This is a genomic window from Methylosinus sp. RM1 (genome assembly GCF_011378635.1).
Taxonomy (GTDB): domain Bacteria; phylum Pseudomonadota; class Alphaproteobacteria; order Rhizobiales; family Beijerinckiaceae; genus Methylosinus; species Methylosinus sporium.
Genome location: NZ_WOVC01000003.1, coordinates 54401 through 216405 on the forward strand (window position 1 = coordinate 54401; position 162005 = coordinate 216405).

General features: G+C 65.9%; 136 protein-coding genes, 1 other RNA gene and 2 pseudogenes (1 of these 139 cut by a window edge). 87 read left to right on the top strand and 52 right to left on the bottom strand.

What is annotated here, in order from left to right; genetic code table 11:
* Positions 1 to 870 carry the 5' portion of an outer membrane protein gene (locus tag FMZ75_RS02665; RefSeq protein WP_142861574.1) on the bottom strand. Its footprint begins 147 nt before the window's first position, so only the first 870 of its 1017 coding nucleotides appear in the window; its start codon is at positions 868 to 870; its stop codon lies beyond the left edge, outside the window.
* Between the two features lie 302 nt (positions 871 to 1172).
* Here FMZ75_RS02665 and FMZ75_RS02670 point away from each other — a divergent pair, with 302 nt between their 5' ends.
* Positions 1173 to 2450, top strand: coding sequence for a cystathionine gamma-synthase family protein (locus FMZ75_RS02670; RefSeq protein WP_166141212.1), 1278 nt, complete (start codon positions 1173 to 1175; stop codon positions 2448 to 2450).
* Here the strand turns inward: FMZ75_RS02670 and FMZ75_RS02675 are convergent.
* Positions 2435 to 2704, bottom strand: a complete 270-nt coding sequence (locus FMZ75_RS02675; RefSeq protein ID WP_166141213.1) for a hypothetical protein — start codon at positions 2702 to 2704, stop codon at positions 2435 to 2437. The two genes, FMZ75_RS02670 and FMZ75_RS02675, sit on opposite strands and share 16 nt — an antisense overlap.
* Positions 2705 to 2912: 208 nt before the next feature.
* Here FMZ75_RS02675 and FMZ75_RS02680 point away from each other — a divergent pair, with 208 nt between their 5' ends.
* The 3 genes from FMZ75_RS02680 to FMZ75_RS02690 are packed head-to-tail and all read left to right on the top strand — an operon-like array spanning position 2913 to position 5209.
* Positions 2913 to 3260: an antibiotic biosynthesis monooxygenase gene (locus FMZ75_RS02680; RefSeq protein ID WP_142861589.1), complete on the top strand. Its 348-nt coding sequence runs from the start codon at positions 2913 to 2915 to the stop codon at positions 3258 to 3260.
* Positions 3257 to 4525: a DUF2325 domain-containing protein gene (locus FMZ75_RS02685; protein WP_166141214.1), complete on the top strand. Its 1269-nt coding sequence runs from the start codon at positions 3257 to 3259 to the stop codon at positions 4523 to 4525. Before FMZ75_RS02680 ends, FMZ75_RS02685 begins: the two co-directional genes overlap by 4 nt.
* Positions 4526 to 4534: 9 nt before the next feature.
* Positions 4535 to 5209 carry a 4'-phosphopantetheinyl transferase superfamily protein gene (locus FMZ75_RS02690; protein ID WP_166141215.1) on the top strand — a complete coding sequence of 225 codons (675 nt, stop codon included), beginning with the start codon at positions 4535 to 4537 and terminating at the stop codon, positions 5207 to 5209.
* On the opposite strand, the gene FMZ75_RS02695 is transcribed toward FMZ75_RS02690, so the two are convergent.
* A complete protein-coding gene (locus FMZ75_RS02695) occupies positions 5206 to 7227 on the bottom strand; it encodes a thioredoxin domain-containing protein (protein WP_166141216.1) in 2022 nt (673 codons plus the stop codon). The two genes, FMZ75_RS02690 and FMZ75_RS02695, sit on opposite strands and share 4 nt — an antisense overlap.
* Positions 7228 to 7362: 135 nt before the next feature.
* On the opposite strand from FMZ75_RS02695, the gene FMZ75_RS02700 reads away from it, so the two are divergent.
* The gene (locus tag FMZ75_RS02700; protein WP_166141217.1) at positions 7363 to 8973 is read left to right on the top strand and encodes an FAD-dependent oxidoreductase; all 1611 of its coding nucleotides are present in this window, start codon (positions 7363 to 7365) and stop codon (positions 8971 to 8973) included.
* Here FMZ75_RS02700 and FMZ75_RS02705 read toward each other — a convergent pair.
* The 5 genes from FMZ75_RS02705 to FMZ75_RS02725 form a co-directional block, all read right to left on the bottom strand.
* Positions 8949 to 9245 carry a hypothetical protein gene (locus FMZ75_RS02705; protein ID WP_108917182.1) on the bottom strand — a complete coding sequence of 99 codons (297 nt, stop codon included), beginning with the start codon at positions 9243 to 9245 and terminating at the stop codon, positions 8949 to 8951. The two genes, FMZ75_RS02700 and FMZ75_RS02705, sit on opposite strands and share 25 nt — an antisense overlap.
* Before the next feature lie 120 nt (positions 9246 to 9365).
* The gene (locus FMZ75_RS02710; RefSeq protein WP_108917181.1) at positions 9366 to 9773 is read right to left on the bottom strand and encodes a PRC-barrel domain-containing protein; all 408 of its coding nucleotides are present in this window, start codon (positions 9771 to 9773) and stop codon (positions 9366 to 9368) included.
* An 81-nt stretch (positions 9774 to 9854) separates the two neighbouring features.
* Positions 9855 to 12128, bottom strand: coding sequence for an amylo-alpha-1,6-glucosidase (locus FMZ75_RS02715; RefSeq protein WP_166141218.1), 2274 nt, complete (start codon positions 12126 to 12128; stop codon positions 9855 to 9857).
* On the bottom strand, positions 12082 to 13260 hold the full coding sequence (locus tag FMZ75_RS02720; protein WP_166141219.1) for a glycosyltransferase family 4 protein: 1179 nt from the start codon (positions 13258 to 13260) through the stop codon (positions 12082 to 12084). Before FMZ75_RS02720 ends, FMZ75_RS02715 begins: the two co-directional genes overlap by 47 nt.
* A 78-nt stretch (positions 13261 to 13338) precedes the next feature.
* A complete protein-coding gene (locus FMZ75_RS02725; RefSeq protein ID WP_166141220.1) occupies positions 13339 to 14922 on the bottom strand; it encodes a CHAD domain-containing protein in 1584 nt (527 codons plus the stop codon).
* Between the two features lie 207 nt (positions 14923 to 15129).
* Between FMZ75_RS02725 and FMZ75_RS02730 the strand changes: the two genes are divergently transcribed.
* A complete protein-coding gene (locus FMZ75_RS02730) occupies positions 15130 to 15987 on the top strand; it encodes a nickel/cobalt efflux transporter (protein ID WP_166141221.1) in 858 nt (285 codons plus the stop codon).
* Between the two features lie 8 nt (positions 15988 to 15995).
* Here the strand turns inward: FMZ75_RS02730 and FMZ75_RS02735 are convergent, their stop codons facing one another.
* From FMZ75_RS02735 to FMZ75_RS02745, 3 genes are read right to left on the bottom strand one after another with little or no spacing between them, the layout of a single operon-like run.
* Entirely contained in the window at positions 15996 to 16859 is an 864-nt protein-coding gene (locus FMZ75_RS02735) for an NAD(P)-dependent oxidoreductase (RefSeq protein ID WP_166141222.1), read from the bottom strand.
* 10 nt (positions 16860 to 16869) lie between these two features.
* Positions 16870 to 19653 (bottom strand): heavy metal translocating P-type ATPase, encoded by a 2784-nt coding sequence (locus tag FMZ75_RS02740; RefSeq protein ID WP_166141223.1) that lies wholly within the window; start codon positions 19651 to 19653, stop codon positions 16870 to 16872.
* Positions 19654 to 19679: 26 nt separating this feature from the next.
* The gene (locus FMZ75_RS02745; RefSeq protein WP_246728734.1) at positions 19680 to 20180 is read right to left on the bottom strand and encodes an isoprenylcysteine carboxylmethyltransferase family protein; all 501 of its coding nucleotides are present in this window, start codon (positions 20178 to 20180) and stop codon (positions 19680 to 19682) included.
* Positions 20181 to 20339: 159 nt separating this feature from the next.
* Between FMZ75_RS02745 and FMZ75_RS02750 the strand changes: the two genes are divergently transcribed.
* From FMZ75_RS02750 to FMZ75_RS02765, 4 genes are read left to right on the top strand one after another with little or no spacing between them, the layout of a single operon-like run.
* Positions 20340 to 20684 carry a ClpX C4-type zinc finger protein gene (locus tag FMZ75_RS02750; protein ID WP_166141224.1) on the top strand — a complete coding sequence of 115 codons (345 nt, stop codon included), beginning with the start codon at positions 20340 to 20342 and terminating at the stop codon, positions 20682 to 20684.
* A complete protein-coding gene (locus FMZ75_RS02755; protein ID WP_166141225.1) occupies positions 20666 to 21838 on the top strand; it encodes an 8-amino-7-oxononanoate synthase in 1173 nt (390 codons plus the stop codon). The genes FMZ75_RS02750 and FMZ75_RS02755 overlap by 19 nt, the downstream gene beginning before the upstream one ends.
* Complete coding sequence (gene bioD / locus FMZ75_RS02760) at positions 21835 to 22485, top strand: dethiobiotin synthase (RefSeq protein WP_166141226.1); 651 nt, start codon at positions 21835 to 21837, stop codon at positions 22483 to 22485. The genes FMZ75_RS02755 and bioD overlap by 4 nt, the downstream gene beginning before the upstream one ends.
* On the top strand, positions 22482 to 23738 hold the full coding sequence (locus FMZ75_RS02765; RefSeq protein ID WP_166141227.1) for an adenosylmethionine--8-amino-7-oxononanoate transaminase: 1257 nt from the start codon (positions 22482 to 22484) through the stop codon (positions 23736 to 23738). The genes bioD and FMZ75_RS02765 overlap by 4 nt, the downstream gene beginning before the upstream one ends.
* 18 nt (positions 23739 to 23756) lie before the next feature.
* Here FMZ75_RS02765 and FMZ75_RS02770 read toward each other — a convergent pair whose 3' ends face one another.
* The 3 genes from FMZ75_RS02770 to FMZ75_RS02780 form a co-directional block, all read right to left on the bottom strand.
* Positions 23757 to 25463: an AMP-binding protein gene (locus tag FMZ75_RS02770; RefSeq protein WP_166141228.1), complete on the bottom strand. Its 1707-nt coding sequence runs from the start codon at positions 25461 to 25463 to the stop codon at positions 23757 to 23759.
* Between the two features lie 169 nt (positions 25464 to 25632).
* Positions 25633 to 26652 carry a nickel/cobalt transporter gene (locus FMZ75_RS02775; protein WP_166141229.1) on the bottom strand — a complete coding sequence of 340 codons (1020 nt, stop codon included), beginning with the start codon at positions 26650 to 26652 and terminating at the stop codon, positions 25633 to 25635.
* On the bottom strand, positions 26649 to 27293 hold the full coding sequence (locus FMZ75_RS02780; protein ID WP_166141230.1) for a DUF1007 family protein: 645 nt from the start codon (positions 27291 to 27293) through the stop codon (positions 26649 to 26651). Before FMZ75_RS02780 ends, FMZ75_RS02775 begins: the two co-directional genes overlap by 4 nt.
* A gap of 457 nt (positions 27294 to 27750) precedes the next feature.
* Here FMZ75_RS02780 and FMZ75_RS02785 point away from each other — a divergent pair, with 457 nt between their 5' ends.
* On the top strand, positions 27751 to 31260 hold the full coding sequence (locus FMZ75_RS02785) for an indolepyruvate ferredoxin oxidoreductase family protein (protein ID WP_108917169.1): 3510 nt from the start codon (positions 27751 to 27753) through the stop codon (positions 31258 to 31260).
* Positions 31261 to 31497: 237 nt separating this feature from the next.
* Here the strand turns inward: FMZ75_RS02785 and FMZ75_RS02790 are convergent, their stop codons facing one another.
* On the bottom strand, positions 31498 to 31896 hold the full coding sequence (locus tag FMZ75_RS02790) for a DUF2147 domain-containing protein (protein WP_142861996.1): 399 nt from the start codon (positions 31894 to 31896) through the stop codon (positions 31498 to 31500).
* A 48-nt stretch (positions 31897 to 31944) separates the two neighbouring features.
* Between FMZ75_RS02790 and FMZ75_RS02795 the strand changes: the two genes are divergently transcribed.
* The 5 genes from FMZ75_RS02795 (at position 31945) to FMZ75_RS02815 (ending at position 36387) form a co-directional block, all read left to right on the top strand.
* Entirely contained in the window at positions 31945 to 32751 is an 807-nt protein-coding gene (locus FMZ75_RS02795) for a cobalt-precorrin-6A reductase (protein WP_166141231.1), read from the top strand.
* Positions 32748 to 34205, top strand: a complete 1458-nt coding sequence (locus tag FMZ75_RS02800; protein WP_207783255.1) for a cobyric acid synthase — start codon at positions 32748 to 32750, stop codon at positions 34203 to 34205. Before FMZ75_RS02795 ends, FMZ75_RS02800 begins: the two co-directional genes overlap by 4 nt.
* Complete coding sequence (gene cobD / locus FMZ75_RS02805; RefSeq protein WP_166141232.1) at positions 34202 to 35218, top strand: threonine-phosphate decarboxylase CobD; 1017 nt, start codon at positions 34202 to 34204, stop codon at positions 35216 to 35218. Before FMZ75_RS02800 ends, cobD begins: the two co-directional genes overlap by 4 nt.
* Positions 35208 to 35909 (top strand): 5,6-dimethylbenzimidazole synthase, encoded by a 702-nt coding sequence (bluB, locus tag FMZ75_RS02810; RefSeq protein WP_108917165.1) that lies wholly within the window; start codon positions 35208 to 35210, stop codon positions 35907 to 35909. Before cobD ends, bluB begins: the two co-directional genes overlap by 11 nt.
* A 190-nt stretch (positions 35910 to 36099) precedes the next feature.
* Entirely contained in the window at positions 36100 to 36387 is a 288-nt protein-coding gene (locus FMZ75_RS02815) for a hypothetical protein (protein WP_166141233.1), read from the top strand.
* A 63-nt stretch (positions 36388 to 36450) separates the two neighbouring features.
* Here the strand turns inward: FMZ75_RS02815 and FMZ75_RS02820 are convergent, their stop codons facing one another.
* The 7 genes from FMZ75_RS02820 to FMZ75_RS02850 form a co-directional block, all read right to left on the bottom strand.
* On the bottom strand, positions 36451 to 39579 hold the full coding sequence (locus tag FMZ75_RS02820; RefSeq protein ID WP_166141234.1) for an efflux RND transporter permease subunit: 3129 nt from the start codon (positions 39577 to 39579) through the stop codon (positions 36451 to 36453).
* A gap of 82 nt (positions 39580 to 39661) precedes the next feature.
* Positions 39662 to 42805, bottom strand: coding sequence for an efflux RND transporter permease subunit (locus FMZ75_RS02825; protein ID WP_166141235.1), 3144 nt, complete (start codon positions 42803 to 42805; stop codon positions 39662 to 39664).
* Between the two features lie 9 nt (positions 42806 to 42814).
* Positions 42815 to 44119 carry an efflux RND transporter periplasmic adaptor subunit gene (locus FMZ75_RS02830; protein WP_244594661.1) on the bottom strand — a complete coding sequence of 435 codons (1305 nt, stop codon included), beginning with the start codon at positions 44117 to 44119 and terminating at the stop codon, positions 42815 to 42817.
* Positions 44110 to 45666, bottom strand: a complete 1557-nt coding sequence (locus FMZ75_RS02835; RefSeq protein WP_108917161.1) for an efflux transporter outer membrane subunit — start codon at positions 45664 to 45666, stop codon at positions 44110 to 44112. Before FMZ75_RS02835 ends, FMZ75_RS02830 begins: the two co-directional genes overlap by 10 nt.
* Before the next feature lie 199 nt (positions 45667 to 45865).
* On the bottom strand, positions 45866 to 46324 hold the full coding sequence (locus FMZ75_RS02840; RefSeq protein WP_108917160.1) for a DUF2147 domain-containing protein: 459 nt from the start codon (positions 46322 to 46324) through the stop codon (positions 45866 to 45868).
* Complete coding sequence (locus FMZ75_RS02845) at positions 46321 to 48990, bottom strand: MMPL family transporter (protein WP_166141236.1); 2670 nt, start codon at positions 48988 to 48990, stop codon at positions 46321 to 46323. Before FMZ75_RS02845 ends, FMZ75_RS02840 begins: the two co-directional genes overlap by 4 nt.
* A gap of 81 nt (positions 48991 to 49071) precedes the next feature.
* Positions 49072 to 49281: a DUF1674 domain-containing protein gene (locus FMZ75_RS02850; protein ID WP_108917158.1), complete on the bottom strand. Its 210-nt coding sequence runs from the start codon at positions 49279 to 49281 to the stop codon at positions 49072 to 49074.
* 91 nt (positions 49282 to 49372) lie between these two features.
* Here FMZ75_RS02850 and FMZ75_RS02855 point away from each other — a divergent pair, with 91 nt between their 5' ends.
* Together FMZ75_RS02855 and FMZ75_RS02860 are read left to right on the top strand one after the other, a co-directional pair.
* Positions 49373 to 50773 carry an RsmB/NOP family class I SAM-dependent RNA methyltransferase gene (locus tag FMZ75_RS02855; protein ID WP_166141237.1) on the top strand — a complete coding sequence of 467 codons (1401 nt, stop codon included), beginning with the start codon at positions 49373 to 49375 and terminating at the stop codon, positions 50771 to 50773.
* A gap of 127 nt (positions 50774 to 50900) precedes the next feature.
* Positions 50901 to 52574, top strand: coding sequence for a heparinase II/III family protein (locus FMZ75_RS02860; RefSeq protein ID WP_166141238.1), 1674 nt, complete (start codon positions 50901 to 50903; stop codon positions 52572 to 52574).
* Positions 52575 to 52624: 50 nt separating this feature from the next.
* Here FMZ75_RS02860 and FMZ75_RS02865 read toward each other — a convergent pair whose 3' ends face one another.
* Positions 52625 to 52891 (bottom strand): GIY-YIG nuclease family protein, encoded by a 267-nt coding sequence (locus tag FMZ75_RS02865; RefSeq protein ID WP_246728736.1) that lies wholly within the window; start codon positions 52889 to 52891, stop codon positions 52625 to 52627.
* A gap of 142 nt (positions 52892 to 53033) precedes the next feature.
* Here FMZ75_RS02865 and FMZ75_RS02870 point away from each other — a divergent pair, with 142 nt between their 5' ends.
* The 4 genes from FMZ75_RS02870 to FMZ75_RS02885 all read left to right on the top strand — a co-directional run bounded on the left by FMZ75_RS02870 (position 53034) and on the right by FMZ75_RS02885 (position 58602).
* A complete protein-coding gene (locus tag FMZ75_RS02870) occupies positions 53034 to 53183 on the top strand; it encodes a hypothetical protein (protein WP_166141240.1) in 150 nt (49 codons plus the stop codon).
* Between the two features lie 430 nt (positions 53184 to 53613).
* Entirely contained in the window at positions 53614 to 55206 is a 1593-nt protein-coding gene (gene purH, locus FMZ75_RS02875) for a bifunctional phosphoribosylaminoimidazolecarboxamide formyltransferase/IMP cyclohydrolase (RefSeq protein ID WP_166141241.1), read from the top strand.
* Between the two features lie 608 nt (positions 55207 to 55814).
* Positions 55815 to 57338 (top strand): porin, encoded by a 1524-nt coding sequence (locus FMZ75_RS02880; protein ID WP_246728737.1) that lies wholly within the window; start codon positions 55815 to 55817, stop codon positions 57336 to 57338.
* 142 nt (positions 57339 to 57480) lie between these two features.
* Complete coding sequence (locus FMZ75_RS02885; RefSeq protein ID WP_166141242.1) at positions 57481 to 58602, top strand: sigma-54-dependent Fis family transcriptional regulator; 1122 nt, start codon at positions 57481 to 57483, stop codon at positions 58600 to 58602.
* Positions 58603 to 58661: 59 nt separating this feature from the next.
* Here FMZ75_RS02885 and FMZ75_RS02890 read toward each other — a convergent pair whose 3' ends face one another.
* The 4 genes from FMZ75_RS02890 to ptsP form a co-directional block, all read right to left on the bottom strand.
* On the bottom strand, positions 58662 to 58931 hold the full coding sequence (locus FMZ75_RS02890; protein WP_166141243.1) for a hypothetical protein: 270 nt from the start codon (positions 58929 to 58931) through the stop codon (positions 58662 to 58664).
* 145 nt (positions 58932 to 59076) lie between these two features.
* Positions 59077 to 60729: an outer membrane protein gene (locus FMZ75_RS02895; protein WP_166141244.1), complete on the bottom strand. Its 1653-nt coding sequence runs from the start codon at positions 60727 to 60729 to the stop codon at positions 59077 to 59079.
* Between the two features lie 137 nt (positions 60730 to 60866).
* Positions 60867 to 61937: a peptide chain release factor 1 gene (gene prfA / locus FMZ75_RS02900; RefSeq protein WP_108917733.1), complete on the bottom strand. Its 1071-nt coding sequence runs from the start codon at positions 61935 to 61937 to the stop codon at positions 60867 to 60869.
* A gap of 193 nt (positions 61938 to 62130) precedes the next feature.
* The gene (gene ptsP, locus FMZ75_RS02905; protein WP_166141245.1) at positions 62131 to 64398 is read right to left on the bottom strand and encodes a phosphoenolpyruvate--protein phosphotransferase; all 2268 of its coding nucleotides are present in this window, start codon (positions 64396 to 64398) and stop codon (positions 62131 to 62133) included.
* A 299-nt stretch (positions 64399 to 64697) separates the two neighbouring features.
* Here ptsP and FMZ75_RS02910 point away from each other — a divergent pair, with 299 nt between their 5' ends.
* The 3 genes from FMZ75_RS02910 (at position 64698) to FMZ75_RS02920 (ending at position 71092) form a co-directional block, all read left to right on the top strand.
* The gene (locus tag FMZ75_RS02910; protein WP_108917735.1) at positions 64698 to 67568 is read left to right on the top strand and encodes an EAL domain-containing protein; all 2871 of its coding nucleotides are present in this window, start codon (positions 64698 to 64700) and stop codon (positions 67566 to 67568) included.
* A 239-nt stretch (positions 67569 to 67807) separates the two neighbouring features.
* Positions 67808 to 69946 carry an NAD-dependent DNA ligase LigA gene (gene ligA, locus FMZ75_RS02915; RefSeq protein ID WP_166141246.1) on the top strand — a complete coding sequence of 713 codons (2139 nt, stop codon included), beginning with the start codon at positions 67808 to 67810 and terminating at the stop codon, positions 69944 to 69946.
* A 138-nt stretch (positions 69947 to 70084) separates the two neighbouring features.
* Positions 70085 to 71092, top strand: coding sequence for a methyltransferase (locus FMZ75_RS02920; protein ID WP_166141247.1), 1008 nt, complete (start codon positions 70085 to 70087; stop codon positions 71090 to 71092).
* 31 nt (positions 71093 to 71123) lie between these two features.
* Here FMZ75_RS02920 and FMZ75_RS02925 read toward each other — a convergent pair whose 3' ends face one another.
* On the bottom strand, positions 71124 to 72002 hold the full coding sequence (locus tag FMZ75_RS02925) for an invasion associated locus B family protein (protein WP_166141248.1): 879 nt from the start codon (positions 72000 to 72002) through the stop codon (positions 71124 to 71126).
* A gap of 125 nt (positions 72003 to 72127) precedes the next feature.
* Here FMZ75_RS02925 and FMZ75_RS02930 point away from each other — a divergent pair, with 125 nt between their 5' ends.
* A complete protein-coding gene (locus tag FMZ75_RS02930) occupies positions 72128 to 72547 on the top strand; it encodes a hypothetical protein (RefSeq protein WP_166141249.1) in 420 nt (139 codons plus the stop codon).
* A 2-nt stretch (positions 72548 to 72549) separates the two neighbouring features.
* Here FMZ75_RS02930 and FMZ75_RS02935 read toward each other — a convergent pair whose 3' ends face one another.
* From FMZ75_RS02935 to FMZ75_RS02945, 3 genes are all read right to left on the bottom strand, one after another.
* Complete coding sequence (locus FMZ75_RS02935; RefSeq protein WP_166141250.1) at positions 72550 to 74046, bottom strand: methyltransferase domain-containing protein; 1497 nt, start codon at positions 74044 to 74046, stop codon at positions 72550 to 72552.
* Between the two features lie 134 nt (positions 74047 to 74180).
* On the bottom strand, positions 74181 to 74591 hold the full coding sequence (locus tag FMZ75_RS02940) for a DUF2267 domain-containing protein (RefSeq protein WP_142861973.1): 411 nt from the start codon (positions 74589 to 74591) through the stop codon (positions 74181 to 74183).
* 72 nt (positions 74592 to 74663) lie between these two features.
* Positions 74664 to 75896, bottom strand: a complete 1233-nt coding sequence (locus FMZ75_RS02945; RefSeq protein WP_142861972.1) for an aspartate kinase — start codon at positions 75894 to 75896, stop codon at positions 74664 to 74666.
* A gap of 292 nt (positions 75897 to 76188) precedes the next feature.
* Here FMZ75_RS02945 and ubiG point away from each other — a divergent pair, with 292 nt between their 5' ends.
* Complete coding sequence (gene ubiG, locus FMZ75_RS02950) at positions 76189 to 76962, top strand: bifunctional 2-polyprenyl-6-hydroxyphenol methylase/3-demethylubiquinol 3-O-methyltransferase UbiG (protein ID WP_142861971.1); 774 nt, start codon at positions 76189 to 76191, stop codon at positions 76960 to 76962.
* Positions 76963 to 76970: 8 nt separating this feature from the next.
* On the opposite strand, the gene murJ is transcribed toward ubiG, so the two are convergent.
* Positions 76971 to 78509 carry a murein biosynthesis integral membrane protein MurJ gene (murJ, locus tag FMZ75_RS02955; protein ID WP_142861970.1) on the bottom strand — a complete coding sequence of 513 codons (1539 nt, stop codon included), beginning with the start codon at positions 78507 to 78509 and terminating at the stop codon, positions 76971 to 76973.
* Between the two features lie 313 nt (positions 78510 to 78822).
* On the bottom strand, positions 78823 to 79782 hold the full coding sequence (locus FMZ75_RS02960) for a glycosyltransferase family 2 protein (RefSeq protein ID WP_142861969.1): 960 nt from the start codon (positions 79780 to 79782) through the stop codon (positions 78823 to 78825).
* 104 nt (positions 79783 to 79886) lie between these two features.
* Between FMZ75_RS02960 and FMZ75_RS02965 the strand changes: the two genes are divergently transcribed.
* Positions 79887 to 80741, top strand: a complete 855-nt coding sequence (locus FMZ75_RS02965; RefSeq protein ID WP_166141251.1) for a ChbG/HpnK family deacetylase — start codon at positions 79887 to 79889, stop codon at positions 80739 to 80741.
* Between the two features lie 106 nt (positions 80742 to 80847).
* On the opposite strand, the gene cysK is transcribed toward FMZ75_RS02965, so the two are convergent.
* Both cysK and FMZ75_RS02975 read right to left on the bottom strand, forming a co-directional pair.
* Positions 80848 to 81837 (bottom strand): cysteine synthase A, encoded by a 990-nt coding sequence (gene cysK / locus FMZ75_RS02970; RefSeq protein WP_142861967.1) that lies wholly within the window; start codon positions 81835 to 81837, stop codon positions 80848 to 80850.
* A gap of 47 nt (positions 81838 to 81884) precedes the next feature.
* Complete coding sequence (locus FMZ75_RS02975; RefSeq protein ID WP_108917747.1) at positions 81885 to 82397, bottom strand: Lrp/AsnC family transcriptional regulator; 513 nt, start codon at positions 82395 to 82397, stop codon at positions 81885 to 81887.
* A gap of 350 nt (positions 82398 to 82747) precedes the next feature.
* Between FMZ75_RS02975 and FMZ75_RS02980 the strand changes: the two genes are divergently transcribed.
* From FMZ75_RS02980 to FMZ75_RS03045, 14 genes are all read left to right on the top strand, one after another.
* Positions 82748 to 83209, top strand: coding sequence for an Rrf2 family transcriptional regulator (locus tag FMZ75_RS02980; RefSeq protein ID WP_166141252.1), 462 nt, complete (start codon positions 82748 to 82750; stop codon positions 83207 to 83209).
* 244 nt (positions 83210 to 83453) lie between these two features.
* Positions 83454 to 84176, top strand: coding sequence for a protein-L-isoaspartate O-methyltransferase (locus FMZ75_RS02985; protein ID WP_142861966.1), 723 nt, complete (start codon positions 83454 to 83456; stop codon positions 84174 to 84176).
* Between the two features lie 143 nt (positions 84177 to 84319).
* Positions 84320 to 85744, top strand: coding sequence for a TolC family outer membrane protein (locus FMZ75_RS02990; RefSeq protein WP_142861965.1), 1425 nt, complete (start codon positions 84320 to 84322; stop codon positions 85742 to 85744).
* Positions 85745 to 85932: 188 nt separating this feature from the next.
* Positions 85933 to 86685 (top strand): PopZ family protein, encoded by a 753-nt coding sequence (locus FMZ75_RS02995; protein WP_166141253.1) that lies wholly within the window; start codon positions 85933 to 85935, stop codon positions 86683 to 86685.
* Between the two features lie 44 nt (positions 86686 to 86729).
* Positions 86730 to 87083, top strand: a complete 354-nt coding sequence (locus tag FMZ75_RS03000; RefSeq protein ID WP_108917752.1) for a septum formation initiator family protein — start codon at positions 86730 to 86732, stop codon at positions 87081 to 87083.
* 150 nt (positions 87084 to 87233) lie between these two features.
* The gene (gene pdhA / locus FMZ75_RS03005; RefSeq protein ID WP_166141254.1) at positions 87234 to 88271 is read left to right on the top strand and encodes a pyruvate dehydrogenase (acetyl-transferring) E1 component subunit alpha; all 1038 of its coding nucleotides are present in this window, start codon (positions 87234 to 87236) and stop codon (positions 88269 to 88271) included.
* Positions 88272 to 88500: 229 nt separating this feature from the next.
* A complete protein-coding gene (locus FMZ75_RS03010; RefSeq protein WP_166141255.1) occupies positions 88501 to 89943 on the top strand; it encodes a pyruvate dehydrogenase complex E1 component subunit beta in 1443 nt (480 codons plus the stop codon).
* Positions 89944 to 89963: 20 nt separating this feature from the next.
* On the top strand, positions 89964 to 90662 hold the full coding sequence (locus FMZ75_RS03015; protein WP_142861961.1) for a hypothetical protein: 699 nt from the start codon (positions 89964 to 89966) through the stop codon (positions 90660 to 90662).
* 2 nt (positions 90663 to 90664) lie between these two features.
* A complete protein-coding gene (locus FMZ75_RS03020) occupies positions 90665 to 91639 on the top strand; it encodes a 2-oxo acid dehydrogenase subunit E2 (RefSeq protein ID WP_166141256.1) in 975 nt (324 codons plus the stop codon).
* A 245-nt stretch (positions 91640 to 91884) separates the two neighbouring features.
* Positions 91885 to 92226: a hypothetical protein gene (locus FMZ75_RS03025; protein ID WP_108917756.1), complete on the top strand. Its 342-nt coding sequence runs from the start codon at positions 91885 to 91887 to the stop codon at positions 92224 to 92226.
* Between the two features lie 117 nt (positions 92227 to 92343).
* Positions 92344 to 93036, top strand: a complete 693-nt coding sequence (locus FMZ75_RS03030) for a hypothetical protein (RefSeq protein WP_142861960.1) — start codon at positions 92344 to 92346, stop codon at positions 93034 to 93036.
* Between the two features lie 74 nt (positions 93037 to 93110).
* Positions 93111 to 95357, top strand: a complete 2247-nt coding sequence (locus tag FMZ75_RS03035; RefSeq protein WP_166141257.1) for a primosomal protein N' — start codon at positions 93111 to 93113, stop codon at positions 95355 to 95357.
* Positions 95354 to 95848 (top strand): type ISP restriction/modification enzyme, encoded by a 495-nt coding sequence (locus FMZ75_RS03040; RefSeq protein ID WP_166141258.1) that lies wholly within the window; start codon positions 95354 to 95356, stop codon positions 95846 to 95848. The genes FMZ75_RS03035 and FMZ75_RS03040 overlap by 4 nt, the downstream gene beginning before the upstream one ends.
* On the top strand, positions 95835 to 96143 hold the full coding sequence (locus tag FMZ75_RS03045) for a hypothetical protein (RefSeq protein WP_166141259.1): 309 nt from the start codon (positions 95835 to 95837) through the stop codon (positions 96141 to 96143). The genes FMZ75_RS03040 and FMZ75_RS03045 overlap by 14 nt, the downstream gene beginning before the upstream one ends.
* Before the next feature lie 13 nt (positions 96144 to 96156).
* Here FMZ75_RS03045 and FMZ75_RS03050 read toward each other — a convergent pair whose 3' ends face one another.
* Genes FMZ75_RS03050 through FMZ75_RS03060 form a run of 3 tightly spaced genes read right to left on the bottom strand, consistent with a single transcriptional unit; the run spans position 96157 to position 97394 of the window.
* Positions 96157 to 96426 (bottom strand): hypothetical protein, encoded by a 270-nt coding sequence (locus tag FMZ75_RS03050; RefSeq protein ID WP_166141260.1) that lies wholly within the window; start codon positions 96424 to 96426, stop codon positions 96157 to 96159.
* Positions 96423 to 96959 carry an AAA family ATPase gene (locus tag FMZ75_RS03055; RefSeq protein ID WP_166141261.1) on the bottom strand — a complete coding sequence of 179 codons (537 nt, stop codon included), beginning with the start codon at positions 96957 to 96959 and terminating at the stop codon, positions 96423 to 96425. The genes FMZ75_RS03050 and FMZ75_RS03055 overlap by 4 nt, the downstream gene beginning before the upstream one ends.
* Positions 96960 to 96995: 36 nt before the next feature.
* Complete coding sequence (locus FMZ75_RS03060; RefSeq protein ID WP_166141262.1) at positions 96996 to 97394, bottom strand: carboxymuconolactone decarboxylase family protein; 399 nt, start codon at positions 97392 to 97394, stop codon at positions 96996 to 96998.
* A gap of 82 nt (positions 97395 to 97476) precedes the next feature.
* Between FMZ75_RS03060 and FMZ75_RS03065 the strand changes: the two genes are divergently transcribed.
* Positions 97477 to 97968, top strand: coding sequence for a hypothetical protein (locus tag FMZ75_RS03065; protein ID WP_246728738.1), 492 nt, complete (start codon positions 97477 to 97479; stop codon positions 97966 to 97968).
* 9 nt (positions 97969 to 97977) lie between these two features.
* On the opposite strand, the gene FMZ75_RS03070 is transcribed toward FMZ75_RS03065, so the two are convergent.
* Positions 97978 to 98877: a LysR family transcriptional regulator gene (locus FMZ75_RS03070; protein WP_166141263.1), complete on the bottom strand. Its 900-nt coding sequence runs from the start codon at positions 98875 to 98877 to the stop codon at positions 97978 to 97980.
* Between the two features lie 101 nt (positions 98878 to 98978).
* On the opposite strand from FMZ75_RS03070, the gene FMZ75_RS03075 reads away from it, so the two are divergent.
* On the top strand, positions 98979 to 99902 hold the full coding sequence (locus tag FMZ75_RS03075; RefSeq protein ID WP_246728739.1) for an alpha/beta fold hydrolase: 924 nt from the start codon (positions 98979 to 98981) through the stop codon (positions 99900 to 99902).
* 4 nt (positions 99903 to 99906) lie between these two features.
* Here FMZ75_RS03075 and FMZ75_RS03080 read toward each other — a convergent pair whose 3' ends face one another.
* Complete coding sequence (locus tag FMZ75_RS03080) at positions 99907 to 101136, bottom strand: beta-ketoacyl synthase (protein ID WP_142861952.1); 1230 nt, start codon at positions 101134 to 101136, stop codon at positions 99907 to 99909.
* A 338-nt stretch (positions 101137 to 101474) separates the two neighbouring features.
* Between FMZ75_RS03080 and rnpB the strand changes: the two genes are divergently transcribed.
* The 27 genes from rnpB (at position 101475) to FMZ75_RS03215 (ending at position 131801) form a co-directional block, all read left to right on the top strand.
* An RNA gene (gene rnpB / locus FMZ75_RS03085) (RNase P RNA component class A) lies at positions 101475 to 101867 on the top strand.
* 404 nt (positions 101868 to 102271) lie between these two features.
* Positions 102272 to 103282 carry a 16S rRNA (cytosine(1402)-N(4))-methyltransferase RsmH gene (rsmH, locus tag FMZ75_RS03090; protein ID WP_108917767.1) on the top strand — a complete coding sequence of 337 codons (1011 nt, stop codon included), beginning with the start codon at positions 102272 to 102274 and terminating at the stop codon, positions 103280 to 103282.
* Positions 103282 to 103668 (top strand): hypothetical protein, encoded by a 387-nt coding sequence (locus FMZ75_RS03095; protein WP_142861951.1) that lies wholly within the window; start codon positions 103282 to 103284, stop codon positions 103666 to 103668. The genes rsmH and FMZ75_RS03095 overlap by 1 nt, the downstream gene beginning before the upstream one ends.
* Positions 103665 to 105434 (top strand): penicillin-binding protein 2, encoded by a 1770-nt coding sequence (locus tag FMZ75_RS03100; RefSeq protein ID WP_166141264.1) that lies wholly within the window; start codon positions 103665 to 103667, stop codon positions 105432 to 105434. The genes FMZ75_RS03095 and FMZ75_RS03100 overlap by 4 nt, the downstream gene beginning before the upstream one ends.
* Positions 105434 to 106885: a UDP-N-acetylmuramoyl-L-alanyl-D-glutamate--2,6-diaminopimelate ligase gene (locus tag FMZ75_RS03105; RefSeq protein ID WP_166141265.1), complete on the top strand. Its 1452-nt coding sequence runs from the start codon at positions 105434 to 105436 to the stop codon at positions 106883 to 106885. The genes FMZ75_RS03100 and FMZ75_RS03105 overlap by 1 nt, the downstream gene beginning before the upstream one ends.
* Positions 106882 to 108300 (top strand): UDP-N-acetylmuramoylalanyl-D-glutamyl-2,6-diaminopimelate--D-alanyl-D-alanine ligase, encoded by a 1419-nt coding sequence (locus FMZ75_RS03110; protein WP_166141266.1) that lies wholly within the window; start codon positions 106882 to 106884, stop codon positions 108298 to 108300. Before FMZ75_RS03105 ends, FMZ75_RS03110 begins: the two co-directional genes overlap by 4 nt.
* A 12-nt stretch (positions 108301 to 108312) precedes the next feature.
* Positions 108313 to 109395, top strand: coding sequence for a phospho-N-acetylmuramoyl-pentapeptide-transferase (gene mraY, locus FMZ75_RS03115; RefSeq protein WP_166141267.1), 1083 nt, complete (start codon positions 108313 to 108315; stop codon positions 109393 to 109395).
* Positions 109396 to 109399: 4 nt separating this feature from the next.
* Positions 109400 to 110824: a UDP-N-acetylmuramoyl-L-alanine--D-glutamate ligase gene (gene murD / locus FMZ75_RS03120; protein ID WP_166141268.1), complete on the top strand. Its 1425-nt coding sequence runs from the start codon at positions 109400 to 109402 to the stop codon at positions 110822 to 110824.
* Positions 110821 to 111969, top strand: coding sequence for an FtsW/RodA/SpoVE family cell cycle protein (locus FMZ75_RS03125; RefSeq protein WP_166141269.1), 1149 nt, complete (start codon positions 110821 to 110823; stop codon positions 111967 to 111969). Before murD ends, FMZ75_RS03125 begins: the two co-directional genes overlap by 4 nt.
* Positions 111966 to 113093, top strand: coding sequence for an undecaprenyldiphospho-muramoylpentapeptide beta-N-acetylglucosaminyltransferase (gene murG, locus FMZ75_RS03130; RefSeq protein WP_166141270.1), 1128 nt, complete (start codon positions 111966 to 111968; stop codon positions 113091 to 113093). The genes FMZ75_RS03125 and murG overlap by 4 nt, the downstream gene beginning before the upstream one ends.
* Positions 113090 to 114493, top strand: a complete 1404-nt coding sequence (murC, locus tag FMZ75_RS03135) for a UDP-N-acetylmuramate--L-alanine ligase (RefSeq protein ID WP_166141271.1) — start codon at positions 113090 to 113092, stop codon at positions 114491 to 114493. The genes murG and murC overlap by 4 nt, the downstream gene beginning before the upstream one ends.
* Before the next feature lie 73 nt (positions 114494 to 114566).
* Positions 114567 to 115487, top strand: coding sequence for a UDP-N-acetylmuramate dehydrogenase (gene murB, locus FMZ75_RS03140; RefSeq protein ID WP_166141272.1), 921 nt, complete (start codon positions 114567 to 114569; stop codon positions 115485 to 115487).
* 178 nt (positions 115488 to 115665) lie between these two features.
* Positions 115666 to 117180: a formate dehydrogenase accessory protein FdhE gene (locus tag FMZ75_RS03145; RefSeq protein WP_166141273.1), complete on the top strand. Its 1515-nt coding sequence runs from the start codon at positions 115666 to 115668 to the stop codon at positions 117178 to 117180.
* Between the two features lie 62 nt (positions 117181 to 117242).
* Positions 117243 to 117479, top strand: a complete 237-nt coding sequence (locus FMZ75_RS03150; RefSeq protein ID WP_108917504.1) for an AbrB/MazE/SpoVT family DNA-binding domain-containing protein — start codon at positions 117243 to 117245, stop codon at positions 117477 to 117479.
* A gap of 99 nt (positions 117480 to 117578) precedes the next feature.
* A complete protein-coding gene (locus tag FMZ75_RS03155; protein WP_166141274.1) occupies positions 117579 to 117941 on the top strand; it encodes a type II toxin-antitoxin system PemK/MazF family toxin in 363 nt (120 codons plus the stop codon).
* A complete protein-coding gene (locus FMZ75_RS03160; protein WP_166141275.1) occupies positions 117938 to 118861 on the top strand; it encodes a D-alanine--D-alanine ligase in 924 nt (307 codons plus the stop codon). The genes FMZ75_RS03155 and FMZ75_RS03160 overlap by 4 nt, the downstream gene beginning before the upstream one ends.
* A complete protein-coding gene (locus tag FMZ75_RS03165) occupies positions 118858 to 119838 on the top strand; it encodes a cell division protein FtsQ/DivIB (protein WP_246728740.1) in 981 nt (326 codons plus the stop codon). The genes FMZ75_RS03160 and FMZ75_RS03165 overlap by 4 nt, the downstream gene beginning before the upstream one ends.
* Positions 119835 to 121148, top strand: a complete 1314-nt coding sequence (gene ftsA / locus FMZ75_RS03170) for a cell division protein FtsA (protein WP_166141277.1) — start codon at positions 119835 to 119837, stop codon at positions 121146 to 121148. Before FMZ75_RS03165 ends, ftsA begins: the two co-directional genes overlap by 4 nt.
* Before the next feature lie 97 nt (positions 121149 to 121245).
* The gene (ftsZ, locus tag FMZ75_RS03175) at positions 121246 to 122952 is read left to right on the top strand and encodes a cell division protein FtsZ (RefSeq protein ID WP_166141278.1); all 1707 of its coding nucleotides are present in this window, start codon (positions 121246 to 121248) and stop codon (positions 122950 to 122952) included.
* A gap of 209 nt (positions 122953 to 123161) precedes the next feature.
* Positions 123162 to 124076, top strand: coding sequence for a UDP-3-O-acyl-N-acetylglucosamine deacetylase (lpxC, locus tag FMZ75_RS03180; protein ID WP_246728741.1), 915 nt, complete (start codon positions 123162 to 123164; stop codon positions 124074 to 124076).
* A 182-nt stretch (positions 124077 to 124258) separates the two neighbouring features.
* On the top strand, positions 124259 to 125065 hold the full coding sequence (locus FMZ75_RS03185) for a sterol desaturase family protein (protein ID WP_108917511.1): 807 nt from the start codon (positions 124259 to 124261) through the stop codon (positions 125063 to 125065).
* Between the two features lie 196 nt (positions 125066 to 125261).
* A complete protein-coding gene (locus tag FMZ75_RS03190) occupies positions 125262 to 126155 on the top strand; it encodes an outer membrane protein assembly factor BamD (RefSeq protein WP_108917512.1) in 894 nt (297 codons plus the stop codon).
* 47 nt (positions 126156 to 126202) lie between these two features.
* Positions 126203 to 127879, top strand: a complete 1677-nt coding sequence (gene recN / locus FMZ75_RS03195; RefSeq protein WP_166141279.1) for a DNA repair protein RecN — start codon at positions 126203 to 126205, stop codon at positions 127877 to 127879.
* 101 nt (positions 127880 to 127980) lie between these two features.
* Entirely contained in the window at positions 127981 to 128670 is a 690-nt protein-coding gene (locus tag FMZ75_RS03200; protein WP_166141280.1) for a lytic transglycosylase domain-containing protein, read from the top strand.
* Between the two features lie 213 nt (positions 128671 to 128883).
* Positions 128884 to 129759, top strand: a complete 876-nt coding sequence (locus tag FMZ75_RS03205) for a chorismate mutase (protein ID WP_142861478.1) — start codon at positions 128884 to 128886, stop codon at positions 129757 to 129759.
* Between the two features lie 4 nt (positions 129760 to 129763).
* Positions 129764 to 130885 carry a histidinol-phosphate transaminase gene (gene hisC, locus FMZ75_RS03210; protein ID WP_142861477.1) on the top strand — a complete coding sequence of 374 codons (1122 nt, stop codon included), beginning with the start codon at positions 129764 to 129766 and terminating at the stop codon, positions 130883 to 130885.
* Positions 130878 to 131801, top strand: a complete 924-nt coding sequence (locus FMZ75_RS03215) for a prephenate/arogenate dehydrogenase family protein (RefSeq protein ID WP_142861476.1) — start codon at positions 130878 to 130880, stop codon at positions 131799 to 131801. Before hisC ends, FMZ75_RS03215 begins: the two co-directional genes overlap by 8 nt.
* A 40-nt stretch (positions 131802 to 131841) precedes the next feature.
* Here the strand turns inward: FMZ75_RS03215 and rssA are convergent, their stop codons facing one another.
* Complete coding sequence (gene rssA, locus FMZ75_RS03220; protein WP_246728742.1) at positions 131842 to 132810, bottom strand: patatin-like phospholipase RssA; 969 nt, start codon at positions 132808 to 132810, stop codon at positions 131842 to 131844.
* Positions 132811 to 132912: 102 nt separating this feature from the next.
* Between rssA and FMZ75_RS03225 the strand changes: the two genes are divergently transcribed.
* A complete protein-coding gene (locus tag FMZ75_RS03225) occupies positions 132913 to 134028 on the top strand; it encodes an ATP-binding protein (RefSeq protein ID WP_166141281.1) in 1116 nt (371 codons plus the stop codon).
* Between the two features lie 34 nt (positions 134029 to 134062).
* Here FMZ75_RS03225 and FMZ75_RS03230 read toward each other — a convergent pair whose 3' ends face one another.
* Positions 134063 to 135409 (bottom strand): FAD-dependent monooxygenase, encoded by a 1347-nt coding sequence (locus FMZ75_RS03230; RefSeq protein ID WP_166141282.1) that lies wholly within the window; start codon positions 135407 to 135409, stop codon positions 134063 to 134065.
* A gap of 169 nt (positions 135410 to 135578) precedes the next feature.
* On the opposite strand from FMZ75_RS03230, the gene FMZ75_RS03235 reads away from it, so the two are divergent.
* From FMZ75_RS03235 to FMZ75_RS03250, 4 genes are all read left to right on the top strand, one after another.
* Positions 135579 to 136550 carry a quinone oxidoreductase gene (locus FMZ75_RS03235; RefSeq protein ID WP_166141283.1) on the top strand — a complete coding sequence of 324 codons (972 nt, stop codon included), beginning with the start codon at positions 135579 to 135581 and terminating at the stop codon, positions 136548 to 136550.
* 598 nt (positions 136551 to 137148) lie between these two features.
* Positions 137149 to 137493, top strand: a complete 345-nt coding sequence (rsfS, locus tag FMZ75_RS03240) for a ribosome silencing factor (RefSeq protein ID WP_108917559.1) — start codon at positions 137149 to 137151, stop codon at positions 137491 to 137493.
* Between the two features lie 69 nt (positions 137494 to 137562).
* A complete protein-coding gene (gene rlmH, locus FMZ75_RS03245) occupies positions 137563 to 138042 on the top strand; it encodes a 23S rRNA (pseudouridine(1915)-N(3))-methyltransferase RlmH (RefSeq protein ID WP_166141284.1) in 480 nt (159 codons plus the stop codon).
* A gap of 95 nt (positions 138043 to 138137) precedes the next feature.
* Positions 138138 to 138416, top strand: coding sequence for a (2Fe-2S) ferredoxin domain-containing protein (locus tag FMZ75_RS03250; RefSeq protein ID WP_166141285.1), 279 nt, complete (start codon positions 138138 to 138140; stop codon positions 138414 to 138416).
* An 11-nt stretch (positions 138417 to 138427) separates the two neighbouring features.
* Here the strand turns inward: FMZ75_RS03250 and FMZ75_RS03255 are convergent, their stop codons facing one another.
* Together FMZ75_RS03255 and FMZ75_RS03260 are read right to left on the bottom strand one after the other, a co-directional pair.
* Positions 138428 to 139975, bottom strand: coding sequence for a DEAD/DEAH box helicase (locus FMZ75_RS03255; RefSeq protein WP_166141286.1), 1548 nt, complete (start codon positions 139973 to 139975; stop codon positions 138428 to 138430).
* 251 nt (positions 139976 to 140226) lie between these two features.
* Complete coding sequence (locus FMZ75_RS03260) at positions 140227 to 140553, bottom strand: hypothetical protein (protein WP_166141287.1); 327 nt, start codon at positions 140551 to 140553, stop codon at positions 140227 to 140229.
* 445 nt (positions 140554 to 140998) lie between these two features.
* Between FMZ75_RS03260 and clpS the strand changes: the two genes are divergently transcribed.
* The 4 genes from clpS (at position 140999) to FMZ75_RS03280 (ending at position 145760) form a co-directional block, all read left to right on the top strand.
* Positions 140999 to 141427 carry an ATP-dependent Clp protease adapter ClpS gene (clpS, locus tag FMZ75_RS03265; RefSeq protein WP_108917527.1) on the top strand — a complete coding sequence of 143 codons (429 nt, stop codon included), beginning with the start codon at positions 140999 to 141001 and terminating at the stop codon, positions 141425 to 141427.
* 13 nt (positions 141428 to 141440) lie between these two features.
* The gene (gene clpA / locus FMZ75_RS03270; protein WP_166141288.1) at positions 141441 to 143942 is read left to right on the top strand and encodes an ATP-dependent Clp protease ATP-binding subunit ClpA; all 2502 of its coding nucleotides are present in this window, start codon (positions 141441 to 141443) and stop codon (positions 143940 to 143942) included.
* A gap of 137 nt (positions 143943 to 144079) precedes the next feature.
* Positions 144080 to 145183: a glycosyltransferase gene (locus tag FMZ75_RS03275; protein WP_166141289.1), complete on the top strand. Its 1104-nt coding sequence runs from the start codon at positions 144080 to 144082 to the stop codon at positions 145181 to 145183.
* A 91-nt stretch (positions 145184 to 145274) separates the two neighbouring features.
* The gene (locus FMZ75_RS03280; RefSeq protein ID WP_166141290.1) at positions 145275 to 145760 is read left to right on the top strand and encodes a DUF2059 domain-containing protein; all 486 of its coding nucleotides are present in this window, start codon (positions 145275 to 145277) and stop codon (positions 145758 to 145760) included.
* Between the two features lie 4 nt (positions 145761 to 145764).
* Here FMZ75_RS03280 and uvrA read toward each other — a convergent pair whose 3' ends face one another.
* On the bottom strand, positions 145765 to 148800 hold the full coding sequence (gene uvrA / locus FMZ75_RS03285; protein ID WP_166141311.1) for an excinuclease ABC subunit UvrA: 3036 nt from the start codon (positions 148798 to 148800) through the stop codon (positions 145765 to 145767).
* Positions 148801 to 149144: 344 nt separating this feature from the next.
* On the opposite strand from uvrA, the gene mtnC reads away from it, so the two are divergent.
* From mtnC to dctA, 4 genes are all read left to right on the top strand, one after another.
* Positions 149145 to 149831 carry an acireductone synthase gene (mtnC, locus tag FMZ75_RS03290; RefSeq protein ID WP_166141291.1) on the top strand — a complete coding sequence of 229 codons (687 nt, stop codon included), beginning with the start codon at positions 149145 to 149147 and terminating at the stop codon, positions 149829 to 149831.
* A gap of 2 nt (positions 149832 to 149833) precedes the next feature.
* Positions 149834 to 150163, top strand: a complete 330-nt coding sequence (locus FMZ75_RS03295; protein WP_108917533.1) for a ferredoxin — start codon at positions 149834 to 149836, stop codon at positions 150161 to 150163.
* A gap of 26 nt (positions 150164 to 150189) precedes the next feature.
* Entirely contained in the window at positions 150190 to 151137 is a 948-nt protein-coding gene (locus FMZ75_RS03300; RefSeq protein ID WP_166141292.1) for an aldo/keto reductase, read from the top strand.
* A gap of 82 nt (positions 151138 to 151219) precedes the next feature.
* On the top strand, positions 151220 to 152536 hold the full coding sequence (gene dctA / locus FMZ75_RS03305; RefSeq protein WP_166141293.1) for a C4-dicarboxylate transporter DctA: 1317 nt from the start codon (positions 151220 to 151222) through the stop codon (positions 152534 to 152536).
* A 914-nt stretch (positions 152537 to 153450) separates the two neighbouring features.
* Here the strand turns inward: dctA and FMZ75_RS21865 are convergent.
* From FMZ75_RS21865 to FMZ75_RS03335, 5 genes and pseudogenes are all read right to left on the bottom strand, one after another.
* A pseudogene (locus FMZ75_RS21865) lies at positions 153451 to 153987 on the bottom strand (TonB-dependent siderophore receptor); the annotation flags it as partial.
* Between the two features lie 277 nt (positions 153988 to 154264).
* A complete protein-coding gene (locus FMZ75_RS03320) occupies positions 154265 to 154702 on the bottom strand; it encodes a GtrA family protein (RefSeq protein ID WP_166141294.1) in 438 nt (145 codons plus the stop codon).
* Between the two features lie 11 nt (positions 154703 to 154713).
* Positions 154714 to 155463, bottom strand: a complete 750-nt coding sequence (locus FMZ75_RS03325) for an SDR family NAD(P)-dependent oxidoreductase (RefSeq protein WP_166141295.1) — start codon at positions 155461 to 155463, stop codon at positions 154714 to 154716.
* On the bottom strand, positions 155460 to 156791 hold the full coding sequence (locus FMZ75_RS03330) for an FAD-dependent oxidoreductase (protein ID WP_370464661.1): 1332 nt from the start codon (positions 156789 to 156791) through the stop codon (positions 155460 to 155462). Before FMZ75_RS03330 ends, FMZ75_RS03325 begins: the two co-directional genes overlap by 4 nt.
* A complete protein-coding gene (locus tag FMZ75_RS03335) occupies positions 156788 to 158293 on the bottom strand; it encodes a UbiA family prenyltransferase (RefSeq protein WP_166141296.1) in 1506 nt (501 codons plus the stop codon). The genes FMZ75_RS03330 and FMZ75_RS03335 overlap by 4 nt, the downstream gene beginning before the upstream one ends.
* 298 nt (positions 158294 to 158591) lie before the next feature.
* On the opposite strand from FMZ75_RS03335, the gene FMZ75_RS03340 reads away from it, so the two are divergent.
* From FMZ75_RS03340 to FMZ75_RS03350, 3 genes are all read left to right on the top strand, one after another.
* Positions 158592 to 158954 carry a hypothetical protein gene (locus FMZ75_RS03340; protein WP_166141297.1) on the top strand — a complete coding sequence of 121 codons (363 nt, stop codon included), beginning with the start codon at positions 158592 to 158594 and terminating at the stop codon, positions 158952 to 158954.
* Positions 158955 to 159040: 86 nt separating this feature from the next.
* The gene (locus FMZ75_RS03345) at positions 159041 to 160384 is read left to right on the top strand and encodes a hypothetical protein (RefSeq protein ID WP_166141298.1); all 1344 of its coding nucleotides are present in this window, start codon (positions 159041 to 159043) and stop codon (positions 160382 to 160384) included.
* 147 nt (positions 160385 to 160531) lie between these two features.
* Complete coding sequence (locus tag FMZ75_RS03350) at positions 160532 to 160957, top strand: transposase (protein WP_166141299.1); 426 nt, start codon at positions 160532 to 160534, stop codon at positions 160955 to 160957.
* A gap of 243 nt (positions 160958 to 161200) precedes the next feature.
* Here FMZ75_RS03350 and FMZ75_RS03355 read toward each other — a convergent pair whose 3' ends face one another.
* A complete protein-coding gene (locus tag FMZ75_RS03355; RefSeq protein ID WP_166141300.1) occupies positions 161201 to 161356 on the bottom strand; it encodes a hypothetical protein in 156 nt (51 codons plus the stop codon).
* 492 nt (positions 161357 to 161848) lie between these two features.
* Positions 161849 to 162005, bottom strand: a pseudogene (locus FMZ75_RS03360) (IS701 family transposase); the annotation flags it as partial.

A 162005-nucleotide genomic window follows, 5' to 3' on the forward strand; every position in this document is an offset into this window, starting at 1 on the left:
CTGCGGGCCGACCGCGGCGAGCGGGCCGTTCTGGAAACGAACCGTGCCGAGATCATAATAGAGATATTCCGCCTTGAAGCTCAGATTCGGAGCGAACAGCCATTCGATGCCGCCGCCGACGGTCCAGCCGATGCGCGATTCGTTGTAGCGCCCGACGCCGCCGATCGATCCGTAGGGCACGCTGAGGCCGAACACCTGCGCGCCGAGGATGGTCGCGGAAAGGTTGTTGTTGATGAAGAGCGACTGATGCGTCGTCGCCTGCGCGCCGCCATAAGCGAGACCGCCGGTGGCGTAGATCAGGAAGGACGGTCCCCAGATATAGCCCAGGCGGCCGCGAACCGTGCCGAGCCAATCGGTGCGCGACGTCACGGTCGTCGTGCCGGCGGCGGAGCGGTCGAGAGCGAGACCGAACGGCCCGACGGCGACATTGAAGGCGTTCCAATTGGCGGCGCCGGTGAAGCTGTTCTCGCTGCGAATGCCGGTACCCTGCAAATCGGCTTCGAGACCGACGAGGAAGTGATTGCCGAATTGATAATTGTAGCCGACCTGGCCGCCGCCGATGAAGCCGTTGCGTTGCGCGTTCACGGTTCCGCTCGCGGCCAGAGCCGCAGCGCCGGCGCCGGGATCGATGACGAAGGGAAGCAGACCGTTGTTCCCGAAAGTGTCATAGAGATTCACCGTGCCGACGTCGATATTGTTCGACGCGCCCCAGGAATAGCCGGCGTTCAGACCGATATAGAATCCGGTCCATATGGGCGGCGGAGGCGGCGGAGGAAGGATCGGAGCCTTGAGGGCGGGGAGATCCGCGGCGAGCGCCGCTCCAGCGGAGAGAGCCAGTGCAATCGCGGTGGCTGAGAATAACTTCTTCATCGAGGAATCCTTTTTCAACAAAGTGTGTCACCGCATGGCCCGCGCGCTGTCGCTGTCCGCTTCGGCGTGGTTGATGCGGCTATTGAAATGCTAAGTCTCACGCTGAGATTCGGTCAACGACGGTGAACCGCAACGGCGCAAAATGTCGTCGAATTTCTGTGACTGTGACGCACATGCGACCTTAGCGAAAAAAGCTACGTATTCATTTGTGTGGACGACTGCCGGAACCATGCGCGCGACGTGAAATCATATTCGCGATGGAAAGCATTTCATGCGCGCCGGGTCGATGAGAGGGACAGATCATGAGCAGCGAACGCTATCACAAGACACGCATCGGCGAGCATCGTCTCCATGCCGAGACATTGATGCTCGGCTATGGCTACGATCCCGCTCTCTCCGAAGGTTCGGTGAAGCCTCCGGTGTTTCTCACCTCGACATTCGCTTTTCGCACGGCGGAAGAAGGGCGCGATTATTTCGACTATATCGCCGGGCGCAGCGCGCCGGCGCGCAACGAGCCGCCGGGACTCGTCTATTCGCGCTTCAATCATCCCAATCTCGAGATTCTCGAAGATCGTCTCGCCGTGCATGAGAACGCCGAAGCGGGGCTGGTGTTCTCATCCGGCATGTCGGCGATCGTCACCACGATCCTCGCTCACGCGCGGCCCGGCGACGTGATATTGCACAGCCGTCCGCTCTATGGCGGAACGGAAGTGCTGATCGGCCGCACGCTCGCGCCTTTCGACATGAGAAGCGTCGGCTTCGTGGACGGATTGAACGAAGACGTCGTGCGCGACGCCGCCGAGCGCGCGATGGCCATGGGCAATGTCGCCATCGTCTTCGTCGAGACGCCGTCCAATCCGATGAACAGTCTCGTCGACATCGCCATGGTGGCGCGGATCGCGCGCGAGATCGGCGCGCGCCAGGGGCGCCGTCCGATCCTATGCTGCGACAACACATTGCTCGGCCCGGTGTTTCAATCGCCGCTCGAGCATGGTGCCGATCTCTCGCTCTACTCGCTCACCAAATATGTCGGCGGCCACAGCGATCTCATCGGCGGCGCGGTCATCGGCGCCCATGCGGCGCTCGCGCCCATCCGCGCCATGCGCAACGCCATCGGCACGCAGCTCGATCCGCATTCCTGCTGGATGCTGGCGCGCTCGCTGGAGACATTGTCGCTGCGGATGCGCCGCGCCGCGAGCAATGCGGCGATCGTCGCCGACTATCTCTGCGCGCATCCGAAAGTCGCGCGCGTGCATTATCCGCCGCTGCTGCCGCCGGACCATCCGGCGCGCGCGCTCATGCAGCGGCAGTCGAGCTCTGCGGGCTCCACCTTCTCTTTCGATGTCGAGGGCGGCGAGACGGAAGCCTTCGCCTTCTTGAACAGACTACAGATATTCAAGCTCGCGGTCAGTCTCGGCGGCACGGAATCGCTCGTCTGCCATCCCGCCACCACTGTGCATTCGGGGCTCGCCGAGACGGCGCGACGCGAGATCGGCATCACGCCTGCGCTGGTGCGCATGTCGATCGGCATAGAGCATCCGGACGATCTCGTCGCCGATATCGCTCAGGCCTTCGCCTGAGCGATACCGCCTCGTCGCATCGGCGTCGCGCGCGCCGTTTCCGGCGCTTCGCGACGCATGACGCGCGCCGCGAAATCCTCGCAGCGTCGGCGCAGGCATTCGTCCGGACATTCGGTCGCATAAAATTCGCTCGCGGCGGCGAGGCAGAAGTCCGCGAGAGCGCTCTCGTCGGCGCGCGCGCTCGCCGGCGCGGCGCGCGCCGCCCGCTCCAGCAGCGCGTCGATTTTCCGTTTCTCTCCTTCGATGTCGCACATGGCAGCTCCTTTTCTCCCGTTCTGTCCATGTCGATCATCGCGGCGTTTCGGGCGAGATCATGGAGCTTTGGCTGGAAAGCTTGCAGAGAGGAGGTTTTTGGAAGTCTTTCAGCGACGCGGGCGCCGGCGGGGCTTGATCGCGACGCGACGCCGCGCCACCATGGCGACCAATCCGGGCCGCCGCGCGGCCGACGAAAAGGGGCTCGACATGTTCATCGCGATGAATCGCTTCAAGGTGGTCAAGGGAGAAGAAAAGGCTTTCGAGCAGATATGGTCGTCGCGCCGCACGCGCCTCGAGGAGATGGAGGGCTTCGTCTCCTTCCATCTGCTGCGCGGGCCGGAGCGCGAGGATCACACGCTCTACGCCTCGCATACGATGTGGGAGACCAAGGCGAGCTTTCTCGCCTGGACGACGTCGCAGCAGTTTCGCGATTCGCACAAGGACGCCGGCAAGAACAAGCCGCTCTATGTCGGCCATCCCGAGTTCGAAGGATTCGATTCCGTGCTCGAGCAGATCAATACGACTCGCGACGCGGCGGCGGAGGCGGCGCTATGAGCGAGCGGCGGCCTTTCGTCTCATTGAGCGTGCTGAAATCCGCCATGGCGAGCGAGGGCTTCGAGCTCGCCCCCCTCGCGCGTCGCGACGCCGGCGCGCGCCGTCGCATATGGGAGATCGTCGGCGCGTCGCACTGCTCCATCGTCGGCACATGCCTGACGATCGCGGAATTGCGTAAGATCGCGCGGCGCACCGGCTTTCTCGGCGATGAAACGCGCTTCAATGATTATCAGGTGCATGGCCTCTTCGTCGAGAAGATGCATGACGAGAATGTCGTCTCGCGTGCGGTGCAGAAGCATCTCGATGCGCGATACGAGGGCGCGATCCGCAAGGCCAAGGCGCTCGACGGCGAGGAGGCGTTGCTCGCCTATTGGGAGAGCGCGATCGACAATGGCTTCGTTCCGGGCGCCTATTGGGCGTTGATCGGCCATCCGCGGCTAACGCCCGGCGTGGAGACGCGCATTTTCGGCGATATTCACATGATGTCGCATTTGAGCGGCGCTGCGCATCGCGGCGACGCCCGCGAGGTGGCCGAAGCGCGACGCGAGAAGGCCGAGATCGCGCGGCGTCTCGCCAGTGTCATCGCCGAGCGCAATGACGAGCTGACCGTGCTGCGCGACGAGATCGTCCGGCTCGGCGCGGAACTTCGCGAGGCGCGCGCGCTCGCCGGCGAATGCGAGAGCCTGCGACGGGAAATCGACGCATTGCGCTCGGAGGAGAGAAGCGACGAGATGCTGCGCGAGCTCGCCGCGCTCCGCCGCGCTCACGCCGATCTGCGCGAGGATCACGAACGCCTCGAGCGTCGCTACGAGCGGCTGAAGGCGAAAGAGGCGCGTTCCATTGCGCCGCCGGCGTCGCGCTCTCTGGCGCCGCCGCTCGCTTCGGAGATCGCTGTGGCGGCGGCGCCGATCGCCGACGAGGAACGCGAGGGCGAGACGGATCTGTGCGGCCGTTGCCTGCTCTATGTCGGCGGGCGGCCGCGAACGGTCTGTCGGCTGCAGCGATTCGTGGAGCAACGCAATGGCTCGCTCATTCATCATGACGGCGGCATGGAGGATAGTCGCGCCATGCTGAGCGAGCTGGTGCGGCGCGCCGACGCCGTGTTCTTCCCCGTCGATTGCGTCAGCCATCGCGCTGTCGGCGCGGTGAAGAGCTTGTGCGAGAGCCATGGCATTCCCTATTGTCCATTGCGCAGCGCGAGCGCTTCGGCTTTCGAGAGAGCGATCGAGACGCTCGCCGCGCCGGCGGCGGAGGCGCAGCGATAGGGAGGACGCGTGACGCATCCATCAGCGCATGTCGTGGCGCATTCTTGGGCTCCCGCGGTGAGCGAAGGGCGCATCGAGATCACGCGTCTCGATTTCGATCTCGCCGCGCCTTGGTCCGAGGCGGATTGGGATGCGCTGAGCGCGGAGGAGCGCGAGCGTGCGCTGCGCTTTGTGCGGCATGAGGATCGGTTGCGCATGATCTTGACGCGCGCGGCTCTGCGGCGTCTCCTCGGCGAGAAGCTGGGCGCCGATCCGGCGGCGCTGCGCTTCGACTCCGGGGCTTACGGCAAGCTCGGGCTCGCGGGCGCGGGCCTCTTCTTCAATGTCTCGCATTCCGGCGCATGCGCGCTCATCGCCGTCTCGCGTCATTGGGATGTCGGCGTCGACATAGAGCGCGCCGATCGCAAGGTGGATGTCGCGGGTCTCTCCTCCATCGCCTTGACGCGAGAGGAGCGCGAAGGGATCGACGCCGCTGGCTTTTTCGAGCGCTGGGTGGCCAAGGAGGCGGCGCTGAAGGCGCTCGGCCTCGGCATAACGGAGAAGCTGCAGGCATTCTCTGTGTGGCCGGGGCAGGACGATCTCTATGAGCTGCGCCATGCCGAGGCGGAGTGGGGCGATCTTCGCGTGGCGCGTATCACGGCGCCGCCGGGCTATGCGGCGGCGCTCGCGTGGAAGACGCCCTAACGAAGCGCTTTCTCGAGCTCTGTCGCCTCGATGATCGGCAATGAGCAGGTCGCGCCGCGGCAGACATAGGCGGCCGCGCTTCCGTTGATCATTGTCTTGCCGGCGGCCGGATGCGCCGGCGGCAGCTCGGCGCCCGGCGCCACAATGGCGAGCGTGCGGCCGGGCAGGCTCACGCCGTGAACCACGCGCAGCAGCGCGGCCGTGTCTAGCGCCTCGCGCGCTCCGATGATGACGATCTGCAATCCGTCGCGCAAAGTCTCGGCGCCGTTCAGCAGCGTCGAATAGCCGAGCATGCCGCGCCGCACGGCGCTGGCGAAAGCCGCGAGCGTGGATTCGGCGCGGGCGCGATAGCGATCGTCGCCGGTGAGATGATAGAGCTGCGCCAGAACTTGCGTCATCGTCCCATTGCCGGAGGGCAAGGGGGCGTCTTCTGCGATTTTCGAGCGGCGGATCAGCGCTTCGGCGTCGTCGGCGGTGAAGAAATAGCCGCCGGCGCTCGCGTCGCGATAATGCGTCTCGACGAGCTCGATCCAATCGCGTCCGCGCTCGAGAAAGCGCGCTTCGCCGGTCGCCTCATGGAGCGCCAGAGCGGCGCGGGTGAGATCGGCGTAATCGTCCAGCACGGCCATATGCTTCGCGCGGCCGGCGCCATAGGAATGCAGCAGCCTTCCGTCGGTAGTCGTCATTTTCGCGGCGATGAAATCGAAGGCCGCCGTCGCCGCAGCGAGCCAGTCGTTCCGCTCGAAGACCTGCGCGGCGCCGGCTATGGCTGCGATCATCAGCCCGTTCCAATCGGCGAGCGCCTTGTCGTCGCGGCCCGGTCGCACGCGCGCCGCGCGCGCCGCCAATAGCTTCGCGCGATCCAGTGCGAGCGCGGCTTCTTCTTCCGCGGACAGCAGCTCCATCGAATGCAGGCGATTGGGAATGGATTTGCCTTCCCAATTGCCGCCATCCTCTATGTCGTAGACGGCGCGGAACGCCGCGGCGCGCGCGCCGAGAGTGGCCTCGACCTCGGCCGCGGTCCAGACATAGAATTTGCCTTCCTCATGCTCGCTGTCGGCGTCGAGGCTGCTGGCGAAGACGCCTTCCGCGAGGCGCATCTCGCGCAGCGCCCATTCGATCGTCTCCTCTATGCGCGCGGCGTAGAGCGGCTTCTTCTCCTGTTGCCAGACGAGCGTCAGCAGATCGACGAGCTGGGCGTTGTCATAGAGCATTTTCTCGAAATGCGGCGCCAGCCAGCGCTCATCGGTCGAATAGCGCGCGAAGCCGCCCGCGAGATGATCGTAAATGCCGCCCTGGCAAATATGATCGAGCGTCGTCAGCACGGCCTCGCGATAAGAGGCGCGGCCCGTGCGCTTCCATGCGCGCCAGAGAAATTCGAGGCTCGCCGCCTGTGGGAATTTCGGCGCGCCGCCGACGCCGCCATTGGCGCGATCGATGTAGCCGTCGAGCTTTTCGGCGATCGTCTCCACGAGATCGGGCGAGATCGGCTCCGCCGGCGCGGCCTCGGCGAGGCGGTTCAGGCCGTCGCCGATCGCCGTCACATTGCGCGTCACCACCTCGGGCTTCTCGCGCCAGAGCTCGGAGATCGCTTTCAGAATATCGGCGAAGCCGGGCATTCCATAGCGCGGCTCCGGCGGAAAATAGGTGCCGCCCCAAAAGGGCTCGCCGTCCGGCGTCAGGAACATTGTGAGCGGCCAGCCGCCGCGCCGTCCGGTGAGCTGCAGCGCTTGCTGATAGAGATGGTCTATGTCCGGCCGCTCCTCGCGATCGACCTTCACATTGATGAAATTCTCGTTCATCAGCGCGGCGATCGCCTTGCTCTCGAAGCTCTCGGCGGCCATCACATGGCACCAATGGCAGGCGGCGTAGCCGCTGGAGAGCAGGATAGGCTTGCCGCGCTCCTTGGCGAGCGCCAGCGTCTCCGCCGACCACGCGCGCCAATGGACGGGATTGTCCTTGTGCTGGAGGAGATAGGGGCTCGTCTCCTCGCCGAGGCGGTTGCGGTCTTGCGTCACTGCGGTCTCTCCATCGGAGGCTTGCCGCTATTGCACGCGAGGCGCCAGCCCGGAAAGGGCGCAAAAGCGACAAAATCCCGGCACGCCCTTTGCGTCGCTTTGCAGCAAAAGGCCAGACGGCTCAGGAGCTGAACGATGCTGGACGTTGTGATTGTCGGGGGCGGGGCCTGCGGCTTGGCGCTGGCGCGCGGCCTCGCCGGGGCAGGGGTGAGCTTTGCGCTCTATGAAGCGCGTCCGCGGCTCGGCGGCCGCGTGTTGTCGGTCGAGGACAAAGCCTCGGGAATGCGCGTCGATTTGGGTCCGACCTGGTTCTGGCCGGACACGCAGCCGACCATCACCGCTCTGGTGAAGGAGCTCGGCCTCGCGGATTTTCCGCAATATGATCCGGGCACGGCGCTGCTGCTCGCCTTCGGCGACAAAAAGCCCGAGACGCGCATGACGCCCAATCTCCATTCCGGCGCGCGTCGGCTGGAGGGCGGCATGGCCTCGCTGATCGAGGCGCTGACGGCGGCGGTTCCGGCGGAGGCGATCCATCTTTCTTCCGTGCTGCGCGCCATCGCCGATCGCGGCGATCATGTGGAGCTGACCTTCGAGACCGAGGGCGAGACCGAGACCGTGACCGCCGAGCGGGCCGTGCTCGCGCTTCCGCCGCGCCTGCTCGCCGAGCATCTCGCCTTTCAGCCGGAGCTCGACGCGCTGAGCCGCAACGCCATGCGCAGCGCGCCGACCTGGATGGCGGCGCAGGCCAAGGCCGTGGTCGGCTTTTCTGGCGCGCCGGCCTGGCGTGCGGAGGGCCATTCCGGCAACGCTTTCGCCACCCATGAGCAGGCTGTTCTCGGCGAGATTTTCGACGCCTGCGACGCCGCCGGCGAGCGTGCGGCGATCGGCGGCTTCTTCGCCTTCTCGCCGGAGCTGCGGGAAGCCTTCGGCGGCGGCATGGCGATGCTGATCGACAGCCAATTCGTCCAATTGTTCGGCAAGCCGCTCGAGGCGGGCGGCGAGCAGCATATTCAGGATTGGGCGCGCGAGCCCTTCACCTGCGCGACGATCGATCTCACCCCGCCCTCCGAACATCCCGATTATGGCGATCCGCTGCTGCGGCAGGCCTTTTGGGACGGCAAGCTCTATCTCGGCGGCGCGGAGACCGCGCGCGAGGGCGGCGGCTATCTCGAAGGCGCGCTGGTCGCGGCCGAGCGCATAAGGCTGCGCCTTCTCGATCAGAAGGAGACGTCGACGATGATTTCCGGCGAAGGCGCCACGGGCGAGGCGCTCAACGAAGCCAGCATGGCGCGCTTCCGCGAATGGGTGAACGCCAAGCGCGCGCCGACTTTCGCCAGCTATCGCCAGCGGCTGAATTTCGGCCTCTCCAACGGCCAGAAGGAGCAGATCACCCAGCGCGCCATGCTCGGCGCCATGGAGGCGGTGCTGAAGGAGGCGCTCGCCGTGCTCGAGGGCCTGCCCTTCGATCATTCCGTCGTCTCCGTCGACAAGGGCCGGTCCGATCTGACGCCGCTGGCGCAAAAGGCCTTCGACGGCTTCATTCAGGAACTGCTCGACGGCGTCATCGACTATAACCGCACCTCTTGCGCGCTCTCCAATTTCCCGGAGGAGCACAAGCCGTCCAAGGATTATCTCCAGGTCACGCTGCTCGACATTGCGGCGGCGTGGAAGGAGTTTTCGCTGGACGCCAATCAGGTCCTGCTCGACAAGCGCGTCGCCGATCAGCAGGCGACGCGCAGTCTCTGATAGCCGAGAAAGGCGCCCCAATTGTCGTAGACGCCCGCATTCACCAGACAGCCGTTGCGGGCGTAGACGTAAGGATAGGGCGCCGGATAGCGGTAATAGTACGAATAAGGCGCGGCGGTGAGGACGCCCGGCGTCAGCGCCGGAACCGCTCCCGGCACAGGTCCGGTGAGATCGGGAACGAAGAAGCCGTCGGCTTGCGCGAAAGCGGAGGCCGATGGCGCGATGAGAAGCGCGGCGACGAGGCCGCGCGCCGCGAAGCGTCGAAGAGTCACGAGAAAATCTCCATTCGAAAAAGCGGATCGAGAAACAGCGCAGCGCGAATCGACGATCTGAAATTTCTAACGCATAGCGGCGAAGCCTGTCGATCCTCGCGCGAGCCGAAGCGCAGAGCCTCAGCCGCGCGGGCGCGGTTGCTGCTCGTCCGTCCATTGCGACGGCTGCGGCTCGTCCCAATAGGGACGCGCATGGTAATGCTCGTGCACGCGTTTCTCCCAATCGCGATCGCTCCAGCTGTCGTCGCTGAATTCCGGCGCGTCCTGAAGCTGCTGCTCGATGATGTCTGCGATATAGCCTTCGCGCTCATTGTCGTAGGAGAGCGAATTCCACGGCAGCGGATAATGGCTGTGGCCGAGGCCCAAGAAACCGCCGAAGCTCATCACGGCGTAACGAACGCGGCCCGAGACCTTGTCGATCATCAGATGATCGATTTCGCCCAGCTCATTGCCGAGCCGATCGAAAACGGTCGTGCCTTCGACGTCTTCGCTGGAGACGAGATTGAAGTCGGGGTTGGCGCTCGCCATTGTCTGTTCCTCCTGTTTCGTTTCGAAGCAACGCGGCGTCCGACGAATGGTTCCGCACTGCCGCGAGCGCTGCGGCTGCTCTCACACTTTCGCCGTGAGCGGATGCTCGCGCACATCCGGGTCGAAGACGAGCGACACTTGAACGTCGCCGATCGTGCGCAGCACATGCAGCGAAATGGCCGAGCGTGCGTCCTGCCGCAGCGCGACGTCGACATGCGCCTCGCCGAGCGAGAGATCGCGGATGACGATCTCGCCCGCCGAGAGCGGCACGGTCGGATTGACGAAACGGATCTGTCTCGCCTTGTGGTCGAATTCGAGGCCGAGCATCGTCTGAATGAAGAGAAAGGGCGCGCTCGCCGCCCAGGCCTGCGGCGAGCAGGCGGCGGGATAGAGCGTCGGGCCGCGGCCGCGTCGGCGCCGAAAGCCGCAATAGAGCTCTGGAATGCGCCGCGCCTCCATATAGCTCGCGGCGCGGATCAGCGAATCGAATATCGCCGCGACTCCCTCCTTGAAGCCATAGCGGCCGAAGCCATGCGCGATGAGCGCATTGTCATGCGGCCATATGGAGCCATTGTGATAGGACATGGGATTATAGCGGCTCTCGCCGCGCGCCACCGTGCGCACGCCCCATCCCGAGAAGAATGCGGAATCGAGCAGGCTGTCGGCGACGCTCTGCGCACGATCGGGCCGCGCTATGCCTGCATAGAGCGCATGTCCCGCATTGCTCGTGCGCACTTTGCATTGCTTTTTCTCGCCGTCCAGCGCCAGCGCATAGCTGCCGATCTCCTCGCACCAGAAGGCCTCCTCGAAACGAGCGCGCAGACTTTCGGCGGCGCGCGCCAATTCGTCGGCGCGCGCGTCGAGGCCGAGCTCGCGCGCGCAATGGGCGGCGAGGCGCCGCGCGGCATAGACATAGGCCTGCGCCTCGACCAGCGCGATCGGCCCTTCGGCGAGACGTCCGTCGGCGTGGAAGACGGAATCATGCGAATCCTTCCAGCCCTGATTGCGCAGGCCCTGATCCGTATGGCGCGCATATTCGATGAAGCCGTCGCCGTCCGGATCGCCCGGGCCGTCGATCCAGGCGAGGGCGCGCTCGATCGCCGGCCATAATTCGCGGACCAGCGCATAGTCTCCGGTGCGGCGCGCATAATAGCCGGCGAGAACGACGAACAGCGGCGTCGAATCCACCGATCCGTAATAGAGGCCGAAAGGCACTTCGCCGAGCGCCGCCATTTCGCCGTCGCGCATCTCGTGCAAGATCTTGCCCGGCTCGGCGTCCGAGCGCGCGTCGAAGCTCGTCGCCTGATGCGCGGCGAGCCGCCTCAGCACGCCGACCGCGATCGACGGATCGAACCACAGCATCTGCAGCGCGGTGATGACGCCGTCGCGTCCGAATGTGGTCGAATACCAGGGAATGCCGGCGTAAGGATAGCAGCCGTCGGGCGTCTTGGTGAGCAGCATTCGCACATCGGCGGTCGAGCGCCACAGAATCTGATTCAGCGTCGGATCGGCGGTCTCGACGCGCGCGCTCTGGCCGGCGGCGGTCTTCAGTTCGCGATGCAGTCCGGTCAAGCCGTTGAAGAAGGATTGCGTCGATTTCGGCAGGCGCCCGCGGCTCGCAGCGGTGAGGAAGATCGTCTGCGCCTGGCGCGGCGCGAGCCGCAGCGAATAGGTGGCGATGCTGTCGACGAGCAGCGAAGGATCGGGCTCGAAGGAGAGCGCCGTCTCGCGCAGCGCGCCGTCGAGGCCGCGGTAATAGAGCGCTACGGCGCCGGGCGCCAGAAGCTGCGCCCAGGCGCGCCCGCGCTGCGCGCGGCGGACGCCGCGCACCTCGAAAATATCGGCGAAATCATTGCCGAAGCCGATCGACAGATTGAGGCGAACCTCCTCGGCGCTCTGATTGGAGACCTCGAGCCGCTCGCGCAGCGAGCCGTCTTTGAGATAAAGGGTGCGCGAGACATAGACGGAGTCTTTCAGCAGCGCGATCTTGTCGTCGCGGAAGATGTCGGGATTGGTGAGATCGACATAGAAGCTCAGATTGTCGTCGCGTATGGCGGAGTCGAGCAGCAAGGGCTGCGCGCCTTCGATCAAGAGCTCGAGATGCGAGAGATAGCGCGTGTCGTGATCGAACAGGCCGTCCGGCCCGCCCGCTGTCGCGCCGATGTCGCCATGGCTGTCGAAGACGGCGAATGTGTCGTCGTGCTTGAGCGTGCGGCGCGGCCGCGACGGCGGGCCGGTCGCCGGAATGTAGAATTGCAGCTCATGCGTCTGCGGCGCGTCGTCGCCCGCGTCGGGCGGCGCGCTCGGACTAGAGCGTGGGATAGGAGTTGTCCGGTTCGATCTGGTCCTCGACATGCCTCCTGAAATAGGTCGGCGGAAGCATAATGGGATGAGCGCGCAGCTCGGCCGGCGCCGGCGCGCGCAGCAGGCGGCGATAGATCGCCACATATTCCTTCGCCATGCGCGCGGCGGAAAAGCGCATCTCGAAGCATCGCCGAACTTTGCCGCGGTCGAGCGCGAGCACGTGGTCGAGACGCGCGATCGCCTCCTCGACATTGTCGACGAGAGAGCCGCTCACTCCCTCCTCGACGATCTCCGGCGCGGAGCCGCGACGAAAGGCGAGAACGGGCGTGCCGCAAGCCATGGCCTCGATCATGACGAGGCCGAAGGGCTCTGGCCATTCGATCGGAAACAGCAGCGCGCGCGCATCGCCGAGAAAATCGCTTTTGCGCCGATCGTCGATCTCGCCGACGAATTCGATGTTCGGAAGCGCGAGCAACGGCTCGATCGTCGCATGAAAATAAGATTCGTCCGGCGTATCGACCTTGGCTGCGATCTTGAGCGGCAGGCCGACCGCTCTGGCGATGGCGATCGCGTGATCGAGGCCTTTCTCCGGCGAGACGCGGCCGAGAAAGGCGAGATAATCGCCCTTGGGACGAAGCGTCGGCGCGAAAAGATCGAGTGGCAGGGCGTTCATCACCGTGCCGATGAAATTGGCGTGCGGGACCGGTTCGCGCTGCGAATCCGAGATGGAGACCAGCGGCATTTCGGGAAAGCCGGCGTAGAATCGCTCGATATCTGGAAGGTCCTGGCGTCCGTGCAGCGTCGTCAGCGTATGCGCCGCAATGTCGCGAAACAACGGGAAATGAAGCAGATCGACGTGAAAATGCAATATGTCGAATTGCGACGCCATGCGCCGCACGCGGTCGAGCATCAAGAGATAGCTCGGCGTCGGATCGCCCGCGCGCTTTTGGCGCAGCGGCAGATCGCTGCAGCAGACATGTCGCGCCGAAGTGACCGAGCCGCCGCTCGCAAAGAGCGTGACCTCATGCCCCTGCGCCACCAGCTCTTCGGTGAGAAAGGAGACGATGCGCTCCGTTCCGCCATAGAGGCGGGGGGGAACGCTTTCGATCAATGGCGCGATCTGCGCGATTTTGAGAGGCGGCGGACGCGTAGTTCGGAAGGGATCGCGCCAGCGAGGCGTCATTTTGTTCATTTTCGAGAGACCGTAACGCTCCCCGCCCGGTCAACGCTCGGGGCGCTTCTTGGTTCCGCGCGAATGCGGTCAGCGCCAAAATGTCTCGATCTGCTTCAATGATTTCTCGGTCTTTTTCCAGTCGACCGCGCCGCCTTCGCGCGCATGGGCGCACCAGCCCACGGCGAAGGCGCTCGCCGGCGTGAGATCGGCCTCGCTCTCGCCGAGGCCGCGCAACAGCTCGGCCGCGACGGCGAGATCATTATAGGCGCCGAGCCTGTCCTGCAGCGCCGACGTTTGTCGCAGATAGCGGCGCGCTTTCGTATGCGCGTCGAAGAGGGATTCGAAGAATTCGGCGGCGTATCGCGCTTTCTTGAAGGCGATGCGCGCGTCGTGGCGCTGGTCGGGCGTCAGCGAAGCGAGGTCGCGGCTCGCTTTCAGCGCGCGGCGGTGCAGGCGATCGAGCGAGCGCACGGCGAAATCCTTCGCCGAGCCGGGCGCGCTCGGATCGAAGGCCGCGCGCCCATCGGCGCCGGGCGGCGCGCGCCAATTCCTCGCGGCGAGCGCGCCGCGAAGAGCGATGACGAATTGCGTCGTCTGCGGCGCCGCGACGAGCGCCGCGACAGCGGAATGCGCCTGTATGCGCTTGCGCTCCGCCGCGTCGAGCAGAGCATAGAAGCTCGGCTCGCCATTGGCCTGGGCGAGCGGGCCAGTGACGAGCATGTCGAGCAGCACGTCGAGATTGCGCGCCTCTCCGAGCGTCGCCGATATGTCCTTGGCGCGCGTGGAGGCGGTCTCCAGCGCCTCGCTGGCGACGCCGCGCCGCAACATGGAGACGCCGGCGCGCAGGCGCCGCAGCGCCACGCGCATCTGATGGATGGCCTCCTCCGGCGCGCGATATTGCAGCGCCGGCCAATTGGCGACGAATTGATCGAGACAGGCCGATAGGAAGGCGACGATCGCCTCGTCGAGCGAGGCGTCGGGCGCGAGCTTCGGCCGGCGCGCCTTGACCGGGGTGGGGTCGGCGCCGGTCGCGCGGGCCAGCGCCAACTCGGCCTCGCTCATCGGCAGGACGCGCGCATTGGCGCGCGGCGCGAGCTCGGCGGCGACGTTCCAGAGCTCTTCTTCCGCCCCCTCGAGGAGTTGCAGCTCGATCTCGTGAAAATTCGAGCGGCGACCGCCGGCTTCGACAAAGCCGTCGTCGAAACAGACGGAGATGCGCGTTGCGGCCCGTTCGAGCAGGCGCTCGCGCCGCTCGGTTTCGGCGACGCTGCGCGCCTCCAGCGGCCGTTCGGCGATGGAGCGCCGCAGCGGCTCGGAGAGACCTAGCACTGTGCGGAGCGTCGGCACGCGCAATTCGATCGAGCCGCGCGCGCCGGAGGCGGCCGGCCGCGCCCAGCTCAGTTCGACGAAAGCGGCGCCATGCAGCTCATAGCCGCGCAGCATGATATTTTGCTTGTGAAGATCGCCGACGGCGGTGTCGAAGACGATGGAGCGAATGCGCCGCGTCGGCCGCGCGACGGCGCCGATGGTCACGCTCTCGCAGCGCGCGGCGGCGCTCATTCCGGCGCGATCGGTTCCCAGACGGATGCGCGGGCCCTCGCCGCGCGTGTTGCGCGTGGCGCGCCGCGCCGCCTCCCGGGCGGATGCGCTCGATGCGAGAAGGCGATCCATGACCATGAAACCGTGAGGTTTTCGAGCTCGATGCGGCGAGTTTCGGCTCTCCGAGCGAGCCGGTCAAGGGGAGGCCGCTCCATTAGATATGGTGGAAACGGCCGTTCTCTATTCATCCTACCGCGGGAAAAGGCCCGTCGTCGCGGCGGGGGCCTTAACGGGCGGGCGGAAAATCAGTATATGCCTCGGGCGGAGAATTGAGGGCGCATGGCGAATATCGCGGAGTTGTTTCGGGACGGCGCGGCCAACGCCTGGCTGTTCGCGCCGACGGCGGTCGCGCTCGGCGCGCTGCACGGTCTCGAGCCCGGCCACTCCAAGACGATGATGGCGGCTTTCATCGTCGCCGTGCGCGGCACCGTCGGCCAGGCCGTTCTGCTCGGCCTCTCGGCGACGCTCTCCCACACGGCGATCGTCTGGGTGGTGGCGCTCGCCGGCCTCTATTTCGGCTCGCGTTGGAACGAAGAGGCCAATGAGCCTTATCTCGAGATCGCCTCCGGCGTGTTGATCCTCGCCGTCGCCTCGTGGATGACATGGCGCATCTGGCGCGACCATCGGCCGCGAGAGCCGCACGATCACGCCCATGGCTCCGCTCACGATCATCGTCATCCGCATGACCACGATCATGCGCATCCTCACGGGCATGACGCCGCCGACGCGCAGAGCGCGTCGCTCCTCCTCGACGAGGAGACGATGGATGCGCATGAGCGCGCCCATGCGGAGGACATAAAGCGGCGCTTTTCCTCCCGCCATGTGACGACGGGGCAGATCGTGCTGTTCGGCCTCACCGGCGGGCTCATCCCTTGCCCGGCGTCGATCACCGTGCTGCTGCTCTGCCTGCAGCTCGGCCAGCTGACGCTCGGCGCGGCGCTGGTGCTGTGTTTCAGCATCGGCCTCGCCATCACAATGGTCGCTGTCGGCGTCGCCGCCGCGCTCGGCGTGCGTCACGCCTCGAGCCGCTGGTCCGGCTTCGAGGAGATCGCCGCCAAGGCGCCTTATCTCTCGAGCGCGCTGATCTCCCTCGTCGGGCTCTACACGCTCTATTCGGGAATTTCGGCGCTCGCCTGAGCGGCCCCTCAGCCGCACGGGCTTTTCTGCACGCCTGCGGTGATCGGCGCGTCGAGGAAGAAATCCAATATGGCCGGCATGGTCGGATCGACCGCATAAAGCGAAAAATCCGTCACGCCTTCTTGCGCCAGCACATTCACGTCGATGAAGAAATTGCCGGTGCAGGCGCAGGCCTCGCGCGTCAATATCGCATGGGCGGCGTCCGCCACGATCTGCGGCTTGCGCGCGCGCCGCAGCGCCGCCTCGCCGCCGAGGAGATTGGCGACCGCGGCGGTGGCGATCGCCGTCTCCGGCCACAGCGAATTCACCGCCACTTTCCCGGCGAGCTCGCGCGCGAGGCCGAGGGTCACGAGGCTCATGCCATATTTCGCCATTGTGTAAGCGAGATTGGGCGCGAACCAGCGCGGGTTCATGTCGAGCGGCGGCGACAGGGTGAGAATGTGCGGATTGGCGGATTTTTTTAAGTAGGGCAGAGCGAGCTTGGCGCAGAGAAAGGTTCCGCGCGCATTGACATGGTGCATCAGATCGAAGCGCTTCATCTCGATGGATTCGACGCTGCGCAGATCGATCGCGCTCGCATTATTGACGAGAATGTCGACGCCGCCGAAAATGGCGGCGGTCTTGTCCAAGGCTTCCTCCACTTGCGCGTCGAAGCGAATGTCGCAAGGCAGCGCCAGCGCCCGGCCGCCCGCCTTTTCGATCGCCGCCGCCGCCGTATAGATCGTCCCGGGAAGCTTTGGATGTTCGGCGACGCTTTTGGCGACGATCGCCACATTGGCGCCGTCGCGCGCCGCGCGCTCTCCTATAGCGAGGCCGATGCCGCGGCTCGCGCCGGTGATGAACAGAGTCTTGCCTGCGAGCGATCCCGCCATGGGCGCGCGCTCAGGCCGCGACCCGCGCCGGATAGCCGGCGTCGGTGATGATCTTGGCGAGGGCTTCTGGATCCTCGGGCGAGGGCGAGACCTCCACCTTGCCGGTGGCGAGATCGATCTTCACCTGCGCCTGCGGCTCGGCCTTCTGCACCGCCTCGGTCACATGCTTCACGCATTTGCCGCAGGACATTTCCTGAACGTCGAACGTCGTCGTCATCTCGTTTTCCTCCTCTCGGGATTTCAGTAATTGCGAGCCTTCAGGCTCGCTCTCTTCCGAGCCGCTCGGCGTTTCCGCTCTCGTCGCGCTCGCCTCCACCGGCGGCCGGAAGCGCCGCAGCCGCAACGCATTGGTCAGCACGAAGACGCTGGAAAAGGCCATGGCGCCGGCGGCGAGCATGGGAGAGAGCAGCGTTCCATTGAACGGATAGAGCGCGCCCGCCGCGACGGGAATCAGAATCACATTATAGGCGAAAGCCCAGAAGAGATTCTGCGCGATATTGCGCATGGTGGCGCGCGAGAGCGCGAGCGCGGCCGGCACTTTGGACACATGGCCGGACATCAGCACGACATCGGCGGCCTCTATCGCTATGTCGGTTCCCGTGCCGATGGCGATTCCGACATCGGCGGCGGCGAGCGCCGGCGCGTCATTGACGCCATCGCCGACAAAGGCGATTTTGCGCCCCGCGCGCAGGCGCTGGAGCGCCGCCACCTTGCCGTCCGGCAGCACGCCGGCGATCACCTCGTCCATGCCGAGTTTCGCGGCAATGGCGCGCGCCGCGCGCTCGTCGTCGCCGGTGATCATCGCCGTGGCGACGCCTTGCGCGTGCAGAGCGGCGACCGCCGCGACGCTGGTCTCCTCGAGCGCGTCGGCGACGCAGAGAATGGCCGCCGGCTTTGCGTCTATCGCGACATAGAGCGGCGTCTTGCCCTCCGCCGAAAGCCGCGTCGCGGTCGTCTCGAATGCGCTGATATCGAGGCCGAGCGCCGCCATGTAGCGAGCCGCGCCGACGGCGATCTTGCTCCCCTTCGCCGTCGCCTCGACGCCCATGCCGGGCGTCGCCGAAAAATCCCGCGCATCGACAATCGAAAGTCCGCGCGCCTTTGCGGCGGCCACGAGCGCGCCGGCGATCGGATGTTCCGAGCGCGCCTCGACGCTGGCGGCGAGCCGCAGCGCCTCATTCGGCTCGACGCCGGGCGCGGCCTCGAGATCGGTCAGCTCGGGCTTGCCGCGCGTCAGCGTGCCGGTCTTGTCGAAGGCGATCAGCGTCACATCGCGCAGGCTCTGCAAGGCCTCGCCTTTGCGGAACAAAATGCCGAGCTCGGCTGCGCGTCCCGTGCCGGTCATGATGGCGGCGGGCGTCGCCAATCCCATGGCGCAAGGACAGGCGATGATGAGCACGGCGACGGCGGCCACCAGCGCGTAAGAGGAGTCGCGCTGCGGGCCGAAGGCGAGCCACGCCAAAAAGGTGAGATAGGCGATGGCGAGAACGGCGGGCACGAAGACGCCGGTCACGCGATCGACCAGCGCCTGAATCGGCAGCTTGGTGCCCTGCGCCTGCTCCACCATGCGAATGACGCCTGCGAGCACGGTATCCGCGCCGACGCGCGTCGCGCGAAAGGTGAAGGCGCCGGTGGCGTTCACCGTGGCGCCGGTCACTTCCGAGCCCTTGCGCTTGGCTACGGGCGCCGGCTCGCCGGTGATCATGGATTCGTCGACGTGAGAGGCGCCGTCCACGACCACGCCATCCGTCGCTATGCGTTCGCCCGGCCGCACGGCGACGAGATCGCCGACGACGACATCGTCGATCGGCAGCTCTATCTGCTCGGCGCCGCGCAGCACGCGCGCGGTCTTGGGCTGTAGGGCCACCAGGGCGCGGATCGCCTCCGACGTGCGGCCCTTGGCGCGCGCCTCCAGCGTGCGGCCGAAGAGGATCAGCGTGATAATGACGACGGCCGATTCATAATAGACATCGGCCGCGCCATGCGGCAGCAGGCCAGGGGCGAAAGTGGCGACGACCGAATAGAGATAGGCGCTCATCGTGCCGATGGCGACGAGCGAGTTCATGTCCGGATGGCCGCGCCAGAGCGAGGGCAGGCCCTTCTCGTAGAAGGGGCGGCCCGGGCCGGCGAGAACCAGAGTCGCCAGCGCGAAGGAGATGTAGCGAATGGTCTGATGGCCGATAGCGGCCATCAACCAATCGCCGAGTCCTGGTATCGTATGCGCGCCCATCTCGAGGAAGACGACCGGCGCGCTCAGCGCCGCCGCGACGATGAGTCGCTTGCGCAGCGACGCCGCCTCCTGCTCGCGCGCGTCCTTCTCGCGGTCGGCGGCCTTCGCGCCCGTCTCGAGCTCGCGCGGCTCGTATCCGGCTTCCGCCACGGCGCGGCGCAGCGCTCTGCCGAGATCGCCGCCGCCGAGCGCGCGCGCCCGCGCCCGCTCCGTGGCGAGATTGACCTCGGCGCCGATCACGCCCGGCACGGCGCGCAGCGCCTTTTCGACATGGGCGACGCAGGAGGCGCAGGTCATTCCGCCGACGCGAAATTCGATCGTTTCGATCGCCGTCTCATAGCCGGCCTCGTCCACCGCGTGGGCGAGTTGCGCGAGGTCCGCGCCGGGCGCCAGCGTGACGTCGGCGCGCTCTGTCGCGAGGTTCACGGAGGCCGAGAGCACGCCCGGCGCGCCGCGCAGCGCCTTTTCCACATGAGACACGCAGGAGGCGCAGGTCATTCCGCGCACGCCGAACGAAAGATGCGCATCAGCGGACGAATTTGCGCTCGTCGCGGCGTCGGCCATGGGGTTCGCTCCTCTCCCGCGCCAGTCTACAGCCAACGCCGGACTTTCGCGGCATAGGCGTCGAATTCCGCGCCGAACCGCTGCGACAAATGGCGCTCTTCCGGCTCTATGGCCAGCCGTTGGAGCAGAAAGCCCATCGCAGGCGCGAGCAAGAGCATCCATACGGAGCCGAGCGCGAGGCCGAGCCCGACGACCAGCGCTACATTCGCCACGTAAATGGGGTTGCGCGACCATTGATAGGGGCCTGCGGTGACGAGGCTGGAGACGGGGCGGTCGGGCCGGAGCGTCGTGCCTTGCCGACGCATCAGCGAAGCGCACCACAGATCATTGGCGAGCGCCAGCGCGACGATGAGGCCGCCGACGACGCGCAGGCTCGGCGGCCAAGCGCCCTCGGAGAGAGGGAGAAGCGCGTCGAGCAGCGCCCCGCCGGCGATCGCCGTGAGGAGCAGCAGCGGCGGCCACGGGATGCGAGACGGCGGATCGGGCGCGCGATTCATCTCCGCAGCCGCTTTCTCGTCGTCCCGCATGACATCATCCTCCCCGCGCTGCTCAGATTGAGGCGCCGGCGCGAAATTTCAAGCGCCGCGCGCCGATTTTCCCACGTCGCCGGCTCATGCGTCAGGGCTGTCTTGACGACCGCGCTATTTGGAGGCATGTAAGGATATCCTTGACACGAGGAGGTCCGCATGGCGGTCTTTCCCAAACGCAAGCTGCGTTGCTCGTTCTGCGGAAAATCGGAGATGGAGGTCGGCCGCTTGATCGGCGGTGGCTCCGGTCGCTATATCTGCGACAATTGCGTCGGCGTCTGCGCCGCTATATTGGACGCGACGCCGGCTCCCTTCGTCGGCTGGGACAAGATGAGCGAGGACCAATTGCTCGCCGCGGTGCAGGCTTCCGAGGCGAGCGTCGAGGCGTTACGCTCGCTCCAGCAGGCGCAGATCGAGGCGCTACGCAAGCGCGAGGTGAGCTGGGCGGCGATCGGGCAGGCGCTCGGCGTGTCGCGTCAAGCGGCATGGGAAAGGTTTTCGTGACGACGCGAGAGGCGGACGGCGGCGTTCTGAACGTTTACATCGCGGACCTCGCGAGCCTCGCCGCGCAGGATCGGCTGCGCGCGTTGTCGCCGCGTCGCGGACTTGACTTCAGCTCCAATGATTTTCTCGCGCTCGCCGAATCGCAGGAGCATAGCGAGGCCGCGGCGGCGGCGCTGGCGCGCGGCGTTCCCATCGGCGCCGGCGGCTCGCGGCTGCTGCGCGGCAATCATGAGGAGCACGAGGCGCTGGAGCGCGAGGCGGCGGCCTTCTTCCACGCCGAGAGCGCACTCTTTTTCGGCGGAGGCTTCTCCGCCAATGAGGCGCTGCTCTCGACCTTGCCGCAAAAGGGCGATCTCATCGTCCATGACGCGCTCGCGCACGCCAGCGCGCATGAGGGGATGCGCCTCTCGCGCGCGCCGAGCGTCGCGGCTCTGCACAATGACGCCGACGCATTCGAGGACGAAATCGTCGCATGGCGGCGCGCTGGCGGCGCGGGCCGGCCCTGGATCGTCGTCGAGAGCCTCTATAGCATGGACGGCGATTTTGCGCCGCTCGACTCTCTCGCCGAGATCGCCGCGCGTCACGACGCCTTTCTCGTCATCGACGAAGCCCATGCGACGGGCGTCTATGGGTCGGAGGGACGCGGCCTCGCCGCCGCGCTCGAGGGGCGCGAGAACGTCATTACTCTGCACACATGCGGCAAGGCGCTCGGCGCCTCCGGCGGCCTCGTTCTGCTGCCCGCCGTGCTGCGCGAATTTCTCGTCAACCGCAGCAGACAGTTCATCTTCGCCACGGCGCCGTCGCCGCTCGTCGCCGCCTGCGTGCGCGCCGCTCTGCCGATCGTCGCGCGCGCGGAAGGACGCCGCGTCGCATTGCGCTCGCGCGTCGCCGTAGCTGCGCGTGAGCTGCAGGCGCTGGGATTGGCGCCCTCGCAATCGCAGATCACGCCGATCATCGTCGGCGACAACGCCCGCGCGCTGGCGCTCGCCGCCGCGATGCAGGCGCAGGGCTATGACATTCGCGCCATCCGCCCGCCCACTGTGGCGGAAGGATCGGCGCGGCTGCGCATCTCGCTCACTCTGCATGTGAGCGAGGCGCAGATCGTCGCGATGGTCGAAGATCTCGCCCATGCGCTGGCGAGTCTTCCGGCATGACGCGCTTCGTCGTCGCCGGGACCGACACCAATGTCGGCAAGACCGTGTTCTCCGCCGCGCTCGCCGGCGCGCTCGGCGCCTATTATTGGAAGCCCGTGCAGTCGGGCCTCGAGGACGAAACGGACACGATGATCGTGGCGCGGCTGTCGGGCCTCGCCGCAGAGCGGCTCTTGCCGGAAGCCTATCGTCTGACGACGCCGGCGTCGCCGCATCTCGCCGCGCGTCTCGACAGCGTCACGATCGACGTCGAGCGTCTCGCTCCGCCGGATCGCGCGCCGCTCGTCGTCGAGACGGCCGGCGGCTTGATGACGCCGCTGACGGAGACGTTTTTGACGATCGACCTTCTCGCGCGCTGGCGGCTTCCGGTCGTGCTCTGCGCGCGCACCACGCTCGGGACGATCAATCACAGCCTATTGTCGCTGGAGGCTTTGCGCCGTCGCGAGATTCCCGTTCTCGGCGTCGTCTTCATCGGCGAGGCGAACGTCGACACGCAGGAAACGATCGCGAATATTTCCGGCGCGCGCATTCTCGGCCGCCTGCCTTTCGTCGCGCCTCTCGACGCGGAGAGGTTGAGCCGGTCTTTCCTCGCGCAGTTTCGCCTCGCCGATTTCGCTGCGACTTCACAGCTCTCCGGGAGCTCGAAATGACAGATTCGCCGATTTGGCGGCCTTTCACCCAGCACGCCTTGCAAGCCCCGGCGATCCCTATCGCGCGCGGCGAGGGGGTCTGGCTCGAATGCGCCGACGGACGCCGCATTCTCGACGCCATCTCCTCCTGGTGGGTCATCACCCATGGCCATCGCCATCCCAAAATCGTGCAGGCGATCAAGGATCAGGCGGACCGGCTCGATCAGCTCATCTTCGCCGGCTTCACGCACGAGCCCGCAGAAGCGCTGGCGCGCCGGCTGGTCGCGCTGACTGCGCCCGGTCTCGATCATGTGTTCTATTCCGACAGCGGCTCCACGTCTGTGGAGGTCGCGATCAAAATGGCGCTCGGCTATTTCCGCAATCGCGGCGTCGCGCGCAATCGCATCGTCGCGCTCGAGCACGGCTATCACGGCGACACCATCGGCGCCATGTCCACCGGCGCGCGCTCCGTCTTCAACGCCGCCTATGAGCCGCTGCTCTTCGATGTGACGCGCATTCCCTTTCCGAGCGTCGGCCGCGAGCAGGCGACATTGGATGCGCTGGAGGCCGCCTGCCGCAGCGCGGACGCCGCGGCTTTGGTCGTCGAGCCGCTCGTGCTCGGCGCGGGCGGAATGCTCGTTTACGGCGCCGATACGCTGCGCGAGATGCGGCGCATTTGCGCGTCTCATGGCGTGCTCTTCGTCGCCGATGAGGTGATGACCGGCTTCGGCCGCACCGGAACGCTGTTCGCCTGCGAGCAGGCGGGAATCGTTCCCGATATCGCCTGCTATGCGAAGGGCATAACCGGCGGATCATTGCCGCTCGCCGTGACGATGTGCGCGGAGGAGATTTTTCAGGCGCATTATTCGACGGATCGCTCGCGCACCTTTTTTCATTCGAGCTCTTTCACCGCAAATCCGATCGCCTGCGCCGCGGCGCTCGCCAATCTCGACATATGGGAGAGCGAGGATGTGCGCGGCCGCATCGCGCGCCTCTCAGCGATGCAGGAGGAACGGCTGCTGCCTTTCGCCAATGATGCGCGCTTCACCAATGCGCGGCGCATCGGCACGATCGCGGCGCTCGATCTGCGCGTCCGCGACGCCGGCTATCTGGCGACGATCGGTCCAGAGCTCTATGAGTTCTTCATCTCGCGCGGCCTGCTGCTGCGCCCGCTGGGCAATACGATCTACATATTGCCGCCCTATTGCATCGAGCCGAGCGAGCTCGACGCGCTCTATGCGGCGATCGACGAGGCGGGAGATCGCTTCGGCTGAAAATTCGCGCGCTCCGCTCTACTTGCCGCGCGCCAGATACTCCTCCTTCAGCACGCGGCGCAAAACCTTGCCGACATTGGTCTTGGGCAGGCTGTCGCGGAATTCGAAATGGCGCGGCGCCTTGTAATGGGTCAGCGTCTCGCGGCAGAAATCATGCAGCTCCTTGCCGGTGACGCCGGCGTCTCGCGGCACGATGAAGGCGAGCGGCGCCTCGCCCGAATGCGGATCGGGAACGCCTATCACCGCGGCCTCCTTCACCTTGGGATGGCGCGTCAGCACATTCTCGACTTCATTGGGATAGACGTTGAAGCCGGAGACGAGGATCATTTCCTTGAGGCGATCGACGATCTTCAATTGTCCGTCGGGCGTCATCACCGCGACGTCGCCGGTGCGCAGGAAACCGTCCTCCGTCGTCGCGGCGGCGGTCTCCTCCGGCCTGTTCCAATAGCCCGCCATGACTTGCGGGCCTTTGACGCAGAGCTCGCCGCGTTCGCCGAAAGGCGCCGGCTCGCCGGAGGGCAGGCGGATCGACACTTGCGTCGAAGGGTAGGGATAGCCGATCGCGCCGGAGAATTCGACGAGATCGGGACGGTTGCAGGTGATGACCGGCGAGGTCTCCGAAAGGCCGTAGCCTTCGATGATGGGATGGCCGGTGATTTCCTTCCATTTGCGGGCGACGACGTCCTGCGTCGCCATGCCGCCGGAGATGCAGTAGATCAGATCGGAGAAATCGACGAGCGGGAAGTCCGGATGATTGGCGAGCGCCGCATAGAGCGTGTTGACGCCGGAGATCATGGTGAAGCGCGATTTGCGTAGCGTCTTCACGAAACCGCCGATGTCGCGCGGATTGGCGATGAGCAGGCAGGAGCCGCCGATCTTCACGATCAGCAGGCAGCAGGCGGTGAGGCCGAAGATGTGATAGAGCGGCAGCGCCGTCACCATCACCTGATCGAGCGGCGTCGGCAGATAGGGGCAGAGCCAGGCTGCCGATTGCGCCACATTGGCCGCGACATTGCGATGCCGCAGCATGGCGCCCTTGGCGACGCCGGTCGTCCCGCCCGTATATTGCAGAAAAGCGAGATCGTCGGGGCCGACGTTCACGTCCCGCAATGGCGCCGAGGCGCCGGCGCGCAGCACTCGAGAAAAGCGCAGGCTCTGCGGCAGGCGATAGCGCCGCACGGCGCATTTCACATAGCGCGAGACGAAATTCACGATAGGACCGCGCAGGCCGAGCAGGTCGCCGGGAGCGATGACGACGGCTTTTTCGATCCGCATCGACGGCCAGGCCGCTTCGACTGTATGGGCGAAATTCTCGAGCACGAAGATCATGCGCGCGCCGGAGTCGTCGATCTGATGCGCGAGCTCATTGGGCGTGTAGAGCGGATTGACGTTGACGACGATCGCGCCGGCGAGCAGCACGCCGAAGATGATGGGCGGATAGGCCATCACATTGGGCGCCATGATCGCGATGCGATCGCCCTTGGCGACTCCCTGCGACTGTAGCCAGGCCGCGACGGCGCGCGCGGCAGCGCCGAATTCCGTATAGGTGAGCTTGCCGCCGAAGCTCTCGAGCGCCGTGCGTTCGGAAAAATCGACGACGCTCTGGCGGAACATGTCGACCAGCGTCGAATAGCTCGCCGGGTCGATCTCGCTGGGCACGAAAGGCGGATAGGAGGCGACCCAGGGCCGGGCGGCATAGGGATCGGTGAGGGTGGCGGCAGTCATCAAAGGCCTCCGGGCGTGGGCGCGACGGACTGCGGCCCTGCTGTCCGCCATATGAATAGCGACTATTTGCTGACGAAAATATAGCGCGGCGCAGGCGCGAGCGCAGCCCCGCGCGCGGAATGATCGTCGTCGCAGCGCAGCATTCGAGCGCGGCGCCGCGAGAATGGCGTCAGGCGCCGCCGACGCTCATGGAGACGCCGAGGAGCAGCGCGAGGCCGAATGCGAGCACGAGGAGGGCGGCGAGAAGCTCGGCGGAGCGCAGCAGCGTTTCGGCGCGCCGCGATTTCCGCGCGGCGAGGCGCGCGGCGAAATCCTTGGCGAAGACGGCCGTCGCGGCCAAGCCGCCGGTGGTGATCGCCGTGCCGGCCGACATCAGCAGCGTCGCGCCGGCGCCAGCCATGAACGCGCCTTGTGACAAAGTGAAGACGAGCACGAGAATGGCGCCGGAGCAGGGACGCAGTCCCGCCGCGACGACCGTCGCCAGCGCGTCGCCCCAACGGAAACCGGTTCCGAGCCGAGAGGCGTCGATCGCGTGAAAATGGCCGCAGTCGGGGCCGTGGATATGCGTCGGATCGTCGACCGCCTCGCAGGCGAAGGCGCCGCGCCGCGCCACGGCGAGAGCCGGCGCCGGCTCTCGCATTGCGGCGATGAGCGTGCGGCCTTTGACATAGGCGAGGCGCGCGCCGAGCGCGGCGATGGCGACATAGCTCGCCGTTTCGATCCAAGTCGCCGCCGCGGTCATGCGCTGAGCCGTGACGCCGAAGACGATCGCCGCCACGCCGACCAGCGCAATGGCGACGAGGCCTTGCAGCAGCGCCGCCAGAGCGGCGAGCGTCAGCCCGCGCTTCAGCGCTGTCTCATTGGCGATCATATAGGAGGCGAGCACGGCCTTGCCATGGCCGGGCCCGGCGGCGTGGAAGACGCCATAGGCGAAACTCGCGGCGGCCAGAGTCGCGAAGGCGAAGCGGTCGGTTTTCAGCGCTTTGGCGGCGCTCTGCAATTCCATGTGGAATTTGCTCTGCCAGGCGAGCAGCAGGCCGGCGAGGCCGCTCGCCGCGCCGACCGGGCCCTCGGCGGGGCCGACGGCGAAAGGATGGCGCGCGGCCTGCGCGAGCGCCGCGTCCTGCAGCAGCGCGAGCGCGGCGAGCGCCGCCAGCAGCAGCGCGCAATTTCGCGGCGCACTCCTCACGGGCAGGCCACGACGACGCGCGCGGCGAGCTTCATGCCGAAGTCGGCGCCGGGCGACATATTGGCGAAAAAGGCCTCGCTGAGCTTTTGCGTGTCGACGGCGAGCAGCGGCTTCGGCTCCACGACGCTGGTCGAGCAGCCGGCGGGAGCGCCGGCGAGAGTCGCCGCATTCTGCTTCTCGAAGTCGAAGGCGACGAAATAGGTCGGATCATAGGTCTGGAACGAAAATGGCTTGTTCGACGGCAGCGGCTTTTCCAGCGGCAGCGTGAAATGCATGGTGACGATACGCTTGTCGTTCGCCTCCAGCCAGACGTCCTCTGGCGGCCCGAAGGCGGTCTTGGCGTTCTGATATTTGGCGAAGGTGAAATAGTCGAATTCGGCGAGCGATTCGGCGTTGGTCTTGGCGAGCGGCGCGAGCTCCTCGCGGCTCGGCGGCTTGCCGTCCTTGCCGAGGCCTTGTAGCGCGAAGGCGGAATACATTTCGTCGAAGGTCCAGGCGTGGCGCACGCCCTTGATCTTGCCGTCCGGCGTGAACAGCACCTCGCTGTGCACGGCGACCCAGACATGAGGATGCGCCGCGGCGGGCGTGGCGGCGAGCGCGGCGGCGATCGTCAGCGAAGCGAAGGCGAATTTCATCGGCATAGGGCTCTCGCCTCGGTCGGGCCGTGGCGCCAGGGGTTCATCTTGCGAATCGCTCCCGTTTCGGGCCCCGTCCTCTAGGCGCCGAAGGAGGCGGAAACAGGGCCGGCCGGCCCGACAGTTTTCGGCGCCCGCGAAGGCTCGCTTGCTGGCGTCGCGCGTCGTGACGTATAATGCCACGCCCGACGCTGCGAGGACAAGGCGGGGGCGGGTCGCGCCGGGGCGGCGGCGGTTCCTCGCGGTCGGGATACGGATTTCCACGGATGCGGAGGACGGGAGTCTTTCCGCCGCCGCAAATCCGCAATATGACCTTCGGAAGCGACGCGCGCGAGAGCTTTCGAACGAGAATGCTTAATATGGAGAGCGGGTCCGCTCCTCTCCGAGACGTCAGACGTCGCGCGGCCTGCGCGAGCGGGCCCGCCCCGCGAGGGCCTTCGCGCCGAGCGAGGAGAAACTACGAATGGCGGAAAAAGTCGCCGGCGCCATGACAACCGGCTCCGCCTTCGGCGACGTCTCCCTTGCCGATCGTTTCGATCTTTCCAAGACTCACGTGCTGCTCAACGGCACGCAGGCGATCGTGCGCCTTCTGCTGATGCAGAAGGAGATGGATCGTCGCGCCGGCCTCAATACGGCGGGCTTCGTCTCCGGCTATCGCGGCTCGCCGCTCGGCGGCATGGACGCGCAGCTGCACAAAGCGAAGCCGCTCTTCGACAGACACGACATTCTCTTCATGCCGGGCCTCAACGAGGATCTCGCCGCCACCGCCATTTGGGGCGCGCAGCAGGCCGAGATGCGCGGCGAAGGCAAATATGACGGCGTCTTCTCCGTCTGGTACGGCAAGGGGCCGGGCGTCGATCGCTCCGGCGACGCGCTGCGCCATGTCAATCTCGCCGGCTCTTCGCGCAATGGCGGCGTGCTGGCGCTGATGGGCGACGACCACACCGCCGAATCCTCGACCACGGCGCATCAATCCGAATTCGTCTTCGTCGATATGATGATGCCGATCCTCTCGCCGGCAGGCGTGCAGGAGATTCTCGACTACGGCCTCATGGGCTTCGCGCTGTCGCGCTACGCCGGCGTCTGGACAGGCTTGAAGCTCATCAAGGATACGGTGGAATCCACCGCCTCCATCGACGGCTCGCTCGATCGTGTGCGTCCCGTCGCGCCGCTCGATTTTCTGATGCCGCCGGGCGGCCTCAACATACGTCCGCGCGATCCGGTGCTGACGCAGGAAGAGCGTATGCAGGAGAGCAAGCGCGACGCCATGCTCGCCTTCATCCGCGCCAATCGTCTCAATCGCATCGTCACTTCCGGCGGGCCCAACGCCAAGATCGGCGTCATCACTGTCGGCAAATCTTATCTCGACGTGCGTCAGGCGATGGACGATCTCGGCATAGACGAGGTGAGGGCCAATGATTACGGCCTGCGCCTCTATAAAATCGCCTGTCCCTGGCCGCTGGAGCCGCAAGGCCTGCGCGAGTTCGTGCGCGGGCTCGATCTCGTCATCGTCGTCGAGGAGAAGCGCTCGCTGATCGAGGTGCAATTGCGCGAGCAGCTCTATGGCTCGTCGCATCAACCCGCCTGCATCGGCAAGAAGGACGAGGTGGGCGAATGGCTGTTTCCGGTCAAAGGCTCGCTCGACGCCAATGACGTCGCCATCGCCATCGGCCGGCGGCTGCTGAATCACGTTCGCTCCGACGATCTCGAAGGGCGGGTGCGCCGTCTCGAGCACATGCAGGAGCGCCGCAAATCGCTGACCGACGTCGGCGTGCGCGTGCCGCATTTTTGCTCCGGCTGCCCGCATTCGACCTCCACCCATGTGCCCGAGGGAATGCGCGCCTATACGGGCATAGGCTGCCATTATATGGCGCAATGGATGGACCGCTCGACCGAGGGCTACACACATATGGGCGGCGAAGGCGCCAATTGGATCGGCGAGGCGCCCTTCTCGACGCGCAAGCATGTGTTCCAGAATCTCGGCGACGGCACTTACAATCACTCCGGCTCGCTCGCCATTCGCTTCGCCGTGGCGACGAAGACGAACATAACGTTCAAAATCCTCTTCAACGGCGTCGTCGCCATGACGGGCGGGCAGGCGCATGAGGGCGAGCTCACCGTGGAGGCCATAGCGCATCAAATGGCGGCGGAAGGCGTCGCCAAAATCGCGCTCGTCTCCGACGAGCCGCACAAATATTCGTCGGTCATCCAATGGCCGCCGGGCCTCGTCATCTATCACCGCAACGTCATCAACAGCGTGCAGAGCGAGCTCGCCGCGACGGAAGGCGTCACGGTGCTGATCTATGATCAGACCTGCGCGACGGAAAAGCGCCGCGGCCGCAAGCGCGGCGAATATCCCGACCCGGACGTGCGCGTCGTCATCAACGAGCTGGTCTGCGAGGGCTGCGGCGATTGCGGCCGCGCCTCCAATTGCGTATCGGTGCAGCCGCTGGAGACCGAATTCGGCCGCAAGCGCCGCATCGATCAGTCGAGCTGCAACAAGGACCTCTCTTGCCTCGAGGGCTTTTGCCCGAGCTTCGTCACCGTGCATGGCGCGCGCATGAAGAAAGCAGCGCCGACGAGCGAGACGCAATGTCCGCCGCCGCCGGAGCCCGCCGTTCCGCAGCTCGGCGCCACGCCTTACGGCGTGCTCGTCGCCGGCATTGGCGGGACGGGCGTCGTCACGGTGAGCGCCATTCTCGGCATGGCCGCGCATCTCGAGGGCAAGGGCGTCGGCGTCATCGACATGGCCGGCCTCGCGCAAAAGGGCGGCGCGGTCTATTGCCATGTGAAGATCGGCCGCACGCGTGGCGACGTTCATGCGATCCGCATCGCCGCCGGCGAGGCCGATCTCGTGCTCGGCTGCGATCTCGTCGTCGCCGGCGGCAAGCAGATTCTCGCCGCCATCGATCCTGCGCGCAGCCATGTCGTCGTCAACAGCGCCGAGGTGTTTCCCGGCGATATCGAGCGCGATCCCGATTTCGTGCTGCCGGCGCAGCGCATCGAACGCGCGATACGCGAGGCCGCGGGCGAGCGCGTCGATTTCCTGAATGTGACGGAGCTGGCGCTGGCGCTGCTCGGCGATTCCATCGCCGCCAATATGTTCATGCTCGGCTACGCCTGGCAGAAGGGACTGCTGCCGCTTTCCGAGGCTGCGCTGCTGCGCGCCATCGAGCTCAATGGCGAAGCTGTGCCGATGAATCATTCGGCCTTCGCCTGGGGCCGCCGCGCCGCGCATGATCTCGAGAGCGTCGCCGCCGTCGTCTCCTCCTTGCGCGAGCGCAATCCCGCGCGGGATGTGTCACATTCATTGGAAGAGGCGATCGATCGTCGCGTCGCCTTTCTCACCGATTATCAGAACGCCTCTTACGCCGCCCGCTATCGCTCGAGGGTGGATGCGGTCGCGCGCCTCGAGAAAGAGCGCGTTCCAGGCACAAAGGAGCTGACCGAGGCGGTGGCGCGCGGCCTGTTCAAGCTGATGTCGGCCAAGGATGAATTCGAGGTCGCGCGCCTCTACACCGACGGCTCGTTCCAGCGTCAGCTCGCCGAGATTTTCGAGGGCGATCTGCGCATGGAGCTGCATCTCGCGCCCAATCTCGTCGCTTTCCAGCGCAAGAACGACATAGGCGGCTCGCGCAAGATCACTTTCGGCTCGTGGATGTTCCATGTGCTGAAATGGCTGGCGCGCTTCAAGGGCCTGCGCGGCACGATCCTCGATCCCTTCCGCCCCGACAGCGACCGCATCGCCGAGCGCAAGATGCTCGCCGATTATCAATTGCTGCTCGACGATATTCTGCCGCGCCTGTCGCCGGCCAATCATGCGACGGCGGTGGCGCTGGCGCGCATTCCCGAGAAAATCCGCGGCTTCGGCCACATACGCGCGCGCAGCACGCAGGAGGCGCGCGCCGAGATCGCACGGCTCTATGGCGAATATCACGCGATCAGGCCGGATGTGAAAATGGCGGCGGAGTGAGGGGGGGGAGCGTCATTGAAAGAAGGGCGCATCTCCTTCTCCCGCGCGCGGGAGAAGGCGGCCCTCGCGTCAGCGAGGGTCGGATGAGGGCCCCTGCATAGACGCGCAGGCGAGACGTTTCGAGATCGTCGCTGTGGACGCGTCCTCATCCGACCCGACTTCGTCGAGCCACCACCTCCCACGAGTGGGAGAAGGAGACGCGCGTCGGGCGTCGAAGCTATTCAGAGCGGCGCTGGTTCACCGCACCCGCGTCCAATCCTCCTCACCACAGATATTCGTCCCATTCACGCAGCCTTCCAGCCGCAGCACCTTCTCGCTGCGCATGGCGAGGCTGGCGGCGTAATTCTGGCCGTCGCGCGCATTATAGATCGTGCCGGCCCAGCTATTGGCGCCATTGGGCTTCACAGTGAGGATGGGCAGGCCGAGCAGCTTGCGGCCGCGTTGGCGCGGATCGGGATTGTTCTCGTCCACGCCGGGGTCGGAGGTCCAGGCGATCTTGCCGCAGATCGCCTGGCCGCAACGGGTGATCTGAATATGCGCGGTGCCGTCTGCGACGCGCCATTCGCCGATCGGGTCGGCGAATGCCGCGGTCGCGACGACAGAAAATATCGACGCGCACATCCAGGACCGCTTCATCTCGAGCCTCCGTTTGAATAATCACGGGCGGGAGTATAGGGCTAAGCCATGCCTCAGACCAATACGCCGGCCGCGGCGCCCCTCGCTGCGCCGCGGCAAAAGGCCGAGCCGATCCGGGCGCTCATTCTGGGCGGGACGAGCGAGGCGCGCGCGCTCGCCGCCCGTCTCGCCGGCGACGCGCGCCTCGACGCAGTGGTCTCGCTGGCGGGCCGCACCAGCGCGCCGCTCGCCTCGCTGCTGCCGGTCCGCATCGGCGGCTTCGGCGGCGTCGAGGGGCTGACGCGCTATCTCGTCGAGGAGCGCATCGAGCGCGTCATCGACGCGACCCATCCATTCGCGGCGCGAATTTCCGCCAATGCGCGCGCGGCCTGCGCGGCGCTGGGCCTGCCGCTGCTGGTTTTCACGCGTGCGCCTTGGAGCCCGGTGGAGGGGGATCGCTGGATCGAGGTCGCGGACAATGCCGGGGCGGTCGCGGCGCTGGGCGAGGCGCCGCGCCGCGTGTTCCTCACCATCGGCCGTCTGGGGCTCGCGGATTTTCTGTGTGCGCCGCAGCATTATTATCTGATCCGCACGATCGATCAGCCGTCGAAAGAAGATCTACCGCCACGCTACGAATTGATCCTGGAGCGTGGTCCTTTCACTGTCGAGAGCGAATTGTCCCTGATGCGCGCCGCCGAGGTCGATATCGTCGTCTCCAAGAACAGCGGCGGCCGCGAGACCTATGCGAAGATCGAGGCCGCGCGCGCGCTCGGCCTGCCGGTCGCGATGGTCACGCCGCCGCGCGGCGGCGAGGCGCGCATCGTTCATCACATAGAGGCCGCGGTCGATTTTCTCTTTTACGAGACCTCGCAATGAGCGTCACACTGATGTTCCAAGGCACGGGCTCCGATGTCGGCAAATCGCTCGTCGTCGCCGGCCTCGCGCGCGCGCTCACGCGGCGCGGCTATCGCGTCGCGCCTTTCAAGCCGCAGAATATGTCCAACAACGCCGCGGTGACGGCGGACGGCGCCGAGATCGGCCGCGCCCAGGCGCTGCAGGCGCGCGCCGCGCGTCTCGCCCCGACCGCCGATATGAATCCCGTGCTGCTGAAGCCGCAGGGCGCCGCCGGCGCGCAAGTCGTGCTGCGCGGAAAAATCATCGGCTCGGCGCGCGCGCGCGACTATCAGCAATGGAAGGCGGGGCTCATGTCCGCCGTGCTGGAGAGCTATGAGCGCCTGCGCGCGAGCTGCGATGTCGTGCTGGTCGAAGGCGCCGGCAGCGCGGCGGAGATCAATCTGCGCGCCAATGACATCGCAAACATGGGCTTCGCCCGCCGCGTCGACGCGCCGGTCGTGCTCGTCGGCGATATAGACCGCGGCGGCGTCATCGCGCAGCTCGTCGGCTGCAAGGCCGTGCTCGATCCAGACGACGAAACGCTGATCCGCGGCTTCATCGTCAACAAGTTCCGCGGCGATCCGTCGCTCTTCGACGAAGGAATGCGTTTCATCGCCGAGCGCACCGGCTGGCGGCCGCTCGGCCTCGCGCCCTTTTTCGCCGACGCCGCGCGCCTGCCGGCGGAGGACGCTTTCGGCCTGCGCGCCGGCGCGTCGAGCGGGGAGGGCGGACTGACGATCGCCGCGCCGCTGCTGCCCAATATCGCCAATTTCGACGATCTCGATCCGCTGCGGGCGGAACCGGGCGTGCGCGTCGTTCGGGTGCGGCCGGGCGAGCCGCTGCCGGCGGAGGCGCGGCTCGTGATATTGCCGGGCTCCAAGGCGACGATCGCCGATCTTTCCGCCTTTCGCGCGGCCGGCTGGCACATAGATCTCGCCGCGCATATTCGTCGCGGCGGGCGCGTTTTCGGCATTTGCGGGGGCTATCAGATGATGGGCCGTCGCATCGACGATCCGCAGGGGCTCGAGGGGCCGCCCGGCGCGGTGGAGGGGCTCGGCCTCCTCGATATGGAAACGGTCTTCGAGACCGAGAAAGTGCTGAAGCAGGTGAGAGGCGCGACCATCGCCGAAAATATCCCCTTCTACGGCTATGAGATGCACGCCGGCCGCAGCGAGGGTCCAGATTGCGCGCGTCCACTGCTGCGCTTCGAGGACGGTCGCTGCGACGGCGCGGCCTCAGTGGATGGGCGTTGCGCCGGCGTCTATGTGCACGGCTTTTTCGCCGACGATTCCTTGCGCGCCGCCTTTCTGCGCGATCACGGCGCGTGCGCCTCGGACCTCTCCTATGAGCAGTCGATCGAGGCGACGCTGGACGGTCTCGCCGAGCATTTCGAGCGCCATTTGGACGTGGACGCGCTATTGGAGCTGGCGCGATGAGCGTTTCGCCGCCGATCCTGCATGGCGGCAGGCTCGATCTCGCGCGGGCGCATTTTCCGCAGGCGCCGGAGCCCTGGATCGATCTCTCGACCGGCGTCAGCCCCTATCCCTATCCGTTTCTGCCGCTCGCGCCGGAGGTTTTTACCCGCTTGCCGGATGTCGCCGCGCTGGCGGAGCTGGAGCGCATCGCCGCGCGCGCCTATCGCGCCGGGCCGAAGGCGCATGTGGTCGCTGGGGCGGGCACGCAGGCTTTCATCCAATGGCTGCCGCGCATCCCGCCCGCCGCGCGGGTCGCTGTCCTCGGCCACACCTATGCGGAGCACGCGGCCGCCTGGCGCGCCGCCGGCGCCGAGGTCTCGCGGGTGGAAACATTGGAAGAGATCGCGGCGGCCGAGGTCGGCGTCATCGTCAATCCCAATAATCCCGACGGCCGCCTCGAGCCCGCCGCGCGCCTCGCCGACACGGCCTTTCGCATGGCGGCAAAGGGCGGCCTGCTCGTCGTCGACGAGGCTTTCGCCGATTTTCTTCCAGCCGAGGCCAGCCTCGCGTCGTGCGCGGGGGAGGATGGCCTCGTTCTTCTGCGGTCTTTCGGCAAGGCCTATGGGCTGCCGGGCGTGCGGCTCGGTTTCGCCCTCTGCGGCGCTGCGCTCGCCGAGCGGCTGCGGGCGACGCTCGGACCCTGGAGCGTCTCCGGTCCGGCGCTGGCCATCGGCGCGGCGGCGCTCGCCGATGCGCCCTGGCTCGCGGGTCGCGGAGTCGCGCTCGCGCAGGACGCCGCCCGGCTCGACGCGCTGCTCGCCGCCGCAGGCTTCGAAATCATCGGCGGAACGTCGCTTTTTCGGCTCGTTCGCCATGCGGCGGCGGATCGATGGTTTGCCCATCTCGCCCGGCGCGGCATATTGACGCGTAGGTTCGGCGAGCGGCCGGATCGGCTCCGTTTCGGCCTGCCGGCTGCGCCCGCGGCCTGGGAACGGCTGGAGCGCGCATTGGAGAGCGGACGAAATGGTCTTTGATCCCGAGCCATCGCTCGTCGCCAATGCACCCTTCTCGGAGGAGGAGCGCGCCGCCGTCTATCGCGCCATCCACACCCGGCGTGACGTAAGGGACGAGTTTCTCCCAGACGATTTGTCGCAGGAGGAGGTGATGCGCCTCCTCGACGCCGCGCATCACGCGCCTTCGGTCGGCTTCATGCAGCCGTGGAACTTCCTGCTGATCCGCGATCGCGCCTTGCGAGAGGCGGTTCACGCCGCTTTCGAGCGCGCCTCCGAGGCCGAGGAGGCGCTGCTGCCGCCGGAGCGGCGCGCCCATTACAGAAGCTTGAAGCTGCAAGGAATTTTGAAGGCGCCGCTGAATGTCTGCATCACTTGCGACCGCTCCCGGCAGGGCCCGACCGGGCTCGGACGCACCCAGCAGCCGGAGGCCGATCTCCTGTCCACGGCCTGTGCGGTGCAAAATCTCTGGCTGGCGGCGCGGGCGGAGGGAATCGGCGTCGGCTGGGTCAGCATATTGCGAGAGCAGGATTTACGTGAGATTCTCGACATTCCGCCGCAAATCGCGATCGTCGCCTATCTCTGCGTCGGCCGCGTCGCAAAAACCTATGCACGACCGGAACTCGAGATCCGGCAATGGGCGAAGCGCCTGCCGCTCGAGGAATTGATCTTCTCCGATCGATGGGGAAATCGAACAAATAATTCAATTGTTTGATGCCGTTACAAAATTGACGCGCTTTTGTGATTTTTTCGATGCTGAGAGCCGCGCTGCCTTTTGACCTTTATCCGAAGGGTTCTATAGTGGGCGCTGGCGCAGGGCGGACGCGCCGCTCAATGGAGCCAGCGGCTCCGCCTGCGGTATGTGTCTTGCTTGCCTTTAGGCCGGCAAAGGTGGGGGCGGCTTTATGAAACCAGCTGATTACGAGCTCATTTGCGACAAGTCCCGCCCGCTCTCGAGCTCGACGACCCTCACTGTCGCGGAAGTGCCCGATCGGCTCGAAGATCTGCTGCATCTGCTCGGCGAGGCTATGATCGAGGGGCGCGGCAATCATGTGCGGCTGACCGAGATTCATTTGCCCATGTCGCGCTTTCCGCAGATGGATTCGAAATTCTGGCATATACCGGTCGAGGATTGCGGCGAGCATCCCGTGCTGCGGCTGTTCTTCGAGACGCAGGGCGATTTCACCCACTGATCTCGATCCTCGCGCGCCGAGCCTGTCGCCCCGCGAGTCTCTTTGGGTCAGCGACATCCGCGTTCAAGACGCATTCGCCGCCTGCCGCTCTGTGATCGACGCCTCCCGACCCGGCGCCTCCGGGGCGCGCCGCGGCCGCCGGCTCTCCAGCTTGCTCATCAGCAGATAGATGACCGGCGTCGTATAGAGCGTCAGCAATTGGCTGAGCAGCAGCCCGCCGACGATGGCGACGCCGAGCGGACGGCGCATTTCCGCGCCGATCCCGCCGGCGAAGGCGAGCGGCAGAGCGCCGAGCATGGCGGCGAGCGTCGTCATCAATATCGGCCGGAAGCGCTCCACCGCCGCCTCCAGAGCCGCGTCGCGCACGGAATATCCCTTGTCGCGCTCGGCGTGCAGGGCGAAGTCGACGAGCATGATGCCGTTCTTCTTGACGACGCCGATGAGCAGCAGAATGCCGATGAAGGCGATCAGCGTGAATTCCATGCCGAAGGCTTCGAGCGCCAGCAGCGCGCCGAGACTCGCCGAGGGCAGGGTGGAGATGATCGTCACCGGATGGGCGAGACTCTCATAGAGCACGCCGAGGATGATGTAGACGGCCAGCAGCGAGGCGACGAGCAGCCACGCCATGCCCGAGGAGAGCTTGCGGAGATCCTTGGCGTCGCCGGCGAATTCCGCCTGCACGCCATTGGGGAGCTGCATTTCGTCGGTCGCCGTGAGAACGGCCTTGGTTGCGGCGTCCAGCGTATGGCCCGGCGCTATGTTGAAAGCGATCGTCGTCGCTGGCGTCACGCCCTGATGATTGACGACGAGCGGCATGGTTCCGCGCTCGATGCGGGCGACCGCGGTGAGCGGAACCTGGCCGCCGTCATTCGCCGTGACATAGAGGCTGGCGAGATCGCGCGGATCGCGCTGGCGCGACAATGGGGCCTCGACGATGACGCGATATTGGTTGCGCTGCGTATAGATGATCGAGTCCTGGCGCTGGCCGAAAGAGCTGCTGAGCGCGGCGTCTATGGCCTGAATCGGCACGCCGAGGCGCGAGGCCGCGGTGCGGTCGATGATGACGCTGGCTTTCAGCGCGCCCTGCTGGCGATCGCTGGTGACGTCGGCGAGCTCCGGCAGCTTCTGCAGCCGCGCGAGCAGCTTCGGCGTCCATTCCTCCAGCAGATCGATCGTGGAGGCGGCGATGGTGAATTGATATTGCGCCTTGCTCTGGCGTCCGCCCGACCGCAGATCCTGCGACGGCGTCATGAAAACGCCGAGCCCCGCGATCTTGGCGAATTCCTTGCGCAGCCGCGCGACGACCTCGAAGCTCGACGCCTTGCGCTCATTGGCCGGCTTCAGCGCCAGGAACAGCCGCCCCTGATTTCCCGACATCGTCAAATTGGCGGCGCCGATGAAGGAGCCGACATTGACGACGTCGGGATCGGCGGCGGCGATGGCCGCGGCCTTCTTCTGCAGCAGGACCATATCGGCGAAGGAAATATCGGGAGAGGCTTCGGTCGTGCCGTTGAGCAGGCCGATATCGTCTTGCGGCAGATTGCCCTTGGGGATGGAGCCGTAGAGATGAACGGTCCAGCCGATCGTCAGCGCGATCACGAGGAGCGTCGCCCAGGGATGGTCGATGACCGGCTTCAGGCTGCGCGCATAGAGGCCGACGAGCCGCGTCAGCGCGCCCTCGACGAGCCTGTCGAGACGCGACGGCGCATCGCGCCGGGGCGAGGGAAGCTGCGCGCAGATCATCGGCGTCACCGTCAGCGAGACGATGGTGGAGATGACGATGGCGAAGGTCAGCGTGAAGGCGAATTCGCGCAGCAGCCGGCCGAAAATTCCGTCCATCAGCAGCAGCGGAATGAAGACGGCGACGAGCGACAGGCTGATCGACACGACGGTGAAGCCGATCTGCTTCGCGCCGGCGAGCGCCGCCTCCATGCGCCCCATGCCGCGCTCGACATTGGTCTCTATGTTCTCGATCATGACGATGGCGTCGTCGATGACGAAGCCGACCGCGATGGTGAGCGCCATCAGCGAGAGATTGTCGATCGAGAAGCCGGCGAGCCACATGGCGGCGCAGGAGCCGACCAGCGACAATGGCACCGTCACCGCGGCGGCGAAAACCGGCGTCGCGCGGCGCAGAAAGACATACACCACCGCCATCACGAGAGCGACGGACACGAGCAGAGTGTTTTGAATTTCCGAGACGCTGGCGCGGATCGACTGCGTGCGGTCCGAGAGAATCGAGATATCGACGCCGCTCGGCACCCATTTCTGCAGCTCGGGCAGCAGCGCCTTCACCTGATCGACCATGGCGATCACATTGGCGTCCGGCTGCCGCGTCACGATGATCAGCACCGCGGGCTTGCCGTTGAACCACCCGGCCGCGAGCCGGTTGCGCACGCTGCGGTCGACGGTGGCGATGTCGCCGAGCTTGACCACCGCGCCATTGGCGGCGGTGACGACGATGTCGCGAAACTCGCGCGGGGTCGAAAGCTGGTCGTTCGCGGCGATGGTGCGGCCGAGCTCGTCGCCGTTCAGCGCGCCGAGCGGAGACAGAACATTGGCGGAGTTGATGGCGCTCGCCACCCGATCCATGCCTATGCCCATCGTCGCCAGCCGCGCCGGGTCGATCTGCACGCGGATCGCCGGCTGCTCGGCGCCGGCGATGCGCACCAGGGCGACGCCCGGCACTTGCGAGATGCGCTGCGCGATGACCGTATCCGCGGCGTCGAAAATGGCGCTGGTGGGCAGAGTTTCGGAGGTCAGCGCCAGGACGATGGACGGCACCGTCGCCTGGCTCGCCTTGCGGAAGGTCGGCAGGATCGGCAGATCGGACGGCAGATCGGTCGCGGCCGCATTGATCGCCGCCTGCACGTCGCGCGCGGCCGAGTCGATGTTTCGATTGATGTCGAATTGCGCGACGATCTGCGTCTGCCCGAGCGAGCTCACCGAGGTGAGCTCGGTGACGCCCGAAATTCCGGCGAGGCGGCGCTCCAGCGGGGCGGCGACCGAGGCCGCCATCGTCGCCGGATCGGCGCCCGGCCGCGCAGCGACGACGCCGATCGCCGGAAAGTCGATCGCCGGCAGGCTGGCGACCGGCAGAAAGAAATAGGCGACGGCCCCGATCATGAACAGCGCCGCGGCGAGCAGGCTCGCGCCCACCGGCCGGCGGATGAAGGGCTCGGAGATGTTCATGGCGTGAGGGCTCGCGGTCCGAGGCGCGCTCTGGACCGCGAGCCTTCAGGCTCGTATCGCGGGCGATCGCTCGGACATTCCGTCATTCCGCCGCCTCCTTGCGCTCGGCGGAGGGAGCGGCGGGCGCGGCCGGCCGCGGCTGCGGCGCGGGGGCGCCATGCAGCCATTCGCGCAGCCGCGCGCGCAGCCGATCGACGGCGAGATAGATGACCGGCGTCGTATAGAGCGTCAGCATTTGCGACAGCACGAGGCCGCCGATGATCGACACGCCGAGCGGAATGCGCAACTCGCTGCCCGGCCCATGCGCCAGCGCCAGCGGCAGCGCGCCGAGCAGAGCGGCCAGCGTCGTCATCATGATCGGCCGAAAGCGTAAGCGGCAGGCGCGCACGATGGAGTCGATCGGCGCCAGTCCGTCGGTCTTCTCCGCCTCCAGCGCGAAGTCGATCATCATGATGGCGTTCTTCTTGACGATGCCCATCAGCAGCACGACGCCGATCAGCGCGACGAGCGACATGTCGAGCCCCATCGCCATCAGCGCCAGCAGCGCGCCGACGCCGGCCGAGGGCAGCGTCGTCAGCACGGTGAAGGGATGCGCATAGCTCTCGTAGAGCACGCCCAGCACCACATAAATGGCGATGGCCGCCGCCAGAATGAGCCAGGGCTGGCCGGCGAGCGATTTGCGGAATTCCGCCGCGTCGGCGCTGAACATGCCAATGATGGAGGAGGGCAGGCCGATCTCGCGTTCGGCTTTCGCGAGCGCCTCCACGGCGTCGCCGAGCGCGGCGCCGGGCGCGAGGTCGAAGCTGATCGTCGCCGCCGGAAACTGCTCCTGATGCGCGACGGCGAGCGGCGCCGTCGTCTGCTCCACCGACACGAAGGTCGAGATCGGCGTCTGCGGGCCGCCATTGGAGGGCGAGACATAGAGCTTTTCGAGCGCGGTCGGGTCGCGCTGAAATTGCGGCGCGGCCTCCAATATCACGCGATATTGGTTGGACTGGGCGTAGATGGTGGAAATCTGCCGCTGGCCGAAAGCGTCGTTCAGCGTGTCGTCGACATTTTGCGCGGTGACGCCCAGCCGGCCCATCATCTCGCGATCGATGCGCAAAAAGGTGCGCAGGCCGCCGTTCTGCGTCTCGGCGGCGACATTGCGGAAGGCGCCGTCGCGGCGGATCTCGTCGAGGAGCCGTTGCGACCATTCCTGCAATTCGGCCTGATCGGGCGCGGTCAGCGTATATTGATATTGCGAGCGGCTGGCGCGCGTCGTGATCTGAATGTCCTGCACCGGCTCGATATAGACGGCGGCGCCGGGGACGCGCTCGACTGCGCGCTTCAGCCGCTCGGCGATCTCGTCGGCGCTCGTGCTGCGAATGTCGCGCGGGCGCAGCGTGACCGACATATGGGCGACATTGGTGGTGGCGTTGAGCGGGCCGACGCCCAGCACCGAGGCCGTCCCCGTCGCCTCCGGCTCGGCCTCGAAGATTTTCGACACTTCGGCCTGCAGCCGCGTCATCGTCTCGAAGGAGGAATCGGGCGAGGCCTCCAGCACCACATTGAGCAGGCTCGTGTCCTGGCGCGGCAGGAAGCCTTTCGGGATGACGGCGTAGAGCGCGAAGGTGAGCGCCAGCGTACCGAAGGTGAGCGCCAGCATCAGCCTCTGCCGGCCCAGCGCCATGGCGAGCGTCTTGGCGTAGAATTCGTCGAGCCAGGCGGAAAAGCCGCTCGCCGGCGCATGGGCGGCGTGTCCCGCGCCCGGCTTCAGCAGCTTGGCGCAGAGCATGGGCGTCAGCGTGAGCGAGATGATCGCCGAGACGACGACCTGCGCGGTGAGCGTCAGCGCGAATTCGCGGAACATGCGGCCGACGAGGCCGGTCATGAACAAAAGCGGGATGAACACGGCGATCAGCGAGACGGTGAGCGAGATCACCGTGAAGGCGATCTCGCGCGCGCCGTCCAGCGCCGCGCGATGCGGCGTCTTGCCGAGCTCTATGTTGCGGACGATGTTCTCGATCATCACAATGGCGTCGTCGACGACGAAGCCCGCGCCGATGGTGAGCGCCATCAGCGACAGATTGTCGAGCGAGAAGCCGGCGAGCGACATCAGCGCGAATGTCGCGATGATCGAGAGCGGCAGGCTGACGCCGGCGATGACGGTCGCGCGCCAGCTGCGCAGGAACAAGAGCACCACCAAGATCACCAGCGCCGTCGCCAGCGCCAGGGTGAATTCGACGTCCTCTATCGAGGCGCGGATGGTCTGCGTGCGGTCGTTGACCACCTCGAGCGACATGCCCTTGGGCAGGGCGCGCATGATGTCGGACAGCTCCTTGTGGAGCTGATCCACCGTGCTGATGATATTGGCGCCCGGCTGCCGCTGCACGTCGAGGATGATCGCCGGCTCGCCGCGATACCAGCCGCCGACCCGCGAATTTTCGAGCCCGTCGATGACCGTCGCCACATCGCGCAGCATGATCGGCGCGCCATTGCGATAGGCGACGACGACGGTCTCGAATTGCCGCGCCGCCTGCAGCTGGTCATTGGCGTCGAGCGTGTAGGATTGATGCAGCCCGTCGAGCGAGCCCTTGGCGCCGGCGACATTGGCGGCGGCGATGGCGGCGCGCAAATCCTCCATGCTCATGCGATTGGCGGCGAGCCGGCCGAGATCGGCCTGAATGCGCACCGCCGGCCGCACGCCGCCCTCCACCGCCACATGGCCGACGCCGGGAACTTCCGAGAGGCGCGGCGCGATCAGCGTGTCGGCGACATCGCTCATCTGCCGCATATTGGCGGTCTTCGAGCGCAGGGTGAGCGTCACCACCGGCGTGTCGGCCGGATTGACCTTCGCATAGACGGGCGGATAGGGCAGGGTGCGCGGCAGCGTCGAGGCGGCGGCGTTGATCGCCGATTGCACATCCTGCGCGGCGCCGTCTATGTCGCGATCGAGATCGAATTGCAGCGTGATCTGCGACAGGCCGAACGAGCTTTGCGACGACATGGTCTGCAGCGACGGAATCTGCCCGAATTGCCGCTCGAGCGAGGCCGTCACCAGCGCCGCCATCGTGTCGGGATTGGCGCCCGGCAATTGCGTCGTGACCTGAATGGTCGGAAAATCGACCTGCGGCAGCGGCGAGATCGACAAGCGCGCATAGCCCAACAGGCCGAACAGCAGCACGGCGAAGCCGAGCAGCGAGGTCGCCACCGGCCGTTCGATGAAGGGCGTGGACACGCTCATTGCCGCATGTCACCTTCTCTGCGGCGGACCGCCGCCGGCCTCTCGATTGCGCTCCCGGCGGGGGCGCGGCGCGGCGCCCTCCGCCGCTTCGGCCCCGCGGTCGGCGGTCGGCTCCATCACCCGCACCTGCGAGCCGTCGACGAGCCGCGCGAAGCCGGTGGTCGCGACCTTCTCGCCCGGCTCGACGCCGGAGACGATGACGGCCTGCGCCTCGTCCTGCCGTCCGACGACGACCGGCCGCATCGAGACGGTCTCATCCGCGTTCAGCACATAGACGAAGGCGCCGTTGGGGCCGCGCTGAATGGCGGCGCTCGGCACGACGCGCGCGTCGCGCAACAGGTCCACCGTCACGCGGACATTGACGAATTGCCCGGGCCAGAGCGAGAGCTCTTTGTTCTCGAATGTGGCTTTCACCTTCACCGTGCCCGTCGTCTGATCGATCTGATTGTCGATCACCGCCACGCGCCCCGTGTCGAGCACGCTGGAATTATCGGAGGCGAGCGCGGCCGCCTTGGCCGGAGCGCGCGATTGCGCCTTCTGCACCGCGGGCAGAGACTGTTGCGGCACGGTGAAGACCACATAGATCGGCTGGAGCTGGGTGATGACGACGATGCCGGTCTGATCCGAGCTGTGCAGGATATTGCCGACGTCGACGAGCCTTATTCCGGTGCGTCCGTCGATCGGCGAACGTATGGTGGCGTAGTCCAGCGTCGCCTTGGCGTTGTCGATCGCGCCCTGATCGGCGCGGATCTGCGCCTCGAGCTGGGTGACGAGCGACTCTTGCGTCGCATATTGCTGCTGCGAGCCGAAATTGCTCGCCGCGAGCTTCTTGTAGCGCGTCACATCGACGCGGGCGTTGGCGAGATTGGCCTCGTCTTGCGCCTTTTTGGCGACCGCCTGATCATAGGCGGCCTGATAGAGCGTCGGATCGATGAGCGCGACAATGTCGCCCTTTTTGACGTTCTGCCCCTCCTCGAAGGCGAGCTTGATCAGACGTCCGTCGACCTGCGTGCGCACCGTCACCGTGTTGAGCGCCTGCGCCGTGCCGACCGCGTCGATCGTCACCGGCACATCCGCGACGCGCGCCGGAGTCGCCGTTATGGCGATCGGTCCGTCGAAGCCGCGGCGGCGCCCGTCACGCTTGCCGCCCGCCGCTGCGGCGGATTCTTTTGCGCCATCCTCGCCGGAGTGCCAGGGGCGCGCGACATAGACGCCACCCGCCGCCAGCGCGACGAGCGTCGCCAGCGCGACGAGGGACGCGGGCCGCTTCGGCGGCCAGGAGATGCGCGAGGCGAAATTCGGCTTCACGGCCACGGGCCCTTGTCCGATTCATAGGCGGCGTCTTCGGTGGCGATCTCGAGCGCGCGGGTCGTCCCCGACCAGCCGCCGCCGAGCGCCGAATAAAGGCTCGTCGCCGCCTGGAAATAGGCGAGCCTGACCTGCGCCAGCGTGTCCTCGGTCTGAAACAAGGTCGTCTCCGTCGTGGAGAGGGTGATGATGTCGATCGTGCCTTCGCGCAGCCGCGCTTCGGCGACCTCATAGGCGCGCCGCGCCGCGGCCGCCGCCTCTCCCTGCAGCTTCAACTGCCGAGACGTCTCTTGTATGGCGATGAGCGCATTTTCGACGTCGGCGAAAGCGGTCAAAATCTGTTTTTTGTAAGTCTGGGCCAGCTCGGCGAACTTGCCCTGCTGCAGTAGATATTGGCCTTGCAGATTATAGCCGTCGAAGAGCGGCTGCGTCATATTGCCGGCGATCTGCCAGGCGATCGCCTCCGGGCGGAACAGCGAGCGCAGCGCGACGCTCTGCACGCCGAAATAGCCGGTCATCTTGATCGATGGGAAGAAGGCGGCGCGCGCCTGCAGCACCGAGAATTCGGCCGATTCCAGCTTGGCCTCGGCCTCGGCTATGTCCGGACGGCGCAGCAGCAGCTCGGAGGGCAGGCCGGGCGCGACTTTCGGGAAGCCGAGCCGGGTCAGCGAACCTCCCTTGATGACGGCGCTCTCCGGCGGGACGCCGAGCAGCACGGCGAGCGTGTTCTTCGTCTGCCGCAAGGTCTGTTCCAGCGGCGGCACGGAGGCGCGCTGCTGCGCGACGACCGAGTCCTGCTGCGAAAAGTCGAGCGCCGTCGCCGTGCCGACGTCGAGCCGGGCCTTGATGGCCTTCAGCACGGTTTCGGCGATCTTGATGTTGTTGTGGGCGATGCGCAGCCGGTCTTCCGCCGTCAGCACTTGAAAATAAGCGTTCACCACCGAGGCGATGGTGGAAATCTCGACGACGTCGCGGTCGAAGCGGCTCGCATGAGCGAGCAGACGCGCGGCGTTGGAGGCGTCCTGATTCTTGCCCCAGAAGTCGATCTCATAGCTCGCGTCGAGCTGCATCTGCAAGAAGTTGGCGCGGCGGGTGCGCAGCGCCGTGGAGCTCGCCGCTCCGGTCGTCGTGGTGGCGCTGGTCGAGGCGCTAGTGCTCGTCGCGCTGGTGATGGTCGCGGGCGTCTGCGTGCGCCGCGCGATATTGTTCATCGTCAGCGATGGCCACAGCGGCGCGCTGTCGATTCGCGCGGTCGCGTCGGCCTGCTGGATGCGCGCCACCGCGGCGGCGATGTCGAGATTTTGCTCGAGCGCCTTTTCGACGAGGCGGGTGAGCTCGGGTGAGCGAAAGCCCAGCGACCATTCCCTGGCCGCGCGAATAGGCGCGGCCGAGCGCGCCGGACCCGCGGCCTTGAACGCGGGCGGCGTTTCGACCGTGGCGTCCGGTTTCTCCCAATCCAGCACGCAGCCGGAAAGCGCTGTGGCCGCGGCGAGCGCCGCAGCGCGACCGAAAAGCAGAGCCGGCCGTGGTCGTCGTCTGGAGAACAAAGGCAATTCCGTTCTATCCGCATCCGCGCCCGGATGGGCGCGCAGCCCTCACAACGGGCCTAGACCAATGAGCGTCGCCCTCAAAGTGGGCGCACGAATTTTCCACTTCCGATATGTCTCGGCGGAGCGAGGGAACGCCTCGTCGCCCTCCGATCTACGGCTGCGGCCCCGTTCGACCCTGCGAGCGTGGCGCTCGACGGTCAAGTTACGGATTGGTAATTCGCCGCCGCTGGGTCGGCGCCTTGTGCGAAGGCGCCGGCTCGCCGGATACTTTGGTCCAGCTTTCGCTCTGGCACAAGAAGGCGATCAGACAGCCGGTGAGAGTGAGACGAGTTGGGCTGTCCAAAGTAATAATGCCGATATAAATTTTCCCATTTTCGGGATTGAAGAGATCGCCTTTCCACCGATTGGGCTCGATCCGCGCGGCGTGGCGCAGAATCAGCATGGGCTGCTGGCCGGGCGGCGGCGGCGGCAGCACGCCGCGCGCGCAGAGCTTGCCGTCGCAATCGAAGAATTCGAGTCTCTGCTGGTGGCCGTCGCGATTCCAGACGCCATAGATCGGCTCCGCCGCGCTGGCGGCGATGGGCTCCGGCGTCAACGGGGCCGCGGCGGCGGAGGACGCCGCGAGCGCGAGCAGCAGGGAGACGACGGCCGCCTTGGTCATGGCTCGGAGCCTAGCACGCCATGGGGCGGCTGCACAGGCGAGGCCGGCGCCGTATCCTCCGGGCCCCGCGCTCGCGCCTCCGCCTCTTCGAGCCGCGGCGGGCCGAGGAAGGCCGGAACGATGATGAAGGCCGCCAGCAAAGTGAAGAACAGCGAGATGGCGAGCAATGCGCCCATGCTCGCCGTGCCCGGATGGCTCGACAGCAGCAGGCTGCCGAAGGCGGTTCCGGTGGTGAGCGCGCTGAAGAAGATCGCGCGCGTCAGGCTCGAGGCGAGCATGTCGGAGACGCCCTTGCGCCAGGCGATGACGTAATAGATGTGGAAGGCGACGCCGACGCCGAACATCAGCGGCAAAGCGATGATATTGGCGAAATTGAGCGACATGCCGAGAAGATCGGCCGCCTCGAGGCTCATGATTCCGGCGAGCACCAGCGGTCCCAGAGTGAGCGCGACGTCGCTCGCCCGCCGCAGCGCGACGACGAGAATGAGAAAGATGGCGACGAAGGCGAGCGCGCCGGCCTGCAGAAAGGCGTCGACGACGGTCTTGCCGGCCTCGGCGACGATCACCGGCGGGCCGCCGGCGTCGGGCGCGAGCTTTTGCACCGCCTCGGCGAAACGCGTCATCACCTCGCGGTCGTTGCTGTCGCCTTTGGGCGTCACCTCGACGCGCACGTCGCCGTCGGCCGAGATCCATTCGGAGCGCAAATCCGCGGGCAGCGTCTCCGGCGTGATCCGCTGGACGGCCAGCGCCTTGCGCAGCTCGCCGAAGAGGCGCTCGAGATCGGAGAGCGCGGCGATCTGCGCCTCCTTGCGGACTTCCGGCGTCGCCTTGACGAGCGCGTCGAGCGCATCGGCGAAGCGGACGAGGCCGGGCGGCGCTTTGGGCGCGGCTCCCGCCTTGCGGATCGTCTTGGCGGCGCGCGTCAGGGCCTTTTTCGTCTCCTCGTCGGTGGGCGCGGGCTTGAGCGTCGGATCGAGCACTTTGCGCAGCTGATTGGCGGCGTTTTCGAGAATCGGCAGCTTCTCGTTCTGATCGGCCGGGATGAGCTGATCGATCGTCGTCACATGATCGACCTCGGGCAGAGCGGCTATTTTTTCGGCGAGCGCGCGCGCGGCGGGCAGATTGGGCGCGAGGGCCTCGATCTTATTGGGAGCCGTTTGCGGATTTTTGGACAGATCGAGGAAGGTGGCGACCGATTCGACGCTCTGGTCGCGCAGATTCATGGGATTGGAGTCGAATTTCAGATGCAGCAGAAAGGGCGAGCCGGCGAGCGTCACCGCCGCCGTCGCGACCAGCACCAGCGCACGATGCCGCGCGATCCAATGATCGACCGCGGCGAGCGAGGCGGTCTGCACCGGCGCCGTCTCCGCTTTGGGGCCGAGGATGCGGATCAGCGCCGGCAGGAAGGTGAGCGTCGCCAGATAGGCGATGATCATGCCGAGGCCGGCGATGAGGCCGAGCTCGGCGACGCCGAGAAACTCGGTCGGCAGGAAGCAGAAGAAGCCGGCGAGCAGCGAGACGGCGGCGAGCGTCAGCGACCAGCCGATGCCGCGCGTCGCCGCCACCAGCGCTTGCGGCAGATCGTCGATGCTGTGCCGCTCCTCGCGATAGCGCGTGGCGAATTGAATGCCGAAGTCGACGCCGAGGCCGATGAACAGCACGGCGAAGGCGACCGAGATGAGATTGAAGCGGCCGATCAGCGCTATGCCGAGGCCCGAGGTCATGGCGAGGCCGGCGATGATCGTCAGCAGCACCGCGAAGATGAGCCGCTTGGAGCGCAGGGCCGCCCACAGAATGAGCGCGACGACGGCGAGCGTGGCGGAGACGTTCAGCCCCGTATTCTCGGCGACGGTCGCGAATTCTTCATCGGCCAGAGGCACTTGGCCGGTGAGTTTGACGGTCACGCCCGCGGCCGGAACGAGACCGAGCGCTTTGGCCGTGTCGCGGATCGTCTGAATGGCCTCACGGCCCGGCTCCAGCGCCGAGTAATCGATGATCGGCTTGATGAGCACGATGCGGCGCGGCTCGGCGCTCGGGCCGACCGACGGCGCCTCCGGCTCGCGGCCGCCGGCGAGCAGCTTCTCCCAGGAGACCTTGGCGGGCTCGCCGGCCAGCACGGCGTCGAAAGCGTCGGTGAAATTGTCGAGGCCTTTGGCGAAAGCGGCGAGGCCGCGCTCGCTCGTTCCCACCTGCTTCAAACCGAATAGCAGAGAGTCCGACAGGCCGCGCAGGCTCGGATCCTCGGCCAGCGGCTGCAGGAAGTCGCGCTGCGCGACGAGGGAGTTCATGTCGCGGCGGATCTCCTCGACGCCGAGGAACAAAATGCCGTTGTCGCGGAAATATTTATTGTCGTCCGGCCGCCAGACGCGGGACATGAGCGGCTTGCCGGTCAACGCGTCGCGCAGCGCATCGGCGCTTTTTTCCGCCTGCTCGCTGCTCTTGGCGTCGATGACCGCAACGATGATGTCGTCGATTTGCGGAAAGGCTCTGGCGAGGCGAGTCTCATTGGCGCGCCAAGGAACCTCGGGCGAGAAGAGATGCGCAGTGTCCGTGTCGATGGCGAAACGCGTGGCGGTCACATAGGCGCCGGCGACGGTGAGCGCGAGCGTCGCTATGACGACCGTCCAGGGCCTGCGCAAACACCAGGCCACGAGTTTTTCCAACATCAAAGGTCCTCGAATTGTTCGATGCGCCGTGGGCGGCGCCGGTCGCGCGCGCCGTTTCGAGCGGAGGCTCGGGCGCAGAGTTCAGAAGTCGCTGGCTATGCCTTTGCTCTCCCAGTCGCCATAGCGCGCCGGATCGAGCCCGCCGCGGCCGCCGAGCTCGCGCGCCGCCGGCGGCGTTTCGCGGGCCGCGCGCGCGCGGCGCTCCTCCGCCTCCGCGAGCGCGCGCAAAGCTTCCGGCGGCGAGGGCCGTGGGGTCGCGGAAGCGTCCCGAGATTTCTCCGCTTCGGTCATTCATCCTCCGTGGCGCCCGTTTCGCGGCGCTCGCCTCGGGTCAGCTCCGCATGTGATATAAACGACGATTCGATCCGCGTCGAAGGTGAGTATGCGCGACCATAAACCATTCTCCGCCAAGTCCAAGGCGCGCGCCGGCTTCCTTCCCGCAGACGCGGCCAGGGAGGCCGAGGCCGCGCAGGTTCCGGGACTGCAGGCGCGCATCGCCGCGGCCAATGTGATCGCCGACGTCGCGCAAGGCGGCCATCTGCTCGACGAACGTTTTTCTCCGCAGGCGGTTCCGTTCCGGCTCGCGGGAATGGAGTCGCGCGACGTCGCGCTGGCCCGCTCCATCGCCTATGTCGGCGTGCGCCGTCTCGGCGCCATCCGTCATGCGCTCGCGCTTCTGCTGGAGAAGGGTCTGCCCAAGCAGGCGGCGCGGCTGGAATGGCCGCTCGTCGCCGCCGCCGCGCAAATTCTCTTTCTCGAAGTTCCCGATCACGCCGCCGTCGATCTCGCCGTGCGCGCGGTCCGGCTCGAGCCGAAGACAGCGCCCTTCGCCGGCCTCGTGAACGGCGTGCTGCGCAATCTCATTCGCCGCCGCGAGGAGTTTCTCGCCGCCGATCCGCTCGATCTCGACACGCCCGCCTGGCTCGCGCAGCGCTGGACCAAATCCTACGGCGAGGCGCAGGCGCGCGCCATAGCGGCGATCCATATGCAGGAGCCGCCGATCGACCTCTCGGTGAAATCGGACGCCGAAGGCTGGGCGCGGCGTCTCGACGGAGTCGCGCTGCCGACGGGCTCGGTGCGGCTGCGCACGCGCACCCCGATCGTCGAGCTCGAGGGCTTCGCGCAGGGCGAATGGTGGGTGCAGGACGCCGCCGCCGCTCTGCCGGCGCGCCTTCTCGCCGTTCAGCCGGAGGAGCGCGTGCTCGACATGTGCGCGGCGCCCGGCGGCAAGACCGCGCAGCTCGCTCTCGCCCGCGCGCAAGTGACGGCGCTCGATCGTTCCGCCGAGCGGCTGAAGCTGCTCGCCGCCAATCTCCAGAGATTGGGGCTGCACGCCGATATCGCCGTCGGCGACGCCGCGACCTATTCCGCCGCGCGTCCTTTCGACGCCATTCTGCTCGACGCGCCCTGTTCCGCGACGGGGACGATCCGCCGTCATCCCGACGTGCCCTGGATCAAAAAGCCCGGCGATCTCGATTCCCTCGTCGCCCTGCAATCGCGCATATTGGAGCGCGTCGCCGGTCTGCTGCGGCCGGAGGGGCGCCTCGTCTATTGCACCTGCTCGCTGGAGCCGGAGGAGGGCGAGGCGCAGATCGCGGGCTTCCTGCGCCGCCATCCCGAGATGCGCCGCGCGCCGATCGACGCTTCCGCCGATGGCGTTCCGGCGGAATTCGTCACGCCGGAGGGCGATTTGCGCACGCTGCCCTCCTATTGGCCGAACGAGGACAAGCGCCTTGCCGGACTCGATGGTTTCTTCGCCGCGCGGCTCGTGCGACGCGGCTGAGCGCGAGACGAGCGCATCCTTCGCTTTCCTCGCTCTGCGTTCTGTGTCATCCCAAATGTGATTCGCTTCGCTCCGCGCCCCGGAGCGCGAGGAGGACGCTCTGCGCGAAACGGCCCCAGGCTCTGGAATGCGATTGGCGAAGGCCGCCGCGCGCGGCGTCGCCTCGTTCGCGCGCGCGGTGCGCGGGCCCTATCTGGTCGTGCAGGCCATGGGCGTGCGCCCGCCCGAGCGGCTCTACGTGGCGCCGCAGGATATTCGCACCGCCGATCCGACCGTCGCCGATGAAATCTACGCCGGCTATTTCTCCTTCGACGGCAAAGTGGTCGAAACCAATGGCCGCTCGCCCTTCTCCATCGCGCCCCCCTCCATGGCGTGGCGGCGCTCGCTCACCGGCTTCTCCTGGCTACGCCATTTGCGCGCCGCCGATCGCGCCTTGGCGCGCGCCAACGCCCGCGCGCTGGTCGACGATTTTTTGCGCACGCGCGCCGATTTCGTCGACGATCCCGCGCAAGAGCCCAGCGTCGTCGCGCGCCGCACCCTGTCATGGCTCGCGCAATCGCCGATTCTGCTCGACGGCGCCGATCCGGATTTCTACGAGCGTTTCATGCGCGCATTGGCGCGCAACATTCGTGTCCTCTTGCGCGCCATGGGCTCGGAGCGGCGCGCATCGGATCGCCTGCTCTGCGCCACAGCGCTCGCCGCTTTCGGCGTCTGCGCCGACGCCGGCCGCAAATTCGAGCTGCGCGCCACCGCTCTGCTCGACGCCGAATTGCTGCGCCAAATTCTGCCGGACGGCGGCCATATCGGCCGCAACCCCGAGACGCCGGTCGAATTGCTGCTCGATCTCCTGCCTTTGCGCCAGGCCTATGCCGCGCGCGGGCGGCGCCCGCCGGAGCGGCTCACCGCTTCGATCGGCGCGATGATCGCCTTTTTGCGCGTGCTGAAACATGGCGACGGCGCGCTGGCGCTGTTCAACGGCATGGGCCGCGCGCCGCCGGATCGGCTGGCGACGATTCTCGCCCATGCCGACCTCGCCCATGCCGACGCCGGCGGTGCGCCCAGTCTCGACGCGCCCTATTCGGGCTATCGGCGGCTGCAAGCGGGCGCCACTGCGGTCATCGTCGACGCCGGCCCGCCGCCGCCGCCGCAATTCTCCTTCGCCGCTCATGCGGGCTGTCTTTCTTTCGAATATTCGATCGGGCCTGAGCGCATCATCGTCAATTGCGGCGCGCCGCCTTCCGGCTCGGAGGCGCTGCGCCGTCTCGCGCGCTCGACCGCCGCGCATTCCACGCTGATCGTCGAGGATCGCTCCAGCTGCCGTCTGGAGACGCGGCCGGGCCGCGGCCGGCCGGAGGAGCGCATCGTCGCCGGCCCCGCGCGCGTGAAGGCGGCGCGCCGCTCCACCGATTCGAGCCATGATCTCGAGCTGTCCCATGACGGCTATGTTCGCGAGCTCGGCCTCTCGCACGAGCGCAAGCTGGCGCTCTCGCATGACGGCGCGCAGCTCCTCGGCGACGACAGGCTCGTCGCGCTGCGCCATGGCGCGCGGGCCGAGCATTTCGTTCTGCGTTTTCATCTGCATCCCGATGTGCAGGTGATGGGTGCGAATGCGCGCAAAGTTCTGCTCACGAGCGGCGGCGTCGATCTCGTCTTCGAGGCCAACGCCGATGTGAGCGTGGAAGAGAGCGTCTTCTTCGCCGCCCCGGCCGCGGCGCGAAAGAGCGCGCAGATCATGGTGGATGGCCGCGGCGTCAGGGACGCGCATTTGCGGTGGTCGTTCTCGCGGGTGGAGGAGGGGTGAGCCCGAATGGCTTCGCCATTTCCCGAGAGGCCATCCCCGCCGCTTCCGCCCTATCGGGCCAGTTCCTCATAGAGATCGCGCCAGTCCGGATTCATGTCGAGGATCAGCCTGGCTTTCCATGCGCGGCGCCAATGCTTCATATTCCGCTCGCGTTGAATGGCGTCGCGAATATCCTCGAAGCGTTCGTACCAGACGAGCCGCGTCAAGCCATAGTGTTTCGTAAATCCCTCATAGAGCCCTTCACGATGCTCGAAGGCTCGGCGCGAGAGGTCGTTCGTCACGCCGGTGTAGAGCGTTCCGTTCGGTCGGTTGGTCATGATGTAGACCCATCCTCCAGCCATGCCGCAGTTTGCAAGGCGTGGATGGCCGGGACAAGCCCGGCCAGGACGGCGGCCCTCGGCGAAGGCGGGCGACGGCGTCGGAAAGAGGGGGGAATTCTCGATTTCTCAGGAGGCCGTCTTGGCCGGGCTCGTCCCGGCCATCCACGCCACGCCGCGTCCCCTTATCGGCGATTGCGCGGCGCTGAAGGCGACGACCTTCGCTCGCGGCCTGGGGCGGCGCAGCTCCGAGAGAATATTCAGCCCGTCACAGCTCGAGGTCGCGGGCTGATCTGGTCATGCTGACGCGATTATCACGCGGGGGCGCGAAGAAGCCCCTTGACGTTTGCTGACTAAATTCCTAGCGGCGGTCGCCATCATCAAGCATTTCTTCGTCATTTCCGAGGCTCGCGCGAGGATATACTACCCGAAAGGGGAAAACAACCCTGAGCCCGCAGGCGGCGAACAGAAAAGGCCGCCGTGGTCCGGGATGCTTCCGGCTTCGATGCGCGTCTCTTTTTTACGCCACGGCCGAACGGAGCCGCCGCGTCCCGGACCTCCCATCTTCCCGCGCCGAAATTCGGCGCCGGGCGCGAAAGCGCGCGCCTCGCCATTCGAGGGCGCTGTCGGCGCGCATTGGTTTCTCCCCCCCGGCGATCTATGCTAAGCGCCGGGTCTATATCCTTCCCCGCGACGTTTTCGCTCCACAATGAGGGACCTGAATGCCGGTCGATCTGCGTCGTATCACGAGAGCTCTGCTGTCCGTCTCCGACAAGACCGGGCTGGTCGAATTGGCGAAGGCTCTCGCCGCTCACGGCGTCGAACTGGTCTCCACCGGCGGCACGCGCAAGGCGTTGGCCGAGGCGGGGCTCGCTGTGCGCGATATCGCCGACGTCACCGGCTTTCCCGAGATGATGGACGGGCGGCTCAAGACGCTGCATCCCAAGGTGCATGGCGGCCTGCTGGCGATCCGCGAGAATCCCGAGCATGAGGCGGCCATGCTCGCCCATGACATTCCGCAGATCGATCTGCTCGTCGTCAATCTCTATCCCTTCGAGGCGACGCTGGCCAAAGGCGCGCCCTTCGAGACCTGCGTCGAGAATATCGATATCGGCGGCCCGGCGATGATCCGCGCCGCCGCCAAAAATCACGACGATGTCGCCGTGCTGGTCGAGCCCGCCGATTATGACGGGTTCCTGGCCGAGCTTTCCGCCAATTCCGGCGCCGCCACTCTGGCGACGCGGAGGCGCCTCGCGCAAAAGGCCTACGCCCGCACGGCCGCCTATGACGCGGCGATCTCCAATTGGCTGGCCGGCGCGCTCGGCGAGGCGACCCCGCCCTGGCGCGCCATCGGCGGCCATTTGTCCGAGCCCATGCGCTATGGCGAAAATCCGCATCAGAGCGCGGGTTTCTATCTCACCGGCGAGAAGCGTTTCGGCGTCGCCACGGCGAAGCAGGCCCAGGGCAAGCAGCTCTCTTATAATAATATCAACGACACCGACGCGGCCTATGAGCTGGTCGCGGAATTCGATCCTTCGCGCACGGCGGCGGTGGCGATCATCAAGCATTCCAACCCTTGCGGCGTCGCCGAGGGCGCGAGCCTCGCCGAGGCCTATCGCAAGGCGCTGCGCTGCGATTCCGTCTCGGCCTTCGGCGGCATCGTCGCGCTCAATCGCCGGCTCGACGCCGAGTCCGCGCGCGAGATCGTGAAGATTTTCACCGAGGTCATCATCGCGCCGGAGGCGGACGAAGAGGCCGTCTCCATCATCGCGGCGAAGAAGAATCTGCGTCTGCTGCTCGCCGGCGGCCTGCCCGATCCGCGCGCGGTCGGGCTCGGCTTCCGCAGCGTCGCGGGCGGCTTTCTGGCGCAGTCGCGTGACAATAGCGTCGTCGACGATCTGACCCTTTCCGTGGTGACGAAGCGCGCGCCGACGGAGAAGGAGCTGGCGGATTTGAAATTCGCCTTCCGCGTGGCCAAGCATGTGAAGTCCAACGCCATCGTCTACGCGCGCGATCTCGCGACGGTGGGCGTCGGGGCGGGGCAGATGTCGCGCGTCGATTCCTCGCGCACGGCGGCCTTCAAGGCGGAGGAGGCGGCGCGCGAGGCCGGCGTGCGGGAGAGCTTCGCCGTCGGCTCCGTGGTCGCGTCTGACGCTTTCTTCCCCTTTCCGGACGGGCTGCTGGCGGCGGCCTCGGCCGGCGCGACGGCGGTCATTCAGCCGGGCGGCTCGGTCAATGACAAGGATGTGATCGCCGCCGCCGACGAGGCCGGCCTCGCCATGGTGCTGACCGGCGTGCGCCATTTCCGGCACTGAGCCGGCGCGCGCTGCTGCGCTGCAATATACGCATGTAATCTGTTGATCTAGAACGGGATGCGCGACATCGTGCCGCGCTTTCCGGGCGAGGCGTATTGTCGCGCTGTCGCATTTTGCGGCGTCGCGAGCGCGACTGTCGCAGTCTGCGGCAGTTTTTGTCACGACAGTTTGGCGAATAAGCGAAATCTGTCGCGATTTCGAGACGTTCTAATTGCCATTGTGCGACGCACGTCGCCTAATGACCCCACGAAAGACCACGCGCTCTCCTGCTGAAGGCGAGCGAAGATCCAGGGGCTGTAATTGTACAAAAGACGATATCGAAGCTGATCGACGAAGACTCGATCATTCTTCTGCGGCTTTGACGGCCTGTTCTTCGTGAACGACGCTGACGCCGCGCCTCCCCAAGCAGATTCGGTCCGATTTCGTCGCGCTGCTCTTTAGAGCGGCGGCGCCGCCGGGTCGCGCCGTTACGAGACTTTCCTTCCCAGGGAAAGAGGCCCGCGCCGCTGGGTCGATGACGAGCGGTCACTCAATCCTCCCTAACTTTCCCGGCCGTCTCTTCGAAGGGCGGCCGGGACTTTTCCTGAGAAGAAACGACGGAAACGCCAATGACAAGAACCGGCGATGTGGCCGTTCCGCGTCCAATGCGGCGCGAGGCGACGAATGTGTTGGCGGCGGGGCTGGCCTTTGTTTCGCTTTTCACCGGAGCGGCGCGCGCGGATACGACGGATCAGCAGCTCGATCAGCTGAAAGCCAAGGGAATTCTGACCAAGGGCGAATATCGCAAGCTGAAGGCGCGCCATGCGGCCGAGACCGCCGCGCCGGCCCGCGCCGCTGTGGCGAGCCATGCCGCCGCGCAGCCGCTCGCGACGCCTTCGGATCGCTTCATCACGCGCCTCGACAAAGGGATCGGCGCGCGCGTCGGCGCGGTCGACGTGCGCCTTTCCGGCCAGCTCGCCTTTTTCGCGACCGAGCAATTCAAGCAGGCCGGAACGGCGACCGTCGCCGGCGGGCTCGGAGGCGGCAGCGTCTATAACAACTCCTCGGCCATTCGCTCCGGTTTGCTGCCGAGCGCGCTGGCGCTCAGTCTCTCGACCGAGCAGGAGGGCTATAAGGTGTCTTTCTCGCTCGGCCTCTACGCGGGCGGCAATAATATTCGCGTCGGCCTGCTCAATGGCAACAGCTCCGGCGCCTCGGTGGCGCTCGGCACGCCGGGCGTCGATCTGCGCCAGGTATTCGGCGAAATCAGCTCGGCCGATTATGGCGCGCTGAAGGTCGGCCGCGATCTCGGCCTCTTCGCCGCCGACGCCATTCTCAATGATTTCACTTTGTTCGGCGCCGGCACCATCGCCGCCAACGCCAGCCCGTCCAACACCAGCCTCGGCCGCATCGGCTTCGGCTATGTCTATGCGGATTGGATTCCGCAGCTCACCTATACGACGCCGGATTTCCATGGCGTGACCGTCTCGGTCGGCGTCTTCTCGCCGTATCAGCAATTCGACAATGCCGGGTCCTATGTGTCGGCCTCCGGCGTCCTTCCCTATTCGGGCGTGATCACCGGGCATGATCAGCCGGGCTTTCAGGCGCGCCTCAAATATGTGGGCGAGCTCGCGCCGGGGACGAAGCTGACCCTGTGGACATCGGGCCTCACCCAGCGCCATCGCGTCGAATCCGGCGACGCCGTGCTGCTGCCGCGCGGAGCAGGCGTGCGCTCCATGGCGATCGACGCCGGCGGCCGTCTCGACCTCGGCCCGGTGACTTTGGTCGGCTATGGCTATAAGGGCGTCGGCCTCGGCACGACGGGGCTCTATTTCGACGGCGTCGGCTATGACGGCGAGCGGCGCAAATCCTCGGGCTATTACGCCCAGGCCGGCTATACGCTCTTCGAGCGCCTGACTTTCGGCGGCAGCTATGGCGTCAGCTATCTCGACGCCAATCTCAACGATTATCCCGGCCGTCTCGGCGATGGCGCGCTCGTCGCCTCCAACGCCTCGACCATCGGCTTCGTGAAATATCGCTTCACCGATTGGGTCACGTTTCAGAGCGAATTCGTGCGCTCGGTCTCGCATAATCTGCTGGGGCAGGGCGTGCGGACCAACGCGCTCGTCGCGGGAACGATTTTCTCCTTCTGATCCCATGGGATAGGGGAGGGGATGCGGCAATTGGTGCAGTGCACAAACCAGGCGTATTCTCATATTAACGAGCTGCGGTCGGCTCGGCGACGAGCCGGCCGCCAGCCGTTGCGTATCGGACGGCCGCGAAAAGGCGTCTCAAATGCCCCTCTATTCCGCCAGCCTGACGGAGGCGGCGCGTGAAAAATTCTTCGGCCGCGGAGAGCTGCCGACCGTCGAGCTCAAACAGCCGATTCTGCGGTCCTGGCTGCGCTGCGCGGAGCTCGGCCTCGACGTCGCCAAACCGCCCCGCGCCGCCGCGCTCGAGCGGACCGAGCTGCAGACTTTTCTCGCGCGCCACGAGCGGCTGCGGCGCCTCTGCCGGCCGGAGCTCGACGCGCTCAACGCCGAGGCGCATGAGACCGGCGCGGTCGTCATCCTCGCCGATGCGCAGGGAGTGATCGTCGACGCTGTCGGCGACATTGGGTTTGCCGCTCAGGCGGCGGAAATCTCGCTCAGGCCCGGCGCGCATTGGAGCGAGGCGGCCGCCGGCACCAATGCGATCGGCGCGGCTCTGGCCGAGCGGCGGGCGGTGGCCGTGCATGGCGGCGAGCATTTCTTCGAGAGCCACGCCAATTTGAGCGGCGCGGCGGCGCCCATCGTCGATCCGCGCGGCGTCGTCGTCGGCGCGCTGGCCCTCTCGGCCAACGCCGGCGTGCACCGCGTCCATGCTCTGGGGCTCGTTCGCTTCGCGGTCGAGCAGATCGAGCATCGCTTCTTTGGCGGCAATGCTTTTTCAGCGGCGACAGTCTTGCGCTTCCACACCGATCCCGCCGTCGTCGGCGCGCCGCGCGAGGGGCTCCTCGCCTTCGACGACGACAAGCGGCTCATCGCCGCCAATCGCCGCGGCCTCTCCTTCGTGCAGCGCGATTGGAGCGCGCTCGATTGTGTGAGTTTCGACGAATTGTTCGAGCCGCTGAGAGCCGCGCCGCAAATGGCGGAGATCATCGGGAGCGACGGCCGGCGCTATTATGGTCTCGCCAACACGCCCTCGTCCTGCCGCGCGCGGCCGACGGATTGTCCTTTGGAGCTGCACGACATCTGTTTCGAGCCGCTCTCGGCGCGGCTCGCCGAGCACAGGCTGCGCGACGCCGAGCTTTCGGCGATGCGCGCGGCGCTCGACGCCTGCGACGGCAATTTCAGCAAGGCCGCTCGCGTGCTCGGCGTGCATCGCAGCACGCTCTATCGACGTCTGAACGAGCGGGCGGGGGAGAGGCCTCGCTAGGCGCGGCCGCTTCGAGGTCGAAGGGCCGCGCATTTTCTGGCTCATCCATCCGCGCTGGCTCACTCGCAGACGCGCACGCGGCGGAAATAGAGGACATTGCCCCAGTCGTCGGTCACGGGCTGGCGGGTCATATAGCAATCGCTCGGCGCTTGCGACGCGGCGATGGCGCCGAGCGTCAGAGCCGTCAGCGCGCCCGCGGCGGCGACGCCGCCCCAATAATGGCCGTGGTGATGGCGCCGATAGGGGCTCGCCTCGGCGGTGGAGGCGAGAATGGTCGAACCGGTCAATGTCAGGGCCAGAAGTCCGGCGGCGAGGGCGTTTTTGCTCATGATCAACTCCGTTTGCGTTGCGCTCGCTCTCATCGGCGAGCCTTCGCACGCTACGACGCGCCACGCCGGATGTTCGTGCGACGGCGCACAGCGCTGGTCTCTTCGCGGGAAAAGACGCCGATCCGGCGTCGGAGGCGCGTCGGCTTCAACGAAATGCGAAAAGGCTCCAGCCGCCGAGGAGCGCGCTCAGTTCGGGCTCGAAGAATTTCCAGCTGACGCCGCCGCGGACCAAGTGGACGCCGACCGGCGCCGTCGACAACGAGCTGACGGACAGCGCGCCATTCGACGAGAGCGTGGCGATCGGAATGGTCGCGCCGCCGAATTTCGAATAGAGATATTCGGTCCATAGCGCGATCCGCTCGGTAAGCGCATATTCGGCTCCCGCGCCCGCCGTCCAGCCGACCTCGACCTCGCTCGCGGCGCCGCGCGAGGCGCTCCATCCGTCGCTGGCGTAGACGCCGACGGGATCGAGCGATTTCACGAAAAGGCTCGATAGGGTCGACGAGGCGAATTTCGCCTCGATCTTCGAAAAGGCGACGCCCGCCGTGACATAGGGCGCGAGCCGTTCGAGCAGCGCATAGCCGAGGCGCGCCCTCGTCGTCGCGAACCAGCGACGTTCGATGCGCGCATCGCTTTGGGACAGATTGCCCGTCTGAAGCAGATAGAGGCCGTCCGCGCTCGTCGTTTCCGATTGGGCGCCGTCGTCGACGACATGCGTTCCGAGGACGCCGCCGTAAAAATCGGCCGCGAGGCCGAGGATGATCCGGTCGCCGACGATATGATCATATCCCGCGAGAGCGCCGATGAGACGATCGCCGTATCCGATCCTCGTTTTGACGGAAGCGCCCGAAAACCCCGCGCCCTGCGGCTGGGATCTGTTCAGATCGGCGACGCCGCCGCCGCCGGCGAAGCCTCCGCCCAGGCCGAAATAGAGGCCGCTCCTCGGGAAGGCGGGGCGCGGCGCTCCGGCGCCGAGATCGGGAGGCGGGAGCGCGAGATCGGCGTCCTGCCGACGCGGCCTCCAGCTCACGCCGCCGCGCACCGTATGAACGCCGACTTTCCGTGTCGAAAGGACGCCTACGGCCGGCTCGGCGGACGCGAAAGCGGTGATGATGGGGAGCGCGGAGCCGCCGAATTCCGAATAGAGATACTCGGTCTTGACGCTGATCTGGTCCGTGATCGCATACTCCATGCCCGCGCCCATGGTCCAGCCGAGCTTCGCGCCCGACCCCGTCCCGATCGCCGTCGAGGCGGCGAGGCTCGTCTCGGGAAATCTCGCGACCATATCGGCGCCGATTCTCGAATAGGCGACGCCGCCGGTGAGATAGGGCAGGAAACGGTCGAACAGCCCATAGCCCATGCGCGCCCGCAATGTCGCGAACCATCCTGGATCGCTCGCGGATAGGCCGCGCGCCGCCGCGACGGCGACCCCCGGCGTGACATCCGCGACGATCCGCGACCAGTCGGCTTCGAGCCCGACGATCAGCTCTCCGGCCGGTCGATAGTCGTATCCGAGCGCGGCGCCGGCGAACAAATAGCCGAATCCGACGGTCGCATTCTCGCTCGACGCGCTCGCGCTCGCCACGGCGTGGGCGTTCGAATATTGGAGCCGCTCGCGATTGGCCGGGCCGTATCCGCCGCCATATCCCCCGGTCGTCCCGAAATGGACCCCTGTCCAGTCGAATGGACTTCGAGGCGCCGCGAACGGCGGCAGATCGCGAAGGGTGGTCGTCTCGACCGCGCAGGCCGGCGGCGAGAACGTAGAAGCCAGGAGCGCGAAAGCGAATATCTTACGCATGATGCGCGCTCCTCGAAGATATATTTCGAGTCGATTGTCGAAAAAGCGAATGACTAATTTCAGTGCGGGCGCACCCTAGGCGCATCCGCTGTCGCATTCAACTCGGAACTGAATCGGGGCTCGATCGCGTCGAAGCGTCAGCTCTCGCTCTGCGCCAGCAATTTCGCCTGATGATCCGTCGTCAGAGCGTCGAAAATCTCGTCCATCTCGCCTTCCATCACGCGATCGAGCTTATAGAGCGTCAGATTGATGCGATGGTCGGTGACGCGGCCTTGCGGAAAATTATAGGTGCGAATGCGCTCTGATCGATCGCCGGAGCCGACCTGCGCCTTGCGATCGGCGGCGCGCGCGCTGTCGAGGCGCTGGCGCTCGGCGTCATAGAGGCGCGAGCGCAGCACCTCCATCGCCTTGGCCTTGTTGCGATGCTGCGAGCGCTCCTCCTGCATCATTACGACGATGCCGGATGGAATATGGGTGATGCGGATCGCCGATTCGGTCTTGTTGACATGCTGGCCGCCGGCGCCGCCCGAGCGCATCGTCTCGATGCTCAAGTCCTTGTCGTCTATCGCGACGTCGACATCCTCCGCCTGCGGCAGCACGGCGACCGTCGCCGCCGAAGTGTGAATGCGCCCCTGCGTCTCCGTCGCCGGCACGCGCTGCACGCGATGCACGCCCGATTCGAATTTCAGTTTCGCATAGACGCCGCGGCCGGCGATCTCGGCGACGATCTCCTTATAGCCGCCGAGCGCGCCCTCGCTGGCGGAGAGAATCTCGACGCTCCATCCTTTGACGGCGGCGTAGCGCTGATAGGCGCGGAAGAGATCGCCGGCGAAGAGCGCGGCCTCGTCGCCGCCGGTGCCGGCGCGCACCTCTAGAATGACGCCTTTTTCGTCGGCGGAGTCTTTCGGCAGCAGAGCGAGCTTCAGCTCATGCTCGGCGCGGGTCAGCGCATCCTGCGCGACTTTCAGCTCGCCATCGACGAATTCACGCATGTCGGGATCGATCGCCGGATCGGCGAGCATTTCGCCGAGGCCGTCGATCTCGGCGAGCGTCGCGCGATAGGTTTTGATCTTGGCGACGACGTCGTCGAGCGAGGCGAGCTCGCGCGAGAGCGCGACGAAGCTCGCTGCGTCCGGCCCGGCGCTGAGCCGGTCGGCGATTTCCTCGTGACGACGCAAAATGAGGTCGAGCTTGTCTTGGGCGAACATGGGGCTGCCGAGCGAGAGGGTAGGGGATGGCGTGGAGCGAAGCGCGAGCGTCGCTAGCGGCCCCGGTCTTTCGTGGCGAATGCCGAAATCGACGCGCTCACCCTCCCCATCAGGGGGAGGGGCGGACCGCGGTCCACGAGGAAGACTCGGCGGAAACGCCTTTCCCGGCGAGATTTCTCGAATCGACGCATGGTCAAACCGGAATATCGCGCGCCGCGGCGAATTCGCGCAAATTCTCGCGCAGGCTCGGCGCGCCGTCCTCCTTTGCGAGCAGCGAGGCGAGAAACACTTCCGCCTCCTCGAGATTGACGGCGAGGATCATCGCCTTCACCGGCCCGATCGAAGAGGGCGACATGGACAGCGAGCGATAGCCGAGAGCGAGCAGCGCTAGCGCCTCCAGTGGGCGGCCGCCCATCTCGCCGCAGAGCGTCACCGTCTTGCCGGCTCGCTTGCCCGCCGCGGCGATGCGCTCCAGCGCCCGCATCACCGGCGTGGAGAGCGTGTCGTAACGCTTGGAGACGCGCGTATTGTCGCGATCGGCCGCATACATGTATTGCACGAGATCATTGGAGCCGACCGACAGGAAATCGGCGCGCGCGGCGATGGCGTCGAGCTCCCACAGCAGCGAGGGCACCTCGACCATGGCGCCGAGATGCATATTGGTCGGCGGCCGATGGCCATGGTGCTGGAGATGCGCGAGCTCGCGATGCGCGATCGTCTTCGCCGCCTCGAATTCCGCGACATTGGCGATCATCGGGAACATGATGCGCACGTCTCGGCCGCCCGCGGCCTTCAGCATGGCGCGGATCTGCATACGCAGCAGACCAGGACGATCGAGGCCGATGCGGATGGCGCGCCAGCCGAGCGCGGGATTCTCCTCGTCGATCGTCGCCATATAGGGCAGGATCTTGTCGCTGCCGATGTCGAGCGTGCGGAAGGTGACGGGGCGGTCCTGCACCGCGTCGAACACCGCCTTGTAGAGCAGGAACTGCTCGTTCATGCGCGGAAAGCGCGGCGCCAGCATAAATTGCAGCTCGGTGCGGAACAGGCCGATGGAGCGCGCGCCGGTCTCGTGCAGATGCGGCACGTCGACGATGAGGCCGGCGTTCATATGCAGCGCGATCTCGACGCCGTCCTTGGTCACGGCGGCCACATCGCGCAGCTTGGCGTATTGCTCCATGCGGCGGGCGCGCAGCCGCGCCTTCTCGCCATAGGCGGTCTGCACGTCCGGCGGCGGGCGGATATGCACGTCGCCGGTGACGCCGTCGACGATGACGGCGTCACCCGCTTCGACGAGATCGGTCACATTGGCGGCGAGGCCGACAGTGGCGACGCCGAGCGCGCGGGCGACGATGCCGACATGGCTCGCCGGCCCGCCTTCCTCCAGCACTAGGCCGCGCAGCCGCGAGCGGTCATAGTCCAGCAGCGCGGCGGGGCCCATGTTGCGGGCGATGAGAATGGCGTTCTCGGGGATCGATTCACGATCGGCGACATAGCTCTGCCCGGTGAGCTGATGCAGCAGCCGATTGGCGAGATCGTCGAGATCGTGAAGCCGATCGCGCAGATAGGGGTCGGTCTGGCGTTGCAGCTTGGCGCGGGCGTCGTTCTGCACGCGCTCCACCGCCGCCTCTGCCGTGAGGCCGCTCAGCACCGCCTCGTGCAGGCGGCGCACCCAGCCGCGGTCATTGGCGAAAATGCGCACCGCCTCCAGCACCTCGCGATGCTCGCCGGCGCCCATGCGGTCGCCATGGGCGACCAATTCGTCGATGGAGACGCGCATCGCCTCGATCGCCGCGTCGAGGCGCTGGACCTCCGCGGCGATATCCTCGGCGATCAGCTGCTTCACGACGACGCGCGGCTCGTGCAGCACCGCATAGCCGAGCCCGACGCCTTCGCACATGGGCGCGCCCTTGACCACGACGGGGCGGTCGAGCGCGAAGCTCTCCGGTGTCTTGGCGATGGAGCGCAATTCGCCCGAGGCGATCATCTCGGCGACCAGCATCGCCGTCGTCTGCAGCGCCTCTATCTCCTCCTCGGAATAGATGCGCCGCACCCTGTTCTGCACGACGAGCACGCCGAGCGTGTTGCCGCCGCGCAGAATCGGCACGCCGAGGAACGAGTGATAGATCTCCTCGCCCGTCTCCGGCTTGTAGGAGAAGGACGGGTGTTCCTGCGCCTCGGAGAGGTTCAGCGGCTCGGCGTTTTTGGCGATGAGGCCGACGAGGCCTTCGCCCGCGTGCATGGTGGTGAGATGCACCGCCTCGCGATTGAGGCCCTCGGTGGCGTAGAGCTCGAGCCCCTGGTCGGCGCGCAGCACATAGACCGAGCAGACTTCCGCCACCATATTGGACGCGATCAGCACGACGATCTTGTCGAGCCGCGCCTGCGCGCTCACCGGCTCCGCCATGACCTCGCGAAGCCGGCGGAGCAGCAAGCGGGGTCCGCCGAGAGCGCTACGCATCCAGTTTCCTTAGTTTCGACAGGCCATATCCGCCAGACGAGGGCTCTGCGAGGCCGCATCGCCCAAATCTAGAGAACTTCTAAAATTCTGCCCTGTTCCCGTTTCAGCGTATATTGGGCCCGTCCGGCCTCCGCAAGCGCGGCCGCTCGGCCGCCCGCGATACGCAAAGACCATACCGGCTTGCAGACCGGCGACTTAGCCGGTACCAGTCAAAATTCAGACAAGAAGAAATCCGAAAGCCGACCGGCCGCCCTCGCGACAATCGGACTTTTTGGGCCTGCGCGCCAGAGACGAGATTCGTGCCGCTATCCAGATATCTGATCGCTCTCCTTTTTCTCGTCCTTTGCGGGTCGCGGGCCCTCGCCATCGATTCCGTGCGCGTGCCGCAGGATGCGGCCGCCATCGACCTCACCCATGCGGTGGAGAAATATTCCTCCGAGGGCGACCGCCTCCAGGTCTCGACCGCCCCCGGCTCCGACGGCATCATCCGACGCATAGAAGTGGGCGCCAAAGAAGCGGGCACGCGCCCGAGCTGGATCGTTTTCGCGCTCACAAATGATACGGACGAGCAATTGGAGCGGTTGATCGTCGCCCCGCATTTCCGCCTTCAAGGGTCGGGAGTGATCTGGCCGGACCTCGGCGCGACGCGCATTTCGGCGATCACCGCGAGCCAGGGATTTCCGCCGGAACATGAGGATAGCGGGGACGCCGATGTTTTTCGCCTGACCCTCGATCCCGGCACCACGATCACCTATGTGGCCGAGCTGCGCACGCCCAATCTGCCGCAGCTCTATCTGTGGGAGCCCGAATCCTACAAGGACAAGGTGACGAGCCTCACCCTCTATAAGGGCATCGTCATCGGCATCGCCGGCCTGCTGGCGCTGTTCCTCACCATCGTCTTCGTCGTCAAAGGCGCGGTGATTTTCCCGGCGGCGGCGGCGCTGGCTTGGTCTGTGCTCGCCTATGTCTGCATCGATTTCGGCTTCTGGGCCAAGATTTTCGGCGTCGATCCCAACGCCGACCGCATTTGGCGCGCCGGAGCGGAAACGGTGCTGTCGGCGACCTTGGTGGTCTTCCTCTTCGCCTATCTCAACCTCAACCGCTGGCATGTGCGCGCCTGGCACGTGGCGGCGCTCTGGCTGCTGATTCTCGCCGATCTCGTCGGCCTCGCCATTTTCGACGCGCCAGTGGCGGCGGGCGTCGCGCGCATCTCGCTCGCCACGGTCTCTGCAGTCGGATTCGTGCTCGTCCTGTATCTGGCGACGCATGGCTTCGACCGCGCCATCATGTTGATTCCAACTTGGTTCTTGCTGCTGCTCTGGGTCTGCGCGGCGGGCTTCACCGTCTCCGGCTGGCTGACCAATGATCTGGTCTCGCCGGCGCTGGTCGGCGGCCTGGTGCTGATCGTGATGCTGATCGGCTTCACCGTTATGCAAAACGCCTTCGCCAGCGGCGGCCTCGCCCATGGCGCGATCTCCGACACGGAGCGCAAGGCGCTGGCGCTGACCGGGGCCAATGAGATCGTCTTCGATTGGGACGTGCCGGCCGACTACATTTATGTGAGCCCGGAGGTCGAGGAACAACTCGGGCTCGATCGCGGCGGGCTCGAGGGCGCGGCCTCCTCCTGGCTCGCGCTGTTGCATCCTTTCGAGCACGACCGCTATCGCGCCTGCCTCGATTCGCTGCTCGAGCAGCGACGCGGACGCATCAATCAGGAGTTCCGGCTGCGCGCCTCTGACGGCCATTATTTCTGCTACCGGCTGCGGGCGCGGCCGGTGATCGGGCAGGATGGCGAAGTCATTCGCGTCGTCGGCACGCTCACCGACGTCACCGACGAGCGCAATGCGAGGGAGCGGCTGCTGCATGACGCCGTCCACGACAATCTGACCGGCCTGCCCAATCGCGAATTGTTCTTCGATCGGCTGGAGGCGGCGCTGGTCTTCGCCGGGCTCGAGGCCGGCGTGCGGCCGACCGTGCTCGCCGTCGACATCGACCGTTTCCGCCAGATCAACGAGCAGGTGGGCGTCGCGACGGGCGATTCGATCCTGCTCACCATCGCCCATCGCCTGACGCGGCTGTTGCAGCCGCAGGACACTCTGGCGCGGCTCGACGGCGATCGCTTCGCCATCATTCTCGTCTCCGAGACCGACGTCGATCATGTGATCGCGCTCGCCGATTCGGTGCGGCGCACGCTGGCGACGCCGGTGCGCTTCACCGATCGCGAGATTTCGCTGTCGGTGTCGATCGGCGTGGCGCTGTTCGACAAGGAATTGCATCCCGACCGCCACGACATGCTCGAGGACGCCGAAATCTCGCTGCGTCACGCCAAGAAGCTCGGCGGCAATCGCATAGAAGTGTTCCGCCCGGCGATGCGCGCGCAGCGCTCCGACCGGCTGACGCTGGAGGCCGATCTGCGCCGCGCGCTGGAGCGCGGCGAGATCAAGGTGTTCTTCCAGCCGGTGGTGCGGCTCGAGGATCGCACCATCGCCGGCTTCGAGGCGCTGCTGCGCTGGGATCATCCGCGCCTCGGCCAGCTCGATCCGAGCGAGTTCGGACAGGTCGCCGAGCAGACCGGCCTCATCGTCGATTTCGGCCTATTGGCGCTGGAGCGCACGGCGCGCGAGCTGGCCGCCTGGCAGCGCGCGCTCGCCGTCGATCCGCCGATCTTCGCCTGCGTCAATATCGGCTCGCGGCAATTGCTGCGGCACGATCTGCTGCGCGACGTCAAAAGCGTGCTGATGCGCAACGACATCGTCAAAGGCAGCCTCAAGCTCGCGCTCGGCGAGGGGCTGGTGATGGAAAATCCCGAATACGCCGCGCAAATGCTGGGGCGAATCAAGGAGCTCGGCGCGGGCCTCGCGATGAGCGATTTCGGCTCCGGCTATTCCTCGCTCGCCTATCTGCAGAGCTTTCCCTTCGACACGATCAAGATCGGCCGCTCCTTCACGCGCCAGACCGGCAAGGGCTCGCGCGCGGTGATCCTGCGCTCGCTGATCTCGCTGGCGCATGATCTCGGCATGGATGTCGTCGCCGAGGGCGCGGAGACGGAATCGGACGCCATCGAGCTCTATCAGCTCGGCTGCGCCTATGCGCAGGGCTACGCCTTCGGCCGCCCGATCAGCCCGATGGAGGCGCGAAGGCTGGTGGGGGCAGCGCCCGAGGCGGCGTAGGGCGGGGGCTCGTTAAGGAAGGGCGCTTTCTCCTTCTCCCACGCGTGGGAGAAGGAGGCCCGACGAAGTCGGGTCGGATGAGGGTCCTTTCGAATATCCATACGCTTTGCGTCATCGCGCAAATGATCGTAAACGGCTGAAGCGGCGCGAGCCCTCATCCGACCCTCGCTGACGCGAGGGCCACCTTCTCCCCGAGTGGGAGAAGGGGCGCGCGCTGGTTTTCAAGTTCGGAAGTCATCATGAGCGCTGATGATGGTCGCCCCTCGGGCAAACGCGCCGAGAGAAAGCCCACGCCGATCGAAGATATCTCGCCGCGGCGGGCGAAGCTCGAATATTCGCGGCTCGCGGAAGAGCTCGCCGAATATGACCGCCGCTATTATCAGGAAGACTCTCCCGCGGTCAGCGACGCCGACTATGACGCGCTGCGCCAGCGCTATGAGGCTTTGGAAAGAGCCTTTCCCGAGCTTTCCTCCGACGCCTCGCTGACCAAGAAGGTCGGCGCCGCACCGGCGGAGAAATTCGCCAAGATAAAACATGTCGTGCCGATGCTCTCGCTCGGCAACGTCTTCGCGGACGAAGAGGTCCATGAATTCGTCGCGCGCGTGCGGCGCTTTCTGGGCTTTGCGGACGAGGCGCCGCTCTTCTTCACCGCCGAGCCGAAAATCGACGGCCTCTCCTGCTCGCTGCGCTATGAGAAAGGCGTGCTCGTCTATGCCGCGACGCGCGGCGACGGCTATGAGGGCGAGGACATCACCGCCAATATCCGCACGCTCGAGGAAATCCCGCAGCGCCTCCATGGTGAGAGCTGGCCGGATGTGCTGGAGGCGCGCGGCGAGGTCTATATGCGGCGCGAGGATTTTTTCGCGCTCAATGAAAGACAGGCGGCCGCGGGCAAGCCGCTCTTCGCCAATCCGCGCAATTCCGCCGCGGGGTCGTTGCGCCAGCTCGATCCCAAGGTGACGGCGAGCCGGCCGCTGCGCTTCTTCGCCTATAGCTGGGGCGAGGTGAGCGTCATGCCGTCCGACACGCAATATGGGATGGTGCAGGCGCTGGCGAGCTTCGGCCTGCCGACCAATCCGCTCACCAAAATTTGCGCGGGCGCCGAGGAGATGCTCGCGCATTTCCGCGACATAGAAGCGCGCCGCGCCACGCTCGGCTATGACATAGACGGCGTCGTCTACAAGGTGGACGATATCGGCCTGCAAACTCGCTTGGGCTTCGTCTCGCGCGCGCCGCGCTGGGCGGTGGCGCATAAATTCCCCGCCGAGCAGGCCAAGACCATCGTGCGCGGCATAGACATAAATGTCGGCCGCACCGGCGCGCTGACGCCGATCGCGCGGCTGGAGCCGGTGACGGTCGGCGGCGTCGTCGTCTCCAACGCCACGCTGCACAATGAGGACGAGATCGCGCGCAAGGATATTCGCGTCGGCGATACGGTCGTCGTGCAGCGCGCCGGCGACGTCATTCCGCAGATCGTCGAGGTGGTGCTGGAAAAGCGGCCGGAGGGAACGAAGCCTTATGAATTCCCGCATGTCTGCCCGGCCTGCGGCTCGGCGGCGGTGCGCGAGATCGACGAGAAGGGCGTCGAGGATGTGGTGCGCCGCTGCACCGGCTCGCTGGTCTGTCCAGCGCAGGGCATCGAGCGCTTGAAGCATTTCGCCTCGCGCAACGCCATGGACATAGAGGGGCTCGGCGACAAGCAGATCGAGGCTTTCTTCGAGGAAGGCCTCATTCGCACGGCCTCCGAAATTTTCACTTTGGCCGAACGAAACCGAGCGAGCCTCACCAAGCTCGAGAACAGAGAGGGCTATGGCGAGACCTCGGTGCGCAATCTCTTCGCCGCGATCGACGCGCGGCGAAGCGTGCCGATCAATCGTTTCCTCTTCGCGCTCGGCATTCGCCATGTCGGCGAGACCAACGCCAAGCGCCTCGCGCGGCATTTCGCCGATTTCGCCAGCCTTCGCGACACGGCGCGCGACGCCGCGCCGGGAAGCGAGGCGCGCGAGCGCATCGAGTCGATCGAAGGCATTGGCGGCGTCGTCGCCGAGGCGCTCTATGATTTCTTCGCCGAGAAGCACAATGAGGACGAGATCGATGCGCTTCTCACGCATCTGACGCTAGAGCCCATGCCGCAGATCGAGAGCGCCTCGCCGGTCGCCGGCAAGACGGTGGTCTTCACCGGCGCGCTGGAGCGGCTCACACGCGATGAGGCCAAGGCGCAGGCCGAACGTTTCGGCGCGAAGATTTCCGGCTCCGTGTCGAAGAAGACCGATCTCGTCGTGGCGGGGCCGGGCGCCGGCTCCAAGCTCGCCAAGGCCGAGGAGCTGGGCGTCGAGGTCATCAGCGAAGAGGAATGGTTTGCGCGAACGGGACAGTAGGGGACGAAATCGACCGGCGCGTCGCGAAATGATAAGACGAGCCGCTATTTCAGATGCAAGGGAACTCCCTTCTCCCACTTGTGGGAGAAGGAGACGCGCGTCGAGATTCCAAATCGATCTTCCAAATTGAGGACAAAGATGAGCCAGCTCTCACCGGAAAAAATCCTCGGTCTCGGTCTCGGCTTCTGGAACTCCAAGGCTCTGCTCTCGGCGGTCGAGCTCGGCCTCTTCACCGTTCTCGCCGAAGGCCCGGCCGACGCCGAAACGCTGCGCGTCCGCCTCGGCCTGCATGAGCGTTCGGCGCGCGATTTCTTCGATGCGCTGGTGGCGCTCGGAATGCTCGAGCGCGAGAACGGCCTCTATCGCAATACGGCGGAGACGGACCTCTTCCTCGATCGCGCCAAGCCGAGCTATGTCGGGCAGATATTGGAAATGTCCAATCTGCGCTTGTTCTCGAGCTGGAACCGCCTCACCGAGGCGTTGCGCACCGGCGCGGCGCAGAGCGAGAACGCCGCCGAAGGGGATTTCTTCGGCGCGCTCTACGCCGATCCGGAAAAGCTGCGCGGCTTCCTCACCGCGATGAGCGGCATAAGCGCCGGTCCGGCGCAGGCCATCGCCGCGAAATTCCCGTGGCGGGACTACAAGACTTTCGTCGATGTCGGCTGCGCGCAGGGCATGGTTCCCGTCACGGTCGCGCGCGCGCATCCGCATCTGACCGGCGGTGGCTTCGATCTCCCGCAAGTGCAGCCGGTGTTCGACGATTTCATCGCGCAGAACGGGCTCTCCGATCGGCTGCGCTTCTATCCGGGCGATTTCTTCGAGGATGCGCTGCCCAAGGTCGACGTCATCGTCATGGGGCATATTCTCCACGATTGGAATCTCGAGGAGAAGCGCCTGCTGCTGGCGAAAGCCTATGAGGCGTTGCCGAAGGGCGGGGCGCTCATCGTCTATGAAGCGCTGATCGACGACGAGCGCAAGACCAACGCCTTCGGTCTGCTGATGAGCCTCAACATGCTGATCGAGACGCCCGGCGGCTTCGATTACACAGGCGCGGATTGCCTGGGCTGGATGCGCGACGCCGGCTTCGCGCAGACTCGCGTCGAGCATCTATTGGGGCCGGATTCGATGGTCATCGGCGTGAGGTGAGGCGTTTCCGATATGGCGCGGCTTACGCGGCTCAGGGGCATTCCTTCTGCACGCGGCCGAGCGCGTCGGAGAGGCCTTTCAGCGAATAGACGTCGGTCGTGACATTGCCCTTGGCGGAGGGCGCCTTGACGGTGAGCTTGGTCCCGCTCTTCAGCGCCTCGACGAATTCCTTCTCCTTCGCCGGATTCTTCACCCAGGCGTTGGAGCCTTTGGTCACGAGCTCGAAACTGCCGCCGTCTATGTCTGCGCTGGCGGCGGCGCCGTCCTTGGCCGCAAAGCCCAGAATGATCGCCACCTCATTGCGCACGCCCTCGGCCGGCCGGGTCGAGATGAAGACATAGGCCTTGTCGCGCTGCAATTTCGCCGGCTGGCGGTCTTTCGGCTCGGCGAGCGCATAGCAGGTCTTGTCCTTGCCTTGCCCATGCGCGGTCATGGCGTTCCAATCGCCATAGGAGCCGACGGCGGTCGGCGTCTTGGCGCCGGCCTTCTCCTTCTCGGCCGGCTTTTCCTTGCCGGCCTTGGCGGCCTTGCCGTTCTTGTCCTTGCCGTTCTTGTCCTTGCCGCTTTTGGCGTCCGGCTCTTCCTCCGCCGCCGCGGGCTTTTTCGCTTCGGCGGTTTTCTTCGCTTCGGCGCCTTTCTTCGTCTCGGCGTTTTTCTTGGCGTCGGCCGGCTTCTTGTCGGCGTGGCTCTTGGCGTCGGCCGGCTTCTTCGCGTCGCCCGGCTTGCCGGGATCCGTTTTCTTGGCGGGCTCCGCGTTCTTCGGGTCCGGCTTGGCGGGCTTCTTCTTGTCGGCCTTGGCGTCGGAGGCCGCATCCTCGGCCGCCGGCTTTTCTTTGGCGAGCGCCGGCGCCGCGACAGTGAGGCCGAGGCCGGCGGCGAGAAGGAGAGGAAGGAAAGAAGGGCGAATCATAGAGCGAAGTCTATCGCCCGAGCCTGTGGCGAACCAGTGGCGGCGAAGGCTGCGACATTGTCATAGTGGAATGTTTCCTGCTTGGCGCAAGCGCGCGAATGAGGCGCGCGAGACAGGATGTTTCCATGGCCAGACGGCACATTCTCTACATCGAGCGCGGCAAGCTGCCGGACCGCGCCGCTCATCAAAAGGCGATCGACGCGACCAAGATCGCCGTCTCGCTGGATCACGATTACGCCCCTTTCGCCGTCGAGGGCTATCTGCCCTGCACATTCGACGGCGAGGACGCCGGCTTCGACATTCGCTTCGCAGAGCGCGACCCCGCCGTGGCCCTGCCGGCGGAAATCGCCGAGGCGATCGGCGGCCGCGATGCGCAAGTCGCGATCAAATGGTCGAGCGACCCCCGCGAGAAGATCGCGGCCCTGGCGTTCAGCGCCGCGCTGGCGAAGGATTTCGGCGCTGTGGCGCATGATCCCGACAAGGACAAGATCATCGCCGCCGACGCGCTGCTGAAGCAGGCGAAGGCGGCGCAGGACGAGCTATAGGTTCAACGCCGCCGCAGCAGGACCAGCCGGCCGTCGACCGGCCGGTTGGCTTCTATGCGGATCGTCGTCTCCCGCGAGACCAGCGGGACGAAATCTTTCTCCCACAATTTTTCGACATAGGCCGGATCATGCCTGAACCGGCCTGTCGGCGTGAGCGCATAATCGGTCCCGAACCCCGTCTCTATGCTGAACGCGAAGACCCCGCCCGGGGCGAGGCGCGCCGCGACGCTCGCGAACAGAGCGGAGAGGTCGCCGAAATAGATCAGCAGGTCGAGCGCGACGACGAGATCGAAGCGCTCGCCATCGGCTTCCAGGAAATCCTCGACGTCCTGCTCCGCCAGCCGCGCATAGATCCGGCGTTCGCGCGCCTTCTCCAACATGCGCGGGGAGAGGTCGACGCCGACGATCTCCTCGCCGAAGCCGGCGAGCATTTCGGCGGCGAGGCCGGTGCCGCATCCGAGATCGAGAATGCGCGGGAAGGCGCGCGCGGTCTCGGCCAGCAGCGGCTGTAATGTCGTGGGCAGGCGATAGCCCAGCGTCTCGACGAGATGCCGATCGAAGTCCGGCGCATATTTGTCGAAGCAGGCGGCGATATAGGCGCGCGACGCGCGCTCGCTCCGCAATCCGCGCAATGCGGCGAGATGATGGGGGATGATCGGATCGTCCGGCGCCCCGCGCAGCAGCGCTTCGCCGAGGTGGATCGCCGCTTCCTTTCGGCCGAAGCCGCAGAGCGCCTGGAAGGCGGAGCGGGCGACGCGCTCGTCCTCCTCCGCGTGGAGGCCGGCGGCGCGCCGATAGGCGGCGAAGGCCTCTTCCGGCGACGCTGCGATCACCGTTTCCACAAAAGCGGCGAGGGCGAATTTGCGCACGATCGGCGCTTCTTCGGGCAGCGCCTCGGCGGCGCGCTGCAACGCCGCGCGCGCGGCCGCGAACTCGCCGATCAGGTAGAGCGTCTGACCATAGCAGGCGTAGAGGCCGGGGGTGGCGACGCCGCGATCCAGCGCGCCGCGCAGCAGCGTGACAGCTTCGTCATAGCGGCGGCTCTCGAGGCAGATGAGGCCGAGCCCGGTCGCCGCCTCTGCGCAGGCGGGGTCGAGATCGAGCGCCGCGAGATAGGAATGCTCGGCGGTGGCGGTCTCGCCGATCTCGTTGCAGAGGCTGGCGACGGTGAGCCAGACCTGAGTGCGGCTCGGATCGCGCTCCAGCGAGGCGATGAAACATTGCAGCGCGTCGGCCTTGCGGCCGTCGAGCCAGAGCACCGCGCCGAGATCGGCGAGGAGATGGGCGTCCTCGGGCGTCAACGAGGCCGCCGTCGTCAGAGCGGCGACGGCGCCGGTCACATCGCCCTCCTGCCAGAGGCCGAGGCCGAGATAGCGCAAAGCTTTGACCGGCGATTCGCCGGCGTCGATCATTTCAGCGAAACGAGGAAAGCGCGCGCGCCAGACAGCGAGCGTGTCGACGAGGTCCGGCGGCGACGGAGGGGAAATATGCAGACTCATGCGGCTATGCTCCCGAAACAAACGGGACATATTCTGCCGCGCCGAGCTGTCGTCAGGCTTGCCTGGCGGTCTCCTTCATCGGAGCCGAAGAGCGAGCCTGAAGGTTCGCGTCTGTCCGCCGAACGAAAACGACCTCATAAAAACTGCGACAGCCCCGGCACGGAATCGGTGATTTGCTTCAGCTTGTCCTTGCCGACCAGCCCCTCGGCATGGGCGAAGAACTCCTTGGCCAGCGCCTGGCTCTGATCCATGGAGAGGCCGACGCTGGAGAGTCGTCCGGCGAGCGCCATCAGATCGCCCTTGGAGCCGCCGACGAGGCCGCCGAGCCCGCCCAACAGACCGCCGAGCAGCCCGCCATCCGCCGCCGGAGCCGCCTCGGCCGCGGCGATCGCCTCCTCGGCGCCGGGCAGCTTGGCGATGAGATCGGCCGCCGGACCGTCCGGGAATTCCTTGCGGAAAAAGCCGAGCACATGGCCGGCGGCGAGGCGCGCCGTCTCGGGCTCGACGCCGAGCGCTGCGGAAATGCGGGCGATCAATTCATCCATGCTCGGCTCCTACTTTTAAAATAAGCTCGGTCTCGACAGTTACGCGGCGATTGCGACGAATTCGCAGCGGCCTCACTCGGCGTCGAGGCCATAGAGCGAATGCAGCGTGCGCACTGCGAGCTCCGTATAGGCGGCGTCGATCAGCACGGAGAATTTGATCTCCGAAGTGGTGATGGCGCGAATGTTCACGCCCTTGTCGGCCAGCGCCTTGAAGGCGCGGGCGGCGACGCCGGCGTGGCTGCGCATTCCTATGCCGATGGCCGAGACCTTCGCCACATCCTTGGCGCCGGTGAGCCCTGCATAGCCGATCGAGGGCTTGGCCTTCTCGAGAATGGAGAGGCAGCGCTCATATTCGGCGGCGGGCACGGTGAAGGTCATGTCGGTCATGGTCGCGTCGGAGGCGACCTGCACGATCATGTCGACATTGACGCCGGCCTCGGCCAGCGGCACGAAGACGGCGGCCGCCACGCCCGGCTTGTCGGCGACGCCGCGAAGGGTGATCTGCGCCTCGTCGCGCGAGAAGGCGATGCCGGTCACGACCTGGGCTTCCACAATATCCTCCTCTTTGCAGATCAGCGTGCCGCTGTTGGGACGGGCCGGATCGTCGAAAGACGAGCGGACGAAGGTGCGGACCCCATGCACCATGGCCACCTCCACCGAGCGCACCTGCAGCACTTTGGCGCCGAGCGAGGCCATCTCCAGCATCTCCTCGAAGGCGATGCGCTCCATGCGTCGCGCCTTGGGCACGACGCGCGGATCGGTGGTGTAGACGCCGTCGACATCCGTATAAATGTCGCAGCGGTCCGCCTCGATCGCAGCGGCGACGGCGACGGCGCTGGTGTCCGAGCCGCCGCGGCCGAGTGTGGTGATGCGGCCGCTCGGCTGGTGAATTCCCTGGAAGCCGGCGATGACGGCGACCTCGCCGCGATCGAAGCCGGCGCGCAGAGCGGACCCGTCGATCGATTGGATGCGCGCAGAGCCATGGGCGTCGCTGGTCAGGATCGGGATTTGCCACCCCTGCCAGGAGCGCGCGGACAGGCCGATATTCTGCAGGGCAATGGCCAGAAGGCCGGCCGTCACCTGCTCGCCGGAGGCGACGACGGCGTCATATTCGCGCTGATCGTGCAGAGCGGCGGCGTCCTTGCACCAGGCGACCAGCTCATTGGTCTTGCCGGACATGGCCGAGACCACGACGGCGACCTTGTATCCGGCCTCGACCTCGCGCTTCACATGGAGCGCGACATTGCGGATGCGCTCCACATTGGCGACCGAGGTGCCGCCGAATTTCATCACCAGACGAGCCATGACCGACCTAGATTGGAAACACGGGCCCGGCTCGGGCGAGCCGGATGGCCGCTCGCATCCGACCAAAAGCGGGCGTATATGTGACGCCCCCGCCGCCGGTGTCAACGCCGCGGCGGGGTTCCGCGTGCTTCGAGACGCCCGCCACGCGGGCTCCTCGGCATGAGGAGCGCCACTGGTGACGGGAGCAATCTCTCCCTCATGCCGAGGAGGCTCCGAAGGAGCCGTCTCGACGCATGAGGGCGAGCTCCAGATCGCGAGAGCGGCCGCCGAGGCCGAACAAAAGAGGACAAGCGTGCCGCATCATCATGACCGCCCCCATTCCGCCAGCGTCGATCCCGCCGACGTCGACCGTTTCGACCGGCTCGGCGAGCTGTGGTGGGACGCCACGGGCAAGATGGGCATTTTGCACGACATCAACCCGGTTCGCGTCGAATATATCCGCGACCACGCATGCCGCCATTTCCGCATGGACGGAGCGCCGCGCGACCGCCATGACGCGCAGCCGCTCGACGGGCTGCGGCTCGTCGATATCGGCTGCGGCGGCGGCATATTGAGCGAATCGCTGGCCGAGCTGGGCGCGAAGGTCACGGCCGTCGATCCTGCGCCCAATAATATAGAGGTGGCGCGCCGCCATGCGGAGCGCTCCGGCCTCGACATCGCCTATCGCAACAGCACCGCCGAGGCGCTGGCCGCGGAAGGCGCGCGCTTCGATATCGTCGTCGCCATGGAGGTGCTGGAGCATGTCGAAGGACAGAGCGATTTCGTCGCGACGCTCGCCTCGCTGGTCGAGCCCGGCGGAATGCTGTTTCTCGCGACCATAGACCGCACGCTGAAGAGCTATGCGCTGGCGATTCTCGGCGCCGAATATGTGCTGGGCTGGGTGCCGCGCGGCACGCACGACCACGACAAATTCGTCCGGCCCGACGAATTGTCCGCCTGGCTGCGCCGCGCCGGGCTGCGCGAGATCGACCGCTCCGGCATGAGCTTCCAGCCGCTGACGCGCAGCTGGCGCAAGAGCCACGACACCGATGTGAATTATATGATGGCGGCGAAAAAGTCCGGCTGACGCGCAGATCAGCGTTTTGCCCGTCTCAGCTGCGACAGGCGCAGGCCGAAGAGGCGCAGGCATAAGGCGAGAACGCTTCCATAGACGAGCGCTCCCGCCGCGCCCAGCAGCAGCAGAGCGGCGATATCGCGCAAGGGGCCGAGGCCCCCGGTCAGCGCCATCGCCGGCCCATAGCCATAGACGGCCGTCGCCAGCAGGGGCGCGCTTGCGCAAAGACTTGCGATCGAGACGCGCAAAAACGTCTCGTCGAAGCGCATCGCCCCGCGATGCAGCGCGAGGCCGATCAGCGCTGCGAGATTGAGCCAGAGGCCGACGGAGGTCGCGGTGGCGAGGCCCGGCGCGCCCATCGGCTCATAGAGCGCGATCTTCAGCCCCACATTCACGACGACAGCGCCGAGCGCGACATACATGGGCGTCTTGGTGTCGCCATGCGCCTGAAAGCTCGCGCGCGCCGAGGCGATCAGCACCAGCGCCATCAGCCCGCCGCCATAGGCCGCGAGCACATCCGCCGACGCGGCGGCGTCAGCGTGGGTGAAGGCGCCGCGCTGGAAGACGCCGCTCATGATGAGCTCGGGGATCGTCACAAAGGCGATGAAGAAAGGCGCGGCCAGCGCCACTGTCAGCGCCATCACGCGATTTTGCGCGGCATGGGCGCCGTCCTCATCGCCGGCGGCGATGCGGCGGCTCATCTCCGGCAGCAGCACTGTGCCGGCGGCGAGGCCGATGACGCCATTGGGCAGCTGATAGATGCGATCGGCGTAAGTGATCGAGGAGACGCCGCCGTCCGGCAGCATGGAGGCGATGATCGTATCGGCGAAAATGGCGATCTGCCCGCTCGCCGAGCCGATCACCGCCGGCCCCAGCATCAGGAAGAATTCGCGCACGCGATTCCAATGCGGCCGCGCGAGGCCTTCCATCACGCCGATCATGCGGGCGTTGGCCATCAGCAGAGCGAGCTGCAAGACGCCCGAGACGGTCACGCCCCAGGCGGCGGCATAGGCCGCGCTCGGAAAGAGAAAGGCGACGGCGAGCGCCGCCATCATGGAGAGATTGAGCAGATTGGGCGCGAAGGCCGGCGCGGCGAAGCGGCCATTGGCGTTGAGCGCGCCCTGATGCAGCGTCACCAGAGTCATGCAGAGCAGATAGGGAAAGGTGATGCGCGTCAGCGAAACGGCGAGCGCGAATTTTTCCGGCCGATCGTCGAGGCCCGGCGCGAGCAGGGCGACGAATTGCGGCATGAAGGCGTAAGCGAGGATGAGCAGCAGAATCTGCGAGGCGAGCAGAAGCGTGAACACCTCGCTCGAGAATTCTTTCGCCGAGTCTTTTCCCTGTTGCTCGAGCGCCTTGGAATAGCAGGGGACGTAAGCGGCGTTGAAGGCGCCTTCGCCGAAAATGGCGCGGAAATGATTGGGCAGTCGAAAGGCGATGAAGAAAGCGTCCGCCGCGAGCCCGGCGCCGAGAATGCCCGACAGCATCACATCGCGCAGAAAGCCCGTGATGCGCGAGAGCAGCGTGAAGCCGCCGACGGAGAGGAGATTGCGGATCATCGGCGCCTGCGCCCGCGATACACACTCTCCTCGATGACTCTACGATTCATACATTGCGAGACGCTGAGGCCGTCATGGCCGGGCTCGTCCCGGCCATCCACGCCAAGCAGCTGAGCAACCAAAGGAAAGCGCCCGCTATCGACGGATTCCTCCCACGGCGGCCGCCGGAGCTTCGGCGTCACGCCAAATTTCTCGAAACGCCTCGGCGTCTCGGCGTGGATGGCCGGGACAAGCCCGGCCATGACGTCGCGGGGGCGAGGATGTGTGCTTTCAATGGCCCTCGAGAGGGAAGTGGGGCGCGCGCGCCGGATCGTCATTGTTCTTCCACTCCGACCCGTTCGGCGACGAGATAGAGCGGACGTCCTTTCACCTCGGCGAAAATGAGGGCGATATATTCTCCGAGCACGCCGAGCGAGAACAGCTGCATTCCGCCGAGAAAGGCGATGGAGACGATCAGCGAGGCGTAGCCGGGGACATCCACGCCATAGAACACGGTGCGCCAGAAATAATAGGCGGCCATGGCGAGCGCGAAGGTCGAGACGGTGATTCCGATCACCGCCCATACCTTCAGCGGCACCGAAGAGAAGGACATCAGCCCGTCGAGCGCGAAGCGGACGAGCTTGGCGTAATTGAATTTGGAGCGGCCGGAGGCGCGCTCCTCCACCTCGAAGGGCACGCCGATCGATTTGAAGCCGATCCAGGCGAAAAGACCCTTGGAGAAGCGCGCCCGCTCGCGCATTCGCGAGAGCGCGTCGATCGCCTGGCGGTCGAGCAGGCGAAAATCGCCGGCGCCGCGCGGCAGAGGCGTCTCGCCGAAACGATCGAACAGGCCATAGAAGAGATTGGCGAAGAGCGATCGCAGCAGCGGCTCGCCGGCGCGGTCGCGGCGCACGCCATAGACGTTCTTATAGCCCTCGCGCCATTTGGCGACGAATTGCGCGATCGTCTCCGGCGGATGCTGCAGATCGGCGTCCATCAGCACAACGGCTGCGCCGCGGGAGTGGTCGAGAGCGGCGGCGATAGCGATCTCCTTGCCGAAATTGCGGCTGAAGGACACTGCTTTGACGCGGGCGTCCTCCTCATGCAATTCGCGCAATCCCGCGAGCGTTTCGTCGGAGGAGCCGTCGTCGACGAAGACGATCTCGAAAGAGGCGGCGCAGCGCTCCAGCACGGGCTTCAACCTTGCGACGAGCGGGCGGAGATTGGCCGCCTCATTGAAGACCGGAATGGCTACGGATATCTCCGGAGGCGGATTTTCGGCTTTATCGTCCATCGCTCGCCTTATAGGTTCGAACCGGGCAAGAGAAACGGGCAAGACCTAGGCGGGCGCGCGAAAATGCGCAAGCGCGCCGCGGTGGGGGAAGGGCAGGACAGAAGATGGCGGCGCAACGTGCGGTCGCGCTCTGCGCGGACGATTATGGTCTCTCCATGGGCGTCAGCCTCGGCATTCTCGAGGCGCTGGACGCCGGGCGGCTGACGGCGGTCTCCGCGCTCACCAATGTCGATCGCTGGCCGGCTATGGGGCGGGAGCTGGCGCGCCGCCGCCATGACGCCGATATCGGCGTGCATTTCAATCTGACCCTCGGGCGCCCGCTCGCCAATATGCCGAAATTCGCGCCGGGCGGCGTGTTTCCGCCTTTGCGCGAGGTGATTCGCGCCGCCATGCGCGGAAAGCTGCCGATGGAGGAGATCCGCGCCGAGATCGACCGCCAGATCGACCGATTCTATGCGGTGATGAGCCGCGCGCCGGACCATCTCGACGGGCATCAGCATGTTCATGCGCTGCCCGGCGTGCGCACGGCGCTGTTCGACGCGCTGGAGAAGCGCGGCCTCACCGGCGAGAAGCTGTGGCTGCGCGACGCCGGCGATCGAATGCATCGCATCGTGATTCGCGGCTCGGACATGCGCAAGGCTCTGGCGGTGCGCGCCATCGGGCGCGGCTATCGGCGCGAGGCGGTGGCGCGCGGCTTTCTGCTCAACGAAGGCTTCGCTGGCTTTTCCGATTTCGATCCGCAGAGCGATTACGCCGCGCAATTCGAAACCTATTTGCGCGCGCCCGGCGAGCGGCATCTCGTGATGTGTCATCCCGGCCGCGTCGACGAGGATTTGCGCGCGCAAGATCCGGTGACCGTGACGCGCGAGCAGGAGCTCGCCTTTCTGCTCTCGCCACGCTTCGAAGACGTGATGCTCAATCGCAGCGCCGCGCTCGGCCGGTTGAGGCGGGAAGTCTGAAAACGATTTCGTCGGCCGCGACGCTCGACGGCGGCCGATCGGATCATGAGCGAAAAGACCGGCTTCCAATGCGAATGGAAGCCGGTCTTCGCGCGATGCAGTTCGATCAGACGCCTTCGAACAGAGCGGTCGAGAGATAGCGCTCGGCGAAGTCGGGGATGATCAGCACGATATTCTTGCCCTCGGCCTCTGGACGCGCGGCGATTTCGAGCGCGGCGGCGACGGCTGCGCCCGACGAGATGCCGACCGGAATGCCTTCGAATTTGGCGAGCTGACGCGCGGTCTCGAAAGCGGTCTGATTGCCGATGGTGACGATCTCGTCGATGATCGTGCGGTCGAGGATCGGCGGCACGAAGCCGGGGCCGATGCCCTGAATCTTATGCGGTCCCGGCGGACGGCCGGAGAGCACCGCCGAATCCTCGGGCTCCACGGCGACGACCTTGAGGCTGGGGCGGCGCGGCTTCAGCACCTGGCCGACGCCGGTGATGGTGCCGCCCGTGCCGACGCCGGAGACGAAATAATCGATTTCGCCCTTGGTGTCGTTCCAGATCTCTTCGGCCGTGGTGACGCGATGGATTTCGGGATTGGCCGGATTCTCGAACTGCTGCGGAATGACCGCGTCGGGATTTTCCGCGGCGAGCTCGGTGGCCTTGGCCACGGCGCCCTTCATGCCCTGCGCGGCCGGCGTCAGCACCAGCTCGGCGCCGAGCACGGCGAGGATGCGCCGACGCTCGATCGACATGGATTCCGGCATCACCAGAACGAGGCGATAGCCGCGCGCGGCGGCGACGAAGGCGAGCGCAATGCCCGTATTGCCGGAGGTCGGCTCGATCAAGAGATTGCGGCCGGGCGCGATGCGGCCGCTCTTTTCCAGCGAGTCGATCAGATTGACGCCGATGCGATCCTTGACGCTGGCGAGCGGATTGAAGAATTCGAGCTTGCCGAGAAGATTGGCTTTGACGCCCTTCTCCTTGGCGAGACGGTCGAAACGCACGAGCGGCGTATCGCCGATCGTCTGCGTGATCGAATCATAGATACGGCCGCGGCCGGGTTTTTCCGATTGGCTGAAAATCGGCGCTGCTACTACCTCTGACATGGGTTGCTCCTCGAATTATGTCGGTCGCTGACGCGCTTGTCGCGAGCTTATCCTGCGACGGCCTCTTCGGCCACCCGGCGCGCGCGGGGAAATGCGATCGGCGGAGCGGTTTCGAGCGGCAGAGCCGTCGTCGCCTTGATTCGCTCCATGGCGAAGCGCGACACCACATTGCGCAGAGGCGCGACCGCGATGAGGCGCTTATAGAATTCGTCGAAGGCGATCATGTCGGAGACGACCACCCTCAGCATGTAATCGACGTCGCCCGCCATGCGATAGAACTCCACCACCTCCGGCATGGCGGCGACCGAACGGGTGAAGCGATCGAGCCAGGCGTCGGAATGCTCGCCGGCGACGATGGAGACATAGACGCTGAGGCCGAGACCGAGCTTCTCGGGCGAGAGCAGAGCGACCCGTCCCTGCAGAACGCCGCTCGCCTCCAGCCGCTGGATGCGCTTCCAGCAGGGCGTCTGCGACAGCCCGACCTGCGCCGCTATGTCGGCGATGGAGAGAGAGGCGTCCTCCTGGAGAATCGAGAGAATGTGGCGGTCGATGGCGTCCATGGCGCTTCCGGCGTTCGAGAAAGATTTTCCTATAGTCCACAAAAATACTATAACATGTCAAGAAAGAAGCGACGGCCGAGGCGGCTCGCGGCCCGACGGCTATGACGGCGGGAAATGGCGCGACCGCGGTCGAATTGCCCGCCGCGCTGGGGTGAGCGCGGCTTAATCGCTGATTTGTCTACGAATAACATAGGCTGTAGAAGAAACTCGCCGCTTGGCGCGGCGTCGAGGGCCGCCGGGCCGCCAGTGGACAAGCGGCGCAAAATGGCGCCAATTTGCTGTAGAATCTGCTCGCCGGAGAAAATTTCACCCTACACGCCGGCTATGCGGACCCGAGGAGACGCCGCTTCATGTTGACGAAGAAAGCGAAATACGGATTGAAGGCGATGGTCTATCTGGCCGGTTTCGAGCCGGGGCGGACCTCGCTCGTCACCGATATCGCCGCGGCGAATCAGATCCCCAAGAAGTTTCTCGACGCCATTCTCGGCGAGCTGCGCAACGCCGGCTTCGTCCATTCCAAGAAGGGCAAGGGCGGCGGCTACACGCTGGCCCGTTCTGCGCAGGAGATACGCGTCGGCGCCGTCATAAGAGTGCTGGACGGACCGCTCGCGCCGATCCAATGCGCCAGCCGCACCGTCTATCGCCGCTGCGACGATTGCGAGGACGAGGTCCATTGCACGGTGCGGCTCCTGATGCTCGAGGCGCGCGACGCCATCGCCAGCGTGCTCGACAATTGCACGCTCGCGCAGATGCGGGCGCTCGGCGAGGACGGCCCGGCCGGCGCGCTCGTGTCCGAACTCGAGCGAAACTGACGGCGCTCGCGCGGAATCGGGGGAGGGCGTCCGGTCGCCATGGACATGGACGCGGCGCGAACCTATAAAGCGCACGGCCGAGCTCTTGCAGCGCGGCGCGAGCGAAAGCGTTCGGCGAGAGGAGCCGGCCCGTCCGAACGCCTTCTTTGGAATTTTGGCGTCTTTTCAATATGCGGGGCGCCCGCGGCGGACCGGCGGCCGTCGTCGAGACCCCGCGAGAGGCCGGCGCGACGCCGGAAGGTCGATGGCCGAAGCTGCTGAGCTCCACGCAGAGACGAATTCGCAACAAGGCGCGGCGACCGCCGCCCTGCGCCAGACGATGGTCGAGCGGCAGTTGCGCACATTCGATGTGACGGATCTGCCGCTGCTGCGGCGCTTCCTCGCCGTGCCGCGCGAGATTTTCCTGCCGCACGATCTCGCCCCGCTCGCCTATTCCGATCTCGCGCTGACCCTCAAGGACGAGCACGGCCGCCTCGCGCGCGCGCTGTTGCCGCCGCTGGTGCTCGCGCGTCTGCTCCAGGACGCCGAGATTCGCGAGACCGATCGCGTGCTCGATATCGCCGGCGGCACTTTCTACTCCTCGGCGCTGCTCGCGCCGCTGGCGCGCGAGATCGTCGCCCTCGAGGACGACGCCCGCCTCGCCGCGACGGCGCGCGCCTATCTGCAATTCTTCGGCGTCGGGAATGTCCGCGTCGAGACCGGCCCGCTCGCCGCTGGCGTTCCCTCGGCTGCGCCCTTCGACGTCATCCTCGTGCAAGGCGCGGTGGAGGCCGGTCTCGAGCGTCTTTTCGAGCAGCTCGCCCCCGAAGGCCGTCTTCTCGCCATCGCCAAGGCGGAGCCGGACGCCGGCTGGGCCGTCACCCGTTACGATCGCTCCGGCGGCGCTCCGGCCGGCGCGCGCGCTTTGTTCGACGCCTCTGCGCCCGTTCTCGAAGGCTTCGAGAAGGCGCCCGGCTTCGTATTCTGACGGCGGCGATTTCCCAAGTCGACGATATCCAAGTCTTCGATCTTCTGGCTCGGATTCCCTGTTTCGAGCGTCGTGTTCCGTGAGTAGGCCGTAGGGCTCGTCGAGCGCCGAGCGCGCCGTGTCGCAGAGCGGGTCTTTGTGGAATGCGTATCGTCGAATTGCGTCCGTCGTTCTGGCTCGGGCTGTGGCTTTTGGTCATGGGCCTCGCTCATTCGTCGTCGGCCGCGGCGGAGACTCTGAAAGAGGCGCTGGCGCGCGCCTATCACGGCAATCCCGACATGAATCAGCAGCGCGCCAATGTGCGCGTCAGGGATGAGGAGGCGCCCAAGGCCGCCGCCGGAATGCGTCCCAAGGCGAGCATTTCGGCGAGCGCCGGGCCGCAGAACTCCAACATCAAGATCCCGGCGGGCCGCAGCCAGCTGACCGGCCAGCGCACCTATATGTATGACGAATATGTCGGCTATCCGCGCGGCGCGACATTGAGCCTCTCGCAGACGCTCTATGACGGCGGCCGCACCGGCAATTCCGTGCGGCAGGCCGAATCGGGCGTCTACGCCGCGCGCGAGGCGATGCGCCTCACCGAACAGGCGACGCTGCAGAATGGCGCCGCCGCTTATATGAATGTGCTGCGCGACACGGCGGTGCTCGATCTGCGCAAGAACAATGTCGCCGTGCTGGAGCAGCAGCTTCTGCGCACGCGCGACCGATTCGCAGTGGGCGAGGTGACGCGCACCGATGTCGCGCAGGCCGAATCGACGCTCGCCCAGGCGCGTACGGAACTCTATGGCGCGCAAGGCCAATTGAAGACCAGCGTCGCCAATTATCGCCAGATCATCGGCGTCGAGGCGAAAAATCTGCAGCCGGCGCAATCGGTCGAGGCGCTGCTGCCGAAGTCCCTCGATCAGGCGATCACAGTCGCCATCGTCGAGCATCCGGGCGTGGTCGCCGCGCAGCATCAGGTCGATGTCGCCGCTTCCGCGGTGAAGGTGGCGGAAGGCGCGCTGGCGCCGACGCTCTCCGTCGCCGCGCAGCTCTCGCAGCAATATGATTCCTTTCTCGGATCGCCGGCGACGCGGCAATTCTCCGCCGGCGCGAGCGGACGGCTCGACGTGCCGATCTATCAGGGCGGCGCCGAATACGCCTCTATCCGCCAAGCCAAGGAGCAATTGGGCCAGGCGCGCTTCAACGCCGATCTGCAGCGCGACAGCGTGCGCGCCAGCGTCGTCTCCAGCTATGCGCAGCTCGACACGGCGCGCGCTTCGATTCTCTCCGGCCAAGCCGCTGTCAAAGCGGCGGAAATCGCTCTGCGCGGCGTGCGCGAGGAGGCGCAGGTCGGCCAGCGCACGACGCTCGACGTGCTCAATGCGCAATATGCGCTGCTCAATGCGCGCGTCGCTCTGATCATCGCGCAGCGCGACCGCGTCGTCGCTTCTTACGCTGCGCTCGGCGCGATCGGCCGATTGTCGGCCGCGAATCTGAAGCTCGATGTCGTCGCCTATGATCCGACGGCGCATTTCGAGCAAGTGAGAGGCATGTGGCTCGGCCTCGACGCGTCCGCTGCGCATTGAGCGGCGCGCCGCGCGGCGCCGATCGTTAAAAATTCGTGTGAAAACTCCCGTACGCACAACCCCCGCGGTTTCACCCAAAGGGGGAATCGTCCGATGATGCGAATCGACGCTCGCAAAGAGCGGAGAGGAGAGCGAGCGGCGACGATATTGCGAAAGCCGTCGCTGCGAGACGGGAAGCAGCACATCTCATGAGCGCAGTGAACGCTTCGATCACCGCGCCGGCGCTCGACGCCGAGCGCAGGTCGCACGAGCCGTCGATGGAGGAAATCCTCGCATCGATCCGGCGCATTATCGCCGATGACGACGCTTTGCCGGCCGCGAGGCGCGAGCGCGACAAGGAGAAGCGTCCGGCCGAGCCGCAGCAGCGCGAAGAGACGCCGCCTGCGCCCGCCGCGCGCGCGCCTGTGGCCGCGCGTCCGGCCGCGCCTTCGCCGGTCGCCGCCGCTCCCGCTCCCATCCCGGCGGTGGAGCCGGCGAAGCCCGCCGATTTCTGGCTGCGGCCGAGCGCTGCTCCCGAGCCGGAGGCGTCCGCGCCCGAATCCGCGGATCAGAGCCGCTGGTCGGAAGATACGGCCGAGGAAGCGGTGGACGAAACGCTCGACGAATCTCTCGCGGCGGCCGAGGAGCCCTATGTCCAGGATATGGACGAGGAGTGCGCCGAGGACGAGCCCATGACGGCGAGCATCGAGCCGAGCCCGGCCGAGCCGGCCAATGACAGCGAGCCGACGCCGCTCGTCTCGACCGACGCGGCCATGTCCATCGGCGCGCATTTCCAGGCGCTGGCGGCGAGCATCGTCATCAGCGAGGCCGATCTCATCGAGCGCTATGCGCAGGACATGCTGCGGCCGATGCTGAAGCAATGGCTCGACGACAATCTGCCGCATCTCGTCGAGCGCCTCGTGCGCGCGGAGATCGAGCGGGTCGCGCGCGGGCGGCGCTGACAGCCCGATTCGGCGAGACCCAGGCCGTTAACGGCGCTTATACAATGTTCGCGCAAAGTGGCGGCATGTTCGCTCGTCATGTTCTGCGCTCCTTTGTGATCCCCCTGCTGCTCTACGGAGCGGCGGGGCTCGTGGCGAGCTATTTCGTCTGGCACGGCGTCAACGGTCAGCGCGGACTCAAGGCCGGCGTCGAATATGAGCAGCGCATCGCCGAATTGCGCGGCGAGCTCGCCGGGCTGAAGGCCGAGCGCGCGCAATGGGAGCGTAAGCTCGCGCTGGTGCGCGGCGACGTCGTCGACGCCGATATTCTGGACGAGGAGGCGCGTCTGGTGCTCGGCCGCGCGCATCGCAACGACATCGTGATTCTCACGCCGCCTGCGCCGTCCACGCGCCGCTGAGGACAGCGCCGCGAGACGGCTCGTTTTCGGCGCGTGCTCGAGCTATTCTGCCGGAGGCGGAGCCCTTGCCGCGATGCGGGAGGGACGAGGGCTCGCTCTTCGCCTCACGCGCTCCCAGATAGTGTCGAACGACCACGAGGACGGGCGGACATGCCGGCAGCGGATAAGAATGCGAAACTCGCCGATGTCGCCGGCGCGGCCGAAGGCGCGCAGGCCGAGGGCGGCATCTTGGCCTTCACGCGCGAGCAGGAGCTTTCCGCCTATCGGGCCATGCTGCTGATCCGCCGCTTCGAGGAGAAGGCCGGCCAGATGTATGGCATGGGTCTCGTCGGCGGCTTCTGCCATCTCTACATCGGCCAGGAGGCGGTGGTCGTCGGCGCGCGAATGTCGGCGAAATCCACAGATCAATTCATCACCGGCTATCGCGACCACGGCCATATGCTCGCTTGCGGCATGGAGCCGAGGCGGGTGATGGCGGAGCTCACCGGGCGGCGGGGCGGCTATTCCAAGGGGAAGGGCGGCTCGATGCACATGTTCTCGCGCGAGAAGAATTTTTATGGCGGCCATGGCATCGTCGGCGCGCCGGCCCCGCTCGGCGTCGGCCTCGCTTTCGCCGATCTCTATCGCGGCGACGGCTCCGTCTCGCTGACCTTTTTCGGCGACGGCGCCGCCAATCAAGGCCAGGTCTATGAGAGCTTCAATATGGCGGAGCTCTGGAAGCTGCCCATCGTCTTCATCGTCGAGAACAACCGCTACGCCATGGGGACATCGGTGGAGCGCTCCTCGGCGCAGTCGAATTTTTCGATGCGCGGCACGGCCTTCAACATTCCCGGCCGGCAGATCGACGGCATGGATGTGCGCGCCGTCGCCGCCGCCGCGCGCGAGGCGCTCGATTGGTGCCGCGCCGGCAAGGGGCCTTTCCTCATCGAGGCGCAGACCTATCGCTATCGCGGCCATTCCATGTCCGATCCGGCCAAATATCGCTCGAAGGAAGAAGTGCAGCGGGTGCGCGAGGAGCACGATCCGATCGAGCAGGTGCGCGCCCGTCTGCTGGCCGGCGGAGCGAGCGAGGACGAGCTGAAGCAGATCGACGCCGCCGTGCGCCGTATCGTCTCCGAGGCGGCGGATTTCGCGACCAATGATCCAGAGCCCGATCCGAGCGAATTGTGGACGGATGTGGTTCTATGAGGGAAAGGCGGGCTCATCGTGCTCTTCTCCTTCTCCCGCTTGCGGGAGAAGGTGGCCCTCGCGTTAGCGAGGGTCGGATGAGGGCCCGCTGTTCTTCTGCTCCTTCGAGAGTTACGGCCCGGGGCGGTTGCCGCGGCGATAGCCCTCATCCGACCCGGCTTCGCCGGGCCACCTTCTCCCACAAGTGGGAGAAGGGAGCGCGCGCCCTCTTTATTGTGCGGATAAATCCATGACCGTGAATGTCCTCATGCCCGCGCTGTCGCCCACGATGGAGCAGGGCAAGCTCGCCAAATGGCTCAAGAACGAAGGCGACAAGGTCAAGGCCGGCGATGTCATCGCCGAGATCGAGACCGATAAGGCGACGATGGAGGTGGAGGCCGTGGACGAGGGCGTGCTCGCCCGCATCCTCGTGCCGGGCGGCGCCGAGAATGTCGCCGTCAACACGCCCATCGCCGTCATCGCCGAGGAGGGCGAGGAGATCGGCCCCACGGAGGCTCCGCCTTCGACGCCGGCCGCCGCCCCCACCGAGAACGTCGCGCCTGCGCCCGCCAAGGCGCCGGATATTCCGGCCTCCGCTCCGCAGGAGGCGGCCGTCGTCGCCGCCGTTCCCGCTGCGCCGGCCGCGACTGCGGCCGAGCCCGCCGCTCCCTCGCCCGCCGTCGCCGTCCCCGAAATTCCCGCCGATACGACGCTGATCCCCATGACCATGCGCGAAGCTCTGCGCGACGCCATGGCGGAGGAGATGCGCCGTGACCAAAATGTCTTCGTCATCGGCGAGGAGGTCGCCGAATATCAGGGGGCCTATAAGGTCACGCAGGGCCTGCTGCAGGAATTCGGCCCGCGCCGTGTCGTCGATACGCCGATCACCGAATATGGCTTCGCCGGCCTCGCCGTCGGCGCCGCCTTCGCCGGGCTGCGGCCGATCTGCGAGTTCATGACCTTCAATTTCGCCATGCAGGCGATCGACCACATCGTCAATTCCGCGGCCAAGACGCTCTATATGTCCGGCGGGCAGATCAATTGCCCCATCGTCTTTCGCGGACCCAATGGCGCCGCCGCCCGCGTCGCCGCGCAGCACAGCCAGGATTATGCGGCCTGGTTCTCGCAAGTGCCGGGGCTGAAGGTGGTCGCACCCTCCAACGCCTCCGACGCCAAGGGGCTTTTGAAGAGCGCCATTCGCGATCCCAATCCCGTCGTCTTCCTGGAGAATGAGATTCTCTACGGCAAGCAATGGGACACGCCCATGCTCGAGGATTTCCTCATCCCGATCGGCAAGGCGCGCATCGCCCGGCCGGGAACGGATGTGACGCTCGTGTCCTTCTCCATCGGCGTCACACATTGTCTTTCGGCCGCCGAGGCGCTGGCCCAGGAGGGGATAGAGGCCGAGGTCGTCGATCTGCGCACGCTGCGGCCGATGGATGTTCCCGCCATCATCGAATCGGTGAAGAAGACCGGCCGTTGCGTCGCGGTGGAGGAGGGCTGGCCGCAATGCGGCATAGGCGCGGAGATCGCCGCCCGCGTGCAGGAGGAGGCGTTCGATTATCTCGACGCGCCGGTGCTGCGCGTCACCGGCAGGGACGTGCCTATGCCCTATGCCGCCAATCTCGAGAAGCTGGCTCTGCCTTCCGTCGCCGATGTGATCGCGGCGGCGAAGGCGGCGCTGTATAGATAATTTGATTACCTGGGGGCGAAATGGCTGACTTACTTCAAGAACTAACTTCGAACTTGCCAAGCGACCCCGGCAGTGCATTCGTCATATTTGCCGAAAGAGTTTTTAGTATATTTGAGGCAGGACGCAGGATTGGCAGCCCGGACGCGGTTCGTATTTATTTATTCTATAAAACATTTGCATCTCGATTCAATCTAGACATCGTTATTGACGACCTCGATAGCGTAACAGACCACAATATAAAAGGTATTTCGAACAATATACTTGGGAATCGCGTAAAATTCGTAAAAGGGTACGTTTCATCTGAAATTAACGAAATGATAGACCAAATTTCTACAAATTTCGACGGGTCCTTTGGTGTTGCTAGGTTGAATGAGCAAGAAAAGCAAAAGATCCGCGATCATCTAGAAAAAATAAGGCGGCTGATTGATGAAAGTGGGCTCCCTGTTAGGAAAAAGAACGCTCTTTTCGAGAGGTTAAACGCGCTTGCCCAGGAGGTTGATCAATATGGCACTCGAACAGATAGATTCTTTGCGTTCATGAGTGATGTTGCGTTCGTGGCAGGGGACATGGCGAAGAAATCAAAGCCACTAATCGATGAAGTGAAAGATATGATAAAAGTGGTTAGCCGATCACGAGCGCGGCAAGAAGGGGTTTCTCTACCTCCAGGAGACGAGCCAATTCTTCTCCCGCCCCCTGAAAATATCTCTGATGAGGTTTAGCTATGGTGCTGCTTGGAGGTGAAATAGGGGGGCGTATTGGCGGAGCTGACGGCCGCATTTTCGCTTCGCCACTGGCGCGGCGGCTCGCCAAGGACAATGGGCTCGATCTCGCCGCGCTGAAGGGTTCCGGCCCGCATGGCCGCATCGTCGAGCGCGACGTGAAATCGGCGCTCGGCTCCGGCGCGCGGCCCGTGGCGACGCCGCCCTCCGCCCCAGCGATCGAGGCGCCGGTCGGAATGTCCGACGCCGTGGTGCGCCAGCTCTTCGCGCTCGGCTCCTTCACCGAGGTTCCGCATGATTCGATGCGCAAGGCGATCGCGCGGCGCATGGTCGAGGCGGTGCGGACGATTCCGCATTTCGCGCTGCAGACCGATTGCGAGATCGACGCGCTGCTGCGCCTGCGCGAGGATTACAACAGCGCCGCGCCCAAGGGCGCCAATGGCGAGCCCGAGTGGAAGGTCTCGGTCAACGACATCATCGTCAAGGCGATGGCGCTGGCGCTCCAGACGGTCCCGGACGCCAATGTCACCTTCACGCAGACGGCGATGCTGAAGCACAAATCTTCCGATGTCGGCGTCGCCGTCTCCATCCCCGGCGGGCTGGTGACGCCCATCGTGCGCAACGCCGAGACCAAGAATTTCCGCGAGATCGCCATCGAGCTGAAGGATTTGGCGCGGCGCGCCCGCGAGCGCAAGTTGAAGCCCAATGAATATGAGGGCGGCGTGACCGCCGTCTCCAATCTCGGAATGTTCGGCGTCAAGAATTTCGCCGCCGTGATCAATCCGCCGCACGCGACGATTCTCGCTGTCGGCGCCGGCGAGGAGCGCATCGTCGCCAGAAATGGCGCGCCCGTCGTCGCGACGATCATGAGCGTCACCCTCTCCGTCGATCATCGCGCGGTCGACGGCGCGCTCGGCGCGACCCTGCTCGCGGAATTCAAGCGGCTGATCGAGCATCCCGCCGCCATGCTCGCATGAGCGGCGGATTCGCCCCCGCGATCTCTCCTCCTCGGTTTGTATAAATACATAATACATAACGCGAATATTTCATGAAGGTCACGTAACCTCGGCGTAATATGCTTTTTTGTTCGAAATTTCCAAAAAATCCCCGACCGAGACGTTTTGCCGTCAGGACGGCGGCAGACTTTTCGGCCTATGATCGTCGTCATACGGTCGGCGACGGCTGCCGAATCACGAAAATTTTGCGCAGAGGAGATTTCGAGATGGACAATGTTTCGCGCGGCGTCCAGGGGGCCTGGCGCGACCTGTCGCATTTTCTTCCGGCTCGGGCGCGGATGCGCCCCACATTGCGACGCAAGGCTCAATCCCTCGTTCACCGAGGCGATCTTTCGCCGGACTGTATCGTCACCTCCATATTCGAGACGGGAGAAGCCGTGATGTGCGTCACGCAATTCGCCGTCGGCGGCGCCCATCAGACCGTCATCGCGCCGCTCGGCCAGCTCGCTTTCGATCGCGCCGGTCCGCTGTCGAAGGAGATCGATCTCCTGCGCGCGCGGCTCTCGCGCGATCCCGCCGCCGTCCGCCGGCCCGCGGAGATTTGTTGACGAATTGTTCATCGACTTGTGCGTCGACACACAGAAACGCGCCGCCCCGTCCCGCAATATCCTCGGCGTTGGAAGCGAGCGATCGAACGCTCGGAAATTTTGGGACGGAGCATTGCGATGAGCGATTTTGCCAAGAAACTGTTCGATTTTCTCAAGACTGCGACCCTGGCGACGGCGATCGGCGCGCCGAGCGCCGCAGCCGGGGTCATCGTCTATCAGCGGCCCGACTCGGCGCTGATGCTTCTCTCCAGAGTGCAGTCGGTCGAGATCGGCGATTTCAAGCTCGCGCTCGGACAAAAGGCTTTCGAGATCAATCCCGATCTCGGCGCGAAAAAGAATTCCACGGACGATTTCGCCGCCCTCGCGCGAAAGCTCGGACCGCGCGAGGTGGAGCGGCTGATCCATCTCCTTCCGCTCGACGCCGCCGGCATGGACAAGCTCGGCGCCGATGCGATCAAATGCGACTACGGCAAAGCCGATGCGCGAACGCGCCTCTTCGCCGTCATCGACAAATCGCTGGAAGAGAAAAAGCTGATCGAGATCACGCGGCGCGACGATCTGATCGATCAAAAGACGCATGAGGTCTATGGCCCTCCGAGCGCTTGCTATCGTGCGGTCGTCACCGCGCTCGGCGCCGATGTGAAGTCGATGATCGTCTCCGAATTGACTCGCTATTTCACCAGTGAGCTGGATGTGGGAGCGCCCCCCGCCGCCGTCGAGCCTGTGAACGCCAAGCCGGTGAGCGAGAGGAGCCGGACGAAATTCGCCCAGCCCCGCCGCGACGCGGTGGAGCGGATCGCCGCCCGCTGATCGCTCGCGAAAATCGTGTTTTCTTCACGCGAAGCAATTCCCACTTCGCTCGAAAACACTTTAAGACAGCGCCCATGAGCGGCGAGGCGGACACGAGGGAAGGGGCGCAGATCGTCGAGATTCTGCTGCCGGTGGCCGTCGATATGGCCTATTTCTATTACGCGCCGCCGGCGCTGCGGCTTTCGCCGGGAGATTGCGTCGAGGTCCCGCTTTCGACGCGCAAATCCTTCGGCGTCGTCTGGTCGGTCGCGCCGGCGGGCGGCGCTGGGCCGGGCAATCTCAAATCCGTGATCGCTAAATATGACCGGCCGCCGCTGGGCGAGACGTTGCGCAGCTTCGTCGATTGGGTGGCGCGCTGGACCTTGGCGCCGCGCGGCATGGCGCTGCGCCTCGCCACCCGCGCGGTGGAGGAGGCGGCGCCGGAGACGCCCCGCGTCGGCTATCGGCTCGCAGGCCCGCCGCCCGAGCGCATGACGGCGGCGCGGGCGCGCGTCATAGAGGCGGCGGAGGGCGGCCTCACTTTCTCCAAGGGCGAGCTCGCCCGCGCGGCGGCCTGCTCCAATGGCGTCGTCGATGCGCTGGTCGACGCGGGCGCGCTCGAGGCCGTCGCTCTGCCGCCGGAGCCCGTCGCCGGCGCGCTGGATCCAGATTTTGCGCGCGCGCCGCTGGAGGCCGAGCAGCTCGCGGGCGCCGAGGCGCTGACGAGCGCGGTGGAGCAGGGCGGCTATCGGCCCTTTCTGCTGGAGGGCGTCACCGGCGCCGGCAAGACGGAGGTCTATTTCGAGGCCGTCGCGGCGGCTCTGCGCGCCGGCGGGCAGGCGCTTGTCCTGATGCCGGAGATCGCGCTCACCGCGCAATTCCTCGAGCGTTTTGCCGCACGCTTCGGGGACAAGCCGGCCGAATGGCATTCCGGCGTCTCCGAGCGCAAGCGCGCGCGGCTGTGGCGTGGCGTCGCCATGGGTGAGGTGAAGGTCGTCGCCGGCGCGCGCTCGGCGCTGTTCCTGCCCTTCTCGAATTTGCGGCTCATCGTCGTCGATGAGGAGCATGAGGCGGCCTATAAGCAGGAGGATGGCGTCGCCTATCACGCCCGCGACATGGCGGTGGTGCGCGCGCGGCTTGAGGGCGCGACCATCGTGCTCGCCTCGGCGACGCCTTCCATCGAATCGCGCGTCAATGCGCAGACCGGCCGCTATGGCTATTTGCGCCTCACCGCTCGCGCCAACGCGAGGCCCATGCCGCGGATAGAGGCGATCGACATGCGCGCCAATGGGCCGGAGCGCGGACGCTGGCTCGCGCCGCGCCTGGTGGCGGAGGCGCAGGAGACGATCGCGCGCGGCGAGCAGGTTCTGTTCTTCCTCAATCGGCGCGGCTATGCGCCGCTCACTTTGTGCCGCAGCTGCGGCCATCGCTTCCGCTGCGAGAATTGCGACGCCTGGCTGGTCGAGCATCGCTTTCGCCGCGCGCTGGTCTGCCATCACTGCGGCCATGTCGAGCGCCGCCCGCACATCTGCCCGGAATGCGAGGCGGAGGATTCGCTCACCGCGTGCGGGCCGGGCGTCGAGCGGCTCGCCGAAGAGGCGGCGATCCTCTTTCCCGACGCCCGCACTCTGGTGCTCTCCTCGGATTTTCCGGGCGGGCAGAAGCGCTTGCGCCGCGAGCTCGCCGAGATCGCGGCCGGCGCTTTCGATATCGTCATCGGCACGCAACTCGTCGCCAAGGGGCATAATTTCCCCTTTCTCACCCTGGTCGGCGTGGTGGACGCCGATAGCGGGCTCGGCAGCGGCGATCCCCGCGCCGCCGAGCGCACCTTTCAGCTGCTGAACCAAGTGACCGGCCGCGCCGGCCGCGGCGACAAGCCGGGCAGCGCGCTGATTCAGAGCTGGCAGGCCGACCATCCGGTCATTCGCGCCATTCTCTCCGGCGAGGCGGAGGCTTTTTACGCGCAGGAGACGCGATTGCGCGAGCGCGCCGGCCTGCCGCCCTTCGGGCGCCTCGCGGCGCTGATCGTCTCGGCCAAGGACGCCGGCGCCGCCGAGACCCATGCGCGTGCTCTGGCGCGGGCGGGGCATTCGCTGCCCTCGACAGATCGCTATCGCGTCGCCCCGGCCGGCGGCCTGCCGGAGGCCGATGAGATCGTGGTGCTCGGCCCGGCCGAGGCGCCAATCTCGCTCATTCGCGGGCGCTATCGTTTCCGCCTGCTGGTGAAGGCGCCCAAAAGCGCCGATCTGCAGGCCTATCTGCGCGCCATGCTGGCGGCCGCGCCCAAGGAGCGCGGCGGCGTGCGCGTGGCGGTGGATGTCGATCCGCAGAGCTTTTGGTGATAGAGGATTTGGATGATGTGTTTCCTCATGTTCCCTTTCCGAGCGACTATGGCGCCTTTGTCGAGGCTGCGCGATTGGGGCGGGAAATTCGGGCGGTCGAAACTTTCGCGCGGCCGCCGGGGCCGAGCTTTCTCGGCCGCGCGGTCGCGCGCATCGAGACCGAGCCGACGGGGACGTTGGAGGCGAGCGACTGGAGCGAGAGCGAGCTTTATCTCTGCGCTGACCGGAGCGGCCGCGTTTCCGGCGTCAGCGCCGAGGTCTGGGCGTTCTCCATCAGCGGATACAGGCTGCTCTATCGCTGGCTCGACGCGCGAAAGGGGCTTCCGGTCGACCACGCGCTGATGCGCGAGCTACGCGATCTTGTGGGAAGAATCGCGGAGCTGATTGATCTTTTCGCGCGCGCCGATAGTTTGCTCGCGAACATATCAGGGGCGACGCTCGACCGCGCGGCGCTCGGACTGGCGGAGGCGGCGGAACATGGCGACGAGTGAGGAGAGCGGCGATCTCTTCCGTCCTGCGTCCGCGCAGGGCGATCTCTTCGCCGATCAGCCAGGGCCAAATACCGGCGTCTTCACCCCCGATCCCGCGCAGGTGCGCGCGCGTCTGCACGCTCTGCTCGCCAAGGTGCGGGCGGCGCAGGCGAAGTCGCCTTGGGGCGATCGCGAAACGCGGATGAATCGCACGATTTTTCCGCAAATGGCGAATTGGCTTCCCGAGGACGAGGCTGAGCAGCTGCGCTGCGCATTTCGCATCGAGCTGGAGCGTCTCGGCCTCGACAAGCTATAGGCTCCTCACGGCCTCAGTATCGACGATAGTCGATCCGACGTTCCCCAATCGGACGCGCGCCCCGTCGCTCACGGCGCGTCGATCTCGCAGACGCGATCGGTGGTCGAGCGGCCGCGGAACTGATGGCTTTGCCGCCGGCGTCGACTATGTGGAACAGGTCTTGATCGGTAAGAAAATACCAGGCGGTCGTCGGCGCGTCGGCGAATTCGTGCGTCGGATCGCCGGCGGTCACGCGGTCGAGCCGCTGGCCCGCCTCGGCGACGAGGGCGCGAATGAGCTTCATATAGCGGGGCGCGGCGGCCTCGGCGGCGGCGATGCGCTCTGCCCGTCGGCGGTCGTCGATGCGATCTCCACGCGATCCTCGTCCGGCTCGAGCGATTCGAACCGGCTTTTCAGCAACCGGAACGTGGCGGGAGCGATGTAGAGACTTCCCGCCGGCTGTTCGTTGCGCCGCGCGATCCGCCGCCAGGCGACATCGTCGGGACAGCTCAGGCGGCAAAGAACCGGCTTGCCGCCGCGCGAGGCGACAAGCTCGCGCACGCGCGTTCGCTCGGCTCGCGACCAGAAACCGAAATCGAGAACGACATTCGTCCCGAGATCGATGCTGCGCGTCCAAAGGTCTTCCATCACCGCGTAGACGCGGCGGGCGCGCTCCTCGAATTCGGCCTCCGGAGGGTCGGCGCCGTAGAGCCGGCTCATCCATTCGTCATGGGTGAAGCGAAGCGCATTTTGCTCCACCTCCAGTCGCTTCGCGAGTGTGGTTTTGCCCGCGCCGAGGAAACCGTGAAGCAGGAAGGCTGTCGGCTTTATCGTCATGCCCTCGTCTCCCGATCGCTGTTTGGGCTCTCGCCTTCACTTCACCTCATATTCCGCATCCACCTCGACGCCGAGCGCGGTGACGAGGCGGTTCGTCTCCGAGGCCATGCCGACGATGGCGAGAAGCTCGTGGAACTCCGCCTCGCTCATGCCCTTGGCGCGGGCGCTCGCCGTGTGGGAGTGGATGCAGTAAGAGCAGCCATGCGCGATGGAGACGGCGATATAGAGCATTTCCTTCATTTTGGGGTCGAGCGCGCCGGGGCCCATCACCGCCTTTATGCTCTCCCATGTGCGCTTCAGCGTGACCGGATCATGCGCGAGGGCGCGCCAGAAATTATTGACGAAATCGCTTTTGCGCGTCGCGCGTATGTCGTCGAAGACCGCGCGGGCTTCGTCGGAGAGCTCGTCGTCGGCGAGCAATGTCACAGTGGCCATGGCGTGTCGCTTTCTCTTTTGGTTGCGCTCAGCCTATCATAGATCGCGCGCGCTTTCCGCATGGCTCAAAAAGGAGAGAGAGATGATCGGCGCAATGCTTCGGGCAAGGACGGCCGCGCTCTTCGCCGCTCTCTCGGGCGCGGCGTCGCCGGCTGCGGCGCAGGGGCGCGTGTGGGACTACAGATTCGACGCAGGTGAGCCGCCGATGGCCTATCTCGGCTATGGCGTTCCCGAAACCGACGATTCGCTCGGCGGCTTTCACTGCGCAGCGCATAGCGGCGCGGTGACGGTCTTTATTTCGGAAACCGACGGCAAGCAGAAGGCCGGCAAGGCCGCGACGGCGATTTTCGCCGCGGGCGAGACGCAGATGAAGATCGCCGGAAAGCTCGCGCCGAATGAGGAGGCGGGCGTTCCGAGCTTCGAGGGGCGGATCGCCGCCGACGATCCGATCTTCGCCGCCATGGCGCGCGGCGAGACGCTCGTCGTGACGGTCGGCGGCTCGAAGCAATCCGCGCCGCTGAAAGGCGCGGGGGCGAAGATCGGCAAGTTCATCGACGCCTGCGGGAAGAAGTGAGAGGGCGAATCAGAAAATCCCCTCGACGCGGCGCAGCGCGGGGGCGGCGAAATCGACGAAGGCGCGCACGACGGGGCGTAGAAAACGCGCCGAAGGATAGACGAGGAAGAATTCGCTCGGCTCGATCTCGTGATCGGGCAGCACGCGCACCAGGGCGCCGCTGCGCAGCTCCTCGGCGACGAGCAGCAATTGCGCCGTGGCGATTCCGCGTCCTTCTCGCAGCGCCGAGACGAGAACCTGCGCGCTATTGGTGACGAGCTTGGGCCGCGCCGGAATATCTTCGGCCGTCTCGCCCTTGCGCAGGCGCAGCGCGCCATTGCGCAGCGAGGCGTCGGTGACGAGAAAGTCATGCGCGGAAAGATCGGCGACATCGCGCAGAGGCGCGCTGCGCGACAGGTAAGAGGGCGAAGCGACGAGAATGCGCCGGCTGAAGCCGATGCGCTTTTGGATGAGCGAATGCTCGCTCGGCCGGCCCATGCGCAGCGCGACGTCTATATTCTCGAAAATGAGGTCGACGGCGCGATTTTCGAGCGAAAGAGACACGCAGACGTGAGGATGCGCGTCCTGAAACGCGGTCACTATGCGGCGCAAATGGACTTCGCCGATGCAGCTCGGCCCGTGCAGGCGCAATTCGCCGGCGATCTCGGCGCCTTCGCCGCGCAGGTTCTCGAGCGCCGCGTCTATGGCTGCGAGCGGGCCGCCGGCGGCCTCATAGAGCGCGAGGCCGCGCGCCGTGGGGCGCAGCGCGCGTGGGCCGCGTTCCAGGAGGCGCGCGCCGACATGCGCCTCGAGATTGCGCAGCAGCTTGCTGACGGCCGGTTGTGAGACGCCGAGATCGGCGGCCGCCGCCGTCATCGAGCCGCGCTCGACGATGCGGAGGAAGGCGCGAAGCGCGGCGGCGAGGTCCATCTATAACCATTGGTTATGATAAGCTTGTCATCCCAGTCGATAGCCGCATGGCGGCCGATCGGCAACTCTCCCGAGCGATGGTTTCGGCTCGGGAGGTGAGGATGACGATCGACAGGCGTGCATTTCTGGCCGCCGCCGGAGCGGCCGCGACGCAGGGGATTTCGGCGCGCGCGCGCGCGGCGGGGCTGCCACCGGCGGGCGCGGAGAGCCGCTTCCTCGAGGTCGACGGGCTGCGGCTGCATTTCGTCACGCTCGGCGCCGGGCCTGCGGTCGTGCTGCTGCATGGATGGCCGCAAACATGGTTCGCCTGGGCCGCGACGATGGAGCGGCTGGCGCGCCGCTTCACCGTCATCGCGCCCGATCTGCGCGGCGTCGGATTATCGGACCGTCCGCCTTCCGGCTATGACAAGCGTCGAATTGCCGAGGATATCGCCGCGCTCATCGATCGCGCCGCGGGCGGGCGGGCGTATGTGGTCGGCCATGACATGGGCGGCAAGGCGGCCTTCATGCTGGCGCTGCTGCATCCCGAGAAAGTGGCTCGGCTCGTCCTGGTCGATTGCCTCGTTCCAGGGACCGAGAATATGGACGCCCGGCGCGGCGGCGCCTGGCATTACGGATTTCACATGGCGCGCGAGATTCCCGAACTGCTGACCAAAGGGCGCGAGCGCGATTATATCGCCGCGCAGATCCGGGCGTGGTCGTTTCGCGAGGATGCGGTGAGCGCGGCGGCGATCGACGAATTCGCGCGTCATTATGCGACGCCGGGCGGCATGACCGCGGGCTTCGAATATTATCGCGCGCTGCCGGAGGATGCGCGATCGGTCGCCGCGCTGGCCGATCGCCGGCTCGATATGCCGGTTCTGGCGATCGCCGGCCGTCATGGCGTCGGCGAGCGGCTCGCCGAGGCGCTGCGGCCGAAGGCGCGCGCGCTCTCCACGATCATCGTGGAGGAGAGCGGCCATTTCGTCGCCGACGAGGCGCCGGAGGTTTTTTGGCGCGAGCTGGAGCGGTTTCTCGGCGCGTGACGCGTCAGGCCTGGCGCACCACCAGCACGGCGTTGATGCCGCCGAAGGCGAAGGAATTGGACATGGCCGCGCGGATCGCGACGCGGCGAGCCTCGTGCGGCACCGGGTCGATCGGACATTTGGGGTCCGGGCCCTTGAAATGGATCGTCGGCGGGGCGAGCTGGGCGCGCAGCGCGTTTATCGTGATGACGAGCTCGAGCGCGCCGGAGGAGCCCAGCGCATGGCCGTGGATCGGCTTGGTCGAGGAGACCGGCAGACGCCCGCCGCGCTCGCCGAAGACGCGCAGAATGGCCTCCGACTCGGTGATGTCATTGGCGTAGGTGCCGGTGCCATGGGCGTTGAGATAGTCGATGTCGTCGGGCGAGAGGCCGGCGCTCTCCAGCGCCTGCCGCATGGCGGCGGAGGGGCCCTCGACATTGGGCCGCAGCGGATCGAAAGCGTCGCTCGACGTGCCATAGCCGGCGAGCTCGCACAAAGGCGCGTGACCGCGCGCCTGGGCGAGCTCCTCGGTCTCCAGCACGAAAATTCCCGCGCCTTCGCCGAGCACGATGCCGTTGCGGCCGGCCGAGAAGGGGCGACAGAAATCCGGCGTCAGCACGCGCAGCGCCTCCCAGGAGCGCAGCGAGCCATTGATGACGGCCGCCTCCGCCCCGCCGACGATGGCGCGATCGGCCGCGCCGCAGCGGATCATCTCGAGGCCGACGCCGATCGCCTGGCTCGCCGAGGAGCAGGCGCTGGCGATGGCGAAAGTGGGCCCATTGCAGGAATAGCGCATTCCGAGCATGGTCGGCGCGGCGCTCGGAATGAGGCGCGGCACGGTCAGCGGATCGGCGCGCTCGCGGGAGTTGTATTCCTTATGGGCCTCGTCATCGATCGTCTTGGAGCCGCCGATGCCGGAGCCGATGACGACCGCCGTGCGCGGCCCGGCGATATCCTTGCGGCCGAAGCCCGCCTGAGCCATGGCCTCGTCGGCGGCGACGATGGCATATTGGGTGAAGGGGTCGCAATAGGGCAGGATCTCGGGCTCGAGATGGGCGAGCGGGTCGAAATCTATTGCTTGCGCGGCGATTTTGATGCGCCCGCCATAGGGGCGCTCGAGCTTCAGAGGACGGACCTGGCATTGGCCGTCGCGGGCCGCTTCCCAGAGCGGCTGCGCGCCGACGCCGGCGGCCGAAACTGCGCCCATGCCCGAGACGACGACGCGTCTCACATCCTGTCTCACCGCTGTGGCCAATGTGGATAGTCGCTCCGCTGCGGCCGCGCCCGGCCTGTTATCCGACAGCTCGGACGATAGCTCTTTTTGCCGTCACCGTCGCCTCGGGCGCAAGCCGGAGGCCGGCATTTTCCCCGCAAAGGCGCGCGGCGCGGCGTCGCACAGGCGCGTAAGTGATAGATTTGCAGGAACTTTTTCGCTGCGTTACGTATGTCTACGCTCCTCGGCCCGCCTGCGTCATTCGAAATCGAGACCCCGAAGGGGCTCACACTCTCCCGCGTAGTGGTCTATCGAGTATCCTTCTCGTGCGGCGGCGGCCGTCTTGACCTTCCCCCTTCGGCTACCTATTCCCTCATCAGCCAGTCGGCTGGATGGCCGCTGTCCTTCGGGATAGAGGAAAGTCCGGGCTCCACGGAGACACGGCGCCGGATAATGTCCGGCGGGGGCGACCCCAGGGAAAGCGCCACAGAAAGCAAACCGCCGCGACCCTCGGGCCCGCGGCAAGGGTGAAAGGGTGCGGTAAGAGCGCACCGCTCGGGCGGCGACGTCCGAGGCATGGCAAGCCCCGCCGGGAGCAAGACCGAATAGGGGCGACTGGAAATAGCGATATTTCCCGGCCCGTCTCCGGGCCGTCGCCCGGGTTGGTCGCTAGAGGTGGCGCGCAAGCGTCGTCCCAGAGGAATGGCCATCGCGCGTGGGCGGGGAAACCAAGCCGCGCCATACAGAACCCGGCTTATAGGCCGACTGGCGATTTTATCGCGTGAGGGGTAGGGAGTAGGGAGCGGGTCGTCTATCCCCCGCTCGGATGCATTATTCATCACCTCCGCCTCCGCCTCCGCCTCCGCCTTGCCTAACGCGCGATGCGCGGCCCGCGCCCGCGTCAACGCTCCCTTAACCCTGACGACGGCTAATAATCGCCAGCGCCGCGCCGCCCGCGCCGCTCCGTCGCCCGTGGTTCTTCATGATATGCGTTGTTGTTCAGAGCGATGACACGTCTTTCGGGGACAAGGCGCGCCCGCGCCTCGCGCGCGCCGGCGATTTCTCGCGCGCGCGGGGGCTCGGCGGACGGCCGCGACGACGCCAAATATCGGCTGCGGCGGGCGCGTCCGGCGGGCGCTGCGCGGCCATGCGACGCAAATTTCGAATCGGAGGCGAGATGACGACGAGCGGCGCCGAGCGGCATGTTCCCGTGCTGCTCGAGGAGGCGGTCGCCGCCCTCGCGCCCTGCGCGGGCGGAGTCTATCTCGACGCCACTTTCGGCGCCGGCGGCTACACGCGCGCCTTGCTGGCGCGTGAAGGGACGCGTGTGCTGGCGCTGGACCGCGATCCGAGCGCCATACGCGCCGGCTACGCTCTGGTGGAGGCGGCGGGCGGGCGGCTGACGCTGGTCGAGGCGCGCTTTTCCGAGCTGGCCGAGGTGGCCGAGCGCATGGAGCTCACGCCGCTCGACGGCGTCGTCGCCGATATTGGCGTCTCCTCCATGCAATTCGACGAGGCGGCGCGCGGCTTCTCCTTCCGCAACGACGGGCCGCTCGACATGCGCATGGAGGGGCGCGGGCCGAGCGCCGCCGACATTATCGCGGATGCCGAGGAAGAGGCGCTCGCCGATATTCTGTATCATTACGGCGAGGAGCGCGCCTCGCGCCGCATCGCCCGCGCCATCGTGAAGGCGCGCGAGGCCGGCCGCATAGAGACGACGCGCGCGCTGGCGCAGATCATCGAGCGCGCCGCGCCCGGAAAGCCGGGCGACATTCATCCGGCGACGAAGAGCTTTCAGGCGCTGCGCATCGCCGTCAATGACGAGCTCGGCCAATTGGTCGCGGCGCTGGGCGCCGCCGAGCGCGCGCTGAAAGCCGGCGGGCGGCTCGCCGTGGTGACGTTTCATTCGCTGGAAGACCGCATCGTGAAGCAATTCCTGGCCGAGCGCTCGGGTCGCGGCGAGACGCGCTCGCGCCGCCTGCCGGGCGAGCCGATTCCGCCGCCGCCGACTTTCGTCAGCGAAGGGCGCCAGCCGGTGACGCCTTCGGACCGCGAAATCGCCGCAAATCCGCGCGCGCGCTCCGCCAAGCTGCGCTATGCGACGCGCACGGAGGCGCCGGCGCGCGCCATGGACGAAGCGCTGGCGCGTCTCGCGCGCCTGCCGGAACGCGTCAAAGGGAGACGCTGATGCTGCGCTTTCTCAATGTCGTCGCCATTCTCGCGCTGATCGGATCGGGCTTCTACGCCTATTCGATCAAATATCAGACCATGCTGCGCGCCGAGCAGATCAGCAAGATGAAGCGCGAGGCCAAGAGCGAGCGCGACGGCATCGCCGTGCTGCGCGCCGAATGGGCCTTTTTGACGCGACCCGAGCGCGTGCAGGATCTCGCCGACAAATATCTCGATTTGAAGCCGCTCGCCGTGACGCAGATCGCGACGGCGCAGTCGCTGCCGGAAAAGCCCGAGCGCATCGACTCGATCGGCCGCAAGCTGGACGCGCTCGGCCTCGGCGGCGCGGCGACGACGCCGGCCGCGAGCGGAGCGCCGACGACGCCGAAAGGAAAGCCGCGATGACCGCCCCCGACACTGCGACGAACGGCGCGACGAACGGCCTGCGCCGCCGGCTCGACGGGCTGTTCTCCACCTCGCTCGGCAAGACCAGCGCGCGTATGCGCATGGTCGCGGCCGGATTCGTCTGCCTCTATGTCGGCATCGGCGCGCGGCTCGTCATCATCGGCTTCAAGCCCGATCCGACGACGATGCGCCGCGCCTCCGGCGAGACCATCGCCGCCTCGCGTCCCGACGTGCTCGACCGCAATGGCGAAATTCTCGCGACGGATGTGAAGACCGTCTCCGTTTTCGCCGAGCCGCGCCGTCTCATCGACAAGGACGAGGCGACGGAATTGCTCACGGCGGTTCTGCCCAATGTCGACGCCCGCGATCTGCGCGACAAGCTCGCCTCGAAGAAGGGCTTCGTGTGGGTGAAGCGCTCGGTGACGCCCAAGCAGCGCGACGAGGTGTTTCACCTCGGCCTGCCTGGCGTCGGCCTCGCGCCGGAGAACAAGCGCGTCTATCCCAACGGGCCGGCGGGCGCGCATGTGCTCGGCTATGTCAATATCGACAATGGCGGCATCGCCGGGATCGAGAAATATATCGACGGGCAGGGCCTCGCCGATCTGCATGACGCCGGCTTCAGCCTGACGCCCGAGGATCTGAAGCCCATCTCGCTCTCGATCGACATAAAGGCGACTCATGCGGTGCGCGACGAGCTGGAAAAAGGCGTCGCGCATTTCAAGGCCAAGGCCGGCGCCGCGGCGATCATGGACGTCGACACGGGCGAGGTGATCGCGCTCGCCTCGCTGCCCGATTACGATCCCAACAAGCCGCCGGACATGCGCGATCTGGCCTATATCAATCGAATGAATGTCGGCGTCTATGAGATGGGCTCCACCTTCAAGGCGCTGACCATCGCAATGGCGCTCGACTCCGGCAAGGTCAATCTCAACTCGCGCCTCGACGCGCGCGGCACGCTCAATTTCGGCCATTTCCGCATCCATGATTATCACGCGACCAACCGCGTGCTCACGCTGCCGGAAGTGTTCACGCATTCCTCCAACATCGGCACGGCGCGCATGGCGCTCGGCCAGGGCGTCGAGCGGCACAAGGCGTTTTTGCGCAAGATGGGCCAACTGACGCGAATGCGCACCGAATTGCCCGAGAGCGCCGAGCCGATCGTCCCGAAGAATTGGGGCGAGCTGAACACCATGACCATCGCCTTCGGCCATGGTCTCGCCGTCGCGCCGCTGCAGGCGATGATGGCCGTCTCCGCGCTGATGAACGGCGGCTATCTGATGGCGCCGACTTTTCTGAAGCGCAGCGAAGAAGAGGCGCGCAAGAGCGCCGTGCAGGTGATCAAGCCCGAGACCAGCGAGTCGATGCGCTATCTCATGCGGCTCAACGCCGAGATCGGCTCCGCCAAGAAGGTCAACATCAACGGCTATTTCGTCGGCGGCAAGACCGGCACGGCGGAGAAGGTGATCGGCGGCCATTATTCCAAGACCCGTCTCTTCACCACTTTCATGGCGGTGGCGCCGGCGGACAAACCGAAGTATCTGTTCCTCACCATAATGGACGAGCCGCAGGGCCTGCCGGAGACCGGAGGCTACGCCACGGCCGCCTATAATTCGGGCCAGGTGACGGGGCAGATCATCGAGCGCGTCGGTCCGCTTCTCGGCCTGCCGCCGCGCTTCGAATTGCCGACGCAGCCTTTCCCGCTGCTCGCCAAGCTCGGCTACGGCATAGCCAATAATCCCGCCGTTCCCGGCGGGGGAGGGCATTGATGCGACTTTCCGAGCTTCTCGACGAAGCGACGGCGGCGGGCTGCGGCGATCTCGATATCGCCGGCGTCACCGCCGACAGCCGCGACGTGCGCGAAGCCTATGCTTTCTTCGCCGTGCCGGGCCATGCCGGCGACGGTCTCGCTTACGCCGCCGATGCGCACGCACGCGGGGCGCGCGTCATCGTGGCGCCGCGCGCGGCCGAGGTCGGGCTGCCGCTCGTCGTCGTCGCCGACGTGCGCGCGGCGCTGGCGCGCGCGGCGGCGCGGTTTTTTCCGCGCCAGCCGGACATCGTCGCGGCGGTGACGGGCACCAGCGGCAAGAGCTCGGTCGTCGATTTCCTACGCCAGATCTGGCTGACGCTCGGCCGCGACGCGGCCTCGCTCGGCACGATCGGAATCGTCGATAAAAGCGGCGCGCATTACGGCTCGCTGACGACGCCGGGGCCGGTGGCGCTGCATCAGTCTCTCGATGCGCTCGCCGCGCGCGGCGTGACGCATCTCGCTATGGAGGCCTCCTCGCTCGGCATAGACCAGCGCCGCCTCGACGGCGTGCGGCCGACGGTCGGCGCCTTCACCAATTTCTCGCGCGATCATCTCGATCATCATCGCGACCTCGAAGAATATTTCGTCGCCAAGATGCGCCTCTTCGATACGCTGCTGGCTCCCGGCCGGACTGCGGTGATCGACGCCGACAGTTCCGTCGCCGCGCGGGTGATCGAGATTTGCGAGAAGCGCGGGCTGACGATTTTCGACGTCGGCGAAAAGGGCCGCGCCATATCGCTGCTGGAGGCGAAGGCCGATGCGCTCGGCTCGCAGCTGCGGCTGCGCTGCGGCGACGAGACTTTCGCCGTCGCTCTGCCGCTCTCCGGGGCGTTTCAGATCTCCAATGCGCTGGTCGCAGCCGGCATGGCCATCGCTTGCGGCGAGGAGCCGGCGCAGGTTTTCGCGGCGCTGGAGAAATTGCGCGGCGCGCCGGGGCGGCTCGAATTCATCGGCGCGCGCGCGGGCGCTCCGGTCTTCGTCGATTATGCGCATAAGCCAGACGCGCTGGACAAGGTTCTCGCCGCGCTGCGGCCGCTGGCGAAAGGACGGCTCATCGTCGTTTTCGGCGCCGGCGGCGATCGCGACAGAGGCAAGCGTCCCTTGATGGGCGAGATCGCGGCGCGCGCGGCCGATGTCGTCGTCGTCACCGACGACAATCCGCGCAGCGAGGAGCCGGCCTCGATCCGCGCGGCGATATTGGAGGCCGCGCGCGGCGTCGGCGCGGCGCAGGTGCACGAGATCGGCGATCGCGCCGCGGCGATCCGCGCCGCGGTCTCCTGGCTGCGCGCGGGCGATGCGCTGGTGGTCGCCGGAAAGGGCCATGAAACCGGCCAGATCATCGGCGATCAGGTCCTGCCATTCTCAGACCGGGCGGCGGTCGAGGCGGCCTTGCAGGGTGAGAGCGAATGAAGCAGCAAGCGCTATGGACCGGGCTCGGGCTGATCGGCGCGCTGCGCGCGCGCATCAGCGGCGGCCTGCCGCGCGACGTCACCGGCGTCTCCATCGACACGCGCACGCTGGCGCCGGGCGATCTCTTTTTCGCCATAAAGGGCGAGGCGCGCGACGGTCATGATTTCGTGCGCATGGCGTTCGAGCGCGGCGCGGCGGGCGCGGTGATCGACGACGCGCACGCCGGAGAATTTCGCGATCTCTCGCCGCTCTATGTCGTGCGCGATGTGCAGGAATCGTTGGAATATCTCGGCGCCCGCGCGCGCGAGCGCTCCGGCGCCTATGTCGCGGCGATCACCGGCTCGGTCGGCAAGACCTCGACCAAGGACATGGCGAAGACGATGTTCTCGCATTTCGGCGAGACGCACGCCTCTGCCGCCTCCTACAATAATCAATGGGGCGTGCCGCTGTCGCTCGCGCGAATGCCGGCCTCGGCGCGTTTCGGCCTCTTCGAGATCGGCATGAATCACGCGGGCGAGATCGCGTCGCTCGTGCGTTTCGTCGAGCCGCATGTCGCCGTGGTGACGCGCGTCGCGCCCGTGCATCTCGAACATTTCGAGTCGCTCGACGCCATAGCCGCGGCCAAGGCGGAGATTTTCTCCGGCCTCGTCGACGGCGGCGTCGCCATCATCAATCGCGACGACGAGACCTATGAGGCGCTGCTCGAAGGCGCCGCCGCCTCCAAGGCCGCGCATGTCTTCTCCTTCGGCGAGAGCGAGGCCGCGCAGGCGCGGCTGCTCTCCTATGACGGCGAGGAACATGTCGCCGAGGCGGAGATTTTCGGCCGCCGCCTGCGTTATCGCATCGGCGCGCCAGGCAAGCATTTTGCAGTCAATTCGCTCGCCGTGCTGACCATCGCCCATGTCTTCGACATCGATCTGGAGCAGGCGGCGGAGACGCTCGCCGATTTCGCGCCGCCCAAGGGGCGTGGCCGTCGCGAAACGCTCGCGATCGGCGACGGGCGTCTCACCCTCGTCGACGAGAGCTACAACGCCAATCCGACGTCCATGCGCGCGGCCTTCGAGCTGATCGGCGCCGAGAGAAGCGCGCGGCGGCGCATCGCCGTGCTCGGCGACATGCTCGAGCTCGGGCCGAGCGCCGCCGAATTGCACGCCGGCCTCGCCAAGGACCTCGAGGCGGCGGGCGTCGATCTCCTCTTCACCGCCGGCCCGCTGATGGCGCGGCTCTATTACGCCGCGCCCGAGCATATGCGCGGCGCGCATCGCGCCAACGCCGCCGAGCTCGAGGAGGCCGTGCTCTTTGCCCTCGCGCCCGGCGACGTGGTCATGATCAAGGGCTCGAACGGCTCGCGCATGGCGCGCATCGTCGAGGCGATCAGAACGAAATTCCCGGCCGACTCCGAAGCGGCCTCGTAAAGGAAAAGACGAATGCTGACGCTGCTCGCGGACTACTCGCATCTCTTCGGTCCGCTGAATCTCTTCCGCTACATCACCTTCCGCGCCGCCGGCGCGGCGGCGACGGCGCTGTTCTTCGTCTTCTTCTTCGGCCCCTCCATCATCGATGCGCTGCGCATCAAGCAAGGCAAGGGCCAGCCCATTCGCGAGGACGGGCCGGCCTCGCATCTCCTCACCAAAAAGGGCACGCCGACCATGGGCGGGCTCATGATCCTCTCGGGGCTGCTCGTCGCCACATTGCTATGGGCGAATTTGAAGAATTCCTATGTGTGGATCGTCATTCTCGTCACCGCCTCCTTCGGCGCGATCGGCTTCTACGATGATTATCTGAAAGTGACGAAGCAGTCGCACAAAGGCTTTTCCGGCAAGGCGCGTCTCGCGCTCGAATTCGCCGTCGCCGGCCTCGCCTGCTATGCGCTCACCACAGTCGGCGGCGAGAATATGTCCAAGCTGGCGCTGCCGCTGCTCAAAGGCTACGCCTTCTCGCTCGGCTGGCTGTTCGTTCCCTTCGGCGCCTTCGTCATCGTGGCGGCGGGCAATTGCGTCAATCTCACCGATGGTCTCGACGGACTCGCCATCGTGCCGTCGATGATCGCGGCGGCGGCTTTCGCCATCATCGCCTATCTCGTCGGCAATTCGATCTTCTCCGATTATCTCGGCGTCAATCATGTCGCCGGCACCGGCGAGCTCACGATCGTCTGCGCGGCGCTGATCGGCTCCGGCCTCGGCTTTCTGTGGTTCAACGCGCCGCCGGCGCAGATCTTCATGGGCGACACCGGCTCGCTCGCGCTCGGCGGAATGCTCGGAACCATATCGGTCGCCATCAAGCAGGAATTCGTGCTCGTCATCATCGGCGGCCTCTTCGTGCTCGAAGGCGCCTCCGTCATCGTGCAGGTGGCGAGTTTCAAGCTCACCGGAAAGCGCGTGTTCCGCATGGCGCCGATCCATCACCACTTCGAGCAGATGGGCTGGACCGAGCCGCAGATCGTCATTCGATTCTGGATCATCTCCTTCGTGCTCGCCCTTCTCGGGCTGTCCTCGCTGAAGCTGAGGTGAGCGCATGACTCCGGCGACGACATTCGCAGGGCGCAAGGTCGCGCTCTTCGGGCTCGGCGGCTCCGGCCTCTCGACGGCGCGCGCGCTTCTCGCGGGCGGCGCCAGCGTCGCCGCCTGGGACGATGGCGAGGCCGGCCGCGCCAAGGCGCAGGCGCAGGGCTTGGAGCTGGTCGATCTGACGCGCACGGATTGGCGCGAATTCTCCGCGCTCATTCTTTCGCCCGGCGTGCCGCTGACGCATCCGCAGCCGCATTGGACGGTCGCGCGCGCGCGCGAAGCGGGTGTGGAGGTGATCGGCGACATAGAGATTTTTTGCCGCGAGCGCGCGCGTCATGCGCCGGGCGCGACCTTCATCGCCATCACCGGCACCAATGGCAAATCGACGACGACGGCGCTGATCGCGCATATTCTTCGCAGCGCCGGCAAGGATGTGCGGCTCGGCGGCAATATCGGCACGCCGATCCTCGATCTCGAGCCGCCTTCCGAGGCCGGCATTCACGTCATCGAATGCTCGTCCTTCCAGATCGATCTGACGCCTTTGCTCGCGCCGTCCATCGGCATTCTCATCAATCTGACGCAAGATCACATCGATCGTCACGGAACGATGGAGAATTACGCGGCGGTGAAGGAGCGTCTCGTCGCCGGCGCCGATGTCGCGCTGATCGGCGTCGACGATTCTTTCTCGCACGCGATCGGCGCGCGGCTGATGGAGCGGCGCCGCGAGGGCCAGCGCGTCTATCCCGTCTCGGCGGCGCGCGCGCTCGATTGGGGATTCTTCATCGAGGGTCGCAAGGCGCTCTATCGCGAGGCGGGCCATGCGCCCGAAGAGACCGAGACGCTCGGCGATCTCGACGGCGCGCGCACATTGCGCGGCGCGCATAATGCGCAAAACGCCGCCTTCGCCGCCGCCGCCGCCTGGCATTGCGGACTCTCCAGCGAAGAAATCGCGCGCGGCCTGCTCACCTATCTCGGCCTGCCGCATCGCATGGAGGAGGTGGGGCGGCGCGGCCGCATCATCTTCGTCAACGACTCGAAAGCCACCAACGCCGACGCCGCGGAGAAGGCGCTGCTCTCCTATGACGAGATTTTCTGGATCGCCGGAGGCAAGGCGAAAGAAGGCGGCATAGAGCCTCTGCGTCCGCTCTTCTCGCGCATTCGCAAAGCCTATCTCATCGGCGCGGCGGCGCAGGATTTCGCCCGCACTCTGGAGGGCGCGGCGATTTACGAGCACTGCGGAACGCTCGATGTCGCCATTGCGCGCGCCGCCGAGGACGCTGCTCTCAGCGATGCGCGCGAGCCGGTCGTGCTGCTCTCGCCGGCCTGCGCCTCTTACGATCAATTCGCCAATTTCGAAGCGCGCGGCGACGCTTTTCGGCTCATCGCGCGCGAGCTCTATGTCCATGCGCCCATTGCCGGAGAAACGTCATGATCTCGCGCGCGGAGCGATCCACTTTTTCCGATTGGGCCTGGACGATCGATCGCTGGCTGATCGCCGGCGTCGCGCTGCTCATCGTCTGCGGCCTCGTCTTCGCAATGGCCGGCAGCCCGCCGGTGGCCGAGCGGCTGCATCTTTCCACCTTCTATTTCGTGCATCGGCAGGTGCTGTATCTCGCGCCCGCGATCATCGTGATGTTCGGCGTCTCGTTTCTCACGCCGCGCCATGTGCGGCGCGCCGCCGTCGTCTTGTGGATCGTGTCGCTCGCGCTGGTCGTCGGCACGCTGTTCTTCGGCCAGGAAGTGAAGGGCGCCAAGCGCTGGATCTTCGGCGTTCAGCCCTCCGAATTCTTGAAGCCGGCCTTTGTGATCATGGCCGCCTGGGCGTTTTCGGAAGGCGCCAAGCGCAAGGACGTGCCCGGCAGCCTTCTCGCCCTTGCGCTGCTGCCCGCTACTGTCGCGCCGCTGGTGCTGCAGCCCGATATCGGTCAGACCTTGCTGATCTCGCTCGTCTGGGCGGGGCTCTTGTTCATGGCCGGCATTCATTGGCTCTGGATTTTCGGCGTCGGCGGCGTGGGCGTCGTGGGCGCGGTCGCGGCCTATAAATTCCTGCCGCATGTTCACGCGCGCGTGACGCGCTTTCTCGATCCGCAAGCGGCGGGGCAGGGCGTCGCCGACACATTCCAGGCGGACACAGCGCTCTACAGCTTCATCAGCGGCTCCTGGTTCGGCAAAGGTCCGGGCGAGGGCACGCTGAAGCGCATTCTGCCCGACGCGCATACGGACACGATCTTCGCCGTCATCGGCGAGGAGTTCGGCCTCTTCGTCTGCATGGGCGTCGCGGCGATCTATGGCCTCATCGTGCTGCGTGGGCTCTATTCCGCCTCGCGCAACGAGGACGCCTTCTGCGCCTTCGCGACCGCAGGTCTCGTGATGCTGTTCGGCCTGCAGGCCGCCATCAATATGGCGGTCAATCTCCAGCTGATGCCGTCGAAGGGCATGACGCTTCCGTTCATTTCCTACGGCGGCTCCTCGCTCATCTCGCTGGCGCTCGGCTTCGGCTTTCTGCTCGCGGTGACGCGCCGGCGCCCGCATATAGAGCCCATCGTCGAGGTGAGCGCCATGGGGGCGCGGGCATGAGCGAGCGTCCCATTCTGCTCGCCGCCGGCGGCACCGGCGGCCATCTCTTTCCGGCGGAAGCGCTGGCTCATGCGCTGCGCGCGCGCGGCTTTGCGGCGGAGCTCGTCACCGACGAGCGCGCGCTGCGCTATGGCGGCGAATTTCCCGCGCGCGCGATGCACGCCATCGCTTCCGCGACGCCGCGCGGCGGCTCCGTCATCGACAAGGCGAAAGCCATTGCGACGCTCGGCGTCGGCGCCTCGCAGGCGCTGCGTCTTCTGCTGCGCGTACGGCCGCTCGCCGTCGTCGGCTTCGGCGGCTATCCGAGCGTGCCGCCGCTGTTCGCGGCTTCGCTGCTGCGCATCCCGACTGTGCTGCATGAAGCCAATGCGGTGATGGGCCGCGCCAATTCCTTCCTCGCCGGCCGCGTCGATAAAGTGGCGTCGGGATTTCCGCTCTCCGGCGTCTCGAATGCGCTCGCGGAAAAAATCGCCGTCACCGGCAATCCGCTGCGCCCCGCCGCGCTCGCCGCCGCGGGGCTCCCCTATCCGGGCTTCGAGGACGGCGGATTGCGGCTGCTCGTCACCGGCGGCTCGCAGGGCGCGCGGGTGATGTCGGACATCGTTCCGGCGGCGCTCGAATCGCTGCCGAAGGAATTGCGCGAGCGCATAGAGCTGACGCAGCAGGCGCGCGAGGAGGATCTCGCGCGCGTCACAATGGCCTATGCGCGCGCCGGAATCGTCGCGCAGATCGCGCCCTTCTTCGCCGATCTGCCGGAGCGCATCGCCAATGCGCATCTCGTGATCGCGCGCGCCGGCGCCTCCACCGTCACCGAACTGGCGGCGATCGGGCGGCCGAGCATTCTGGTGCCGCTGCCCCATGCGCTGGATCAGGATCAGGCGGCGAACGCCGAAGTGCTGGCGAAATCCGGCGCGGCGGAAGTGGCGCGCCAAGCCGATTTCACGCCGCAATGGCTCGCCGCGCGCATCGCGGCGCTCGCTGCGGACAGCGCGGAATTGCAAAGGCGCGCGCAGGCGGCCAAAAGCGTCGGGGTCACGGATGCGGCCGAGCGGCTCGCCGATCTCGTGCTCGCCGTCGCGGGCGAGCAGCACGGCGCCGCGCCGGCGCGAGGGAGCGTTATATGAGAATGCCGCGCCGTCTCGGTCCCATTCATTTCGTCGGCATAGGCGGGATCGGCATGTCCGGCGTCGCCGAGATTCTGCTCGCGCAGGGCTATGATGTGCAGGGCACGGACGCCGCCGACGGCGCCAATCTGCAACGCCTCGCCGGCAAGGGCGCGCGCGTGCATGTCGGCCATGACGCGCAATGGCTGGGCGAGGCCGCGGTCGTCGTCGTGTCGAGCGCGATCAAGCGCGACAATCCCGAGCTCGTCGCGGCGCGCGCGCGGCGCCTGCCTGTGGTGAAGCGCGCGGAAATGCTCGCCGAGCTGATGCGCGACAAGCGTTGCGTCGCCGTCGCCGGCACGCATGGCAAGACGACGACCACTTCGCTCGTCGCGACGCTGCTCGACGCGGGCGGTCTCGATCCGACGGTGGTGAATGGCGGCGTCATCAACGCTTACGGCACGAATGCGCGTCCGGGCGCCGGCGAATGGATGGTGGTGGAAGCGGACGAGAGCGACGGCACATTCTTGAAGCTTCCCGCCGAAGTCGCCATCGTCACCAATGTCGATCCCGAGCATTTGGATCATTTCGGCGATTTCGACGGCGTGAAGAAGGGCTTTCGCGCCTTTATCGAAAATCTCCCCTTCTATGGTTTCGCCGCCGTCTGTCTCGATCATCCGACCGCGCGCGAGATCATTGCGCAGATCGAGGATCGCCGCGTCATTTCCTATGGCGAGAGCCTGGAGGCCGAGGCGCGGCTGCTCGATCTCGATCTTTCCGGCGGCGTCGGACGCTTTTCCGTTCTGCTGCGCGATCGCGACACGGGCGCAGAGACGCGGCTCGATGATCTGCTGCTGCCGGCGGCGGGACGGCACAATGCGCTCAACGCCACGGCCGCCATTGCGGTGGCGCATCGGCTCGGCGTTCCCGCGGACAAGATTCGCGACGGGCTCGCGCGCTTCGCCGGCGTTAAACGGCGCTTCACCAAGACGGGCGAGTGGAAGGGCGTTTCGATCTTCGACGATTACGGCCATCATCCGGTCGAGATCGCCGCCGTGCTGCGCGCCGCGCGCGCCTCCACCAAGGGCAAGGTGATCGCCATCATGCAGCCGCATCGCTACACGCGGCTGCAATCTCTGTTCGATCAATTCGCGAGCTGTTTCACGGATGCGGATGTCGCGCTGATCGCCGATGTCTATCCGGCCGGCGAGAGCAAGATAGAGGGCGTCGACGGCCCCGCGCTGGCGCGCGCCGCCGCGGCGCAGGGGCGGCGCGCGAGCGCTTTCGCTTCGCCGCAGGAGCTGCCCGGATTGATCCGCGAGATCGCAGCGCCCGGGGATTATGTGGTGTTTCTCGGCGCCGGCGACATTACCAAATGGGCCTATGCGCTGCCGGGACAGCTCGCGGAGCTCGCGCCGTGACATTCGCGCAGACATGCAGAACGCGCGTCCCTTCTCCCGCGCGCGGGAGAAGGGATGCGCACGGAGATCGGGGATGAGTTTTCGAGATATCTCGGCCGAGATCGTGGCGCTCATGCCCGATTTGCGCGGGCGTCTCGCCGCCAATGAGCCGCTCGCGCCGCTCACCTGGTTTCGCGTCGGCGGGCCGGCGCAGCTTCTCTTCTCTCCGGCGGACGAGGAGGATCTCGCTTATTTTCTCGCGCGTCTGCCGCGTGAGATTCCGGTCATGGTCATCGGCCTCGGCTCCAATCTCATCGTGCGCGACGGCGGCGTCGACGGCGTCGTGGTGCGGCTGACGGCCAAGGGCTTCGGCGCCATCGCCGTGGAAGAGGGCGAGCGCATTCGCGTCGGCGCGGCGGTTCCCGATGTGAAGCTCGCGCGCGCGGCGGCGGACGCCGGCATAGACGGTCTTGCCTTTTATCGCGGCATTCCCGGCGGCGTCGGCGGCGCGCTGCGCATGAACGCCGGCGCGCATGGCGGCGAGACGAAAGATGCGCTGATCGAGGCGCGCGGCGTCGATCGCTCCGGCAATGTGCGCGTCTACACGAACGCCGAGCTCGGCCTCTCCTATCGCCATAGCGACGCGCCGGAAGATGTGATTTTCACGCAGGCGCTGTATCAGGGCCGCAAGGGCGATCCCGCGACGATCCTCGCCGAGATGGAGCGCATCACGCAGGCGCGCGAAGCCTCGCAGCCCATTCGCGAGAAGACCGGCGGCTCCACTTTCGCCAATCCGCCGGGGCATAAGGCTTGGGCTTTGATCGACGAGGCCGGTTGCCGCGGGCTCGTCGTCGGCGATGCGCAGGTCAGCGAGATGCATTGCAACTTCCTCGTCAATCGCGGCCATGCGACGGCCGCCGACGTCGAGGCGCTGGGCGAGGAAGTGCGGCGGCGCGTGCAAGAGAAGAGCGGCATTCTCCTGCGCTGGGAGATCAAGCGGATCGGCGTCCCATGAGTCCTCGGCGGCGGGCGCTCTCTACCCTCCCCTTCACGGGGAGGGTCGGATCGCGAAGCGATCCGGGGTGGGATGAAATTCCCCAGATTCGGAGGCTCACCCCCTCCCGAGCGCCTTCGGCGCTCGACCTCCCTCGAGGGGGAGGCGAAGCCGTCTCGGCTCGCAGGGAATGCTCGAGATGAGCGTGATCGAGAAGAGCGTCGTCGCCGCGCCCGCGCAGGACGATGGACTCCTTCGCGCAGCGTCGAGCCCGCTGCTCGGCGGAGCGCTCGCGCTCGTCGCCTTCGCGCAGCAGCTCATCGGCCATATCGATTGCGACGTCTCCTGGTTTTTGACCTTTGCGGAGAAAGTCCTCGACGGACGCGCAGCCTATGTCGAGGTGAGCGATCCCAATCCGCCCGGGGCCTTTCTTTCGCTCATGCCTGCCGTGCTGCTCGCCCGCGCGCTGCATCTTCGGGCGGAGGCGGTCGTCGTGGCGCTCGTCTTCTTCGCCGCCGCGGCGTCGATCGGCTTGTCGTTTCATCTGCTGCGGCTGAGCGCGGCGCGCAGCCTTCGCGAATGGATGCCGCTCGGCAATGCGGCGATCTTTCTGCTGCTGGTCGCGCCGGAGATCGTCTTCGCGGAACGCGAGCATATCGCGCTGCTCGCGCTTCTGCCGCTGCTCGCGACGCTGGCGGCGGAGGAGGGCGCGCGCCCGTCGCCGCGTTTCGCGCGGATCGCCGCGGGAGTTTGCGGCGGCGTCGCGGTGACGCTGAAGCCACATTTCGCGCTCGCCGTCATTCTGCCGGCGCTGGCGATCGCATGGCGCGCGCGCTCGCTTCGCGCTCTGTGGCGCGTGGAGCTCGTTTCCGCCGCGCTCGCCTCCATCGCGCTGACGGGCGCGACGTTGCTCGCCTTTCCGGCCTATCTCTCGCAGGCTCTGCCGCTGGCGTTCGAGGTCTATGGGCCGGCGCGCGACGATCTCGGCCACTTTCTGTCCCATTCGCTCGCTCTGGCCTATCTCGCGCTGCTGGCCGGATTTCTCGTCGCGGCGCGCGGCGCGCTCGGCCGGGCGCCTCTCGTCGCGCTCGCCGCCTCGCTCGGCTTTTTCGTCGCCTTTCTGCTGCAAGGGAAAGGCTGGATGAATCACGCCTATCCGGCGATGATCCTGCTGCTCTTCGCCTGGATATTTTTCGCGCTGCGCGAGGCGGCGCCGGCGACCGGCGCGAAGTCGGCGCTGATGAAATTCCTGTTCCTGCCCGCTCTGCTCGCCGCGCCGGCCTATTTCGGAATCGTCGAGCAGCTGACCGACCGCGAGGAGCATGAGGGGCTGCTGGCCGCCGTCGCCGAGGTCGCGCCGCCGCATCCGCGCATCGCGACCATCGCCAGCCAGCTCGATTTCGGCCATCCGCTGACGCGGCGGCTCGACGGCGAATGGGTCGGACGGCAGAATGCGCTGTGGACCACGGCCTTGGTCGGGCGGCTGCTGGAGACGGCGAGCCCGCCGCGGCGCGAAGCGCTGGAGGCGCGGCGCATCGCCGATCTCGCCGCATTGGCGCAGGATATTCGGGCGGGGCGCCCGGATATCGTCGTCGCCGAGGATCGGGCGACGCGGGAATGGGTACTGAAACGCCCGGAAACGGCCGCCGCGCTGGACGGCTACAGGCTCGCGAAACGGGCGGGAGATGTAGAGATTTGGCGGCGGGCGGAGTGAGCGTCTGGACATGCCGGCCGTTCGGCCTATAGTAAGACGGTAAGACGTAAGGAGCGCGAGCCATGCCGTCCGTTAGGCGCCAGACGGTCTATTCGAAGGTTTCGGTGAAGAGCCAGACGGTTCTGCCCGCCGAGGTCCGCGAGCGTCTTCGCATCAAGCCGGGCGATCGGCTGCGCTATGTGATCGACGACTCGGGCGTGCGGATCGAGCGCGGCGCGGCGAATGAGGAGGAAGATCCCTTCGCCACTTTCACCGAATGGGCGAGCGACGCCGACGACGAGGCCTATGCCGATCTTTGACGCGATATTCGCGATCGGCGAGAGCGAGCCTGAAGGCTCGCGGTCCGTGGGGCGGTTTTGGACCGCGCGCCGCGAGGCTCGCTCGCGGAGGCGCGCGCAATGACGCGCTATGCGCCGGGCGACGTGGTCGTCGTGCCCTATTCGGATCGATTTGCGGAAAAACGACGGCCGGCTCTGGTCGTCTCGAACGACGAGGTGATGTCCGCCGGCTTTCTCTGGCTCGTCATGATAACGACAGCGCAGAATTCCGGCATGGAGCAGGACATCATAATCGAGGATTTGTCGGCCGCCGGGCTTTCGCGCCCGTCGATCGTGCGGCCGGTCAAGATCGCCAATGTCGAACCGTCTCGGATCGTGCGGCGCGCCGGACGACTGGGGGCCGGGCAGGCCGAAGCGGTCTTCGCAGCGGTGCGTTCCTTTATCGGGCGAGATCGCCCCAAACCACGCAAAGGTGCGTCATGACAGCTCACGTCGCCGTGCTCATGGGCGGATTCTCCTGCGAGCGCGAGGTCTCGCTGCGGTCGGGCGAGGCGAGCGCCAAGGCGCTGGAGAGCGTCGGCTATCGCGTTACCCGCGTCGACGTCGGCCGCGACGTCGCCGAGGTTCTCGCCAAGCTCGCGCCGGATGTGGCGTTCAATGCGCTGCACGGACGTTTCGGCGAGGATGGCGCCATTCAGGGCGTGCTGGAAATTCTGCGCATTCCCTATACGCATTCGGGCGTGCTCGCTTCGTCTCTGGCGATGAAGAAGGATGTGGCCAAGAGCGTGATGGCGGCGGCCGGCGTGCCAGTGCCGCGGGGGCGGGTGGTTCATCGTCTCGAGGCGGCCAAGGCCCACGCCCTCGAGCCCCCTTACGTGCTGAAGCCGGTGAGCGAGGGATCGTCCTTCGGCGTGTTCATCGTGAAAGAAGGGCGCTCGCATCCGCCGCAGGAGCTGGCGAGCGCCGATTGGCGGCATGGCGACTTCATGCTGGCGGAGAATTTCGTCGACGGCCGCGAGCTCACTTGCGCGGTGATGGGCGACCGTCCGCTCGACGTCATCGAAATCCTCCCGGTGTCGGAGGAGTTCTACGGTTTCGACGCGAAATACGCGAAAGGCGGTTCGAAACACGTGCTTCCGGCAAATCTTAAACAAAATATTTACCAAGAGGTCCAACAGTTGGCGCTCGAGGCTCATCGGGCTCTCGGCTGTCGCGGCGTCAGCCGCGCGGACTTTCGATACGACGATCGCCCGGAAGGCACGGGCGAGCTCGTCGTGCTGGAGGTCAACACGCAGCCGGGCATGACCGAGACCTCGCTGGTTCCCGAAATGGCGGCCCATGCCGGCTATTCGTTTGGCGAGCTCGTGAGATGGATGGTGGAAGACGCGTCCTGCGATCGTTGAGAGAGCCTGTCGAGGCTCTCTTCGATGTCGCGCATCCGCATCCCGTCCAGGCTGGTTCTCTTCACGCCGGCGCCTATTCCGCCCCTTACGTAAATCCCGTCGGCTCCGAGCCCGCCGAGCGGCGCGGCCGCTCGGCGGCTTCCGCCGCGCAGGCGGAGCGCGGGCGTCTCTCGCGCATCGCGGCTCTGCCGGGGATCGGCACGGCGGCGCTCGCTCTGCTGTTCGGCGCTGTGGGCTCGGCCGGCGTGGCGCACAATGGCGGCTATGCGGAATTCGTCGCGCGCAACGGCGCGCCGCGCGACATAGTGGCGCGCGCGCTCGGCTTCTCCATCGAGGTCGTCACCATCAGCGGGCTCGGAGAGCTCTCCGAAAGCGACGTGCTCGCCGCCTCGGGCGTCAAGCCCACCAACTCGCTGCTCTTCCTCGACGCCGAGACGATTCGCGAGCGGCTGACCGCGCTGCCGCTGGTCGAGAGCGCGCGCGTGCTGAAGCTCTATCCCGATCGGCTGATCATCGCGCTCGAGGGGCGGCGTCCCTTCGCGCTCTGGCAGCGCGACGGCAAGCTCTCCGTCGTCGCCGCCGACGGCGTCGTCATCGACGAGATGCGCGACGAGCGTTTCATCGGCCTGCCCTTCGTCGTCGGCGAGGGCGCGGAGAAGCGGCTCGACGAATATATGCGGCTGCTGGAGGCCGTCGGCGATCTCAAATCGCGCGTGCGCGCCGGCGTTCTCGTCTCCGGGCGGCGCTGGTCGCTCGACATGACCAATGGCGTCGAGGTGAAGCTCCCCGAGCGCGAGCCGGAGGCGGCGCTGGCGCTGCTGCAGCGACTCCAGCGTGAGGCCAGGATACTCGACAAGGATGTGATCTCGATCGATTTGCGTGCGTCCGGACGCGTCGCGGTTCGCCTTTCCGAAGAGGCGGTCGCGGCGCGCGCGGCCGCGACGTCGCGCAATTCACGCAAGGGCGGCCAGACATGAAGCCACATATCTTCCCGCCGCGAATGAAGCAGCTCGGCGCCCGCCGCAGCGCCACCATGGCGGTGCTCGACGTCGGCACGTCGAAGATCGCCTGCATCATCGCCCGGCTGACGCCGGTGGGCGAGGGCTCGCCGCGCGGGCGCACGCATCGCGCGCGCGTGCTCGGAATCGGCCATCAGCGCTCGCGCGGCGTCAAGGCCGGCCAGATCGTCGATATGGAGGAGGTCGAGAGCGCCGTCCGCCGCACGGTGGATGCGGCCGAGCGCATGGCGCGCTCGCAGGTCGACGCCATCGTCGTCACCGCTTCGGGCGGCCGGCTCGCCTCGCAGCATTTCGCCGCCAAGACGCGCGTCGTCTCCGGCGCCGTCGCGCCCTCCGACGTGCATCGCGTGCTCGAGGCCTCCGCCGCCCATGTGACGGAGCGCGGCCGCATCGTGGTCCATTCGCTGCCTACCGGCTTCTCGCTCGACGGCACCGCCGGCATTCGCGAGCCCGCCGGCATGGTCGGCGGCGAGCTCGGCGTCGATCTCCATGTCGCCAGCTGCGATCAGGCGGCGATGCGCAATCTTCTCGTCGCGGTGGAGCGCTGCCATCTCGGCATTGAGGCCGCCGCCGCGGCGCCCTATGTCGCCGGCCTCGCCGTGCTGGAGGCCGATGAGGCGGAGCTCGGCGCCATCGTCATCGACATGGGCGCCGGCGTCACCTCGCTCGCCGTCTTCTCCGGCGGCGCGCTGGCGCATGTCGACGCGGTGACGCTCGGCGGCAATCACATCACCATGGACATCGCCCGCGGCCTCGATTGTCGCCTCAGCGACGCCGAGCGTCTGAAGACGCTCTATGGCGCAGCGATCTCCTCGCCCTCCGACGATCGCGAGACGATCGCCTTCGATCATGTCGGCGAGAGCGGCGAATATCCGGCCCATGCGCCGAAATCGCATCTCGTGCGCATCATTCGTCCGCGCGTCGAGGAGACTTTGGAATTCCTGCGCGATCGGCTGGCGGCGTCGGGCTTTTCGGCCCATGCCGGCCGCCGCGTGGTGCTCACCGGCGGCGCCTGCCTGCTCACCGGCCTGCCGGAGGCGGCGCGCCGCATATTGGGCGGACAGGTGCGCGTCGGCCGGCCGGCCGGCATAGACGGCCTGCCCGAATCGGCCCGCAGCCCGGCTTTCGCCGCGGCCGTCGGCCTGCTCGTCTATCCGCAATTTTCGGGGCGCGAATATTTCGAGCCGCGCCGGGAGGCGGAGATGCGCGGGACCGGGACCAATGGCTACTTCTCTCGGGTCGGACAATGGTTGAGGGACAGTTTTTGAAGTTTTCGAGCAAGGAGAGCGAGGCGCGCGTCGGCGAAACGCTCCGGGGACGGCAACCGACGCGCAGTCGCATGAAAATCAGTCGAAAGGTCTGGCGATGACGATCAATCTCAAGGCGCCCGAGCTCCGGGAATTGAAGCCCCGCATATTGGTGTGCGGCATCGGCGGCGGCGGGGGCAACGCCGTCAACAACATGATCATGTCGGGCCTCTCGGGCGTGGACTTTCTGGTCGCCAACACCGACGCGCAGGCGCTCGCCTCCGCGCGCGCCGAGCGCGTCATCCAGATGGGCCTGCAGGTGACGGAAGGCCTCGGCGCCGGCGCGCAGCCGGAAGTCGGCCGCGCCGCCGCGGAAGAGGCCAAGGACGAGATTCGGGAGCATCTTTCCGGCGCGCATATGGTGTTCGTCACCGCCGGCATGGGCGGCGGCACCGGCACCGGCGCTGCGCCCGTCATCGCCGCCACGGCGCGCGAAATGGGCATTCTGACCGTCGGCGTCGTCACCAAGCCCTTCCATTTCGAGGGCGCGCGCCGCCTGCGCATCGCCGAGAGCGGCATCGCCGAGCTGCAGAAGTCGGTCGACACTCTGATCATCATCCCGAATCAGAATCTTTTCCGCATCGCCACGGAGAAGACCACCTTCGCCGACGCTTTCGCCATGGCCGATCAGGTGCTCTACTCGGGCGTCGCCTCGGTCACCGACCTCATGGTCAAGGAAGGCCTCATCAATCTCGACTTCGCCGACGTGCGCTCGATCATGCGCGGCATGGGCAAGGCGATGATGGGCACGGGCGAGGCCACCGGCGAGCGCCGCGCCAGCCTCGCGGCGGAGGCGGCCATCGCCAATCCGCTGCTCGACGAAGTGTCGATGAAGGGCGCCCGCGGCCTCTTGATCTCGATCACCGGCGGCAACGACCTCACCCTCTATGAGGTGGACGAGGCGGCGAGCCGCATCCGCCAGGAGGTGGACGAGGACGCCAACATCATCCTCGGCGCGACCTTCGACTCCTCGCTCGAGGGCGTGGTGCGCGTGTCGGTGGTGGCGACGGGCATCGATCTGCCGAGCACCGCCGCCGAGGACGCCGCCGCCGCGGAAGCCCGCGTGCTCGAGGCCGCCGAGCGTCTGCGCGCGCAGGTGGCGGCGCAGAGCCGCCCCTCGATCGTTCATACGATCGCCGAGCCGGCTCCGCAGCCGGCGCCTCATGCCTATGCGCCCGAGCCCGCGCCGGTCCCGACGGAGCGCCAGCCCTCGCCCTATTACGGCGAGCCGCAGCAGCAGGCGCCCGCCGCTTCGCGCGACGTCTATCTGGAGCAGGTGGCGACGCGCCCGGCCGCCTATGCGCCGGAGCCCGCTCCCCAGCAGGCCCCGATGATGGAGGCGCATGAGCCCTACATCCCGCCGGCCGCCGAGCTGCCGCGTATGCGTATGCCGCAGATCGAGGATTTCCCGCGGCCGGTGCAGGAGCAATATCGGCAGGCGCGCGGCGAGGCCGCCGGCCAGGCGCCGGAGGCCGCGCGCCGCCGCACGCTGCTGGAGCGTCTCGCCTCCTTCGGCGCGAGCCGCCAGGAGGATGCGCTGCAGGGGCCGGCGGCCGCCGCCCCGCGTCCGCAAATGCGCCCGCAGGCTCCCGCGCCCTCGCAGAGCCATGCGGAATACGCCAAGCGCCCCGTCGCCCCCGCGCCGCAGCCGGCGGCGGGACACGCCGGGCTCGACCCGCATGGCCGCCGCGTCGCGCCGGCTCGCTCGATCGAGGACGAGCAGCTCGAGATTCCGGCCTTTCTGCGCCGCCAGATCAACAGCTGATCGCGCCCGCTGGATCGCGAAATCTGTGAAAGGCCCGCTTCGGCGGGCCTTTTCTCATTCGCGCCGATTGTAACATTTTGTAAAAAACCGTGACTGGAGCCCCGCTGCGGCGCGGATTATCTTGCGCCGGCGCCACTCCGCCACAATGGCGCACAGTTGCGCGCGATGCGGCGCGCGAACCCGCCTCTCCCGGGAGTGAAACGGAAGTCATGACCTCGCGTCGACCGACGATGCAGACGACGCTCGCCGCCGCCGTGACGCTGGAGGGCGTCGGCGCGCATAGCGGCCGCGCCGCGCGGCTGGTTCTCGCGCCCGCCGAGGCCGGCTCGGGGATCGTCTTCACGCGGTTCGGCGGCGTGGATGGGCTGCGCGCCGAGGCGCATAATGTCTCCTCCACCGAGCTCTGCGTGCGTCTGGGCTCCGGCGCCGCGTCGATCTCGACCATCGAGCATCTGATGGCGGCGCTGCGCGGCCTTTGCGTCGACAATGTCGCGATCGACGTCGACGGGCCGGAGATACCGGCGATGGACGGCTCGGCGGCGGCCTTTGTCGCGGCGATCGACGAGGCGGGAATCGTGAGGCTCGCCGCGCCGCGCCGCTCTATCGAGATACGCGCGCCGGTGCGCGTCGCCGACGGCGCCGCCTGGGCCGAGCTTTCGCCCGCGCCCTCGGGCTTCTCCCTGGACGTCGAGATTTCCTACACCGCCGCGCCCATCGGCCGCCAGCGGCGGCGGCTGCGGCTGACGCCGGCGCGCTTTCGCACCGAGATCGCGCGGGCGCGCACCTTCGGCTTTTTGTCGGACGCCGAGCGTCTGTGGCGCGAGGGCAGGGCGCTCGGCGCCTCGCTCGACAATACGATCGTCATAGCGGAAGGGCGCGCGCTCAATCCGCAGGGCCTGCGATTCGCCGATGAATTCGTCCGCCATAAAATGCTCGACGTGCTCGGCGATCTCGCGCTCGCCGGCGCGCCGATCATCGGCGCCTTCCGCTCCTATCGCGGCGGCCACAGTCTCAATCTCGCGCTCGTCGAGACGCTTCTGGCGACGCCCGCGGCCTTCGCCTTCGTCGGCGCCGACGAGCGGCCGCGGCCTCGCGGTCCCGCGCTTCTTTGCGCGTCGCGCTGAGGCCTCGCCCCCGCCGCGCGCACAAATCATGGGATATGAGCGGGATGCGTCGTCGCGCCTCGCCCCGCCTCACTAGAAATACGCCCTGAACTCGGCTATAGGACGAAAAAATATCCTCCGTTCGCCGCGCGGATTGCGGCCGGCGCGACGAACGGATCTCCATGCTCGGAGTCCGCCCTCCCATGTCGCTCGAACCATTCGGATATATTCCTTTGTCGTTGTTCGCCTGGGCCGCGCAGATGATCGCGTTCCATGGGATCGGCTACGCATTCGAATGGTGCGATTCGACCGGCCGGCTGCGACGCTTCAAGGTTCGCGATCTCGATCGCATGAGCTATCGCGCGCTGCTGCCGCGCGTATTGTTCAACCAGACGGCGATTCTGCTGCCCTCCATGCTGGCGGTCGAATATCTCGGCCTCGCCTTCGTCGGCGCGCCGCATCTGACCTGGACCGCGCTCGTCCTCACCATGATCGGAATGCTGATCGGTCATGATGTGGTGCAATATGTCGCCCATCGCCATCTGCTGCATCATCCGGCGCTGATGAATCGGCTCGGCCATGCGCTGCACCACCAGACCGGCGCCAGCAAGGCGATCAGCGCCTGCTATCAGTCGAGCGCGGATTTCTTCTTCGAGATCGTGCTGCCCTATCTGCTGCCATTGGTTCTCGTCGGCGGCGGCGGCGCCAGCGTCGCCTTTCACTTGTGGACGACCAGCCTCGGCGCGCTCGGAGGGCTCTATGAGCATTCGGGCTATGATTTCGGCCTCGCCTTCCGCGATCCCGCCGCGACCGGCTGGCGCAAGCGGCTCAACGCCGCGCTCGACCATCTCACCACCAGCATGGCGCACGGCTATCACCACACGCGCGGCAATGTGAGCTTCTCCGACGGCTTCGGCACGCCCGGCATTTGCGATACGCTGTTCAAGACGCGCTGGGACCTCGTGCCGGAGCGCGTGCGGCGAAGAGAGCGGGCGGCGGCCTCCGCCTGACGTTTCGGTCTTCCGGCAGCATTTCGCCTTCGCGCGAAAGTCTCGACCGCAAAGGGCGGCGCGCGCCATAATCTCGCCCGATCCGGCACGTCTCTTCGAAACAGGGGAGGGCGTTCGTACGAGCGCCTTCCCGAGTGGCGCCCTTCGGCGAATTGGTTTAGAGAAGCTTAAATAACGTCCCCGCGAGGCCGAATCCATGATCGCAAGCCCGTTTCGCCCCACAGATCTCGCGCGCGCAGCGCTGGCGGCGGTCCTCGTCGCGGCTCTCCCGGCGGCCAAGGGACGCGCCGATATTCTCGACAGCATAACGAGCGGCTTCGGCCTGTTCTCCGGCGAGAAATACAAGACCGAGATTCTCCCCGAGATCCCGGCCGAGGATATCTATAATCAGGGCCTCGCCCGCATGGAGAAGCATGATTACGAGAACGCCGCCAAGAAGTTCGGCGAGCTCGAGAAGCAATATCCCTTCTCGCAATGGGCGCGCAAAGGCCTCTTGATGCAGACCTTCGCCCAATATCAGAAGCCGGCCTATGACGATGCGGTCGCCTCGGCGCAGCGCTACATCGGCCTCTATCCGACCTCTCCCGACACGCCCTATATGTACTATCTCGCGGGAATGTCTTATTATAATCAGGTCCCGGCGGTGATGCAGGACCAGGAGAGCGCGGAGAAGGCGCTGGCCATTTTCACCCAGCTCGTCGAGAAATTCCCCAAGTCGGAATATGTGACCGACGTCAAATACAAGATCCAGGTGGCGCGCGACCAGCTCGCCGCCAAGGATATGATGGTCGGCCGCTTCTATCTGACGCGCAAGAATTATCCGGCCGCGGTCAATCGCTTCCACGACGTGCTCGCCAAATATCAGACGACCCGCCACGCCGAGGAGGCGCTGTATCGGTTGACGGAAGCCTATTTCGCCATGGGCGTCGTCAATGAGGCACAGACGGCGGCTGCTATTCTGGGGCATAATTTCCCCGATTCGTCCTGGTACAAGGACGCGCATTCGCTGCTCGCGACGGGCGGCGTCGCGCCCGAGGAACATCATGGCTCCTGGCTCTCCAAGATCGGCAAGACGCTCGGCTCCAGCTGAGCGTTCGCGAGGGCGAGCCGAGGGGGCCGGAAGAGTAGAGCGCGCTCATGCTCGTCCGTTTGTCTATCCGTGATATCGTTCTCATCGACAGGCTCGATCTCGAATTCGCGTCCGGCCTGACGACGCTGACCGGCGAGACCGGCGCCGGCAAATCCATCCTTCTCGACGCTTTCCTGCTGGCGCTGGGCGCGCGCGGCGACGCTTCGCTGGTGCGCGCCGGCGAGGAGCAGGGGCAGGTGACTGCGGCTTTCGATCTGCCGCGCGACCATCCGGCCCTCGCCGCGGCGCGCGAATTCGGCCTCGACGCCGAGGACGAGCTGGTCTTGCGCCGCGTGCAGACCAGCGACGGCCGCACCCGCGCCTTCGTCAATGATCAGCCGGCCAGCGCCCAGGCGCTGCGCGCCATCGGCGCCTCGCTGGTCGAGATCCATTGCCAGCACGATGATCGCGCGCTCGTCGATCCGAGCGCGCATCGGGCGCTCGTCGACGCCCATGGCGCGCTCGGCGACAGAGCCGCGCAGGTGCGCGAGCTGTATGGCGCATTGCAGCGCGCGCGCCGCGAGCTGGCCGAGGAGGAGGCGCGCGTCGCCAAGGCGCGCGCCGAGGCCGATTATCTGCGCCACGCCAATGAGGAGTTGGACGCGCTGGCGCCGCAGCCCGGCGAGGAGGCCGCGCTGGCCGAGCGGCGCCAGACCATGCAGCGCTCCGAGAAAGTGGCCGGCGATCTGCGCGACGCGCTCGCGGCTTTTTCCGGCGATCATTCGCCCGCCGGCGAAATCGCCTCCGCCGCCCGTCGTCTGGAACGGCGCGCGACCCAGGCGCCGCAGCTGATCGAGCCGCCGGCCAAGGCGCTCGCTCAGGCGCTCGATGCGCTCTCCCTGGCCGAGCAGGCGCTGGAGCAGGCGCTCCGCGACGCCGATTTCGACCCGCGTGAATTAGAGCGCATAGAGGAGCGGCTGTTCGCGCTGCGCGGGGCCGCGCGCAAGCATCAGACCAGCGTCGACGCGCTGCCCGCGCTCGCCGAGCGTTTCGCCGCCGATCTCGCCGCGCTGGACGCCGGCGAGGCGCGCATCGTGACGCTGAGCGAGGCTGTCGCCAGAGCGCAGGCCGCCTACGCCAAGGCGGCGGAAAGCCTTTCGGCGGCGCGGCGCGCGGCGGCCAAGACGCTCGACGCTCTGGTGGAGGGCGAGCTGAAGCCCTTGAAGCTGGAAGGCGCGCGCTTTCGCACGGAGATCGTTAGCGATCCTGCGACCGGCGGGGCGGAGGGCTATGACCGCGTGGAGTTCTGGGTGCAGACCAATCCGGGCTCGCGGCCCGGCCCGCTCGTAAAAGTCGCCTCCGGCGGCGAGCTCGCGCGCTTCATGCTGGCGCTGAAAGTCGTGCTCGCCGATCGCGGCTCGGCGCCCACGCTGGTTTTCGACGAGATCGACACGGGGGTCGGCGGCGCGGTGGCGGACGCCATCGGCCAGCGTCTGGCGCGGCTCGCGAAACGCGCACAAGTGCTCACCGTCACCCATGCGCCGCAAGTGGCGGCGCGCGCCGGCCGGCATTTGCGCATCGCCAAGGGCGCTGTGAAAGGCAAGGCGAAAGATCATGTGGCGACGCGCGTCGCCGAGCTGGAGGAGGCGGAGCGGCGCGAGGAGATCGCCCGTATGCTCTCGGGCGCGGCGATCACCGACGAGGCCCGCGCGGCGGCCCGCCGGCTGCTGGAAGGGGCGGGGTAGGACGCCTCCGCCGCTCTCGAGCCCCGTACGGATTCGCGCCGATTTGGCGAAAGCTCGATCTCGGGTTAAGAAGCGCTAACCAAATCGGCTCGGGAGGACGAATGAGACTGGCGATTTGCGCGGCGACGGCCGCCATGGGCTTTGCGCTCGCGGGCTGCAATTCTTACGCTCCCGAGAATCAATTCGTCGCCAAAGCGGTGGACGAGCCGCCGCCGCCGAAGGCGAAGCTCTCGCAGCGCGAGAAGCTGGAAGACAGCATTTCCCGCTGCGCTCGCACTTACGACATTCCCGAATCGCTGATCCATACCGCGGTGCGCCGCGAAAGCAATTACAATCCCGCCGCCAAGAACGGGCCCTATTGGGGCCTGATGCAGATTCGCTACGATACGGCGCGTAGCGTCGGCTACAGCGGCCCGGCCAAGGGCCTGCTCGACGCCGAGACCAATCTCTCTTATGCCGGCGCCTATCTCGCTAACGCCTTCCGCGTCGCCGGCGGCGACGCGCAAAGGGCCATTCAGCTCTACGCCAAGGGTTTCTATTACGAGGCCAAGCGCAAGGGGCTGCTCGGCCAGATGGCCAGCGGGCGCTCGGTCACGGATGAGCAGAGCGAGCCGATCGCGTCCGCCGTGGCGAAAGCCGAGCCGCAGCCGTTCGTGCTGGCTGCGATCGATATTCCCGCCGGCAAGCATGTCAGGGCGGCGGAACCGCAAGCCCAGCCGGAGCCGGTCATGATGTATACGGAGGCGCAGGCTCCGATCGCGCTCGAGGCGCAGACGGCGCAGCAGCAGTAGAGCCGCCGGTTCTCAGTCGTTCTACGGGGCGGGGATTTCGTTCTGTTCATGTTTCCTGCGTCACGGCCGCGCTCGTCGCGGGGCATGACGCGGCTGCATAGGAATCGTCGAGCCGGGCTCGGAGCTTCGGCCCGAGCCCGGCTGCTCGCATTGCCTCCCGCGCCGCGCTGGCCTAAGACAGCCCTCCGCCCTTTCTGAAGCCAGCACGCGCCGATGCGAGACGATTCTTTGCCCAAGATCGAGACCGAAACGCTCGCGGATCTGCGCGACGAGATCGACCGCATCGATCGCGAGATGCATGGCCTGCTCATGCAGCGCGGCGAGATCATCGATCGGCTGATCGCGGTCAAGGGGCCGAACGGCGCCTCCGCCTTTCGGCCGGACCGTGAGGCAAAGATGATGCGCGCGCTGGTCTCGCGGCATCGGGGCCTGTTGCCGGTCGATACGGTCGAGGGCATTTGGCGCATCATCGTCTCCACCTTTACCTATATGCAGGCGGAATACTCCCTCCACGCCGATGATTCCGGCGGCGACGCCGCCATGCGCGACAGCGCGCGCTTCCACTTCGGCTTCACCGTGCCTTATGCCGCGCATCATGGCGCGGGCGCCGTGGTCGCGGCGGTGGCGGGCTCCAAGGGCGATCTAGGAATGCTGCGCTCCGCCGGCGCGCAGGAGGAGGGCGCCTGGTGGGCGAGGCTCGTCGGCGAAAACGCGCCCAAGATCATCGCGCGCCTGCCCTTCGTCGAGCGGCCCAATCATCCGGCCGGCCTGCCGGTGCTGATCGTCGCGAAACCCCTGGCCGAGGCCGCCTCGCAGGATATCGCCCTCTATGCGCTCACACTGCCGAAATGGCATCCGGCCGCCCCTGCGGCGATCGACGCGCTGGCCGGCGAGATTCTCGCCACCGCGCCGCATGGCGGGGAGCTGTCTCTGCTCGTCGCCGCGCCCGGCCATGTGAAAGCCGCGCAATTTGTGGAAGAGCTGGCGCGCGCCGGCGTCGGCCGCGTCCGCGCCGAGCCGGTCGGCAGTCATGCGGCGCGTTTCGAATTGGACATTGCCCGCAGCGGCGTTTTTGCCCCGAGGAGTTGACGAGATGACCAAACCTGTCGTGCGTCGAAGCGTGCTGGCGATCGACGCTTACGTGCCCGGCAAGAGCGCCGCCCCCGGCGCCGCGCGCGTCTTCAAGCTCTCGGCCAATGAGACGCCGCTCGGGCCCTCGCCCAAAGCCGTGGACGCGCTGCGCGCGCTGGCGCCGAAGATCGCCGCCTATCCCGACGGCTCGGCGACGCGGCTGCGGCAGGCGATCGGCGTGGCGCATGGGCTCGACCCGGAGCGCATCGTCTGCGGCGCGGGCTCGGACGATATTCTGGCGCTGCTCGCGCACGCTTTCATCGAGCCGGGCGACGAGGGAATCTACACGCAATATGGTTTCCTGGAGTATCGCATCGTCATTCTCGCGGCGGGCGGCGTTCCCGTCATCGCGCCGGAGACGAATTACAAGGCGAGCGTCGACGCGATCTTGGAGCGCGTGACGGAGCGCACGAAAATCGTCTTCCTCGCCAATCCCAATAATCCGACCGGGACCTATCTGCCGAAGTCGGAAATACTGCGGCTCGCCGATGCGCTGCCGAAGCATGTCGTGCTCGTCATCGACGCCGCCTATGCGGAATATGTGCGCGCGGAGGATTATTCGGCGGCGCTCGAGCTCGCCTCGACGCGCGACAATGTGGTGACGACGCGCACCTTCTCGAAAATCTACGGCCTCGCCGGGCTGCGGCTCGGCTGGGGCTATGGTGCGGCGCCGATCATGGATGCGCTGAACCGGCTGCGCGGCCCTTTCAATGTCAGCGCCGCGGCGATCGAGGCGGGCATAGAGGCGGTGCAGGACAAGGCGCATGTCGAGGCGGCGATCGCCCATAATGCGCGCTGGCTGCCTTTCCTCACGCGCGAGATCGAGGCGCTGGGGCTCGAGGTGCTGCCGAGCGTCGCCAATTTCATCGCCATTCGCTTTCCGGAGGAGGCGGGGCGCACGGCGGCGGACGCCGATCGCTTCCTCACCTCGCGCGGGCTGGTGCTGCGCGCGATCGGCGCTTACGGTATGCCGCAATTTCTGCGGCTGACCATCGGCTCGGAGGAGGCCGATCGTCTCGTCGTCGCGGCGCTCGGCGAATTCACCGCCTCATGGCGCGCGGCGCCGCGGGCCGCGCATGGCTGACGCGCGCGCGCCGATCTTCGAGAAGGTCGCGCTGATCGGCCTCGGCCTCATCGGCTCGTCGATCGCGCGCGGCGCGCGCGCCTATGGCGCCGCGACGCGGATCGCCGCGAGCGACGCCTCGGAACAAGTGTGCGCGCGCGTGCGTGAGCTCGGCATAGCCGATGAAACGACCGCCGATCTCGCGCAGGCCGTGACGGGTGCCGATCTCGTCATTCTCTGCGTGCCGGTCGGCGCTTGCGGCGAGGTCGCACGCGTGATCGCGCCGCATCTTTCGCCGGGCGCAATTCTCTCCGACGTCGGCTCGGTGAAGGGCGCGATTGTCGCGCAGGTCGCGCCGCATGTGCCGGCCAGCGCGCATTTCATTCCCGCGCATCCGATCGCCGGCACGGAATATTCCGGGCCCGACGCCGGCTTTGCGACGCTGTTTCAGAATCGCTGGTGCATTCTCACGCCGCAGGACGGTTTCGACGGCGAGGCGGTGACGAAGCTCTCGGCCTTTTGGACGCGGCTCGGCGCCAATGTCGAGACGATGAGCGCGACGCATCATGATCTGGTGCTGGCGGTGACGAGCCATCTGCCGCATCTCATCGCCTATAACATCGTCGGCACGGCCGCCGATCTCGAGGAGGTCACGCAGTCGGAGGTCATCAAATTTTCGGCCTCCGGCTTTCGTGATTTCACGCGCATCGCCGCCTCCGATCCGACCATGTGGCGCGATATTTTCTTGAACAACAAGGACGCCGTGCTGGAGATGCTCGGCCGTTTCGACGAGGATTTGACGGCGCTGCGCCGCATGATCCGCACCGGCGACGGCGATGGGCTGTTCGCGCTGTTCACGCGCACGCGCGCCATCCGCCGCAGCATCATAGAGCAGGGGCAGGATACGGCGGCGCCGGATTTCGGTAGAAGAGAATAGGGAAGGGAGCGAATAGCGACGAGCTCACTCGCTATTCGCTTCAAATCAGCCCCATCACCTGCAGCGCGTCGGCGATCTCCTCGCGCCGTTTCTCCACCGCCGCCTCGCCTTCGCGCACGGCTTCCTCGGTGCGGTCGAATTCGAGCAGACCGATATGGCCGACGCGCGGCGTGATGTGCACGTCGGGCGGATCGCCGGCGAGGCGCGAGCGCGTCAAGCGGTCCTGCATTATGCTGAGCGATGTCGTCATCACGCCGAAAATGCTCGGGCGGTCGGGGTCGCGGCGGAAGACGCCGCGCGTGAGCGCCTCGGTGAGCGAGGCGACGAAGGGCTTCTGCTTTTGCTCGAGCAGAGTCGCCGGATCGAAGCCCATGGTCGAGGGAATGCGCGCGGCGTCGCGCGACTTGCCGATGATGTCGGTGTTGAGATTGACGGCGATGACGAGTTCCGCGCCGAGCGCGCGGCAGGCGGCGACGGGCAGAGGATCGACCAGCGCGCCATCGGCGAGCCAGCGCCCGTCCACCTCCATGGGCGGGAACAGGCCCGGCAGAGAGAAGGAGGCGCGCAGCGCTTCGGCGAGATCGCCCTTTTGCAGCCAGATCTCATGGCCGGTGACGAGATCGGTGGCGACGGCGACGAAAGGCGTCGGCAAGGTCTCGACGCGCATGGGGCCGAGCGCGCGGCGCAGCTCCATCAGCAGGCGGTCGCCCTTGATGAGTCCGCCATAGCCGAGCTGGAGATCGAGATAGGAGACGATCTTGCGCTTGTCGAGCGAGGCGGCCCAGGCCTCCAGCTCGTCGAGCTTGCCGGCGAGAAAGCAGCCGCCGACCAGCGCGCCAGCCGAGGTTCCGGCGACGACATCGAAGGAGACGCCCATTTTCTTCAAGGCGCGCAAGGCGCCGATATGCGCCCAGCCGCGCGCCATGCCGGAGCTGAGCGCGAGGCCGATTCTGCGCCGGCCGAGCGGATGCTCCGCGGTCTCGTGCGTTTCCGTCGCTTCCATCGCCATTGCCGCTCAGGCTCTTTTCTTCCGTCCGCGTCGCTCACATATCATATTCGCTACATTCGTGGGACGGGGCGGCGCAGCTCATGTCGCGAGGGGAAGGCCGAAATGAGCGGCGAGACGATCGAATATGATCGCTTTCGGGTGATGGTCGAAGCCTCGCCGGCGGCGATCCTCATCGTGGGCGCCGACGGGCTGGTGCGCTACGCCAATCGCGAGACGGAGATTCTCTTCGGCTATGCGCGCGACGAATTGATCGGGCGCTCGGTCGATCTGCTGACGCCGGCCGTGACGCGCCGCCGACATGCCGCGTTTCGACGGCTCTATTACGTCGATCCCGGCCGCCGCATGATGGGCGTCGGCCATGAGATAAGGGCGCGGCGGCGCGACGGCTGCGAGTTTCCAGTCGAGATCGGCCTCGCGCCGCTCATGACGGAGCGCGAGCTTCTCGTCACGGCGACGATCATCGATATGAGCGAGCGCCGCGCGGCGGAGCGGGCGCTCGCCGGGAGCGTCGCCGAGCTGGAGCGCGTCAATGAGCGGCTCGGCCAATTCGCTTATGTCGCCTCGCTCGATCTGCAGCAGCCGCTGGCGGAGATCGCGTCGCAATCATCGCGCCTCGAGGCGGCGATGAATGCGGGAGGCCGTGATGAAATCATGCAGGCGAGCGCGCATATGCGCTGCGCCGCGGTGCGCGCGCGCAAGCTCGTCGAGGATCTGCTCATTTATGCGCGAACCATCTATGGCGATCAGCAATTGGAGGCGCTGGAGCTGCGCGAGGAAGTGCAATTCTCGCTCGCCGCGCTGGCGCAATCGATCGCCGCGGGAGAGACCAGGCTCGAGGTCGATCTTCCTGCCGCCGCTTTCGTCGGCGACCGCGCGCAATTCGCTTGCCTGATGCAGAATATCGTCGCCAACGCCATCAAATATCGCAAGCCCGGCCGGCCGGCCGAGGTGACGATCGCGGCGACGCTGGAGGAGGGCGCGATCCATCTGTCGATCATCGACAAGGGCGTCGGCTTCGAGCAGCAATTCGCGCAGAAGATTTTCGAGCCGTTCAGCCGGCTGCAGAGCGATGTGGAATATGCCGGCACGGGCATAGAGCTGGCGATCTGCAAATCCATCGCGGATCGCCACGGCTGGGAGATAGAGGTCGAATCGCGGCCGGGCGACGGGACGGCGTTTCGCTTCGCGATTCCGACGCTGTTCGCGCCGTCTCTGTAAGTCCTTCTCCCGCATGCGGGAGAAGGAGCGCGCGTCAGCCGAGGCGCGAGGCGGTCTCGCGCAAATGGGCGAAGGCGCCTTTCGCCGCGTCGACGATCGCCTCCGGCCCGCGCGGGCGCTTGCCGCGCATTCGCGGTTCCTTCGGCGCCTCGTCGCGCATCAGCCGCGGCTGCGCGAGATGCGGCGCCACGCCCTCGCGCATCACCGCGCGGCGCAGCGGGCCGAGCGCCGTCATGGCGATGAAGCCGGCGCCGCGAATGAGATCGATCGGCAGATAAGGGATGATCAGCGAGCGATTGAGCAGATCGACCCCATGGGTGCGGAAGCCGATATCGGCGCGGCGGTGCATTTCGTAACGCATCAGGGCGCGCGAAAGCTCCTTGGGATTGCGCAGATCGACGCTGGCGAGGCAATCCTCGAGATCGGCGACGTCGCGCAGGCTGAGATTGAGCCCCTGCGCGCCGATCGGCGGAAACACATGGCAGGTCTCGCCGACCAGCGCGAGCCGCGGCGCGGTGAGCCGCGACACTTGCAGCCCGCCCATGCGGAACTCGCCAATGCCGCTCTCGATCGTGATGGAGCCGAGTTTTTCCCGAGAGTAGTCCTCCATCTCATATTGCAGCTCGTCGCGCGGCTTGGCGAGGCGGCGCTTGGCGTCGCGCGGGCTCATCAGCCAGACGAGGCTGGAGCGATGCTCCGCGCCCTCGCGCGGCGGCAGCGGCACCAGAGTGAAGGGGCCCGAGCGCGTGTGAAATTCGGTCGAGACATTGTCGTGCGGCAGCTCGTGGCGCAGCAGGGCGGTGAGAGCGACCTGCGGATAAGTCCATTCCTTCGTGTCTATGCCGGCGGCGGCGCGTGCGCGGCTGGCGCGGCCGTCGGCGGCGACGATGAAATCGGCGGCGATGCGGCGCCCGTCGGTGAGGATCGCGGCGGCGCCGTCGTCCTCGAATTCATAGTCGGCGATGTCGCTCTCGACGATCTCGAAGCTCTGCTCGGCGCGCGCGTGCTCGAGCAATATCGCGGTCAGCTCGTCATTGGAGACGTTGAGGCCGAAGGCGGGAAGATCGATCTCCTCCGAGCGCATCACGAGATCGGGCACGGGGAGAAGCTGGTCCGTGTCGTCGATCATTTGGATCGTCTCGATCGGACAGGCGGCGGCGCGCACCTTCTCCAGCACGCCGATCGAATCGAGAAAGCGCACCGAGGCTTCGAACAGCGCGATGGTGCGGCCGGGCAGAGGCGGAGGAAAGCGCCCGGAGAGCGTCACGCGCCAGCCGGCCTTCGCGAAAGCGAGGGCGGCGGCTATGCCGGTGGAGCCGGCGCCGGCCACGAGAATCTGCGTGTCGATCGCAGGGCTTTCGCCCGCTATAATCTCGGCCATATGCTTCGTCTCCGTTTCGGGAATCCTTCTACACCAAGGGGAGGGGAAGGCGAAGCCGTCCGCCGGCGGCTTTCCGTCGCTACTCGAAAATCTGTTGGCTTTGTCGCCTGCGTCAATCCATGGTCGCAATCGCCGCGGATTTTTTGCGCGAAGCCATTCGGAGAAGATCATGGTGAAGGCGATACGCATTTACGAGACCGGCGGGCCGCAGGTTCTGCGCTATGAGGATGTCGAGCTTCCTCCGCCCGGCCCGGGCGAGGCGCAGATCGTCCAGAAGGCGATCGGCGTCAATTACATCGATGTCTATTTGCGGAGCGGCTCCTATCCTTCGACGCTCCCCTTCGTCCCCGGCTTCGAGGGCGCCGGCGAGGTGGTCGCGCTCGGGGAGGGCGTCGATGAATTCGAAATCGGCGATCGCGTCGCCTATGTCGGCCCGCTCGGCGGCTATGCGGAGGCGCGTAATCTGCCTGCGGCCGCGCTGGTGAAGCTGCGGAAATCGTTTTCTTTCGAGACCGGCGCCTCGATGATGCTCAAAGGGCTCACCGCGCAATATCTGCTGCGCCGCACCTATAAGGTGAAGGAAGGCGACCGCATTCTCGTCCATGCGGGGGCGGGCGGCGTCGGCCAATTGCTCTGCCAATGGGCAAGCGCGCTCGGCGCCCGCGTGATCGCCACCGTCGGCGACGCGGAGAAGGCGAAAATCGCCAAAGAGGCGGGCGCGGAGCATACGATTCTCTATCGCAGCGAGGATTTCGCCGCCGCCGTGCGGGACATCACCGGCGGCAAGCTCTGCGACGTGGTCTATGACGGCGTCGGCCAGGCGACTTTTCCCGCTTCGCTCGATTGCCTGAAGCCTTTCGGACTTTTCGTCAGCTATGGCTCGGCCTCCGGCAAGATCGAGGCTTTCGACATAAATCTCCTGTCGCAAAAAGGCTCGCTCTTCGCCACGCGCCCCTCGCTCTTCGCTCACATCGCGCGGCGCAAGGATTATGAGAAGATGACGAACGACGTGGTCCGCGCGATTAAAAAGGGCCTATTGCGGCTCGAGCGGCCGGCGCTCTATCGGCTTGAGGACGCCGCTCTCGTCCATGCGGATCTCGAGGCGCGGCGCACGACAGGCGCGCTCGTGCTCGTCCCCTGAGCCGTCGCCGCAAAATCTTCGCAGATGTGACATTTTGGTCACAGCGCGGGCGTTGCGGCGCAGGTCGCAGAATTTAGCGGATTGAATTTGCGGGCGCTGCCGAATCGCTATGTTCGGCCCCGCCCGCTCGGGCGGCGCTCGAGCGCGGCCGTGTGAGCGCTTTTCGCGGCCAAGCCTGGACAAATGCGACCTTTTATGCCGGGCGCAGCCTCGCGGAATCGGATAGGCTCCGCAATTGTTCCGGCTTCGAGGTTCCTCCCACCTCACGATGGGCCGGGGCCCACTTCCAAAACCCGGCGTTCTCGCCGGGTTTTTTTCCGCCCGCGGCCCTCGCTCGGGCCGCGCGTCTTTCCGCCTTTTTCTATGATTAATAGAAGCTTATGTCGATGTGTCGGGCCTGCGAGGGACGGCGAGCGCCGTCTTTGCCGCGCGCTTTCGCTCCCGCGCGCGCTTCTGCGCGGTTGCATTCGGGCTCAAAACGGCACATCTTGAAGGACGCGGCGCCAGCGCCGCGAAGCATGAGGGTCACAAGCTGACGACAAGTCTTCCCGGGGCGGCGCGCGCGCCGTCTCAGCCGGCTTCCGGGCCGATCGGCCAGATCGCCGGCTCCATCGTCCAAAAAGTCCTCACCAGCCTCGACGACTCCAAGGCCGAGGACGTCATCTCCATCGATCTGCGCGGCAAGACGTCGATCGCCGATGACATGGTCATCGCGACCGGCCGCTCGACCACGCATGTCGGCGCCATCGCCGACAAGCTGCTCAAAGCCTGCAAGGAGGCCGGTCTCGTCGCTCCGCGCGTCGAGGGTTTGCCGCAGTGCGATTGGGTGCTGATCGACGCGGGCGACGTCATCGTCCACATTTTCCGGCCCGAGGTGCGCCAGTTCTACAACCTCGAGAAAATGTGGGGCGGCGCGCGGCCGAGCGAGCTGCGCGCGGTCTAAAAGCGGCGCCGCTGGGGGCGAAACGAGACAGGGCGGCGTTCGCCTCGACGCGAATGTCCGTAAGGGGACATGCGTCTCGGAATTCTTTGTGTCGGGCGGCTCAAGGCCGGCCCGGAGCGCGATCTCTACGCGCGTTACGCCGCCCGCATCGCGGCGATGCGAAATCTCGGGCTCGTGGGGCTCGATCTTCAGGAAATCGACGAGAGCAGGGCGCGCAATCCGGCCGAGCGCATGGCGCAGGAGGGCGAAGGACTGCTCGCCGCTCTGCCGGCCGGCGCAAAGCTCGTCGTCTTCGACGAGCGTGGGACCGCCGCCAGCAGCGCCGATTTCGCCGCCATGGTCGCGAGCCAACGTGACAAAGGCGCGAAATCGCTGTGGTTCGCCATCGGCGGCTCGGAGGGGCTGGCGCCTGCGGTGCGGGAGAAGGCGGGCGCGGTCTTTTCCTTCGGGCGCATGACGCTGCCGCATCAGATCGTGCGCATTCTCGTCGCCGAGCAGATCTATCGGGCGACGACCATTCTCGCCGGACATCCGTATCATCGCGCCTGAGGCGCCTTCATGCGTCCCCGCCGAGGGGACACGGAGCGAAGGGACACGATGATTGCATCTCGAGGGTCGGCCGCGATCAGAGCCAGAGGACCGAAATGACCGAGCCGCCACTGATACGCTTCGTCGTCTGCGTCGGAGACGTCTGCGACCGCGAGGGACGCGGGAGCGCGCTGCACGAGCGCTTGAGCGAGGCGCTCGACTTCGATTTCGGCAAAGGGATCGCCGCCGGCGAAATCGCCTGCGCGCGGCGCAGCTGCCTGCGCCATTGCTCGCGAGGAATCCCCATGGTGCGGATCGAGCCGTCCGGCGACGTTCACGCCGATCCGGACATAGAGCAGATGCTCGATCTCGTCGTCGAGGCGCTCGCCGGCTGAGTGAAAACGCCTTATTCTTCCCCGACCTTGGCCGGCTTGAGCACCACAGGGCGCAGCAGGAAGGATGGAATATGGTCGCCGAGGCCGATGACCGGCGGCCCGTCGTCCTCCGGCTGGCGCGTCGGCCGGCGGTCGCGCCGATCGCCATAGGTCGGCGGCCGCTCGGGACGGGCCGGCCTGGCCGGCGGCCTCGCCTCCCGCTCTGGTCTCGCCTCGCGATCTTGGGCGGCGCGATCTTGGCGGCCGGCGCGCTCTCGAGGCGGCTCACGCTCCTGCCGGGCCTCGCGACGCGGCTCGCGCTCGGACCTTGCTTCACGCTCTGTTCTGGCCTCGCGTTCTGGCGCGGCGCGTCGGCCGCTCCGCTCGCCGCTGCTGCGCGAGCGCCCGCGTCCGCGCGATTCACGGGCAGGCGCTTCGGAGGGCGGCGGCAACTCGTCGAGGCCGGGGCCCTCCCAATCGATCTTCTTGCCGATCAGCGTCTCGATCTGATCGAGATATTTGCGGTCGTCGTCGGTGACGAGGGTGAAGGCCGTGCCCGAGCGGCCGGCGCGGCCGGTGCGGCCGATGCGATGGACATAATCCTCGCTATGCGTCGGCACGTCGAAATTGAAGACATGGCTGACGTCGGGAATATCGAGGCCGCGCGCCGCGACGTCGGAGCAGACGAGGAGATTGACGTCGCCATTCTTGAAGGCGTCGAGCGAGGCCATGCGCGCGAGCTGGTCCATATCGCCATGCAGCGCGCCGGCGGAAAAGCCGTGCTTGTCGAGCGAGCGATGCAATATGGCGACATCGCGCTTTCGATTGCAGAAGATGATCGCGTTTTTGAAACTGTCCGCGCCGCGGATGATCCGGCGCAGCGTCTCGCGCTTCTCGGCGTGGCCATGGGTGGCGACCAGCGCCTGGCGGATGGTCGCCGCCGTCGTCGAGGCGCGCGCCACCTCGACTCGTACAGGATTGTGCAAAAAAGCCTCGGTGAGGCGCGTGATCTCCGGCGGCATCGTCGCGGAGAAGAACAAAGTCTGCCGCGTGAAGGGCACCAGCTTGCAGACGCGCTCTATGTCCGGGATGAAGCCCATGTCGAGCATACGATCGGCCTCGTCGATGACGAGGATCTCGATATTGGTGAGCAGCAGCTTGCCGCGATCGAAGAAGTCGAGCAGGCGGCCGGGCGTCGCGATCAGCACATCGGCGCCGCGCATGATCTTGGCTTCCTGATCGCCGAAGGAGACGCCGCCGATCAGCAGCGCGACATTGAGCTTGTGATTCGCGCCATATTTGGCGAAGCTCGCCTCGACCTGCGCGGCGAGCTCGCGCGTCGGCTCGAGAATCAGCGTGCGCGGCATTCGTGCGCGGGCGCGGCCCTGCTCGAGCCGGCACAGCATGGGCAGCGTGAACGCCGCCGTCTTGCCTGTGCCCGTCTGGGCGATGCCCAGAATGTCGCGCCCCTGCAGCGCCGGAGGAATGGCCTGTTCCTGAATGGGCGTCGGCTTGGTGTAGCCGGACGCCTCAACGGCCGCGAGGACCTTTTGGGAAAGGCCGAGTTCGTCGAAGGTCATCAATTGTCCTGGTCGCGGCTTTCATGACATTTGGCAAGGGAAGGGCGCGCGTGTGCCGCGGGGGCGCGCGTCGTCCTCGAGAGGCGGGACCGTCGCAAATGACGTTTGTGTTCCGCTGGCGTTCTGCTCGTCGTCTGGGGAGCAAGACGCGCGCCATGCTTGAAGCCGAACGCGTCGGATGTCAATGGAATTGACGCGGCGCATCATGAGCGGCGCGCGGGGGTAGCGGCCGCGCGCGCTTCGATTTCGCCCTATTTCGAGCCGGGCCCGCAGGGCGTGGCCGGCGCGACGGCCTTTTGGCCTGGCGCGATCGAGCCGGTGGCGGTGTGATCCACGCCGACGAAGCCGATGCGATGCAGAGGCTGAGCCGTCGCCGCGGGCTGAGCCGCCGCCGCCTGCACGCGGCCGCGCTCCTCTTTGTGAACAAAAGCGAGACGCGGCAGCTCGCCATTTTGTAACTTTGCCGACAGGACGTTGGCGCCGAGCACGCAGGCGAGCGCCAGCACAGCCGAACCCAAGGCAACTTTTTCGACGAGCTTGCCCGCCGTGTCCCGCCGAAACCGATCCAGCATCGTCATTCGCGCCTCTTTTGATTGCGCGCCACGCTTTTTGACCGGCCTCGATTTTACGCGGCGGGGGTAAAGGACGCGTTTACGCTCGTGGTTTTCGACAGGTGCGCCGTCGCGGGGGCGGAATCGAGTTATTGGCGGCGCCCTTTGGAAACCCAATCGCGGCGCCGGGTCGCGCCTCGCGCGCCTCATTCACTTGTTCCGCCGCTGCGGCACATTATGTCCTAGGCGTATTGTGGACGGCGGCGCGCTGGAGGCGTCGCATCCGAGGCGCGCCTCGGAGTTTTTTTGGGCGGTTTCAGCTTTTCGGGTCTTGCCAATGCTCCCGCGAGAAAGAACACTCGGCGTCTCTCCGCTTCGCCCGCTCCGCGAAAGTCGGCGAGGGGCCCGCGGCACGGAGAATGCTACGCATACGCCGGACGGGCCTGTCGCGGGCGAAACTTCGGAAAGGGGAATGAGGAAAGCCGAGGTGACAGTGATCGACGATCTTACACTCGACAGCCGGGTTCCCTTCGCTACGGAACGCCGCGCGTCTCCCCATGCGGCCGGGAAAGAGCCTCGAAAGAGCGGCGGCGGCGGCGACGGTGGGTCGGGAACGGCGCTGATCACCCGCACGCGGACGCAGACGCGGCGGCCCAACATGTATCGCGTCCTGCTGCTCAACGACGACTACACGACCCAGGAGTTCGTGGTCATCGTTCTGCGTAAATATTTCAACAAGAGCCTGGAAGAAGCCACTCGGATAATGCTGCACGTGCATAATCACGGCGTCGGCGAATGCGGCGTCTACACCTATGAGGTGGCGGAGACGAAAGTCACGCAAGTGATGGACTATGCGCGCAAGCACCAGCATCCGCTTCAGTGCATCATGGAAAAGAAGTGAGGGCGGACGATCGATGCCGACATTCTCGCGCAACCTGAAGCAGTCACTCGACCGCGCGCTCGCCTCGGCGAGGGAGCGGCATCATGAATATGCGACTTTGGAGCATCTGCTCCTCAGCCTCATAGACGACCAGGACGCCGCCGCCGTGCTGCGCGCCTGCTCGGTCGATCTCGATCTGCTCGCCAAAAATTTGCGCGAATATATCGATCACGAGCTGGACAATCTGGTCAATGAATCGGCAGGCGACTGCAAGCCGACCGCCGGCTTCCAGCGCGTCGTGCAGCGCGCCATCATCAGCGTGCAATCCTCCGGTCGCGAGGATGTGAGCGGCGCCAACGTGCTGGTCGCGCTCTTCGCCGAGCGCGAGAGCCACGCCGTCTATTTCCTGCAGGAGCAGGATATGACGCGCTATGACGCGGTGAACTACATCAGCCACGGCATCGCCAAGCGGCCCGGCCTCTCGGACGGCTCGCGCGCGCCGCGCGGCGTCGAGGACGAGGCGGAGCGGGGCGAGGGGCGCGAGGGCCGCGAGGGCGAGCAGCGCAAGAAGGAAGGCGCGCTCGAGGCTTATTGCGTCAACCTCAACCGCAAGGCGCGCGACGGCCGCATCGATCCGCTGATCGGCCGCGAGTCCGAGGTGCTGCGCACCGTGCAGGTGCTCTGCCGCCGGCAGAAGAACAATCCGCTGCTGGTCGGCGATCCGGGCGTCGGCAAGACGGCCATCGCCGAAGGCCTCGCCCGCAAGATCATTCAGAACGAGGTTCCCGAAGTGCTCGCCGGCGCGACGGTTTTCGCGCTCGACATGGGCACGCTGCTCGCCGGCACGCGCTATCGCGGCGATTTCGAGGAGCGGTTGAAGCAGGTCATCAAGGAGATAGAGGCGCATAAGAATGCGATCCTCTTCATCGACGAGATCCATACGGTGATCGGCGCCGGCGCAACCTCCGGCGGCGCGATGGACGCCTCCAATCTGCTGAAGCCCGCGCTGGCCCAGGGCACGCTGCGCTGCATCGGCTCGACCACCTATCGCGAATATCGCCAATATTTCGAGAAGGACCGCGCTCTGGTGCGGCGCTTCCAGAAGATCGACGTCAATGAGCCGTCGATCCCGGATGCGGTGGAGATCGTCAAGGGCCTCAAGCCCTATTTCGAGGAGTTCCACAAGATCCGCTACACCACCGAGGCGCTGAAGGCCGCGGTGGAGCTCTCGGCCCGCTACATCCATGACCGCAAGCTGCCGGACAAGGCGATCGACGTGATCGACGAGACCGGCGCCGCGCAAATGCTGGTGCCGGAGTCCAAGCGCAAGAAGACGATCGGCCTCAAGGAGATCGAGACCACGATCTCGACCATGGCGCGTATCCCCGCCAAGACCGTCTCCAAGGACGACGCGGAGGTTCTCGCCCATCTCGACGAGACCTTGAAGCGCGTCGTCTATGGCCAGGACAAGGCGGTCACGGCGCTTACCTCGGCGATCAAGCTGGCCCGCGCCGGCCTGCGCGATCCCGAGAAGCCGATCGGCTGCTATCTCTTCTCCGGCCCGACCGGCGTCGGCAAGACGGAGGCGGCGCGCCAGCTCGCCACCTCGCTGGGCATAGAGCTGATCCGCTTCGACATGTCGGAATATATGGAGCGCCATACGGTGAGCCGGCTCATCGGCGCGCCTCCCGGCTATGTCGGCTTCGATCAGGGCGGCCTGCTGACCGACGGCATCGACCAGCATCCGCATTGCGTGCTGCTGCTGGACGAGATCGAGAAGGCGCATCCCGATCTGTTCAACATCCTTCTGCAGGTGATGGACCACGGCAAGCTGACCGATCACAATGGCAAGCAGATCGACTTCCGCAATGTGATCCTCATCATGACGACCAACGCCGGCGCCGCCGATCTCGCCAAGAAGCCCATCGGCTTCACGCGCGGCAAGACGCATAGCGCCGAGGACAATGAGGCGATCAATCACCTCTTCGCCCCGGAGTTCCGCAATCGTCTCGACTCGATCGTCCATTTCGGCCATCTGCCGGAGGAGGTGATTGCCCGCGTCGTCGACAAATTCATCCTGCAGCTCGAGGCGCAGCTCGCCGACCGCAATGTCACGATCGAGCTCTCCGACGAGGCGCGGTCCTGGCTCGTCGAGCATGGCTATGACCAGGCCATGGGCGCGCGTCCAATGGGCCGCGTGATCCATCAGCACATCAAGACGCCTCTGGCCGACGAGGTGCTGTTCGGCCGGTTGAAGAATGGCGGCGCGGTGCGCGTGGTGGTGGTGACGGACGACGACGGCGCCAAGACGCTGGGCTTCGTCTTCCCCGAGGGTCCGGTGCTGCCGCGTCCCGAGCGCGACATTGTCGAGGCCGGCAAGAAGCGGGCGTCGGCGGCGGAGAGCGGAGCCGAGCCGCGCAAGAGCCGCAAGGCGAAGGACGGCGACGGCGGCAAGGATGCGGGCAAGGGGGAGCCGGCGCCGCGCAGCGCCAGCGCGCGTCCGCGCAGCGTTCCGGAGACGCCGCTCAAGAATTGAGCGCGCGAAATCCTCACGGGATGTTAATGACTTCGACTGTATTCTCGAAGCCGGGCTCATGCCCGGCTTCGTCGTTTGCGCGCTCCTGCGCGTTTGTCCGAGAGTCGAAGTGGGTGAGCGTCGAGGTAGGAACATAGATGCGTGTGGCGATCGTTCACTATTGGTTCGTCGGCATGCGCGGCGGCGAGAAGGTCGTCGAAGCCCTGATTCGCTTGTTTCCGCAGGCCGATCTCTTCACCCACGTCATCGATCCGGCCGCCGTCTCGCCGATGATCCGCTCGCGTCCGATCACGACCAGCTTTATCCAATCGCTTCCCCGCGCGGCGAAATATTATCGGCAATATCTGCCCTTCATGCCGCTCGCCTGCGAGCAGCTCGATCTGCGCGGCTATGATCTCGTCATCTCGAGCGAGTCCGGGCCCGCGAAAGGGATCATTCCGCCGCCGGAGGCGCTGCATGTCTGCTATTGCCATTCGCCGATGCGCTATTTGTGGAACATGTACCATGAATATCGCGAGGAATCCGGCCGGCTCACGCGGCTGCTGATGCCGCCGCTCGCGCATTATCTGCGCAATTGGGATGCGCTGTCGGCAACGCGCGTCGATCATTTCATCGCCAATTCGACGACGGTCGCGCATCGCGTCGAGCGCTATTATCGCCGCTCTGCCGATGTCGTGCATCCGCCCGTCGCCGCCGACGCTTTCTCCATCGCGCCGGCTGACGAGATCGGCGATTATTATCTGATGGTCGGCGAGCTCGTCGGCTATAAGCGGCCAGATCTCGCCATCGACGCCTTCAATGCGAGCGGCAAGAAGCTCGTCGTGATCGGCGGCGGCGCCAATCTGGAGGCGATCCGCCATCGCGCTGGCGCGACCGTGTCCGTGCTCGGCCCGCAGCCTTTCGACGTTCTGATGCGGCATTATTCGCGCTGCCGCGCGCTGATCTTTCCGGGCGAGGAAGATTTCGGCATCGTGCCACTCGAGGCGATGGCGAGCGGACGTCCGGTGATCGCCTTCCGCCGCGGCGGCGCGACCGAGACTGTTGTCGAGAATGAGACAGGCGTCTTCTTCGAGACACAGACGGTGGACGCGTTGAGTGAGGCGGTCGCGCGCTTCGAGCGCATGGAATTTTCGTCCGAGCGCATTCGCGCTCATGCGCTCGGCTTCGGCGAGGAGCGGTTTCTGCGCGAGATGCGCGAGAGGATCGACTCTTATTTCGCGGCCCGCGAAGCGAAGCGCTGAGCAATCTCTCCTCCCGCGAGCCTCGACCGTGGCGCTTTCGGGCGCGCGCGTCCTAGCGTATGATATGCGCGCGTTTCATCGGGAGGATTGCATGAGACTTTTTTTCGCGTCATTCGCCGTGCTGCTCACGCTCTGCGGCGCGCCGGCGCGCGCCGACGACAGGGGCGAGCGCATCGCCGTCGCCAAGGAGCTGCTCGTCGCCATGCATGTGACGGATACGGCCAAGCAAATGCTGCCGGCGCTGATGGAGCAGATCAAATCGCTGCTCGGGACGCAAAATCCGAAGCTCGAAAAGGATCTCGCAGAAATATCGCCGCGGATGCAGGCGAAATTCATCGCCAGTCTGGACGAGCTGACAGGCCAGATGGCCGCCATCTACGCCGATAATTTCAGCGTCGCGGAACTTCGCGATGTGCTGAGCTTCTATAAATCGCCGACAGGCTCGAAGCTCGCCGTGAAAATGGGTCAGCTCGCCAAGAGCGGAATGGAGATCGGCAAAGCCTGGGGCGTCAAGGTCGGCGAGTCGTTGCAGACCGATCTCAAATCCGAGCTGCGCAAGCGCGGCTATTCGATCTGACGTCTCACTGCTCCTGCGCGGCGCGCTTGCGGCGTGGCGCTGGCGCCTCCTTCTCCGCTTTTGCCGCTTTCGCCTTCTCCGCGCGCGGCGGACGACGCTTCAGCACTTCGGCGAGATAGCGGCCGGTGTGGCTGCGCTTCGCCGCGACGATGTCGGCGGGCGGTCCGGCTGCGACGATCTCGCCGCCGCCATCGCCGCCCTCGGGTCCGAGATCGATGATCCAATCGGCCGTCTTGATGACCTCGAGATTATGTTCGATGACGACGACGCTATTGCCCTGATCGACGAGCTCGTGCAGCACCTCGAGCAGCTTGGCGACATCGTGGAAATGCAGGCCCGTCGTCGGCTCGTCGAGAATGTAGAGCGTGCGGCCCGTGGAGCGGCGCGCCAGTTCCTTGGCGAGCTTCACGCGCTGCGCCTCGCCGCCGGAGAGAGTCGTCGCCTGCTGCCCGACGCGAATATAATCGAGGCCGACGCGCTTCAATGTCTCCATCTTGTCGCGGATCGCCGGCACGGCCTTGAACAATACGGCCGCTTCCTCCACGGTCATGTCGAGAACGTCGGCGATGGACTTCTCGCGATATTTCACTTCCAGCGTCTCGCGATCGTAGCGTTTACCCTTGCAGACGTCGCAAGTGACATAGACGTCGGGCAGGAAGTGCATCTCGATCTTGATGACGCCGTCGCCCTGGCAGGCTTCGCAGCGTCCGCCCTTCACATTGAAGGAGAAGCGCCCCGGCGCATAGCCGCGCGCTTTCGCCTCCGGCAGGCCGGCGAACCATTCGCGGATCGGCGTGAAGGCGCCTGTGTAGGTCGCGGGATTGGAGCGCGGCGTGCGGCCGATGGGCGATTGGTCGATATCGATGATCTTGTCGATATGCTCGAGCCCGTCGATCTTGTCGAAGGGCGCCGGATGCTCATGCGCGCCATTGAGGCGCCGCGCCACCGCTTTATACAGCGTCTCGATGACGAGCGTGGATTTGCCGCCGCCGGAGACGCCGGTGACGGCGGTGAAGAGGCCGAGCGGAATCTTCGCCTCGACATTTTTCAGATTGTTTCCGCGTGCGCCGCTGATCTTCAGCCAGCGGCCGGGGTCGGGCTTGCGCAGCGCATGGCGCAGGGTCACTTGGCGAGCGCCGGTCAAATATTGGCCGGTGAGCGAATTGGGATCGTCCATAATCTCCTGCGGCGCGCCTTTGGAGACGATATGGCCGCCATGTACGCCGGCGCCGGGGCCGACATCGACCACATAATCGGCGGAGAGAATGGCGTCCTCGTCATGCTCGACGACGATGACGCTATTGCCGAGATCGCGCAGCCGTCGCAGCGTGTCGAGCAGCCGGTCGTTGTCGCGCTGATGCAGGCCGATCGACGGCTCGTCCAGCACATAGAGCACGCCGGTGAGGCCGGAGCCGATCTGCGAGGCGAGGCGAATACGCTGGCTCTCGCCGCCGGACAAAGTGCCGGAGGCGCGCGAGAGCGTCAGATAATCGAGTCCGACATCGACGAGAAAGGTGAGGCGGTCGCGTATTTCCTTCAATATGCGATGCGCGATCTCATTGCGCTTGGCGTCGAGCTTCTCCGGCAGAGCGCGGAACCAGTCGAGCGCCGCGCGCACAGAGAGGTCCGACACTTCGCCGATATGAAAGCCGTCGATCTTCACGGCGAGCGCTTCCGGCTTCAGGCGATAGCCGAGGCACGCCTTGCAAGGCTCGGCCGACATATAGCGGCCGATTTCCTCGCGCGCCCATTCGCTGTCCGTCTCGAGGAAGCGGCGTTGCAGATTGGCGACGACGCCTTCGAAAGGCTTCTTCACATCATAGGCGCGCGCGCCGTCGTCATAGGAGAAGCGGATCTCCTCTTTGCCGGAGCCATGCAGCAGCACGTCGCGCACCGATTGCTCGAGCTTCTCGAACGGCGTGTCCATGCGGAATTTATAGTGACGGCCGAGCGATTCCAGCGCTTGCCCATAATAGGGCGAGGATGATTTCGCCCAAGGCGCGATGGCGCCTTTGCGCAGCGAGAGCTTGGGATCGGGAACGACGAGATCGGGATCGATCACCTGCTCCTGGCCGAGGCCGCTGCAGACCGGGCAGGCGCCGAACGGATTGTTGAACGAGAAGAGCCGCGGCTCGATCTCTGGAATAGTGAAGCCGGAGACGGGGCAGGCGAATTTCGACGAGAAGACGATGTGATCCGCCACATAATGGGTGGAGGCGTAGGCGGCGGGCGTCGCCGCCGTCGGGGCGTCGCCGCCTTCTGCGCGCTTGCTGTCGGCGAATTCCACCACGGCGAGGCCATTGGCCAATTCCAGCGCCGTCTCGAAACTATCGGCGAGGCGCGCTGCAATGTCGGAGCGCACCACGATGCGATCGACGACAATGTCGATATCGTGCTTCAATTTCTTGTCGAGCGGCGGCGTGTCGGCGATCTCGTGATAGACGCCGTCGATCTTCAGACGCTGAAAGCCGCGCTTGGTGTAGTCGGCGATCTCTTTTTTATATTCGCCCTTGCGGCCGCGCACGACGGGCGCGAGCAGATAGAGACGTGCGCCTTGCGGCAGCGCCAACACGCGATCGACCATTTGCGAGACGGTCTGGCTCTCGATCGGCAGGCCTGTCGCCGGGGAATAGGGAATGCCGGCGCGCGCCCACAGCAGGCGCATGTAATCGTGAATCTCCGTCACCGTGCCGACGGTGGAGCGCGGGTTTTTCGAGGTCGTCTTCTGCTCGATGGAGATGGCGGGCGAGAGGCCGTCGATCTGATCGACGTCCGGCTTCTGCATCATCTCGAGGAATTGCCGCGCATAGGCGGAGAGCGATTCGACATAGCGGCGCTGTCCCTCGGCATAAATCGTGTCGAAGGCGAGCGAGGATTTGCCGGAGCCCGAGAGGCCGGTGAAGACGACGAATTTGTCGCGCGGAATGACGAGATCGACATTCTTGAGATTATGCTCGCGCGCACCGCGAATGGAGATCACCTTGCCGTCGAACAGCTCGTCGAGAGAGGCTTGGGCGGCGGATTTTTTCGAGCTTCGCATGGGCACGACCAGAACTGGAGCGGCGGGCGGTCTCACCCTCCCTTGTGAGGGGGAAGGTCGCGCCGAAGGCGCGGGGTGGGGTGTCTCCCCGAGTCTCGCGGCGCACCCCACCCCGGACGGCTCCGCCGTCCGACCCTCCCCCTGCAGGGGAGGGTGGAATGCGCCCATTTTCTCGGGCCGGCGCGATCTTACGCCCTCCAGCCCTTCTTGCCATGCTGCGGCGCGGTAATCCACAGCCTCGAGCAGGACGCGGCACAAATCATGCTGCCTGTCCCGAAACAACCGGGAAAGGCGCGCGCTTCGATGGCGTTATTCGGACAATTCTGCGCGGCGGAGGCGACGCGATGAGCGAGCCCATTCGCGCCATATTGATCGATCTCGAAGGCGTGGTCCTGCCCATGACCTTCATGAACGACACGCTGCTGCCGCTCGCGGCCACGCGGCTCGGCGGCTATATAGACGAGCACGCCTCCGATGAGGAGGTGGAGGAGGCGCTGGAGGAGACCGGGCGTCTCATGGGCGGTTATGAGCTCGATCCCACTCAGGCGGAATCTCTGCTGCTGCGCTGGATGAAGCAGGGCCGCAAGGCGACGCCGTTGAAGATCATTCAGGGCCTCATCTGGCAGGAGGCCTATGCGGCCGGCGCGCTCGCGGCGGAGCTCTATCCCGATGTCGCCGGCTGTCTCTCGGCCTGGGCCGCGGCCGGGCTTCGCCTCTTCGTCTACTCCTCCAATTCGGAATTGGCGCAGAAGCTGCTGCTGAGCCATTCCTCCTCCGAGCAGGTGACGGCTCTGTTCGAAGGCTTTTTCGACACCACGCTCGGCCAGAAGATCGAGCCCGGCTCCTATCGCGACCTCTGCGAAAATCTCGGCCTCTCCGCCGGCTCCGTCCTCGTGCTGTCGGAGAATGAGGAGGAGCTGGACGCCGCCCAGACGGCGGGCCTCGCGACAGTCCGCATGGCGCGCGATGGAAATGTGGCGAGCCGCCATACCGTGAGCGCGGATTTGCTCTCCTTGAACATCGGACAGTGACGATGACCAAATTCACGCTCGAAACGCGCGACGGAACGCGGTCGGAGATCGCCGGCAAGGATCGCGCGACGATGATGAAGCTGATCCGCAAATCCGGCGTCGAGGAGCTGGTCGCGGAATGCGGCGGCAGCTGCACCTGCGCCACCTGCCAAATCTATGTCGATCTGCCCGAGGGCGTCGCCATGCCCCCCATGGAGCCCGCCGAGGCCATCATGCTGGCCAAGGCCGCCAATCGCGAGATCAATTCGCGCCTCGCCTGCCAGATGAAATTCGACTCGAGCCTCGACGGCATGCACGTCCGCATCGCCCCGGAAGATTACAGCAACTGCTAGCTGTGAGCCGGAAGCGGAGCATTTCGATGGAACATCGTCGGCTCGGTCGCTCGGGCCTCGCCTGCGCGCCGCTGGCGCTTGGCTGCCACGTCTTCGGCTGGACCGCCGATGCGGCGGCCTCCGGCGCCATTCTGGACGCCTTCGTCGATCGTGGCTTCTCTCTGCTCGACACAGCGGACACTTATTCGACCTGGGTTCCCGGCCATAGCGGCGGCGAGTCCGAGACGATCATCGGCGATTGGCTGAAGGCGACCGGCAAGCGCGAGCGCGTGCTGATCGCCACCAAGGTCGGCGGCAATATGCCCGATGTGGGCAAGGGGCTCTCGCGCGCGCATATCATCCGCTCGGCCGAGGACTCGCTGCGCCGTCTGAGAACCGATCGCATCGATCTCTATCAGGCGCATTTCGACGATACGGCGACGCCCTTCGAGGAGACGCTGGAAGCCTTCGCGACGCTCATACAGAGCGGCAAGGTGCGGGCCATCGGCGCCTCCAATTATTCGGCGCCGCGCCTCGCCGAGGCGCTGGCGGCCGCGCGAGCGCACGGGCTGCCGCTCTTCTCCTGCCTGCAGCCGCATTACAATCTCGTCACCCGCGCCTATTACGAGGGCGATCTGCGCCGGCTGTGCCTCGAGGAAGAGCTGGGCGTCATCCCCTTCCGCGCGCTGGAGGCAGGCTTCCTCACCGGCAAATATCGCTCCATGGAGGATACGGTCGGCGCGGCGCGCGGCGCCGTCGTCGCGGGCATTCTTGACGAGCGCAGCCTCGATATATTGCGCGAGCTGGACCGCGCCGCCGCGCAATTTCGCGCCACGCCGGCGCAGATCGCCATCGCTTGGCTATTGGCGCAGTCCGGCGTCACCGCGCCCATCGTCAGCGTGACGAGCGTCGCCCAGCTCACAGAGATTTTCGGCGCGCTGACGCTGACGCTCGATCCGCGAACGCTGATGCGGCTCGACATGGTGAGCGCGTGAGCGGCCGTTCTCGGCTCGCCATTGCCGGCTCTCTTCTCCAGGTCTAGGAACAGTCGATCGAATAGCTGGAGAGGGACCAAAATTGACCGCAGCCGCCATTGCCGAGGCCGTGCCGCGCAAAAACGCGCATAGCCTCTACCTCCAGGTGCTCGCGGCGATCGTGTTCGGCGCGCTGCTCGGCGTCTATTTCCCCGACCTCGCCCGGAGCCCCTGGATGGAGGCGATGGGCAAGGGCTTCGTCAATCTCATCAAAATGGTCATCGCGCCGATCATCTTCTGCACCATCGTCTCCGGCATCACGCATCTCGAGAGCGCCGCCAAGGTCGGCCGCGTCGGCATAAAGGCGCTGATCTATTTCGAGGTGGTCTCGACCGGCGCTCTCGCGCTCGGGCTCCTCGTCGGCAATGCGCTGCGGCCGGGCGAAGGCTTTTCCGGCAAGGCGGACCCCGCCGCCGTCGCCAAATATCTGGAGCCCGCCGCGCAGCGCACGCCGGCGGAATTCGTGCTCGGCGTTATTCCCGATAGCGTCATCGGCGCCTTCGCCAAGGGCGATATTCTGCAGGTGCTGTTGTTCTCCATCCTGTTCGGCTTCGCGCTGATGGCGCTGGGCGAGCGGGGCAGGGCGCTGCGCGGCTTCATCGACGAGGCCGGCCACGCCATGTTCGGCGTCATCGCCATTGTGATGAAGGCTGCGCCGATCGGCGCTTTCGGGGCCATGGGCTACACGGTCGGCAAATATGGCTCGCAATCGTTGATGAGCCTCGCATGGCTCGTCGGCTCTTTCTATCTCACCTCCATATTATTCGTCGTCGTCGCGCTCGGCCTCGTCGCGCGCATCGTCGGCTTCGATATATTGCGATTCCTCGCCTATATTCGCGACGAATTGCTGATCGTGCTCGGCACCTCCTCCTCTGAGAGCGCGCTGCCGCAGCTGATGGAGAAGCTCGAGCGTTTGGGCTGCTCGAAATCCGTCGTCGGCCTCGTGGTGCCGACAGGCTATTCCTTCAATCTCGACGGCACCAATATTTATATGACGCTGACGAGCCTGTTCATTGCGCAGGCGCTCGGGGTGCATCTGACGGCGGGGCAGCAATTCGTCATTCTCACTGTGGCCATGCTGACCTCGAAAGGCGCATCCGGTGTGACCGGCGCTGGCTTCATCACGCTCGGCGCGACGCTCTCCTCCATCGATCCGCGCCTTGCGCCGGGCATGGCGATCGTCATCGGCGTCGATAAATTCATGAGCGAGTGCCGCGCGCTCACCAATATCTGCGGCAATGGCGTCGCGGCGATCGTCGTCGCCTGGTGGGAGGGCGAGCTCGATCACGACAAGCTCGCCGCCGGCCTCGCGCGGCGCATCGACCCGAGCGACGTCGAGACCGCCGTCGCGACGGAATAGAGACCGCGCGCCGGTCGGTCGGAAAGCGCCGGGCGAGGAAAGAGAGAGCCTTCGGTCGAAGCGCTCTCGCTCAGCGAGGCGCGTCCGCCATCTTCGCGCCATTCGCGCTCGTGGGTCCACGCCAAAGATCGATCTTCAGCGCCGCGTCTCGTCGCTTCGGCGTCTCCCGCGTCGATCTGCCGAAGACGAGGCGCGGTCCCGATGCTCGGGCGCGTTCGAGGTTCCCTGCCGCCGCCGTCATGGCGCCCTCGCTTCCTGCAGCCCCCGGCCGCCGGGAACTTCTCCGCTGTCGGGACAATTGCCCAAAGATACTCGGGCAATTTTCTAGAGCCGCGAGCGACCACGCCGGATGAGAACAGGCTAGGCCACTGAAAAATTACAAGGAAACGCCGATGAAAATCCTGCTTGTCAGCTCCGCGGCCTGTATCATCGCTCTCATTACGACAGCGTGGCTGATGACATTCGCGAAATGGTTCCCGATAAAGGCCGTCGACAGCTTCGTCATCGATTATAAGACGATGATCAGAGCGCATGTCGACTATGCGTTGATGGCGCTGTTCGGCGTCGGATTCTACGGCTCCGGAGTCGAGCTTCCCCTTATCGCTTGCTGGTGCGTCGCCATCGGCGGATTTTCCAATCCGACGGTCTTCACCATCGCGGCCTTCGATCCGAGCTTCTGGAGCAAGCCTTTGTGGAAGGTCTACACGGCTCTGAGCTTCCTCGTGTCGTCCGTGGGGTTTGTCTGGATCGCCTATGCGCTGGCGGCACATGCGCTCGGCTAGAGTCTTTCCGTGTTTCATTGAAATGCGGAAAGACTCTAGGCATTTGTTTTGACGTGTTTCCAACGCCGAACCGGCGTCCGCTTCGGCTGTAAACTCTAGAACTCCACGCGCAGAGAGCCGATGAAAGTGCGAGGTCTTGTTCTGATATTCGAAGTCGATGTTCATCTTGAATTGTTCGATCGGACGAATCGTGATCGTCGGCGCGATGAAGAGATTCCGATCGGTCACGAAATTGCGATAGGAATCGGTGCTGTAGAATTCGCCGTTGAAACGGTAGAGAACGCTCTTTTCGTCGTTCAGCGGCCCGGTGGCGTCGAGCGTCGTTCGCGTTTCGCCGAAGGATTTCACCTGTTGGTGCAATGAAAAATCGGGCGTCTCGAGCGGACGCTTGACGACCAGATTGATGATGCCGCCGGGCTCGCCTCTGCCGAACAGCATGGCCGCCGGACCTTTCAGCACTTCGATTGATTGAAGGTTGGACGTGTCGAGATTGCGCAGCCTATATTCCATCAGCCCGTTCTTGTAGACATTGCCGACGGTGCTATAGAAGCCGCGCACCGTGAACAGCTCGATGCCGCTGATGCCCTGCGTCACGCCGCTGACATTGGAGAGCAGCGCCTCGCCGACGGAGATCGCCTGCCGATCGTCCATCGTCTGGCGCGTCACTACATAGTCCGAAACGCGATGATCCGCTCGAAGGGCGCGAGCGCGATTGTTTCATCGGACGCGAAATTCAGATCGGTCGCGAGAATTCGGCAATCGAATCCGGAGAGGCGTGGTGGCGAAGTTCTTCGCCGAGAGCATAGAGCGCTCCGATGTTGGCGCTCGGATGCAATGTCCTCGCCTCCGACAGGCGAAGCCGAATGGCCGAGCTACTCGACCACGATCGCGTCGAGCCATTTTGATAAATGTCATGTGTAGATGAGGCGTGCACGACTCCGATCGGTCAGGCGCCTTTGAACGTCAAGAATTTATGTCCAAAATAGCTCGAGACGGTCGGTGCGCCAATGGCTAGGCCATGTGCGACTGGCTCGGCGAATGGGCCACTGAAGCCGAGCGCTGGAAAAAGATGATGCGCGAGTTCCATCGAGATCAGCCAGACCTGAGTTATGCCGGCGAGATTGACGAGCGCGAAAAATTTCGCCTGTTCGACGAGCGGTCGCGGCGAGTGCGGAAAAACGTAGCGGCTGAACAGAGTGAACGCGATTACCATTCCTGCTAGATAGGCGACGACGACGGCCGCCGAAAACGGCATGAAATGTTCCAACGGAAAGCGCGATAGCCAATTGACGGCCGCGGCGCATCCCCCGAGCGTCACGAAGAGGAGGAAACGACCTCCTTCCTTACCGGCTTCGGAGCCGTACGTTCCGGCTTCAATGGTCATGCGAGGCTCCTTCAAATATTGAGCTTATTAAAAGCGAAGCTCGGTAGATGCCGAATGACTGCCATTATCAGCGCCCATAGCGGTGGCGCGTAGACCACCGGTCCCCCGCGCTCGCCCGCATCTGCAATAGTTGTCGCCACTTTGTCGGGCGTGGCCCACAGAAAGCCCTTTTTTTCGATGCCGGCCGTCATTGGCGTATCCACGAAACCAGGCTTGATCACCACAGCGCGAGCGCCGAGTGGCGCGAGCTTATGGGCAATTCCTTCGACGAGGCGAGCGAGACCGCCTTTCGTCGCGCCATACACGAAATTCGAGCGCCGACCGCGATCTCCAGCCACTGATCCGATGACCAGCAAAGCGCCGGCGCGCCGTTTCTCGAAAATGGCCGAGGCGGCCAAGCACCAGGCCGTAGCGCTGGTGAAATTGACGGCGATCAGCGCCTCGACGGCTAGTGGATCGCTCTCCAACAGCGCTTGGTCGCCGAGAACGCCATAGGCGAGAAGCACGATGTCGAGGCCGCCGAGCGCCTCTTCCATTTTGGCGAGCTCCGCCGCCGCATCGGCCGTCGCGCAATCGAGCTCTATAGGAAATGCTCGCGCTGCGCCGCGCGTGGCGAGATCTGCGGCGATGGCCTGCAGACGGTCCGTGTTGCGGCCGACCAACGCGAGATGTGCGCCACGCGCGGCCCAAATCCGTGCGGTCGCTTCAGCGATCGCGGAAGTCGCTCCGAGAACGACGATGCGTTTCCCTTGGTCGTTCATTCGGCGACTCGTCTCCAGAAATCCGAATTGATCGCGGGGTCCTTCGCGAGCTGCTCCCACCGCGGGAAAGACCGTTGGAACAACTCGCGTGATATGCGACCGTCCTTGGCCGGATAGAGCGCGCCCCCGGCCGCCATCAGGATCGAGTCGAGCTGCGCCATCGTTGCGAGCGTCTCGTTCCCGCGAAAAGGAAAGTCGAGCGCAAGCGTCGCCCCCGGACGGGGGAATGACAGCAATCCTGGCGATACAAGATCCCCGAAAGTTTTCAGCACTGCGAGAAAAGATGCTCGACCGGAGCGGGTCACGACGTCGAGAAGGGCCGGAATCGCCTCGCGCTGGGTCTCGCGCGGCACGACGCATTGATATTGCATCAATCCGCGTCTGCCGTAGAGCTTGTTCCAATCCTTCACCGCATCGAGCGGATAAAAGAACTTCGTGTAATGACGCGGGCTCGCGCCGCGCGCGGCGAGGTTGACGCGATAATAAAGCTCGTTGAATGCGCCGACCGTCCATCGATTGAGAACGAACTCGGGCGCTTCGATCGGAACTCGCTTCCAGCTCTCGTCATCGTGCGAGTCATAGGCGCCGTCGCCGATCCAATTGGCGCGCGAGAAGATGCCTCGCCCCAAGCGCGGACCGCGCGCCGTGCTGTCGATCCAGGCGACTGTATGCTCGAATCGATCTGCGCTTTCTTCCGCCAAAGCCCAAAAGGCGTCGAGATCGTCATAAGGGATGATTTCGACATCCAGATAGCTGCCGCCGATTTTCGAAAGTCGCAGCTCTACCCATTCGATGACGCCGGTGAGGCCCAGGCCGCCGATCGTCGAGTTGAATAGACTCGGATCACTTTCCGGCGTCACTGTCAGTCTGCCGAGATCGCTGCGTAGTAAGCCGATAGCGCGTACATGACGCCCGAACGAACCAGTGCGGTGATGATTCTTGCCATGCACGTCGTTGGCGATGGCGCCGCCGAGCGTGACGAAGCGTGTCCCTGGAGTGGTCGGCAAAAACCAGCCTTTGGGCACGGCGAGACGCAGAATGTCGGAGAGGCTTACGCCGGCTTCGGCGCGTAGCACTCCGTTTTCGACATCGAGTGAGAGAAAGCGGTCGAGCCTGCTCATATCGACGAGCGCGCCCGCGCTATTGAGGCAGGAATCGCCATACGAGCGCCGTAGCCCGATCGCCAGACGGCTCGAGATTAGCGAGTCTTCGAGAAGAGGTCGCAACTCGTCGCGAAAGGCGGGCTGCGCGATTCGCTGGAGTGAGCGCGTCGTGCGGCCCCAGGAAAGAATGTCTTGCCGCTCGTTGAAAGGCGTCGGTATCGTCACAGCAACGCCGCCGCGCAGAAAAAAGTCGCCATCGTCGCTCCATAGAACAGGCTGACCTTGTCTTTGAGCGCGAAGGCGACAGGATCGTCGTTCAGCTCATCGCGATGACACTTCAGCCACACGCGTCCGAGCCACAGGAAGATGACGAGCGGGAAGCTCCAGAGCAGTTGTGGGTGCTTGTAATAGCCAGCCGGAAATGCGTCCTCGAAGAGATAGATTACCAGTATGAGAACAGTCGCTATCATCGAGCCGACGCCGAGCGCCAGAACGAGCGGCGCGTCGCTCGCATGATAGCCTCGTCCCGGCGTATGTTCGAGACCATGCGCGACCATGCGCGTGATCTCGGTTTGGCGCTTGGCCGCCGACAGGGACAAGAAGATGAACATCGAGAAGACGAATAGCCAGGGCGAAAACACCACATCCGTGACGACGACGCCAAGCGCCAGCCGCATAGAGAACAGCGAGGCGAGAACGAAGAGGTCGACGATAGGCTCCCGCTTCAACTGGAACGAATAGGCGAGGCTGACGGCGAGATAGAGCGCGAGCGTCACAACGCAGCTCGGTCCCGCCCAAACGGCGAGCAGGAGGGAGATCGTTCCTCCGCCGGCGATCAGGGCCACGCCGGTGGCGATAGGCAGATCGCCGCTCGCGAATGGCCGTTTCTTTTTCGACCAATGCCTCCGATCCTCGGTCAAATCCCACAGATCGTTGAGAACATAGGTCGCCGAGGCGAGCAGGCTCAGTGCGACGAAGCCGGCGAATGCGTGCAGCCAGGCGGAGGCGTCGTGCGCCTTTCCACCGAGGATGAGCGGAACGAAGACGAGCGCATTTTTGGCCCATTGGTGCAGCCGCAATCCGCGTCGCAGCGTTGGAAAGCTCAAAGCATTGCTCGGAAGGACCGCGACGAGGTCCGTCAACGTTTCGATCTTCTTCTCCATGGACTTGGAGCGCCCGACGAAAATCGCAGCGGACGCCTTGCGCCAGACATGAAGGTCGGCTGAGGAATCGCCGGCGTAGATGAACCCACCTGGCAGGCGATGCGCCACTTCTTCGGCTTTCTCTGCGCCTTTCATATTGCGACCGTCGGCCGAAGCGATAATTTCGTCGAAGAAAGGAAAGCGTCGCTGGATCTTCAGCGCGATAGAAATGTCTGCGCCTGTCGCCAGGATGACGCGCCGTCCGAGTCTCGCTTCGCGCTCCGCGAGAGCGACCAGATCTGGGTTGACGGGAAAGGTGTCGACGTCCGCGTCGGTGACGGCCACGGCGAGACGACTTTTCACGATCGCTCGCCCCGACAAGATCCAGAACGGGATCCGCCAGGCGGCGGCGGCTCGCCGCTTGAGGAAAAAGAACAGAGATTCGTGGAGCGCGTCCGTTGTGATGAGCGTTCGGTCGAGATCGATCACCAGTGGGAGAGAGAGGTCATGGGGAAGATGGCTCTGTTCGCGCGTCTGTATGTTGGACGTCTCCTCTTCGAACTTCGGCAAGGACGCGATTTTCATCGAAAACTCCCGAACCCCATGAAGCGGTGGAGCCGCTCGGCCAAACGAATGTCGCCCACGCCGAACGGGACTCTATCGAACGAAACGATAAGATTTCCTCTACGTACGTTTGGACGTCGAAATTTAAAGAATTTACCTGGGTCTGGAATTTATCGTTGACGGCGCCTCCATGCCGAAAACACGGTCGACGCAGTGCTGCGCCGAGAAGACGTAAGTCCACTTCCTGTTAAGACACAGGTTGTAGTCAGCTAGCGGTGTCGCTGCCTGACGTGATTCGGATCGTGGTCCGCGCTCGATCATGAAAGATTGGTTAGATGTACATTATCGATCGATTTTTCGTCGGCTACTGGCCGACGGAACATCGATCACAGTGGCGTCGAGGCGGTGGTCCGCGGCGTCGGCATTTTTTCGAATCGTCCGGCCGGTGCGCGAGCCTGTGTCTGCTCTCCCGCGGCGCGTCGGTTCGCCAGGTCGCGGTGGCAGGCCGGTCGATCGCCTTTGCCTTTGCCGCGCCTATCTTACGAGTTTTGGCGTCGAAGGCCATTTTTCGATCTACATCACGCTGGTGGCGATCTGTGACCCGCTTTTCTTTTCGCAACTGCCGCCGTTTCGCGTCGGCGCCGACAAGGAGCGCGCCTCGCGCGGCGTGACATCCCTATGAACATTCGATCCGACGATTTGCTCAAAGTCTCTTCCGCTCGGAATTCGTCCACCTTCGTAGAGGTCGCGCGGAGAATTCCGGCGCCGATGGCGCTGATCGCGTTCATGGGCCTGTTGAAACTCGTCGCCATATTCGTCTATGTGCCCGGCGGGTGGTCGATCCTCGAGCCGGGCTTCCAATTCGATCCCTATGTTCAGTCGCTCGTCGAAGGTAGAGGATTTGTTTCGTGCGACTATGGCGCGTGCGACCATTCCTCGAGAATGCCGGGGCTTCCGTATTTTCTCTGGGCCACATCCGCGGTTACGTCGAGCCTTCGCAGCGCCGCCGTAATCAAGGCGATCCTGCTCACCCTGCTGGTTATTTTCGCATGTCGTGGGGTAGAGAAGAGCCTCGTCGCGCCGACGAGGCTACACGTCGCCTTCTATGTGGCTGTCGCGGGTTTTATTCTGCTCGCTCCCAATCTGATCAAGCATGCGGCGGTGGCGCATTACGAAGAGGGCTATTTGCTCGAGATACTCGCCATTGCGGCCGTTGGCGCGTTGACCTTACTGAGCGGCGATCTCGAGAAGGCTGGATGGAACCGCTATGCTGCGCCGATCGCCGCTGTCTCGGCCGCCTATCTATTCAAGTCGTCGATGATTGTCGTCTGGGCCGCGACGACGGCGATCGTCGTCTATGTCGCTTTCGCAGCTGGACGGAAGCGGCTGGGGTCGGCGCTGATCGTTATGGCGTTGGCGGCGCCGGCGTCTTGGCTTGGGCATAATTACGCGACGGGACACAGACTGTCGCCGATGTCGAGCTATGATGGCGAGAATATGTTCCGCGGCTGGAATACCCATACTCTGGACATTTATCCAAGATGTAGCCTCGACATGCTGTTCGAGCCGATCCGCGTTTGCGAAGGCCGCGCGATCGACCTGCCGAACGAAAAGGGGCGTAGCGGCTTCGATTCGGAATGGGCATGGAACGACGATTACAAGAAGCGGGCGATGGATTGGATAATCGAGCATCCGGCTGCGGCGCTACAGGCCTTCGGCGTCAAATTATACAGTGTGCTGCTTTCGCCACGCCTCATACCTCATACAATGACCTCGGGGCTCGAGGAGAAGAAGCGAGGCGCGCTCGAGGAATGGATCGGCGGCGGTTGGCTCGCGGTCGGTCGCGCGCTCGAGCTCTTCGGATCGGGCGCCAGCCTGTATTTGCTGATCTGCGGCGACGCGCCGGCGCGACGCGTGGCGATCGCCAGCCTTTTTCTGACGGTGGGCTATGCTGCTCCTTACGTTTTGGGCTTCGGCTACGAGCGGCATTTCTCGCTTTTCGTCATGCTGGCTTCGATCTGCGCCCTGTTTTTATTTTCTCATCTCGTCCGATTGAGGTACAGTCGAGGCGTTGCGCCGTCGCGCCAAGTGATCGCCTCGGGCTATGTCTGATCGTCCTCGGACGAAGCCGAAAGGGCAATGCGTTCCGCCAATTGGCGCATTCGGCCAACCGCCGGGCGGCGCCCCGAAGGCGTCGATCGCGCTTTCATCGTAAGCGTTCACCCGGCGCCATTCTTAGCAACATCTATGTCTACGCCTATGCGCAGAACTGACACGAACCAGTTCATCGAGGTCCGAGCTGCACGTCTCGAGGGAGCGCCGGTCGGAGAACGCCGACGTTGGTCGGAGGATTTCAAGGACCGAGCGATCACCGCGTCGCTGGAGCCCGGCACGAATGTTTCGGCGCTGGCGCGTTCGCTGGATATCGCGCCGTCGCATCTTTTCGGGTGGCGACGCGCTGCTGCTCTCCGGGCGGAAAAGATCGAGCGCCAGGCGCCGGCGGAGCCGCGTGCGGCAAAGACGCGGCGCGTGGAGATAGAACTCGGCGGGGCGGGCGAAGCGATGGTCGAGCGGCGCTATGGCTATCTCGCGCCGGACCATTTGCGCGCCGAGGTCGCGATGATCGGCGCCCGCCAATTTGGGGACAAAACTGGGGACAAGAAACGCAAGGAGCGCTGCGCTTGATTGGATATATATTTTATCGTCACAGGATAAGAGCGATTCAGCGATCCCTAGGCATTTCCTGAGGTCTCGAAAAACGGCCTGATTCAAAATACAGGCTAAGACCGACTCAAACCGGTATGTTCGCAGGATCGAAGCGATTCAACTCGAACGAGGTCGAAAAATCGGCGGCCGGGACCGCGGGCGCGTCGTCAAATAAACGCGGCCTCATTGGGGGTCGGTAAGGCGGCCGAGCCACCATCCGAGCTATTTCTTCTTCGCGCCGGCGCCCTTTTCGGACAGGACGCGCCCTGCCAGCGTCTTGATTTGGGCCGGCGTCGCCTTTCCCGTCTTCAGCGCCTTTCCGGCGATGCTGGCCTCGGACTTTGACGGCGGCTTCTCGGGGGTGGTTTTGCGGGCCATGAAAATCTCTCGGGCTGTAGCCACGGGAACTTTAACCGCGTCGCAGCCTACAGCCAAGCCATAACAAGCGTTCAGCCGAGGAAACGGACAGGATGAGAGCGATTCAAATTAAATATATAAATTCAGCTACTTGGTGATTTCCGTGCAGGATAGAAGCGATTCAAAACGCGTTTTGGCAGGATGGAAGCGATTCAATTTTGACGGCAGCATGCGGGTGCGTTTACACTTCGCGCAGTCATAATCTTCGCTTCGCGAAGGCGAAAGCAGGGGTTGATGGCGCTGCCGCGCTCTGGCAAAGGGTCGCTTGCTGGGTGTGAAGTCCAATGACACGTCGTTTTCCCTAGCATTACAGTTGCTTTTTCAGATGGGCTCGCCTTGCTTCGGCTTGGTGCGCTCGTCGCCATAACGACCATGTGATGACGAACTCGGGGCGAATGTGTTTTCGTGCGAGGCGCGTGGCGATGCGTCGGATTTCCTGCATCGACCAGCGGATCAGTTCGCCGTCGACGACGGTCGCGCAGTTTTTGTCGTCATTGCACGCCGGATCTTTTTGGGGGACGGCGTCGCCGATCCATTGGCGTGAACACGTATCGTCGCCATCATGGCGAAGGCCAGCATGACGAGCGAGACATGACGTCGCCATCCATGC

Coding starts and splice junctions, on each gene's coding strand:
- clpA (WP_166141288.1), top strand. CDS start 141,441: ATGCCGACATTCTCGCGCAACCTGAAGCAGTCACTCGACCGCGCGCTC.
- FMZ75_RS03065 (WP_246728738.1), top strand. CDS start 97,477: ATGATCGGCGCAATGCTTCGGGCAAGGACGGCCGCGCTCTTCGCCGCT.
- pdhA (WP_166141254.1), top strand. CDS start 87,234: ATGCCGGCAGCGGATAAGAATGCGAAACTCGCCGATGTCGCCGGCGCG.
- FMZ75_RS03205 (WP_142861478.1), top strand. CDS start 128,884: ATGCGAGACGATTCTTTGCCCAAGATCGAGACCGAAACGCTCGCGGAT.
- FMZ75_RS02940 (WP_142861973.1), bottom strand. CDS start 74,591: ATGGATGAATTGATCGCCCGCATTTCCGCAGCGCTCGGCGTCGAGCCC.
- recN (WP_166141279.1), top strand. CDS start 126,203: ATGCTCGTCCGTTTGTCTATCCGTGATATCGTTCTCATCGACAGGCTC.
- FMZ75_RS03025 (WP_108917756.1), top strand. CDS start 91,885: ATGGACAATGTTTCGCGCGGCGTCCAGGGGGCCTGGCGCGACCTGTCG.
- bluB (WP_108917165.1), top strand. CDS start 35,208: ATGGTCTTTGATCCCGAGCCATCGCTCGTCGCCAATGCACCCTTCTCG.
- FMZ75_RS03100 (WP_166141264.1), top strand. CDS start 103,665: ATGACCGCCCCCGACACTGCGACGAACGGCGCGACGAACGGCCTGCGC.
- FMZ75_RS03335 (WP_166141296.1), bottom strand. CDS start 158,293: ATGAAAATCGCGTCCTTGCCGAAGTTCGAAGAGGAGACGTCCAACATA.
- FMZ75_RS03275 (WP_166141289.1), top strand. CDS start 144,080: ATGCGTGTGGCGATCGTTCACTATTGGTTCGTCGGCATGCGCGGCGGC.
- FMZ75_RS02755 (WP_166141225.1), top strand. CDS start 20,666: ATGGGAAAGGTTTTCGTGACGACGCGAGAGGCGGACGGCGGCGTTCTG.
- FMZ75_RS02710 (WP_108917181.1), bottom strand. CDS start 9,773: ATGGCGAGCGCCAACCCCGACTTCAATCTCGTCTCCAGCGAAGACGTC.
- FMZ75_RS03345 (WP_166141298.1), top strand. CDS start 159,041: ATGGCGCTGATCGCGTTCATGGGCCTGTTGAAACTCGTCGCCATATTC.
- ftsZ (WP_166141278.1), top strand. CDS start 121,246: ATGACGATCAATCTCAAGGCGCCCGAGCTCCGGGAATTGAAGCCCCGC.
- FMZ75_RS02930 (WP_166141249.1), top strand. CDS start 72,128: ATGGCCAGACGGCACATTCTCTACATCGAGCGCGGCAAGCTGCCGGAC.
- FMZ75_RS03145 (WP_166141273.1), top strand. CDS start 115,666: ATGAGCGTGATCGAGAAGAGCGTCGTCGCCGCGCCCGCGCAGGACGAT.
- FMZ75_RS03070 (WP_166141263.1), bottom strand. CDS start 98,877: ATGGACCTCGCCGCCGCGCTTCGCGCCTTCCTCCGCATCGTCGAGCGC.
- FMZ75_RS02675 (WP_166141213.1), bottom strand. CDS start 2,704: ATGTGCGACATCGAAGGAGAGAAACGGAAAATCGACGCGCTGCTGGAG.
- FMZ75_RS02965 (WP_166141251.1), top strand. CDS start 79,887: ATGGCGGCGCAACGTGCGGTCGCGCTCTGCGCGGACGATTATGGTCTC.
- FMZ75_RS02800 (WP_207783255.1), top strand. CDS start 32,748: ATGAGCGTCACACTGATGTTCCAAGGCACGGGCTCCGATGTCGGCAAA.
- FMZ75_RS03055 (WP_166141261.1), bottom strand. CDS start 96,959: ATGACGATAAAGCCGACAGCCTTCCTGCTTCACGGTTTCCTCGGCGCG.
- FMZ75_RS03010 (WP_166141255.1), top strand. CDS start 88,501: ATGACCGTGAATGTCCTCATGCCCGCGCTGTCGCCCACGATGGAGCAG.
- rssA (WP_246728742.1), bottom strand. CDS start 132,810: ATGGCGATGGAAGCGACGGAAACGCACGAGACCGCGGAGCATCCGCTC.
- FMZ75_RS02735 (WP_166141222.1), bottom strand. CDS start 16,859: ATGGCGGGATCGCTCGCAGGCAAGACTCTGTTCATCACCGGCGCGAGC.
- rlmH (WP_166141284.1), top strand. CDS start 137,563: ATGCGTCTCGGAATTCTTTGTGTCGGGCGGCTCAAGGCCGGCCCGGAG.
- FMZ75_RS02820 (WP_166141234.1), bottom strand. CDS start 39,579: ATGAACATCTCCGAGCCCTTCATCCGCCGGCCGGTGGGCGCGAGCCTG.
- FMZ75_RS03110 (WP_166141266.1), top strand. CDS start 106,882: ATGAAGCAGCAAGCGCTATGGACCGGGCTCGGGCTGATCGGCGCGCTG.
- FMZ75_RS02895 (WP_166141244.1), bottom strand. CDS start 60,729: ATGCGTAAGATATTCGCTTTCGCGCTCCTGGCTTCTACGTTCTCGCCG.
- FMZ75_RS02995 (WP_166141253.1), top strand. CDS start 85,933: ATGAGCGCAGTGAACGCTTCGATCACCGCGCCGGCGCTCGACGCCGAG.
- FMZ75_RS02780 (WP_166141230.1), bottom strand. CDS start 27,293: ATGCCGATGAAATTCGCCTTCGCTTCGCTGACGATCGCCGCCGCGCTC.
- FMZ75_RS02815 (WP_166141233.1), top strand. CDS start 36,100: ATGAAACCAGCTGATTACGAGCTCATTTGCGACAAGTCCCGCCCGCTC.
- murB (WP_166141272.1), top strand. CDS start 114,567: ATGAGTTTTCGAGATATCTCGGCCGAGATCGTGGCGCTCATGCCCGAT.
- FMZ75_RS02975 (WP_108917747.1), bottom strand. CDS start 82,397: ATGGACGCCATCGACCGCCACATTCTCTCGATTCTCCAGGAGGACGCC.
- FMZ75_RS03125 (WP_166141269.1), top strand. CDS start 110,821: ATGATCTCGCGCGCGGAGCGATCCACTTTTTCCGATTGGGCCTGGACG.
- FMZ75_RS02985 (WP_142861966.1), top strand. CDS start 83,454: ATGGCCGAAGCTGCTGAGCTCCACGCAGAGACGAATTCGCAACAAGGC.
- prfA (WP_108917733.1), bottom strand. CDS start 61,937: ATGTTCGCCCAAGACAAGCTCGACCTCATTTTGCGTCGTCACGAGGAA.
- FMZ75_RS03255 (WP_166141286.1), bottom strand. CDS start 139,975: ATGACCTTCGACGAACTCGGCCTTTCCCAAAAGGTCCTCGCGGCCGTT.
- FMZ75_RS03295 (WP_108917533.1), top strand. CDS start 149,834: ATGACCAAATTCACGCTCGAAACGCGCGACGGAACGCGGTCGGAGATC.
- FMZ75_RS02765 (WP_166141227.1), top strand. CDS start 22,482: ATGACAGATTCGCCGATTTGGCGGCCTTTCACCCAGCACGCCTTGCAA.
- FMZ75_RS03325 (WP_166141295.1), bottom strand. CDS start 155,463: ATGAACGACCAAGGGAAACGCATCGTCGTTCTCGGAGCGACTTCCGCG.
- purH (WP_166141241.1), top strand. CDS start 53,614: ATGCCGGTCGATCTGCGTCGTATCACGAGAGCTCTGCTGTCCGTCTCC.
- FMZ75_RS02925 (WP_166141248.1), bottom strand. CDS start 72,002: ATGATTCGCCCTTCTTTCCTTCCTCTCCTTCTCGCCGCCGGCCTCGGC.
- FMZ75_RS03075 (WP_246728739.1), top strand. CDS start 98,979: ATGACGATCGACAGGCGTGCATTTCTGGCCGCCGCCGGAGCGGCCGCG.
- FMZ75_RS03150 (WP_108917504.1), top strand. CDS start 117,243: ATGCCGTCCGTTAGGCGCCAGACGGTCTATTCGAAGGTTTCGGTGAAG.
- cobD (WP_166141232.1), top strand. CDS start 34,202: ATGAGCGTTTCGCCGCCGATCCTGCATGGCGGCAGGCTCGATCTCGCG.
- FMZ75_RS03340 (WP_166141297.1), top strand. CDS start 158,592: ATGAAAGATTGGTTAGATGTACATTATCGATCGATTTTTCGTCGGCTA.
- cysK (WP_142861967.1), bottom strand. CDS start 81,837: ATGTCAGAGGTAGTAGCAGCGCCGATTTTCAGCCAATCGGAAAAACCC.
- mtnC (WP_166141291.1), top strand. CDS start 149,145: ATGAGCGAGCCCATTCGCGCCATATTGATCGATCTCGAAGGCGTGGTC.
- FMZ75_RS03300 (WP_166141292.1), top strand. CDS start 150,190: ATGGAACATCGTCGGCTCGGTCGCTCGGGCCTCGCCTGCGCGCCGCTG.
- FMZ75_RS02730 (WP_166141221.1), top strand. CDS start 15,130: ATGGCGAATATCGCGGAGTTGTTTCGGGACGGCGCGGCCAACGCCTGG.
- FMZ75_RS02960 (WP_142861969.1), bottom strand. CDS start 79,782: ATGGACGATAAAGCCGAAAATCCGCCTCCGGAGATATCCGTAGCCATT.
- FMZ75_RS02890 (WP_166141243.1), bottom strand. CDS start 58,931: ATGAGCAAAAACGCCCTCGCCGCCGGACTTCTGGCCCTGACATTGACC.
- FMZ75_RS02920 (WP_166141247.1), top strand. CDS start 70,085: ATGAGCCAGCTCTCACCGGAAAAAATCCTCGGTCTCGGTCTCGGCTTC.
- FMZ75_RS03050 (WP_166141260.1), bottom strand. CDS start 96,426: ATGAAGCTCATTCGCGCCCTCGTCGCCGAGGCGGGCCAGCGGCTCGAC.
- FMZ75_RS03030 (WP_142861960.1), top strand. CDS start 92,344: ATGAGCGATTTTGCCAAGAAACTGTTCGATTTTCTCAAGACTGCGACC.
- FMZ75_RS03200 (WP_166141280.1), top strand. CDS start 127,981: ATGAGACTGGCGATTTGCGCGGCGACGGCCGCCATGGGCTTTGCGCTC.
- FMZ75_RS02990 (WP_142861965.1), top strand. CDS start 84,320: ATGCGTATCGTCGAATTGCGTCCGTCGTTCTGGCTCGGGCTGTGGCTT.
- FMZ75_RS03185 (WP_108917511.1), top strand. CDS start 124,259: ATGTCGCTCGAACCATTCGGATATATTCCTTTGTCGTTGTTCGCCTGG.
- FMZ75_RS02825 (WP_166141235.1), bottom strand. CDS start 42,805: ATGAGCGTGTCCACGCCCTTCATCGAACGGCCGGTGGCGACCTCGCTG.
- FMZ75_RS03155 (WP_166141274.1), top strand. CDS start 117,579: ATGACGCGCTATGCGCCGGGCGACGTGGTCGTCGTGCCCTATTCGGAT.
- FMZ75_RS02720 (WP_166141219.1), bottom strand. CDS start 13,260: ATGACGCCTCGCTGGCGCGATCCCTTCCGAACTACGCGTCCGCCGCCT.
- FMZ75_RS03215 (WP_142861476.1), top strand. CDS start 130,878: ATGGCTGACGCGCGCGCGCCGATCTTCGAGAAGGTCGCGCTGATCGGC.
- FMZ75_RS02850 (WP_108917158.1), bottom strand. CDS start 49,281: ATGACCGAAGCGGAGAAATCTCGGGACGCTTCCGCGACCCCACGGCCC.
- FMZ75_RS02670 (WP_166141212.1), top strand. CDS start 1,173: ATGAGCAGCGAACGCTATCACAAGACACGCATCGGCGAGCATCGTCTC.
- FMZ75_RS02740 (WP_166141223.1), bottom strand. CDS start 19,653: ATGGCCGACGCCGCGACGAGCGCAAATTCGTCCGCTGATGCGCATCTT.
- FMZ75_RS03035 (WP_166141257.1), top strand. CDS start 93,111: ATGAGCGGCGAGGCGGACACGAGGGAAGGGGCGCAGATCGTCGAGATT.
- FMZ75_RS02770 (WP_166141228.1), bottom strand. CDS start 25,463: ATGACTGCCGCCACCCTCACCGATCCCTATGCCGCCCGGCCCTGGGTC.
- FMZ75_RS02700 (WP_166141217.1), top strand. CDS start 7,363: ATGCTGGACGTTGTGATTGTCGGGGGCGGGGCCTGCGGCTTGGCGCTG.
- FMZ75_RS03045 (WP_166141259.1), top strand. CDS start 95,835: ATGGCGACGAGTGAGGAGAGCGGCGATCTCTTCCGTCCTGCGTCCGCG.
- FMZ75_RS02840 (WP_108917160.1), bottom strand. CDS start 46,324: ATGACCAAGGCGGCCGTCGTCTCCCTGCTGCTCGCGCTCGCGGCGTCC.
- FMZ75_RS02855 (WP_166141237.1), top strand. CDS start 49,373: ATGCGCGACCATAAACCATTCTCCGCCAAGTCCAAGGCGCGCGCCGGC.
- FMZ75_RS02790 (WP_142861996.1), bottom strand. CDS start 31,896: ATGAAGCGGTCCTGGATGTGCGCGTCGATATTTTCTGTCGTCGCGACC.
- lpxC (WP_246728741.1), top strand. CDS start 123,162: ATGACCTCGCGTCGACCGACGATGCAGACGACGCTCGCCGCCGCCGTG.
- FMZ75_RS02945 (WP_142861972.1), bottom strand. CDS start 75,896: ATGGCTCGTCTGGTGATGAAATTCGGCGGCACCTCGGTCGCCAATGTG.
- FMZ75_RS03225 (WP_166141281.1), top strand. CDS start 132,913: ATGAGCGGCGAGACGATCGAATATGATCGCTTTCGGGTGATGGTCGAA.
- FMZ75_RS02685 (WP_166141214.1), top strand. CDS start 3,257: ATGAGCGAGCGGCGGCCTTTCGTCTCATTGAGCGTGCTGAAATCCGCC.
- murG (WP_166141270.1), top strand. CDS start 111,966: ATGAGCGAGCGTCCCATTCTGCTCGCCGCCGGCGGCACCGGCGGCCAT.
- FMZ75_RS03260 (WP_166141287.1), bottom strand. CDS start 140,553: ATGACGATGCTGGATCGGTTTCGGCGGGACACGGCGGGCAAGCTCGTC.
- bioD (WP_166141226.1), top strand. CDS start 21,835: ATGACGCGCTTCGTCGTCGCCGGGACCGACACCAATGTCGGCAAGACC.
- ptsP (WP_166141245.1), bottom strand. CDS start 64,398: ATGCGTAGCGCTCTCGGCGGACCCCGCTTGCTGCTCCGCCGGCTTCGC.
- FMZ75_RS02980 (WP_166141252.1), top strand. CDS start 82,748: ATGTTGACGAAGAAAGCGAAATACGGATTGAAGGCGATGGTCTATCTG.
- rsmH (WP_108917767.1), top strand. CDS start 102,272: ATGACGACGAGCGGCGCCGAGCGGCATGTTCCCGTGCTGCTCGAGGAG.
- clpS (WP_108917527.1), top strand. CDS start 140,999: ATGAGGAAAGCCGAGGTGACAGTGATCGACGATCTTACACTCGACAGC.
- FMZ75_RS02715 (WP_166141218.1), bottom strand. CDS start 12,128: ATGTCGAGGACCAGATCGAACCGGACAACTCCTATCCCACGCTCTAGT.
- FMZ75_RS02745 (WP_246728734.1), bottom strand. CDS start 20,180: ATGCGGGACGACGAGAAAGCGGCTGCGGAGATGAATCGCGCGCCCGAT.
- FMZ75_RS02785 (WP_108917169.1), top strand. CDS start 27,751: ATGGCGGAAAAAGTCGCCGGCGCCATGACAACCGGCTCCGCCTTCGGC.
- FMZ75_RS03105 (WP_166141265.1), top strand. CDS start 105,434: ATGCGACTTTCCGAGCTTCTCGACGAAGCGACGGCGGCGGGCTGCGGC.
- FMZ75_RS03230 (WP_166141282.1), bottom strand. CDS start 135,409: ATGGCCGAGATTATAGCGGGCGAAAGCCCTGCGATCGACACGCAGATT.
- murJ (WP_142861970.1), bottom strand. CDS start 78,509: ATGATCCGCAATCTCCTCTCCGTCGGCGGCTTCACGCTGCTCTCGCGC.
- FMZ75_RS03250 (WP_166141285.1), top strand. CDS start 138,138: ATGACCGAGCCGCCACTGATACGCTTCGTCGTCTGCGTCGGAGACGTC.
- hisC (WP_142861477.1), top strand. CDS start 129,764: ATGACCAAACCTGTCGTGCGTCGAAGCGTGCTGGCGATCGACGCTTAC.
- FMZ75_RS03160 (WP_166141275.1), top strand. CDS start 117,938: ATGACAGCTCACGTCGCCGTGCTCATGGGCGGATTCTCCTGCGAGCGC.
- FMZ75_RS03235 (WP_166141283.1), top strand. CDS start 135,579: ATGGTGAAGGCGATACGCATTTACGAGACCGGCGGGCCGCAGGTTCTG.
- ligA (WP_166141246.1), top strand. CDS start 67,808: ATGAGCGCTGATGATGGTCGCCCCTCGGGCAAACGCGCCGAGAGAAAG.
- FMZ75_RS02935 (WP_166141250.1), bottom strand. CDS start 74,046: ATGAGTCTGCATATTTCCCCTCCGTCGCCGCCGGACCTCGTCGACACG.
- FMZ75_RS02750 (WP_166141224.1), top strand. CDS start 20,340: ATGGCGGTCTTTCCCAAACGCAAGCTGCGTTGCTCGTTCTGCGGAAAA.
- FMZ75_RS03280 (WP_166141290.1), top strand. CDS start 145,275: ATGAGACTTTTTTTCGCGTCATTCGCCGTGCTGCTCACGCTCTGCGGC.
- FMZ75_RS03320 (WP_166141294.1), bottom strand. CDS start 154,702: ATGACCATTGAAGCCGGAACGTACGGCTCCGAAGCCGGTAAGGAAGGA.
- FMZ75_RS02880 (WP_246728737.1), top strand. CDS start 55,815: ATGACAAGAACCGGCGATGTGGCCGTTCCGCGTCCAATGCGGCGCGAG.
- FMZ75_RS02885 (WP_166141242.1), top strand. CDS start 57,481: ATGCCCCTCTATTCCGCCAGCCTGACGGAGGCGGCGCGTGAAAAATTC.
- FMZ75_RS03060 (WP_166141262.1), bottom strand. CDS start 97,394: ATGGCCACTGTGACATTGCTCGCCGACGACGAGCTCTCCGACGAAGCC.
- murD (WP_166141268.1), top strand. CDS start 109,400: ATGACTCCGGCGACGACATTCGCAGGGCGCAAGGTCGCGCTCTTCGGG.
- FMZ75_RS02795 (WP_166141231.1), top strand. CDS start 31,945: ATGCCTCAGACCAATACGCCGGCCGCGGCGCCCCTCGCTGCGCCGCGG.
- FMZ75_RS02680 (WP_142861589.1), top strand. CDS start 2,913: ATGTTCATCGCGATGAATCGCTTCAAGGTGGTCAAGGGAGAAGAAAAG.
- ftsA (WP_166141277.1), top strand. CDS start 119,835: ATGAAGCCACATATCTTCCCGCCGCGAATGAAGCAGCTCGGCGCCCGC.
- FMZ75_RS02865 (WP_246728736.1), bottom strand. CDS start 52,891: ATGACCAACCGACCGAACGGAACGCTCTACACCGGCGTGACGAACGAC.
- FMZ75_RS03190 (WP_108917512.1), top strand. CDS start 125,262: ATGATCGCAAGCCCGTTTCGCCCCACAGATCTCGCGCGCGCAGCGCTG.
- murC (WP_166141271.1), top strand. CDS start 113,090: ATGAGAATGCCGCGCCGTCTCGGTCCCATTCATTTCGTCGGCATAGGC.
- FMZ75_RS03015 (WP_142861961.1), top strand. CDS start 89,964: ATGGCTGACTTACTTCAAGAACTAACTTCGAACTTGCCAAGCGACCCC.
- FMZ75_RS02860 (WP_166141238.1), top strand. CDS start 50,901: ATGCGATTGGCGAAGGCCGCCGCGCGCGGCGTCGCCTCGTTCGCGCGC.
- FMZ75_RS02845 (WP_166141236.1), bottom strand. CDS start 48,990: ATGTTGGAAAAACTCGTGGCCTGGTGTTTGCGCAGGCCCTGGACGGTC.
- FMZ75_RS03350 (WP_166141299.1), top strand. CDS start 160,532: ATGCGCAGAACTGACACGAACCAGTTCATCGAGGTCCGAGCTGCACGT.
- FMZ75_RS03000 (WP_108917752.1), top strand. CDS start 86,730: ATGTTCGCGCAAAGTGGCGGCATGTTCGCTCGTCATGTTCTGCGCTCC.
- mraY (WP_166141267.1), top strand. CDS start 108,313: ATGCTGACGCTGCTCGCGGACTACTCGCATCTCTTCGGTCCGCTGAAT.
- uvrA (WP_166141311.1), bottom strand. CDS start 148,800: ATGCGAAGCTCGAAAAAATCCGCCGCCCAAGCCTCTCTCGACGAGCTG.
- FMZ75_RS02725 (WP_166141220.1), bottom strand. CDS start 14,922: ATGGATCGCCTTCTCGCATCGAGCGCATCCGCCCGGGAGGCGGCGCGG.
- FMZ75_RS03020 (WP_166141256.1), top strand. CDS start 90,665: ATGGTGCTGCTTGGAGGTGAAATAGGGGGGCGTATTGGCGGAGCTGAC.
- FMZ75_RS03355 (WP_166141300.1), bottom strand. CDS start 161,356: ATGGCCCGCAAAACCACCCCCGAGAAGCCGCCGTCAAAGTCCGAGGCC.
- FMZ75_RS03095 (WP_142861951.1), top strand. CDS start 103,282: ATGCTGCGCTTTCTCAATGTCGTCGCCATTCTCGCGCTGATCGGATCG.